The organism is Novosphingobium sp. BL-A-28-Hi1-0D, assembly GCF_055521755.1.
The window spans coordinates 670,690-890,519 of sequence record NZ_CM145502.1 but is presented as its reverse complement, the minus strand read 5'-3'; the positions used below and the strand labels follow the sequence as shown (position 1 = coordinate 890,519).

The 219,830-nt window shown below is 64.3% G+C and carries 229 protein-coding genes, 3 tRNA genes, 1 pseudogene and 1 riboswitch (2 of these 234 only partly in view); of the genes and pseudogenes, 109 read left to right on the top strand and 124 right to left on the bottom strand.

Annotation, left to right across the window (positions count from 1 at the left end; all coding sequences use genetic code 11):
• A protein-coding gene (trpS, locus tag ACZ1JW_RS04505; protein WP_465124670.1) for a tryptophan--tRNA ligase crosses the window boundary here: on the top strand, window positions 1-911 show its 3' portion. It extends 109 nt beyond the left edge of the window; the window shows 911 of its 1,020 coding nt (coding positions 110-1,020); its start codon lies off the left edge, out of view; its stop codon occupies window positions 909-911.
• Window positions 912-1,066: 155 nt separating this feature from the next.
• Window positions 1,067-1,801, top strand: a complete 735-nt coding sequence (locus ACZ1JW_RS04500; protein ID WP_465124671.1) for a DUF4136 domain-containing protein — start codon at window positions 1,067-1,069, stop codon at window positions 1,799-1,801.
• A gap of 209 nt (window positions 1,802-2,010) precedes the next feature.
• Here ACZ1JW_RS04500 and dut read toward each other — a convergent pair whose 3' ends face one another.
• Both dut and coaBC read right to left on the bottom strand, forming a co-directional pair.
• Entirely contained in the window at window positions 2,011-2,478 is a 468-nt protein-coding gene (dut, locus tag ACZ1JW_RS04495) for a dUTP diphosphatase (RefSeq protein WP_465124672.1), read from the bottom strand.
• Window positions 2,465-3,667 (bottom strand): bifunctional phosphopantothenoylcysteine decarboxylase/phosphopantothenate--cysteine ligase CoaBC, encoded by a 1,203-nt coding sequence (gene coaBC / locus ACZ1JW_RS04490; protein ID WP_465142096.1) that lies wholly within the window; start codon window positions 3,665-3,667, stop codon window positions 2,465-2,467. Before coaBC ends, dut begins: the two co-directional genes overlap by 14 nt.
• A 101-nt stretch (window positions 3,668-3,768) precedes the next feature.
• Here coaBC and ACZ1JW_RS04485 point away from each other — a divergent pair, with 101 nt between their 5' ends.
• Window positions 3,769-4,167 (top strand): hypothetical protein, encoded by a 399-nt coding sequence (locus tag ACZ1JW_RS04485; protein WP_465124674.1) that lies wholly within the window; start codon window positions 3,769-3,771, stop codon window positions 4,165-4,167.
• 34 nt (window positions 4,168-4,201) lie between these two features.
• Here the strand turns inward: ACZ1JW_RS04485 and ACZ1JW_RS04480 are convergent, their stop codons facing one another.
• The 4 genes from ACZ1JW_RS04480 to ubiE are packed head-to-tail and all read right to left on the bottom strand — an operon-like array spanning window position 4,202 to window position 8,225.
• The gene (locus tag ACZ1JW_RS04480) at window positions 4,202-4,765 is read right to left on the bottom strand and encodes a DUF1993 domain-containing protein (RefSeq protein ID WP_465124675.1); all 564 of its coding nucleotides are present in this window, start codon (window positions 4,763-4,765) and stop codon (window positions 4,202-4,204) included.
• Complete coding sequence (locus tag ACZ1JW_RS04475; RefSeq protein WP_465142095.1) at window positions 4,762-5,898, bottom strand: acyltransferase family protein; 1,137 nt, start codon at window positions 5,896-5,898, stop codon at window positions 4,762-4,764. The genes ACZ1JW_RS04480 and ACZ1JW_RS04475 overlap by 4 nt, the downstream gene beginning before the upstream one ends.
• 13 nt (window positions 5,899-5,911) lie before the next feature.
• Window positions 5,912-7,471: a 2-polyprenylphenol 6-hydroxylase gene (ubiB, locus tag ACZ1JW_RS04470; RefSeq protein WP_465142094.1), complete on the bottom strand. Its 1,560-nt coding sequence runs from the start codon at window positions 7,469-7,471 to the stop codon at window positions 5,912-5,914.
• Between the two features lie 4 nt (window positions 7,472-7,475).
• Complete coding sequence (gene ubiE / locus ACZ1JW_RS04465; protein WP_465142093.1) at window positions 7,476-8,225, bottom strand: bifunctional demethylmenaquinone methyltransferase/2-methoxy-6-polyprenyl-1,4-benzoquinol methylase UbiE; 750 nt, start codon at window positions 8,223-8,225, stop codon at window positions 7,476-7,478.
• Window positions 8,226-8,285: 60 nt separating this feature from the next.
• On the opposite strand from ubiE, the gene mutM reads away from it, so the two are divergent.
• Entirely contained in the window at window positions 8,286-9,098 is an 813-nt protein-coding gene (gene mutM / locus ACZ1JW_RS04460; RefSeq protein ID WP_465142092.1) for a bifunctional DNA-formamidopyrimidine glycosylase/DNA-(apurinic or apyrimidinic site) lyase, read from the top strand.
• A gap of 492 nt (window positions 9,099-9,590) precedes the next feature.
• On the opposite strand, the gene ACZ1JW_RS04455 is transcribed toward mutM, so the two are convergent.
• From ACZ1JW_RS04455 to ACZ1JW_RS04400, 12 genes are all read right to left on the bottom strand, one after another.
• On the bottom strand, window positions 9,591-10,961 hold the full coding sequence (locus ACZ1JW_RS04455) for an HNH endonuclease (RefSeq protein ID WP_465142091.1): 1,371 nt from the start codon (window positions 10,959-10,961) through the stop codon (window positions 9,591-9,593).
• The gene (locus tag ACZ1JW_RS04450; protein WP_465142090.1) at window positions 10,961-12,832 is read right to left on the bottom strand and encodes an AAA family ATPase; all 1,872 of its coding nucleotides are present in this window, start codon (window positions 12,830-12,832) and stop codon (window positions 10,961-10,963) included. The genes ACZ1JW_RS04455 and ACZ1JW_RS04450 overlap by 1 nt, the downstream gene beginning before the upstream one ends.
• Entirely contained in the window at window positions 12,832-13,758 is a 927-nt protein-coding gene (locus ACZ1JW_RS04445) for a hypothetical protein (RefSeq protein ID WP_465142089.1), read from the bottom strand. Before ACZ1JW_RS04445 ends, ACZ1JW_RS04450 begins: the two co-directional genes overlap by 1 nt.
• Before the next feature lie 221 nt (window positions 13,759-13,979).
• Window positions 13,980-15,719, bottom strand: coding sequence for a restriction endonuclease subunit S (locus tag ACZ1JW_RS04440; RefSeq protein ID WP_465142088.1), 1,740 nt, complete (start codon window positions 15,717-15,719; stop codon window positions 13,980-13,982).
• Window positions 15,716-17,191, bottom strand: a complete 1,476-nt coding sequence (locus ACZ1JW_RS04435) for a type I restriction-modification system subunit M (protein ID WP_465142087.1) — start codon at window positions 17,189-17,191, stop codon at window positions 15,716-15,718. Before ACZ1JW_RS04435 ends, ACZ1JW_RS04440 begins: the two co-directional genes overlap by 4 nt.
• A gap of 10 nt (window positions 17,192-17,201) precedes the next feature.
• Window positions 17,202-19,562, bottom strand: a complete 2,361-nt coding sequence (gene hsdR / locus ACZ1JW_RS04430) for an EcoAI/FtnUII family type I restriction enzme subunit R (RefSeq protein WP_465142086.1) — start codon at window positions 19,560-19,562, stop codon at window positions 17,202-17,204.
• Between the two features lie 152 nt (window positions 19,563-19,714).
• Window positions 19,715-20,809, bottom strand: coding sequence for a tyrosine-type recombinase/integrase (locus ACZ1JW_RS04425; RefSeq protein ID WP_465142085.1), 1,095 nt, complete (start codon window positions 20,807-20,809; stop codon window positions 19,715-19,717).
• 3 nt (window positions 20,810-20,812) lie between these two features.
• Window positions 20,813-21,292 (bottom strand): helix-turn-helix domain-containing protein, encoded by a 480-nt coding sequence (locus ACZ1JW_RS04420; protein WP_465142084.1) that lies wholly within the window; start codon window positions 21,290-21,292, stop codon window positions 20,813-20,815.
• A gap of 6 nt (window positions 21,293-21,298) precedes the next feature.
• Window positions 21,299-21,466 (bottom strand): helix-turn-helix domain-containing protein, encoded by a 168-nt coding sequence (locus ACZ1JW_RS04415; RefSeq protein WP_465142083.1) that lies wholly within the window; start codon window positions 21,464-21,466, stop codon window positions 21,299-21,301.
• A gap of 100 nt (window positions 21,467-21,566) precedes the next feature.
• On the bottom strand, window positions 21,567-22,268 hold the full coding sequence (locus ACZ1JW_RS04410) for a hypothetical protein (protein ID WP_465142082.1): 702 nt from the start codon (window positions 22,266-22,268) through the stop codon (window positions 21,567-21,569).
• Between the two features lie 43 nt (window positions 22,269-22,311).
• Window positions 22,312-23,541 carry a tyrosine-type recombinase/integrase gene (locus ACZ1JW_RS04405; RefSeq protein WP_465142081.1) on the bottom strand — a complete coding sequence of 410 codons (1,230 nt, stop codon included), beginning with the start codon at window positions 23,539-23,541 and terminating at the stop codon, window positions 22,312-22,314.
• A gap of 211 nt (window positions 23,542-23,752) precedes the next feature.
• Window positions 23,753-23,826, bottom strand: a tRNA-Gly gene (locus tag ACZ1JW_RS04400).
• Window positions 23,827-23,993: 167 nt separating this feature from the next.
• On the opposite strand from ACZ1JW_RS04400, the gene ACZ1JW_RS04395 reads away from it, so the two are divergent.
• The 3 genes from ACZ1JW_RS04395 to ACZ1JW_RS04385 all read left to right on the top strand — a co-directional run bounded on the left by ACZ1JW_RS04395 (window position 23,994) and on the right by ACZ1JW_RS04385 (window position 27,505).
• Window positions 23,994-24,284 (top strand): DUF2218 domain-containing protein, encoded by a 291-nt coding sequence (locus ACZ1JW_RS04395; RefSeq protein WP_465142080.1) that lies wholly within the window; start codon window positions 23,994-23,996, stop codon window positions 24,282-24,284.
• A gap of 94 nt (window positions 24,285-24,378) precedes the next feature.
• Window positions 24,379-25,323 carry a fumarylacetoacetate hydrolase family protein gene (locus ACZ1JW_RS04390; RefSeq protein WP_465142079.1) on the top strand — a complete coding sequence of 315 codons (945 nt, stop codon included), beginning with the start codon at window positions 24,379-24,381 and terminating at the stop codon, window positions 25,321-25,323.
• A 64-nt stretch (window positions 25,324-25,387) separates the two neighbouring features.
• Window positions 25,388-27,505, top strand: a complete 2,118-nt coding sequence (locus tag ACZ1JW_RS04385) for an acetate--CoA ligase family protein (RefSeq protein WP_465142078.1) — start codon at window positions 25,388-25,390, stop codon at window positions 27,503-27,505.
• Window positions 27,506-27,562: 57 nt separating this feature from the next.
• On the opposite strand, the gene ACZ1JW_RS04380 is transcribed toward ACZ1JW_RS04385, so the two are convergent.
• The 7 genes from ACZ1JW_RS04380 to lgt form a co-directional block, all read right to left on the bottom strand.
• Window positions 27,563-28,234: a phytanoyl-CoA dioxygenase family protein gene (locus ACZ1JW_RS04380; protein WP_465142077.1), complete on the bottom strand. Its 672-nt coding sequence runs from the start codon at window positions 28,232-28,234 to the stop codon at window positions 27,563-27,565.
• 7 nt (window positions 28,235-28,241) lie between these two features.
• Window positions 28,242-28,778 (bottom strand): adenine phosphoribosyltransferase, encoded by a 537-nt coding sequence (locus ACZ1JW_RS04375; RefSeq protein WP_465142076.1) that lies wholly within the window; start codon window positions 28,776-28,778, stop codon window positions 28,242-28,244.
• A gap of 93 nt (window positions 28,779-28,871) precedes the next feature.
• Entirely contained in the window at window positions 28,872-29,687 is an 816-nt protein-coding gene (locus ACZ1JW_RS04370; RefSeq protein WP_465142075.1) for a cytochrome c1, read from the bottom strand.
• 31 nt (window positions 29,688-29,718) lie between these two features.
• A complete protein-coding gene (locus tag ACZ1JW_RS04365; RefSeq protein WP_465142074.1) occupies window positions 29,719-31,008 on the bottom strand; it encodes a cytochrome b in 1,290 nt (429 codons plus the stop codon).
• A gap of 11 nt (window positions 31,009-31,019) precedes the next feature.
• Window positions 31,020-31,583: a ubiquinol-cytochrome c reductase iron-sulfur subunit gene (gene petA / locus ACZ1JW_RS04360; protein WP_465124698.1), complete on the bottom strand. Its 564-nt coding sequence runs from the start codon at window positions 31,581-31,583 to the stop codon at window positions 31,020-31,022.
• A 278-nt stretch (window positions 31,584-31,861) separates the two neighbouring features.
• Window positions 31,862-32,917: a class I SAM-dependent methyltransferase gene (locus ACZ1JW_RS04355; RefSeq protein ID WP_465142073.1), complete on the bottom strand. Its 1,056-nt coding sequence runs from the start codon at window positions 32,915-32,917 to the stop codon at window positions 31,862-31,864.
• Window positions 32,914-33,813, bottom strand: coding sequence for a prolipoprotein diacylglyceryl transferase (gene lgt, locus ACZ1JW_RS04350; RefSeq protein WP_465142072.1), 900 nt, complete (start codon window positions 33,811-33,813; stop codon window positions 32,914-32,916). The genes ACZ1JW_RS04355 and lgt overlap by 4 nt, the downstream gene beginning before the upstream one ends.
• A 167-nt stretch (window positions 33,814-33,980) precedes the next feature.
• Between lgt and ACZ1JW_RS04345 the strand changes: the two genes are divergently transcribed.
• The 3 genes from ACZ1JW_RS04345 to ACZ1JW_RS04335 are packed head-to-tail and all read left to right on the top strand — an operon-like array spanning window position 33,981 to window position 39,085.
• Window positions 33,981-35,684, top strand: a complete 1,704-nt coding sequence (locus ACZ1JW_RS04345; RefSeq protein WP_465142071.1) for a class I adenylate-forming enzyme family protein — start codon at window positions 33,981-33,983, stop codon at window positions 35,682-35,684.
• Between the two features lie 48 nt (window positions 35,685-35,732).
• Window positions 35,733-38,477, top strand: a complete 2,745-nt coding sequence (locus ACZ1JW_RS04340) for a [protein-PII] uridylyltransferase (protein WP_465142070.1) — start codon at window positions 35,733-35,735, stop codon at window positions 38,475-38,477.
• A 47-nt stretch (window positions 38,478-38,524) separates the two neighbouring features.
• The gene (locus ACZ1JW_RS04335) at window positions 38,525-39,085 is read left to right on the top strand and encodes a YqgE/AlgH family protein (protein WP_465142069.1); all 561 of its coding nucleotides are present in this window, start codon (window positions 38,525-38,527) and stop codon (window positions 39,083-39,085) included.
• Window positions 39,086-39,212: 127 nt separating this feature from the next.
• Here ACZ1JW_RS04335 and bfr read toward each other — a convergent pair whose 3' ends face one another.
• Entirely contained in the window at window positions 39,213-39,692 is a 480-nt protein-coding gene (bfr, locus tag ACZ1JW_RS04330) for a bacterioferritin (protein ID WP_465142068.1), read from the bottom strand.
• A 113-nt stretch (window positions 39,693-39,805) separates the two neighbouring features.
• The gene (locus tag ACZ1JW_RS04325) at window positions 39,806-39,982 is read right to left on the bottom strand and encodes a (2Fe-2S)-binding protein (RefSeq protein ID WP_144907489.1); all 177 of its coding nucleotides are present in this window, start codon (window positions 39,980-39,982) and stop codon (window positions 39,806-39,808) included.
• Window positions 39,983-40,136: 154 nt separating this feature from the next.
• Window positions 40,137-40,253: riboswitch (SAM-I-IV-variant riboswitch) on the top strand.
• Between the two features lie 49 nt (window positions 40,254-40,302).
• Between ACZ1JW_RS04325 and ACZ1JW_RS04320 the strand changes: the two genes are divergently transcribed.
• The 13 genes from ACZ1JW_RS04320 (at window position 40,303) to ACZ1JW_RS04260 (ending at window position 53,244) form a co-directional block, all read left to right on the top strand.
• On the top strand, window positions 40,303-41,211 hold the full coding sequence (locus ACZ1JW_RS04320; protein ID WP_465126449.1) for a homoserine O-succinyltransferase: 909 nt from the start codon (window positions 40,303-40,305) through the stop codon (window positions 41,209-41,211).
• A gap of 263 nt (window positions 41,212-41,474) precedes the next feature.
• Window positions 41,475-41,678, top strand: a complete 204-nt coding sequence (gene rpmI, locus ACZ1JW_RS04315) for a 50S ribosomal protein L35 (protein WP_039333769.1) — start codon at window positions 41,475-41,477, stop codon at window positions 41,676-41,678.
• A gap of 13 nt (window positions 41,679-41,691) precedes the next feature.
• Window positions 41,692-42,054: a 50S ribosomal protein L20 gene (gene rplT, locus ACZ1JW_RS04310; RefSeq protein ID WP_196275514.1), complete on the top strand. Its 363-nt coding sequence runs from the start codon at window positions 41,692-41,694 to the stop codon at window positions 42,052-42,054.
• A gap of 135 nt (window positions 42,055-42,189) precedes the next feature.
• On the top strand, window positions 42,190-43,074 hold the full coding sequence (locus ACZ1JW_RS04305; protein WP_465142067.1) for a helix-turn-helix domain-containing protein: 885 nt from the start codon (window positions 42,190-42,192) through the stop codon (window positions 43,072-43,074).
• Window positions 43,075-43,118: 44 nt separating this feature from the next.
• Window positions 43,119-44,219, top strand: coding sequence for a phenylalanine--tRNA ligase subunit alpha (gene pheS / locus ACZ1JW_RS04300; RefSeq protein WP_465142066.1), 1,101 nt, complete (start codon window positions 43,119-43,121; stop codon window positions 44,217-44,219).
• On the top strand, window positions 44,216-46,606 hold the full coding sequence (gene pheT / locus ACZ1JW_RS04295; RefSeq protein WP_465142065.1) for a phenylalanine--tRNA ligase subunit beta: 2,391 nt from the start codon (window positions 44,216-44,218) through the stop codon (window positions 46,604-46,606). The genes pheS and pheT overlap by 4 nt, the downstream gene beginning before the upstream one ends.
• A complete protein-coding gene (locus tag ACZ1JW_RS04290) occupies window positions 46,603-47,487 on the top strand; it encodes an aldose 1-epimerase family protein (protein ID WP_465142064.1) in 885 nt (294 codons plus the stop codon). Before pheT ends, ACZ1JW_RS04290 begins: the two co-directional genes overlap by 4 nt.
• 9 nt (window positions 47,488-47,496) lie before the next feature.
• Entirely contained in the window at window positions 47,497-49,017 is a 1,521-nt protein-coding gene (locus tag ACZ1JW_RS04285) for a peptide chain release factor 3 (RefSeq protein WP_465124709.1), read from the top strand.
• A gap of 58 nt (window positions 49,018-49,075) precedes the next feature.
• Window positions 49,076-49,948 carry an alpha/beta fold hydrolase gene (locus ACZ1JW_RS04280; RefSeq protein ID WP_465124710.1) on the top strand — a complete coding sequence of 291 codons (873 nt, stop codon included), beginning with the start codon at window positions 49,076-49,078 and terminating at the stop codon, window positions 49,946-49,948.
• Window positions 49,948-50,505 carry a pyridoxamine 5'-phosphate oxidase family protein gene (locus ACZ1JW_RS04275; protein ID WP_465142063.1) on the top strand — a complete coding sequence of 186 codons (558 nt, stop codon included), beginning with the start codon at window positions 49,948-49,950 and terminating at the stop codon, window positions 50,503-50,505. The genes ACZ1JW_RS04280 and ACZ1JW_RS04275 overlap by 1 nt, the downstream gene beginning before the upstream one ends.
• Before the next feature lie 7 nt (window positions 50,506-50,512).
• Window positions 50,513-51,226: an endonuclease/exonuclease/phosphatase family protein gene (locus tag ACZ1JW_RS04270; RefSeq protein ID WP_465142062.1), complete on the top strand. Its 714-nt coding sequence runs from the start codon at window positions 50,513-50,515 to the stop codon at window positions 51,224-51,226.
• A gap of 225 nt (window positions 51,227-51,451) precedes the next feature.
• Window positions 51,452-51,790 (top strand): P-II family nitrogen regulator, encoded by a 339-nt coding sequence (locus ACZ1JW_RS04265; protein ID WP_465124713.1) that lies wholly within the window; start codon window positions 51,452-51,454, stop codon window positions 51,788-51,790.
• 35 nt (window positions 51,791-51,825) lie between these two features.
• Window positions 51,826-53,244: an ammonium transporter gene (locus tag ACZ1JW_RS04260; protein WP_465124714.1), complete on the top strand. Its 1,419-nt coding sequence runs from the start codon at window positions 51,826-51,828 to the stop codon at window positions 53,242-53,244.
• Window positions 53,245-53,529: 285 nt separating this feature from the next.
• On the opposite strand, the gene ACZ1JW_RS04255 is transcribed toward ACZ1JW_RS04260, so the two are convergent.
• On the bottom strand, window positions 53,530-54,189 hold the full coding sequence (locus ACZ1JW_RS04255; RefSeq protein ID WP_465142061.1) for a LolA family protein: 660 nt from the start codon (window positions 54,187-54,189) through the stop codon (window positions 53,530-53,532).
• A gap of 97 nt (window positions 54,190-54,286) precedes the next feature.
• The gene (gene rpmG, locus ACZ1JW_RS04250; protein ID WP_011446825.1) at window positions 54,287-54,454 is read right to left on the bottom strand and encodes a 50S ribosomal protein L33; all 168 of its coding nucleotides are present in this window, start codon (window positions 54,452-54,454) and stop codon (window positions 54,287-54,289) included.
• A 188-nt stretch (window positions 54,455-54,642) separates the two neighbouring features.
• Here rpmG and phhA point away from each other — a divergent pair, with 188 nt between their 5' ends.
• Window positions 54,643-55,581: a phenylalanine 4-monooxygenase gene (gene phhA, locus ACZ1JW_RS04245; protein ID WP_465142060.1), complete on the top strand. Its 939-nt coding sequence runs from the start codon at window positions 54,643-54,645 to the stop codon at window positions 55,579-55,581.
• Between the two features lie 76 nt (window positions 55,582-55,657).
• Here the strand turns inward: phhA and ACZ1JW_RS04240 are convergent, their stop codons facing one another.
• The 4 genes from ACZ1JW_RS04240 to ACZ1JW_RS04225 all read right to left on the bottom strand — a co-directional run bounded on the left by ACZ1JW_RS04240 (window position 55,658) and on the right by ACZ1JW_RS04225 (window position 59,033).
• Entirely contained in the window at window positions 55,658-55,942 is a 285-nt protein-coding gene (locus ACZ1JW_RS04240; protein ID WP_465124717.1) for a hypothetical protein, read from the bottom strand.
• 73 nt (window positions 55,943-56,015) lie between these two features.
• Window positions 56,016-56,282, bottom strand: a complete 267-nt coding sequence (locus tag ACZ1JW_RS04235) for a GlsB/YeaQ/YmgE family stress response membrane protein (RefSeq protein ID WP_465124718.1) — start codon at window positions 56,280-56,282, stop codon at window positions 56,016-56,018.
• Between the two features lie 93 nt (window positions 56,283-56,375).
• Window positions 56,376-57,188: an undecaprenyl-diphosphate phosphatase gene (locus ACZ1JW_RS04230; protein ID WP_465142059.1), complete on the bottom strand. Its 813-nt coding sequence runs from the start codon at window positions 57,186-57,188 to the stop codon at window positions 56,376-56,378.
• 42 nt (window positions 57,189-57,230) lie between these two features.
• Window positions 57,231-59,033: an ABC transporter transmembrane domain-containing protein gene (locus ACZ1JW_RS04225; RefSeq protein WP_465142058.1), complete on the bottom strand. Its 1,803-nt coding sequence runs from the start codon at window positions 59,031-59,033 to the stop codon at window positions 57,231-57,233.
• 171 nt (window positions 59,034-59,204) lie between these two features.
• Between ACZ1JW_RS04225 and ACZ1JW_RS04220 the strand changes: the two genes are divergently transcribed.
• Window positions 59,205-60,461, top strand: coding sequence for a polyhydroxyalkanoate depolymerase (locus ACZ1JW_RS04220; RefSeq protein WP_465142057.1), 1,257 nt, complete (start codon window positions 59,205-59,207; stop codon window positions 60,459-60,461).
• Window positions 60,462-60,514: 53 nt separating this feature from the next.
• Here ACZ1JW_RS04220 and ACZ1JW_RS04215 read toward each other — a convergent pair whose 3' ends face one another.
• The gene (locus ACZ1JW_RS04215) at window positions 60,515-61,177 is read right to left on the bottom strand and encodes a hypothetical protein (RefSeq protein ID WP_465142056.1); all 663 of its coding nucleotides are present in this window, start codon (window positions 61,175-61,177) and stop codon (window positions 60,515-60,517) included.
• 197 nt (window positions 61,178-61,374) lie between these two features.
• Here ACZ1JW_RS04215 and ACZ1JW_RS04210 point away from each other — a divergent pair, with 197 nt between their 5' ends.
• Window positions 61,375-62,352 carry a glycosyltransferase family 2 protein gene (locus tag ACZ1JW_RS04210; RefSeq protein WP_465124723.1) on the top strand — a complete coding sequence of 326 codons (978 nt, stop codon included), beginning with the start codon at window positions 61,375-61,377 and terminating at the stop codon, window positions 62,350-62,352.
• Here ACZ1JW_RS04210 and ACZ1JW_RS04205 read toward each other — a convergent pair.
• The 3 genes from ACZ1JW_RS04205 to ACZ1JW_RS04195 all read right to left on the bottom strand — a co-directional run bounded on the left by ACZ1JW_RS04205 (window position 62,333) and on the right by ACZ1JW_RS04195 (window position 64,400).
• Entirely contained in the window at window positions 62,333-62,794 is a 462-nt protein-coding gene (locus tag ACZ1JW_RS04205) for a MaoC family dehydratase (protein WP_465124724.1), read from the bottom strand. The genes ACZ1JW_RS04210 and ACZ1JW_RS04205 overlap by 20 nt on opposite strands.
• Before the next feature lie 81 nt (window positions 62,795-62,875).
• On the bottom strand, window positions 62,876-64,246 hold the full coding sequence (locus tag ACZ1JW_RS04200) for a putative O-glycosylation ligase, exosortase A system-associated (protein WP_465142055.1): 1,371 nt from the start codon (window positions 64,244-64,246) through the stop codon (window positions 62,876-62,878).
• Window positions 64,239-64,400, bottom strand: coding sequence for a hypothetical protein (locus ACZ1JW_RS04195; RefSeq protein WP_465142054.1), 162 nt, complete (start codon window positions 64,398-64,400; stop codon window positions 64,239-64,241). Before ACZ1JW_RS04195 ends, ACZ1JW_RS04200 begins: the two co-directional genes overlap by 8 nt.
• 66 nt (window positions 64,401-64,466) lie before the next feature.
• Here ACZ1JW_RS04195 and ACZ1JW_RS04190 point away from each other — a divergent pair, with 66 nt between their 5' ends.
• Both ACZ1JW_RS04190 and ACZ1JW_RS04185 read left to right on the top strand, forming a co-directional pair.
• Window positions 64,467-65,693: a TIGR04063 family PEP-CTERM/XrtA system glycosyltransferase gene (locus tag ACZ1JW_RS04190; protein WP_465142053.1), complete on the top strand. Its 1,227-nt coding sequence runs from the start codon at window positions 64,467-64,469 to the stop codon at window positions 65,691-65,693.
• A gap of 54 nt (window positions 65,694-65,747) precedes the next feature.
• Complete coding sequence (locus tag ACZ1JW_RS04185; RefSeq protein ID WP_465142052.1) at window positions 65,748-67,283, top strand: hypothetical protein; 1,536 nt, start codon at window positions 65,748-65,750, stop codon at window positions 67,281-67,283.
• Window positions 67,284-67,421: 138 nt separating this feature from the next.
• Here the strand turns inward: ACZ1JW_RS04185 and ACZ1JW_RS04180 are convergent, their stop codons facing one another.
• Window positions 67,422-67,640 carry a hypothetical protein gene (locus ACZ1JW_RS04180; protein WP_465142829.1) on the bottom strand — a complete coding sequence of 73 codons (219 nt, stop codon included), beginning with the start codon at window positions 67,638-67,640 and terminating at the stop codon, window positions 67,422-67,424.
• On the opposite strand from ACZ1JW_RS04180, the gene gltB reads away from it, so the two are divergent.
• Together gltB and ACZ1JW_RS04170 are read left to right on the top strand one after the other, a co-directional pair.
• The gene (gene gltB, locus ACZ1JW_RS04175) at window positions 67,542-72,182 is read left to right on the top strand and encodes a glutamate synthase large subunit (RefSeq protein ID WP_465142051.1); all 4,641 of its coding nucleotides are present in this window, start codon (window positions 67,542-67,544) and stop codon (window positions 72,180-72,182) included. The two genes, ACZ1JW_RS04180 and gltB, sit on opposite strands and share 99 nt — an antisense overlap.
• A gap of 13 nt (window positions 72,183-72,195) precedes the next feature.
• Window positions 72,196-73,629: a glutamate synthase subunit beta gene (locus tag ACZ1JW_RS04170; RefSeq protein WP_465124730.1), complete on the top strand. Its 1,434-nt coding sequence runs from the start codon at window positions 72,196-72,198 to the stop codon at window positions 73,627-73,629.
• A gap of 222 nt (window positions 73,630-73,851) precedes the next feature.
• On the opposite strand, the gene ACZ1JW_RS04165 is transcribed toward ACZ1JW_RS04170, so the two are convergent.
• Complete coding sequence (locus ACZ1JW_RS04165; RefSeq protein ID WP_465124731.1) at window positions 73,852-75,180, bottom strand: hemolysin family protein; 1,329 nt, start codon at window positions 75,178-75,180, stop codon at window positions 73,852-73,854.
• Between the two features lie 179 nt (window positions 75,181-75,359).
• Between ACZ1JW_RS04165 and ACZ1JW_RS04160 the strand changes: the two genes are divergently transcribed.
• Window positions 75,360-76,052, top strand: coding sequence for a YiaD family glycine zipper/OmpA-like lipoprotein (locus ACZ1JW_RS04160; RefSeq protein WP_465124732.1), 693 nt, complete (start codon window positions 75,360-75,362; stop codon window positions 76,050-76,052).
• A 129-nt stretch (window positions 76,053-76,181) separates the two neighbouring features.
• Window positions 76,182-77,177 carry an aldo/keto reductase gene (locus ACZ1JW_RS04155; protein WP_465124733.1) on the top strand — a complete coding sequence of 332 codons (996 nt, stop codon included), beginning with the start codon at window positions 76,182-76,184 and terminating at the stop codon, window positions 77,175-77,177.
• Here ACZ1JW_RS04155 and ACZ1JW_RS04150 read toward each other — a convergent pair.
• Window positions 77,174-77,956 carry a 3'(2'),5'-bisphosphate nucleotidase CysQ gene (locus tag ACZ1JW_RS04150; RefSeq protein ID WP_465142050.1) on the bottom strand — a complete coding sequence of 261 codons (783 nt, stop codon included), beginning with the start codon at window positions 77,954-77,956 and terminating at the stop codon, window positions 77,174-77,176. The genes ACZ1JW_RS04155 and ACZ1JW_RS04150 overlap by 4 nt on opposite strands.
• 222 nt (window positions 77,957-78,178) lie before the next feature.
• Here ACZ1JW_RS04150 and sucC point away from each other — a divergent pair, with 222 nt between their 5' ends.
• The 3 genes from sucC (at window position 78,179) to ACZ1JW_RS04135 (ending at window position 81,268) form a co-directional block, all read left to right on the top strand.
• Entirely contained in the window at window positions 78,179-79,378 is a 1,200-nt protein-coding gene (gene sucC / locus ACZ1JW_RS04145) for an ADP-forming succinate--CoA ligase subunit beta (RefSeq protein WP_465124735.1), read from the top strand.
• Between the two features lie 203 nt (window positions 79,379-79,581).
• Window positions 79,582-80,334 (top strand): electron transfer flavoprotein subunit beta/FixA family protein, encoded by a 753-nt coding sequence (locus ACZ1JW_RS04140; protein WP_465142049.1) that lies wholly within the window; start codon window positions 79,582-79,584, stop codon window positions 80,332-80,334.
• Window position 80,335: 1 nt separating this feature from the next.
• The gene (locus ACZ1JW_RS04135) at window positions 80,336-81,268 is read left to right on the top strand and encodes an electron transfer flavoprotein subunit alpha/FixB family protein (RefSeq protein ID WP_465142048.1); all 933 of its coding nucleotides are present in this window, start codon (window positions 80,336-80,338) and stop codon (window positions 81,266-81,268) included.
• 337 nt (window positions 81,269-81,605) lie between these two features.
• On the opposite strand, the gene ACZ1JW_RS04130 is transcribed toward ACZ1JW_RS04135, so the two are convergent.
• From ACZ1JW_RS04130 to ACZ1JW_RS04110, 5 genes are all read right to left on the bottom strand, one after another.
• Window positions 81,606-82,289 carry a glutathione S-transferase family protein gene (locus tag ACZ1JW_RS04130; RefSeq protein WP_465124736.1) on the bottom strand — a complete coding sequence of 228 codons (684 nt, stop codon included), beginning with the start codon at window positions 82,287-82,289 and terminating at the stop codon, window positions 81,606-81,608.
• 194 nt (window positions 82,290-82,483) lie between these two features.
• Window positions 82,484-83,032, bottom strand: coding sequence for a glutathione peroxidase (locus ACZ1JW_RS04125; RefSeq protein WP_465142047.1), 549 nt, complete (start codon window positions 83,030-83,032; stop codon window positions 82,484-82,486).
• Window positions 83,033-83,044: 12 nt separating this feature from the next.
• Window positions 83,045-83,707: a CoA transferase subunit B gene (locus ACZ1JW_RS04120; RefSeq protein WP_465142046.1), complete on the bottom strand. Its 663-nt coding sequence runs from the start codon at window positions 83,705-83,707 to the stop codon at window positions 83,045-83,047.
• Window positions 83,708-83,728: 21 nt separating this feature from the next.
• Complete coding sequence (locus ACZ1JW_RS04115; RefSeq protein ID WP_465124739.1) at window positions 83,729-84,586, bottom strand: hypothetical protein; 858 nt, start codon at window positions 84,584-84,586, stop codon at window positions 83,729-83,731.
• Window positions 84,583-85,293: a CoA transferase subunit A gene (locus ACZ1JW_RS04110; protein ID WP_465142045.1), complete on the bottom strand. Its 711-nt coding sequence runs from the start codon at window positions 85,291-85,293 to the stop codon at window positions 84,583-84,585. Before ACZ1JW_RS04110 ends, ACZ1JW_RS04115 begins: the two co-directional genes overlap by 4 nt.
• A 106-nt stretch (window positions 85,294-85,399) precedes the next feature.
• Here ACZ1JW_RS04110 and ACZ1JW_RS04105 point away from each other — a divergent pair, with 106 nt between their 5' ends.
• Complete coding sequence (locus tag ACZ1JW_RS04105; RefSeq protein ID WP_465142044.1) at window positions 85,400-86,272, top strand: LysR family transcriptional regulator; 873 nt, start codon at window positions 85,400-85,402, stop codon at window positions 86,270-86,272.
• Here the strand turns inward: ACZ1JW_RS04105 and ACZ1JW_RS04100 are convergent.
• Window positions 86,269-86,913 carry an HAD-IA family hydrolase gene (locus ACZ1JW_RS04100; RefSeq protein WP_465124742.1) on the bottom strand — a complete coding sequence of 215 codons (645 nt, stop codon included), beginning with the start codon at window positions 86,911-86,913 and terminating at the stop codon, window positions 86,269-86,271. The two genes, ACZ1JW_RS04105 and ACZ1JW_RS04100, sit on opposite strands and share 4 nt — an antisense overlap.
• 148 nt (window positions 86,914-87,061) lie before the next feature.
• Between ACZ1JW_RS04100 and ACZ1JW_RS04095 the strand changes: the two genes are divergently transcribed.
• The 3 genes from ACZ1JW_RS04095 (at window position 87,062) to ACZ1JW_RS04085 (ending at window position 91,398) form a co-directional block, all read left to right on the top strand.
• Window positions 87,062-87,841 carry a universal stress protein gene (locus ACZ1JW_RS04095; RefSeq protein ID WP_465124743.1) on the top strand — a complete coding sequence of 260 codons (780 nt, stop codon included), beginning with the start codon at window positions 87,062-87,064 and terminating at the stop codon, window positions 87,839-87,841.
• Window positions 87,842-87,885: 44 nt separating this feature from the next.
• Complete coding sequence (locus ACZ1JW_RS04090; RefSeq protein WP_465142043.1) at window positions 87,886-88,338, top strand: COG3650 family protein; 453 nt, start codon at window positions 87,886-87,888, stop codon at window positions 88,336-88,338.
• 741 nt (window positions 88,339-89,079) lie between these two features.
• Window positions 89,080-91,398 (top strand): CDC48 family AAA ATPase, encoded by a 2,319-nt coding sequence (locus ACZ1JW_RS04085; protein ID WP_465142042.1) that lies wholly within the window; start codon window positions 89,080-89,082, stop codon window positions 91,396-91,398.
• Window positions 91,399-91,432: 34 nt separating this feature from the next.
• On the opposite strand, the gene ACZ1JW_RS04080 is transcribed toward ACZ1JW_RS04085, so the two are convergent.
• Window positions 91,433-92,755, bottom strand: coding sequence for a sensor histidine kinase (locus ACZ1JW_RS04080; protein WP_465142041.1), 1,323 nt, complete (start codon window positions 92,753-92,755; stop codon window positions 91,433-91,435).
• Between the two features lie 171 nt (window positions 92,756-92,926).
• Here ACZ1JW_RS04080 and rpmH point away from each other — a divergent pair, with 171 nt between their 5' ends.
• From rpmH to dapE, 7 genes are all read left to right on the top strand, one after another.
• Complete coding sequence (gene rpmH / locus ACZ1JW_RS04075; RefSeq protein WP_039336437.1) at window positions 92,927-93,061, top strand: 50S ribosomal protein L34; 135 nt, start codon at window positions 92,927-92,929, stop codon at window positions 93,059-93,061.
• A 37-nt stretch (window positions 93,062-93,098) separates the two neighbouring features.
• On the top strand, window positions 93,099-93,500 hold the full coding sequence (rnpA, locus tag ACZ1JW_RS04070; RefSeq protein WP_465142040.1) for a ribonuclease P protein component: 402 nt from the start codon (window positions 93,099-93,101) through the stop codon (window positions 93,498-93,500).
• Entirely contained in the window at window positions 93,497-93,706 is a 210-nt protein-coding gene (gene yidD / locus ACZ1JW_RS04065; protein WP_084278662.1) for a membrane protein insertion efficiency factor YidD, read from the top strand. The genes rnpA and yidD overlap by 4 nt, the downstream gene beginning before the upstream one ends.
• A 34-nt stretch (window positions 93,707-93,740) precedes the next feature.
• The gene (yidC, locus tag ACZ1JW_RS04060; protein WP_465142039.1) at window positions 93,741-95,543 is read left to right on the top strand and encodes a membrane protein insertase YidC; all 1,803 of its coding nucleotides are present in this window, start codon (window positions 93,741-93,743) and stop codon (window positions 95,541-95,543) included.
• Complete coding sequence (yihA, locus tag ACZ1JW_RS04055; RefSeq protein ID WP_465124749.1) at window positions 95,540-96,193, top strand: ribosome biogenesis GTP-binding protein YihA/YsxC; 654 nt, start codon at window positions 95,540-95,542, stop codon at window positions 96,191-96,193. The genes yidC and yihA overlap by 4 nt, the downstream gene beginning before the upstream one ends.
• A 236-nt stretch (window positions 96,194-96,429) precedes the next feature.
• Entirely contained in the window at window positions 96,430-97,107 is a 678-nt protein-coding gene (locus tag ACZ1JW_RS04050) for a glutathione S-transferase family protein (RefSeq protein ID WP_465142038.1), read from the top strand.
• On the top strand, window positions 97,104-98,234 hold the full coding sequence (dapE, locus tag ACZ1JW_RS04045; protein ID WP_465142037.1) for a succinyl-diaminopimelate desuccinylase: 1,131 nt from the start codon (window positions 97,104-97,106) through the stop codon (window positions 98,232-98,234). The genes ACZ1JW_RS04050 and dapE overlap by 4 nt, the downstream gene beginning before the upstream one ends.
• A gap of 76 nt (window positions 98,235-98,310) precedes the next feature.
• Here dapE and msrA read toward each other — a convergent pair whose 3' ends face one another.
• Window positions 98,311-98,847 (bottom strand): peptide-methionine (S)-S-oxide reductase MsrA, encoded by a 537-nt coding sequence (msrA, locus tag ACZ1JW_RS04040; protein WP_465142036.1) that lies wholly within the window; start codon window positions 98,845-98,847, stop codon window positions 98,311-98,313.
• A gap of 87 nt (window positions 98,848-98,934) precedes the next feature.
• Between msrA and ACZ1JW_RS04035 the strand changes: the two genes are divergently transcribed.
• The 8 genes from ACZ1JW_RS04035 (at window position 98,935) to arsH (ending at window position 103,699) form a co-directional block, all read left to right on the top strand.
• Complete coding sequence (locus ACZ1JW_RS04035; protein WP_465142035.1) at window positions 98,935-99,777, top strand: class I SAM-dependent methyltransferase; 843 nt, start codon at window positions 98,935-98,937, stop codon at window positions 99,775-99,777.
• Between the two features lie 51 nt (window positions 99,778-99,828).
• Window positions 99,829-100,677: an N-carbamoylputrescine amidase gene (gene aguB, locus ACZ1JW_RS04030; protein ID WP_465142034.1), complete on the top strand. Its 849-nt coding sequence runs from the start codon at window positions 99,829-99,831 to the stop codon at window positions 100,675-100,677.
• Entirely contained in the window at window positions 100,674-101,168 is a 495-nt protein-coding gene (folK, locus tag ACZ1JW_RS04025; RefSeq protein ID WP_465142726.1) for a 2-amino-4-hydroxy-6-hydroxymethyldihydropteridine diphosphokinase, read from the top strand. The genes aguB and folK overlap by 4 nt, the downstream gene beginning before the upstream one ends.
• Before the next feature lie 63 nt (window positions 101,169-101,231).
• A tRNA-Lys gene (locus tag ACZ1JW_RS04020) sits at window positions 101,232-101,307 on the top strand.
• 116 nt (window positions 101,308-101,423) lie between these two features.
• Entirely contained in the window at window positions 101,424-101,753 is a 330-nt protein-coding gene (locus ACZ1JW_RS04015; protein ID WP_465124755.1) for an ArsR/SmtB family transcription factor, read from the top strand.
• 32 nt (window positions 101,754-101,785) lie between these two features.
• Window positions 101,786-102,277: an arsenate reductase ArsC gene (locus ACZ1JW_RS04010; protein ID WP_465142033.1), complete on the top strand. Its 492-nt coding sequence runs from the start codon at window positions 101,786-101,788 to the stop codon at window positions 102,275-102,277.
• Entirely contained in the window at window positions 102,274-102,954 is a 681-nt protein-coding gene (locus tag ACZ1JW_RS04005; RefSeq protein WP_465142032.1) for an aquaporin, read from the top strand. Before ACZ1JW_RS04010 ends, ACZ1JW_RS04005 begins: the two co-directional genes overlap by 4 nt.
• Window positions 102,947-103,699, top strand: a complete 753-nt coding sequence (arsH, locus tag ACZ1JW_RS04000) for an arsenical resistance protein ArsH (protein WP_465124758.1) — start codon at window positions 102,947-102,949, stop codon at window positions 103,697-103,699. Before ACZ1JW_RS04005 ends, arsH begins: the two co-directional genes overlap by 8 nt.
• 9 nt (window positions 103,700-103,708) lie before the next feature.
• Here the strand turns inward: arsH and ACZ1JW_RS03995 are convergent, their stop codons facing one another.
• A complete protein-coding gene (locus tag ACZ1JW_RS03995; RefSeq protein ID WP_465142031.1) occupies window positions 103,709-104,764 on the bottom strand; it encodes a LacI family DNA-binding transcriptional regulator in 1,056 nt (351 codons plus the stop codon).
• A 108-nt stretch (window positions 104,765-104,872) separates the two neighbouring features.
• Here ACZ1JW_RS03995 and xylB point away from each other — a divergent pair, with 108 nt between their 5' ends.
• On the top strand, window positions 104,873-106,324 hold the full coding sequence (xylB, locus tag ACZ1JW_RS03990) for a xylulokinase (protein WP_465142030.1): 1,452 nt from the start codon (window positions 104,873-104,875) through the stop codon (window positions 106,322-106,324).
• Between the two features lie 11 nt (window positions 106,325-106,335).
• Window positions 106,336-107,649 carry a xylose isomerase gene (gene xylA / locus ACZ1JW_RS03985; RefSeq protein ID WP_465142029.1) on the top strand — a complete coding sequence of 438 codons (1,314 nt, stop codon included), beginning with the start codon at window positions 106,336-106,338 and terminating at the stop codon, window positions 107,647-107,649.
• Between the two features lie 6 nt (window positions 107,650-107,655).
• Here the strand turns inward: xylA and chrA are convergent, their stop codons facing one another.
• The 3 genes from chrA to ACZ1JW_RS03970 all read right to left on the bottom strand — a co-directional run bounded on the left by chrA (window position 107,656) and on the right by ACZ1JW_RS03970 (window position 109,907).
• Complete coding sequence (gene chrA / locus ACZ1JW_RS03980) at window positions 107,656-108,987, bottom strand: chromate efflux transporter (protein WP_465142028.1); 1,332 nt, start codon at window positions 108,985-108,987, stop codon at window positions 107,656-107,658.
• 333 nt (window positions 108,988-109,320) lie between these two features.
• Window positions 109,321-109,602, bottom strand: coding sequence for a helix-turn-helix transcriptional regulator (locus ACZ1JW_RS03975; RefSeq protein WP_465142027.1), 282 nt, complete (start codon window positions 109,600-109,602; stop codon window positions 109,321-109,323).
• Window positions 109,599-109,907: a hypothetical protein gene (locus ACZ1JW_RS03970; protein WP_465142026.1), complete on the bottom strand. Its 309-nt coding sequence runs from the start codon at window positions 109,905-109,907 to the stop codon at window positions 109,599-109,601. The genes ACZ1JW_RS03975 and ACZ1JW_RS03970 overlap by 4 nt, the downstream gene beginning before the upstream one ends.
• A gap of 341 nt (window positions 109,908-110,248) precedes the next feature.
• On the opposite strand from ACZ1JW_RS03970, the gene ACZ1JW_RS03965 reads away from it, so the two are divergent.
• Together ACZ1JW_RS03965 and ACZ1JW_RS03960 are read left to right on the top strand one after the other, a co-directional pair.
• Window positions 110,249-111,006 (top strand): IS5 family transposase gene (locus tag ACZ1JW_RS03965; RefSeq protein ID WP_465140710.1). Its coding sequence is split into 2 segments (ribosomal slippage): window positions 110,249-110,582 and window positions 110,582-111,006, totalling 759 coding nucleotides; the frame shifts between segments, so codons are not numbered across the junction.
• A gap of 80 nt (window positions 111,007-111,086) precedes the next feature.
• Window positions 111,087-111,844 (top strand): IS5 family transposase gene (locus ACZ1JW_RS03960; protein ID WP_465140710.1). Its coding sequence is split into 2 segments (ribosomal slippage): window positions 111,087-111,420 and window positions 111,420-111,844, totalling 759 coding nucleotides; the frame shifts between segments, so codons are not numbered across the junction.
• Here ACZ1JW_RS03960 and ACZ1JW_RS03955 read toward each other — a convergent pair.
• Together ACZ1JW_RS03955 and ACZ1JW_RS03950 are read right to left on the bottom strand one after the other, a co-directional pair.
• Window positions 111,751-111,996 (bottom strand): annotated as a pseudogene (locus tag ACZ1JW_RS03955) (acyltransferase family protein); the annotation flags it as partial. The gene ACZ1JW_RS03960 and the pseudogene ACZ1JW_RS03955 sit on opposite strands and share 94 nt — an antisense overlap.
• Before the next feature lie 127 nt (window positions 111,997-112,123).
• Window positions 112,124-112,735: a TetR/AcrR family transcriptional regulator gene (locus ACZ1JW_RS03950; protein WP_465124805.1), complete on the bottom strand. Its 612-nt coding sequence runs from the start codon at window positions 112,733-112,735 to the stop codon at window positions 112,124-112,126.
• A gap of 177 nt (window positions 112,736-112,912) precedes the next feature.
• Here ACZ1JW_RS03950 and ACZ1JW_RS03945 point away from each other — a divergent pair, with 177 nt between their 5' ends.
• Both ACZ1JW_RS03945 and ACZ1JW_RS03940 read left to right on the top strand, forming a co-directional pair.
• Window positions 112,913-115,243, top strand: coding sequence for a TonB-dependent receptor (locus ACZ1JW_RS03945; RefSeq protein ID WP_465142025.1), 2,331 nt, complete (start codon window positions 112,913-112,915; stop codon window positions 115,241-115,243).
• A 166-nt stretch (window positions 115,244-115,409) separates the two neighbouring features.
• Window positions 115,410-116,162 carry a YkgJ family cysteine cluster protein gene (locus ACZ1JW_RS03940; protein WP_465142024.1) on the top strand — a complete coding sequence of 251 codons (753 nt, stop codon included), beginning with the start codon at window positions 115,410-115,412 and terminating at the stop codon, window positions 116,160-116,162.
• A 1-nt stretch (window position 116,163) separates the two neighbouring features.
• On the opposite strand, the gene ACZ1JW_RS03935 is transcribed toward ACZ1JW_RS03940, so the two are convergent.
• Complete coding sequence (locus tag ACZ1JW_RS03935) at window positions 116,164-117,129, bottom strand: complex I NDUFA9 subunit family protein (protein ID WP_465142023.1); 966 nt, start codon at window positions 117,127-117,129, stop codon at window positions 116,164-116,166.
• A 225-nt stretch (window positions 117,130-117,354) separates the two neighbouring features.
• Here ACZ1JW_RS03935 and ACZ1JW_RS03930 point away from each other — a divergent pair.
• Window positions 117,355-117,441, top strand: a tRNA-Leu gene (locus tag ACZ1JW_RS03930).
• 158 nt (window positions 117,442-117,599) lie between these two features.
• Window positions 117,600-118,844 (top strand): tyrosine-type recombinase/integrase, encoded by a 1,245-nt coding sequence (locus tag ACZ1JW_RS03925; protein WP_465142022.1) that lies wholly within the window; start codon window positions 117,600-117,602, stop codon window positions 118,842-118,844.
• 36 nt (window positions 118,845-118,880) lie between these two features.
• On the opposite strand, the gene ACZ1JW_RS03920 is transcribed toward ACZ1JW_RS03925, so the two are convergent.
• Window positions 118,881-119,198 (bottom strand): MbcA/ParS/Xre antitoxin family protein, encoded by a 318-nt coding sequence (locus ACZ1JW_RS03920; protein ID WP_465142021.1) that lies wholly within the window; start codon window positions 119,196-119,198, stop codon window positions 118,881-118,883.
• Window positions 119,199-119,331: 133 nt separating this feature from the next.
• Between ACZ1JW_RS03920 and ACZ1JW_RS03915 the strand changes: the two genes are divergently transcribed.
• Together ACZ1JW_RS03915 and ACZ1JW_RS03910 are read left to right on the top strand one after the other, a co-directional pair.
• The gene (locus ACZ1JW_RS03915) at window positions 119,332-119,601 is read left to right on the top strand and encodes a helix-turn-helix domain-containing protein (protein WP_465124771.1); all 270 of its coding nucleotides are present in this window, start codon (window positions 119,332-119,334) and stop codon (window positions 119,599-119,601) included.
• A gap of 2 nt (window positions 119,602-119,603) precedes the next feature.
• A complete protein-coding gene (locus ACZ1JW_RS03910; RefSeq protein ID WP_465124770.1) occupies window positions 119,604-120,914 on the top strand; it encodes a HipA domain-containing protein in 1,311 nt (436 codons plus the stop codon).
• Window positions 120,915-120,934: 20 nt separating this feature from the next.
• Here the strand turns inward: ACZ1JW_RS03910 and ACZ1JW_RS03905 are convergent, their stop codons facing one another.
• Window positions 120,935-121,378 carry a very short patch repair endonuclease gene (locus ACZ1JW_RS03905; protein WP_465126451.1) on the bottom strand — a complete coding sequence of 148 codons (444 nt, stop codon included), beginning with the start codon at window positions 121,376-121,378 and terminating at the stop codon, window positions 120,935-120,937.
• Between the two features lie 76 nt (window positions 121,379-121,454).
• On the opposite strand from ACZ1JW_RS03905, the gene ACZ1JW_RS03900 reads away from it, so the two are divergent.
• Complete coding sequence (locus ACZ1JW_RS03900; RefSeq protein WP_465142020.1) at window positions 121,455-123,011, top strand: DNA cytosine methyltransferase; 1,557 nt, start codon at window positions 121,455-121,457, stop codon at window positions 123,009-123,011.
• Here ACZ1JW_RS03900 and ACZ1JW_RS03895 read toward each other — a convergent pair.
• A protein-coding gene (locus tag ACZ1JW_RS03895; RefSeq protein ID WP_465140710.1) for an IS5 family transposase occupies window positions 123,012-123,769 on the bottom strand; the annotation gives its coding sequence in 2 pieces (ribosomal slippage) (window positions 123,012-123,436 and window positions 123,436-123,769; 759 coding nt in all). It abuts the gene before it with no gap.
• 189 nt (window positions 123,770-123,958) lie between these two features.
• On the opposite strand from ACZ1JW_RS03895, the gene ACZ1JW_RS03890 reads away from it, so the two are divergent.
• A complete protein-coding gene (locus tag ACZ1JW_RS03890) occupies window positions 123,959-124,615 on the top strand; it encodes an SGNH hydrolase domain-containing protein (RefSeq protein WP_465142019.1) in 657 nt (218 codons plus the stop codon).
• Between the two features lie 15 nt (window positions 124,616-124,630).
• Here ACZ1JW_RS03890 and ACZ1JW_RS03885 read toward each other — a convergent pair whose 3' ends face one another.
• Both ACZ1JW_RS03885 and ACZ1JW_RS03880 read right to left on the bottom strand, forming a co-directional pair.
• Window positions 124,631-125,176: a pseudouridine synthase gene (locus tag ACZ1JW_RS03885; protein ID WP_465124807.1), complete on the bottom strand. Its 546-nt coding sequence runs from the start codon at window positions 125,174-125,176 to the stop codon at window positions 124,631-124,633.
• Between the two features lie 9 nt (window positions 125,177-125,185).
• Window positions 125,186-125,806, bottom strand: a complete 621-nt coding sequence (locus ACZ1JW_RS03880) for a glutathione S-transferase family protein (RefSeq protein ID WP_465142018.1) — start codon at window positions 125,804-125,806, stop codon at window positions 125,186-125,188.
• 127 nt (window positions 125,807-125,933) lie between these two features.
• On the opposite strand from ACZ1JW_RS03880, the gene ACZ1JW_RS03875 reads away from it, so the two are divergent.
• Window positions 125,934-126,776, top strand: coding sequence for a MipA/OmpV family protein (locus tag ACZ1JW_RS03875; RefSeq protein WP_465142017.1), 843 nt, complete (start codon window positions 125,934-125,936; stop codon window positions 126,774-126,776).
• Here the strand turns inward: ACZ1JW_RS03875 and ACZ1JW_RS03870 are convergent.
• Window positions 126,773-127,408 carry a YqaA family protein gene (locus ACZ1JW_RS03870; RefSeq protein WP_465142016.1) on the bottom strand — a complete coding sequence of 212 codons (636 nt, stop codon included), beginning with the start codon at window positions 127,406-127,408 and terminating at the stop codon, window positions 126,773-126,775. The two genes, ACZ1JW_RS03875 and ACZ1JW_RS03870, sit on opposite strands and share 4 nt — an antisense overlap.
• A 651-nt stretch (window positions 127,409-128,059) precedes the next feature.
• On the opposite strand from ACZ1JW_RS03870, the gene ACZ1JW_RS03865 reads away from it, so the two are divergent.
• The 20 genes from ACZ1JW_RS03865 to ACZ1JW_RS03770 all read left to right on the top strand — a co-directional run bounded on the left by ACZ1JW_RS03865 (window position 128,060) and on the right by ACZ1JW_RS03770 (window position 144,085).
• Window positions 128,060-128,632, top strand: a complete 573-nt coding sequence (locus ACZ1JW_RS03865) for a hypothetical protein (RefSeq protein ID WP_465142015.1) — start codon at window positions 128,060-128,062, stop codon at window positions 128,630-128,632.
• Window positions 128,625-129,947, top strand: coding sequence for a DNA-packaging protein (locus ACZ1JW_RS03860; protein ID WP_465142014.1), 1,323 nt, complete (start codon window positions 128,625-128,627; stop codon window positions 129,945-129,947). Before ACZ1JW_RS03865 ends, ACZ1JW_RS03860 begins: the two co-directional genes overlap by 8 nt.
• 127 nt (window positions 129,948-130,074) lie before the next feature.
• Window positions 130,075-131,238 (top strand): phage portal protein, encoded by a 1,164-nt coding sequence (locus ACZ1JW_RS03855; RefSeq protein ID WP_465142013.1) that lies wholly within the window; start codon window positions 130,075-130,077, stop codon window positions 131,236-131,238.
• Entirely contained in the window at window positions 131,235-131,543 is a 309-nt protein-coding gene (locus tag ACZ1JW_RS03850) for a DUF6127 family protein (RefSeq protein WP_465142012.1), read from the top strand. Before ACZ1JW_RS03855 ends, ACZ1JW_RS03850 begins: the two co-directional genes overlap by 4 nt.
• On the top strand, window positions 131,540-131,983 hold the full coding sequence (locus tag ACZ1JW_RS03845; protein ID WP_465142011.1) for an HK97 family phage prohead protease: 444 nt from the start codon (window positions 131,540-131,542) through the stop codon (window positions 131,981-131,983). The genes ACZ1JW_RS03850 and ACZ1JW_RS03845 overlap by 4 nt, the downstream gene beginning before the upstream one ends.
• 71 nt (window positions 131,984-132,054) lie before the next feature.
• On the top strand, window positions 132,055-133,200 hold the full coding sequence (locus ACZ1JW_RS03840) for a phage major capsid protein (RefSeq protein ID WP_465142010.1): 1,146 nt from the start codon (window positions 132,055-132,057) through the stop codon (window positions 133,198-133,200).
• A 79-nt stretch (window positions 133,201-133,279) separates the two neighbouring features.
• Window positions 133,280-133,831: a head-tail connector protein gene (locus tag ACZ1JW_RS03835; protein ID WP_465142009.1), complete on the top strand. Its 552-nt coding sequence runs from the start codon at window positions 133,280-133,282 to the stop codon at window positions 133,829-133,831.
• Complete coding sequence (locus ACZ1JW_RS03830) at window positions 133,828-133,986, top strand: hypothetical protein (protein WP_465142008.1); 159 nt, start codon at window positions 133,828-133,830, stop codon at window positions 133,984-133,986. The genes ACZ1JW_RS03835 and ACZ1JW_RS03830 overlap by 4 nt, the downstream gene beginning before the upstream one ends.
• Before the next feature lie 3 nt (window positions 133,987-133,989).
• Window positions 133,990-134,385 carry a DUF3168 domain-containing protein gene (locus ACZ1JW_RS03825; protein ID WP_465142007.1) on the top strand — a complete coding sequence of 132 codons (396 nt, stop codon included), beginning with the start codon at window positions 133,990-133,992 and terminating at the stop codon, window positions 134,383-134,385.
• 27 nt (window positions 134,386-134,412) lie between these two features.
• Window positions 134,413-134,820 carry a phage major tail protein, TP901-1 family gene (locus ACZ1JW_RS03820; protein WP_465142006.1) on the top strand — a complete coding sequence of 136 codons (408 nt, stop codon included), beginning with the start codon at window positions 134,413-134,415 and terminating at the stop codon, window positions 134,818-134,820.
• Window positions 134,820-135,134, top strand: coding sequence for a gene transfer agent family protein (locus ACZ1JW_RS03815; RefSeq protein WP_465142005.1), 315 nt, complete (start codon window positions 134,820-134,822; stop codon window positions 135,132-135,134). Before ACZ1JW_RS03820 ends, ACZ1JW_RS03815 begins: the two co-directional genes overlap by 1 nt.
• Window positions 135,131-135,328, top strand: coding sequence for a phage tail assembly chaperone (locus ACZ1JW_RS03810; protein ID WP_465142004.1), 198 nt, complete (start codon window positions 135,131-135,133; stop codon window positions 135,326-135,328). The genes ACZ1JW_RS03815 and ACZ1JW_RS03810 overlap by 4 nt, the downstream gene beginning before the upstream one ends.
• Complete coding sequence (locus ACZ1JW_RS03805; RefSeq protein ID WP_465142003.1) at window positions 135,318-135,896, top strand: tail tape measure protein; 579 nt, start codon at window positions 135,318-135,320, stop codon at window positions 135,894-135,896. Before ACZ1JW_RS03810 ends, ACZ1JW_RS03805 begins: the two co-directional genes overlap by 11 nt.
• A gap of 18 nt (window positions 135,897-135,914) precedes the next feature.
• Window positions 135,915-138,254: a DUF2460 domain-containing protein gene (locus tag ACZ1JW_RS03800; RefSeq protein WP_465142002.1), complete on the top strand. Its 2,340-nt coding sequence runs from the start codon at window positions 135,915-135,917 to the stop codon at window positions 138,252-138,254.
• A complete protein-coding gene (locus ACZ1JW_RS03795; RefSeq protein ID WP_465142001.1) occupies window positions 138,251-139,069 on the top strand; it encodes a DUF2163 domain-containing protein in 819 nt (272 codons plus the stop codon). Before ACZ1JW_RS03800 ends, ACZ1JW_RS03795 begins: the two co-directional genes overlap by 4 nt.
• On the top strand, window positions 139,066-139,461 hold the full coding sequence (locus ACZ1JW_RS03790) for a peptidoglycan endopeptidase (RefSeq protein ID WP_465142000.1): 396 nt from the start codon (window positions 139,066-139,068) through the stop codon (window positions 139,459-139,461). The genes ACZ1JW_RS03795 and ACZ1JW_RS03790 overlap by 4 nt, the downstream gene beginning before the upstream one ends.
• A gap of 5 nt (window positions 139,462-139,466) precedes the next feature.
• A complete protein-coding gene (locus ACZ1JW_RS03785) occupies window positions 139,467-141,674 on the top strand; it encodes a GTA baseplate fiber-binding domain-containing protein (protein WP_465141999.1) in 2,208 nt (735 codons plus the stop codon).
• Between the two features lie 23 nt (window positions 141,675-141,697).
• The gene (locus ACZ1JW_RS03780) at window positions 141,698-142,156 is read left to right on the top strand and encodes a DUF2793 domain-containing protein (protein WP_465141998.1); all 459 of its coding nucleotides are present in this window, start codon (window positions 141,698-141,700) and stop codon (window positions 142,154-142,156) included.
• Between the two features lie 192 nt (window positions 142,157-142,348).
• Entirely contained in the window at window positions 142,349-143,440 is a 1,092-nt protein-coding gene (locus tag ACZ1JW_RS03775; RefSeq protein ID WP_465124813.1) for an OmpA family protein, read from the top strand.
• Window positions 143,441-143,533: 93 nt separating this feature from the next.
• Window positions 143,534-144,085, top strand: a complete 552-nt coding sequence (locus ACZ1JW_RS03770) for a superoxide dismutase family protein (RefSeq protein ID WP_465124814.1) — start codon at window positions 143,534-143,536, stop codon at window positions 144,083-144,085.
• Window positions 144,086-144,089: 4 nt separating this feature from the next.
• On the opposite strand, the gene ACZ1JW_RS03765 is transcribed toward ACZ1JW_RS03770, so the two are convergent.
• The 7 genes from ACZ1JW_RS03765 to ACZ1JW_RS03735 form a co-directional block, all read right to left on the bottom strand.
• Window positions 144,090-145,694: a spinster family MFS transporter gene (locus tag ACZ1JW_RS03765; RefSeq protein ID WP_465124815.1), complete on the bottom strand. Its 1,605-nt coding sequence runs from the start codon at window positions 145,692-145,694 to the stop codon at window positions 144,090-144,092.
• Entirely contained in the window at window positions 145,666-146,367 is a 702-nt protein-coding gene (gene queC, locus ACZ1JW_RS03760) for a 7-cyano-7-deazaguanine synthase QueC (RefSeq protein ID WP_465124816.1), read from the bottom strand. The genes ACZ1JW_RS03765 and queC overlap by 29 nt, the downstream gene beginning before the upstream one ends.
• 78 nt (window positions 146,368-146,445) lie before the next feature.
• Window positions 146,446-146,874: a DUF3617 domain-containing protein gene (locus tag ACZ1JW_RS03755; protein ID WP_465124817.1), complete on the bottom strand. Its 429-nt coding sequence runs from the start codon at window positions 146,872-146,874 to the stop codon at window positions 146,446-146,448.
• Between the two features lie 145 nt (window positions 146,875-147,019).
• The gene (gene hslO / locus ACZ1JW_RS03750; protein ID WP_465126453.1) at window positions 147,020-147,910 is read right to left on the bottom strand and encodes an Hsp33 family molecular chaperone HslO; all 891 of its coding nucleotides are present in this window, start codon (window positions 147,908-147,910) and stop codon (window positions 147,020-147,022) included.
• A gap of 23 nt (window positions 147,911-147,933) precedes the next feature.
• Window positions 147,934-148,860 (bottom strand): ornithine carbamoyltransferase, encoded by a 927-nt coding sequence (gene argF / locus ACZ1JW_RS03745; RefSeq protein WP_465142725.1) that lies wholly within the window; start codon window positions 148,858-148,860, stop codon window positions 147,934-147,936.
• Window positions 148,860-150,053: an acetylornithine transaminase gene (locus ACZ1JW_RS03740; RefSeq protein ID WP_465141997.1), complete on the bottom strand. Its 1,194-nt coding sequence runs from the start codon at window positions 150,051-150,053 to the stop codon at window positions 148,860-148,862. The genes argF and ACZ1JW_RS03740 overlap by 1 nt, the downstream gene beginning before the upstream one ends.
• Window positions 150,054-150,224: 171 nt before the next feature.
• A complete protein-coding gene (locus tag ACZ1JW_RS03735; protein ID WP_465141996.1) occupies window positions 150,225-151,040 on the bottom strand; it encodes a cold-shock protein in 816 nt (271 codons plus the stop codon).
• 330 nt (window positions 151,041-151,370) lie between these two features.
• Between ACZ1JW_RS03735 and ACZ1JW_RS03730 the strand changes: the two genes are divergently transcribed.
• Genes ACZ1JW_RS03730 through ACZ1JW_RS03720 form a run of 3 tightly spaced genes read left to right on the top strand, consistent with a single transcriptional unit; the run spans window position 151,371 to window position 153,172 of the window.
• A complete protein-coding gene (locus tag ACZ1JW_RS03730) occupies window positions 151,371-151,805 on the top strand; it encodes a protein tyrosine phosphatase family protein (protein ID WP_465124820.1) in 435 nt (144 codons plus the stop codon).
• A 27-nt stretch (window positions 151,806-151,832) separates the two neighbouring features.
• The gene (locus ACZ1JW_RS03725; protein ID WP_465141995.1) at window positions 151,833-152,288 is read left to right on the top strand and encodes an NUDIX hydrolase; all 456 of its coding nucleotides are present in this window, start codon (window positions 151,833-151,835) and stop codon (window positions 152,286-152,288) included.
• Entirely contained in the window at window positions 152,285-153,172 is an 888-nt protein-coding gene (locus ACZ1JW_RS03720; RefSeq protein ID WP_465124822.1) for a sterol desaturase family protein, read from the top strand. The genes ACZ1JW_RS03725 and ACZ1JW_RS03720 overlap by 4 nt, the downstream gene beginning before the upstream one ends.
• A 4-nt stretch (window positions 153,173-153,176) precedes the next feature.
• Here the strand turns inward: ACZ1JW_RS03720 and ACZ1JW_RS03715 are convergent, their stop codons facing one another.
• The 3 genes from ACZ1JW_RS03715 to ACZ1JW_RS03705 form a co-directional block, all read right to left on the bottom strand.
• Complete coding sequence (locus ACZ1JW_RS03715) at window positions 153,177-153,980, bottom strand: GDSL-type esterase/lipase family protein (RefSeq protein ID WP_465141994.1); 804 nt, start codon at window positions 153,978-153,980, stop codon at window positions 153,177-153,179.
• Entirely contained in the window at window positions 153,980-155,179 is a 1,200-nt protein-coding gene (gene spt, locus ACZ1JW_RS03710) for a serine palmitoyltransferase (RefSeq protein ID WP_465141993.1), read from the bottom strand. Before spt ends, ACZ1JW_RS03715 begins: the two co-directional genes overlap by 1 nt.
• A gap of 121 nt (window positions 155,180-155,300) precedes the next feature.
• Entirely contained in the window at window positions 155,301-155,540 is a 240-nt protein-coding gene (locus tag ACZ1JW_RS03705) for an acyl carrier protein (protein ID WP_465141992.1), read from the bottom strand.
• 142 nt (window positions 155,541-155,682) lie between these two features.
• On the opposite strand from ACZ1JW_RS03705, the gene ACZ1JW_RS03700 reads away from it, so the two are divergent.
• Window positions 155,683-156,267 carry a Pycsar system effector family protein gene (locus ACZ1JW_RS03700; protein WP_465141991.1) on the top strand — a complete coding sequence of 195 codons (585 nt, stop codon included), beginning with the start codon at window positions 155,683-155,685 and terminating at the stop codon, window positions 156,265-156,267.
• Between the two features lie 60 nt (window positions 156,268-156,327).
• On the opposite strand, the gene ACZ1JW_RS03695 is transcribed toward ACZ1JW_RS03700, so the two are convergent.
• Window positions 156,328-156,690 carry a response regulator gene (locus tag ACZ1JW_RS03695; protein ID WP_465124828.1) on the bottom strand — a complete coding sequence of 121 codons (363 nt, stop codon included), beginning with the start codon at window positions 156,688-156,690 and terminating at the stop codon, window positions 156,328-156,330.
• A 115-nt stretch (window positions 156,691-156,805) separates the two neighbouring features.
• On the opposite strand from ACZ1JW_RS03695, the gene ACZ1JW_RS03690 reads away from it, so the two are divergent.
• From ACZ1JW_RS03690 to ACZ1JW_RS03670, 5 genes are read left to right on the top strand one after another with little or no spacing between them, the layout of a single operon-like run.
• Complete coding sequence (locus tag ACZ1JW_RS03690) at window positions 156,806-157,021, top strand: DUF3572 domain-containing protein (protein ID WP_465141990.1); 216 nt, start codon at window positions 156,806-156,808, stop codon at window positions 157,019-157,021.
• Window positions 157,018-157,650, top strand: coding sequence for an HAD family hydrolase (locus ACZ1JW_RS03685; RefSeq protein ID WP_465141989.1), 633 nt, complete (start codon window positions 157,018-157,020; stop codon window positions 157,648-157,650). Before ACZ1JW_RS03690 ends, ACZ1JW_RS03685 begins: the two co-directional genes overlap by 4 nt.
• The gene (locus ACZ1JW_RS03680; RefSeq protein ID WP_465141988.1) at window positions 157,647-158,114 is read left to right on the top strand and encodes a RidA family protein; all 468 of its coding nucleotides are present in this window, start codon (window positions 157,647-157,649) and stop codon (window positions 158,112-158,114) included. Before ACZ1JW_RS03685 ends, ACZ1JW_RS03680 begins: the two co-directional genes overlap by 4 nt.
• On the top strand, window positions 158,086-158,862 hold the full coding sequence (locus ACZ1JW_RS03675; RefSeq protein ID WP_465141987.1) for a glycerophosphodiester phosphodiesterase family protein: 777 nt from the start codon (window positions 158,086-158,088) through the stop codon (window positions 158,860-158,862). Before ACZ1JW_RS03680 ends, ACZ1JW_RS03675 begins: the two co-directional genes overlap by 29 nt.
• A gap of 7 nt (window positions 158,863-158,869) precedes the next feature.
• Window positions 158,870-160,000 (top strand): GNAT family N-acetyltransferase, encoded by a 1,131-nt coding sequence (locus tag ACZ1JW_RS03670; RefSeq protein WP_465141986.1) that lies wholly within the window; start codon window positions 158,870-158,872, stop codon window positions 159,998-160,000.
• A 392-nt stretch (window positions 160,001-160,392) separates the two neighbouring features.
• On the opposite strand, the gene ACZ1JW_RS03665 is transcribed toward ACZ1JW_RS03670, so the two are convergent.
• Complete coding sequence (locus ACZ1JW_RS03665) at window positions 160,393-160,731, bottom strand: SEL1-like repeat protein (RefSeq protein ID WP_465124835.1); 339 nt, start codon at window positions 160,729-160,731, stop codon at window positions 160,393-160,395.
• Between the two features lie 573 nt (window positions 160,732-161,304).
• Here ACZ1JW_RS03665 and dksA point away from each other — a divergent pair.
• From dksA to ACZ1JW_RS03645, 4 genes are all read left to right on the top strand, one after another.
• Window positions 161,305-161,763 (top strand): RNA polymerase-binding protein DksA, encoded by a 459-nt coding sequence (gene dksA / locus ACZ1JW_RS03660; protein ID WP_144902917.1) that lies wholly within the window; start codon window positions 161,305-161,307, stop codon window positions 161,761-161,763.
• A gap of 178 nt (window positions 161,764-161,941) precedes the next feature.
• On the top strand, window positions 161,942-162,298 hold the full coding sequence (locus ACZ1JW_RS03655) for a PilZ domain-containing protein (protein WP_465124836.1): 357 nt from the start codon (window positions 161,942-161,944) through the stop codon (window positions 162,296-162,298).
• 40 nt (window positions 162,299-162,338) lie between these two features.
• Window positions 162,339-163,817, top strand: coding sequence for an ABC transporter substrate-binding protein (locus ACZ1JW_RS03650; protein WP_465141985.1), 1,479 nt, complete (start codon window positions 162,339-162,341; stop codon window positions 163,815-163,817).
• 5 nt (window positions 163,818-163,822) lie between these two features.
• Window positions 163,823-164,251 (top strand): DUF4112 domain-containing protein, encoded by a 429-nt coding sequence (locus ACZ1JW_RS03645; RefSeq protein WP_465141984.1) that lies wholly within the window; start codon window positions 163,823-163,825, stop codon window positions 164,249-164,251.
• A gap of 15 nt (window positions 164,252-164,266) precedes the next feature.
• Here ACZ1JW_RS03645 and ACZ1JW_RS03640 read toward each other — a convergent pair whose 3' ends face one another.
• Both ACZ1JW_RS03640 and ACZ1JW_RS03635 read right to left on the bottom strand, forming a co-directional pair.
• Window positions 164,267-165,439: a DUF1176 domain-containing protein gene (locus tag ACZ1JW_RS03640; RefSeq protein WP_465141983.1), complete on the bottom strand. Its 1,173-nt coding sequence runs from the start codon at window positions 165,437-165,439 to the stop codon at window positions 164,267-164,269.
• A 24-nt stretch (window positions 165,440-165,463) separates the two neighbouring features.
• On the bottom strand, window positions 165,464-165,640 hold the full coding sequence (locus ACZ1JW_RS03635) for a DUF1674 domain-containing protein (protein ID WP_144902911.1): 177 nt from the start codon (window positions 165,638-165,640) through the stop codon (window positions 165,464-165,466).
• Window positions 165,641-165,713: 73 nt separating this feature from the next.
• Between ACZ1JW_RS03635 and ACZ1JW_RS03630 the strand changes: the two genes are divergently transcribed.
• Both ACZ1JW_RS03630 and ACZ1JW_RS03625 read left to right on the top strand, forming a co-directional pair.
• Window positions 165,714-166,973 (top strand): RsmB/NOP family class I SAM-dependent RNA methyltransferase, encoded by a 1,260-nt coding sequence (locus ACZ1JW_RS03630; protein WP_465141982.1) that lies wholly within the window; start codon window positions 165,714-165,716, stop codon window positions 166,971-166,973.
• Window positions 166,974-167,167: 194 nt separating this feature from the next.
• Window positions 167,168-167,545 carry a hypothetical protein gene (locus ACZ1JW_RS03625; protein ID WP_465124841.1) on the top strand — a complete coding sequence of 126 codons (378 nt, stop codon included), beginning with the start codon at window positions 167,168-167,170 and terminating at the stop codon, window positions 167,543-167,545.
• Window positions 167,546-167,640: 95 nt separating this feature from the next.
• On the opposite strand, the gene ACZ1JW_RS03620 is transcribed toward ACZ1JW_RS03625, so the two are convergent.
• From ACZ1JW_RS03620 to ACZ1JW_RS03595, 6 genes are all read right to left on the bottom strand, one after another.
• Window positions 167,641-168,264, bottom strand: a complete 624-nt coding sequence (locus tag ACZ1JW_RS03620) for a hypothetical protein (RefSeq protein WP_465141981.1) — start codon at window positions 168,262-168,264, stop codon at window positions 167,641-167,643.
• A 56-nt stretch (window positions 168,265-168,320) separates the two neighbouring features.
• A complete protein-coding gene (locus ACZ1JW_RS03615) occupies window positions 168,321-169,316 on the bottom strand; it encodes a sterol desaturase family protein (protein ID WP_465141980.1) in 996 nt (331 codons plus the stop codon).
• A gap of 259 nt (window positions 169,317-169,575) precedes the next feature.
• Window positions 169,576-170,289 (bottom strand): M23 family metallopeptidase, encoded by a 714-nt coding sequence (locus ACZ1JW_RS03610; RefSeq protein ID WP_465124844.1) that lies wholly within the window; start codon window positions 170,287-170,289, stop codon window positions 169,576-169,578.
• A gap of 187 nt (window positions 170,290-170,476) precedes the next feature.
• Entirely contained in the window at window positions 170,477-171,235 is a 759-nt protein-coding gene (locus ACZ1JW_RS03605; RefSeq protein WP_465142724.1) for a ferritin-like domain-containing protein, read from the bottom strand.
• A 52-nt stretch (window positions 171,236-171,287) separates the two neighbouring features.
• Window positions 171,288-171,761, bottom strand: coding sequence for a peroxiredoxin (locus ACZ1JW_RS03600; protein ID WP_465141979.1), 474 nt, complete (start codon window positions 171,759-171,761; stop codon window positions 171,288-171,290).
• Complete coding sequence (locus ACZ1JW_RS03595; protein ID WP_465141978.1) at window positions 171,758-174,436, bottom strand: bifunctional [glutamine synthetase] adenylyltransferase/[glutamine synthetase]-adenylyl-L-tyrosine phosphorylase; 2,679 nt, start codon at window positions 174,434-174,436, stop codon at window positions 171,758-171,760. The genes ACZ1JW_RS03600 and ACZ1JW_RS03595 overlap by 4 nt, the downstream gene beginning before the upstream one ends.
• A gap of 108 nt (window positions 174,437-174,544) precedes the next feature.
• Here ACZ1JW_RS03595 and ACZ1JW_RS03590 point away from each other — a divergent pair, with 108 nt between their 5' ends.
• The gene (locus ACZ1JW_RS03590) at window positions 174,545-175,549 is read left to right on the top strand and encodes an agmatine deiminase family protein (RefSeq protein ID WP_465141977.1); all 1,005 of its coding nucleotides are present in this window, start codon (window positions 174,545-174,547) and stop codon (window positions 175,547-175,549) included.
• 125 nt (window positions 175,550-175,674) lie between these two features.
• On the opposite strand, the gene wecC is transcribed toward ACZ1JW_RS03590, so the two are convergent.
• Both wecC and wecB read right to left on the bottom strand, forming a co-directional pair.
• Window positions 175,675-176,979, bottom strand: coding sequence for a UDP-N-acetyl-D-mannosamine dehydrogenase (wecC, locus tag ACZ1JW_RS03585; RefSeq protein WP_465141976.1), 1,305 nt, complete (start codon window positions 176,977-176,979; stop codon window positions 175,675-175,677).
• A complete protein-coding gene (wecB, locus tag ACZ1JW_RS03580; protein WP_465141975.1) occupies window positions 176,969-178,093 on the bottom strand; it encodes a non-hydrolyzing UDP-N-acetylglucosamine 2-epimerase in 1,125 nt (374 codons plus the stop codon). Before wecB ends, wecC begins: the two co-directional genes overlap by 11 nt.
• A gap of 160 nt (window positions 178,094-178,253) precedes the next feature.
• Here wecB and ACZ1JW_RS03575 point away from each other — a divergent pair, with 160 nt between their 5' ends.
• Window positions 178,254-179,525 carry a nucleotide sugar dehydrogenase gene (locus ACZ1JW_RS03575; RefSeq protein WP_465142723.1) on the top strand — a complete coding sequence of 424 codons (1,272 nt, stop codon included), beginning with the start codon at window positions 178,254-178,256 and terminating at the stop codon, window positions 179,523-179,525.
• 192 nt (window positions 179,526-179,717) lie between these two features.
• A complete protein-coding gene (locus tag ACZ1JW_RS03570) occupies window positions 179,718-180,716 on the top strand; it encodes a GDP-mannose 4,6-dehydratase (RefSeq protein WP_465141974.1) in 999 nt (332 codons plus the stop codon).
• A 249-nt stretch (window positions 180,717-180,965) separates the two neighbouring features.
• On the opposite strand, the gene ACZ1JW_RS03565 is transcribed toward ACZ1JW_RS03570, so the two are convergent.
• Complete coding sequence (locus tag ACZ1JW_RS03565) at window positions 180,966-181,637, bottom strand: glutathione S-transferase family protein (RefSeq protein WP_465141973.1); 672 nt, start codon at window positions 181,635-181,637, stop codon at window positions 180,966-180,968.
• A 465-nt stretch (window positions 181,638-182,102) separates the two neighbouring features.
• On the opposite strand from ACZ1JW_RS03565, the gene ACZ1JW_RS03560 reads away from it, so the two are divergent.
• Window positions 182,103-184,412: a TonB-dependent receptor gene (locus ACZ1JW_RS03560; protein ID WP_465141972.1), complete on the top strand. Its 2,310-nt coding sequence runs from the start codon at window positions 182,103-182,105 to the stop codon at window positions 184,410-184,412.
• An 84-nt stretch (window positions 184,413-184,496) separates the two neighbouring features.
• Here ACZ1JW_RS03560 and ACZ1JW_RS03555 read toward each other — a convergent pair whose 3' ends face one another.
• Genes ACZ1JW_RS03555 through ACZ1JW_RS03520 form a run of 8 tightly spaced genes read right to left on the bottom strand, consistent with a single transcriptional unit; the run spans window position 184,497 to window position 190,595 of the window.
• A complete protein-coding gene (locus tag ACZ1JW_RS03555) occupies window positions 184,497-184,763 on the bottom strand; it encodes a hypothetical protein (RefSeq protein WP_465124854.1) in 267 nt (88 codons plus the stop codon).
• Window positions 184,764-184,782: 19 nt separating this feature from the next.
• On the bottom strand, window positions 184,783-185,226 hold the full coding sequence (locus ACZ1JW_RS03550) for a chemotaxis protein CheW (protein WP_465124855.1): 444 nt from the start codon (window positions 185,224-185,226) through the stop codon (window positions 184,783-184,785).
• 23 nt (window positions 185,227-185,249) lie between these two features.
• Window positions 185,250-185,621: a response regulator gene (locus ACZ1JW_RS03545; RefSeq protein ID WP_465124856.1), complete on the bottom strand. Its 372-nt coding sequence runs from the start codon at window positions 185,619-185,621 to the stop codon at window positions 185,250-185,252.
• A 23-nt stretch (window positions 185,622-185,644) separates the two neighbouring features.
• Window positions 185,645-186,202: a chemotaxis protein CheD gene (locus ACZ1JW_RS03540; RefSeq protein WP_465124857.1), complete on the bottom strand. Its 558-nt coding sequence runs from the start codon at window positions 186,200-186,202 to the stop codon at window positions 185,645-185,647.
• Between the two features lies 1 nt (window position 186,203).
• On the bottom strand, window positions 186,204-187,259 hold the full coding sequence (locus ACZ1JW_RS03535) for a protein-glutamate methylesterase/protein-glutamine glutaminase (RefSeq protein WP_465124858.1): 1,056 nt from the start codon (window positions 187,257-187,259) through the stop codon (window positions 186,204-186,206).
• Window positions 187,256-188,125 carry a CheR family methyltransferase gene (locus ACZ1JW_RS03530; protein WP_465141971.1) on the bottom strand — a complete coding sequence of 290 codons (870 nt, stop codon included), beginning with the start codon at window positions 188,123-188,125 and terminating at the stop codon, window positions 187,256-187,258. The genes ACZ1JW_RS03535 and ACZ1JW_RS03530 overlap by 4 nt, the downstream gene beginning before the upstream one ends.
• Window positions 188,122-190,338 (bottom strand): chemotaxis protein CheA, encoded by a 2,217-nt coding sequence (locus ACZ1JW_RS03525; protein WP_465124860.1) that lies wholly within the window; start codon window positions 190,336-190,338, stop codon window positions 188,122-188,124. Before ACZ1JW_RS03525 ends, ACZ1JW_RS03530 begins: the two co-directional genes overlap by 4 nt.
• Window positions 190,335-190,595: a chemotaxis protein CheX gene (locus tag ACZ1JW_RS03520; RefSeq protein WP_465141970.1), complete on the bottom strand. Its 261-nt coding sequence runs from the start codon at window positions 190,593-190,595 to the stop codon at window positions 190,335-190,337. The genes ACZ1JW_RS03525 and ACZ1JW_RS03520 overlap by 4 nt, the downstream gene beginning before the upstream one ends.
• Window positions 190,596-190,798: 203 nt before the next feature.
• Here ACZ1JW_RS03520 and ACZ1JW_RS03515 point away from each other — a divergent pair, with 203 nt between their 5' ends.
• Window positions 190,799-191,827: a chemotaxis protein CheB gene (locus ACZ1JW_RS03515; protein ID WP_465124862.1), complete on the top strand. Its 1,029-nt coding sequence runs from the start codon at window positions 190,799-190,801 to the stop codon at window positions 191,825-191,827.
• A 105-nt stretch (window positions 191,828-191,932) separates the two neighbouring features.
• Here the strand turns inward: ACZ1JW_RS03515 and ACZ1JW_RS03510 are convergent, their stop codons facing one another.
• Genes ACZ1JW_RS03510 through ACZ1JW_RS03425 form a run of 18 tightly spaced genes read right to left on the bottom strand, consistent with a single transcriptional unit; the run spans window position 191,933 to window position 206,953 of the window.
• The gene (locus ACZ1JW_RS03510; RefSeq protein WP_465124863.1) at window positions 191,933-192,316 is read right to left on the bottom strand and encodes a flagellar export chaperone FliS; all 384 of its coding nucleotides are present in this window, start codon (window positions 192,314-192,316) and stop codon (window positions 191,933-191,935) included.
• Between the two features lies 1 nt (window position 192,317).
• The gene (gene fliD / locus ACZ1JW_RS03505) at window positions 192,318-193,760 is read right to left on the bottom strand and encodes a flagellar filament capping protein FliD (RefSeq protein WP_465141969.1); all 1,443 of its coding nucleotides are present in this window, start codon (window positions 193,758-193,760) and stop codon (window positions 192,318-192,320) included.
• A gap of 5 nt (window positions 193,761-193,765) precedes the next feature.
• Complete coding sequence (locus tag ACZ1JW_RS03500; RefSeq protein ID WP_465141968.1) at window positions 193,766-194,929, bottom strand: EscU/YscU/HrcU family type III secretion system export apparatus switch protein; 1,164 nt, start codon at window positions 194,927-194,929, stop codon at window positions 193,766-193,768.
• A 9-nt stretch (window positions 194,930-194,938) separates the two neighbouring features.
• Window positions 194,939-195,712, bottom strand: a complete 774-nt coding sequence (gene fliR, locus ACZ1JW_RS03495) for a flagellar biosynthetic protein FliR (protein WP_465142722.1) — start codon at window positions 195,710-195,712, stop codon at window positions 194,939-194,941.
• A 10-nt stretch (window positions 195,713-195,722) separates the two neighbouring features.
• Window positions 195,723-195,998, bottom strand: a complete 276-nt coding sequence (locus ACZ1JW_RS03490; RefSeq protein ID WP_465141967.1) for a flagellar biosynthetic protein FliQ — start codon at window positions 195,996-195,998, stop codon at window positions 195,723-195,725.
• A 6-nt stretch (window positions 195,999-196,004) separates the two neighbouring features.
• The gene (fliP, locus tag ACZ1JW_RS03485; RefSeq protein WP_465142721.1) at window positions 196,005-196,733 is read right to left on the bottom strand and encodes a flagellar type III secretion system pore protein FliP; all 729 of its coding nucleotides are present in this window, start codon (window positions 196,731-196,733) and stop codon (window positions 196,005-196,007) included.
• A 53-nt stretch (window positions 196,734-196,786) separates the two neighbouring features.
• Window positions 196,787-197,068: a flagellar biosynthetic protein FliO gene (locus ACZ1JW_RS03480; protein ID WP_465141966.1), complete on the bottom strand. Its 282-nt coding sequence runs from the start codon at window positions 197,066-197,068 to the stop codon at window positions 196,787-196,789.
• Window positions 197,068-197,379, bottom strand: coding sequence for a flagellar motor switch protein FliN (gene fliN / locus ACZ1JW_RS03475; RefSeq protein ID WP_465141965.1), 312 nt, complete (start codon window positions 197,377-197,379; stop codon window positions 197,068-197,070). Before fliN ends, ACZ1JW_RS03480 begins: the two co-directional genes overlap by 1 nt.
• A 23-nt stretch (window positions 197,380-197,402) precedes the next feature.
• Entirely contained in the window at window positions 197,403-198,290 is an 888-nt protein-coding gene (locus tag ACZ1JW_RS03470; RefSeq protein WP_465141964.1) for a FliM/FliN family flagellar motor switch protein, read from the bottom strand.
• A gap of 22 nt (window positions 198,291-198,312) precedes the next feature.
• Window positions 198,313-198,912 (bottom strand): flagellar basal body-associated FliL family protein, encoded by a 600-nt coding sequence (locus ACZ1JW_RS03465; protein WP_465124870.1) that lies wholly within the window; start codon window positions 198,910-198,912, stop codon window positions 198,313-198,315.
• 30 nt (window positions 198,913-198,942) lie between these two features.
• Window positions 198,943-200,193, bottom strand: a complete 1,251-nt coding sequence (locus tag ACZ1JW_RS03460) for a hypothetical protein (protein WP_465141963.1) — start codon at window positions 200,191-200,193, stop codon at window positions 198,943-198,945.
• Between the two features lie 33 nt (window positions 200,194-200,226).
• Complete coding sequence (locus tag ACZ1JW_RS03455; protein WP_465141962.1) at window positions 200,227-200,661, bottom strand: hypothetical protein; 435 nt, start codon at window positions 200,659-200,661, stop codon at window positions 200,227-200,229.
• The gene (locus tag ACZ1JW_RS03450; RefSeq protein WP_465142720.1) at window positions 200,658-201,971 is read right to left on the bottom strand and encodes a FliI/YscN family ATPase; all 1,314 of its coding nucleotides are present in this window, start codon (window positions 201,969-201,971) and stop codon (window positions 200,658-200,660) included. Before ACZ1JW_RS03450 ends, ACZ1JW_RS03455 begins: the two co-directional genes overlap by 4 nt.
• 17 nt (window positions 201,972-201,988) lie before the next feature.
• Entirely contained in the window at window positions 201,989-202,600 is a 612-nt protein-coding gene (locus ACZ1JW_RS03445; protein ID WP_465141961.1) for a FliH/SctL family protein, read from the bottom strand.
• A complete protein-coding gene (fliG, locus tag ACZ1JW_RS03440) occupies window positions 202,593-203,612 on the bottom strand; it encodes a flagellar motor switch protein FliG (RefSeq protein WP_465141960.1) in 1,020 nt (339 codons plus the stop codon). Before fliG ends, ACZ1JW_RS03445 begins: the two co-directional genes overlap by 8 nt.
• Complete coding sequence (gene fliF / locus ACZ1JW_RS03435; protein WP_465141959.1) at window positions 203,609-205,315, bottom strand: flagellar basal-body MS-ring/collar protein FliF; 1,707 nt, start codon at window positions 205,313-205,315, stop codon at window positions 203,609-203,611. Before fliF ends, fliG begins: the two co-directional genes overlap by 4 nt.
• A gap of 4 nt (window positions 205,316-205,319) precedes the next feature.
• A complete protein-coding gene (fliE, locus tag ACZ1JW_RS03430) occupies window positions 205,320-205,688 on the bottom strand; it encodes a flagellar hook-basal body complex protein FliE (protein WP_465141958.1) in 369 nt (122 codons plus the stop codon).
• Entirely contained in the window at window positions 205,685-206,953 is a 1,269-nt protein-coding gene (locus ACZ1JW_RS03425) for a sigma-54 interaction domain-containing protein (RefSeq protein ID WP_465141957.1), read from the bottom strand. Before ACZ1JW_RS03425 ends, fliE begins: the two co-directional genes overlap by 4 nt.
• A 237-nt stretch (window positions 206,954-207,190) precedes the next feature.
• Between ACZ1JW_RS03425 and ACZ1JW_RS03420 the strand changes: the two genes are divergently transcribed.
• Complete coding sequence (locus ACZ1JW_RS03420) at window positions 207,191-208,000, top strand: flagellin N-terminal helical domain-containing protein (RefSeq protein WP_465124878.1); 810 nt, start codon at window positions 207,191-207,193, stop codon at window positions 207,998-208,000.
• A gap of 147 nt (window positions 208,001-208,147) precedes the next feature.
• Here ACZ1JW_RS03420 and ACZ1JW_RS03415 read toward each other — a convergent pair whose 3' ends face one another.
• The 14 genes from ACZ1JW_RS03415 to flgB form a co-directional block, all read right to left on the bottom strand.
• Entirely contained in the window at window positions 208,148-209,383 is a 1,236-nt protein-coding gene (locus ACZ1JW_RS03415; RefSeq protein ID WP_465141956.1) for a S8 family serine peptidase, read from the bottom strand.
• Between the two features lie 144 nt (window positions 209,384-209,527).
• Complete coding sequence (locus ACZ1JW_RS03410; protein ID WP_465124880.1) at window positions 209,528-210,367, bottom strand: flagellar motor protein MotB; 840 nt, start codon at window positions 210,365-210,367, stop codon at window positions 209,528-209,530.
• Between the two features lie 3 nt (window positions 210,368-210,370).
• A complete protein-coding gene (motA, locus tag ACZ1JW_RS03405; RefSeq protein ID WP_465124881.1) occupies window positions 210,371-211,234 on the bottom strand; it encodes a flagellar motor stator protein MotA in 864 nt (287 codons plus the stop codon).
• A 31-nt stretch (window positions 211,235-211,265) separates the two neighbouring features.
• Complete coding sequence (locus ACZ1JW_RS03400) at window positions 211,266-212,186, bottom strand: flagellin N-terminal helical domain-containing protein (RefSeq protein WP_465124882.1); 921 nt, start codon at window positions 212,184-212,186, stop codon at window positions 211,266-211,268.
• 6 nt (window positions 212,187-212,192) lie between these two features.
• Complete coding sequence (gene flgK, locus ACZ1JW_RS03395) at window positions 212,193-213,536, bottom strand: flagellar hook-associated protein FlgK (protein ID WP_465124883.1); 1,344 nt, start codon at window positions 213,534-213,536, stop codon at window positions 212,193-212,195.
• Window positions 213,537-213,539: 3 nt separating this feature from the next.
• Window positions 213,540-213,848: a rod-binding protein gene (locus ACZ1JW_RS03390; RefSeq protein WP_465141955.1), complete on the bottom strand. Its 309-nt coding sequence runs from the start codon at window positions 213,846-213,848 to the stop codon at window positions 213,540-213,542.
• A complete protein-coding gene (locus tag ACZ1JW_RS03385) occupies window positions 213,845-214,945 on the bottom strand; it encodes a flagellar basal body P-ring protein FlgI (protein WP_465141954.1) in 1,101 nt (366 codons plus the stop codon). Before ACZ1JW_RS03385 ends, ACZ1JW_RS03390 begins: the two co-directional genes overlap by 4 nt.
• Window positions 214,946-214,956: 11 nt before the next feature.
• Window positions 214,957-215,697 (bottom strand): flagellar basal body L-ring protein FlgH, encoded by a 741-nt coding sequence (locus ACZ1JW_RS03380; protein WP_465141953.1) that lies wholly within the window; start codon window positions 215,695-215,697, stop codon window positions 214,957-214,959.
• Window positions 215,698-215,702: 5 nt separating this feature from the next.
• The gene (gene flgG, locus ACZ1JW_RS03375; RefSeq protein ID WP_465141952.1) at window positions 215,703-216,491 is read right to left on the bottom strand and encodes a flagellar basal-body rod protein FlgG; all 789 of its coding nucleotides are present in this window, start codon (window positions 216,489-216,491) and stop codon (window positions 215,703-215,705) included.
• A gap of 19 nt (window positions 216,492-216,510) precedes the next feature.
• Entirely contained in the window at window positions 216,511-217,263 is a 753-nt protein-coding gene (locus tag ACZ1JW_RS03370) for a flagellar basal body rod protein FlgF (protein WP_465141951.1), read from the bottom strand.
• A 28-nt stretch (window positions 217,264-217,291) separates the two neighbouring features.
• Window positions 217,292-218,119 (bottom strand): flagellar hook-basal body complex protein, encoded by an 828-nt coding sequence (locus ACZ1JW_RS03365; RefSeq protein ID WP_465141950.1) that lies wholly within the window; start codon window positions 218,117-218,119, stop codon window positions 217,292-217,294.
• An 18-nt stretch (window positions 218,120-218,137) separates the two neighbouring features.
• Window positions 218,138-218,476: a flagellar hook assembly protein FlgD gene (locus tag ACZ1JW_RS03360; RefSeq protein WP_465141949.1), complete on the bottom strand. Its 339-nt coding sequence runs from the start codon at window positions 218,474-218,476 to the stop codon at window positions 218,138-218,140.
• Window positions 218,476-218,886, bottom strand: coding sequence for a flagellar basal body rod protein FlgC (gene flgC / locus ACZ1JW_RS03355; RefSeq protein WP_465141948.1), 411 nt, complete (start codon window positions 218,884-218,886; stop codon window positions 218,476-218,478). Before flgC ends, ACZ1JW_RS03360 begins: the two co-directional genes overlap by 1 nt.
• A 3-nt stretch (window positions 218,887-218,889) precedes the next feature.
• A complete protein-coding gene (flgB, locus tag ACZ1JW_RS03350; protein WP_465141947.1) occupies window positions 218,890-219,237 on the bottom strand; it encodes a flagellar basal body rod protein FlgB in 348 nt (115 codons plus the stop codon).
• A 208-nt stretch (window positions 219,238-219,445) separates the two neighbouring features.
• Here flgB and ACZ1JW_RS03345 point away from each other — a divergent pair, with 208 nt between their 5' ends.
• Window positions 219,446-219,830, top strand: partial view of a MotA/TolQ/ExbB proton channel family protein gene (locus tag ACZ1JW_RS03345; protein WP_465124891.1) — the 5' portion only. It continues 287 nt past the right edge of the window; the window shows 385 of its 672 coding nt (coding positions 1-385); its start codon is at window positions 219,446-219,448; its stop codon lies beyond the right edge, outside the window.

Here is a 219,830-nt window from a genome sequence, read left to right as displayed (position 1 = left end):
GGCAGTGCCTCTATTTCCTCGCCGATCTTCACGCCATTTCGATGCCGCATTCCCCGGCAGAGCTGGCTGCCAACACGCGTGAAATGGTTGCGGCGCTGGTTTCGTGCGGGATCGATCCGGACAAGTCGATCCTGTTCAACCAGGCGCAGGTTCCGGCCCATGCCGAGCTGCAATGGTTGCTCAATGGCACGGCGCGGATGGGCTGGCTCAACCGCATGACGCAGTGGAAGGATAAGGCGGGCAAGAACCGCGAAGGCGCGAGCGTGGCGCTGTTCACCTATCCGGTGCTGCAGGCGGCTGACGTGCTGCTCTATCAGGCGACGCACGTGCCGGTGGGTGAGGACCAGAAGCAGCATCTGGAGCTGGCGCGCGACATCGCGCAGAAGTTCAACAACGACTTCTGTTCAGAAGACGCGCCGCTGTTCACGCTGCCCGATCCGATCATCCCGCCAGAAGCCGCACGCATCATGTCCCTGCGCGATGGCTCGGCCAAGATGAGCAAGTCCGATCCTTCGGACATGAGCCGCATCAATCTTACCGACGATGCCGATGCGATCATGCAGAAGGTGAAGAAGGCCAAGACCGACCCCGAGCCGCTGCCGGGCACGGTCGAAGGGCTGGCCGGACGGCCCGAGGCGAACAACCTCGTCGGCATCTATGCGGCGATGGCGGGCACTTCGCCTGCCGAAGTGCTCACGCAGTTCGAGGGCCAGGGCTTTGGCAAGTTCAAGCCTGCGCTGGGCGAGCTGCTGGTCGAGACGCTGTCACCCATGGCGGCGCGTTATCGCGAACTGCGTGAGGATGGCGAGGCGCTGGACGCGATCCTTGCCAAGGGTGCACTGAAGGCCCGCGACCTTGCCGCGCCGACGCTGGCGAAGACCTATCAGGCACTCGGCCTTGTAAGGGGCTGATTTTTCGCAAGTTCGTTGCGAAACGTTACGTGCCTGCAACATATGTTGCAGGCACCATTCAACGTGCATTCAGCACTTCCCGTCCAAAAAGGCGGCATGCTATGCAGTGCGTGTGTCTGGCAAGGGGCGGCGGACGCATAACAGGAGTCGCAAGGATGAATTCCGTTTCGCAAGTGAAGCCCTCTTCCCCCACGCGGCGCAGGCTGCTCGGGCTTTCGGCAGTTTCGCTGATGCTCGTCACGCTCGCCGGTTGCACCACCCCGTTCAAGGCCGACGTCAAGCGTTTCCAGGCGCAGCTGCCTGCGCCCGCCGGACAGACTTTCGCAGTCGTGGCTGACGATCCCAGGGATGCCGGTGGACTCGAGTTCGCGCAGTATGCCTCGCTGGTCGGCAAGCAGATGGAAAAGCTCGGCTATCGTCCGGCCAGCCCGGAAGCCGCCGACCTGCTGGTCAAATTCGACTATGGCATCGATGGCGGTCGTGACCGCGTGCGCTCCACCGGCTTTGCCGACCCGTTCTGGGGCGGTTGGGGTGGCTGGGGCGGCTGGGGCCCGGGTTGGGGTCGGGGCGGCTGGGGCCGTCGTGGCTTTGTCGGCGGCGGCTGGGGCTGGGGATGGAACGATCCGTTCTTCTTCGGCGGTGGCGGCTGGGGCGGCGGCGTTGACGTCGTGACTGTCTATACCTCGGGCATCGACCTCAAGATCGACCGCCGTGCCGATGGCCAGCGCCTGTTTGAAGGCAAGGCCGAGGCTGCATCCTCGTCGAACCGTCTGTCCTATGTCGTGCCGAACCTCGTCGAGGCGATGTTCACCGACTTCCCCGGCAACAACGGGGAAACGGTGAGAATCTCGATCGCGCCGGAAAAGAAGACGGTGAAGAAGGTCGACTGATCTTTGTCGTTCTGGATTTGAAAGAGGCCTCGCAGGGATGCGGGGCCTTTTTTATCGCTGACGTTGGGTGCCCACGCCGCTGCGACTAACTTCACTGCTTTCAGTAAGTCTCGCGGCCCTCCCGCCTGCGGGAGGGCTGGAGCAGGTCTCGCATCCCCCTCCCCCCTTCGACAGGCTCAGGATGAGCGCGAGGGGGTGGGGGTGGCTTCTCAGCCCTTGAGCGCAGCGACGCCGCCGGTCGAGCCGAAGCCGCCTTCGCCGCGGGCGGTGTGGTCTAGTTCATCGACCTCGACCCAGGTGCCGCGCGTGACCGGGGCGAGGACCAGCTGGGCGACGCGGTCACCCCGGCGGATGGAGAAGACTTCCGTACCGAGGTTGATCATGATGACCTTCAGCTCGCCGCGATAGTCGCTGTCGATGGTGCCGGGGGTGTTGGGCACGGTGACGCCGTGCTTGAGCGCGAGGCCCGAGCGGGGGCGGACCTGGATTTCGTAGCCTGCGGGGATTGCGACCGAGAGCCCGGTGGCGACGGCGTGGCGTGCGCCGGGGGCAAGATCGACGTCCTCCGCCGAGACCACGTCCATGCCGGCCGCGCCTTCGGTCGCATAGGCGGGCAGCGGCAGGTCTGCGCCGTGGGGCAGGCGCTTCAACAGGACGGGGACTTCAGGCGAGTGCATCGGCAATTCTTTCGATCAGGAGGGCGGCGGCCGCGTCCTTGGGCAGTTCGGGAAGGCTTTCGACGCCGCTGGCGCTGACGAAATGCAGGGCGTTGATCTCGCCGCCCATCTGGTGTGTGGCGACATCGTTGGCGACGATCCAGTCGGCACCCTTGCGCGCAAGCTTGGCGCGGGCGTGATCGAGCACGTCGTTGGTTTCGGCGGCAAAGCCGACGACCAGCGGCGGGCGGCGATCGGACTTGCACAGGCCCGCGAGGATATCGGGGTTTTCAACGAGGTGCAGCGGCGGGACCTGGCCCGAGCCGTCCTTCTTGATCTTCTGCGCGGCTTGCTCCTCGCTGCGCCAGTCGGCCACGGCGGCGACCATGATCGCGACATCGGCGGGCAGCGCGGCCTCGACAGCAGCGGCCATCTGGCGGGCGGTCTCGACGTCGACGCGGGTGACGCCGGGCGGTGTGGGCAGGTTGACCGGGCCGGAGACGAGCGTGACCTTTGCGCCCGCCTTTGCGGCGGCGGCGGCGATCGCATAGCCCTGCTTGCCGCTGGAGCGGTTGGCGATGTAGCGCACTGGGTCGATCGGCTCGTGGGTGGGGCCTGCGGTGATGAGGACGTGTTTGCCGGAGAGCGGTCGCGCGCGGTGATCGAGCTGACGGGCGATCTCCGCACAGATTGCAGGCGGTTCGGGCAGCCTGCCGGGGCCGAATTCGCCACAGGCCATCGCGCCTTCGTCGGGCTCCATCACGGTGATGCCATCGCCGCGCAGGGTGGCGACGTTGCGCTGCGTGGCAGGGTGCTGCCACATCCGCACGTTCATCGCAGGGACGGCGAGGACCGGCTTGTCGGTGGCGAGGAGCAGCGTGGTGGCGAGATCGTTGGCAATGCCACCGGCCATGCGCGCCATGAGGTCTGCCGTGGCCGGGCAGACGACGACGAGATCGGCCTGGCGGGAGAGCTGGATGTGGCCCATCTCGACTTCGTTCTTGAGGTCCCACAGCGTGGTGTGGACGGGGTTCTCGCTCAGCGCCGCCAGCGTCATGGCCGTGACGAAATGCGCGCCGCCTTCGGTCAGCACACAGGTGACGTCCGCCCCTTCCTTGCGCAGCAGGCGGACGAGTTCGCACGACTTGTAGGCCGCGATGCCGCCGCCGATGATGAGCAGGATGCGCCGACTGTTCAGGGTGCCGTTCATGGCTGGCGCTTGTGCAATGGTGGGCGCGCTCGCGCAATCCTTTTGCGTGCGGAGCGCCGATGCGGCACAGTTCGCAACAAACGAGAACGGGGGATGGTGTGATGAGACTGATACTGACGGCGCTGGTGTTCCTTGCAGGTCTGTTCGACCTGTTCCTGGCTATCGGCTTCCTGACGGGACCGGAGCAGGCGGCGACGGGCTTCGGCATTGCCGCGACGGGCCTTGGCGGCGTCTCGACGATCCGCGCAGACTTCACCTCGTTCTTTGGCGTGGCGGCGTTCTGCATGATGTGGGGCGCGTGGCGCAGGAACGCGGACCTTATGCTGGTCCCGGCGCTGCTGTTCGGGACCTCGTTCGTGGGCCGCGCGTTCGATCTGGTGCTGACCGGTCCCTATCCGGGGTGGCAGGTGCCGATGGCGGTGGAAGCCGCGCACGTGGTGCTGATGCTGGCAGCGTGGCGCATGCTGCCGCATCACAAGCTGGGCGAGATTGCGGGGTGACGCCGCAAGCCTTCCTGCCTGGGCTACGATCCGGTCAGGCCGTGGGCCTCGTCCCGGGCCGGAGATACGCGAACATATGCGCGACGTAATCTGCCTTGCCCAGACTGACGCCCAGATGACGAAGAATGGCGTAGGCAATCATGATGTGGAAGTAGAACTGCCCTAGCGCCCAGTCACGGCTGTACTGGTCCGCGGTCAGGTCAAACACCATGCCATTGGGAAGCGCGTGTGCGATCGCAGCGGTGCCGTCGGCGCCTTCGCCTGCGGACAACGCCGATACCAGCGCAATGGTCTCGGCGATCCTTGCCCGTGCGTCGCCCAGCGATCCCGGCCGCTCCCCGGCGTTGCGGCCTTCCTCCAGCAGGATCGCATGAAAGGGTGGCAAGGCAATCCCCTGCAGCCGGTGGACGCCTTCCAGCGCCTGCGCGCAGGCAAAGCGGATCTGGGTGGAGAACGGGAACATGTCGGGCGCAAGCCGCGCTGAAGGCAGCGCAGTCACTTGCGCAACAGGTAATTCGCGTTCGGCCTTGTCCAGCCAGTTCGACAGTGCGGCGAGCATCTGCAGATAGGTCGGGGCGAGAAGTTCGAACGGGGTCATGGCTTTTCCTTGTCGACGGGATTGGCCCGTGCCTTCCATCGCGCCCAGAGCGCGAAGATGGCGCGTTGGGCGGGGCGTTCGAACCGGGCGTGGCTGACGAAGCCGGTGGCGATGGCAAGGCTCACGTAGAAGATCAGGAACCACGGCTCGCGGGCGATGTCGCGGGTGAGGCCGGTGGCGTCGATGATCAGGACCAGCGTCAGCTGGATCGGGATGTGCCACAGGTAAATGCCGTAGGAGGCATCGCCCAGCTTCTGGCCGAACTTGAGGCGACTACCCCCCTCCCTGTGATCGTCGTCGTTGAGATCGAGCGCCAGGGTCAGGAACAGGACCGAGAACGTGCCCGCGATGGTAGCGGCATCGCCGCTGCGGTAGTCGGCCTTGAGCAGGAAGGCGCTGGCCAGCAGGGCCATGCCCAGTGGCAGCAGAGTGGCCGGGCGCAACCAGCCTTTCAGCGTGGCGCCATAGGCCGCGCAGCCAAGGAAGAAGTAACCGATGCAGGCGAGGACGTCCTTGTTCGGCGCGTTCCTGAGCATGGCCCAGAGCATCAGCGCGCCGATCGGCAGGGCGAGCGCCAGCGGTGCGCGGCGCAGGGCCGGGATGCTGACGAAGAACACGAGATAGGCCAGAATCTCGGTCGAGAGCGACCATGACGGGCCGTTGAACGACTGGTCCTCCTGCCAGCCCCAGTACTGCATCAGGGGGATCGATAGCAGGAAGTGCTTGATGTCGTTGACGTGGTAGATGAACTCGGTGCCGGTGCGGGCAAAGTAGATGCCCTGCAGCAGCGCCATCAGGCCCAGCGTCAGCAGGTGCAGCGGCCAGAGGCGCGCCACGCGGGCGAGCCAGAAGCGGGCCTTGTAGTTGGTGTCGGCAAGATAGACGTGGGCGAAAACGAAGCCCGAGACCGCCCAGAAATACTGCACGGCGGTGTGGCCATGATTGTAGAACCAGCTGAGCCATTCGTACCACGGCTGGATCGCGCGGTTGACGTTCACATGGTACGGCACCGGAGGCACGAAGATGTGCTGGTAATGCCAGAACAGCACCATGATTGCGGCAAGCAGGCGCGACAGGTCCAGCGCGTGGAAATGGCGCTTCGGCAGGCGCAGGTGCGAAAATCTGTGCGGCAAGGTGGCGGTCTTCTCAGCCCCACCAGCCCAGCGCGTGGGTGCCGATGACCAAGGCACCGCCGGCGAGGAAGGTGACGATCTGGCCAAGCAGGCCGGGCCCGCGCTTGCGGCGCTTGCGTTGCCACATCAGTTCGATCTTCGGCAGCGGCGGAGCTTCGGGAGCGCCGCCCTTGGGGGGGAAGCGGTCCTCGATGCGGCGGATGAGGTCGGGGATGCGCAACAGCGTCTGCGCGTCGTCGCGGATTCGGTCGGCAATCGCAGCCTCGGGGCCAAGCTCGTCGCGCACCCAGGCGCGGACGAAGGGTGCCGAGGTTTCCCACATGTTGATCTCGGGATCGAGCTGGGTGGCGATGCCTTCGACCATGACCATGGTCTTCTGCAGCAGCAGCAGGTGCGGCTGGGTCTGCATGTCGAAATCGCGGGTGATGGCAAAGAGCCCGTCGAGCATCTGGCCGACCGAGAGTTCGCTGACCGGTTTGCCGCGCATCGGCTCACCCACCGCGCGCAAGGCCGTGGCGAACTCGTCGACCGAGTGGTAGCTCGGCACGTATTGCGCCTCGAAGTGGATTTCGGCGACGCGGCGGTAGTTGCCGGTGGTCAGGCCATAGAGGATCTCGGCGAGCCACTGGCGGGCGCGACGGTCGATCCGGCCCATGATGCCGAAGTCGATTGCGGCGATGGTGCCATCGGGTTCGACGAACAGATTGCCCTGGTGCATGTCGGCGTGGAAATAGCCGCCACTGATCGCCTGGGTGAGGAAGGCGAGGACGAGGCGCTGGGCGAGGTTCTTGCGGTCATGGCCTGCGGCGTCGAGTGCATCGACATCGCTGATCTTGATGCCGTCGATCCAGTCGAGCGTCATCACCCGGCCGTTGGTGCGGTCCCAGTCGATGTTTGGCACGCGGTAGCCTACGTGGGCACGCATCGTGTCGGCCAGTTCCGAGGCGGAGGCAGCTTCGCGGCGCAGGTCCAGCTCGCGCACGGTCCAGCGCTTGAAGTTGGCGATGACCATGCGCGGACGCAGGCGCGAAGCCTCGCCGCCCAAACCTTCGAGGTGGGCGGCGGCCCATTCATAGGTCTCGATGTCGCGGGCGAACTTCTCGCGCACGCCGGGGCGCAGGATCTTGACCGCGACCTTGCGGCCTTCGGTCGTCACCGCGCGGTGGACCTGCGCGACCGAAGCTGCGCCGATGGGTTCGGGATCGAACGAGGAGTACAGCGCTTCGAGCGGCTTTCCGAACGTGCTCTCGATTTCCTTGCGGATCAGCGTGAAGGCGACCGGGGGCAGGTTGTCCTGCAGGGCCAGCAGGTTGTGCGCGGCTTCCTCGCCGACAAGGTCCGGCCGGGTGGCGAGCGTCTGGCCGAGCTTGATCGCGGCCGGGCCGATGGCGCGGAAGGCACCGGCATAGTCCGGGGTTTTCGGCTGGAGCGTACCGAAGCGCGCCACCTTGCACAGCGTGCGTACCGGCGCAGGCGTGTTCGGATCGTTCTCGATCCCGCGCAGCGCGCCGTGGCGGGCAAGCGTGCGGCCCCAGCCGAGCAGGCGGCGAATATGCGTGGCGGGAAGGGTCAAACGCTCAGACCTTCCAGCCCGAATGGATTGCAACGAGACCGCCGAGGATCGGCTCGACCCGGGTGCGCTTGAACCCGGCGGCCTGGATCATCTTCTCGAAGTCCGGCATCGTCGGGAAGCGGCGGATCGATTCGATCAGGTAGCGGTAGGAGTCTTCGTCGCCCGCGATCATCTGGCCGAGCTTGGGCACCAGCTTGTGCGAATAGGCGTCGTAGATTTCGGAAAAGCCGGGCCACTCGGTGGTCGAGAATTCGAGGCAGAAGAAGCGGCCGCCGAACTTGAGCACACGGTGCGCTTCGGCAAGGGCGCGGTCGATGTGGGTCACGTTGCGGATGCCGAAAGCGATGGTGTAGGCATCGAACACGCGGTCGGGGAACGTCAGTTCCTCGGCGTTCTGGCGCGACCATTCCAGGCCTTCGATGCCGCGCTTGCCCGCGCGTTCGATGCCCACATCGAGCATGTCCTGGTTGATATCGGACACGGTGATCTGCGCACCGTGCTTGGCCATGCGGAAGGCGATGTCACCCGTGCCGCCCGCCATGTCGAGAATCGCTTCGCCCGGCTGGGGGCGCACCCGACGCACGAACTTGTCCTTCCACAGGCGGTGCATGCCCACCGACATCGCATCGTTCATCACATCGTACTTGCGCGCGACGTTCGAGAAGATCGCGCCGACGCGCTCTTCCTTCTGGTCTGCCGGGATGTCTTCGTAGCCGAACGAGGCGGTTTCTTGTGCGGTTTCCGTGGTGCTCATGCCTTGGCCCTTTAGTGGGGAATTGCCCGGACGGCAAAGACTGTTAGGGGTGATGGCGACATGCCCGAATTGCCCGAAGTAGAAACGACCGTGCGAGGTCTTGCAACCGTGCTCGATGGGCAGGTCATCACCCGCGTGGCCATGAACCGGCCGGACTTGCGGCGGCCTTTCCCGGTAGACCTTGCGCAAGGCCTGACCGGAGCACGGGTGACAGGGCTGTCGCGGCGGGCGAAGTATGGTCTGATCCATACTGACCGCGAGCGGACGATGGTGTTCCACCTCGGCATGTCGGGGCGCTGGCGAATCGATCCTGAGGACATCGGCAAGCACGATCACCTTGTGCTGGAGACGGCGCAGGGCCGCGTGCTTTCGTTAAACGATGCGCGGCGGTTCGGTTCCGTCGATCTGGTGGATGACGCAGCGCTTGATCAATGGCCGCAGTTTGCTGCGCTGGGACCCGAGCCACTGGGGCCGGGGCTGACGGCGGGCCACCTTGCCGCCGCGTTCAAGGATCGCATTGCGGCGGTGAAGCTGCTGCTGCTGGATCAGCGGATCGTGGCGGGGCTCGGCAATATCTACGTTTGCGAAGCGCTCTATCGCGCACACATCCATCCCGAGCGCGAGGGCGGAAAGGTCTCGCGCAAGGCGCTGGGCCTGCTGGTTCCGGCCATCCGCGAAGTGCTGGAGGAATCGATCGCGGCGGGCGGCTCCACCTTGCGCGACTATGCCCGGCCCGATGGCGAACTGGGCTATTTCGCCAAGGACTGGCGCGTCTATGGCCGCGAGGGCGAGCCATGCAGCTGCGGCGCAGCGGTGGAGCGGATCGTCCAAGGCGGGCGTTCGACGTTCTTCTGCGCCAAGTGCCAGAAGTAGCTGCTGCCCGGCTGTGCGGTAGCGGGAACCGCAAAATAGCCCAAAAAGTACGAGAATCAGCTATTTTGTGACAGGGCATTTTTGCAAGATACCCCCAATCATACCCCCAAATGTGCTTGCTGGGGGTATGTGAAGGCGGCTTGATCGCAGCCGGGCGAGCGAATCCCATGGTAACGGAACCCATGCCACAGGTCGATCTCGGGCACCGCAACCGGCCAGCGAGAGCGAGAAAAGACCCCACACCGTACGCGACTTGTCGCAGGCGGGAAGCGACGGATATACTTGGGGAAAAATGGCGATTTGCGCTCTTCGTCGCTTCTCCGTCAAAGTGACTTGGTCCGCCGTTCGCTAGTTACTTCCAACTTGTCGGGTGTCTAAGGCACTAAAAAGTCAATCTTTTTTAGTCGCCCCACCCCCATGAGCGTGACGTGATTTTGACTTGTCGGGACCTGCCGCTCAGGTGGTGTTCGTCTTCCCAATGATCCAGTAAGTTCAGCCGGTCGATAGCGCGAAGCGCCGGATTGCGATCGTTTTCGCATCAATTGTCAGGATGAATTGATTTCCTTGTCTCTCCACCTTGACCGCACCGAAGTGCAATTGCCGATGGTGGTTGGCGCAAACGATCATAATGTTGGTGGCAGATAGCGATCCGATTTCCAGTGCCGAGACAGGCGTCACATGATGGGCTTCGACGTAATGTTCGCCGTCTGGCTTCAAGAACCGCAACGCCTCCATTCCGAGCGCGTCGCAAATCTGGCAGCGAAAACCATTCGCGCGCTTCAGTCGTGCGCCAATGCTCCCGCGTTCAATAGACTTGCTAACCCGCTCACGGACTGATGGTTTCCGACCCAGCAGCTTTAGCTCGATCTCGGCCAAGTCCACATCATCGACTTTCCCGGAAGGGACCACGAAATCGGCCTGTGAGAAAGGAGCCAGCCCCTCTGCCCATTTGCGGACAGCGGCTTCCTGCTCGGCCAGCTCCTTGCGCCAAGGTATGGCGGCTTGGCCTGGCAACAAACGCGCATTGGCCCTGATCTCGTCAAAGACCGATGGCGACCACAGAAAGGTTTGTGCCGCTTGGCGCATCGTCGTCACGGGGAATGGCCATTTTCGACCTTCTTGCGACCACGCGTTGGCAAAATGCTCTGCCACGCAAAGGCCGAGCGGAGGTACGCCAGCCTGATAGCAGGCAAAATCAAGCCGCGACTGGATGTTGCCAAGCACCCGGCCATGGCGGGTGAGGTCGTCAAATCCCAACACCGAGCCAATATCGGTGTTTGCATATCCCTTCAGGATGCCGCCATGCAGTGCAGCCCTGTCAGCCAGCCAATCCAGAACCAGCTCGGTGCGTTGCTGGGTCAGCGTGCCGGAATCAGCGGGTGGCTTTTCACTATCGTTTGGCAGGCCTAGCGTCCGGTGTGCATACCAAAGCGCGCGTGCTGAAAACTCTTGAGGATGATCGACAATTATCTGTTCGAACGAAAGCGCACGCATCTCTGCCTGATCAAGCACTTCAAATCCTTGCGTCACCCTCGATCGGGCGACGGTCACTTCCGCCGCATCAATCAGGCCGCGATTGCGCAAGATCCGGAACGTGTACTCTGCATTTTTTCCATCACGCTTCTGTAGGGCGACATAGCGGCCAATTGCGTTGACGATGCGGTCTTCGGCAGGGGAAAGATCGGCGAGATCGAGGCCCGTCTTCTGCGCGACCATCATCCGCCCAAATTCGGCATATTTGGCTTCGATTGCCTGATTGATTTCCCGCGTACCCGCACCGCGCTCAGCGATGCGACGTTCAAGGATGCCTAGGCCTTTGAGGTCTGCAACGCCCGCGATAATGGTGGGGAGGTCCTTGGCCATCAGGCCTGCGCGATCTTGGCTTGGATGAAGTCGAAGATCGGACGGAACGGCTCAAAATGCTGCGCTTCAATCGCAGGAACTACGTCTTTCGCGAACCTCGATTTGTTTCCGACGAAACGGATGCACTCATAGGGCTCAGTAGGATCAATTTCAAAATGTTGACCAACCCCAAATGCATCAAAAAACATTAGCTCCATATCAAGCTTGGATTTGTGCGCGAAATCGTTGTTCGTTCCAGGGCGCAATACTTGCTTGCGGATAGAAAGTTTCGGATCAACCGGTAGCAGCATTGCGAACCAGTCCCCACCTGCCCGCTTCCGAGTTAAGCACTTTGAAGGGTCGGCTTGAATCAGCTCACCTAGGTTTTTCCACTCGTTGTAGGCTGTATCGAAATCGAAAAGCCCAAAGATTTTTCTAGCTGAGTGGAGGGCGAAAAAATCTTGTTCTTGAAGCATCTTTCTTAGGTAAGCGCAGCCGAACGCCGACTCGATGGCGAAATTTCGCCTTACGTTCGGAAACAAGCGATCCCAGGCAGTGGTAAGTACAAGCGCGTCCGACACACCTTCTGTGAAAAGAACAGGTCCGTCATTGTTCAACAGTATATGTTCGATACTTAATGAGACTTCATTTTCCGAGAATGTTATTAACCCGGCAGAAAGTGATTTCACTAGATCAGCCTTGTCGGCCTCATTCACTTCCAGACCATTCTCCCCAGACTGAAAGTTGCGTATTCTGCATGGCACGTCGGAAACGACTGTTGATGCACTGTGCGTATTGATAAGAATGTGATTGGTCCGCGCGGCCTGTTCGGAAATTGCATTGACCTGGCGGAGAAAATCAAACTGCCACTCAGGGTGCAGAAATGCATCAGGTTCATCAAACAGGGAGATGACGTTGCGATCTTTGAAAAGCTCTGCCGAGGCAAGCAAATAGACCATCTGGAACTGGCCGTCACTGAAGCCAGCCGTGCCACCTGAAAACCCGCTCTCTAACTCCACTTCGACTGACATGGACACCAGCATGTCCAAGACCTTGAGGCTGTAGAACTGCCTGAACAACGAACAGATGCCCTCGCCGGCAAAGTCAGCCCGCAGGCGCTCTATATCCAGAAAGAGGAAGTATGCATCCGTCTGAGCCTGATATCCCTCGGTTCGGATTGGGCCGCGCTGGGGGGTGGGGCTTTGACAGGCATCCAACCGAGCAAGAAAATCCTTTGTTGGCCCGCGAGGCTTCCAGTATTTGTCGCCCACAACATCGTCTACGTTGTATTGGGCTGCGTTCCGTCCCCTCGCATATTGGGGCCGTTGCAGAACTACGCGGATTTCCGGTTTGACAATTCTGATGCCAAGGCGCTGAAGTAATGCTGCGCGGCCGGTGTGACCGTCTGGCAGCACCAGCATCATGGCTAGCAGGAGATCCTTGATCTCTCCTGCAACGGGCAGGATTTTTGGGCTGTCGGCAAAGCCCGGACCGTCTATCTTAGCGGTGAACTTGAGTTCGTAACGGTCGATCAGTTCGCCGACATTCGGATTGTGTCCGGAGTAATACACGAGGATATGATCGGGTAGCGGGGTTACGCCAATGGTCCGCCGACCAATGTCCCCATTTATGGTGAGAACACTATCGCGCCATTCGAAACTGGTTTCGGCCGCGGCGATTTCAAAGCTGATCGCATAGTCGAAGCCTGGCCCCGCAGCGTCGGGATCGAAGGCGAAGATGTGGTCGAAAATTTCGATCAGGGCTTCAAGGAAGTTGGATTTGCCCGATCCGTTCTTGCCCACGAAGATATCGATGAAGCCATCGCCATCGAATGTGAGCTTGAAATTGCGCAGGTTCTTGTACTGGCTGATCCAGACTGATCGAAGGCGCATCAGCGTTGCTCCAGCGCATCTGGCAATGGCCAGTCAAACTTGAACTTGTCGACGTAGTAAGTCCGATAAAGGAAGGCCAAATCTTCCTCCCAGTGCTTGATCGCCAATCCGTAGTCGGCATGGCTTCGGCGTTTTGCCGATTTGACGGCGCTGGCGATGCTTTCTGCCATTTTCCGCAATCTTGCTGGACTGTCCGGCTGGCTCCATTCCTCCATGTAATCCGGGCCATTGATGGGTGGAAGCGGGCCTTCGAAGACGCGGGAAAGCAAGACCTGACGGCGTGCCGATGAAGGTTCGCCGGTTTTGCCGACATGGTAGCCAAGGTAGCCCAGAATACCTTCTGCATGCTCGAAAGAGCCAGCTTCACCTTTGCCGGGTGTTGCTCTGGTGGTCGGCCAATCGAAATGATCGGGATCAAGGCGTGCGAGGATGGCCCGGCGGTGCCATTCACCTTCGATTGCCTCGATGTAGTCATTTGCGAGTTGCTGAAAGTTGCTGCGCGCATCGTGCGCGCGCGGGAACCACTCCATCCACAATGCCACCAGTGTGTCGGGCGTAAGGTTGGATATACGCCCGATGGTATCCGCCGCCGCCTTGTGGCGTTCCTGCATCCGCTCCAGCCGCGCAGCAATGTCGAGTTCGGGAAAGGGGCTCGACCGTGAGCGCTTCTGATAACCCGGCTTTTTGCCTGTCGCGGACTTTGCGGTCGTCTTGGCCTGCTTGGCTTTCTTGGCCTTCTTGCCAGGTGGACTGGCCTTGGGCGGTTTTGCCTTTGGAGGTTGCGCCGGACGGCCAATAAGTTTCGCGGTCTCGACGATCGCCTTTGCAGGAGCGGGCTGGATCGGATCGGCCTTGGCAGGCGGTGCGGGTTTTGAGACAGGCGTGGGAGCGGGCGCCTTTGGAGGCACCAAGCCCGCCTTTGTCATGGCTATGGAAAGGGCTGTCGGCGCTGCCGGTCCAGTGCTGCGCGGGTTCTCCTGCTTCCTCGCCGTAGATGCACGGCTTGAGTTCCCGCCAAGGCTTTCCTTTCGGACCAGGATTGGGCCGGCTGACTCAGGGGCTTGCGCCGAGGCTACCTTGATGATGGCATCAATGGCCCGGTCCCGAGCAGTTTTCTGCGTCGGCGCGGGCCCTTTTCGTTTTGGCATCAGGCAGCCGCGCGCTCGGTGATTGCGTCGGCGAGGTCGCGCTGGGTTTGGGCCGCGTCGGCTAGGCGGGTTTTGAGCTGGTCGCACAGCGCCATCAGGGCATCGACCTTGGCGACGATGCGCTGCTGCTCGGCGAGGGGCGGAAGCGGAATACGAAATGCTCCGATGGTGCGCAAAACTAGGTTCTTGTTGCCGATGCCCTGCGTCCCTTCAGCAGATTGCTTCCGGACGAACGGTGAGTCTACAAGAAGTCTAAGATATTCAACGGAAACGAGCTCCCACGGCGCTTTTACCAACGCTACGCTGACAAACAGGCTGAATTGTTGGTCGGTGTCGACAATGACTGGAACGCCGGTAGTTCCAACCTTTGTGATCAAAAGGTCGCCTTTTTCGGGATCACATCGCCTGTAGAGGTCTGCGTGCTCCTCCGCCGAAATGAAGCGGGTATCCGAGAAGTCCAAGCTCCCCGAGCTCATGTCTTTGACGGAAAGAAACGGCACTCCCTCGTCGGTGTAGGTGGGCGTGTGATGTGCGCCATCGGTAAGTTTATAAGCGATGCGGTCGAGGCTAGTCCAAACCCAGTTTGGCGGGAGATCGAAGGGGTTTGGACCTGACGGAGTATCGCTATTGCTCCGCATTTTCTTGGCATCGCCCGTCGCAACCCGCTTTGAATTGCTCGCCAAAATTCTTTTGAGAAGGTCAGTAGCGGCACCATCTGCTGCATCCTGCTCCACAAGCTTACCGCGCACGGCGAGGTCGAGGATTGTCTGTTTGAGAGCTTCGATGCTGGCGTCGGTGGTAAAGAGGGTGTCGAAATGGGTTTCCAGCCGCGCCCAGTTGGTGGCGAGGTCAGTGGCATCAGCGCTGTTCACCAGCGTGGCGAGCAGTTCTTCCACCAGCACCTGATGCGCGGCCATCGCGTCCGCGCTCTCCCGCTCCAGCACATCGCAAAGCGCCATGAGTTCATCGACCTTGGCCACAATGCGGCGCTGCTCGGCGAGGGGTGGCAGAGCAAATGGAGCGGCACGTGCAGTTTCCGTTGCAAGTCTGGGAAGGTTCATCCCATGTGCGGAATTGGTGGCCAATCCAATGAAGTACGGTGTCTTCAGAAATAGCCTAATGTAGTCGGATGTTATTTCGCCATATCCGCGCATCGGCACCATTTCAGTGGTGCATACCCCGGCCTCGTCTGCAATGATGACTTTATCAAGATAGGGTCGTAGCTTGCCGTAAATCACATCGCCAGCTTGGAAGGCGTTCTTCTGGCTCTGAAACGGCCGGTCGGCGCATCGGACGCGTTCAAGCAGTCGTGAAGTCCCTTTCTCAACATCTTCCAGTTCAAGCACCCAGGTTTCCGGATCAACGCTTCCCGGATCGGCTTTGTCTGTCTGCCCGTAGTTGGTAACTTGCCCCAATTGGGTCCACGCCCAACAATTGGGAATTGCAAAGGGCCATTCAGACGGCACAGGCATTGGCTTGCCTGCCTTCGCCTTCCGCGCTGCAATTAATCGATTCCGCTCAGACTTTACCCGCTTGAGGATTTCGGCCGCAGGCTCGTCAACGAAGTCTTGCGGCACCAGCTTTCCGCGCACGGCCAGATCGAGGATTAACGCCCTCAACCGCTCGATCCCGTAAAGGCTGATCCGCTTTCCGCCACCGCGACCCGCGGCGCTCTTGCGCTGGGTGGCGCTGGTCCAGATGTCGAGATTGCCCGCGACGAGGGCCGCAATGTCGCTCATGCGCTTTTACTCAGCGCCTCGGCCAGAATGCCCTTCAACTGATCGCGGATAGACTGGATGTCTCGCTGCTGATCGGCATAGGCCTTGAGCAGTGCATCGGGATCATGACTAATGCTTTCCGGCGTGTGCGGGTTTTTGAGATCGAGGTTGTAGCCGCGCGCGGCGACATCGGCGGCGCCGATCTTCCACGCCTGTTCGGTTTCCTGGCGCGCGCGGAACCCATCGGCTTCGTCGCCCCACCAGGCCTGTTCGGCGGCAAACTCCTCAAACCGCATCGGCTTGGTCTTGTTGTAGCTGGTTACGCCGTCCGGATAGGGATGCTCATAGAACCAGACGTTCTTCGTCGGCGTGCCCTTGGTGAAGAACAGGATGTTGGTCTTGATGCCCGTGTAGGGCGCGAACACGCCGTTTGGCAGGCGCACGATGGTGTGGAGGTTGCACTCCTCGATCAGGCTCTGCTTGAGTGTGGACTTCACGCCTTCGCCGAAGAGGAAGCCATCGGGCAGCACCACGGCGGCGCGGCCGCCGGTTTTCAGCATCCGGATGATCAGCGCCATGAAAAGGTCTGCGGTTTCCCGCGTGCGCAGGTGGCTGGGGAAATTGTTCTCGATCCCGTCCTCCTCCATCCCGCCAAAGGGCGGGTTAGTGGCGATCACCGGAACGCGGTCTTTCTCGGTATAGTCGGTATAGGCGCGGGCCAGCGTGTTGCCGTGCCTGATGCCGCTGGGCGTGTCGATGCCGTGCAGGATCATGTTGGTGATGCACAGCATATGCGGCAGCGCCTTCTTCTCCACCCCGCGAATGGTGCGCCCCAGCATTTCCTGATCATCAGGCGCGTTGATGGCCTTGCGCTTGTGCTCGATCGCGCAGGTGAGGAAGCCGCCGGTGCCGCAGGCCGGATCGAACACAACTTCGTCCAGCCGGGGGTTGAGCCGGTTCATGATGAACTGGGTCACGGCACGGGGGGTGTAGAACTCCCCGGCGTTGCCGGCGCTTTGCAGGTCTTTTAGCACCTGCTCATAGATCGCGCCGAAGGTGTGGCGATCTTCGCTGTTGTTGAAATCGATCTCGTTGATCTTGTTGATCACCTGCCGCAGCAGGGTGCCCGATTTCATGTAGTTGTAGGTGTCTTCGAACACGTCGCGGATGATCTGCGCACGTTTGCCGACCGCGCCTTGGGTGGGCAAATCGCCGCCCTTGAGCCGGGGGAAGAGCGTGTCGTTAACGAAATCGAGCAGCTTCTCGCCAGTATCGCCCTGCCGGTCAGCCGCCCAGCTGCGCCAGCGCAGATGCTCTGGCAGCGGGGACTGGAACTCGTCGTCGATCAGCTCAAGCTCTGCCTCGCGGTCATCGAGGATCTTGAGGAAGAACATCCAGACCAGCTGGCTGATCCGCTGGGCATCGCCATCAACGCCGACGTCCTTGCGCATGATGTCCTGGATGGATTTGATGACACCGGAAACGTTGCTCATTCGCTCAAACTCATTCGCCTGCTGCCTGCTCGTAAATCTCGTCTTCGAGCTCTCTCAGCGCAGCCTCATAGGCAGCTTTGCCGCCGAACGCACCCTTGATGATCTCCATCGGTGTGCCGAGCTTGGTGAACGGCTGGAGGCGCAGAACCTTTGCATCTTCAATGGTTTCCACACCATCGTCAGCGTATTTCTCCAGCAGCGCCTCCAGCACGGCGCGGGCCTTTTCGCCATATTTTGCGAAGTAGCCGCGCTTCTTCACCTTCTCGGCCCGTTCGCGCCGGGTAAGCGGCGGCGCCCCGAACGCCACATGGACCAGCAAGTCGAAATCGCCGAAATCCTTGCCGACTTCTTCGGCCAGATTTTCCAGAATGACGCCGCGCTGTTCCAGTTCGTCGATGATCGCCTGTTTGCGCTCGCTGGCATTCCAGTGCCAGATGAACTCATCGAGCGAAGTGTATTCAGCGGCAATCTGCTTGCGCGCGTAATCCCGATAGGATTCGGTCACCAGCTTGCCATCGCTGCCAATGTACTCGACCCGCTCGTTCATGACGCGCGCAGTTACGCCGCTGACGACGAACTTGCGTGTGCCGGGGGTCTCATCATCATCGTCGTCGCCGCCATCGCCGTCCTCGGTTTCCGGATCCTCATCATCAGGGCCAGGATCATTGGGGTCGTCGTTTTCATCGAGGATCACGATTGGCGGACCATCGAAGGCGTCGTCACGGAACAGCTCGGTTGCCTTCTTGAAGTCCATGATCGTGAAGAAGAACTTGTTGTTGTCCTCATCGATGCGAGTGCCGCGCCCGATGATCTGCTTGAACATGGTCATCGAGTTGATCGTGCGGTCGATGACAATGAGCTTGCAGGTCTTTGCATCGACCCCGGTTGTCAGCAGCTGTGATGTGGTGGCGATGACGGGGTATTGCTCTTCCGGGTCAATGAAACGATCCAGCTCTGCCTTGCCCTCGGAGCTGTCACCGGTGATGCGCATAACATACTTGCTGTTGTCCTTGGCGAGCTTGCCCGCCGCGTTGACAATGGCTTTGCGCATCCGTTCGGCGTGGTCGATGTCCTCGCAGAAGATGATCGTCTTCGACATCGGATCGGTTGCCCGCAGGAACTTCATCACTCGTTCGGCAACGAGCTTGGTGCGCTGGTTGAGAACGAGGGTGCGATCCATGTCCCTCTGGTTGTATTCGCGATCTTCGATCAGGCCGCCAAGGTCATCGAGCATTCCCGGTGGCGGGGTCCAGCCGAGCACGTCGCGGTCGATATCGATCCGGATGACCTTGTAAGGCGCCAGGAAGCCGTCTTCGATGCCCTGCTTCAGGGTGTAGGTGTAAACCGGATCGCCGAAATAGGTGATGTTCGAGACGTACTCGGTCTCCTTGGGCGTCGCGGTCATGCCGACCTGCACGGCGTTGCCAAAATATTCGAGAATCTCCCGCCACGCTGAATCCTCGGCCGCGCTGCCCCGGTGGCATTCGTCGATGACGATGAGGTCGAAGAAATCGGGCGAGACGGTTTTGAAGATCTTGTCCGCCTCGTCCGTTCCGGTGATCGCCTGGTAAAGCCCGAGGTGGATTTCGTAGGCAGGGTCGATCTTGCGGTTCTTGATCTTCGTCATCGCCGCGCCAAACGGCTTGAAATCGTTGACGAGCGTTTGATCGACCAGGATGTTGCGGTCAGCTAGGAACAGGATACGTTTCGCTGTCCCGGCCTTCCACAATCTCCAGATGATTTGGAATGTGGTGTAGGTCTTGCCGGTCCCCGTCGCCATGACGAGCAGGACGCGCTTCTGTCCCCTCGCTACAGCCTCGACGGTGCGGTTGATCGCATCCAACTGGTAATATCGCGGTTCTTTGCCGGTTGCATCGACGTGGTAAGGTTGTTGAACGAGAAGCTCACCTTCATCGGCAATCTTGTGGAACCGCCGATACCGATCCCACAAGATTTGAGGGTGAGGGAATGCGTCCATGCCAAACTCAGTTTCGACAGGCTCACCTTCCGGCGCAGCGCGATTATGCTCGGCAAATCCATCGCCATTTGAGCTGAAGGCACTGGGCACCTCAATGATATCGGCGTAGCCCAACGCCTGCTGCAGGCCGCTGCTTATTGTGTGCTTGTTGTCCTTCGCTTCCACGACAGCCAGCGGTACGCCAGGCTTAAGCGAAAGAACGTAGTCGGCAAATTTGCGCTTTTTCTTATTACGGGAAGACAGATTGCCGCGCACGACAACCGGGCCAGGTGCCAGTGTAACCTCCCGGCGAATTTGCTGCATCTGATCCCATCCGGCCTGCTTGATTGCAGGCGTGATGAACAGGTCACAGATGTCGATTTCGCTGCATTTCTTCTTTTCGGCCTCGTCCACCCCGTCCGCCCCGTCTTGGGATCAATGCTAGCTCTTAGTCTGAAAGGCAAAACCTGATCGTCTGCACGCTAGCAAATGGTGCCCTAAAGTCATCCAGATTTCGCCATCTGGTGCCGGGACGCAAACTTCATAGGTTCCCAATCTCGGTCCAGTTAGCGGGGTTTGTCCCGAATTTTCCCAATCAGCGCGCGAATGTCCGGATCGTCTAGGGGGTCGGCAGTCGTCTGCGAGGCTCCTGCACGGATCAACTCCGTCTGCCGGTGCAGCGGCACGGTGCCGTAGCTGGTGAAGGTGGTCAGCACGTCGGAATGCCCGAGGTTCTGGCTCCAAGCCTTCATTTCTTCGGGGGAGAGGTCCAGCGTCATGGCGTGGCGCACCAGCATGTCGCGGAAGCTGTGCGGGTTGAAATAGGGCAGGCCCGCGCCTTCAAACGCCCGGCGGAACACGTCGCGGACCGGCCCGCTCGATGCCCAGCCATGGCGCGCCAGCCCTTGCGGCTGAAACCCGCCATGTTCGCCTAACCCCATCGCGGTTGCCGGGAACAACGGATCGTCCGGTCCTGACAGGTGCACGTCGCGCAGTTCCGACACCCATTCCGCCACGATATCCAGCGCGCCATCGCAAGCCGACATGAACACGGTGCGGAAGGTCTTTGCAAACTTGGTCGCCACGGAGCGGGCATCCTGTTCGACAAAGCCGCCATCCAGATTGACGTGGCCCAGCCGGAACGTAGCCAGCGCCATAACGCGCGCCCCGGTGATCGCCGCGAAAGCCACCAGCGCCCGGTCGCGGCGTTCCAGCACGGTGGCGGAAGGCATGACGGCCAGGACGCGGGCCACCTGATCCAGCGTCGGCACGGGCTTGTCACGCCGGGCACGGGCGATGGCGGCGTCCTTTTCGCTCAGGTTGAAATAGTCGGCATCCGCATATTCGATATGCGAGCGATAGCCGGGTTCGCGCGCCAGCCATTCGAAGAACGCTTTCAGATCGCGCAGGGCGGATTGCACCGTTGCCTTGCTGAGCCGTTCGCCGGAACGCTCGCCCAAGGCGTCGCCCAGCCGCCGCTTGAACGCCACGGCCTGCTCGCGGTGAAACCGCTTGAAGTCCTTGTGACTGGTGCTGGTTTCGAAGCGAGCGAGCGACTTCGCCACTCGGTCAATCGTCGCAGTATCGCGCCCCTTGGCTTCGGCCAGAAAGCGGAAGTAATCGCGCTTCACCCGTTCGTTTGATGCGTTGTGTTTTGCCATGGTCTAGCCTTGCCTCTTGAAGTCACAATTCAGGGAAGGGGCGGTCTGCCCACTTAGGCGTGGCTGGCCTTGCGTGAATTGGACTGTGCATCCAGGCATGATCTTGGCAACATCGGCTTCGCGGATCCGGCGGTACATGATGGTTTCGCAGCACTCGCACAGGGCGCGCAAGTTGCCGCTGCCGGGGCGCATCGGCACGAAATCGACCATGCCCAACGCCGGGGTGCGGGGCGAACGGCAGCGGAAGCAATAGAGTGTTCCGGGCGGACAAGGCTGCTTGCGGCTGGTATTCCGGTTGGCCAGAAAGCCACGCACGGTTGCCCCCTGAAACAAGACGGGGCGGCCCTTGTCGATTGGCTCCAGCCCGTTGGCCTGCCAGTGCCGCACGGTGTTCTTGTGCACGTTGAGACAGCGCGCCAGCTCCTCGACGCTGTAGCTCCGGTGCAGCTTCACGCGGGTCGGATTTGCCCGACGGACAGGCATGGCGGCTTAGCCCTGCCCGTCCACCAAGCGGCGGATCGATTCCGCCTTCACCAGCGTGCGCGTGCCCACCTTGACCGCTTCCAACCGCTTGTCAGCCAGCATGGCATAGACCGTCGTGCGGCCGATGCTCAACAGTCGGGCGGTTTCGTTGATGGAATAGGTATAGCGATCCATTTGTCGTGCTCCTGCGAACTGGCGTACGCCAGCGGACACGACGGTGGATGCCGATGACCGGATTTTGAATCGGCCGGAAAAGGGCGAAAAAGGGCGAAAACTACTCTGCCGCGCGCAAACCGTCCCAAAGCTTGCGGGCCCGCTTGCGTACTGTGCTATTAGCGCAAGACTGATTTTTAGCGGAAATCCAGTCATTCATGGCACGCTCAATATCCGCCTGTGACTTTGGGACGAGCGCACCGGTGTAAAGGTCAATGGCAATTGCCGACCAAAGATCGTCCCAAAATTCAGCTGGTGGTCTTCCGCCCTTTGGCGTGCTCGGAGGACGATCATCCTGCGTCCCCTCTAAGTTTGGTCCCTGACCAATTGGCGCGTCAAAATCGAACCTGGCGATTCCAAGACGTGCTTCCGTATCGTTTTTCAGGTTCGCGATGAGTTCGCCAGCCGCCCGCTCAACTGAGGGATCGAGTGGTCTTTCCGGTTTACCTGTTGCGAGTTTGACGACCGGCCAGAAAAGTTCCTCGCCAATGCCAATCGCATTGCTGACCGCATCACTTACAAGATCAAAGGCCGCAAGATCACGGCAAATTCGATCAGCTTCGGCGAGCAATTCACCAGACAACCGTTCGATGGCATCTGACACGATCTGCGCTGCTGCTTTAATGGTCATACCTGATTGCAGGATGCCCCGGGCCGCATGGTCGCTTTTCAACGCATCAATGCGGGTGATCAAAATGGCTCTGAGTTGTCGCGACTGCTGCGCGACTATGAGCCCGATCTGAAGCTTTTGGCGTTCGTCCACGCGCCACTCTTGAAATACGACATGGTTGGAGTCTAGCCGGTGGTCACCGGCCTTTTGACCCAATTGGGATGATTTCAGCACCCCTGCGTAGGGTGTCGAGGTAGTCCGACCACCATTGCGCCATTTCGACACGCTCGTTCCAGTGCGCGCCGCGATGGTAAGCCGCGCGCACCTTATCGATATCGCCATGGGCAAGCGCGCGTTCGATTGCGTCCGGGTTCCATTTTCCGCTTTCGTTGAGCAATGTGGAAGCCATAGCGCGGAAGCCATGCGCCGTCATTTCATCGGTGCCGTAGCCCAGTCGCCGAAGTCCGGCGTTGATCGTGTTTTCGCTCATTGGGCGGGTGCGGGTGCGGACCGATGGGAACACGTAACCGGTTGGCCCAGTCACCGCCTGCACTTCGCGGAACAGGGCAACTGCCTGCGCCGATAGGGGCACGTGATGCGCCTTGCGCATTTTCATCTTGCCCGCCGGGATGATCCATAGCGCGCCGTCGAGGTCAATCTCGCTCCATTCGGCATGGCGCAGTTCGCCGGGACGGACGAAAACATGGGGAGCAATCTGTAAAGCCAGCTTGGTGATCCCGCTACCTTCATAGCCATCGATGGCACGCAGCAGTTCGCCAACGCGCTTGGCTTCGGTAATCGCCCCATAATGCGTGACTTTCGGCGCAGTGAGCGCGCCACGCAGATCGCGGGTAGGGTCCGATCGCAGCCGCGCGGTGGCGACGGCATAGCGGAAGACCATGCTGGCCAGTTGCAGGGTGCGCCTCGCGCTCTCCAGATTGCCTTTGCCTTCGATCTTGCGAACCGCGGCAAGAATGTCGGCGGGCTCGATGTCCGCAATCGCCAGCTTCCCGATGGAGGTGTTCAGTAGAGAAAGTAGGTATTCGCTGCGGGTCGCCGTGGCAGGCGACCAGCCGCTTTCCCCATCACGCTTGCGCTTGGCGCAATACTCGTTGGCGATGGCGGTGAACGTGTCGGCTGCCTGGATGCGCGAACGCACCTTGTCCCGCTGCTTCTCGCGCGAGGGGTCTTGCCCTTGAGCGATCAGCGCCCGTGCTTCCTCGCGCCGCTTGCGGGCTTCGCTCAAACCGATTTCAGGGTAAGCCCCAATCGCTAGCAGCTTTTCCCGCCCATCGATCCGATACTTTAGCCGCCAGAGCTTTCCGCCAGCCGGGGTGACGAGCAGAAACATACCAGCGCCGTCCGCCAGCTTGATCGCCTTTTCTCCCGGCTTGGCATTTCGGATTGCCACATCTGTAAGCGCCATGTGTCGCCAGCCTTTCCGGGGATTAACCCCTGAAATACCCCCAGGGGTGGGGGTATCGAATTGGCCTCTTGCAGATACCCCCCCCAATCATACCCCCAAAGCCTGGTGGCTGAATGTGGACGCGGGTGAACGCTTGCGGCCTGATAACCGCTAAATACCTTGGATTTTTGGAGTTTGTCTAGACGCCGACGGACGCGGCTGGACGGCAAATTGGAGCGGGTAGCGGGAATCGAACCCGCCTAGCTAGCTTGGAAGGCTAGTGCATTACCACTATGCTATACCCGCTCAGGGTCAGCGCGCTTTGAACTGCGTGGCAGCGATGGCGGGCGCTTGCCACGGCGGACGCGGGTTCGTCAACCGGGGATCGTCGCGAAGTTTGAATCAGGGTCTTGACGGGCGCATTCAAAGATATATCTTAGACGTAACGAAGTTGATCTTGAAAGCGAGTCTCCATGCCTGCCAGCCGTGCCGTTGTTCCTACCGCCAGTGCCAGCCGTTATCTCCAGCAGCTATGCAAGCACTGGGGCCACAAGTTCGAAGTCTCGTTCGATCCGCATGCCGGAAAGGTGGCGCTTCCGTTCGGGCCGGTGGAACTGGCCGCGTCCGATGCTGCGCTGGAAGTGACTTGCCGGATCGAGGGCGAGGGCGATCTTTCCCGGATGCAGCAGGTGGTGGCCGACCATCTCAACCGCTTCGCCCATCGCGAGGGCGAGTTGCAGTTCGACTGGCGGCCGCTCGACTGAACATCATTCATCGCGTGTATGCCGGGCGATAAAAACCATTCCTTTGCGCGTGACCTGAGCCGAGGCTAGGTCACGGCCGCAAAGGGAGAATGAGATGCGCCTCGCAACATTGAACGACGGCACCCGTGACGGGCGGCTGGTGCTGCTATCGCCTGCGGGGGACCGCTATGCACTGGCCCCGGTGGCCACGCTGCAGGACCTGATGGAGCAGTGGACCGCGCTGGCGCGGCAGCTGGCGGCGATCGCGGAGTTCCCTGAAGCGCTGGATCAGGCCGCTCTGCTCGCCCCGCTGCCGCGTGCGTGGCAATGGCTCGATGGCTCTGCCTTCCAGAGCCACGGCGACCTGATGGACGCCGTGCTCGGCATCACCAAGCCCAAGACCGACGTGCCGCTGATGTACCAGGGCATGTCCGATACCTTCATGGCAAGCGGCACCGATGCACGGTTTCCGTCCGAGGACCTCGGCATCGATTTCGAGGGCGAGTTCGGGGTGATTGTCGATGCGGTGCCAATGGGCACCACTGCGGCCGAGGCGCTGGGGCACATCCGCCTGATCGTGCAGATCAACGACTGGTCGCTGCGCACGCTGGCAGGGCCGGAAATGAAGACCGGGTTCGGCTGGATCGGCGCAAAGCCTGCCTGCGCGATGGCGCCCTTCGCGGTGACGCCCGACGAGCTGGGCGATGCGTGGAAGGACGGACGCGTTTGCCTCGACCTGCTGGTTGACTGGAATGGCAAGCGCTTCGGCTCGGCGAACGGCCACGCGATGGGCTACGGCTTCCATGAGCTGGTTGCGCATGCTGCCCGCACGCGCGATCTGGTGGCGGGCACGGTGATCGGTTCGGGCACCGTCTCGAATGCCAACTTCCGCGAAATCGGCTCCTCCTGCATCGCCGAGCGGCGCGGGATCGAAGTGCTGGATGAGGGCGAGCCGAAGACCGCGTTCATGGCCTTTGGCGATACAGTGCGGATGGAAGCGGTCGATGCCACAGGCCGCGCGCCGTTTGGCATCTTGCACCAAAGGGTCGTGCGGGCCTGACCGCAGGCCACTTGCCCTCCCTCCGATCATTGTTATATCGCATAGCGAAATCGGAGGATGCCTGATGACCGAAGCGAGTCTCTCTCACGCCGCGCTGGACCGTTTCCTGCGCCCGAAATCCGTGGCGATCATCGGGGCTTCGGACAAGCCGGGTGCGCTTGGCGCGACGATCCTGACCAATCTCGATCGCAATGGCTATGCGGGCGCGATCTATCCGGTGAACCCCAAGCGCGAAGAGATCATGGGCAAGCGCTGCTACCCATCTGTCGAGGCGCTGCCCGAAGGCGTGGACGTTGCCGTGCTGGCCATTCCGCGCGTTGGCGTGCTCGGTGCCGTCAAGTCGCTCGCGGCGCGCAAGTGCGGCGGCGTGGTGATCTTCTCGGCAGGCTTTGCCGAAGGCGGCGAGGAAGGCCTTGCCGAACAGCGCGAGATCGCACGCATCGCGCATGAGGCAGGCATGGTCGTCGAGGGGCCGAACTGCCTTGGCCTTGTCAACTATGTCGACCGTATTCCGCTGACCTTCGTCGAGACCAATGCCGTGCCGCCTGTGGGCAAGCGCGCGGTGGGCATCGTCTCGCAGTCTGGCGCGATGGCAGCGGTGCTGGGCACGATGCTGCTCGCGCGCGATTGCGGCGTGTCCTACTCGGTCTCGACCGGTAACGAGGCTGCGAGCGGTGTCGAGGACTATGTCGATTGGCTGGTCGATCAGGACGATACCCATGCCATCGCGATGATCGTCGAGCAGTTCCGCAAGCCGCAGGCGTTTCTGGCGGCGGCGCGACGGGCCATGGCGGCGGGCAAGCCGGTGGTGCTGCTCCACCCCGGCAAGTCGAGCGCGGCGCGTGAATCGGCGGCGACCCATACCGGCGCGATGGCGGGCGACTACAAGCTGATGCGCGCCATGGTCGCGCGCGCTGGCGTGATCTTTGCCGAGACGCTGGAAGAACTGGGCGACATTGCCGAGATCGCCGCGCGCTGCCCGGTCCTGCCTTCGGGCAATACCGCGGTGCTGGGAGAATCGGGCGCATTCAAGGCGCTGACGCTGGATCTGGCGGAGGAACTCGATCTGCCGCTGGCCGATCTGCACGATGAGGATTCGCCGCTGTTGCGCGCCGCGCTGCCACCGTTCGTGCCGGTTTCGAACCCGCTCGACATCACCGCGCAAGGGTTGTCCGAACCGGCGATCTACACCCGCTGCATCGAGGCGCTGTTGGATGATGATCGCGTGGGCACCGTGTTCGCCGGGATCATCCAGGCCGAACCGATCACCTGTGCGATCAAGTTCCCCGCGATCCTTGCTGCCGTCGAGGGCAAGGCGCTGACCAAGCCGGTGATCTTTGCCGGCCTCGACGAAGGGGCCGAGGTTCCGGCCGAGCGCATCGCGGCGCTGCGCGCGGCGGGCATTCCGTGGTTCCCGACGACCGAGCGCGCGCTGCGGGCCGTGACGCGGCTGACGCACTGGGCGGCGCAGGATCTTTCGGTCAACGATCTTCCGGCAACTCCGCTGGCGGGGCTGGCGGATTTCCATGGCGTGATCCCTGAATACAAGTCTAAGGAGCTGCTTGGCCCCATCGGCGTGTCGTTCCCCAAGGGCGGTTTCGCTGCGAGCGCCGATGCCGCGGTCGCGGCGGCGAAGGCCGTGGGCTATCCTGTGGCGATGAAGGCACAGGCCGCTGCGCTCGGACACAAGAGCGACGCGGGCGGCGTAATCCTCAACCTTGCTGGCGATGCCGCCGTGCGCGAGGCGTGGGAGCGCATCCACGCCAATGTCGCGGCCTATTCGGCGTCGATCCGGCTCGATGGCGTGCTGATCGAAGGCATGGGCAAGCGCGGCATGGAGATGATTGTCGGCGCGAAGAACGATCCCGAATGGGGACCGGTCGTGCTGGCGGGCTTCGGCGGGGTGACCGCGGAAATCCTGCAGGACGTGCGCCTGCTGACGGCAGACCTGACGCAGGAAGCGGTCGAGGCCGAACTGATGAAGCTCAAGAGCGCGGCGCTGCTCAGCGGCTATCGCGGCTCGCCTGCATTGGACGTGCCTGCGCTCGCGGAGCTTATCGTCAAGGTCGGGCAGGTGCTGCGCGCGGAGCCCTCGATCCGCGAGATCGACCTCAACCCGGTCATCCTGCACCCCATGGGCGAGGGCGTGGTGGCGCTCGATGCCCTGATGCTGGTGGAGTGATTTTGCTGCCCGGTTGAATATAAAAAAGGGCGGTCCGGTGGGCCGCCCTTAGTCATTTCAAATACCTGGCCAAGTCAGTCCGTTCGGCAATGCGCCGGCAGCATAATCGATTTGCAGGACCCGGCGGCGGCTGGGGGCGGCAGCGGCCTCGGAAGCATGCAATATCGGTGTCGAATACAGCCAGACATCACCGGCGTGTGCGACACAGGCAACTGTGCCACATCGCTTCACCGTTTCGGCAACGTCACACTCGGCTATGCGACCCATGCGATGGGACCCGGGTGCAATGAGGAGAGGTGCATTGCTCTCGGGAACGTCGTCCAGATGGATCCGCATAGTCACCATCCTTTCGAGCAGTTCGATGGGCGGGGCGACATGGTGAATGCCCTGCTTGACCGTCCATGGCCCGTAACCCGGCGTGTCGATCCTCCCATTCACGCAGATCGTACGGTCCTGATGCCAACCAAGGGACCACTTTACCTTCGTTGACTTGTCAAAAAGAATCGCGCGAACTGGCATGGCGCCGGGGCCTATGGCGTGCCGTGCCGTCTGCCCGATGCTGCTTTGTCCTCCGATCAGTTCGCGGAGGGCTGCATTGTCACGCAGGCGAAGACCGGCATGTCCGTTAGGTAGGCAGTCCAATGCCTCTACAACGCTGGTGATGGCATGCAAAGCGTGGCCCGGCAGACGAACTGCACCAATCATCGAGAACTGGTCGAGATCAAACATTACCGGATCAATGCCCCGGAAAATCCATCAGTGCCTCGACCGTGAGTCCTGCATCGCGCAGGCGGGCGGCGCCGTGGAGGTCGGGGAGGTCGATCACGAAGAGCGCGTGGGTCACGCGCGCCCCGGCCGTGCGGAGCAGTTCGGCAGCCGCTAGCGCGGTGCCGCCGGTGGCGATCAGGTCGTCGATCATCACCACGCGCTGGCCTTGCGGGATCGCGGTAGGGTCGATCTCCAGCCGGTCGCGGCCATATTCGAGCGCGTAGTCGATGCCGATGGTCTTGACCGGCAGCTTGCCGGGCTTGCGCACCGGGATGAAGCCGACGCCCATCCTTGCCGCCACGGCTGCGCCAAAGATGAAGCCGCGCGCTTCCATGCCGGCAATCGCTTCGGCGCCTGCGGCGCGCGCTCTGTCGGCCAGATGATCGACGCAGGCGGACAGGCCTTGTCCGTGTGAGATCAGCGTGGTGATGTCGCGGAACAGGATGCCGGGGGCGGGGAAGTCCGGAACAGTGCGGACGAGGGCCTTGATTTCTTCGGGTGTCATCGCGGCGGGATGCTATCGCCGGATACGAAAAAGGCCACCGTTTCCGGTGGCCTTTGTTCGTTTCGCCAGGGCGAGGAACTCGGTGTCTGAAGCTTAGTGCTTATCAGCCCAGACGTTCTTCTTGGCGAGATAGGCGAGGCACGTAGCGACCAAAAGGAAGAGTACCACGACCCAACCGGTCTGCTTGCGCTTGTCCATCTTGGGCTCTGCCGTCCAGATCAGGAAGGCCGAGACGTCGGTCGCCATCTGGTCGACGGTGGCCTTTGTGCCATCCGCATAGGTAACCTGTCCGTCGCCCGAGAGCGGTGCCGGCATCGCGAGGTTGAGGTTCGCGAAGTACGGGTTGTAGTACAGGCCGTCCGGGGTCTTGGCATCCGGGAACTTCTTGAGAAGCTCGGCGGGCTGCTCCTGATAACCGGTCAGCAGCGAGTGCACGTAGGCACCACCGTCGTGACGAGCCTTGGTGATCAGCGAGAGGTCTGGCGGATTGCCCTGGCCTGCGTAGTACACGGTCGGGAAGTAGTCCGACGGGATGTTGTCACGCTCGCCGCGCTCGCCGGTCTTCGGGTCGAAGGTCGGCTGCTTGGCGCCCCATTCCTTGGCAATCGCCTTCACTTCGGCTTCCGAGTAGCCGAGGGCAGCAAGGTCACGGAACGCGACATGCTTGAGCGAGTGGCAGGTCGAGCAGACTTCCTTGTAAACCTGGAAGCCGCGCTGGAGCTGCTGCTTGTCAAACTTGCCGAAGGCACCATCGGAAGCGAACTTCACTTCCTTGGGGTGGAGATGGAACTCGTGCTCTGCCGTGGGGGCAGCGGGTTCCTGGATCGCGGTGTAGGCGCCGTTGCCGAACGACCAGAGCAGCGCGACCGCGAAGAAGAGGCCGACCAGGGGGCCAAAAAGACGGACCATAGGGTTCTCTTTCTCTAACGCTTCGGCTGGCTCAGGCAGCAGCGGGGTTGGCGTTGAGCACGGCGCTCTCATCCTTGCCGAGCACGGCTTCGGTGATCGAAAACGGAAGCGGTTCCGGTTTCTCGATCGACGAAACGAGCGGGAGAATGACGAGGAAGTGCAGGAAGTAGTACATCGAGGCGATCTGCGAGATCATCACGAAAGGTTCCGCAGCAGGCGCGCCGCCGCAGTAGCCGAGAACGGCCACGTCGATCAGCAGGAGCCAGAAGAACTTGCGGAACAGCGGACGGTAATGGCCCGAACGCACCGGCGAGGTATCCAGCCAGGGCAGGAAGAACCACACCAGGATCGCCGAGAACATCGCAAGGACGCCCATCAGCTTGGCCGGGATGAAGAAGAAGTCCGACGTGAAGGCGCGCAGGATCGCGTAGAACGGCCAGAAGTACCATTCTGGAACGATGTGTGCAGGCGTCGAGAGCGGGTTCGCCGGGATGTAGTTGTCCGGGTGACCGAGCATGTTCGGCGCAAAGAACAGCACTGCGCAGTAGATCAGCAGGAAGATGCCGAGTCCGAAGCCGTCCTTTGCCGTGTAGTACGGGTGGAACGGAACGGTGTCGCTTTCGCTCTTCACTTCGACGCCGGTCGGGTTCGACGAGCCGGGGATGTGCAGCGCCCAGATGTGCAGGATGATGACACCGGCAATCACGAAGGGCAGCAGGAAGTGCAAGCTGAAGAAGCGGTTCAGCGCGGCATTGTCAGGCGCATAGCCGCCCAGCAGCCAGACCTGAAGCGGTTCGCCGACGACCGGGATCGCGCCGAACAGGCCGGTGATGACCTTGGCGCCCCAGAACGACATCTGGCCCCAGGGCAGCACGTAGCCCATGAACGCGGTTGCCATCATCAGCAGGAAGATGACCACGCCAAGCAGCCAGATCATCTCGCGCGGGGCCTTGTACGAAGAGTAGAAGAAGCCGCGGAAGATGTGGAGATAGACGACGACGAAGAACGCCGAGGCGCCGTTGGCGTGCGCATAGCGCAGCATCCAGCCCCAGTTCACGTCGCGCATGATGTGCTCGACGCTGTCGAAGGCAACGCCTGCGTTGGCGGCGTAGTGCATCGCGAGGATGACGCCGGTCACGATCTGAAGCACGAGGCAGAAGCCGGCGAGAACGCCGAAGTTCCACATGTAGTTCAGGTTGCGCGGAACCGGATAACCGGCGCCGACCGCGTTGTAGACGAAGCGGGGCAGCGGCAGCTTTTCGTCAAGCCACTGCGTCAGGCCGTTGGCCGGCTTGTATTCATTTGCCCAGGGAAAGCTCATGTTTCCTGTCCTCAGCCGATCTTCACGACAGTGTCGGAAGTGAATGCGTACTCGGGCACCTCGAGGTTCTTCGGTGCCGGGCCCTTGCGGATGCGCGCCGCGGTGTCATAGGACGAACCGTGGCACGGGCAGAAGTAGCCGCCGAACTCACCCTTCACTTCGCCTTCGCCGGCGCCCAGCGGCACGCAGCCGAGGTGGGTGCAGACGCCCATCGTGATGAGCCAGTTGGTCTTGCCTTCCTTGGTGCGCTCTTCCAGCGACTGCGGATCGCGCAACGAGGAGACGTCAACCTTTTCGGCCGCGGAGATTTCTTCCGGCGTCAGGTTGCGGATGAAGACCGGCTGCTTGCGGAAAACCGCCTTGATCGCCTGCCCCGGCTGGATCGCCGAGATGTCGATTTCGGTGGAGCTCTGCGCCAGAACGTCTGCCGACGGTGCCATCTGACTCACCAGCGGGACCAGCACGGCAGCGCCGCCAACTCCCGCAAAACTCACCGCCGCGATATTGATGAAATCGCGCCGGCGCACGCCTTCTTCGGCCTGTGCCGAAGTGTCGATGCTTGCCTGTTCAGCCATTGAAATTCCCTGCCTGCTGCCGCCGCGCACGCGGATCGCGCACGGTCCAACTTGCCCCTTTGGAACGGCTCTGGAAATTGCCCATGGGGCTAACCACATGGGCACCGGAACCGCACGGGAACCGGGCACGCGCAAATGCACGGCCCCGGCCCCCACTTGGCGCGCCTGATAGACGCAAAGCCCCGGCTTTGCCAACAGGCATTTTGGTGCGGGAATCAGCCCTTGTCACACCCCGTGTTTCGGGGCGTTTTCAGGCCTGTGGCGCTGCTTTGCGGCGATCAGGCCGGAGATGCGAATCCTGCACCATCCGGCCAGCGCGGCCCGGCGAGTCCCATAACCTTGAACAGGACGCCCATCTGTCCTTCGCCGGTCAGACGCTCGCGCGCGGCGTGGATAGCCTCGGCGTGGTCGGGGGCATAGGCGGCCAGCGCATCGGCGCGGGCTTCGATGCCGAGCGCGCGCAGCCAGCGGCCCTGCTCGACCGTGCCGAGCCAGCGCACGCCGCGCGACAGGGCGATGGGGGCGAGCGCAGAGAAATCGACGTGCGCGGTCAGGTCCGCTTCGCCGGGCGAGGCAAAGACATCGACCTTGCGATGCTCGCGCACCGCTTGCAGCGACGAGCCGAAGCGCGGCAGGGCATGGCCATAATCGATGAACAGCGCTGCTCCCTCCTGCGCCGCCAGCCGCCCGGCGACTTCGTACATTACCGCAGCGCATGCGGGTGAGGTCTCGACGATGGTGCCTTCGGGTGCTTCGCGGCGGTCTGCGGGGACAGCAGGGTCCATGGGCGCGCTTCCGGCCACCGGGATCAGGCGACCGTCGGCGACGCCGACCATGCGCTCTCGCCAGCCTTCGGACATGCGCACCAACTGGCGCACCGGCAAAGCGTCGAGAAATTCGTTGGCGACGATCAGCAGTGGACCGTCGCTTGGCAAGGTCGAGAGGTCGGCATGCCAGATCGCATCGCGGTGCAGTTCAAGCTGCATCGCCTTGAGCGCGGTGCTGGTCTCGACGAAGTGGACGCGAGGGCTGAGGCCATAGCGCCTTGCCGCGCCCAGGGCGTCGCGGGCCAACGTGCCACGGCCAGGTCCGAGTTCGACGTAGTGGACCGGCTCAGGCCGTCCGGCGCGGATCCACATGTCGGCCAGCCACAGCCCGATCAGCTCGCCAAACATCTGGCTGATCTCGGGTGCGGTGATGAAGTCGCCTGCCGTGCCGAAGGGGTCGCGGCTGGAATAGTAGCGCGCGTTGGATTCGGCCATGTAGTGGGCCACGCTGATCGGCCCGGTGTTGGTGATCAGCCGGGCAAAGGTATCGAGCAGCGGAGGGTTCACGCCGGAACGGCTCCGCCTGTTGCCAGCGGCTTTCTCAGGAGGCCGCGCAGCAGGAAGAACAGTCCCACGGCCATCATCGGAATGGTCAGCCACTGGCCCATCGACAGGCCCGTCTGCAGCGCGAAGTCCTGCAACTGCGCGTCAGGCTCGCGGAAGAACTCGACGGTGAAGCGCGACAGGGCATAGCCGAGGGTGAACGTGCCGACGAGCAGGCCGGTGCGCCAGCGTGCCTTGGTCTTCCAGAACAGCAGCAGCAGCACGATGGCCAGCACAAGGCCTTCTAGCCCGGCTTCGTAGAGCTGGCTCGGGTGGCGCGCGACCAGACCGCCGCCGGGGAAGACCATCGCCCAGGGCACATCCGGCCCGGCCTCGCGCCCCCAGAGTTCACCGTTGGCAAAGTTGGCAAGGCGACCGAACAGCAGGCCGAAGGGCACGCAGACCGAGATATAGTCGCACACGCGGACAAAGCTGAGTTCGCCGCGCCACGAGACCCATGCGATGGCCAGCACCGTACCGATCAGGCCGCCGTGAAAACTCATCCCGCCTTCCCACAGCTTCAGCAGGTTGCCGGGGTGCGTCAGCAGTTCGGGCGCATAGAAGATCGCATAGCCGAGGCGCCCGCCAAGAATGATGCCGAGCGTTGCGTAAAAGAACAGGTCGTCGGCATGGCGCTGCGCCATGGGCGATCCGGGCTGCTTGATCATCTTGGACAGGTGCCAGTAGCCGAGCACGATCCCTGCCAGATAGGCCAGCGAATACCACTTAAGCGCAAAGAAGCCGAGGTCGAGCGCGATCGGCCCGATGCCCAGATCCTCCCAGCGAATCGGCGCATGTCCGCTTGCTGCGGAGGCCGACGCTACGGCAAGCGCGGTTGTTGTTGACACTAGTGACAGCAAGGAACGAACTCCCTAGAACTTTAAGGCCAGCATGTTTTGGTTGGCCCGTTTTCATGCTGTCAAACGCGCCCGATAGGCTAACGTATTGGCACAGGGAAAAGGTTGCAGGCAAACCCGAAAAAGGCGCGAAACAAGACGGCGTCAGGGTGAGGAGACGAAAGGGTATCATGAAGACCGAGCTGGACCTTGCCATGGACGGCGCCTTTGGCGCGCTTACTGCCGATGGGGCGATGTTCCACACGGTTCCGATAGAGCGGTTCGGGCAGCAGTTGCCGATGATCGCCGCCGCACCGCCACATCTTCCGGCCTACTTCGCCTATTTCTGCGCCACCCATGGTGGCAAGACGTTCATCGTCGATGGCGAGACGCGGCTGAGCTTCGCCGATGTCTACAAGGCCGCGCGCCATGTCGCTGGCGGGCTGGTCGAAGGGTTGAAGCTGCAGAAGGGCGAACGCGTCGGCATTGCCGCGCGAAATTCGGCCAACTGGGTCATCGCCTACATGGGCGTGCTCATGGCGGGCGGTTGCGCCACCCTGCTCAACGGCTGGTGGCAGGGCGAGGAACTGGCCCACGGCATTGATCTGGTGAAGTGCCGCTTCGTCATCGCCGATGCACCGCGCGCCGCGCGGCTTGAAGGCCATGCCCATGGCGCGCAGATCCTGCCGATGGGCCACGACTGCGATTATGCGCAAGGCCTTGCCGCTCTGCTCGCAAACGGCGGCGGGATGGAGACGATCCTGCCGGACCTCACCGGCGATGATCTGGCCACCGTGCTATTCACTTCCGGTTCCACCGGATCGGCCAAGGGCGCCTATTCCGACCATCGCGGCGTGGTGCAGGGGACGATGAACTACGTCTGCCAGTCCGCTGCCATGCTCGCGATCCTGACGGCGCGGGGCGAGGGTCCGGCGGAAGGTTCGCAGCCGGTCACGCTGGTCAACGTGCCGCTGTTCCACGTGACGGGCGAGGTCCCGGTGTTCCTTCAGTCCTTCGCGCTGGGCCGCAAGCTGGTGCTGATGCCCAAGTGGGATGCGGTCGAGGCGATGAAGCTGATCGAGCGCGAGAAGGTGACCTACTTCGTCGGCGTGCCGCTGATGAGCTTCGAGATCGCCACCCATCCGGACCGCGACAACTATGACCTGTCCACTTGCGTTTCCTTCGCAGCGGGCGGTGCGCCGCGCCCGGTCGAGCATGTCGACCGCATCCGCAAGGCACTGCCCCACGCCTTCCCGCTGCTCGGCTATGGCCTGACCGAGACCAATGGCGTGGGCTGCGGCAATCTCAACGAGAACTACCTCGCCAAGCCAGGCAGCACCGGCACCGCCTCGCGCCCACTGGTCGAGCTTGCCATCCTCGACGATGACGGCAAGCCCGTGCCGCAGGGACAGGTCGGCGAAGTCTCGATCCGCTCGATCTGCAACTTCCTCGGCTACTGGGACAACGAAAAGGCAACGCGCGAGGCGATCACCGCCGATGGCTACTTCCGCACCGGCGACCTTGGCTATCTCGACCCCGAGGGCTACCTGTTCATCGTCGACCGCAAGAAGGACATCATCATCCGTGGCGGCGAGAACATCTCGTGCATCGAGGTGGAAAGCGCGATCTACGCCCATCCCTGCATCGCCGAGGCAAGCGTGTTCGGCCTGCCCGACGAAAAGCTCGGCGAAGTTCCGGCCGCAGTCTATCTCGCCAAGGAGGACTGTTCGGCGGCCGAGGAGGAGCTGCGCGAGTTCCTGAAGCAGCACATCGCACCGTTCAAGATCCCGGTGCGCTTCTGGGAGGTGCACGAGGCCCTGCCGCGTCTGGGCACGGAAAAGGTCGACAAGCGCTCCTTGCGGGAACGCTACACGAAGGAGTGGCTGGCTTCCTGATAGCCTTTGTTACTGGACGCTAGGACCTGAGGCGATAATGGTGGGAGCATGATGCTCCCCCGGATCGCCAACCAGCGTGCCATTATCGACCGCCGCCATCTGGCCGACGCAATTGCTGCCGCCTTTGCCGAGAAGGGCGAGAAATCGCGCGCCGCGGTGGTCGAGCTTCTGCGCGGCGCTCTTGAGGACGGGCGAGCCGAGATCGCGCGCAGGCTCGAGGCCAAGCCTTCGGCGGGGACCGAGTGCGCGCAGGCGCAGGCATTCCTCGTCGATCAGCTGGTGCGGATCATCTACGATCACGTCGTCGGCCGCATCTATCGTGCCAGCAACCGTTCGATGGGCGAGCGCATCTCGCTGATCGCCGTGGGCGGCTACGGGCGCGGCGAAATGGCGCCGCATTCGGATGTCGACATCGCCTTCGTCACCCCGATCAAGCCGACCTCGTGGTGCGAGCAGGTGATCGAGGCATTGCTCTATTACCTGTGGGACTTGGGCCTGAAGGTCGGCCATTCCAGCCGCTCGCTCGACGAAGTCGTGCGCATGGCCAAGAGCGACCTGACCATCCGCACGGCGCTGCTCGAAGGACGCTATGTCTGGGGAGACCGCGACCTGTTCGATGCCGCGTCTGCGCGGTTCTGGGCGGAAGTCGTCAACGGCACCGAAAAGCAGTTCGTCGCCGAGAAGCTGGAGGAACGCAACCAGCGCCACAAGCGGCTGGGCGACAGCCGCTATGTGGTCGAACCCAACGTCAAGGAAGGCAAGGGCGGCCTACGCGACCTGCACACGCTCTACTGGATCGGCAAATACATCCACAAGGTGCGCGATGCGTCGGAGCTGGTCGATGTCGGCCTGCTGACCGCCGAGGAATACCGCGCGTTCCGCCGCGCCGAAAACTTCTTCTGGGCCGTGCGCTGCCACCTCCACACCATCACCAAGCGCGCCGAAGACCGGCTGACTTTCGATCTTCAGCGTGAAGTCGCCATGCGGATGAATTTCGCCGACCGCCCGGGCAAGAGCGCGGTCGAGCGGTTCATGCAGTACTTCTTCCTGCAGGCAAAGCAGGTCGGCTCGCTCACCGGCGTGTTCCTGGCCCAGCTTGACGGGCAGTTCGCGGGCGAGAAGCGCGGCTTCTTTGCAGCGCTGCGCAGCCGTCGGCGCAAGAAGGTGGGGCCGTTCGTGATCGACGCGGGCAAGCTTGCCGCACCTTCGGACACGACGTTTCAGGACGAGCCGGTCCGCCTGCTCGAACTGTTCTCCTGCGCGGCGGCAGAGGGGGTGGAAATCCATCCGGAAACCATGCGCATCGCGCGACGTGATTCCGGCCTGATCGATGCCGCCATGCGCCGGGACCCGCGCGCCAATGCGCTGTTCATGGAGACGCTGACCAGCCGCAACGATCCCGAGACGGTGTTGCGCTGGATGAACGAGGCGGGCGTTTTCGGCCGCTTCGTGCCCGATTTCGGCCGGGTCATCGCGCAGATGCAGTTCGACATGTACCACCACTACACGGTGGACGAGCACACCATCCGCGCCATAGGCCTGCTCGCCAAGATCGAGAAGGGCGAGGCCAAGGCCGATCACCCGCTGGCCAGCGAAGTGGTCAGCAAGGTCGCCTCGCGCCGCGTGCTCTATGTCGCGACGCTGCTGCACGACATCGCCAAGGGCCGTCAGGGCGACCATTCGGTGCTCGGCGCGGAAGTGGCGATGAAGCTCTGCCCGCGTCTGGGGCTTTCGGCGGCCGAGACCGAACTCGTTGCGTGGCTGGTGCGCTGGCACCTGCTGATGAGCGCAACCGCGTTCAAGCGCGATTTGGCCGATTACAAGACCATCGCCGACTTCGTGAACACCGTGCAGAGCCAGGAGCGCCTGCGCCTGCTGCTGATCCTGACCGTGGTCGACATCCGCGCGGTGGGACCGGGTGTGTGGAATTCGTGGAAGCGCCAGCTGTTGGGCGATCTGTTCGTCTCGGCCGAGGAAATGCTGCGGCTGGGCCACAAGACCCATGGCCGTGCCGAGCGAATCGCGGCCAAGAAGAAGGCGGTCGCCTCGATCCTCAAGGAACGTGACGCGCTCATCGGCACGGTGGGCAAGCAGCTGCGCGATGCCTATTGGATCGCCGAGCCCGAGGACATCATCGCGCTCAATCTGCAGCAGATGGACACCGCGCTGGGAGAGCCGCTGTCGGTCGAGGCGCACTGGTATCCGGCGCGCGGGGCGACGCTGGTCACCGTGCTGGCAGCCGACCACCCCGGCCTGTTCTACCGCATCGCGGGCGGCATTCACCTTGCCGGCGGCAATATCATCGACGCGCGCATTCACACCGCGCGCAACGGCACGGCGGTCGACAACTTCCTCGTGCAGGACCCGCTCGGCCGCCCGCTCAACGAGGCGAGCCAGATCGCGCGGCTGAAGAACGCGATTGCCGATGCCCTGGCCAACCGGGTGAAGCTGGTGCCGCAGCTGGCCGCGCGCCCGCTTGCCCGCCCACGCGCCGATGCCTTCGACGTGCGCCCCATCGTCATTTTCGACAACAAGGCCTCCAACCGCTACACCGTGATCGAGGTTGGCGCGCGCGATCGTCCGGCGCTGCTCAGCCAATTGGCGCGGGCTCTGTTCGAGGCGCGGCTGGTGGTCCATTCGGCACATATCGCCACCTATGGCGAGCGCGCGGTCGACACCTTCTACATCACCGACGTTCTGGGCGAGAAGATCGACAGCGAAAGCCGCATGAATGCCGTCGAGAAGAAGCTGCTGGAAGCTGCCGAGGACCGCAAGATCAAGGCCGCAGCCTGAATGGGCGGCTCTGGCAACCGGCCGCGTGCATCCCTATCTCCTGACGGATGAGTGACGCCGAGTATCTTTCCGGACGCCTGCTCCTCGCCATGCCGGGCATGGGCGACGAGCGTTTCGATCATGCCGTGGTGGCCATGTGCGTCCATGACGAGCACGGCGCGCTTGGCATAGGCATCGGCCACGTGCGCGATGGCATCACCCTGCACGGGCTGCTCGAGGATATCGGCATCGACCCCGGCCTCGCGCCCGACGTTCCGGTGCTGAACGGCGGCCCGGTGGAAACCGCGCGCGGCTTCGTGCTCCATTCGAACGACTGGAGCGGCGAAGGCAGCGTCACGGTCAATCCGCTATGCGAGCTGTCCGCATCGATGGACGTGCTGCGCGCGATTGCCGAAGGACGGGGCCCGAGCCGCTATCTCGTCGCGCTCGGCTATGCCGGTTGGGGCGCAGGCCAGCTCGAAGGCGAGATGCGCCGCCATGGCTGGTACGCCGCGAAGGGGCGGAGCGAGATCCTGTTCAACACGCCCACCGGCAGACGCTGGCTCCAGACGTGGAAGAGCGAGGGGATCGACCCTTCGCATCTCGTGGCGCAAACCGGCAGCGCGTAATTCCCTCCAAATCTCTCGTCATCCCCGGCTTGACCCGGGATCCCGCTTCCTAGGTTCACAGGAAGCGGAGAGCAGGAGCGGGGCCCCGGGTCGAGCCCGGGGCGACGATGTATCAGGCGGTGAGAGCTCAGGCTTCCGCCGCTTCGCTGTTGAGCTGGATGTAGTTGGCCAGCCCCATGCGTTCGATCATGTCGAACTGCTTTTCGATCACGTCGACGTGCTCTTCCTCGCTCTCGAGGATCCTGGCGAAGAGATCGCGGCTGACGAAATCGCGCACGCTCTCGCAATGGGCAATGGCGTCTTTCAGCAAGGGCAGGGCGTCCATTTCCAGCGCGAGGTCGGCCTTGAGGATTTCCTCGACCGATTCGCCGACGCGCAACCGGCCCAGCGCCTGGAAGTTGGGCAAGCCATCGAGGAACAGGATGCGGTCCGCCAGCATGTCGGCGTGCTTCATCTCGTCGATCGATTCGTGGCGCTCGTACTCGGCCAGCTTCTTGACGCCCCAGTTGGCGAGCAGGCGGTAGTGAAGCCAGTACTGGTTGATCGCGGTCAGCTCGTTGAGCAGGGCCTTGTTGAGAAATTCGATGACCTTGGCGTCGCCCTTCATGGCGCTGGCTCCATTACGATTGATGGCGCCACGTTACGCCGGGCAGGAGTGCCGACAAAGCGCGAACGACTCGCACCGGAGGCGCGCAACACTTTGCAATGACGGGCGAAGCTTCAGGCCAGCGCGCAGGAACGCTCGTCAGCGATCACGTCCTCGGCATCATCGAGGCATTGGCGGCACTGTGGCTTGAAGCCCATGCGGCCGTAGATTTCCTCGGCATTGCCGGCGTGGCAGCGCGCCGTGGCGCGGATGTCCTTTTCACGGATGGCATTGCAGATGCAGATGAACATTGCGTCCGGTCTCCGTGGCGGTGTCCGTGGCAGGGGCTACCTGCCAATGATTCGCATTAATAATGCGAGTGGATTGCAATAGCAAGTCCTGCGAGCGGCATCCGCACCTGTCCGCGTGGGCCGTTGCAAAGCTATCAACGTCGCACTATCTGTCGTTCTACATCGAGAGTTGGGGTGACGCTCCAACGCCAACCTGCCGATCCGGGCAAGGTGGTACCTGATCCAGCGATGGAGATGGGATGTGGCCGATCCGGCAACCAAACGGACACGGACACCGCTGCAGCGTCTTCCCCCTCAGGTTGAAGAAAGACGCGAAGACCGTGCCGATCAGGATTGCCGACAATCTCCCCGCCCGCCGGACATTGGAAGCCGAGGGCGTCATCGTGATGAGCGAGACCGAGGCCGCGCGCCAGGACATCCGCCCGATGCGCATCGCCCTGCTCAACCTGATGCCCGACAAGATCACCACCGAAACCCAGATCGCCCGCCTGCTCGGCGCAACGCCGCTGCAGGTGGAACTCGAACTCGTGCGCATTTCGGACCACGTCAGCAAGAACACCTCGGCGGGCCACATCTCCTCGTTCTACCGCCCGTGGGAGGAAGTGCGCTCCGAGAAGTATGACGGGCTGATCGTCACCGGCGCGCCGGTCGAGACGATCCCTTATGAAGATGTGAGCTATTGGGACGAACTCACCCGCATCTTCGACTGGTCGCAAAGCAACGTCCACCGCACCCTGTCGGTCTGCTGGGGCGCGATGGCGGCACTTCATCACTTCCATGGCATCGACAAGCACCCCCTGTCGACCAAGGCCTCGGGCGTATTCCGCCACGTCAACCACGCGCCCGCCAGCCCGTTCATGCGCGGACTGCCCGACGTGTTCGACGTGCCCGTCTCGCGCTGGAGCGAAGTGCGGCGTGAGGACCTGCCCGAAGGTCGTGGCCTGACGGTGCTGGCCGACAGCGCCGAAACCGGCCTGTGCCTGATTGACGACCCGGCCCACAACACGCTGCACATGTTCAACCACCTCGAGTACGACACGCTGACGCTGGCAGGCGAATATGCGCGCGATGAGGGCAAGTACCTGCCGCGCCACTACTTTCCCGGCGACGACCCGCAGGCGATGCCAGCCAACACCTGGCGCGGCCACGGTCACCTGCTCTACGGCAACTGGATCAACGAGACGTATCAGACCACGCCATACGATCTGGCGGACATCGGGAAGGGCTGAGTCATTTGTTGGGTGCGCCCCCGACGTCCGTCGGGGGCTTGCGGCACCGGCCCGCTCCCCCGCCAGGCCACCCAAAGCCTGCTCCGAGAGGTGGCCGGGCGGGGAAGCGGACCGGTGCTCCCAGAACTTCTCCCCCTCTCCACCCTTGCCTTTCCGCGCCGCTTACCCTAACGGCCCCACCTTCAACCGACACGGATTCGATGATCGGCCTGGCCACAAGGGCTGCCAAGGCAGATCGGACGCGTCGAACTCAGGAGACGAAAATGCCCAAGATGAAGACGAAGAGCGGCGTGAAGAAGCGCTTCAAGCTCACCGCCACCGGCAAGGTGAAGCACGGCGTTGCCGGCAAGCGCCACCGCCTGATCAGCCACAACGCCAAGTACATCCGCCAGAACCGCGGCACTGACGTGATCTCCGATGCAGATGCAAAGGTGATCAAGAAGTGGGCGCCCTACGGGCTGAACTGAGGAGCGCTGAACTATGAGCCGTATCAAGCGTGGTGTAACCACCCGAGCAAAGCACAAGCGGATTCTGGATCAGGCGAAGGGCTATCGCGGCCGTCGCAAGAACACCATCCGCGTCGCCCGTCAGGCCGTCGAAAAGGCTGGCCAGTACGCCTATCGCGACCGCAAGGTTAAGAAGCGGTCCTTCCGCGCCCTGTGGATCCAGCGCATCAACGCTGCTGTCCGCGCCGAAGGCCTGACCTACTCGCAGTTCATCCACGGCACCAAGCTTGCCGGGATCGAACTCGACCGCAAGACCATGGCCGATCTGGCGATGAACGAAGGTGCGATCTTCACCGCCGTCATCGCTCAGGCGAAGGCTGCGCTTCCCGCCGCCTGACCGGCGCGAGAACGCTAACACGTCAAAAAGGGCGGTTCTTTCGGGAGCCGCCCTTTTTCGTTGCGATTCGCGCAAGTGCGAGGCAGTGTGCGGATGAACAATGCATAACTAAAGTAAAACAGGGGCGCACACAGCTTGACCGGGGACTGCACAGTCCGGGTTCGATTCCATCGGCCGCCAGAGCCGCTGCAGCGCTATTTCACAACCTTTTACCTCACCGAGATCGACGTGGCAGACGGTGGCCGCGTGACCGACCACCTCCATCCCGAATGGGCGAACCTGCGCGTATATCAGGGTGACTTTCCGGATTCGCAACTGCCTGGCCAGCCCCCGTTCAAGGGCGTGCAGGCCAATGCCACCGGGCCTACCAGCATTGCGCTTGAATTCACCACCGGCACCACGCGCATATGGGGCATAGGCCTGTTGCCACTGGGCTGGGCCCGCTTCATGCGGCAACCTGCAAACCTCCATGCCGACCGGATCTACGATGTCGCCAGCGAGCGCTTCCTCGCGCCGTTCCGCACCTTGGCGCGCGACGTGTTCGGCCCCGGCCGCGACGAGCAGGCCGAACTCGCCCACATCACGCGCTTCTTCGAGCGGGCGCTGGAACATGATCCGCAACCCGATGATCCCCGTATCGCCGCCTGCCATGCCGCTCTGATCGATCCTGACGTGGGTACCGTTCACGAAATGGCCGAGGCCGCGCACTTGCCCGCCCACACGCTCGAACGCCTGTGCCGCAAGCATTTCGGCTTCCCGCCGCGCCTGCTGCTGCGCCGCCAGCGCTTCATGCGCAGCCTCGTCCAGTACATGATGGACCCGTCGCTGAAATGGATCGGGGCGATTGACAGCCATTATCACGATCAGGCGCAGTTCGTGCGCGACTTCCATCGCTTCATGGGGATGAGCCCCAGCGAATATGCCCATTCTCCCAAGCCGATCCTGCAGGAAGTGATGCGGGCGCGGCAGGAGTTTGTTGGCGCTGCCGTTCAGGCACTTCACGCGCCAGCCCGCGCGTAACTCCAGACTTTGATTCCCGCGCATTTGCGGCTAGCGGCTTGCCGATGGAAAACCTCGATCAACAGCAGGCCGAAACGCTTGTCGCCATTGCGGAAGCGGCCACCCCCGATGCCGTGGAGGCGATCCGCGTCTCCGCGCTTGGCAAGCAGGGCTGGGTCAGTGCCCTGCTCAAGTCGCTGGGCGCAATGACGCCCGAGCAGCGCCAGAGCGAAGGCCCCAAGATCCACGCCGCGCGCGAAGCCGTCACCGCCGCGCTGGCAGAGCGCAAGGGCGCGCTGGAAGGTGCAGCGCTCGAAGCTCGCCTTGCCGCCGAAACGGTCGATCTTTCGCTGCCCGCACCGCAAGCGCCCAAGGGGTCGGTCCACCCGGTCAGCCAGGTCATGGACGAACTGGCGGAAATCTTCGCGGACATGGGCTTTGCCGTGGCGAGCGGTCCCGAGATCGAAGACGACTGGCACAACTTCACCGCGCTCAACATGCCCGAAACCCATCCGGCGCGCGCGATGCACGATACCTTCTATTTCCCCGACAAGGATGCAGAAGGCCGAGACATGCTGCTGCGCACGCATACCTCGCCGGTGCAGATCCGTTCGATGATTGCCCAAGGCGCACCCTTGCGCATCATCGCGCCGGGCCGCGTCTATCGCTCTGACTCGGACGCGACGCATACGCCGATGTTCCACCAGATCGAAGGTCTGGTGATCGACAAGGGCATCCACCTCGGCCACCTCAAGTGGACGCTGGAGACTTTCCTCAAGGCCTTCTTCGAGCGTGACGACATCGTCCTGCGTCTGCGCCCGAGCTACTTCCCCTTTACCGAGCCTTCGGTGGAAGTCGACGTCGGCTATACGCTTATCAATGGCAAGCGCGTGGTCGGTGGCAGCGGCGATGCCGAGAACGGCGGCTGGATGGAAGTGCTGGGTTCCGGCATGGTCAACCGCAAGGTCATCGAATTCGGCGGGCTCGATCCCGATGAATGGCAGGGCTTTGCCTTCGGCACCGGCGTCGATCGCCTCGCCATGCTGAAGTACGGCATGGATGACCTGCGCGCCTTCTTCGATGGCGATGTGCGGTGGCTCGGCCACTACGGCTTCGGCGCGCTTGATGTGCCGACCCTTTCCGGCGGTGTTGGAGTACGTTCGTGAAGTTCTCGCTTTCGTGGTTGAAGTCGGTCCTCGATACCAAGGCCGACGCCCGCACCATCGCCGAAAAGCTGACCTCGCTCGGTCTGGAGATCGAAGGCGTCGAGGATGCCTCGGCTGCGCTCAAGAGCTTCCGCGTCGCCCGCGTGCTGACGGCGGAAAAGCACCCGCAGGCCGACAAGCTGCAGGTCCTTTCAGTCGATCTGGGTGACGGCAACCCGCTGCAGGTCGTCTGCGGCGCTCCCAATGCGCGTGCAGGCCTTGTCGGCGTGCTTGGCCTTCCCGGCGCCGTGGTTCCGGCCAACGGCATGGAACTGCGCAAGTCCGCCATCCGTGGGGTCGAATCCAACGGCATGATGTGCTCGACGCGCGAGCTTGGTCTTGGCGAAGAGCACGACGGCATCATCGAACTGCCCGAGGACGCGCCGCTGGGCACGACGTTCGCGGACTATCTCGGCTCCGATCCGGTGTTCGACGTTGCGATCACGCCCAACCGGCCAGACTGCATGGGCGTCCACGGCATCGCCCGCGATCTCGCGGCAGCGGGCCTCGGCGTGCTGCAGCCGATCGACGCCGCGCCAGTCGCTGGCAGCTTCGCTTGCCCGGTCGAAGTGCGCACCGACGATCCGGAAGGCTGCCCTGCATTCTACGGCCGCGTCATTCGCGGCGTGAAGAACGGGCCGAGCCCCAAGTGGCTGCAGGACTGTCTCAAGAGCGCGGGCCAGCGCCCGATCTCGGCGCTGGTGGACATCACGAATTACGTCATGCTCGGCTATGGCCGTCCAGCCCATGCCTATGACATGGCCAAGCTTTCCGGCGCGATCTTTGCCCGCAAGGCGCGTGAGGGCGAGACCTGTCTGGCGCTCAACGGCAAGGAATACGCGCTGCAACCGTGGATGACGGTGATCGCCGACGATGCCGGCGTGCACGACATTGCCGGGATCATGGGCGGCGAGCATTCGGGCTGTTCGGACGATACGACCGACGTGCTGCTCGAAGTCGCCTACTTCAATCCCGCTTCGATTGCCCGCACGGGGCAGGCGCTGGCGCTCGCTTCGGATGCACGCGGGCGGTTCGAGCGCGGCGTCGATCCGGCCTTCCTCGATACCGGCCTCGACCTGCTGACCAAGTTGATTCTCGAGATCTGCGGTGGCGAGGCGAGCGAAGTGGTGCGGGCGGGCGAGCCGCCGCTGGCGCGCAAGACTGTCGCCTATGACCCGGCGCTGGCCGGCAGCCTCGGTGGCATCGACGTCGGCAATGGCGAACAGAAGCGCATCCTTGCCGCGCTCGGCTTTGAAGTGGCGGACGACTGGACTGTCACGGTGCCGACCTGGCGCCCCGACGTGGACGGCGCGCCCGACATCGTCGAGGAAGTGATCCGCGTTCACGGTCTCGATGCCGTGCCGTCAACGCCGCTGCCGCGCGCAGATGGCGTGGCCAAGCCGATGGCAACGCCGGTGCAGACGCTGGAGCGCCGCGTGCGCCGTGCGGCGGCCTCACGCGGCCTGCATGAAGCGATCACATGGTCGTTCCTGCCCGAGAAGGAAGCCGCGCACTTTGCCGATGGTGAGGCGTTGTGGAGCCTTGCCAATCCGATATCGGAAGACCTCAAGGTCATGCGCCCCTCGCTGCTGCCGGGCCTGCTCTCGGCGGCGCAGCGCAACCTGCATCGTGGAGCCACCTCGGTCCGCCTGTTCGAAATTGGCCGTCGTTACTTGCGCGGTGCGAACGGGGCGAGCGACGAGAAGCTGAGCCTTGCCGTTGTTCTTGCAGGCGAATCCGTCGCACGTGGTTGGGCAACTGGCAAGTCCAAGCCCTTCGACGCCTTCGATGCCAAGGCCGAGGCTCTCGCGCTGCTCGCAGAAGCGGGCGCTCCAGTCGACAACCTGCTGGTGATGGGAGAGGTTGGAGCGCAGTTCCACCCCGGCCAGTCGGCCACGCTGCGGCTTGGGCCCAAGCAGGTGCTGGCGCGCTTCGGCATGCTGCATCCGGCGACGGCGAAGGCCTTCGATCTGGATGGTCCGGTGGCGGTGGTCGAGCTGTTCCTCGACCGTATTCCGCCGCGCAAGGGGCCGGGCCAGTTCGCCCGTCCGCACTTTGCGCCGCCCGCGCTGCAGGCGGTGACGCGCGACTTTGCGTTCCTGGTCGAGGCCGCGGTTCCGGCGGGCGATCTGCTCCGCGCGGTCAAGGGTGCGGACAAGCAGGCGATTGTTTCGGCTCGGGTTTTCGACGATTTCCGGGGGCAGGGTGTGCCCGAGGGCCACAAGAGTCTGGCCATCGAAGTCACGCTCCAGCCCGTCGAAAAGTCGTTCGACGAAGCGACGCTCAAGGCGATTTCGGACAAGGTGGTGGCCGCTGCCGCCAAGCTGGGTGGTGTCCTGCGCGGATGAGTGACGATCTCGTCACCATCGGCGGCGGGGAGCTGACGGCGCGGATTAATCCTTTCGGCGCAGAGCTTTGGTCGCTGACCGACGCTGCGGGTACCGAGTACATGACCGACGCCGATCCGGCGTTCTGGTCGGGCCGCGCGCCGCTGCTATTCCCGATCGTCGGCGCGCTTTCGGGCGATACGCTCCGGCTGGATGGACGCGAATTTTCCATGCCGAAACATGGGTTTGCGCGTCGCAGCGCGTTTGCGCCGGTCCATGTCGAGGAGGCCGAGGCACGGTTCCGGCTGACCGATTCCCCCGATACCCGCGCGGTCTATCCCTTCGGGTTCGTGCTGGAGATGACCTTCCGGATCGAGGGGATGACGCTGCGGATGGAGGCGAGCGTGTTCAATCCGAACGCGCAAGCCCTGCCTTTCAGCTTCGGCTTCCATCCGGCCTTCGCCTGGCCGCTTCCCGGAGGCTTTCCCAAGGAAAATCATAAGCTTGTTTTCGAGAAGGTCGAAAGTCCAACTCTACGGCAACTCTACCCCAACTCTGGCGAACTCTCCCCCAACTCCGTCCCAAGTCCCGCCAACTCTCGCGAGCTTTTGCTGAGCGAAGAGCTGTTCCGCAATGACGCGTTGATCTGGGACGTGTTCGAGAGCAAATCGCTCACCTACGGAACCGATAACGGCACCTGCCTCGACATCGCTTTTCCGGACACGACCGCGATGGGCGTGTGGCAGGTCCCCGGCGCGCGCTACATCTGCATCGAACCGTGGCAAGGCCATGCCGACCCCGCAGGCTTCACCGGCGACTTCCGCGAAAAGCCCGGCATCGTCCTTCTGGAACCCGGCGCAACCCGCAGCTTCCGCATGGACGTAACCGTCAAGCCGCGCTAACCGCGCCCGATGTCCAATCGCCGTACCTTCGCCATCATCTCGCACCCTGACGCGGGCAAGACCACGCTGACCGAGAAGCTGCTGCTGCAGGGCGGCGCGATCCATCTGGCTGGCGAGGTCAAGGCTCGCGGCGCCGCCCGCCGCGCGCGGTCGGACTGGATGAAGATCGAGCAGCAACGCGGCATTTCGGTGACGTCCTCGGTGATGACCTTCCAGAAGGATGGCGTTGTCTTCAACCTGCTCGACACGCCGGGCCACGAAGACTTTTCCGAAGACACCTACCGCACGCTGACCGCGGTCGATTCGGCGATCATGGTGATCGACGCGGCCAAGGGCATCGAGCCGCAGACGCGCAAGCTGTTCGAGGTCTGCCGCATGCGCTCGGTCCCGATCATCACCTTCGTCAACAAGGTCGACCGCGAAGGGCGCTCGGTGTTCGAGACATTGGACGAAGTGGCCGATGCGCTGGCGCTGGACGTGGTGCCGATGTCCTGGCCGATCGGCATGGGCGGCATCTTCCAGGGCGTGATGAGCTTTGCCGACGAGACGATCGCGCGGCCCGAGGGCGACAGCCGCGAGTTTCTGGGCAAGGTTGAACCCGCGAATGATATTCCCGAGGACATTGCCGAGGAAATCGAGCTGGCCCGTGCCGGCTACCCCGAGTTCGACATCGAAGCCTATCGCAATGGCGACCTGACGCCGGTCTATTTCGGATCGGCGCTCAAGAACTTCGGCGTTGTCGACCTGATCGATGCCATTGCCAAGTTTGCCCCGCCGCCGCGCCCGCAATCGTCGAGCGTGGGCACGGTGGACCCCGAGCGGCCCGACGTGACCGGCTTCATCTTCAAGGTGCAGGCCAACATGGACCCGCAGCACCGCGACCGCATCGCGTTCATGCGCATGGTTTCGGGCACGTTCCGGCGCGGCATGAAGCTGACGCCTTCGGGCCTTGGCAAGCCGATTGCGGTGCATTCGCCGATCCTGTTCTTCGCGCAGGACCGCGAGATTGCCGATACCGCTGAAGCGGGGGACATCATCGGCATTCCCAACCACGGCACCTTGCGCGTGGGCGATACGCTTTCGGAAAAGAACGACCTGCGCTTTACCGGCCTGCCCAACTTCGCGCCGGAAATCCTGCGCCGCGTGGTGCTGAAGGATCCGACCAAGACCAAGCAGCTCAGGAAGGCGCTCGACGACCTTTCGGAAGAGGGCGTGATCCAGGTGTTCTATCCGGAGATCGGTTCACAGTGGATCGTTGGCGTGGTCGGCCAGCTGCAGCTCGACGTGCTCGTTTCGCGGCTGGAGGCGGAATACAAGGTCGAGGCGGTGCTCGAACCATCGCCCTTCGATACCGCACGCTGGATCAAGGGGAGCGATGCGGCGCTGAAGAACTTCGCCGATTTCAACGTTTCGAACCTTGCCAAGGACCGCGACGGCGATCCGGTGTTCATGGCCCGATCTTCGTGGGACGTCGGTTACCAGCAGGAGCGCAATCCGGAGCTGACCTTCTCGGCAACGAAGGAAAGGTAATCGCTTCGGGGGCATCCGGGGGTTGAAACCGGCGACCATCCGGCGCAGTTACCCTCCCATGCAATTACTCGGCCCTACCTCGAACACGTTCATCTCGCAGCGCCTGCGCCTCCACTACGTGGATTGGGGCAATGCGGACAAGCCGCCGCTCCTGCTCGTCCATGGTGGGCGCGACCATTGCCGTTCGTGGGACTGGACCGCCGAGGCCCTGCGCGAGGACTGGCACATCATCGCGCTCGACCATCGCGGCCATGGCGACAGCCAGTGGACGCAGGACGGCAACTACCGCACGATGGACCTTGTCTATGACGTGGCGCAGCTGATCCACCAGCTCGATCTGGCACCGGTCACGATCGTCTCCCATTCGTGGGGCGCCAACACCAGCCTGCGCTATGCCGGGCTGTTCCCCGAGAACGTGCGCAAGATCGTGGCGATCGAGGGGCTTTTCCCGACGCCCGAGCGCGAGGCCCTGCTCAAGGATGTGCCGTTCGCCCGGCGCGTGCGCGAGTTCATCGGTGAGAAGCGCAAGGCCGCAGGTCGCCTGCCGCGCCGCTATGCCTCGCTCGAAGATGCCTATGCGCGCATGAAGGGGGAGAACCCCTACCTGACCGACGCACAGGCTCGCCACCTGACGCTGCATGGCATCAATCGCAACGAGGACGGGACGTTCAGCTGGAAGTTCGACCCGCACCTGAATGTCGATGGCGCGCCCTATGACATCACCGCCGAGCAGCGCAACGACCTGTGGAAGGCGATCACCTGCCCGACTCTGCTGCTGAACGGGGCGGATTCGTGGGCGGGCAATCCGACCAGGAACGGCATGGCCGAGCATTTCCGGAATGCGGAAGTGATCGAGTTCGAGAACGCCGGGCACTGGTTGCACCACGACCAATTCGACAAGTTCATCGCGACGCTCAAGGACTTCCTCTGATGGCACAGTTCACCGACTGCATCCTGCCCGAACACATCGAGATGATCGGGCGGCAGTCGGTGTTCTTCGTGGCGACGGCGGCTGCGGAGGGGCGCATCAACCTTTCGCCCAAGGGCTATGACTGCTTTCGCGTGCTCGGGCCGAACCGGGTAGCCTATCTCGACCTTGCAGGGTCGGGCAACGAGACCCACGCGCACCTCGTGGCCGATGGGCGCATCACCGTAATGATGACCAACTTCCAGCAGCCTGCCCTGATTCTGCGGCTCTATGGCCATGGCAGGCCGGTTCTTCCGGCCGATCCGGAATGGGATGAACTGACCGCGCATTTCACCGTGCTGCCCGGCACCCGCCAGATCTTCGACATCGCGGTCGACAGCGTGCAGACGAGCTGCGGCTGGGGCGTACCGATCATGACGGTGGAGCAGGAGCGGCAGACGCTGGTCAAATATCACGCGCAGTCCGATCCGGCGGCATGGGAAGCCAAGATGGCGAGCCGGACGCAGAGCATCGACGGACTGCCGGTCACGCCGACCGACCGCTATATCGCGGGGGCCTGAGCCTGCATTGAAACTCAAGGTTGCCAGCTACAACATCCACAAGGGCGTCGGGCTTGACCGGCGGCGTGATCCCGATCGCATCCTGACGATCCTGCGCGAGATCGATGCCGACGTGATTGCCTTGCAGGAAGCCGACCGGCGCTTTGGCCTGCGCGAGGCGGTGATTCCGCGAGGGGTCCTCGACGATCACAGCCCGTGGCGCGCGGTGGAGCCCGGACACTACGACCGGGCGCGGACCGGGGCGAGCATGGGCTGGCATGGCAACGCGCTGCTGGTGCGGCGCGACATCGAGGTGCTTGAGGCCTGCGCGGTGCCGCTGCCGACAATCGAGCCGCGCGGCGCGGTCTGCGCGACATTGCGTCTGGGCGGGGCGCTGGTGCGCGTGGTGGGGATGCACCTGGACCTTTCGGGCCTGCGCCGCCGCCAGCAGGTGGAAGCGGTCTGCGGACACGTGGACGGGCATGACGAGCCGGGCCACGCGGTGTTCATGGGCGATCTCAACGAATGGTCTCCATCGGGCGGGGCGCTGTCAGCTTTTGCACCGCCGCTGCGCGTGCTGGCGCCGGGGCGCAGCTTTCCTTCGCGGCGTCCGGTGGCGCAGCTCGATCGCATCGTGGTGAGCGAGGGTGTCGAGGTCGAGCAGGCGGGGGTACACCACAGTCCTCTGGCCGCGGTGGGATCGGATCACCTGCCGGTCTGGGCAAGTTTGCGCCTGACCTGAGAGACCCGTTTCGCATCCCCGTGCCTTGAATCGAGGCATGGGTTTCTGCCTAAAAAATGGGCAGCGCTCATTCCCTGCACAAGATTCGAGCGCGCAAAACCGTCAGGCGGCCATTTTCGTTCCCGTAAATCGCTGAATCCGTAAATTTCCGGATTTGGCACGCCCTTTGCTTAATCTCTTTTGCCGGCAGGTCGCCCGGCGAGTGGGCAATAGAAGGGGGCATGAATGAAATTCATCATCGCCATCATCAAGCCGTTCAAGCTCGACGAAGTGCGTGAAGCGCTCTCGGGGCTGGGCGTGGCTGGGATGACGGTGTCGGAGGTGAAGGGCTTTGGTCGGCAGAAGGGCCAGACCGAAATCTACCGTGGCGCCGAATATTCGACCAACATGCTGCCGAAGGTGAAGATCGAAATCGCTGCGAGCGACGATCTCGCGCCGCAGATCGTCGAGACGATCCAGCAGGCTGCCAGCACCGAGGCCATCGGCGACGGGAAGATTTTCGTCCTCGACCTCGCTTCGGCAACCCGCATTCGCACCGGCGAAACCGGGGATACCGCGCTTTGAGCGGGCCTTCCATTTCCGACCTTAGGGGAACCAACATGATCCGTAAGATGATCGGTGGCTTGGCGGGAACGGGCGCTTCGCTCTTCGCTGCCACTGCCGCTTTTGCACAGGATGGGCCAATCAAGGGCCCGACCGCCGAACAGATGGCCGGCATGGTCAACAAGGGCGATACGACCTGGATGCTGATGAGCTCGGTGCTCGTCCTCCTGATGAGCATTCCTGCTCTTGCCCTTTTCTACGGCGGCCTTGTCCGCACCAAGAACATGCTCAGCGTGCTGATGCAGGTGTTCATGATCGTTTCGGTCGCAGCGCTCGTCTGGGTGAGCTGGGGCTATTCGATGGCCTTCACCAGCGGCAACGAGTTCGTTGGCGGCTTCTCGAAGATCTTCCTGATGGGCGTGGATGCCACGACCTATGCAGCGACGTTCTCGAACAACGTCTACATCCCTGAATTCGCGTTCGTCATCTTCCAGATGACCTTCGCCTGCATCACCCCGGCGCTGATCGTCGGTGCATTTGCGGAACGCGTGAAGTTCACGCCGCTGATGGTCTTCACCGTCCTGTGGCTGACTTGCATCTACTTCCCGATGGCCCACATGGTCTGGTACTGGGCTGGCCCGGACTTCCTGGTCGATGCTCCGACCGACTACGGCATGCTCTGGGGCTGGGGCGCGCTTGACTTCGCTGGCGGCACCGTGGTGCACATCAACGCCGGTATCGCTGGCCTCGTCGGCTGCCTCATGATCGGCAAGCGCGTCGGCTTCGGCAAGGAAGCTACCCCGCCGCACTCGCTGACCATGACCATGATCGGCGCCTCGCTGCTGTGGGTGGGCTGGTTCGGCTTCAACGCCGGCTCCAACCTTGAAGCCAATGGCGTGACCGCTGTGGCCTTCATCAACACCTTCGTCGCTACCGCTGCCGCTGCCGTCTCCTGGGCGATTGTCGAGCAGCTTCATCACGGCAAGCCTTCGATGCTGGGCGCTGCCACGGGTGCCGTTGCCGGTCTCGTCGCGGTCACTCCGGCTTCGGGCTACGGCGCTCCGATGACCTCGATCGTCCTCGGCCTCGTCGTCTCGCCGATCTGCTACCTCTTCGTCAGCACGATCAAGAACAAGCTCAAGTACGACGATACGCTCGACGTGTTCGGCGTGCACTGCGTGGGCGGCATCGTCGGTGCGATTGCCACGGGCATCATGGCGGCTCCGTCGCTCGGTGGCCAGGGCGTGTTCGACTACACCGTGTTCCCGGCCGGCTTTGACGCCGCCAGCTACGACATGGCCAAGCAGGTCTGGATCCAGACCAAGGCCGTGCTCTTCACGCTGGTCTTCTCGGGTGTCGGTTCCGCGATCCTCTTCTTCATCGTCGACAAGATCTTCGGTCTGCGTCCGACGGAGGAAGCCGAGCGCGAAGGCCTCGACATCTCCGAACACGGCGAGCGTGCCTACAACTACTAAGTTTTGACCGAATTGGCGGGGTGGGGGCTCCAGATACTCTCCCTCTCAAATCCCCACTCCGCCAAACCTTGTTCCTCCTGCGAACAGACTAAGGCCGGAAGCGCTAGCCCGCTTCCGGCCCTTTTTTGTCATTCGCTCCCGCTGTCAGGCCGGCAACGCGCTACCGGGCAAGCCCCCGGTCAAGGCCGCACCGGGTCGATCCACCCGAGTATGACCCCGGCAGCGATGTTCGGAAAGGTCCGCGACAAGGGCGCCGATCTCTGCTGCGGCAGCAGCAGCCGCCGCCTAGCGTGTGACGGGGCGGCGGGGGTCGGTCCAGCGGAAGGTCTTGTCGTCCACCGCTATGCCGTACTGGTGGCCCGAGAGGCGGACGGTGGTGCGCTTGTTCTGCGAATCGAGGGCGACCCACGAATCGAGCTGCAGCCCGCCCGGGGCGCCTGCGTTGCGCACGAAGATCATGGTGATCGTGCCGTATTCGGGATGCTTGGGATCGCGCACCTGCAGGCTGATCACGCCCGGATCGCCGGTGGGCAGCTGCCTGGCAAAACGCGCGACGTCCTTGTTCGGATCGAGCAGCGCGCCCAGCGGGCTGTTGCCGATCGGCCAGCGCTGGACCTGACGCACTTCGTAGTCGATCATGGTCAGCGCCTTGCCATCGCCGACGATCAGCAGCGGCACGCCCTTCTGGTACTGGAAGCGGATCTTGCCGGGGCGCTTCATCGTCAGCACGCCCGAGACGGTCTGGCCGGAGCGGTCGGTCTGGATGAAGTTGGCGCGCAAGGTCGTCACGCCGCGAAGGGCGGCGACGGCGCGGTCAATGTCGGAGGCTTGCGCCTGCGCTACCGTTGGCGCCACGAGCATCGCAGGCGTGGCCGTGGCGAGGGCAAGCGAAAGGGCCGCCAAAGGACGGCCCATCTTGCGAATCGAGGTGTAGATCATGTTCATCGCCGTTCCTTGCAGTGTCGGCGTTGAACTCGCCGTGAACCGTCCCGGTTCCGAAAATGGCGGGACAGGCTTCACGGGTAAAGCGCGAATGCGCTGATTACTTGATCTTCGCTTCCTTGAACTCGACGTGCTTGCGCACGACCGGGTCATACTTGCGGAAGGTCATCTTCTCGGTGGTGTTGCGGGGATTCTTCTTGGTCACGTAGAAGAAGCCGGTGTCAGCGGTCGAGACCAGACGGATCTTGACGGTGGTGGGCTTTGCCATGGCTCTATCCTGAACTTTCGCGCGAATCTGAAACAAATGTAGCGGCGCGTTTCCACGCCGCCGTCACAGGGTCGGGCCGTTGGGGGAGAATCGGGGTAAAGTCAAGGGAGGAGAGAAGCCTCACGCGATTTGCCGGAATGGCGTCATCATGCTATTGGTTGCATAAGAAACCAGATTGAAAAGCCGAAATGACCGCTGCCGATATCCTGCCGTTTGACTTCACGCGCCTGCCGGACTTGCCGGACGGGGTCTATACCGCTCCGCTCAAGCGCCCTGCCCGGGTGGGCGAGGACTGGCTGGAACCGGCGCAGCGGACCTATACTGCCGACGAGCATGGCGTGTGGGACGAACTCTATGCCCGGCAGATGGACGTGCTGCCGGGGCGGGCCTGCAGTGCCTTCCTGAAGGGGCTGGAGCGGCTCGACCTCGGGCGTGGGGGCGTGCCCGACTTTGCGCGGCTCTCGGAAGGTCTGGGTGCGCTGACCGGGTGGAGCGTGGTGCCGGTGCCGATGCTCATTCCGGACCACGTGTTCTTCTGGCATCTGGCCAACCGGCGCTTTCCGGCGGGCAACTTCATCCGCACGCGCGAGACATTCGACTATATCCAGGAGCCCGACGTCTTCCACGACGTGTTCGGCCACGTGCCGATGCTGACCGACCCGACCTATGCCGACTATATGCAGGAGTATGGCCGCGCCGGGTGGAAGGCGATGCGCTACAACCGCCTCAAGTCGCTGGGCGCGCTCTACTGGTACACGGTGGAGTTCGGGCTGGTGATCGAGGACGGCGCACCCAGGGTCTATGGTGCGGGCATCCTGTCGGGCCCGCGCGAGGCGGTATTCGCGCTGGAGGGCCAGTCTCCCAACCGGATCATGCTCAATGTCGACCGGGTGATGCGCACCGATTACGTGATCGACGACCTGCAGCCGACCTACTTCGTCATCGAAAGCTTCGAGGATCTCTATCACCAGACCGTGGAGCGCGATTTCGACCGGCTCTATCGCGGACTGGGGCCGGGATTCACGTTTGCCAACACGGCGGTGATCGACGTCGACGACGTGCTGCAGCGGGGCACGCTGGAATACCATCTGCGCGGCGGGCGCGGGTCGGGGGCGCTTCCGGTATAGCGCCACGCACAAAAAAAGCCCGGCGCCTTCCAGGGTGCGCCGGGCTTCCTTGGCCGTCAGGCGGAAAAGAGCGGGATCAGCCCGGGGTCTTGTCCATCTTGTCGGCCTGGTCTTCCATCGCGTCGGCCTTCTTCTCGCCGGTCTCGCGAACGGCATCAGCCTTGTTCTCGAGCGCGTCTTCCGAAGCGCCGCCCATGGCGTCAGCCTTGTTTTCCATTGTGTCAGCCGCAGCTTCCGACGACTGGCGGACAGCGTCGGCCTGGTCTTCTGCAGCGTTCTCCTTCGCGCTGTCGCATGCGGAAAGTCCAAGGCCCATGGCCAGAACCGATGCCATCATGGCGCCCTTGAAAATTGCCTTCATGTCAGTCCCCTTCAGGTGTGGTGAAGGCGGCCCTTGCGAACCGCCTTCGTTTTGAAAAATCGGATAGTCAGGCTCAGCGCACCGAGCCGCGACGGACGAGGTTTACGATCGCGAGCAGGATCAGCGCGCCGAGGAACGACACGATCAGCGTGCCGGCCGAGATGCCCTGGGTGATGCTGCCGCCGCCGATCAGCGGTGCCAGCAGGAAACCACCGAGCAGCGCGCCGACGATGCCGACGACGATGTTGAGGAAGATGCCCTGCTGACCATCGGTGCGCATGACGATGCTCGCCAGCCAGCCGAGAATGCCGCCGACGACGAGAAGAATGATAAGGCCCATAATGCTAACCCCTTGAAGTGCAGTCTGTTCGGTCAATTCCGAACGAGGCACTTTGTTCCGCTTATGCGGTGGGGCGTTTGGGCGTGTCGGGTCTCAGCGCATCCCGAGCCAGACCAGCGCGACGGCGCCGGCAACGATGCGATACCACGCAAAAGGCTTGAATCCTGAGCGGCTTACGTAGGCAACGAACAGCCGGATCACGGCCAGTGCGACGACGAAAGAAACTGCAAAGCCCACGCCGATTTCTGCCCAGCCCACGCCCATCGTGCCGCTCATCACGGCATCGCGGTTGTCGAGCAGTTCGAGGGTGGTGGCGCCGAGCATCGTCGGGATGGCGAGGAAGAAGCTGAACTCGGCCGCGGTGCGGCGCTCGATGCCCATGGCCAGCGCGCCCATGATCGTCGCGCCCGAGCGGCTGACGCCGGGGACCATGGCAAGGCACTGTGCAAGGCCGACGCCAAGCGCCTGACGCAGCGGCAGTTCGCCGATGCCGGTCAGTTCGCCGGTCTTCGCGCGCTTCTCGATCACGAGGATGGCAATGCCGCCTGCGATCAGCGCCCAACACACCACCGAGGGGCTGCCGAGCAGCACGTCGATGTATTTCTTGAGCGCAAGGCCAAGCACCGCCGAGGGAATGAATGCGGCCAGCAGGTTGCGCAGGAAGCGCAGAGACATCGGGTTGAGCTTGAGCAGGCCCATGCCTACCGCCCAGAAGGTGCGCCAGTACTGCACCACCACCGCCAGGATCGCGCCCAGCTGGATCACGACGTTGAACATCGCCCACTGGTGCGCGTCATAGCCGAACAGCTCGGTGGCGAGGATGAGGTGACCGGTCGAGGAGACCGGCAGGAACTCGGTGAGGCCCTCGACGATGCCGAGCAGGATGGCGGTGACGATCGTGTCCATGATGTCCCCAGCACTTGCCGCAGCGCAGCATCAAGTCAAGCGTTACGCGGCCAGCCCTTCGAACTGCAGGCGGGCGAGGCGGGCGTAGAGGCCGTCTGCCGCGCTGAGCGTGGTGTGCGTGCCCTGTTCGACGATGCGCCCGGCGTCCATCACGATGATCCGGTCAGCCGCGCGGATCGTGGCGAGGCGGTGGGCGATGACCAACGTGGTGCGGTCCTTCATCAGCCGGTCGAGCGCTTCCTGCACCAGCCGCTCGCTCTCGGCATCGAGTGCGGAGGTCGCCTCGTCGAGCAAGAGGATCGGCGAATTGCGCAGCACCGCGCGGGCAATGGCGATGCGTTGGCGCTGGCCGCCCGAAAGGCGCGCGCCATCCTCGCCAAGGAAGGTGTCGAGCCCCTGTGGCAGATCGCGCAGGAACTGTTCGGCGTTGGCGGTGCGGGCTGCTTCCCAGATCTGGTCGTCGCTGGCATCCCAGTTGCCATAGCGCAGGTTGTCACGCGCCGAGGCGGCGAAGAGCGTGGCGTCCTGCGGCACGAGCGCGGTCCGGGCGCGGATGTCGGCAGGGTCGGCGCTGGTCAGCGGAACGCCGTCGATGCGGATCGCGCCGCCGTGCGGATCGTAGAAGCGCTGGGCGAGGAGGAACAGCGTCGACTTGCCTGCGCCCGAGGGGCCGACAATGGCGACAGTCTCGCCCGGCTCGACGGTCAGCGAGAAATCGTCGAGCGCGAGGACTTCGGGCCGCGAGGGATAGCGGAAGGTCACGTTCTGGAACGCGATCTGGCCGCGCGGCGGGACGGGCAGGGCCGTGGGCCGGGCAGGCGGAGCGATCTCGGGCTCCTCGCGCAGCAGCTCGGCAAGGCGCCCGGCAGCGCCTGCACCGCGCAGGAGATCGCCATAGACTTCGGACAGTGCGCCAGCAGCGCCGGCGACGAGGCCTGCGGTGATCACGATGGCAAAGATCGTGCCGCCACTGATCGTGCCTTGCGCGACGCCGATCGCGCCTTCCCAGACGAGCATGGTTATGCCGCCGAAGATCAGCAGGATAACGATGGCCGTCATCACTGCGCGCAGGGAAATGCGGCGCAGCGCGGTCTGGAACGTCGCTTCAACCTTCTCGCCAAAGCGGTCAAGTTCGCGCTTTTCCTGGCCGAAAGCCTGAACGATCTTCATCGCGCCCAGCACTTCGGACACGATCACGCCGATGCCGGCCACCCGGTCCTGGCTCGAGCGCGAGACGTTGCGCACGCGTCTGCCGAAGAACACGATGGGCCCGACGACGAGCGGGATGCCGATCATCAGGATCGCGGTCAGCTTGGGCGCAAGGAAGAACAGATATCCGAGGCCGCCGATGGCGGTGATCGTGTTGCGCAGGGCGACCGACACGGTCGTGCCCACGACCTGCTCGATGATCGCGGTGTCCGAGGTCATCCGCGAGGAGATTTCCTTGGGGCTGTTGGTCTCGAAGAACGACGGAGGCAGGCGCAGCAGGTTGGCCTGCACGCGCAGGCGGATGTCGGCGACCACGCGCTCGCCCAGCCATGACACGAAGTAGAACCGGCAGGCCGTGCCGATGGCCAGCACCAGCACGATCAGCAGGAGATACTGGAACCAGCGGCCCAGCGCTTCCACGTCGGCCCCGGCAGAGAAGCCCTTGTCGATGATCAGACGGAAGCCCGAAGGGATCGCCAGCGTTGCGGCAGATGTCACCAGCAGCGCGGCGGAGGCCGCGGCGACCCGCCCGGGATACTTCATTGCCTCGCGCCAGATCATGCGCAGCGGCCCCAGGGTCTTTGCCTTGGGGGCGGCTTCAACAGGGGTCGGCGGGTTCGGGGTTTCCTCGTCCATTGCGGGTGCCTAGCCGATGGCGGGCCGGACCGGAAGGGGCCGATTGGCCAGTCTGCCCCTCGGACAATCGTGACGGGTGATTTGTTGCGTTGCACAAGCAATCGTTTCGCGGCAATCTGCGCCCAACGACTCCCGGTGCTTTCCGGGCAACAAGCCAAAAAGGTGTTCGCAGTGCTTTACAAAGCGTATGAAATCCAGCGCTCGCTGATGAATGCGAGCAGTGCCTGGGCATCGATGGTGGCCGATGCCATGACCGATCCCCGCAATCCCTGGGCAGGCATCGGCCCGTCCCAGACAATCGCCAACGCGCTCGACGTGTTCGCACATGCGGCGGCGCCGCGTGGCAAGCCCGCGTTCGGCATCAAGGTCATCCATGTCGACGGCACGGCCCACGCGGTGAAGGAGACCACGGTCATCACCCTGCCGTTCGGCGACCTCAAGATGTTCACCCACGAAGGTCTGCCCAAGAACGCGCCGCGCCTGCTGATCGTCGCACCGATGAGCGGCCACTACGCCACGCTGCTGCGCGGCACGGTGGAGCGCATGCTCGAACGCTGCGTCGTCTACATCACCGACTGGGCAGATGCGAAGTACGTGCCGCTGGCCGAAGGCGTGTTCGACCTTGACGACTACATCGACTACCTGACCGGCTTCCTCGAATATATCGGCGAAGGCGCACACATGATGGCGGTCTGCCAGCCGTCGGTCCCGGCCTTTGCCGCCACCGCGATCATGGGTGCGAAGAAGCACCCATGCCGCCCGCTGACGCTGACCATGATGGGCGGCCCGATCGACACGCGCGAAAGCCCGACTGCGGTCAACGACCACGCGATCACCAAGCCCTACGTGTGGTTCAAGCACAACGTGATCACCACGGTGCCTGCCAACTATCCGGGCGAGGGGCGGCGCGTCTATCCGGGCTTCGTGCAGCTCGCCAGCTTCATGTCGATGAACCTCGGCAGCCACATGATGAGCCATTACAAGCTGTTCCAGCACATGAACGCCGGTGCCGACGAAAGCGCCGACGCGACCAAGGCGTTCTATGACGAATACCGCGCGGTCTGCGATCTGCCGGCCGAGTTCTACCTGCAGACCGTCGACGTCGTGTTCCAGCGCCATGCCCTGCCCAAGGGCGAAATGGTCCATCGCGGCCAGGCCGTCGATCTGGGCGCGCTCACCGACACCGCGATCCTGTGCATCGAGGGCGAGCGCGACGACATTTCGGGCATCGGCCAGACCAAGGCCGCGCTCAAGGTCACGCCCAACCTGCCCGACGAGATGAAGCATTACCTGCTCGCCCCCGAAGTCGGCCACTACGGCATCTTCAACGGCTCGCGCTGGCGCTCGTCCATCGCGCCGGTGGTGGAGCAGTGGATCGGCAAGTTCGAAAAGAAGGCCAAGGGACGCAAACTGAGCGTCGTGGCCTGAGCCTTAAGCGGGGAGGCGGCCTCGGTGCAGCCTCCCCGCGTTGACTCTCAGGCTCAGGCAGAAGTCGGCGCGCCAAGATACTTTGCCACCAGACCCTGTTCGACAAGGGCATCGAGCGAGGCCTTGAAGCCATCGTTGATCATCCCTTCGAAGCCGTCGATATCGAACTTGGCGCGGGTGCCGACACCTGACGTCTTGACGACCTCGACCACCTTCTTCTGGGCGCGGTCGAAGATCTGCCACTCGACCGAGATACTGATCTCGCCCTTGTAGCCATTTACCGAATCGCACATCCGCACGTTCGTGGGCTGCAGCGTCGCCCCGAACAGGAAGTTTGCCTGATTGGGATCGCCGTCACCCTCGAACAGATCGTTCGAGGTCGCCTGCACCTTGAAGCCCTTGGCCTTCAGGTGGTCTGAGAAAAGCCGCTCGAAGCGCTCGAAGTTCAGGGTGCGCTGATCGTCCCCGAAGTTTACCGGGCTCCCGCTCAGCAGGCAGATCGTGCCGACCTTGATCTTCTGGTTTTCCTTGGTGATTTCCGGATTGAGGATGATCTTGCTGAATTTCGCGATCTTTTGCGAAGTGGCCGCCGGAGCCGAAACCGGTGCAGCGCTTGTTGCCGCAGGTGCAGCCGTCGGGGCGGATGCTGTCTCCTGCGCATTTGCAGTTGTCGCAAGAACAACCGCGAGAACCAAACCCGAAACCGCAATCTTCATGATGTAATGCCCCCACTGTGCCGGAGTTTAGCTACCAAGCTGCGCTCTTGCGTCAATATGCAGACATGCCAGGCTGAGGTTCATACCTGAAGGCTGCACCGTTCCAATCCGGTACAGGCTTCCCGCTTCGCCCGCGCGAAACATTGCGCAATCTTGCGGACAACCGGCGGTTGCCTTCGCCTGTCACAAGTCCGCCAGTGGACACGGATTTCGAAAGCATTCGCTGGAGCGACCGCAGCCTGCTCTGCGACGTGGACGGCGCAGACCGGGTGGCGATCGCGCGAGCGCTGGTTGGCCCGCGCGTCAGCGTTGTCCTGCCCGTCCACAATGGCGCGGCCTATCTCGAGGAAGCCCTTCACTCCATTCGCAATCAGACCTTCGCCGATTTCGAACTGATCTGCGTTGATGACGGGTCGACCGACGAGACACCTGAAATTCTCTTGCGGCATGCAGCTGCCGACCGCCGCATCCGCATCATCACCAATCGTCCCAACAAGGGCCTGCCCGGAGCGCTCAACACCGGCTTTGCGGCAGCGCGCGGGTCGCTGCATTGCTGGACCTCGGACGATAACATCGCCCGCCCGCAGATGCTGGAGCGTCTTGTCGAGGCGCTGGATGCGGATCCGGACGCAGCGATTGCCCATGCCAACTACAGCGTGATCGACGCGACCGGGGCTGTCACCGGCTTCCAGAAGGTCGGCCCCGCCTCCGAGATCCTGTTCGGCAACCGTATCGGCGCGGCGTTTCTCTATCGCGCCGAAGTGACGCGCACACTTGGCGGTTATGACGAGGGCCTGTTCGGCGTGGAAGACTACGACTTCTGGCTCCGGGCCGCGCGCGCCTTCCGCTTTGTCACGCTGGACGAGGACTTATATCTATATCGCCGCCACGATGGCAGCCTGACCGACCGCCGAGCCTTGAAGATCCACCGCCTTGTTGCGCGGGTCATCACGCGTGAACTCGCGTTGGTCGAAAATGATGCGACGACCGCCAGCGTGCTGCTCGAACACGGCCTTGCCAGCCGGATCGATCCAAGGCTCGACATGCTATGGCGGGCATTCCGCCTGAGGCCGGGTCTGGCACTGCGCAAGGCCCCGGCCATTTGCCGGCACCTCGCGCATCACTTGCGCCGCGCACTTGGCAGTGTCGCGGGCCTTACACGAAGAACTGGGTGATCCACTCGCACATCAGGGCGGGCTTGTCCTCGCCCTCGATCTCGACCGTGATCTCCATCGTCTGCTGCCATTGGCCGGGGCGTTTTTCTTCCATGTCGAGCAGCTTGAACACGCCGCGCACGCGCTTGCCGACCCGTACCGGGGCGAGGAAGCGGGTGCGATTGCCGCCGTAGTTGACGCCCATCTTGATGTGCTCGGGCCGCGGGCAATCGCTTTCCATGGTCAGCAGCGGGATCAGCGACAGGGTCAGGAATCCGTGCGCGATCGGGCCGCCAAACGGGGTGAGCTTCGCCTTCTCGGGATCGACATGGATGAACTGGAAGTCGCCCGTCGCCTCGGCGAACTTGTTGACGCGCTCCTGCGTGATCTCGACCCACTTCGACGTGCCGACGACCTGGCCGATCATGGCCTGGACGTCTTGCGGGGGGACGAACCTCGTCATTGCCAGTGTTCTCCTGCAATCCTCTTGTTGCGACACAATGGCCGCAAGCAGAGTGTGGAGCAAGGGGCTTTAAGCGCTTGGTTAAGCGGCTGAGGGAAGGGGCGCTGCAGGGCTCTTCGGCTTGCGGAACGGCTCATGCGTCGCGGTGCGCACGCGCTTGATATAGGCCCACAACCCGCATTGCAGCCCGACCAGCATGTAGCAGAACGGCTGGAACGCGATGCCGACGAAGGTCGAGCCGACGAGGTAGATGATCTGCGCCTGCTGCAGCGCCTCGGCGAGCGGCGAGACCCAGCGAAACTCGGGCGAGGTTTCCTTGCGATAACGTCGTCGCAGCACTTCCATCTGCCACACGCCAAGCAGGTGGAGGGCGAGCCACAGGGCAAGGCCGGGATAGCCCTGCTCGCCCAGCATCTCGAAATAGCTCGAGTGATAGGCCCGGCCTTCCTCGACGATCGGCTGGTACTCAAGTGCGGCGTTGTTGTCCCCAGCGTAGTCGGCCTTGACGGTATCGTAGGTAAGCTTGTTCTGGCGATAGGCTTCGAAGCCGCCGCCGAAGGGGTGGCGCTTGGCGAATTCGATCGTCCACTTCCACACCGCCACGCGGGTCGAGGCGGACTGGTCGGACTGATGGTTGCGGATCGTGCTCATGCGGTCGGTGAACTCCTTGGGCAGGAGCGGGACCGCGATCAGGGCGCCTGCGGCCATGACCGAGACGATCAGCATTCTCCGTTTGGCCGTGCGCAGGATCATGGCCGCCAGCACCACCACACAGACAAGGCCGGTGCGCGCGCCCGTGCCGATGGGCATCAGCACGCAGGCAAAGCACAGTGCCCAGGCGAAGATCTTCACGCGCCAGTCGGGCGGGAAGATCGTGCCGAACCGCGTCAGCCACAGCGCCAGCGGGATCACCGCGATGGCCACCGCCGAGATGATCGAGCCTTCGTAGAGCCCGGTGTTGTCGTTCACCAGCAGGCGCAGCTCGCCATAGCCGCCGCCGCCCGCCGCCGTCTTGATCCCGCCGCCGATCACGATCACGCCGATCGACAGGACAAGGATCAGGGTGATCGCCTCGATGCGCAGGCGCGTGCGCAGGGTCAGCGGCAGGAACAGCGCCCAGAGCAGCGCCTTCCACACCCACGCCCACTTCTCCGCCGCCTCGACGGGGAAGTCGGCGGTCTGGGTGGTGAGGCCGCAATAGACCAGAAGCGTCAGCAGCAGGAACTGGCGCAGCGAGACGCGGATGCCATTCTTGTCCTCGGCCACGAACCACGAAATGAAGGCGCAGAGAAACGCGATCAGCGAAACCGGAATGTGGCTGAGGATGCCCCAGCTGACCTTCTGCGGCGCGACGATGTCGATATAGCTGTAGGCCAGCACGAAGATGAACGGCTTGCGAAAGCCCGCGCCGATGAAAGCGAGCACGCAGGACAGCAGGAAAAGGTCAAGCATCGCTGCTTCCCGTCGCAGCGTCACGCGGCTTGCGGAACGGCACCTTGCGGCTTGGCAGCGAGGGATCGTCGTCGAGATCGTCACGATGCAGCAGCCGCCAGACGGCAATCGCCATCAGGATATGCGGCAGGAATATCGTGAACTTGTCGATCATGTCCGGCCACCGCTACCCGATCGAGGTTGACGCGGCGTTAAGCCTTCCGTGGCAGGTGTGAGCGCCATGACCCGCGTGCTCCATGTCCTCGACCACTCGCTGCCGCTTCACAGCGGCTACACCTTCCGCACCCGCGCGATCCTGAAGGCGCAGGAGGCGATGGGGCTGGAAGTGCGCGGGGTGACCGGGCAGCGCCATGCCGCGCAGTCGTCGAGCGATCCCGAAGTGGTCGACGGCCTGACCTTCCATCGGACACCCGGTGAAGCAGGCGGGTTGCCGCTGGTGCGCGAATGGTCCGAAGTCTCGGCTATGGCTGACCGGATCGTGTCTCTGGCCGGGGAATGGCGGCCCGACGTGCTCCACGCCCACTCGCCAGCGCTTTGCGGTCTTGCCGCGCTCAAGGCCGGTCGCAGGCTCGGCATTCCGGTGGTCTACGAGATCCGCGCCTTCTGGGAGGATGCAGCGGTCGGCAATGGCACCGGGCGCGAAGGCTCGGCAAAGTACTGGCTGACCCGTGTGCTCGAGAATGACGTCGTCAGCGGGGCCGACCGGGTCGTTACGATCTGCCAGGGCCTGCGCGACGACCTGATCGCGCGCGGCTTTGCGCCCGAAAAGCTCTCGATCATGCCGAACGGCGTTGACCTCGAGATGTTCGGCGATCCCTTGCCGCACGATCATGCGCTGGCCGCCGAACTGGGGCTGGGCGGAGGGCCGGTGATCGGCTTCCTCGGCAGCTTCTACCCCTACGAAGGTCTCGACGACATGATCGCGGCCATGCCCGCCATCGTCGCGAAAGTGCCCGATGCGCGCCTGTTGCTCGTCGGCGGAGGGCCTGCCGAAGCGGCGCTGCGTGCGCAGGCCGAAGCCTCGCCTGTTGCCGATGCCATTCGCTTCGTCGGCCGCGTGCCGCATCGCGAGGTGGACCGCTATTACTCGCTGGTCGATGTCGTATGCTATCCGCGCAAGAGCATGCGCCTGACCGAACTGGTCACGCCGCTCAAGCCTCTGGAAGCCATGGCGCAGGGCAAGCTGGTCGGCGCATCGGACGTGGGCGGCCACCGCGAACTGATCGTGCATGGCCAGACCGGCACGTTGTTTCCCGCCGATGACCCCGCCGGCCTTGCCGCCGCAATGGCGCAATTGCTCAGCACTTCCGCCGATTGGCCCGCACGGCGCGAGGTCGCGCGCAGCTTCGTGCGCGAGCATCATGACTGGGCTCGCAACGTCAGGCGTTATCTTGCTGTTTACCAAGCCCTGTTACCGAGTCTCGACTTGCCATCGGTTGCGGCCTGACGGTCGCTCTGTCGGCAAGACACGATCTGGGACGAGAACAGGGACGACCGCCACGTGACCGCGACCAAGCGCAAGCCAAAGCCCATCACCGCGCATCCGCTGTTCCCGGTCGTGACCGCGCTCTGGTTCGCCACCTTCTTCGGCCTTGGCAGCTTTGCCGTTGCGCCTGCCGTGCTCGAAGGCCCGGTCGTTGCATTGGGCATCCCGGCACTTATCCCCGCCGCCGCGCCGCCGCTCGGCTTTACCGCCAGGGTCATGCTGGCGTTGGCCATGCTTGTGGCGGGAGGGGCGATCGGTTTCCTCGTCGGACGCAAGCTGGGTCCAGTGACGGCTTCCGCCGCTCCGCGCAAGCGCGCTGCCGCGGGCTTCTCGCGCCGCGATTCGGGCACCTTCGAGGCCGAAGCGCCCCGCCGCCCGCTCAATCCCGCAGAAGACCTCGACGATCCGCCGCTCGACGCGCCGTCGGCCGAACCCGCACCGCTGCGCCGTCGCAGTCTGTCACTTTCCGACGAGGGTCAGTTGCACGTGCCGAGCGAGCTGGCACCGCTGCCCGGTCACCTCCCATGGGAGCGTGAGGAACGCCCTGTCGGGCAGGTCCCTGCGCGCCATGGTCCTACCGAGGATCCGCTGGCACTCGACCTCCTGTTCGAGAATGCGCAATCGCACGTCGAGGCCGTGGAACCCGCGCCTGTAGCAGCTCCCGCCCCATTCCGGATAGAGCCTGATGTTGCTCCACTGCAACCCGCGCCTGTGCCGCCTGCCGCTCCGGTGGTGGCCGAGCCAGTCCAGAGCAAGCCCGCGCCGCTGCTTCAGGCCCCGGTGGCCGACATCACTCCGCTCGAGCGTGCGCCGCTGGAAAGCCTCGGCCTGGTCCAGATGATCGAGCGGCTTGCGCTTGCCATCTCGCGCCGCACGGCTCCGAGCAGGGACATCTCGGCACTCGAAGAGTCGAGCTTTGCCCAGCCCGCGCGCGAGAGTGCTCCAGCCATGGCACCCGCACCGGTCGAGCACACGATTGCCGTGCAGCCGCCGACAGCGCCCCAGACCGAGCGCGTCGTCCGCCTGCGCCCTGCAGCCCTGCAGCAGGTTGCACCGACAGATGTAGTGAATGCCGATCCGGACGAGGACTCCGACGTCCCCGGTCTCGACCGCTTCCTTCGTGTGAGCAAGACCAGCGCGCCAGCCTCCGAAGACGTTGCACCGGCCGAGCCCGAAGTCGCCGAAGACCGCTATCCCTCGCTGCTCGACATGGGACCCGCGCCCCACCGCCACGAAGGCCTGCGGATCGACGATGGCCTTGGCCTTGCCGAACTGCCGGAAAGCGATGGCGAGATCGAACCGGTGGTGGTGTTCCCGGGGCAGGATTCGCCCCTGCTCGGAGCAACGCGCCCGTTCGAGCGGCCCTCGATCCTCACCGTGCCCGGATCGCCGCTTGCCGCGCCTGGCCGCGCCGCCCCCTCCGCTCCCGGCGAGCAACTGGCCGAGGCTGGCGCTGCCGCAACGCCGCCAGTCCTTGCCGATCCGGCGGAAGCGGACCGCGCACTGCGCGCGGCCTTGGCAACCCTTCAGCGGATGACCGCTCAGGGCTGAACAATTCAGGCCGTTGTGACGGCTTTTTCGGCCTGCAAACGCCCGAAAAACCGTCCTTTCTGCCGTATCGCAACCGTATTTTCGGCATTAACCGCCCGGTTGATGCCCCTGCGCAGTTGCAAAATAACTTTCCTGCAGTCATGGGGGCACTTCGCGCAATTTTCGTCGCTTTTCCGCGAGGGTGATTCGCGTGTCGTTGTCATTTTGGCCGCAGCTTTTTAGCCGCCGCCTCTTATTGAATGCAGGACGATCATCGAGATGGGATTTCCGCCGGTTCAGGGCCTCTACGATCCGCGTAACGAACATGATGCTTGTGGCGTGGGCTTCATTGCCCACATCAAAGGCCAGAAAAGTCATGCCATCGTGGACCAGGCGCTGGAGATTCTGCACAATCTCGACCATCGCGGTGCCGTCGGCGCCGACCCGCTGCTGGGTGACGGTGCGGGCATCCTGATCCAGCTGCCCGACCAGCTGTTCCGCAAGTGGGCCGCTTCCGAAGGCAAGGACCTGCCGCAGCCGGGCGACTATGCCGTGGCCATGTGCTTCCTGCCGCAGGATGAGCCTTCGCGCCTGTTCGTGACCGAATTCTTCGAGAAGTTCATCGCCAAGGAAGGCCAGGAACTGATCGGCTGGCGCGACGTGCCGACCACGCTGGACGGCCTCGGCAAGACGGTGATCGAACAGATGCCGGTGATCCGCCAGTGCTTCATCAAGCGCGGGCCGACCACGCCCGATCAGGACGCGTTCGAGCGCAAGCTGCTCGCCATCCGCAAGCAGACGCAGAACCCGCTCGCCGCCATGGCCGAGAAGCACAACCTTCCCGGCGTGACGCAGCTCTACATGCCGAGCTTCTCGACCCGTACTATCGTGTACAAGGGCCTGCTGCTCGCAAACCAGGTCGGCTCGTTCTATGACGACCTACGCGATCCGGACTGCATCTCGGCGCTCGGCCTCGTGCACCAGCGCTTCAGCACGAACACCTTCCCGAGCTGGAAGCTGGCGCACCCGTTCCGCTTCATCGCCCACAACGGCGAGATCAACACCGTTCGCGGCAACGTGAACTGGATGAACGCGCGCCGCCGCACGATGGAGTCCGAGCTGCTTGGCCCGGATCTCGACAAGATGTGGCCGCTGATCCCGCACGGCCAGTCCGACACCGCCAGCCTCGACAATGCGCTCGAGCTGCTGCTGGCCGGTGGCTACAGCCTTGCCCACGCGGTGATGATGCTCGTGCCCGAAGCCTGGGCCGGCAACCCGCTGATGAGCCCTGCGCGTCGTGCATTCTACGAATACCACGCCGCCCTGATGGAGCCGTGGGACGGCCCTGCCGCCGTCGCCTTCACCGATGGTCGTCAGATCGGCGCCACGCTGGACCGCAACGGCCTGCGTCCCGCACGCTTCTCGATCACGCGCGATGACCTGATCTGCATGGCCTCGGAAAGCGGCGTCCTGCCCTTCCGCGAGGAGGACATCGTCCGCAAGTGGCGCCTCCAGCCGGGCAAGATGCTCCTGATCGACATGGATCAGGGCAAGATCATCGAGGACGAGGAAATCAAGGCCGAGCTGGCCAATGCCGAGCCTTACGAAGAATGGCTCGAGCAGGCACAGTACAAGCTCAAGGAGCTCGAAGTGATCGAGCCCGAGCTGGCCGCGCTGCCGGTGGAAACCACCTCGCTGCTCGATCGCCAGCAGGCTTTTGGCTACACGCAGGAAGACGTCAGCAAGTTCCTCGAGCCAATGGCCGTGGCTGGTGACGATCCGATCGGTTCGATGGGTACCGACACGCCGATCGCGGTGCTGTCGCAGCGCTCGCGCCTGCTCTACGACTACTTCAAGCAGAACTTCGCGCAGGTCACCAACCCGCCGATCGACCCGATCCGCGAGGAACTGGTGATGTCGCTGGTGTCGATGATCGGCCCGCGCCCGAACCTGCTCGGCCACGATGCCGGCAGCCACAAGCGCCTCGAAGTCGACCAGCCGATCCTGACGAACGAGGACATCGCCAAGATCCGCTCGGTCGAGGCTGCGCTCGATGGCGCGTTCCGTACCGCGACGATCGACACCACCTGGGACGCCGCTGCCGGGGCCGATGGCCTTGAAATGGCGATCAAGGAAATGTGCTGGGCCGCCACCGAAGCGGTGCTTGCCGACAAGAACATCCTGATCCTGTCGGACCGCGCCCAGAACGAGAACCGCATTCCGATGCCGGCCCTGCTGGCAACCGCTGCGGTGCACCACCACCTCGTCCGCCAGGGCCTGCGTATGCAGACCGGGCTCGTGGTGGAAACCGGCGAAGCGCGCGAAGTGCACCACTTCTGCGTGCTGGCGGGCTATGGCGCCGAAGCGATCAACCCATACCTCGCGTTCGAGACGCTGGAGCAGATCCGCGTTGCGAAGGAGCTTCCGCTTGAAGCCAAGGACGTCAAGAAGAACTACATCAAGGCCATCGGCAAGGGCATCCTCAAGGTCATGTCCAAGATGGGCATCTCGACCTACCAGTCCTATTGCGGTGCCCAGATCTTCGACGCTGTCGGCCTGTCGACCGAGTTCGTGAATGCCTATTTCACCGGCACAGCGACCACGATCGAAGGCGTCGGCCTGAAGGAAATCGCCGAGGAAACCGTGCGCCGTCACGCCACGGCTTATGGCGACAACCCGATCTACAAGAAGATGCTCGACGTGGGCGGCATGTACCAGCTGCGCCTGCGCGGCGAGGAACACGCCTGGACGGCTTCCAACATTGCCAACCTGCAGCACGCCGTTCGCGGCAACATGCCGGAAAAGTACAAGGAATTCGCCCAGTCGATCAACGACCAGTCCGAACGGATGCTCACCATCCGCGGGCTGATGGACCTGAAGCTCGCCGATGAGCCGATCTCCATCGACGAAGTTGAACCCGCTGCCGAGATCGTCAAGCGCTTCGCCACTGGCGCGATGAGCTATGGCTCGATCTCCTGGGAAGCGCACACCACGCTGGCGCTGGCGATGAACCGCATCGGCGGCAAGTCGAACACCGGCGAAGGCGGTGAGGACCCTGCGCGCTTCAAGCCGCTGGCCAATGGCGATTCCATGCGGTCGGCGATCAAGCAGGTGGCCTCGGGCCGCTTCGGCGTGACTGCTGAGTACCTCGTCAATGCCGACGACGTGCAGATCAAGATGGCGCAGGGCGCAAAGCCTGGCGAAGGCGGCCAGCTGCCGGGTGACAAGGTCGACAAGACCATCGGCAAGACCCGTCACTCGACGCCGGGCGTCGGCCTGATCTCGCCGCCGCCGCACCACGACATCTACTCGATCGAAGACCTTGCGCAGCTCATTCACGATCTCAAGAACGTGAACACTGGCGCGCGTATCTCGGTCAAGCTGGTGTCCGAAGTGGGCGTGGGCACCGTGGCTGCGGGCGTTTCCAAGGCGCGTGCCGATCACGTGACGATCTCGGGCTACGAAGGCGGCACCGGCGCATCGCCTCTGACCTCGCTGACGCACGCCGGTTCTCCGTGGGAAATCGGCCTTGCCGAAACCCAGCAGACCCTGCTGCTCAACAACCTGCGCAGCCGCATCTGCGTGCAGGCCGATGGTGGTCTGCGCACCGGTCGTGACGTTGCCATCGCCGCCCTGCTCGGCGCGGACGAGTTCGGCTTTGCCACCGCTCCGCTGATCGCGGCCGGGTGCATCATGATGCGCAAGTGCCACCTCAACACCTGCCCGGTCGGCGTTGCCACGCAGGATCCGGTGCTGCGCGCGCGCTTCACCGGCCAGCCCGAGCACGTGATCAACTACTTCTTCTTCGTCGCCGAGGAACTTCGCGCAATCATGGCCGAAATGGGCTTCCGCACGGTTGCCGAAATGGTCGGCCGCGTGGACCGTCTCGACACCAAGAAGGCGATCACCCACTGGAAGGCACAGGGCGTCGACCTGTCGAAGCTGCTGCACCAGGTCGATCCGGTTCCCGGCACGACCCTGAACTGGAGCGAGACGCAGGATCACGGCCTCGAAGCCGCGCTCGACAACGACCTCATCGCCGCCAGCGCTCCGGCGCTGGACAAGGGCGAGCCGGTCCGCCTCGAACGCAAGGTCATCAACGTCAACCGTACGGTCGGCGCGATGCTTTCGGGCGAAGTCGCCAAGAAGTATGGGCACAAGGGTCTGCCGGACAACACCATCCACGTCTCGTTCAAGGGCGTGGCAGGTCAGTCGTTCGGTGCGTTCCTGGCGCACGGCGTGACGCTCGATCTCGTCGGCGATGCCAACGACTATGTCGGCAAGGGTCTTTCGGGCGGTCGCGTGATCGTTCGCCAGCCGGGCCATGTCGATCGTGACCCGACCGAGAACATCATCGTCGGCAACACCGTGCTCTACGGCGCCATCGCGGGCGAGGCCTATTTCAACGGCGTCGGCGGCGAGCGCTTCGCGGTCCGCAACTCGGGCGCGATCGCGGTTGTCGAGGGCACGGGTGACCACGGCTGCGAATACATGACCGGCGGTGTCGTCGTCGTGCTCGGCCGCACCGGACGCAACTTCGCGGCCGGCATGTCGGGCGGCGTTGCCTACGTCTATGACGTCGACGGCAACTTCGCCCAGCTCGTCAACGGCGCGATGGTCGATGTCCTGCCGGTTTCGGCAGAGCGTGACGAGGATGAAGGCACTGGCCGTCCGCAGCAGCGCGGGGTCGATGTCAACGACTACGGCATGGGCGACATGCTGCGTCACGATGCCGAACGCCTGCGCGTGCTGGTGGAACGCCACCACCTCTACACCGGCAGCAAGCGCGCCCGCGAGATCCTCGACAACTGGGGTGAATCGCTCGCGAAGTTCGTCAAGGTCATGCCGCGCGACTATGCGCGGGCGCTCCGTCAGATGGAGGCCGAGCGCCTCGAAGCCGCGTCGGTCGCGGCTGAGTAAGGGTTAGATTGCAATGGGTAAGGCAACCGGCTTTCTCGAAATCGATCGTCAGGACCGCAAGTACGATGCGCCTGCCGAACGCCTGAAGCACTATCGCGAGTTCGTGATCCCGCACGATGACGCCGGCCTCAAGGGCCAGGCGGCGCGGTGCATGAACTGCGGCATTCCGTACTGCCACAACGGCTGTCCGGTGAACAACCAGATCCCCGACTGGAACCACCTGGTCTACGAGAACGACTGGCGCGACGCGCTGACCAATCTCCACTCGACCAACAACTTCCCCGAGTTCACCGGCCGCATCTGCCCCGCCCCGTGCGAGGCGGCCTGCACGCTGAACATCGTCGACCAGCCGGTCACCATCAAGTCGATCGAATGCGCCATCGTCGATCGCGGGTGGAAGGAAGGATGGATCGAGCCGCAGGTCCCGGCAAAGAAGACCGGCAAGTCGGTCGCTGTCGTCGGCTCAGGTCCCGCAGGCCTCGCCGCTGCCCAGCAGCTGGCCCGCGCCGGTCACTCGGTGACGGTGTTCGAGAAGAACGACCGCATCGGCGGGCTGCTGCGCTACGGCATCCCCGACTTCAAGATGGAAAAGACCCACATCAACCGCCGCGCGATGCAGATGGAGGCCGAAGGCGTCCAGTTCCGCACCAGCGTGGAAGTGGGCGTGACCGTCTCGTTCGCTTCGCTCCAGGAAAACTTCGACGCGGTGGTGCTCGCAGGCGGCGCGGAAGATCCGCGCGGCCTCAACATCCCCGGTGCCGAGCTTCCCAGCGTGCGCATGGCGATGGAATTCCTCACCCAGCAGAACAAGCGCAACGCAGGCGACGATGAACTGCGCGCCGCCCCGCGCGGCTCGCTCTTCGCCACCGGCAAGCATGTCGTCGTCATCGGCGGCGGTGACACCGGCTCGGACTGCGTCGGCACCTCGAACCGCCAGGGCGCGCTCTCGGTCACCCAGCTCGAGATCATGCCCAAGCCGCCCGAGAAGGAAGACAAGGCGCTGTCGTGGCCGAACTGGCCGCTCAAGCTGCGCACCTCGTCGAGCCACGAGGAAGGCTGCGAGCGCGAGTTTGCCGTGCTGACCAAGCGCGTCGTCGGCGAGAACGACGTCGCCGGTCTCGAATGCGTCCGCGTCGAGTGGGTCGGTGGCCAGATGCAGGAAGTTGCAGGCAGCGAATTCACCATTCCCGCCGATCTGATCCTGCTCGCCATGGGCTTCGTCGGCCCGCGCAAGCAGGGTCTGCTCGAACAGGCCGGCGTCGAGCTTGATCCGCGCGGCAACGTCAAGGGCAACGTGGTCGACTACAAGACCAGCGTCGACAACGTCTTCGCCTGTGGCGACATGCGCCGCGGCCAGAGCCTCGTCGTCTGGGCGATCCGCGAAGGCCGCCAGTGCGCGCGCGCAGTGGACGAAGCGCTGATGGGCGTGAGCGAACTGCCGCGCTGATCGTCAGGCCATTGCTGAAAAAGGGAAGGGGCGTCCGCAAGGGCGCCCCTTTTCGTTGGCGACGCAAATCGCCGCCTGATCCGCGTCACTCGCTGATCACGTCATCCCTGCGAAGGCGGGGACCCATTACGCTGCGTCAAACGCCACGGTCAGTTACCAACGAAAGGTTATGGGCCCCGGCCTTCGCCGGGGTGACGGGGTGTGGTGGGAGAGCGTCGCGCTCTACCCATCCCCCTCCGGTGCTACCGCGGGCATGGCCTTTGTCCGGCAGACCAGCAGCTTGTCGATCTTGCGGCCGTCCATGTCGACCACCTCGAAGCGCCAGCCCTGATCGTGAAAGTGGTCGCCTTCCGAAGGCAGGCGCTTGAGTACCGAAAGGCAGAAGCCCGCGGTCGTTGCAAATTCGCGGTCGTCTGGCAGGTCGAGGCCCAGCCGGTCAGCCAGGGCATCGGCGGGCAGCGCGCCCGAGATCAGCAGCGAGCCATCCTCGCGCTCCACCACCATCGGTTCGTCGCCCGCGTCGGAATGGCCGACGAAGTTGCCCGCGATGGCCGCCAGCAGGTCTGCAGGCGTGACGATCCCTTCGAGATGGCCGTACTCGTCATGCACCAGTGCGATGGCCACCTCGGCCTGCTGGATCATCGTCAGCGCATCCATGGTGTCGAGTTGGTCCGGCACGATGGCGGGCTTCTTCATCAGCCGTCCCAGCTGTACCTTGCGCCCGCGCAGCAGCGTGGAGAGCACGTCGCGCACCTTCACCACGCCGACGATCTTGTCGACCGAACCGTCGGCCAGCAGCAGCAGTGAGTGCGGCGAATCCTCGATCGCGGCGCGCAATTCCGCTTCGCTCGCCTTGCGCTCGATCCAGTGGAGTTCGGTGCGCGGCGTCATCACCTCGCGCACCGGGCGCTCGGCCAGACGCATGATGCCGGTCATCAGCGCGCGCTCTTCCTCCTCGATCACGCCCGATCGCGTGGCCTCGGCGAAGATCATGTGCAGTTCCTCGGCGGTCACTTCCTGATCGTTGCCCTGCTTGAGGCCCAGCAGGCGGATGATCGCGCTCGAGGAATTGTCGAGCAGCCACACGAACGGCGCGGTGATCTTCGACATCAGCGCCATGAATGGGGCCGCGATCTTGGCGATCGGCTCGGCCGCCCGCAGCGCCAGCTGCTTGGGCACCAGCTCGCCCACCACGAGGCTCAGGTATGTGGTGATCGCAATGACGATGATGAAGCCGACGTCATCGGCATATTGGGCCGGGAAGCCCCAAGCGACGAGCCGGTCGGCCATCGGTCCGCCAAGGCTCGATCCCGAATAGGCACCGGCGATGATGCCCACCAGCGTGATGCCGATCTGCACGGTCGAAAGAAACTTTCCGGGGTCCGCAGCCAGCGCCAGCGCGACCTTGGCGCCCTTGCTGCCTTCCTCCGCCGCAACCTTCAATCGCGCCGGACGTGCCGAGACGATCGCCAGTTCCGACATGGAAAACAAGCCGTTGAGCACTACGAGGCCCAAGATTACGAAGACGTCAGACCAGGGAAAAGGTGTCACTCGCGGGGCCCTAACAGATTTCTGCGCAAAGGCGAAGTCCGCCGTAATGTTCCCGCTGCGCAGGGACCGCCGGGTTCCCGTTCGGGAACCGTTCAGTCGAAACGGGCTTATCTAAACTGTCAAAGCGGCAATCTGTTGCATAGAGTGTTTTGCGGGATGCCGATGCAAGGGGACTTATAATGAAGATTCGTCGTGTCATGATGTCGAGCCTGTGTGCGGTTTCGCTGGTCAGTCTGTCTGCATGCGTCACCGATCCCAACACCGGTGAGAAGAAAGTCTCGCGCACGGCTATCGGCGGTATCGGTGGTGCGCTTGGCGGCGCGCTGCTGGGCGGCCTCATCGGCGGCAAGACCGGGCGTATCGTCGGCGCAGGCCTTGGCGGCGTTGCCGGTGGCGTCATCGGCTACCAGAAGGACAAGCAGATCAAGCAGCTGCGCGAGCAGACCGCTGGCACCGGCGTTGACGTGACCGAGACCGACAACGGTCAGGCGATCCTCGTCAACCTGCCCAACGGCGTGACCTTCGATGTCGACAGTTCGGCCGTGAAGCCCGGCTTCCGCGATACGCTTGACCGGATCGCCGCATCGATGGTCCAGTACCCGAACTCGCTGATCGACGTGTACGGCCACACCGATTCGACCGGCTCGGACGCCTACAATCAGGCCCTGTCCGAACGCCGCGCCCGCGCGGTGGCGGATTACCTGATCTCGCGCGGCGTAGGGTACGCCCGTATCCGCAGCCAGGGTTACGGTGAATCGCAGCCGATCGCCTCGAACGACACCGAGGCTGGCCGCTCGGCCAACCGCCGCGTCGAGATCAAGATCGTGCCGATCAGCCAAGACGACGTGAACGCAGCGCGCTCGGGCCAGTAAGACTTACCAAGCTTTCATCAGCGGCGCTGCCCTTCGGGGTGGCGCCGCTTTTGTTATGGTTCATGCGTTTCGATGTTGACCGGGATCGGGCGGGGCTGGCATCGGCGCGCTCGAAGGAGACGAGTTCGCATGTCGATTCAGCGCCGCACGATCAATGGACGCGAGACCAACCCGATCGGGCTTGGCTGCATGTCGCTGAGCTGGGCCTACTCGGGCCGACCGAGCGAGGAGGATGGCATCCGCCTGCTCCAGCACGCGGTCGACATCGGCTATGACCATTTCGATACCGCCCGCCTCTATGGCCTCGGCCATAACGAGACGCAGGTCGGCAATGCACTCAAGGGCCGCCGCGACAAGGTCTTCCTCGCCTCGAAAATGGGCATCTTCGCCAGCGGCGACAAGCGCGGGATCGATTGCCATCCCGATACCATCCGCAGCGAACTCGAAGTCTCGCTCCGCCTGCTGCAGACCGACCACATCGATCTCTACTACATGCACCGCCGCGATTTCACCGTGCCGATCGAGGATTCGGTCGGCGCGATGGCGGACCTCGTGAAGGAGGGCAAGATCGGTGGCATCGGCCTCTCCGAAATGTCGGCAGACACCCTGCGCAAGGCAGCCGCTGTCCACCCCATCGCTGCGATGCAGACCGAGTATTCGCCGTGGACGCGCCAGGCAGAGATCGCCGTACTGGAGGCCTGCCGCGAACTGGGCACGACTTTCGTCGCTTTCTCGCCCGTCGGGCGCGGCGTGCTCGCCAATGGCCTGCGCGATCCGCAAGCACTGCCCGACGGCGACATCCGCAAGGCCATGCCGCGCTTCACCGGCGAGAACTGGCAGAAGAACCTTGCTCTGGTGGATGCCTTCAACGCCATCGCCGCGCGCGAAGGCGTGACACCTGCGCAGCTCTCGCTCGCATGGGTGCTTTCGCGGGGCGAGCATGTCGTCGCCATCCCCGGCACCGGCAAGATTGCCCACCTTGAAGAGAACATCGCCCGCTGGGACTGGGAAATTCCTACCGCGGTCGCCGCCGAGGTCGATGCCCTGATCAACCAGCAGACCGTCGCCGGTCACCGCTACGCTGGCGCGATGCTGCCGACCATCGACACCGAGGATTTCGTCTAGGTCTGAACCAGCTTCGCCGCGCGATCTGCCAGCCGCTCTACCGCAGCAGCGTGGATCGCGGGCGCGGTCACCAGCAGGCCGAATGCGCGCGGGTCGCGCTTGTTGTAGTCGAGCGGTTGGCCGAACGCGTCTGACACTACCGCGCCCGCCTCGCGTGCGATCAGGGTGGCTGCGGCAATGTCCCATTCGAAGCCCCAGCGCAGGGTCGCCAGCAGGTCGGCCTCGTTCGCGCCGACCATGGCGATGCGCAGGGCAATTGAGTTGGGCTTTTCCACCGTCACCAGATCGGCATCGGCCTTGGGCAGGCTGTCTGCCGGAACCCTGGACCCTGCCAGCACCGTGCGCGTGCTAGCGCTGAGCGCGAGGCCGTTCCTCGTCGCCCCCTGTCCTGCAACGGCTGACCAGTATTCGTTCCGCGCAGGCGCGCTGAGCATCCCGATCAGTGGGCGTCCTTCGCTGACCAGCGCCACCGAAACCGACCAGCCGGGCCGTCCGCGCACGAAATCGCGCGTGCCGTCCACCGGATCGACCAGCCAGCACAGCCCCCGTTCGAGGCGTTCGGGATGGTCGACCGTCTCTTCGGACAGCCACCCCGCCGAGGGGAGGAGCGCGCCGAGTTCGCGCTTCAGGAAGGCGTCGACCGCGAGGTCGGCATCGCAGACCGGGCTGCCCGGGGTCTTTTCCCACACCTGCGGAGCGTGGCCATGTCCCGGCCAGAGTCCGAGCGCCATCTCTCCGGCTGCGCGGACGATCTGGTGGAGGCGGTCATAGTCGATCATTCTGCGCCCTTGAACTTCGGAACTCTCAGGATAACTTGCAATTGCGAGTTGTTATCAAACTTTGGTTGAGACCTCGCGTTTACGCCCCTTTTCAAGCTCCCTCGGCTGTGCTTAAGGCATTCCGACTCAAAGCGCCAACCGCGGCGCATACCTTTGCGCCGATAGTGGCGCGCCTGTCGGTTTTCCGGTGCAAGCCGGGGCCATTCAAGTCGGGGATCACGCATGAACGTCCATGAATATCAGGCCAAGGAACTGCTCGCGAAGTTTGGCGTCGGCATTCCGGCCGGCATCGCCGCGCTGACCGTGGAAGAGGCCGTCGCCGCTGCCAAGCAGCTGCCCGGACCGCTCTATGTCGTCAAGGCGCAGATCCACGCCGGTGGCCGTGGCAAGGGCAAGTTCAAGGAACTCCCCGCCGATGCCAAGGGCGGCGTGCGCCTCGCCAAGAGCATCGAGGAAGTCGAATCGTTCGCCAAGGAAATGCTCGGCAACACCCTCGTCACCGTGCAGACCGGTGAAGCAGGCAAGCAGGTCAACCGCCTCTATGTCACCGATGGCGTTGATATCGCCAAGGAATACTACCTCTCGATGGTCGTCGATCGCGCCACCAGCCGCGTCGCGATGATCGTGTCGACCGAAGGCGGCATGGACATCGAAGAAGTCGCCCACTCGACGCCGGAAAAGATCGCCACGATCACCATCGATCCGGCTGAAGGCTTCATGCCGCACCACGGTCGTGCCGTCGGCTATGCGCTCAAGCTGACCGGTGACCTCAACAAGCAGGCCGGCAAGATTGCCGAGCAGCTCTACAACGCATTCGTTGCGCTCGATTGCGACATGCTCGAGATCAACCCGCTGGTCGAAACCAAGGACGGCAATCTCCTGGTGCTCGACACCAAGATGAGCTTCGATTCGAACTCGCTCTATCGTCACCCCGATGTCGTCGCCCTGCGCGACGAGACCGAGGAAGACCCGGCGGAAATTGAAGCCAGCAAGTATGACCTCGCCTACATCAAGCTCGATGGCAACATCGGCTGCATGGTCAACGGCGCTGGCCTTGCCATGGCGACGATGGACATCATCAAGCTGAACGGCGAATTCCCCGCCAACTTCCTCGACGTGGGCGGCGGCGCCACCACCGAGAAGGTGACCGCGGCATTCAAGATCATTCTGCGCGATCCGGCGGTGAAGGGCATTCTCGTCAACATCTTCGGCGGTATCATGAAGTGCGACATCATCGCCGAGGGCATCGTTGCCGCGGCGAAGGAAGTGAACCTCTCGGTTCCGTTGGTCGTGCGTCTCGAAGGCACCAACGTGCAGCTCGGCAAGGACATCCTCGCCAACTCGGGCCTGCCGATCGTCCCGGCAAACGACCTTGGCGACGCTGCCAAGAAGATCGTTGCCGAGGTCCGCGCCGTCGCCTGATCGGGCGCTGGAAGCGACAGAATGGACGAAAGGGGCGCTGGGCAACCGGCGCCCCTTTCTGCATTCTGCACCGGCAACCGTGGGCCTTTCTGGCCGATGTATTTCATCCGCGATAAGGCAGCGGTCGACCGTAATCGTGGTTGACGTTTACGTAAGCGCGAATTATGCCGCGCCCACTGGTTTTTGATGAAAGGACTGCTGGCATGAAAGCCCTGGTCTGCGTGAAGCGGGTGATTGACTACAACGTGAAGCCGCGAGTGAAGGCGGACGGCACGGGTGTTGATCTTGCGAACGTGAAGATGAGCATGAACCCGTTCGACGAGATCGCGGTCGAGGAAGCCATTCGCCTGAAGGAAAAGGGTGTGGTGACCGAGATCGTGGCGGTGTCGGTAGGCGTTGCCAAGAGCCAAGAAACGTTGCGCACGGCGCTGGCGATGGGCGCGGACCGGGCGATCCTGGTGCAGGTTGACGATGGCACCGAGGTCGAGCCGCTGGCCGTGGCCAAGATCATCAAGGGCATTGCCGATGAAGAGCAGCCCGCGCTGATCATCACCGGCAAGCAGGCGATCGACGATGACAGCAACCAGGTCGGCCAGATGGTCGCCGCGCTGCTGGGTCGCCCGCAGGGGACCTTTGCCAACGAAGTCAGCGTCGAGGGCGACGCGGTCGTCGTCAAGCGCGAGATCGACGGCGGTCTGCAGACCGTGAAGCTGGCTCTGCCCGCCGTGGTCACCACCGACCTGCGCCTGAACGAGCCGCGCTATGCCTCGCTGCCCAACATCATGAAGGCCAAGTCCAAGCCGCTGGCGAACAAGACCCCCGCCGACTACGGCGTGGACATCGCCCCGCGCCTCAAGACGCTCAAGGTCTCCGAACCGCCGGTGCGCAGCGCGGGCATCAAGGTGCCCGATGTCGACACGCTGGTCGCCAAGCTCAAGGAAATGGGAGTAGCCTGACATGGCCAATGTTCTCGTTCTCGTCGAACACGACAACGCGTCGGTCAAGGACGCCACCCTCGCCGCCGTGACCGCCGCGAGCCAGCTGGGCGAAGTGACCGCGCTGGTTGCCGGTGCCAACTGCGACGGTGCCGCAAGCGCCGCTGCGCAGATCGCCGGCGTTGCCAAGGTGCTCAAGGCCGACGACGCCAGCCTCGACAATGCGCTCGCTGAAAACGTCGCCCCGCTCGTCGCGGGCCTGATGGCGAACTTCGACGCCTTCGTCGCGCCCGCCACGACCACCGGCAAGAACGTCGCCCCGCGCGTTGCCGCGCTGCTCGACGTGATGCAGATCTCGGACATCCTCTCGGTGGAGGGCCCCAGGACCTTCACCCGTCCGATCTACGCCGGCAACGCCATCGCCACGGTCGAATCGAGCGATGCCAAGCTGGTCATCACCGTGCGCGGCACCGCCTTTGCGAAGGCGGCCCCCACCGGCGGCTCTGCCAGCGTCGAAGCCGTCGCAGCCACCGCCGATAGCGGCCTCAGCACTTTCGTCAGCGCCGAGATCGCCAAGAGCGAGCGCCCGGAACTGACCAGCGCCAAGATCATCGTCTCGGGCGGCCGCGCGCTGAAGGACGCGGCGACCTTCGAGCAGGTCATCACCCCGCTGGCCGACAAGCTGAACGCCGGGATCGGCGCATCACGCGCCGCGGTCGACGCAGGCTACGTGCCCAACGACTACCAGGTCGGCCAGACCGGCAAGATCGTGGCTCCCGAAGTCTACATCGCCGTCGGCATCTCGGGCGCGATCCAGCACCTTGCCGGCATGAAGGACTCCAAGACCATCATCGCCATCAACAAGGACGAGGACGCCCCGATCTTCCAGGTCGCAGACATCGGCCTCGTCGGCGACCTCTTCACGCTCGTCCCGGAACTCACCGGGAAGCTGTAATCCGCACAATGCCATGTTGGAGTGTTTCCCCGGGGAAACACTCCATATGGGTTAGTTGGTCAACAGAGAGGCCTCGCCATGACGGCGGGGCCTTTTGCGGATGCGGACGTCGGAGGTCCACCCCTGACCCCTCCCGCCTGCGGAAGGGGGATGATCCAGGGAATTCGCATGAATTGCATCTCGTGCAACTGTAACTCCGTCCTTCGCACTTGCGGAATCGGGCCAGAAACCGCACATAGGACAGGCCTTTCAGGCATCCTCTCCCAAACTTTCCAAGGCTGGTCTTCGGACCAGCCTTTCTTTTTGCGCAATTGACTCGTGTGATAGCGAGTGCTGCTCAGGCCTTGCGGTAGTCCGCGACGATCTCGCCGCATTCCGCGAGTTCGGTTTCGTGGCCTTCCTCGCGCCATGCTTCGTCCAGCGCTTCGGCTTCCCACTGCTGCATTGCCGGGTGGGCGAGGACATGATCGACCCAGGCCTGCCCCTTGCCGACATCGAGACCATAGGTGCGGATGCGGAAGGCCACGGGGGCGAAGAAGGCGTCCAGCGCGGTGAAGGCGGGGCCTGCAAGCCACGGGCCGCCGAAGCGCTCGAGGCCTTCCTCGAAGATCTCGCGCACGCGGGCCACGTCGCGCACGAGAGCGGGCCGCATCGGGCGAGGCTTGACCCGCACGCCGACGTTCATCGTGCAGTCGTTGCGCAGCGCCGAGAAGCCGCCGTGCATTTCGGTTACCGCGCATGTGGCGAAGGCGCGGGCGGCTTCATCGGCGGGCCAGATGCCCTGGTGTCGCTCTGCCAGATAGAGCGTGATGCCGAGCGAATCCCAAACCGTGCGCGCTCCATCGAGCAGGACCGGCACCTGCCCGGTCGGCGAGAAGGTGCGGAATTCGTCGTAGTTGGACGGCTTGGTGAAAGGCTCGATCCGGTCAGCAAAGGGAATGCCGAGTGCTTTCATCAGCACCCATGGGCGCAGCGACCAGCTGGAGTAGTTCCGGTTGGCGGTGATCAGGGTGTAGCTCATGGGGCGAACCTATTCGTTTCGAGCCATTGCGCGCCACCCTTTTCTCGTTTCCCCGGGCTTGACCTGGGGCCTCTCTTTTCTGCGACGTTGGGAAAAAAGCGGGATCCCGGGTCAAGCCCGGGATGACGATGATGAGACGGAGTGGGGGAATCCAGCAAGCCAGAGCCGCAGGACAGTCGGGTAAGGCCCGCGCGTTACTTCGCCAGTTCGGCCTCGATTGCCGCGAGCAGGGCAGGGTCGTCGGGCGTGATGCCAGGCGCGAAGCGGGCGGCGACCTTGCCGTCGCGGCCGATCAGGAACTTTTCGAAGTTCCACAGGACTTCGGGGTCCTCGGTCGGCGTCATGCCATAGCCCTTGAGCTTTTCGCGGAATTCCTGCGCGTGGCCCTGCTTGGTCGGGGCAGCCTCGGTCAGCGCTGCGTAGAGCGGCTGCTTGTCCGGGCCAGTGACATCGGCCTTGGCGAAGAGCGGGAACGACACGCCGTAGTTGAGCTTGCAGAACTCGGCGATTTCCTCGTGGCTGCCCGGTTCCTGGGCGCCGAAATCATTGGCGGGGAAGCCGAGCACTTCGAACCCGCTGTCGACCTTTGCCTTGTAGAGCGCCTCGAGGCCTTCGTACTGCGGGGTCAGGCCGCACTTGGAGGCGACGTTGACGACCAGCAGGACCTTGCCGGCATGATTGCCCAGCGTATCGGGGCTGCCGTCGATGCGGTTCAACGGAATTGCGCTCAGATCGGCAGCCATGTCGTGTTCCCCTTACTGGTCGATATAGTGCGCCGTCGTCCGCGCGCGGACCTCCTCTGCGGAAACGCCCGGTGCGCATTCGATCAGCTTGAACGGCGAGTTGTGGTCCGGCCGCTGGAAAACCGCAAGGTCGGTCACGATCATGTCGACCACGCCCTTGCCGGTCAGCGGCAGGGTGCAGGCGGGGATGAACTTGGGATCGCCGTTCTTGGCGCAGTGCTCCATGACGACGATGATCTTCTTGACGCCCGCGACGAGATCCATCGCGCCGCCCATGCCCTTGATCATCTTGCCCGGGATCATCCAGTTGGCGATGTCGCCGTTTTCGGCGACTTCCATCGCGCCCAGCACGGTCAGGTCGATCTTGCCGCCACGGATCATGGCAAAGCTGGTCGCGCTGTCGAAATAGGCCGAGTGCGGCAGTTCGCTGATGGTCTGCTTGCCTGCGTTGATCAGGTCCGGGTCTTCCTCGCCCGCATAGGGGAAGGGGCCGATGCCGAGCATGCCGTTTTCCGACTGGAGCGTCACCGTCATGCCTTCGGGCACGTGGTTGGCGACCAGCGTCGGGATGCCGATGCCGAGGTTCACATAGTAGCCGTCCTGCAGTTCGCGCGCGGCGCGTGCCGCCATTTCGTCGCGGCTCCAGCCGGTCTTCAGCCCGTCATGCGTGGTCATGGTCTGCTCTTTCGTATCGGATCACTTGATGGGGGGCGGCGCGAGGAACCAGCCTGCGCCGATGAATTGCTCGAGCGCGATGGCGACCGGGCCATCGGGGTTGCGCAGATAGTCGAAGACCTCGTCGAAATCGGCCTTGCGATCGCCCGCGATGGCCAGCACGCACCAGTCTTCGTCGGCGCGGTCGAGGATCTGCTGCTTGCGCGTTTCACGGCGGGAAAGCAGCATGACCGGATCGATGCCGAGCGGGTCGAGGCCCGTGGCCTTGAGGAGCGTGGCGAGGCGCTTGGCTTCGGTATCGGGAAGCGAGGCGATCCACACCACGGCGGTTCCGGTGCCGCGAATCTGGCGCAAGTGGGAGGCAAGGCCCGGCGCGGGCGAGGGCGGGTCATCGAGATTGAAGGTCTCGCTGCCGGGATCGAGATCGATCAGAACCGCGCTACGCTGGTCGGCACAGGCGGTCATCTTCGGCACTTCGACGAGGCTGCGCTGGTCGAGCAGGGCGGAGGTGCGTGCCTTGCCGGTCTTGCCCGCTTCGGCCTGCGCAAGAACGTAGGCAGCCATGGCGGCGTAGGGATCGTCGGAGGATGCTTCCGGTGCGGGGACAGGGCTTGCAGCGTCGATGCTTGCAGTTTCCGACGGCGCGGGTTCTGCGGGTGTGGCCGCCGGGGCGAGAAGTGGCGGGGTGGCCGAAACGCCCTGGCCGACGGTCACTTCGGGTGCGGGCGCCGGCTTTGCCGGTGCGGGCTTCTTCTTGCCTTTGGCCACTTTGGTGCCGAGCGCGCCGGTAGCCGCAAGCGGCGCGATGGCCGCAGCGACACAGCCCGAAAGCTGCGTTGCCGCCAGCGCCGCCAGCAGGGGCAGCGCGCGCCTGATCACGCGGTTTCCCGCTCGCGCACGGTGCGGAACTCGATCTTCTTGTCGTAAGGCGCGCCGACGATCATGCGCTGCACATAGACGCCGGGCAGGTGGATGCTGTCAGGGTCAAGCGAGCCTGCAGGCACGATCTCCTCGACTTCGACCACGCAGACCTTGCCGCAGGTGGCGGCGGGCACGTTGAAGTTGCGCGCGGTCTTGCGGAACACGACGTTGCCGGTCTCGTCCGCCTTCCACGCCTTGACCAGCGCGAGGTCGGCAAAGATGCCGCGTTCGAGGACGTATTCCTGCCCGTCGAAGATCTTGGTTTCCTTGCCTTCGGCCACGAGCGTGCCCACGCCGGTCTTGGTGTAGAAGCCGGGGATGCCCGCGCCGCCAGCGCGCATGCGCTCTGCCAGAGTGCCCTGGGGGCAGAATTCGACTTCGAGTTCACCCGACAGGTACTGGCGTTCGAATTCCTTGTTTTCGCCCACATAGGACGAGATCATCTTGCTGACCTGCCGCGTGCGCAGCAGCTTGCCGATGCCTTCGTTGTCGATTCCGGCGTTGTTGGAGGCAAAGGTCAGGTCCTTCACGTCCGAATCGCGCACCGCATCGAGCAGGCGTTCGGGGATGCCGCACAGGCCGAAACCGCCACAGGCAATCAGCAGGCCATCGCGCAGCAGGCCATCGAGCGCGGCGGTGGCATCCGGATAGAGCTTCTTCGACATTCAGGACTCTCCCTATTCGCCCCCCAATACGTCAATTCGCTTAGCACAGCTGATAAATTGAAAAGAGCGATTGTTTTTTATCACAATCGATAACAGTCTCTGATCAATGAAGCGCATTGCCCTCTACCACCTCGAAACCTTGCTGTGGATCGCCCGGCTGGGGACGTTCCGTGCGGCGGCGGAGCGGCTCAATACCACGCAGCCCGCGATCTCGGCCCGTGTGCGCGAGATCGAGGAGCAGCTTGGCATTGCCGTGTTCCGCAGGGAAGGGCGTAACATGGTGCTGACCGCAAGGGGAAGGCGGCTGGTGCAGGAATGCGAGCCGCTATGGGCCGGATTCGAAAAGGCGTTGCTGACGGCCTCGGGCTTCGAAGGCGCGACCGGGGTGGTGCGCATCGGCAGTGGCGAGATTGCGGCGGCATCGTGCCTGCCGGGGTTTGTGCATGCGGTGGAGCGGGACCTGCCGGGCGTGACGCTCGAGCTGGAACTCGATCTGACAGCGCGCATGTTCCAGCAACTGCTGGGCGGGACGATTGATCTGGCGTTTCTGGCGGGGCCGGTGGCGAGCCCCGGCATCCGCACGGCTCCGATCGGCGCGGTAGGGCTGGTCTGGGTGGCGAGCGCGGCGACGGCGCGGGCAGGGGGCTTTGCCAATTCGCTGCCGGTCTGGTCGATTCCCGATCATTCGCCGCTGCATGGCGTGACGGTGGGGTCGCTGGCCGCGCACGGGATTGTTCCGCGCTCGCTTGGCACATGCAACAACGTGCGGACGTTGATCGACATTTTGAGTGGTGGAGGCGGGGCTGCTGTTCTGCCCGAACCCATGGTGCGACCCTCGCTGGAGAGCGGTGCGCTGGCCGAAGTGCTGCCGCGCCCGGACCGGACGATCCAGTTCGAGGCCGCGATCCGCCAGACGGAGAGCGATCCGCTGGTGCTGGAGCTGTTCCGGCGTGCAGGCGAGTTGCGGATTGATTCCTAGAAGGACAGGCCGAGCACCGCGCCGAGGTCTGCCAGCGCCTGTTCGCCGCTCGTCACCTTGATCGCCTGCATGCCGAGCATGGCGGCGGGTTTGCAGTTGATGCCGAGGTCATCGAGATAGACGCATTGTTCCGGGGCGAGGCCGAGGGCTTCGCACATCATCAGGTAGATGCGCGGATCGGGCTTGCGCACGCCGGCCTTGCTGCTTTCGATCACGTGTTCGAAGCGCGCGAAGATCTGCTCCAGCTCGTCGTGGGCGTCGGCGCTGCGGGCCATGCCTGCGCCGTGGCCTGCGGGCACGTTGTTGGTGATGCAGCCCAGGCGGTAGCCTTCGGACTTGAGCCGGTCGAGCGCTGAGACCATGGCCGGGCGGACGGCGCCTGCCAGAACGGCGAGGACCGAGGCACCGTCAAGGTCGTGGCCCAAGGCTTGTGCTTCGGCGCGGAACATCGTGTCGAAGGTGGCGCTGTCGATTTCGGCGCGTTCGAACAGGGCCCAGGCGTTGCTGTCGCCATTGCGGGCATTGACCGAGCGGATGAAATCGCGTGGCAGGCCGCGATCCGACTCGAGACGATTGAACGCCTCGAACGGGGATGACGTGATGACGCCGCCGAAATCGAAAATCACCGCTGCGTAGGCCATCGAAGCTCCCGGGTTGTTCGTCGGAAGCCTTAACCGGCTGATGAAATCCGGCAAGCCTGTGATTTTGCCGGATCGATTTGACGCAGGTCATGGCGGGGCGCACGATTGGGCAGCAAGGTCGGCATATTGAAAAGACAGGAGGATCCCCATGCGCTCCATTCTTTGCCCGGTCGAAAAATCCGATTCGCTTGATGATCGCGTCGAAAGCGCGCTGGCTCTGGCCCGAGCTACCGGTGGCCACGTAACCTTTCAGGTCGCCACGCCCTTTGCGCAGATGGCGGCATGGGAGCCGTTCGGCGGCGCGGCGCTCTCTGCCGCTGCGATCAACGAGGCACGCGAGCGTGACGAGCAGTTCGCGGCCGAGCTGGATGCGCGACTGGCGCCGCAGGACGTGCCGTTCGACGTCGAGATCGACGACAACGGGCGCGTCGAGGCGGCCGCAGCCGCGGCGCGCTTTGCCGATGTGCTGGTGGCGAGCCTTGACGATCCCGCACTGGAGGAACTGGTGCTCGGCGTGCGCAGCCCGGTGCTCGCGGTGCCGCGCGGGGTCAAGGCTCTGTCGTTCGACCGTCCGGTGCTGATCGCCTGGGACGGCGGGCACGAATCCGCCAATGCCCTGCGCGCAGCCTTGCCACTGCTGGCCAAGGCCCCTGCTGTACACATCCTGACGGTGCGCGAGAAGAGCGACGATTTCCCGGCAACCGGCGCGGCCTGCTACCTTTCGCGGCACGGCATCCATGCCGAGGTGCACGAGCAGGAACGCAACGGCTCGATCGCATTCACCATCGAAGAGTGCGCGCGCGGGCTTGGTGCGGGGCTGATCGTGATGGGCCTGTTCGGCCATAGCCGGTTGCGTGAGCTGCTGATGGGCGGCGTATCGCGCGAGATGCTCGACCGGTCGCAGATACCGCTGCTGCTGGCGCATTGACACTTGGCGCGACGGATGGCGCGACAGAGGGTAGGGGTATGTCCATGTCCCGATCCCGGTCCTTCCGAATCCTGCCTCGCCTGGTCCTTGCGATAGCTCCGGCTGTGCTGCTGGCGGGGTGTTCGCAGCCTTCGCCTGTCGAGCCGACGGCAGACGCTACGGCGCTAGTGCCCGAGCCATCCGCGAGTGTTGAAAACGGTGGCGTTGCTGCTGTCCCCGAGTCGTTCAGGGCGATCGGCACCGAGCCGTTCTGGTCAGCGAAAGTGGACGGCGGGACGCTGACGTGGTCGACGCCCGAGCAGCCTGACGGGGTGGCGTTACCGGTCAGCCGTGTCGAAAAAGATGGAGCGACGATCCTTGAGGGGCAGCTTGCGGGGCGGACTCTGAGACTGGAAGTCCGCTCCGGCGCATGCTCGGACGGCATGTCGGATACCGAATACCCACTTTCCGTAACGCGCCGGATCGGGGCTGATGTGCAGCGGGGATGTGCCCGCTGACTGTGTACAGAATCGGCTTGTGCGACGCACCATCCCGATTCGCAACCTAGTCCTGCAAACAATTGCCAACGGAACGGATACGTCTTGTTGCGGATGAAACAATCATGAAATCCTTATATTTCATGCGTTTGAACTGCAAGTTGCAAAAATTACAACTAATTCAGATCATTTCGCAATTGCACAATTCCTGGGTGCAGTGCATACAGAACCTGCCTTTCAGGCATCCTCTCCCAAAACTTTCCGACCCGGCGGGTAACTGCCGGGTCTTTTTTTGTCTGCGCTTCGGGTGATAGGCACGGGAGGTCTGTGGTGCCCTTGCTTCCATGTCAGTCTCGTCGCCCCCACGCGGGCTGGATCCCCTGACGTCGGGTGTGAAGCGAGGTCGGGCTGCGGTTGCGACCTCATGGATCCCGGCCTTCGCCGGGATGACGCGGGAGGGATAGAGGGAAGTTGCAAGGGAACGGCTGGTCGACAGAGCTTCACCAGCCCACCATCGTCGCCCCGGCGAAGGCCGGGGTCCACAACCTTTCGGAACGCACCGCGATTGCGTTTCAACCAATGCCCTTGGCTTCCAGCCTTCGCCGGGATGACGCAGGTCCGGGCGGCTTGGTCGGAGGTTCGCAGTGTACAGGCGGGGAGCGATCCTTCTCGCAACCTTCCCGGCAGTCCCGCGTTTGAAATCCCGTGCGGCGGTTCCCACATCGGAAATCGTCTATCATCCAAGGGGATTTCTCAAAGCTCATGGCAGATGCGGCAACCGAAGCCCGGACCGAGGGGCGCAATGTGCGCCTGCAGGTGGCCGGCGCACGTCAGGAAGAAAGCGGCCACGGCATTGCCCGCATCAGCAGGCACGTGATGTCGCAGCTCGGCGTGACCGAGGGTGACGTGATCGAGATCGTCGGCAAGCGTTCGACTGCGGCGCGCGTGATCCAGCCCTATCCCGAGGATGAGGGACTCGAACTGATCCGGCTAGACGGGTTGCAGCGCGCCAATGCCGATGTCGGCTCGGGCGAGCACGTCGAAGTGCGCAAGATCGATTCGCGCCCGGCGCAGCGCGTGGTCTTTGCGCCTGCCCAGAAGGACTTGCGCCTGCAGGGACCGGCGGTTGCGCTGAAGCGCAACTTTGCCGGGCGTCCGCTGGTGACCGGTGATCTGGTGGCAACGGCGGGGCAGCAGCAGGTCAGCCGCTCCGACATGCCGCCACAGCTGCGCCAGATGCTCAATGCACCGGCCTTTGCGCTGACGCAGATCCGCCTGACCGTGGTTTCGACCAGCCCCAAGGGCGTGGTGCACATCGACGAGAACACCGAAGTCGAGCTGCGCCCCGAGTACGAGGAGCCGCGCTCGAGCCGCGCCGACGTCAACTATGACGACGTGGGCGGCATGGGCGATACCATCCGCCAGCTGCGCGAGATGGTCGAACTGCCGCTGCGCTATCCCGAACTGTTTACGCGGCTCGGCGTCGATCCGCCCAAGGGGGTGTTGCTCCATGGCCCGCCGGGCACCGGCAAGACGCGGCTGGCGCGCGCGGTGGCGAATGAGAGCGACGCCTCGTTCTTCACCATCAATGGCCCCGAAATCATGGGTTCCGCCTATGGCGAGAGCGAGAAGCGGCTGCGCGAGGTGTTCGAGGAGGCGACCAAGAACGCGCCTTCGATCATCTTCATCGACGAGATCGATTCGATCGCGCCCAAGCGCAGCGAAGTGCACGGCGAGGCGGAAAAGCGGCTGGTCGCGCAGTTGCTGACGTTGATGGACGGGCTGCACAGCCGGTCCAACCTTGTCGTCATTGCCGCGACCAACCGGCCTGACGCCATTGATGAGGCACTCCGCCGTCCCGGCCGGTTCGACCGCGAGATCGTGGTTGGCGTGCCGGACGAATCCGGCCGCCGCGAGATCATCGGCATCCATACCCGCGGCATGCCGCTGGCCGAAGATGTCGACCTGCAGGAACTGGCACGCACGACGCATGGCTTTGTCGGGGCCGACCTTGCCGCTTTGGCACGTGAAGCCGCGATCGAGGCAGTGCGCCGGATCATGCCGCAGCTCGATTTCGAGCAGCAGACGATCCCACAGGACGTGCTCGACAATCTGCGGGTGGAGCGTGACGACTTCCTCCAGGCGCTGAAGCGCGTGCAGCCTTCGGCGATGCGCGAAGTCATGGTGCAGGCGCCGACTATCGGCTGGGCCGACATTGGCGGGCTGGACGATGCGCAGGACAAGCTGCGCGAAGGCGTGGAACTGCCGCTCAAGAACCCCGAGGCCTTCCACCGCCTTGGCATCCGTCCGGCCAAGGGCTTCCTGCTCTATGGCCCGCCGGGGACCGGCAAGACCTTGCTGGCCAAGGCCGTGGCGAAGGAGGCGGAGGCCAACTTCATTGCGATCAAGTCGTCGGACCTGCTCAGCAAGTGGTATGGCGAGAGCGAGCAGCAGATCGCGCGTCTGTTTGCCCGCGCTCGTCAGGTCGCGCCTTGCGTGGTGTTCATCGACGAGATCGACAGCCTCGTTCCGGCGCGCGGCAGCGGGCAGGGCGAACCCAACGTCACGGCGCGGGTGGTCAACACCATCCTCGCCGAGATGGACGGGCTGGAGGAACTGCAGTCGGTCGTGCTGATCGGGGCGACCAACCGGCCCAACCTTGTCGATCCGGCGCTGTTGCGGCCCGGTCGCTTCGACGAGCTGATCTATGTCGGCACGCCGAGCATGGAAGGGCGGCAGCACATCCTGGGAATTCACACCCGCAACATGCCGCTGGCAGATGATGTGGATCTGGGGCGGATCGCCCGCGAGACCGAGCGCTTCACCGGGGCCGATCTGGAAGACGTGGTGCGCCGCGCAGGCCTTAATGCCATTCGGCGCGCAGGCGGCAATGTCGATCAGGTCAACGGCGAGGACTTCTCCAAGGCGCTGGAAGCATCACGCGCGACGGTGACCAAGCAGATGGAGGAGGAATACGGCCGGATGAAGGGCGAGCTCAAGAAGCGCGCGATGAATCCGGGACCGCTTGGCTTCATCACGCCGGGCATGGTCACGCCCTTGCGGGAATCCAAGCACGGGTGATGCTGAGCTTTGGCGGGGAGGCGGCTGATAGTTTTCAGGCCTCCCCGCCGTCCAGCGTGAAGTCCATCTCCACCACGATACCGTGTGGTTCGAAGCGGCGGACGATGGTGCCGCCAAGCTGGCGTTCGGACGAGCGGATCAGGGCAGAGCCGAAGCCCTCGCGGCCGGGTTCGGAATGCGCGGATGTTTCGGTCGCGCCGATTTCCTCCCAGATAACTTTGGCGCTGTTGTCCTCCCGCTCCCAACGCACGCGGAGCAGGCCGCCGGGAGCCGACCACGCGCCGTATTTCACGGCATTGGTCGCCAGTTCGTGCAGCACCAGTCCCAACGGCACGGCATGGCGACCGGGGAGATTGAGCGTGCCCCCGTCGAGTTCGCACTTCTCTGTCGAGGAGCGGTAGGGCGCGATGACCTTGCCGATCAGTTCGGCAAAATCGACGGTCTGATCCTGCCCGGCTCCTTGCGTCACTTCATGCGCGGTGACGAGAGCGTGGATGCGCTTGGCGATGCGGTCAACGGCAGGCGCGGCTGCGGTATCGCCGCGCGCGCTCATCTTCACGATGGCGAGGATCACCGCGAAGAGGTTCTTCACGCGGTGGTTGAGTTCCTTGGCGAGAAGGTCGGCCCGGTCGCGCGCTTCGGAGATCGCCGCTGCGCCCTCTGCAAGCGCTTCGGCCTCGGCCTTGCGAATCGCCTGCCACAGGCCGAGCGCGAGCGCGCAGACGATCACCACGAACAAGGCCGCCAGCGAGGGCAGGATGCGCGCTTCGGATGATGCTGCGCGTTGCACGGCCTCGTCCAGCCGCGCCCTCTCGATGGTCTCGAGCCGGGATACGGCCTTGCGCAGCCCGTCCATGGCCAGCTGGCCTTCGTCGGACAGGATGCGCGCGTGGGCATCGGGAATCCGGCGCTCGTCGACCAGCGCGACGACGCCTGCCATCTCGGCCCACTTGGCATCGCCAAGCCGTGCGATGTCACCGAGCAGTTCTGCCTGATCTTCGGGCAGGGCATCGCCCATCTGCTGTCGCAACTGGGCGAGTTCGGCCACGTAGCGCGCCTGGCCATCGCGGAACGGGGCGAGATAGCGGGTGTCGCTGGTGATGAAATAGCCGCGCTGGCCGGTCTCGCCGCTGATCGTGGCACGCACGATCTCGTCAAGCGAGGCGAGGATCGCGCTGGTCCGCGCTGCCTGCTCGCGCTGCGTGCGTTCGGCCTCGACGGTGGCGATGATCAGCGCGAACGTGCCAAGCAGCGCCAGCGCCACGACGGCGAACAGCGCCAGCGTGGGAATCCGTGGCGCTCTCTGCCACCAGTGCAAGCGCCCCTCCGGCAGCCGGGATTCGGTTTCCCTTTTCATCGCGCGTGCCTAACCGCTAAGGCGAGCATGGGCAACGTATTGAAGCTATTGCCGCTTTGCCTGCAGGGTTGACGCAATTGGCCTTGTCGCCTATCGGCCACCCCCTGATTCCGGCGCTTTGCTTTCCAAGGCGAACGCCCGTCCACAGATTCGATATAGAAGAGAAAAGCCATGAAGCGCACTTTCCAGCCCAGCAACCTCGTGCGTGCCCGCCGTCACGGCTTCCGTGCCCGCACCGCCACGGTCGGTGGTCGCAAGGTTCTTGCCGCCCGCCGCGCGCGCGGTCGCAAGAAGCTGTCGGCCTAAGCCTTCCAGCATAGCTCCGGTTCCGGCGAAGGCGGGGATGACCCGAATCGCCACCATCCGGAAACGGGCAGACTTCGTTGCTGCCAATCGCGGAATCCGGGTCGCAAGGCCCGGATTCGTGCTGTTGGTCAACCGCGATGTCGTTTCGGCTGAGGAAGCCGACCTGCGCTTTGGCGTTACCGTCACCAAGAAGATCGGCAACGCGGTCGTCCGCAACCGGATGAAGCGCCGCTTCCGCGCCCTGCTGCGCGAGGCTTTGCCCGCAGGCGGCATCCCCGGCGCAGACCATGTGATGATCGGCCGCGAAGGCGGGGTGGAGCGCGATTTCGCCCTGCTGCGCGATGAACTGGCCGTAGCCCTTTCACGCGCTGCCGAGGGCAAGGGCGATCCGCCGAGGAAGCGCGGTGGCGCTCGCACCAATCACGGCAGGGGCAAGTGAAGCGCCTGCTTATCCTCATCGCCCGGGGTTGGCAGCTTGGCCCTTCGCGGGTGCTTCCACCTTCCTGCCGGTACAGCCCTTCATGCTCGCAATATGCGATCGAGGCGCTCGAAAAGCATGGCGCGATTAAGGGTGGCTGGCTTGCGGCGAAGCGGCTATTGCGCTGCCATCCATGGGGTGGGCACGGTTATGATCCGGTGCCCTGACTCACACGACTTCAAGATCTAGGACGCGAACACGGTGCAGAATCAGCGCAATGTCATAATGGCAGTGGTCCTTACCGGCCTGCTGCTGATCGGCTGGGAAGCGGCCATGCGCTGGTTCTATCCGGAGCCTGCGGTCAAGCCGCAGGCAGTGGCCACGGCTCCTGCCACGACTGACAGTGGCTCCAAGCCCAAGCCGACCCGCGAAGGTGGCTTGCAGAACGCGGCTGACGTTGCGCTTGAAAAGAAGGATCTGGCGCAGGAACTGGCAGCCGGTCACCGCGTGCCGATCGACGCGCCGGGCCTCAAGGGTTCGATCAACCTCAAGGGTGCGCTGCTCGATGACGTGTCGCTCGTGCGGCATCGCGAGAGCGAGGACAAGAACAGCGCGCCGGTTCGCCTGTTCTCGCCCGCCGGAACGCCCGCGCAGCACTTTGCCCAGATCGGCTGGGTCGGCGAAGGCATTGCCGCGCCCGATGCCAACACGATGTGGACGGCCGATGGCGCGAAGCTGACGCCGCAAACCCCGATCACGCTGCGCTGGACCAATCCCACCGGCCAGACCTTTGCGATCAGGTACGCCATCGACGCCGACTACATGATCACCGCAACGCAGAGCGTGGCGAACACCGGGGCAACCCCGGTGGTGGTCAAGCCTTTCGCGCTGGTCAACCGCACTGACAAGACTGCCAGCCTCGATACCTGGCAATTGCACTCCGGGCCGATTGCCGCGCTTGATGGGTCGGTGACGTTCGACAACAACTATTCGACCGTCACCGAGGCTCCGGGTCAGGCCGTCGCGCTGAAAGGTGCGGCCAACTGGATCGGCTTTACCGACATCTACTGGCTCTCGGCGCTGATTCCCGATGGCAAGGTCAAGACCGAAGCGGCGTTCCGCTCGCTCGGCAATGGTGTGTTCCGCGCTGACCTGATCTATCCCAGCGTGTCGATTGCGCCGGGCAAGGCGCAGGAGCAGTCCGTGCGGCTGTTCGCTGGCGGGAAGGAAAACGCGGTTCTCGAGAAGTACGAGGCAGCAGGCGTTACGAATTTCAGCCTGTCTATCGACTGGGGCTGGTTCCGCTGGTTCGAAAAGCCGATCTTCTGGCTGCTCGATTCGCTGTTCAAGCTGGTCAAGAACTTCGGCGTAGCGATCATCCTGCTGACGCTGATCGTGCGCGGCGTGATGTTCCCGATTGCCCAGCGCCAGTTCGCCTCGATGGCGGCGATGCGCGCGCTGCAGCCCAAGATGAAGGCGCTGCAGGAACGCTACAAGGACGACAAGCAGACGCAGCAGCAGAAGATCATGGAGCTGTACAAGACGGAGAAGGTCAATCCTCTCGCCGGCTGTCTGCCCATGTTCCTGCAGATCCCGGTGTTCTTCGCGCTCTACAAGGTGCTGACGCTGACCATCGAAATGCGTCACCAGCCCTTCGTGCTGTGGATCAAGGACTTGTCCGCGCCCGATCCGCTGCACGTGCTGAACCTGTTCGGCCTGCTGCCGTTCACGCCGCCCAGCTTCCTTGCGATCGGCGTGCTGGCGATCCTGCTCGGCATCACCATGTGGCTGCAGTTCAAGCTGCAACCCGCCGCAATGGACCCGGCGCAGCAGCAGGTCTTTGCGATCATGCCGTGGATGATGATGTTCGTGATGGCCCCGTTTGCGGCAGGCCTGCTGATCTACTGGATCACCTCGAACATCCTGACCATCGCGCAGCAGAAGTATCTCTACAGCCGCCACCCGCAATTGAAGGCCCAGGCCGACAAGGACCAGATCGACGTGGACCGTGTGGTCACGCGCGAGCAGAAGTCGGCTGCCAACCGGAAGCCGAAAACGCGGTGACACCTGAAGAACAAGCTGCCCACGCCGAACTGGTTGAACAGGCGCGCCTGCTCTTTGCGGGGCGCGTCGAGTTCATCAAGTCGGCCCCGGCGCTCAAATTCCTGCCCGATCCGGACGTGCCGGAGATCGCCTTTGCCGGGCGTTCCAACGTCGGCAAGTCGTCGCTGCTCAATGCACTGACGGGCCGCAAGTCGATTGCGCGCACCTCGGTAACGCCGGGGCGCACGCAGGAGCTGAACTACTTCGAAGTGGGCGAACCTACGCGCCTGCGTCTGGTCGACATGCCGGGCTACGGCTTTGCCAAGGCCCCGCCCAAGGTGGTCGAAACCTGGCGGCGTCTGGTGCGCGATTTCCTGCGCGGTCGCGTCGTGCTCAAGCGCACCCTGCTGCTGATCGACAGCCGCCACGGGGTGAAGCCGGTTGACGAGGACATGATGCAGATGCTCGACGAAGCGGGCGTCGGCTATCGCGTGGTCCTGACCAAGGCGGACAAGATCAAGGCGAGCGAGCTTGAGGCGGTGACCGCCGCCACCATCGCCGCCGCGCGCAAGCGCACCGCCGCCTACCCCGAGATCATCGTCACCTCATCGGAAAAGAAGATGGGGATCGAGGATCTGCGGGCTGCGGTGCTGCAGGATTCGCTGGTCTGACCTGCGCGGGCGAGCCATCCAACCGGTAGTACCTCTCGTTCGTCGCCCCGGCGCAGGCCGGGGCCCATTAGCTTTCGCCAAGATCTGCCGTGGCGCGTGCGGACAAGCGTCGTGGGCCCCGGCCTGCGCCGGTGCGACGGAGGGTTTGGGGTGAGCGCGTCTTGCCTGCCTGTTCATGGTCGACACGGCAAACCTGAACGTATAGTCGCTGCCCTCACGGCAACGGGGCGAGTGCGATGAAGCTGATCATCGGTAACAAGAACTATTCAAGCTGGTCCCTGCGCGGCTGGCTGGCTGCCAAGCAATCGGGTCTGCACTTCGAGGAGATCACCGTCCCGCTCTACGGCGAGGAATGGGATCACCTGCGTCGGACCGACGATCTCGCGCCGTCCTCGGGCAAGGTGCCGATCCTGTGGGACGGTGACGGCCCCGATGCCCCTGTGGTGTGGGACAGCCTCGCGATCATCGATTACCTTGCCGACAAGGTCGGGCGTGACCGCTTCTGGCCCAAGGACGATACTGCGCGCGCCATGGCCCGTTCGATGGTCGCCGAAATGCACTCGAGCTATCTGCCGCTGCGCCGCAGCCTGCCGATGAACATCCGCAAGCGCGTCGAAGGCATCGAGATCAGCGCTGAGGTTCGCGCCGATATCGTGCGCATTCTCTCGCTCTGGGCCGAGGCGCGGGCGCGGTTCGGCAAGGGCGGGCCGTTCCTGTTCGGCACGTTCTGCGCCGCCGACATCATCTATGCCCCGGTCGTCTCGCGCTTCATGACCTATGGGGTGCCTGTGCCCGGCTTTGCGATGACCTACATGGAAGCGGTCTGGACCCACGACTGGATGCAGGCCTGGATCGAGGCTGCCGAGAACGAGGACTGGACCATCGAACAGTTCGAGGAGCCCGCCCGCGCATGAGTCTTGATCCCGTTGTCCTCGCCGAACAGCTAATCGACTGCGAAAGCGTAACGCCCGCCACCGGCGCGGTGTTCGATTGCTTCGAGGCGATGCTGAAGCCGCTGGGTTTCGAGATTCACCGTTTCATCGCGGGCGAAGCACCCGACGGTCCGGTGGAGAACATGTTCGCAATCCGTCGCGGTTCTGAAGGCTCGCGCCACTTCGCTTTTGCCGGGCATCTCGATGTCGTGCCGCCGGGCGAGGGCTGGACGACGGGTCCGTTCAAGGCAGAGCGGCGGGGCGAGCTGCTTTACGGGCGCGGTGCGGTGGACATGAAGGGCTCGATTGCCTCGATGGTCGCCGCTGCGGCGCAGGTGCCTGCGGAAGCCGGAACGCTCAGCTTCATCATCACCGGCGACGAGGAAGGTCCAGCGCGCTACGGCACCGTGCCGCTGATCGAGCTGATCCGCGAGATGAAGGCCGAGCCGGACTTGTGTCTGGTGGGTGAGCCGACTTCGGTCAACCGGTTGGGCGACATGGCCAAGATCGGCCGTCGCGGCTCGGTGAACATGTGGATTACCTGCAAGGGCGCGCAGGGGCACGTCGCCTACCCGCACCTTGCCGACAATCCGATCCCGCGCCTGATCGCGCTGCTGGCCGATCTCGATGCGCTGGTGCTGGATGACGGGACCGAGTGGTTCCAGCCCTCGAACCTCGAGATCACCGATCTCGACGTGGGCAACAAGGCGACCAACGTGATTCCCGCCGAGGCGCGTGCACGCATCTCGATCCGCTTCAACGATCGCCACACCGGGGCAGGGCTTGTGGCGATGGTCGAGGAAGTGGCGCGCCGCCACAGGGGCGAAGTCCGCGCGGTGATTTCAGGCGAGAGCTTCATCACGCTGCCGGGGGTCTATTCGACCTTGATCGCCGAGGCGGTGAAGGCCGAAACGGGGCTGGACCCTGAGCTTTCGACCAGCGGCGGAACGTCTGACGCAAGGTTTCTGCGTGCAGTGTGCCCGGTGGTGGAATTCGGTCTGTGCAATGCGACGATGCACAAGAAGGACGAGGCGGTAGCGCTGGAGGATTTGCATGTTCTTCAGCGGATCTACCGGCGCATTACACTGGCGGCTTTGGCGGGCGCTTAAGCCCACCCCCGACCCCTCCCGCCTGCGGGAGGGGGGAAAGGCCACTTCTTAGCCCTCCCGAAGCCGGGTGGGCCTCTCAGCCCTTCACCTTGTTCGCAAAGCTCTTGCGCAGCTTCATCAGCTTGGGTGGGATCACGGCGAGGCAGTAGGGGTTCCGCTGGCCTTCGCCTTCCCAGTATTCCTGATGGTAATCCTCGGCCGGATACCAGGTCGCCATCGGCTCGATCGTGGTGACGATGGGCTTGGGCCAATCGGGCTGGGCGCGCTCGATCGCGGCTTCCATTGCAGACATCTGCTCCTCGTCCGCCGGGAACATCGCGGAGCGGTACTGCGTGCCGATGTCGTTGCCCTGGCGGTTGAGCTGCGTGGGATCGTGGGTGGCAAGGAAGATGTCGAGGATCTGGGCGAGGCTGATCGTTTCGGGATTGAACGACACGCGGATAGCTTCCGCATGGCCGGTGGTCCCGGAGCAGACCTGCTTGTAGGTCGGGTTTTCGACTGTGCCGCCGATGTACCCGCTTTCGACATTGCTCACGCCGATTACGTCGCGGAACACCGCCTCGGTGCACCAGAAGCATCCGCCTGCAAGGATGGCCGTTGCTTGTTCGCTCATGCGCTATATTCTCCTGTGTTACGCAAGAGATAGGCAGCGCCAGCGCGCTTGTCATCGGCACCAAGGAGAATCCCCAAGATGCGTCGAATGAGCCTTGCCCTGCTTGCTGCCGTTGCCGGAAGCACCCTTGCCATGACTGCCGCCGCGCAGAGCATCGTCTCAGCCGTGCCAAAGGTCGATCCCGCGCTTGCCGCTGCTGTGGCCGATCCCTTGCGCCAGGAAGACGCTGCGCGCGACAGGTATCGCAAGCCTGATCAGACCCTGGCGTTCTTCGACGTCGGCCCGGCGATGAAGGTGGGCGAATATGCGCCCGGCGGCGGTTGGTATTCGCGCCTGCTGGGTATCTATCTGGCACCCAAGGGCAAGCTCGTGGGCCTGTTCGCCGATGCCAGCAGCGCCAACCCGCAGCGTCAGGCCGCCATGCAGGCCGCCGTGGCCAAGTTCCCCGGAGAAGTGGCGGAGTGGTCAAGGCAGCCGGCCGAAAAGTTCAGCGCCTTCTCTCTCGGGGCGATTCCCGATGGCGAGAAGGGCACGTTCGACAGGATCCTGGTGATGCGCGCGCTGCACAACATGCTGCGTGGCAACGTGGCAGACAGCGAGATCAGGAAGATGCGCGAACTGCTCAAACCCGATGGCATGATTGGCATCGAGCAGCACCGCGCCAAGGCCGATGCGCCTTTCGCCTTCACCGATGGCTCTAAGGGCTACCTGCGCGAGGCTGATGTCATCAAGCTCATGGAAATTCATGGCTTCACCTTTGTCGGCAAGAGCGAGGCCAATGCCAATCCGAAGGACCCTGCCAACTGGCCCGGCGGCGTATGGACGCTGCCCCCGGTGCTTGAAGGGGCAAAGGACGACGCCGAGAAGGCAAGGCTGCAGGCCATCGGCGAGAGCGACCGGATGACGTTGCTGTTCCGCAAGCGTCCGTGACCAGATGCGGCGACGGTTGAATTGCAGGGGCAGGGCGTTTAGGTCCCTCGCATGACCGAGATCGCCGTCGCCGCCTTGCAACTCGCCCTTCCCGGAGGCGAGGCCGAGAATATCGCTGCCACGGCCGCGCTGGTGGAGCAGGCCGCGCATGAGGGGGCGCAGATCGTCCTGCCGCCGGAACTGTTTGCAGGGCCGTACTTCTGCAAGGTCGAAGACGAGGCGCTGTTTGCAATGGCCTATCCGCTCGATGCGGACCCGTCGGTGCGCGAGATGCAGAAGCTCGCCAAGGCGCACGGCATTGCGATCCCGACCAGTTTCTTCGAGCGGGACGGGCATCACTATTACAACACGCTCGCCATGATCGGCCCGGATGGCGAAGTGATGGGCATCTATCGCAAGAGCCATATCCCCGACGGCCCCGGCTACGAGGAAAAGTACTACTTCCGCCCCGGCAATACCGGCTTCAAGGTGTGGGACGTTTTCGGCACCCGCATCGGCGTGGGGGTGTGCTGGGACCAGTGGTATCCCGAATGCGCGCGCGCCATGGCGCTGATGGGAGCAGAACTGCTGTTCTACCCTACCGCCATCGGCAGCGAGCCGTATGACGCCGATCTCGACACCAGCCGCATGTGGCGGCGTGCGATGATCGGCCATGCGGTTTCAAACTGCATGCCGGTGATCGCGGCCAATCGCATCGGAAAAGAAGATGGCCAGAGGTTCTACGGCCACAGCTTCATCAGCGATGAGTGGGGCGATTACCTTGCCGAGTTTGGTGCGGGCGAAACGGGCGTGCTCCATGCGACGATAGACCTGAAGCGCGCCGCCACGCACCGTGCCGGCATGGGCTTTTTCCGTGACCGTCGTCCGCAGCTTTACGGCCGTCTGGCAGAAGACATCTGAGCGGGCATCGCTACCTGATCGCGCTGGGATCGAACCAGCGCCATCCGCGCCATGGCCAGCCACGGGCGATTCTGGGGGCGGCTCTGGCCGAACTGGCGAGGTATGGGGTTTCGATCGAGGTAGTGGCTCCAGTCATCCAAAGCCGTCCGGTGGGGCCATCGCAGCGCGAGTATGCGAATGGCGCGGCCGTGATCTCCACCTCGCTCGAGCCTCTTGAGCTTCTCGATCTGCTGCAGGATTTAGAAAGCAGGTTCGGCCGCAGGCGGCAGGGCCAGCGCTGGCGCTCGCGCACGCTCGATCTCGATGTGGTGCTGTGGTCGGGCGGATGCTGGGCGGATGACAGGCTGACGGTGCCGCACCGGGAATTTCGCAAACGTGGCTTCGTGCTCGGCCCCGCCGCGCGCATTGCCCCGCATTGGCGCGACCCGCTTTCGGGCCTGACGCTGCGGCAACTTGCCCACCGCCTAACCCGTTCTTCCGCCAAGGCTTGACCACCCGCCCTACGCCCCCTAGGTGACGCGCCACGCCTCGCGCCCCGTTGCGCGGTTCCGGGCGGGCCCATAGCTCAGTCGGTAGAGCAACTGACTTTTAATCAGTAGGTCGCTGGTTCGAACCCAGCTGGGCTCACCAATCCAAACCAAACCGATGCAATCCCACACACGGCATCTCCGGATGTTTGTGACAGGCAGAGGGTGCTGCTTGACGTTACCCAATGTTTTGATATTTGTCGAAATATGGTAGATTCGATGAATGCCGGACGCGCTGTCGCTGCGCTTGGGGCCTTGGCGCAGGAGCATCGCCTTGCGGTGTTCCGCCTGCTTGTGCAGGCGGGGGCTGAGGGGTTGCCCGCTGGCGAAGTCTCGGCGCGGCTTGGGGTGCCGCCGTCCTCGCTCAGCTTCCATCTTGCGCAACTGGCTCAGGCCGGGCTGGTTAGTCAGCAGCGCCGGAGCCGCTCGATCATTTACCGCGCCGACTTGCCCGCGATGAACGCGCTGATCGGCTATCTGACCGAGAATTGCTGCGGCGGCGTCGACTGTGGCGTCGAGGGTCTGGCCTGCGAAGCGGGCGCTGCCTGACGCATCACGACTTCGTTCAAGGGGGGAACGACATGAACATCCTGATCCTGTGCACCGGCAATTCCGCCCGCTCGATCCTGGGCGAGGCGATCCTGAACCACCTCGGGGAGGGACGCATCACCGCCTTCAGCGCGGGCAGCAAGCCCAAGGGGGTGCCGCATCCCGGCGCGCTGCGTCTGCTCGCGCGGCGCGGGATTGATACGGCAGCTTTCCGCTCCAAGAGCTGGAACGAGTTCACTTCGCCCGATGCCCCGCGCATCGACATCGCGATCACGGTGTGCGGCAATGCGGCCGGGGAGACTTGTCCGGTGTTCATGGGTGCACCGATCAAGGCGCACTGGGGGCTGCCTGATCCTGCCGACGTCCATGGCTCAGAGGCCGAGGTCGATGCCGCATTCGAGGCGACCTGGACCGCGCTCGAGGCGCGCGTGCGGGCGCTGCTTACCTTGCCGTTCGAGACGATGGACAAGGCGCGACTTCTCGATGCGCTTTCGCAGATCGGGCGGATGGAAGGCGCGGCATGACCCGCCCGATCCTTGCCGAAGCTGTCGGCAGCTTCCTGCTGTTCGCCACCGTGATTGGCTCCGGCGTGATGGGCGAAAGTCTGGCGCAGGACAACGTCGCGGTGGCGCTGCTGGGCAACACGATTGCCACGGGCGCGATGCTCTATGTGCTCATCACCATGCTCGGCCCGATCTCGGGCGCGCATTTCAACCCGGCGGTGACGCTGGTTTTCCGCATTCTGGGAGCGCTCGACACGCGGCAGGCCATTGGCCACGTGGCCGCCCAGGTTGCGGGTGGCGTGGCCGGGGCGTGGACCGCGCACGCGATGTTCGGGCTGGATATCATCGAGCTTTCGACCAAGGCGCGTAACGGCCCCGGGCAGTGGACCGGCGAAGTCGTGGCGACTTTCGGACTGCTCCTCACGATCCTTGGCACCTTGCGCCATCGGCCTCATGCAGTCCCGGCGACGGTGGCGCTGTACATCACTTCGGCCTACTGGTTCACGTCCTCGACGAGCTTTGCCAACCCGGCGATCACGCTGGCGCGCAGCCTTTCTGACACTTTCGCCGGCATAGCGCCCGCCGATGCTCCCGCCTTCATGGCCTGCCAGTTGACAGGTGCCCTGCTCGCACTGGGCGTTGCCCGGTTGCTCTTCCCCGAAGCCGATCTGACCAAGGATGCGACCGCCGATGCCTGAAGCCCCCTCGGCCGCACACGCCCGCCTGCGCGCGCTTTCTGCGCCCGACCACCTTCCGGCGCTAAAGCCCGCCTATCTCGACGCCGATCCGGCGCGGGGGCTTGGACCGCTGGATCATCGCCCACGCATCCTGCTGCTCTACGGTTCGCTGCGCGAGCGCTCCTATTCGCGGCTGGTCGTTGAAGAGGCGGCGCGGCTGCTGCAGCATTTCGGTTGCGAGACGCGTATCTTCGATCCGTCCGACCTGCCCTTGCCCGACCAGATTGCGGGCGACGACCATCCGGCGGTTCATGAGCTGCGCGAACACTCGCTGTGGTCCGAAGGTCAGGTCTGGTGCAGCCCGGAGCGGCATGGCCAGATCACCGGCATCATGAAGACGCAGATCGATCATCTCCCGCTCGCCTACAAGGGCCTGCGCCCGACGCAGGGGCGCACGCTGGCGGTGATGCAGGTCAGTGCCGGATCGCAGTCGTTCAACTCGGTCAACACCTTGCGTGTGCTGGGCCGGTGGATGCGGATGTTCACCATTCCCAACCAGTCGAGCGTAGCCAAGGCCTACGAGGAGTTCGACGAAGCGGGCCGGATGAAGCCGTCGAGCTACTACGACCGCATCGTGGACGTGATGGAGGAACTGGTGCGCTTCACAGTGCTGTTGCGCCCACATGCCGAGCGGCTGGTTGACCGTTATTCGGAGCGGGTCGAGCAGGACCGTCCGGTGGCGGCAGAGATCCTGCGTTCGATCTGACCTTCTGCGTCACACCGCCGGTGCGCCATCCGAATGGCGCACGATCAGTTCGAACGGGAGCTGTTCGTGCAACGGTGCCGTTTCGGCTGACTGGCGAATGTCCTGCGCGAGGCCGACGAGCGCCTTGCGCGCCATGTCGGCAATGGGCTGGCGGATCGTGGTGATCTCGGGCCAGACGGTGCGGGCCATGGCCGAATCGTCGAAACCACAGACCGAAAGGTCGCGCGGCACGTCGAGGCCGTGGCGGTGGGCGGCGGCGATGACGGCGGCGGCCATGTCGTCGTTGCTGGCGAAGATGGCGGTCGGGCGCGGGGTGAGAGACAGCAGCGAGTCCGCAGCGTCGAGCCCTGAGCGATAGGTAAAGTCGCCCGAGGTGAGCAGGGCAGGGTCTGCGGGTAGGCCTGCTTCTAGCAATGCGCGACGATAGCCGGATTCGCGCAGGGCGCTGGCGGTCTGGTTGGGATCTCCGGCGATGAAGCCGATCCGGCGATGGCCCAGCGCGATCAGATGCGTGGTGATCGCGTGCGCGCCCTGTTCGTCGTCGATCGTCACGGAGCGCAGGCCATCACGCGGGCGGCCAGTGGCAACCAGGGCAATCGGCAGGTTGTTGGCGGTGAGCGTGGCGGCCAGCGCCAGATCGTCGCACAGCGGTGGCGGCAGGACGACGCCGTCGATGCGGTGGTCGGCGAGGCGGCGGGCCAGGGCTTGCGGCGTTTCGCCGGGGTGCCATGGTTCGACGACCAGCTGGGCGTCGACCGTTGCCGCGCCCGACAGGGTGCCGACGAGAAACTCGCTGAGATAGGCGGCGCTGGGGTTGGAATGGATCAGCGCGATGCGGCATGGCCTTCGCCCGGCAAGGCTGCGCGCGGCGGGGTTGGGGACATAGCCCAGCGCGGCGATGGCGTCCTGCACCTTGGCGCGCGTTTCGGGCAGGACGCTCGGCTCATCGTTGACGACGCGCGACACCGTCATCGGTGAAACCCCGGCAACCCGCGCGACGTCGGCCACGGTGGGATTTGAGCCTTTGCGCCGACCTTTGCGCGCCTGTGCCGGACCGTCTGTCATCGCGTCTGCCTATGCCGCTCCCATGCTGCTGGCAAGTTGCTGCGCCACGCAGGAAAGTCTTGCCAACCCTGCCGTGGTAGCGCTAACTTTACCGGAGGAGAAGATGCAATGGCACAAGAACTCACTCTGGGCATCGATATCGGCACGTCCGGAGTAAAGGCGATCCTGCTGGACGCTGATGGCGTGATTGCCGCACAGGCAACTGCGCCTCTGTCGGTCTCGCGGCCGCACGAGCTTTGGTCGGAGCAGGACCCGGACGGTTGGTGGGACGCTACCGGGCAGGCCGTGCTGGCGCTCCCGGCAGACTTGCGCGCAGCCGTGCAGGGGGTGGGGCTGGCGGGCCAGATGCATGGTGCGACGGTGCTGGGCGCGGACGACCGGCCCTTGAGGCCAGCAATCCTGTGGAACGACGGGCGCAGTTTTGCGCAATGTGCCACGATCGAAGCGGCGGTGCCGCAATCGCGCGCGATCACCGGCAATCTCGCCATGCCGGGCTTTACCGCGCCCAAGCTGCAATGGCTGCGCGAACATGAGCCCGACCTGTTCGCCCGAATCGAAACGGTGCTTCTGCCCAAGGATTACGTGCGCCTGTGCATGACCGGGGACAAGGCTTCCGACATGTCGGACAGCGCGGGCACGTTGTGGCTTGATGTCGCGGCGCGCGACTGGTCGGACGCGATGCTGGAGGCGACAGGCCTTGCCCGCAAGCACATGCCCCGCCTGTTCGAAGGCAGCGCGGCGACCGGCACCTTGCGCGCCGATGTTGCCGCGCGCTGGGGCATGGGGCGCGTGCCCGTGGCGGCGGGCGGCGGCGACAATGCGGCGGGCGCGATCGGCGTCGGCGTGGTCGCTGACGGGCAGGGGATGCTCTCGCTTGGCACTTCGGGCGTGATCTTCGTGGCGACGGCGGCGTTCCGGCCCAATCCGGAGCGCGCAGTCCATGCCTTTTGCCATTGCCTGCCCGATATGTGGCACCAGATGAGCGTGCACCTTTCGGCTGCAAGCTGCCTTGACTGGGCGGCCAAGCTGGTCGGGTGCGATGTGCCCGCGCTGCTGGCTTTGGCGGAAGCGCCGGGCGCGGCTTCGGGGCCGGAACTGTTCCTGCCCTACCTTTCGGGTGAGCGCACGCCGCACAATGACCCGCACTTGCGCGCAGGGCTGCTGCGCATGGATTCCGACAGCGATGCGGGCCGCATCGGTGCAGCGGTGCTGGAAGGCGTGGCGTTCGCCCATGCCGATGGCATTGCCGCGCTGCGCCAGGCGGGCACGCGGATCGAGCGGTTGTCAGTGATCGGCGGCGGTGCGCGGTCTCACCACTGGGGCACGATCCTTGCCGCAGCGCTCGATGTCGAACTCAATTATCTCGATGGCGGTGAAGTCGGCCCGGCACTGGGTGCGGCGCGGCTGGCGCAGCTTGCGGTGAGCGGCGGCAATCCTGCCGATGTGTGCCAGCGTCCGCCCGTTGTCAGGACCATTTCCCCCGATCCGCTGCTGGCCGAACGGCTCGCCCCTAAGCTCGACGCCTTCCGCCGCGCCACTGCGGCCATTCGTACACTGTGAAAGGAACGCCCATGTCCGCCGAATACTTCGCCCCGTTCGATACCGTCCGCTACGAGGGGCCGGAAACCACCAGCGACCTCGCCTATCGCTGGTACGACAAGGACCGCGTGGTCATGGGCAAGCGCATGGAGGACCACCTGCGCTTTGCCGTGTGCATGTGGCACACCTTCTGCTGGCCGGGCAGCGACGTGTTCGGCGCCGGAACCTTCAACCGTCCCTGGCTGCAAGGCCCGATGGACGCGAAGAACGCCGCCGCCAAGCGCGAGGCGGCGCTGGCCTTCGTCGAGAAGCTCGACGTCCCGTTCTACTGCTTCCACGATGTCGACGTGATGGCCGATGCCGATGATGCGCAAAGCTTCCGCACGAGCTTCGCACAGGCGGTCGACCATCTCGAGGAGCTGCAGGGCAAGCATGGCCGCCGCCTGCTGTGGGGAACGGCCAACCTGTTCGGCCACCCGCGCTACATGGCCGGCGGGGCAACCAATCCCGACCCCGAAGTCTTCGCATTTGCGGCGATGCAGGTGCGCGATGCGCTCGAGGCGACGCATCGGCTGGGCGGGGCGAACTACGTGCTGTGGGGCGGGCGCGAAGGGTATGATTCGATCCTCAACACCGAAATCGGCATCGAGCAGGAGAACTTCGGCCGCTTCCTCAGCCTCGTGGTCGATCACAAGCACCGCATCGGCTTTACGGGCACGATCCTGATCGAACCCAAACCGCATGAGCCGACCAAGCACCAGTACGACTTCGATACGCAGACGGTCTATGCCTTCCTCAAGCGCTTTGGCCTTGAGAACGAGGTCAAGGTCAATATCGAGGCCAACCACGCCACGCTTTCGGGCCACACCTTCGAGCACGAAATCGCGATGGCGCGGGCGCTGGGCATTCTCGGCTCGATCGATGCCAATCGCGGCGATCCGCAGAATGGCTGGGACACCGACCAGTTTCCCAACTCGGTCGAGGAGATCACCCTCGCCCAGCTCGAAGTCCTGCGTGCAGGCGGCCTCGGCAACGGTGGCTGGAACTTCGATGCCAAGGTGCGCCGCCAGTCGATCGATGCGGCGGACCTGTTCCACGGCCATGTCGGCGGGATCGATACCATCGCTCGCGGCCTGCTGCGCGCCGCTGCGATCATCGAGGACGGCGCGCTCGAACGTTTCCGTGCGGAGCGCTATGCCGGGTGGCAGGGCGAACTTGGCCAGCTGATCCATGCCGAGGGCACCACGCTTGCCCAGATAGCCGACCGGGCGGCCGGAGCCAACTATGGCCCGCAGCCGTGTTCGGGACGACAGGAGTGGTGCGAGAACCTCGTCAACCGATTCTGATCGCGGTCACACCAGCGCGGCGGCAAGGCCCGCCGCCGCGCAGATCGCGAGAACGGTCAGAATGCCCTTGCGCATGCGGAAGATGAGGATGGCCGCGAGCGCCGCAATGGCGGCAACGCGCCAGTCGAAGCTTTGCGGGACGGGCAGGGACAGCGCGGCAGGACCGAAGGCCACGTCTCGCGTCTCGCGGAACAGCACGTGGACGGCAAACCACAAGGTGAGGTTGGCAATCACGCCCACCACCGCCGCGGTGATCGCGGCCAGCCCGCCCTTGAGCTTGCGCGCATTGCCCAGCCGCTCGATCCAGGGCGCGAAGGCGAAGATCCAGATGAAGCAGGGGACGAACGTCACCCATGTGGTCAGCGCCGCCGCAAGCAGTCCGCCGACCATCGGCGAGAAAGGTTCGGGCGCGCGGAATCCCGCAAGGTATCCGACGAACTGGGTGACCATGATCAGCGGCCCCGGCGTCGTCTCGGCAAGGCCAAGGCCATCTGCCATCTCGCCCGCGCGCAGCCAGCCGTAAGTGTCGACCGCCTGCTGCGCCATGTAGGACAGGACCGCATAGGCACCGCCGAAAGTGACGACCGCGAGCTTCGAGAAGAACAATCCGACTTTCCACAGCACGTGGTCCGGCCCCAGCAGGGCGAGCACGGCAATCATCGGCGCGGCCCATAGCACGGCACCGGTGGCAATCGTGCGCAGGGTCATTGCCCATGGCCGCTTCGTGGCGGGCGGCGTCGCTTCCGTGTTGTTCAGGCCGAGCAGCTCGGGGCGCGCGGCAGCGGTCGCAAAGCCGATCACGCCCGCGCCGAGGACGACCAGCGGGAAAGGCAGCGACAGGACGGCGAGCGCGATGAACGCGGCGACCGCCAGCGCCTTCTGCAGCGGCGTCTTGAGCGCGCGCCCGGCAATGCGGATCAGCGCCTGCACCACGATGGCCAGCACCGCCGCCTTGATCCCGGTGAACAGCGCGGCAAACCAGTGCAGATCAGCCGCAAGCGCATAGAGCATCGACAGCGCAAGGATTACCAGTGCGCCGGGGATGACGAACAGCAGTCCCATGGCAAAGCCGCCGCGCATGCCGTGCAGCTTCCAGCCGATCCAGGTGGCCAGCTGCTGTGCCTCGGGGCCGGGCAGGAAATGGCAGAAGTTGAGCGCCTGGAGGAACTGCTCTTCGCTGATCCAGCCACGCTCCTCCACGATCTCGCGGTGCATCAGCGCGATCTGTCCGGCGGGGCCGCCAAAGCTGAGGCAGCCTATGCGCGCAGAGACGCGGACAAGTTCATCGAAGGAGGGCGTGACGGGAGAGGAAACCGGAACGCTGGTGGCATCTTTCATGCAATCGACCCATGACCTGTTGCCCGCAAAAGCGGGTGCGACAGGCAACGCTTGGGCACCGGCAAGACCGCCACCTGACCGGGAGGTTGCTTCGCCCCGGTGCAGCCTTGAATAGCAGCCCGAACACGGATTTCAACGCCCCGGAAGGGGAATGTTTCGCTATCTCGGGAGAAGAAATGGTGCCAGAAGAGGGACCGTGACGTGCAAACAAGGCATTATATCACAATGTTTTGTTGCCCTGATTCGCTGATTCGATACCGTCAAAAATACCGTAACGCGCCTCGGCTTGGTCCTCGATGAGGACTTAAATCGCTGCCCGCAGTGTTTCGATACTCAGCGACCTCCCTTGTAGCTGTTGGCCCGTGCCTTGGCCAGAAGGGCTTTGAGCGCATCGATCGTTACCAATGTGCATCTGCCGATCTTGATCGTTTCCAGGTCGCCTGAGGCAATCAGCTCGTAGAGTTTTGACCGGCCGATCCCGGTCATCCGCACGGCATCGGGAATCCGGACGGCGAGAGGCTCTGCGCCGTTGGTTCGGGTTGCCCTGGGGGAGCAATCGAAGGGGAGAGCGAGCTGACCGGCGCTGGCAGGCGACTTGGCTTCCCGGCGCTTCATTCTCCTTGCTCCTGCGCAAGCTTGTCGAGCTGCCGTTTATGCGCTTCGTGGACTTTAGTCCTGAGCGTGGCATCCGGATGTGCAAGCAGAAGGCCATCGAGAGCGCACATGATGAAGATCAGCCGGCGCTTGATGAACTCTGCGTTCTGCCGCGCTTCCTCGCGCAGCTCCTGGCCCTGGAACAGATCAGTGACGATGGCCCCGATCCACTGGCTGCGGCTCTGTTTGGCGCGCGTGGCCTCATTCTGAACCCAGGCGGCGACGCGCTTGGGCAGGTAGGTCTGTATAGAAACATTGCGTGTCAAGCTGGACTCCGTGTTGGTGGAGCCTGGAACACACTGCGAAAGGCAAGTTTGTTCTACTTATGTTCGAAGGGGTCGTCAAGTTTGCTGAAGATGCCGCATTTCCTCGCCTTTCGGCCTGATGTGATTTGCGGGCATACCGAAGTCTGCCGGCAAGTCAGATTTGACGGAGAAGCTGCCATTTTCTCAGAATCCCAACAAGCCATTGATATAATGATGTTTAAATCTGGATTTCACCTGCGATTTGTCGCGTACGGTGTGCTCTACACTGTACCCAGCTTTAGGCTCAGGACCCATTGATTGGCTGAGGGGGATGTGATTCAGGCTCCGCGAGGAGACTGAGCATGAGCGACCTGTACTGGCTGACGGACGAGCAGATGGCTCGCCTTTCGCCGTATTTCCCCAAGAGCCACGGCAAGCCGCGGGTTGACGACCGGCGGGTTCTGAGTGGGATCATCTTCGTCAACCGGAACGGCCTGCGCTGGCGGGATGCGCCAAGGGAGTATGGGCCACACAAGACATTGTATAACCGATGGAAACGGTGGGGCGCGATGGGCGTGTTTGGCCGGATGATGGAAGGCCTGTCCGCCCAGAGGGCCGAACCTCAGACACTCATGATCGACGCGACCTATCTCAAGGCTCACCGCACGGCTTCCAGCCTTGGGGTAAAAAAGGGGATCTTGGGCGCCTGATCGGACGGACCAAGGGTGGCATGAACACCAAGCTTCACGCGATAACCGATGCCAACGGCCGCCCCCTGAGCTTCTTCATCACGGCCGGCCAAATCAGCGATTACACCGGCGCAGCGGCCCTGCTCGACGACCTGCCCAAGGCACAGTGGATGCTTGCCGATCGGGGCTATGATGCCGAGTGGTTCAGGGACGCGCTTGAGCAAAAGGGCATCAAGCCCTGCATTCCGGGCCGGAAATCCCGCTCCATCCCCGTCAAGTACGACAAGCGCCGATACAAGCGGCGCAACCGCATCGAGATCATGTTCGGCCGTCTCAAGGACTGGCGACGCGTGGCAACGCGATACGACCGCTGTCCAACCGTCTTCTTCTCCGCCCTCGCACTCGCCGCAACCGTGCTCTTCTGGCTGTGATCAGTGAGTCCTGAGCCTAGGCTCAGGACCCATTGATTGGCTGAGGGGGATGTGATTCAGGCTCCGCGAGGAGACTGAGCATGAGCGACCTGTACTGGCTGACGGACGAGCAGATGGCTCGCCTTTCGCCGTATTTCCCCAAGAGCCACGGCAAGCCGCGGGTTGACGACCGGCGGGTTCTGAGTGGGATCATCTTCGTCAACCGGAACGGCCTGCGCTGGCGGGATGCGCCAAGGGAGTATGGGCCACACAAGACATTGTATAACCGATGGAAACGGTGGGGCGCGATGGGCGTGTTTGGCCGGATGATGGAAGGCCTGTCCGCCCAGAGGGCCGAACCTCAGACACTCATGATCGACGCGACCTATCTCAAGGCTCACCGCACGGCTTCCAGCCTTGGGGTAAAAAAGGGGATCTTGGGCGCCTGATCGGACGGACCAAGGGTGGCATGAACACCAAGCTTCACGCGATAACCGATGCCAACGGCCGCCCCCTGAGCTTCTTCATCACGGCCGGCCAAATCAGCGATTACACCGGCGCAGCGGCCCTGCTCGACGACCTGCCCAAGGCACAGTGGATGCTTGCCGATCGGGGCTATGATGCCGAGTGGTTCAGGGACGCGCTTGAGCAAAAGGGCATCAAGCCCTGCATTCCGGGCCGGAAATCCCGCTCCATCCCCGTCAAGTACGACAAGCGCCGATACAAGCGGCGCAACCGCATCGAGATCATGTTCGGCCGTCTCAAGGACTGGCGACGCGTGGCAACGCGATACGACCGCTGTCCAACCGTCTTCTTCTCCGCCCTCGCACTCGCCGCAACCGTGCTCTTCTGGCTGTGATCAGTGAGTCCTGAGCCGAGATAGCCGCTGATGACGAAAAACACATCGACACCAACGAAGCCGCCACTGAACACCGTGAACCCGGCATGGAAGAGTATCACAGGGATAACCGCGACGGCCCGCAAGCCATCAATTTCGCGTCTGTATATCATCGCACACCCAGAGCAGCTTCGCTGGGCCGCTATCATCCGGCAGGTCTGCGCAATGTAGCCAAATCGGCTAAGCCAATTTGCCCTTCAGGACGAAACTGCACTTAATGCCTGCGCGCGCGCAGGCAATTCACCGCGCCCGCAGCCCCTCACCCAGCAGGTCGGCGGCAACCTCGGCAATGTCTTCCACGGCGCGGCTGTCGTCCCAGACGCCGAAGCGCAGGCCCAGGAACACGTTCATGCCCATGATGGCCCAGGCGCGCACGTCTTGCTCGCCGTCACGGATCGATCCTGCGGCCACGCCTTCGGCAAGGCGCGCGGCGATGCGGGTCGCGGTGCCTTCGTAGTGGGCGCGGTAGCTTTCCGGGTCGGCGAACTCGGCTTCGTCGATGATCCGGTAGATCTCCTTGTGCTCACGCGCGAAGTGCAGGAAACCGACGAGCGCCTCGCGCTCGCGCCGCAAGCCCGTCGCCCCTTCGCTCACTGCCGCCGCAGCCGTGGTTGCCACCCGGGCCGACATGTCGCGCACCAGCGCGGTGAAGATCGCGTCCTTGGAATCGAAGTAGGTATAGAAGCTGCCGAGCGCCGTACCCGCGCGGCGGGTGATGCCGCTGACCGAAGCTTCATGGAATCCGCGCTCGCCAAACTCGGCGGCTGCGGCATCGAGCAAGCGACGCAAAGTCTCACGCCCGCGCGCCGTGCGCGGCACTTTTCCGGGACTGGCTGCGCTCGCCTGCGCCATCTGCGATCCTCCCAACGACAAGACCGCCCCCCAAGAGCCTTAACCCTGCCTGTTGCCGTTTCGCCACGATGCCTAGCGACAAACGGGCAATCTCACAACGAGAAGTTGAAAGGTGGTTCAACTTTCAATATTAGAGGCCCAGGCGGACGAAGCGGTCCGCGAGAGGGAGCCTGTCTGATGACCCGAATTTCCATGCGCGCCACGCTGGCCGCAACTGCTGCGCTGTTCGCCCTGCCCGCAATGCCCGCCTTCGCGCAGGAAACCCCTGCTGCCGATGATGCGTCGGATATTGCTACCGGCAACGAGATCACCGTGATCGCCCGCCGCCGCGAGGAGCGCCTGCTCGACGTGCCAATCGCAATCTCGGCGCTCAACACCGACGCGCTCGAACGGGCGGGCGCGAAGGACCTGTCAGGCATCCAGGGTGCGATTCCCAACGTCAACATCGTGCAGGGTCGCGGGTCGGCGAGCAGCGCCAACTTCTACATCCGCGGCATTGGCCAGCCCGACGCGCTGCAGACCTTCGACCCGGCAGTCGGCGTCTATGTCGATGGCGTGTACCTCAGCCGCATCCAGGGCGCGCTGCTCAACCTGTTCGATGTCGAGCGGGTCGAAGTGCTGCGCGGACCGCAAGGCACGCTCTATGGCAAGAACACCATCGGCGGCGCGGTCAACGTGGTATCGAGAAAGCCCAACCTCGATACGGTGAAGGGCGAGGCTGCCTTTACTTATGGCCGCTTCGACGAAGTGACGGCAAAGGGCTACGTCTCGGCCCCGCTGGTGACCGACAAGCTCGCGCTCTCGCTCGCCGGGGTCTATGACGACCGCGACGGCATCGTCACCGACCCGCGCACTGGCCGCAAGTACAACGACCGCAACAACCTCTCGGGCCGCGCGATCCTGCGCGCCAAGCCAGCCGACACCGTCGAAGTACTGATCTCGGGCGATTACACCCGCCAGCGCAACGCAGCCACACTCGGCTATCTAACCGCCCCGCTGGTCCAGACCGACTTCGCGCGCGGTGCCGTCGTGCTTGCCCCGGCAAACCCTTACGGCCCCTACGACTACAAGGCCTCGACCAGCCTTGCACCCGATCAGGGGCAGAAGCTCGATCACTGGGGTGTTTCTGGCACGATCAACGTCGATCTCAGCGACAGCTTCCAGCTGACCTCGATCACCGCCTACCGCAAGCTCAAGACCGACTTCTTCATCGACATCGACGCCACGCAGTTCGAGCTGGGCGACGTGTTCGTGGGCGTTCGCCAGAACCAGTTCAGCCAGGAACTGCAGCTCAAGTACGATTCCGACAAGCTCAAGGGCGTGTTCGGCCTCTACTATCTCAACGAGAACGTGCGCTCGCACCAGGAAGCCTACGCCGACGGCCTGTTCGCCTTCAACGGCTTCCCGATCACGTTCCTGCGCACGATCGACGACAAGCAGGTGACCAAAAGCTACGCGGCATTCGGGCAGCTGACCTACGATTTCACCGAGCAATTCTCGATGACCGCGGGCCTGCGCTACACGCACGAGAAGAAGATCTACAACCGCTGCACGGTCACGGCCTCCTCGCTCGGCCTGCTCAACAACATCCGCTACTGCTTCCCGGACAACCTGCCCGCGCCCTTCACCGGCGACAACGACGTCAGCTATGACGCATGGACGCCGATGGTGAGCCTGTCCTACAAGCCGACGCCGGACACCCTGCTCTATGCTTCGGCCAGCCGCGGCTTCAAGGCGGGCGGCTTCAACGGTCGCGTCAACTCGAACGGCGACATCTCGGTCACCCGCAATGGCGTGACGACCGTGGTGCCGAACTTCGACCCGGAGACGGTCTGGTCCTATGAAGCGGGCGCCAAGGGCACCTTCCTCGATGGACGCGTCAACGTTTCGGCAGCGGCGTTCTACACCGATTACAACAACTTCCAGGCCCGTGTCGGCAACGGCACGAACGTCGGCCTCGGTGGCAGCTTCCCCGTGCTCAACGCCGGCAAGCTGCGCATCCAGGGCTTCGAGTTCGACATCTCGGTCCGCCCGGTCACGCCGCTGACGCTGTTCGCCTCGGTCGGCTACCTTGATGCAGACTACAAGCGCTTCGACGATCCGCGCCGCCTGCCGCCTGCCGGTGGCGCCGCGTTCAGCTGCAACCCGACAGGGGCGCAGGTCACCTGCCGCCCGGCCTTCGCGCCGCCGCTCACGCTGCGCACTGGCGGCGAATACCGCGTCTCGCTGGGCGAGGCCTCGCTCACGCTGGGCGGTGACGTGCGCTTCGTCGACAAGCAGTACCTCTCGGTCGACAACCGCCCGGGCTTGACCGAAGACGGCTATCTGATCGGCAATCTTTATGCCCAGGTGGACTTCGACAAGTTCTACCTGCGCGGCGCGGTCAAGAACGTGGGCAACACGCTCTACAAGACCGACGGTCAGGAGTTCAGCTCGGTCGGCAACATCCAGACCGTGTACTACGGCGATCCGCGCACGTGGAACGTGACTGTGGGCGTACGCTTCTGATCTGATTGCAACCTTCGGCGCGGCGGGTGCCCTCAATCCTCCCAACTCCCGCTACGCCACATGGAGCCCCGGTCTGCAACGGCCGGGGCTTTTTGCATGGCGCGAATGGTCCATTACCGGCGGTTCTGCGCTTCCTGCGCACCGCTGCCTCGGCTCTACTCGGGCCATGGAACTGCACTTCGATTGCACGCAATGCGGGCGCTGCTGCCATGACCTGCGGCTGAGCCTGTCGGTGGCCGAAGCACAGGCGTGGGCAGGGCGCGGGCATCAGGTTGATCTGCTGGCAGAGGCCTGGCCATGGGCGGATGACGGCGATCCGGACGATCCCCAGATGCAATGGCGCAAGGCGACGAGCTTCCCTGTCTTGGTCGGAGACGTTCCGTTCCGGATCAATCTGCGGCTTGTCGCGCGGCATCAGGGCCCCTGCCCGCATCTCCTGCCCGACATGCGTTGCGGGAACTATGCCGAACGCCCACGCATCTGCCGCATATATCCGCTGGAAAGCCGTCCGTTCGAGGATGTCTCACCTGCACGGCGCAAGTGCCCGCCTGAGGCGTGGAACGATGATCTTCCGTTGCTGGAACGCGATGGCATACCCGCTCAGGACGAAGCGAATGCCATACTTGCCGCGCACCGGCAGGCGATGATTGACGATGTTGCAGTCAAGGCCCGGCTGGCCGCCGCGCTCGGCTTTGCCGAGGCCGCTTTTGCGGGTGAGGGCATGGCGGTATGCGAAATTGCGCCTGCGGCCTTGCTGACGGCGCTGGAGGAAGTCTCGTGCGGATTGTGGGAAGCGCCCGAGCACTGGACGATCGTCACCAATCGCCAGTCGACCGCGCGGATGCTCGGCGACCTCGAATGTCCGGCGCGGCTGGTGTCGGCGGGGCCTGCCTTCCTGCAAACCTTCGCCGACGCGTGACTCAGGCCGACTTGGCGCGCGCGCCGAAGCGGCCGAACTTGCGGTAGCGGGTCATCCAGCGGGTCAGGAACAGGCCAAGCGGACGCGGGCTGACGCCCAGCGCTTCGATTCCCGGCAGCGTGCCCGAGGCGACATTGCCGGCCTTGAGCAGCTTCCACTGGTCGGTGCTCATGGGCGCGCCCGGTAGCCAGCCGGTCAGCGCAGCGAATGCGCCCGATACGGCATCGGGCAGTTCGATCAGCACCGGCGTGCGGTCCGCTGCCTTGGCGATGCGGCGATTGAGTTCGCCCATGGTGATCACTTCGGGTCCGGCAAGTTCATAGATCTTGCCGCCGTGGGCGCGCGGATCGGCCAGCGCATTGCCGACAGCTTCGGCGGCATCATCCACGAACACGGGCTGAAGCTTCGCATTGGGGCCGAACACCGGCAGCACCGGCAGCTTGGCCATCAACCCGCCGAACATGTTGAGGAAGTTGTCGTCCTCGGCAAACAGGATCGAGGGGCGCACAACCGTGGCACCGGGGAATGCAGCAAGAGCGGCCTGCTCGCCCTCGGCCTTGGTGCGGGCATAGGGCACGTCAGACCCGGCATCGGCGCCCAGCGCGGAGACGTGGACGAATGCGCGCGCACCGGCGTCCCGGGCTGCCTGTGCAATCCGGCCAACGCCCTGACCCTGCAGCGAATCAAGATCGCCAGAGAACGCACCGACAAGGTTGACCACCGCATCCACGCCGGTCAGCGCGGCCGCTACGGTGTGCGGCTTGCGCACGTCGGTCGCCACGAACTGCGTCTGGCCCAGGCCGCCCAGCGTCTTCAGACGGAACGCGCGTTCGGGATGGCGGCTGCACACGCGCAACCGTGCCCCGCGCGAGAGCAGTTCCTGCGCCAGATGCGTGCCGAAGAAGCCGCTGCCGCCCACCAGCGCCACCAGCATGCAATCCAGATCGCGCGTCCTGCCGTTTGCCATGTGCATTTCCTGCCCGTTCACCAAGGGAATCCAGCCTTCATGAGGCCGCCCGTCGCGCCGCCTTTGGCACAGCACGGGGCGCAGTTTCAATGGCGAAACACCCCGTAGCGGGCATGGTTGCAAAAAGAGTCTGCTCCGAGCGGATTTGCCCCGTTGACACCCCGCCGCCCATCCCTTAGTGGCGCCCTCCTACCCGGCGGACGGCGCTTTTGCCTCCCGCCCCGTGCCCAGATGGCGGAATTGGTAGACGCACCAGCTTCAGGTGCTGGCGCTCGCAAGGGCGTGGAGGTTCGAGTCCTCTTCTGGGCACCATTTTTCTTTCCGGACGCATCCGCAAGCGTCCGGAAAAATCGAAGAAATCAAAGGCTTTTCACGGATCTAGCGTCCATCGGCATCCGGCTGAAATCGTTGCAATTGACGGTATCCGACGGTATTTTTGACGGTATCAAAACCGGCAAAAAGGTGGCTTCATGCTTACCGATCTGGCAGTCCGAAAGGCAGTTGCGCGCGACAAGCCCTACAAGCTCTCTGACGGGGGCGGCCTGTACCTGCTGGTCACCAAGGCCGGTCAGCGGTGCTGGCGGGTCGACTATCGCTTTGGAGAGAAGCGAGCGACAGCCGCGCTGGGGGTCTATCCGACCGTCACCCTCGCCGAGGCGCGCGCCAAACGGCTGGAGATCAAGAAGCAGATCGCAGAAGGCATCAATCCCGCCGCCAAGCGCAAGATCGACAAGATCACCGGCACGCTTGCCAATGTGAACAGCTTCAAGGCCGTTGCCGAAGAGTGGCTCGACAAGGCCCGACGCGAGGGTCGTGCCGATGTGACCGTCGGCAAGCTGACATGGCTGCTCGAATTCGCCTACCCCATTATCGGAGACCGCAAGGTCGGCGAGATCAAGGCGCCCGAACTTCTCGCCGTCCTGCGCGCTGTCGAAAAGCGCGGCCATTACGAAACCGCACGAAGGCTGCGCAGCACCTGCGGGCAGGTATTCCGCTATGCCATCGCCACCGGCCGCGCTGACCGGGACGTTTCAGCAGACCTGCGCGGCGCACTGATCGTGCCCAAGGTGACGCACCGCGCCGCTATCACCACACCGAAGGAAGCGGGCGAACTGCTGCGCGCGATCGACGCCTATTCAGGCTATCCGGTCACCCATGCGGCGCTAAGGCTCGCCCCCTACGTCTTCGTGCGCCCTGGCGAACTGCGGCAAGCCGAGTGGAGCGAATTCGACTTCACCCGCAACATCTGGACCATCGCCGCTGACAAGACGAAGATGCGCGTCGCGCACCGTGTGCCGCTCAGCCGTCAGGTCCTCGCCATCCTGGAAGAGCTGCGCGAGATTACCGGCAACCGTCGCTACCTTTTCCCCACCCAGGGAAAGCGCGACCGGCCCATGTGTGAAAACACGATCAATCTTGCACTGCGACGGATGGGTTTCGACGGCACCACGATGACCGCGCACGGCTTCCGCGCCATGGCCAGCACGCTGCTGAACGAACAGGGCCATTGGAACCCAGACGCGATCGAGCGCCAGCTTGGCCATGCCGAGACCGATGACGTCCGCCGCGCCTACGCGCGCGGCGAGCACTGGGATGAGCGGATCAGGATGATGCAGAGCTGGGCGGACTATCTCGATCAGCTCAGGGCCGGTGCAAAGGTGCTGCAAGGCAGCTTCCGCAAGCCATCGGGCCCTGCAAGCGCGTTGCCGGGTTGATTCCGCTGCACCGCTCAGGATCTGTCACCAGTCTGTTCAGCTGGCGATTTCCGCATCAAGGTAGGCCTCGACGCGCCGCATACCTGCGAGGCCATCTGCCAGCATGAGATCCAGCGCGCTGGCTCCAGCAAAGGCCTCGTTGGAAGCACCTATCCACCGCGCGGCCCTATCGCTGTCAGCGAACATGCATCGCAATGCGCGATGAATGCCGAGTAGCGCTGCGGCCCGCCCTTCGCCGTTAAGAAGCCGCTCGGCTGCTTCAGGTTGAACGCCCCAGCGCGCGACCAATGCAGCGGCCGCCCGCGTCGTGGCCAGTATTTCGTCATCGTCGTATTGAGCGCTGGCGATCGACATGGACAGATCCACTGACTTCGACGCGCCCTCGATAGCACAGAACGTCCGCCCAGGCCACCAATCAACTTACCGAGCGGTAAGAATTTCCGGATAGGCCTCAACATCAGTGGGCTTCCTTCCCGATCGGGAAGAAATGCTCTTGAATCTCTACGACACATATGGCAACTTCCCGCTCGGTAAGAATGACATGATCGACAACGCAACCCAATTCGGCGCAGCCGTCGCCTCGGCCCGCAAGGCCCTTGGTCTTACCCAGCGGGAGCTGGCGCTCGCAATCAACAGCGGCGAACGCTTCATCGTCGATCTGGAAGCTGGGAAGCCCACCGCCCAGCTCGGCAAGGCACTTGCCGCCGCAAAGGCAGTCGGCCTGCGGCTCACCGCAACCGGCATTTCGCAGGCCTGACGGTGGACCTTCCGGTTCACTACGAAGACCGTCTGGTCGCTACGATCAGCTCCGACGCGCAGGCCACCCGCCTTGCCTATGCGGATGCGTGGCGTTCATCCGCTGAGAGCTTCCCGGTCTCGCTGGCCATGCCGATCCGGCCAAAGCCCTATGAGGGAGAACAGGTCTTCCCTTGGCTGATGAACCTCCTGCCCGAGGGCGAACCGCTGCGCGCCATGACGCGCGCGCTCGGTGCAGCGCCGGAGGACGCGCTCGGCCTGATAGCCCAGACCGGCAACGATCTGGCAGGCGCGCTCAGCATCGCTCCGCAGCGGCCGCGAGGCGAGCCCGGCTATCGCACGATCCCGGATGCCGACGCACTGGAGCGGATCATCGAGGAACTGCCAGCGCGGCCATTCCTGGTCGGCGAGGACGGTGTCTCGATGAGCCTCGCCGGCGCGCAGGAAAAGTTGCCGGTGGCTGTCATCGACGGCCAGATTGCGGTGCCGATCAACGGCGCGCCATCCACCCATATCCTCAAGCCCGACAATCCACGCCTGCCCGGCAGCGTCCAGAATGAAGCGCTGTGCATGGTTCTCGCTCGCAGGATCGGTCTCAATGTCGCGCCGGTGACGACGGGCATTGCAGGGGAACGCAGCTACCTGCTGGTTGAGCGCTATGACCGAACGGGCGCGGGCAATAACGTGCACCGCCTGCATCAGGAGGATTTCTGCCAGGCCCTCGGCCGTCCGCCCGCCGCCAAATACGAGTTCAACGGCACCGGCACGCGCGGCCCCTCGATCGCCGACATGTTCGCGGTTGTCCGCCAGCACATGACCGCGCGCGACATCACCCGGCTGCTGGACGCCGTGATCTTCAATATCGCCATCGGCAACGTGGACTCCCACGCGAAAAACTACTCGATCCTGCTCGGCCCCGGTGCCCCGCAGCTTGCCCCGCTCTACGACCTGATGTCGGGCCTCGCCTGGACCAACATCACCCAGAACCACGCCCAGGCGATCGGCGAGCAGCGCCGCGGCCGCCACATCTACGGTCGCCACTGGCGGCGCATGGCCGAAGCCGCAGGACTGGCAGCGCGGGGAACGGTGCAGAGGGTGGAGCAGGTGACGGCACGATTGCTGCGCGAACTGCCCGCTGCGGTCGAGGAGGTGGCAGCAATGCCAGCAGGTCCGTCGATGCTGGAGGTCTTCGCAAAGGAGATCGAGGAACGGGCAACCGAAGTCAGGGCCCATGCAGGACAGGAAGGTGTGACGGATGCGCCGGAATCGGCCACTGAAGATCCGGCAAGCGACGCGACAGCATATCATGGCTGAACTGGCGTCGTGCCGGGCGTTCAGGGATCAGCCGGGATCACCCTGACATTCTCCTGCGTTCCGATGATCCACCCAGCCACTTCTGTACCGACTGCCTGCTCGCCTCGCTGCCGGATCGCACATTCCCAGACTATGCAGACGCGCCATCCGGAGCTGACAAGCGCTTCGATATTGGCGGCATCGCGCTCGACATTCCGGGCAAACTTTGCTTCCCAGAAGTCTGCATTGGATTTCGGCACCGAGGAATTGCGGCATCCCGCGTGACGATGCCAGAAACAGCCATGGACGAATATCGCGGCACGATGCTTTGCCAAAACGATATCCGGTTTTCCGGGCAGTTTCGCACCATGCAACCGGAAGCGGAAACCGGCCCGGTGAAGGGCTTTACGAAGGCGGACTTCGGGCGTGGTGTTTTTGCCACGGATGCTCGCCATCATGCGGGAGCGGGTATTTGCATCCACCACGTCGGCCAACGGTTGCGCCCTTTCTGCCGGTGTGCGACTTGATCAGCAAGAATAACAGGATAACAGAAAAACGTCGATGAATGCCGCATTTGCCATAGTTGATCTGTTCGCCGGTCCGGGGGGACTTGCCGAAGGCTTTTCAGCTTATGAAACCGGCGAAGGAATGCGGCCGTTCTCCGTCCGGCTGTCAGTCGAAAAGGAGAAATCGGCACATCAGACATTGTCGTTCCGTGCATTCCTGCGTCAGTTCGGCGCGTGTTTTCCGCAGGAATACTATGACTGGCTCAACAATGGCGGTGCAGAACCGGACTGGCAGGCACTTTATCCTGCCCAGTGGAAGGCAGCGAGAGAAGAGGCGCTCTGCCTGACCCTGGGCGATGAAACTGCCGGCAGGATCATTTCCCGACGGATCGAGGATATCCGAAAGACACACGGGCGCAATACCGTCCTGATCGGCGGCCCTCCCTGCCAGGCCTATTCGCTTGTCGGCCGGGCGAGAAACCGGGGCATCGCCGACTACGATGCGGCGCAGGATCACCGGCACTTCCTCTACCGGGAATACATCCGGATAATCAGCCAGCTCGAGCCCGCTGCCTTCGTCATGGAAAACGTGAAGGGAATGCTTTCGTCGACGGTCGACGGTGTCCGGATGTTCGATCTCATCACCGCCGACCTGAAGACACCGCCCGGAACGGAGGGTTACGAACTCTTCGCCTTTGCCGCAAAGGGCTCCGGTTGTCTGGCGAAGGGGCAGCGGCCCGCCGATTTCGTGGTGCGCGCCGAAGAGCTCGGGGTGCCCCAGGCACGCCATCGCGTCATCATCATCGGCCTCCGCCGCGACATCGCAAGCGAGCTTGAGCGCGCAAACCAGCGCCTTGAACGGCCCGTTCATCCCAAGGCAACGGTCGCACACGTCCTGGACGGCATGGCCTGCCTGCGCAGCGGGATCAGCCGCGGCCCCGACTCGCCCGATGCGTGGCGGGAGGCAATCGAGCGGGCCTGCCGCGAGCTTGCGGAACTGGAGACCGGTCTGCCTCCTGACGCACGCACTGCGTTCTTCGACAACATTGCCGCAACCAAGGCCATGGCGGGAGACAGAGCCGCGCTTGCGAGGCGGGCCAGCACCCCGAACGGCATCGGCAATGCCTGCCCGCCCGCCCTGGCTGACTGGCTGAAGGATGACCGTCTGCATGTGCTGCCCGGCCACGAAACGCGGGGGCATATGCCGGCGGACCTCGCCCGCTACCTGTTTGCGGCAGCATGGGCGGCCAGCACCGGCCAGTCACCCAAAGCTTCCTCCTTCCCGGCAGCCCTGGCGCCCGATCACCGCAACTGGGAAAGCGGCAAGTTTGCGGACCGGTTCAGGGTCCAGCTGCGCGGACAGCCCTCGACGACCGTCACCAGCCACATTTCCAAGGACGGCCATTACTTCATTCATCCGGACCCGTCGCAATGCCGCAGCCTGACGGTGCGTGAAGCTGCGCGGCTCCAGACCTTCCCGGACAATTATGTGTTCCGGGGTAACAGGACCCAGCAGTTCGTGCAGGTCGGCAATGCCGTTCCGCCATTCCTTGCATGTCAGCTTGGAACCGGGCTTAAAAAGCGCATTGCCGCTAGGCTCAGGACTCACTGATCACAGCCAGAAGAGCACGGTTGCGGCGAGTGCGAGGGCGGAGAAGAAGACGGTTGGACAGCGGTCGTATCGCGTTGCCACGCGTCGCCAGTCCTTGAGACGGCCGAACATGATCTCGATGCGGTTGCGCCGCTTGTATCGGCGCTTGTCGTACTTGACGGGGATGGAGCGGGATTTCCGGCCCGGAATGCAGGGCTTGATGCCCTTTTGCTCAAGCGCGTCCCTGAACCACTCGGCATCATAGCCCCGATCGGCAAGCATCCACTGTGCCTTGGGCAGGTCGTCGAGCAGGGCCGCTGCGCCGGTGTAATCGCTGATTTGGCCGGCCGTGATGAAGAAGCTCAGGGGGCGGCCGTTGGCATCGGTTATCGCGTGAAGCTTGGTGTTCATGCCACCCTTGGTCCGTCCGATCAGGCGCCCAAGATCCCCTTTTTTACCCCAAGGCTGGAAGCCGTGCGGTGAGCCTTGAGATAGGTCGCGTCGATCATGAGTGTCTGAGGTTCGGCCCTCTGGGCGGACAGGCCTTCCATCATCCGGCCAAACACGCCCATCGCGCCCCACCGTTTCCATCGGTTATACAATGTCTTGTGTGGCCCATACTCCCTTGGCGCATCCCGCCAGCGCAGGCCGTTCCGGTTGACGAAGATGATCCCACTCAGAACCCGCCGGTCGTCAACCCGCGGCTTGCCGTGGCTCTTGGGGAAATACGGCGAAAGGCGAGCCATCTGCTCGTCCGTCAGCCAGTACAGGTCGCTCATGCTCAGTCTCCTCGCGGAGCCTGAATCACATCCCCCTCAGCCAATCAATGGGTCCTGAGCCTAGAAAGCGTCGAGTCGGATCTTTCGGGGAATCATGGACTTGAAGGGTGTCCGGAAGGGGACATTGCTTCCCCGAAATGCCGACTGACAGACCACCCCAAGGTGCTTTTGTGGGGTGACAGCTTTGCGATGCACCTTGCCCAGGGGCTTGTCGCCAGCGATCCTCGGGTTGCTCTTCGGCAGTCAACGATGTCTGCGTGTTCGCCCATTATCGGCATTGCCCCGATCAAGGGCGAAGGCCATGGCGCCAACTGGGCCAGGCAGTGCCTGGCATTCAACGATCGCGTTCTCGATAGCATCCGATCTCAAGGCATTGAAATGGTGATTTTGTCATCACCTTTCAGCATCGCGAATGGCGGGGAATTTGTCGATCGGGCGGGGTCATTCCATAGTTTTGAAGATATTGAGCTTATCAAGGCAAGTCTTCTGGACACGGCGGACAGGGTTCGCAGGGCTGGAGCAAAGCTGCTGATTGTTTCGCCTACTCCTGCAAGTGGACATGACAATGGGTTCTGCGCTGTCAGATCGCAGTTCTTCCAGATCAGATCCGAGATATGCAATTTCAAAGAAGACCGCAGCCTGATGAGCCTTCTGGTCCTGAAGGAATTGAAAGGTGAAGTGCCAGTATATTGGCTAAGCCACGAAATCTGTCCGGGTGAAGTCTGTCGCGTACAGATGGATGGGGTGCTGATTTATCGTGATGACGGGCATCTCAGCAAAAAGGGCAGTGCCCATCTCGGTAGGAAACATCACTGGACAGAGCGCTTTGAAGCGCTCGCCCGGTAAAACTCCGTTGCCTGGCTAACGCGATGCTTCCCTCCATTCCCCCGGCGCTATCCCCTCAAGCGACCAGTCGCCGATACGCCAGCGGACGAGGCGGAGCGTCGGGTGGCCAACGGCGGCGGTCATGCGCCGGACCTGGCGGTTGCGGCCTTCGCGGATTGTCAGGCTGATCCAGCTGTCGGGGATCGATTTTCGCACGCGGATCGGCGGGTCGCGCGGCCAGAGCGCGGGGTCTTCGATACGCTTGGCCTCGGCGGGCAGGGTGGGTCCGTCCTTGAGGGTGACGCCCTTGCGCAGGGCCTGCAGCGCGGCGTCGTCGGGTTCGCCTTCTACTTGAACCAGATAGGTTTTTGGGAGTTTGTGGCGGGGGTCGGCGATGCGGGACTGGAGGGGGCCGTCGTCGGTCAGGAGGAGCAAGCCCTCGCTGTCATGGTCGAGCCGTCCGGCAGGGTAAACGCCGGGAAAGTCGATGAAATCCGCAAGCGTTGGGCGCGGTGGGCCGGTGCGTTCAGGGCTGAACTGGCAGAGTACGCCGAAGGGCTTGTTGAACGCGATAAGGGCCATTGGCAGGACTTAGGCGCTTGAATTCTGGACCGCAATCGCGCGTTTCCAACTCTCGCGGGCAGAAAGCGAACTCCAGCGGTCGCGGAGCGAACTCGGCACGAACTCTTCGAGGCCAACCGATAGCGCGAGCATGATCGCGTAGCCCACCGAGATGTCGGCCATGGTGAACCGCCCTGCAGCGACGAATTCCTCCCCCATCAGCGCTTCGGCATTGCGCAATCGCGAGCCAAACCATTCGGCGTAATCGCGGGCGATTTCCGGACGACGCTCTTCGGGTTTGGCAAAGACCTGATAGCGCAGATGGATGGTCTGCGGGAAAGTGAGCGTCGCCTCGCCCATGACGAGGAAGTTGAGGTAGGCGGCGTAGCCTTCCTCATGCGGGGCGACAGCGAGGTCGGTCGGGCCATATCTCGTGGCGAGATAGTGAGGAATTGCAACGCTTTCCGTCATCCTCACGTCGCCATCGACGAGGACCGGAATCGTGCCCAGCGGATTGATCTCGTGCATGCCCTCGTGGCGGTGGCGCGGGGGGAAGGGGAGGGTGTGGAGCCGGTAGGGCAGGCCCATTTCCTCGAGCGCCCAGAGGGCGCGGAAGGAGCGGGCGTTCTTGCAGTGGTAGAGCGTGAGCATGGAGCGAGGATTGCGTGCAGGTGCCTGCAGCACAAGCGCAAATGTTCGACACATTGCCGCAAAGCGCGGGTCTTGGAGGCAGTTCATAGCGTGCGGAAGGCCGCTGCTTACATGGAGGAAAATAAGGATGCGCTTGGATCGTGCCGTGCTGGCCTTGAGACTCAGTCTTGCCCTTTCGCATCCGGCCCTCGCGCAAACCGCGCCTGCGCGTCCGGCAGGGCCGCCGCCTGCGCCGCAGGGGTGGACGATGACCGTGGGCGTGGCACCGGTGTTCGGGATGGCGTGGCAAGGGTCGAAAGATACCGCGCTGTCGATCTTCCCGGACCTGCGCGTCAACTACAAGGACACGCTGTTCCTTTCGGTGCAGGATGGCCTGGGGTGGAACGCGGTGAACCGGGACGGTTGGAAGGCCGGGCCGATCGTGCGCTCGCGCTTTGGCCGGAACGAGGACGATGGGGGATCTCCGTTCCTCGTCGCCGGTGGAAGTGATGCCCTGCGCGGGATGGGTGACGTCGATATCGCGGGTGAGGCAGGCGCATTCGTGGAGAAGCGGATAGGTGCGAAGAAGCAGTGGCGGTTGCGGGCCGAAGTGCGCCAAGGGTTCGGCGGGCACGAGGGCGTGGTCGGCGATGTGCTGGCGCAGTATTCGGGGCGTTCGGGCAAGCTGATCTATGCGGTTGGACCGCGTGCGACTTTTGCCAGCGGCGATTTCATGCAGACCTACTACGGCGTTGATGCTGCGCAGGCAGCGCGGACGGGCCTTGCGGTGTCGCGGGTCGAGGGTGGGCTGGTGTCCTATGGGCTTGGCGCGAACCTGATCCGCCCGCTGGGCCGCAGCCGCGCCGTCACCGTGTTTGCCGGGGTGGACCGACTGGGCGGGGAGCCTGCGTCAAGCGCGCTGATCCGTGAGCGTGGGCAGCGGACGCAATTCACGCTGGGCGTCGGATATGCCTACCGCTTCGGGCTTTAGACGAGCGGGGCGGCCTGTTCGCATTTCGACTTTGCGTCTGACGAGCCGCCGCCGCCGAGCATGGTGGCGGCGATGAATCCGCCGACGACGAGCAGGACGAAGCCGACCGTGACGAGGCCGAGGTACTTGTCGATGAAGCGCTTGATCGGGGCACCGAACAGGCGGAACAGCACGCCGACGATCATGAAGCTGATCGAGCGGCTGACAATGCTGGCGAGGATGAACGGCACCAGCGGCATGGCGATGAAGCCTGCGGTGATCGTCAGCAGCTTGAACGGGATGGGCGTGGCGCCCTTGATCATGATGATCTCGACCCCGAATTCGCGCAGATAGCAGGCCGCCTTGGGGAAGCTTTCGGTGAGGCCCAGTGCTGCGAGCAACTGAGTGCCGACCGTATCGTAGAGCCCGTACCCTATCGCATAGCCGAGCAATCCGCCCAGAACCGAGGCGATGGTGGCCACGGCGGCAAAGCGCACGGCCTTCTTCGGTTCAGCCAGGCACATCAGGCCGAGCAGCGGGTGTGGCGGGATCGGAAAGAAGCTTGCCTCCATGAACGCGAACAGCGCCAGCCACCATTCGGCATGGGGGTGCGCGGCCTTTGCCATGGTCCAGTCGTAGAGGCGACGAAGCATCGGAAACCCTTCTTGTTGCACTGCGGCGAATAGGGGAGGCGGGCGGCAAGTGCCAGAGGTTCTTGCGTCGGTTGTGCGGGGATTGTGCCGGGATTTGAGGGTGGTTGGCTGCGACAGGTTATGGGCCCCGGCCTGCGCCGGGGCGACGGGTGGGGTGAGGTGAGGTTGTCCGGATATCGTCGCCCCGGCGTAGGCCGGGGGGGTTATTACGGTGCGGGTGTTGGTGGCGCGTCCGGTTTGGGATGCGGGTGCGGTTTGAGGTTCTGTCTTCACGTTCTGGCGAGAGGTCGTGGGCCCCGGCCTGCGCCGGGGTGACGGGAGTGTGAGGCGGGCCTGTCCGGATATCGTCGCCCCGGCGGAGGCCGGGGGCCATTACGGTGCGGGTTTTGGGGGCGTTTCTGGTTTGGGATGCAGGTGCGGTTGGCGGTTCTGTCATCGTGTTTTGGTGAGAGGTTGTGGGCCCCGGCCTGCGCCGGGGTGACGGGGTTTTGGTTGGTTTGACAAACCTTTGTAACCTTATTGGCACTTTTTGATTGACTTTTGCCGCCGATTGAGTACATATCAAGAACATCGCGAGGCCGAATCGTTCTTGGAGCGGGAACGGCGGGGCGGTGGTGTCTGACAAGCTCAATTCCGAGAGGGATGGTCCGCATGGCCAAGCCGACAGTGCTGCCTGGTGCCGAAGAGTCACGTGCGGAAACGCCGTGCGCGGAAGCACTCTGCCCGGAAATACCCTGCCCAGAAGACCCTTGGGCTGACGTTCCCCAAGAGGAACTGGAACCTGCACAACCAACGAAGACGAAGAAGAGCAACAGGCCTTGGCGGCCGGTGTTCCTGGCCGTGCTGGCAGAAACGTCGAACGTGACGGCGGCGGCGGCGGCGGCCGTGATTCCGGCTTCGCGGGCTTACAAGGACAAGCGCGACGATAGCGAATTTGCCGCACGTTGGCGCGAGGCGCTGTGCGAGGGCTACGATCTGCTGGAGATCGAAGTGCTGCATCGGCTGCGCTTTGGCGAGCCGAAGGATGGGGCAAAGTTCGACAATGCGACTGCGCTCCGGCTGCTGTCGCAACACCGCGAGACGGTGGCACGCGAGCGGGCGATCCGCGACAATGCCGACGTGGATGCGGTGCGCCAGTCGATCCACGCGAAACTGCTGCAGATCCGCGAGGAAGTGCACCGGCAGCGGCAGACTGGCGCCGTGACTGCGAGCGCGCATGGTTGAGCGGGCGCTGCTGGACTGGCTGTCCGATGCAAGCCCTGAGCGCATTGCCGCTTTCGTCGAAGGACTGGACGAGAAGGAGATTATCGAGTGGCCGTTTGACTGGCGCAGTTGGGCGCGGGGCAACCAGCTTGCCCCGGCACGCGACTGGCGGGTGTGGCTGGTCATGGCCGGACGCGGGTTCGGCAAGACGCGGCTGGGCGCTGAATGGGTGCGCAGCGTGGCCGAGGGCGATCCCGAGGCGCGGATCGCGCTGGTCGGCTCCTCGCTCCACGAAGCGCGCAGCGTGATGGTCGAAGGCGAGAGCGGGCTGCTTTCGATCGGTGCGCCGTGGCGGCGGCCGACTTATGAAAGTTCGGTGCGGCGGCTGACATGGCCCAATGGGGCGCAGGCGTTTCTCTATTCGGCGGGCGAGCCGGAAGCCTTGCGCGGGCCGCAGCACAGCCATGCCTGGTGCGACGAAATCGCCAAGTGGGACAACATGTCGAACCGGGCGCTTTCGACCTGGGACAACCTGCTGATGGGGCTGCGGCTGGGAAGCGATCCCAGACTGGTGGCAACGACGACGCCGCGGCCGGTGCCGCTGGTGGCGCGGATCGTGGCAGAGCGCGAGGATGTGGTGGTGACGCGCGGGACGACGTTCGACAACGCCGCGAACCTGCCCGAGCGCTTCATCGAGGCGATGCGCAAGACCTTTGGCGGGACCATGCTGGGCCGACAGGAACTGCTCGGCGAAATGATCGAGGATCTGGCGGGGGCATTGTGGAGCCGCCGCCTGATCGAAAGTGGCCGCGAGGACGTGGCGCCGCCGTGCACGCGGATCGTGATCGGGGTTGACCCTCCGGCGAGCGCGCATGGCGATGCCTGCGGGATCGTGGTCTGCGGGATCGGGGACGACCGGATCGCGCGGGTGCTGGCAGACTGCTCGGTGGAACAGGCCAGCCCCGAGCGCTGGGCCCGCGCCGTCGTCAATGCCGCGCGGGCCTGGTCTGCGGACCGGGTGGTGGCCGAGGCGAACCAGGGCGGCGAAATGGTGGGTGCGGTGCTGCGCGCTGCCGAAGCCAGCCTGCCCTTGCGTCTTGTCCACGCCAGCCGGGGCAAGGCGGCGCGGGCCGAGCCGGTGGCGGCGCTCTATGAAACGGGGCGCGTGCGCCATGCGGGAATGTTCCCGAAGCTGGAGGACGAGCTGTGCGGGCTGATGCCGGGTGGCGAATATCAGGGGCCGGGGCGGTCTCCGGACAGGGCGGATGCCTGTGTCTGGGCGCTGACCGAGCTGATGCTGGGACAGCAGGCGGAGCCCCGGATCTGGTTTGATTGAGGGTTTGGGGGGCGTTTGGCGGAGCCAGACATGCCCTCCCCCAACCCCTCCCGCACGCGGGAGGGGAGTTAGCGGACGCCCTGGCTGCGCACGGGCAATCGTATCCATTTTTCATGAAAGGCAGACCATGTCGTTCTTTCAATCGCTTGCTGCCGCATTCAAGGGTGAGGCGGTGACGCAGCGCGCGCCGTTGGGCCGCAGCTTTGTTTCGCCGTGGATTGCCGCTTCGGATTGGCGTGGGGAGCCCTCGCGCGGACCGATCAACTATCCGGTGGCGATCCGCGAAGCCTATTTGCGCAATCCGGTGGCGCAGCGCGCGGTGCGCCTTGTTGCCGAGGGCATCGGCGGGGCACCGGTCAAGGCATCGCATCCCGAACTGCTGGCGCTGGTCAGCGAGACGAGTGCGGGCCAGCCGCTGCTGGAGACGCTGGCGGCGCATCTGATGCTGCACGGCAATGCCTTCGTGCAGGTGCTGCGCGATGCCGATGACGTGCCGGTGGAGCTGTTTGCGCTGCGCCCCGAACGGGTGACGGTGATCCCCGATGCGGGCGGTTGGCCTGCGGCGTTTGCCTATAAGGTGGGCGAGAAGGCCATGCGGATCGAGGCGGTGGACGACTTCGGGCGTCCGAACCTGATCCATGTGAAGCACTTCCATCCGCTCGACGACCACTACGGTGCAGGGTGCCTGGAGGCGGCCGAGGAGGCCGTGGCGATCCACAACGCGGCGGCGCACTGGAACCGGTCGCTGCTGGAGAACGCGGCGCGACCTTCGGGTGCACTGGTCTATGATCCGGCCGAGCCGGGTGCGGCGCTGACCTCTGACCAGTTCGAGCGGATCAAGGGTGAACTGACGGCGGCCTATTCGGGCATGGGCAATGCCGGGCGGCCGATTCTGCTGGAAGGCGGATTGCGTTGGCAGGCGCTGGCGCTGACTCCTGCGGACATGGACTTTGCCACGCTGAAGGCGGCGGCGGCGCGGGACATTGCGCTGGCTTTCGGTGTGCCGCCGATGCTGCTGGGCATCCCGGGCGACAATACCTATGCCAACTATCGCGAGGCCAATCGCGCGCTGTGGCGGCTGACGCTGCTGCCGGTGGCGGGCAAGATCCTGAACGCGCTGGCCGAGGGGCTGCTGCCTTCATTCGCAGGTGCAAGCCTTGCCGTCGATCTCGATGGCGTTCCTGCACTGGCGGAGGATCGCGAGCGGTTTTGGGCGCAAGTTGCAGGCGCCGATTTCCTCTCGCCCGAGGAAAAGCGGGCGCTTCTGGGGATCGGTGAGGTGGCGGCATGACCCGGGAGGACATGCTGGCGCGGCTGATCGCGCAGGACGAGGACGAAGGCAGCGATCTCGTCACCCTGCGGGCCATTGTCGAGGAAGCTTCGGACCTTGGCGCGATGCGCGTTCTTGGGAGGATTGGGCTGGCAGACAGCAACGCACACGTCGATCTGGCCGAGCTGCGCCAGCTGCTGGGCGCATGGCGCGATGCCAAGGCGAGCGCGTGGAAGGCGGTCGTGACATGGGTGGTGCGGGGCCTGCTGGCGCTGCTGCTGCTGGGCATCGCGGTGCGCCTGGGCCTGATGGAGCTGGTGCGATGAGGGCGCCGGTGCGGTTTGCCGGATACGCGGCGATCTTTCGCAAGCGCGACAGCGGCGGCGACACGATCATGCCGGGCGCGTTCAAGGGCTCGCTCGAGCGCAGGTTGGCCGAAGGTCTGAAGCTGCCGTTGCTGTGGCAGCACCGCCCGGACCAGCGGATCGGCTGGATCGAGAGCGCGGGCGAGGACGAGCGGGGCCTGCGCGTGGTGGCGAAGCTGGACGCTGCGGACTCTGCCGCGGCGCGGGCGCTGCAGCACGGCGCGGTTGACGGGCTTTCGTTCGGCTACCGCGTGCTCAAAGGCCGGGCGCTGCCGGGTGGGCGCGAGCTGGACGATCTGGAGATCATCGAGGTCAGCCTGGTGACGCGGCCGATGCAGCCGCTGGCGCGGGTCCACTACGTCGAGAGCGGCGAGACTGCTCCTGCGACCAGCGCGGGCTGAATTTTCCAACGAAGTCCCTGCAGGCCGACCTTTGCGGCGACCTGCTTCATGCAGAAAGGACGTTGAGCCACATGGAAAATCTTGAGATCGAAACCAAGGCGGATGCCATCGCTGAATCGTTCGACATCGTCGAGCGTCAGGACGCACACGATGCCGCCATCGCCGCGCTGCGCAGCGAAGTGGAAGAGGTGAAGGGTCGCATGGAGCGTGCCGGACGCAGCGCGGTGCGTCCGCTGCTGGGCGGTGGTACCGATGCCGGGGCGGAGCTTTCGGGCTTCATCGACGGCTATGTGCGCCATGGCCGTGAGACCGAGCTGAAGGCGCTTTCGAGCACCGTGGCGGCCGATGGCGGTTTTGCCGTGCCCCAGAAGATCGACGAGCTGATCGCGCGCCGTCTGGTGGAGATCAGCCCGATCCGTTCGATCGCCAACGTGGTGCGCACCGGCACCTCGGGCTTCCGCCGCCTCGTCTCGATCGGTGGCGCGGCTTCGGGCTGGGTCAGCGAGACGGGTGCGCGCCCCGAAACGGCAAGCCCCAAGCTGGCGGAGATCGTGCCGCCATCGGGCGAGCTTTACGCCAATCCTTCGGCAACGCAGGCAATGCTGGAGGATGCGGCGTTCGACGTGGAGGCATGGCTTGCGAACGAGATCGCGGCCGAGTTCGCCCGCGCCGAAGGGGCTGCGTTCATCAATGGCACCGGCACCAACCAGCCGCGTGGCTTCCTGGCTGCGACGACCAGCACGGCCGGGGACAATACCCGTGCGTTTGGTACGCTGCAGTTCATCGGTTCGGGCAATGCCACCGGCTTTGACTCGGCTCCGGAAGCCAAGCTGATCGACCTCGTGTTCCAGCTCAAGGCGCCGCTGCGTCAGGGTGCGTGCTGGGTGATGAACTCGGCGACGCTGGCCACCGTCCGCAAGCTCAAGACCGCCGATGGTGCATTCCTGTGGCAGCCGGGCATGGTCGAAGGGCAGCCGGACCGCCTGCTGGGCTATCCGGTGATCGAGGCCGAGGACATGCCCGACGTGGCCGCCAGCGCCTTCCCGATCGCGTTCGGCAATTTCCGCGCCGGTTACCTGATCGCGGAGCGCCGCCAGACCACGATCCTGCGCGATCCCTACACCAACAAGCCTTACGTCCAGTTCTATGCCACCCGCCGCGTTGGCGGGCAGGTGATGGACAGCGACGCGATCAAGCTGCTGCGTATCGCGGCCTGATCCGACCTTCCGGACGCGCCTGGGACTTTCGGGCGGGGCGCGTCCGGACTCTTTTCCCTACCTTTGACCGGAGATTGCCATGATGCGGGCAATTGTCGCGCCGCCAGCCGTGGCTTCGGCGGCGCTTAGCGAACTGAAGGCCTGGCTTGGGATCACCCGCACGGCCGATGATGGCGAACTGGCATCGCTGATGCGCGCCGCGTTCGACGTGTGCGAGGGCTTTACCGGCACGATGCCGCTGCAATCGGGCTGCGAGGACGTGCTGGAAGCGAGCGGGGATTGGCAGGTGCTCTCGGCACGGCCCGTCACCGCGATCACGGCAATGGCCGGGCTGAGCGTGGCGGGCGTGCGGACGGCGCTGGCGGCTTCCGATTACGAGTTGGACATCGCGGCCGATGGCACGGGCCGGGTGCGGCTGCAGCGGCCTATCGACCAGACGCGGGTGGTGGTGACCTATGTCGCCGGACTTGCCAGCGACTGGACGGCGTTGCCCGACGCGATCCGCCATGGGGTGATCCGGCTGGCCGCGCACCAGCACCGCGCGCGTGACGACGAAAAGAAATCGGCCACGCTGCCACCTGCGGTGGTCGCAGCGCTGTGGCGGCCCTGGCGGCGGATGCGGCTCGCGTGATCGAGGCGCGGGCCGATGGCGCCGGGCTGGTGGCGCGGCTGACGGCGAAGGCCGAGGCGCTGGCCAAGGCGCGGGCGGTGATGCTGGCGCGGCGGCTGGATGCGCGCCGTTGGCGCAAGGCCGGGCTGCTCTGGCCGCTGTTCGGGGAGGAGTGAGCGATGGAAATTCCCTTTCGCGCGGTACTGATCGACTGGCTGGCGAGCGATGCGGCGCTGGGCGCGGCGCTCAACGCCGTGGTCGAGGAAGCACCGTTGCGCACTGCGCTGCCGTGGCTGGCGCTGACGACGAGTGCGAGCACCAACTGGGGCACAAAGACGCTGGCCGGGCGTGAGATCCGCGTCGCGTTGGAGCTGAATTTCCGCAGTGACGATCCGCTGGGCGGGGCCTCGCTGGTCTCGGCCATCGAGGCGCGGGTGGAGAGCCTGCCTTACGACCAGACCGCGCAAGGGTTCCGCATTGCCAGTCTGGCGATGCTGCGGGCGCGGGCCGAGCAGCGTGGCGAGGCGCTGCGGGTGGTCGTGCTGGAATACCGGGCGCGCGTGATGGCCGCCTGAAACCTCATTCTTTGAAGGAGAACCGACATGGCAGCACAGAAGGGAAGCGCCTTTCTGCTGAAGATCAGCGATGGTGCGGAAACGCCGACCTACAACACCGTGGCGGGCCTGCGCACGACGCAGATGTCGATCAACGGCGAGGCAGTGGTGATCACCACCAAGGATTCGGGTGGCTGGCGCGAACTGCTTTCGGGCGCGGGCACGCGTTCGGTAACGGTGAGCGCGGCGGGTATCTTCCTTGGCAGCGCCGCCGAAGGCCAGGTGCGCGGCAATGCGCTTTCCGGGACGATCGCCGACTACGAGCTTTCGTTCGAGGGCGGCGAGAAGATGCGGGGCAAGTTCCTTGTCCAGCGCCTCGACTACTCGGGCGATTTCAATGGCGAGCGCAACTACACGATGACGCTCGAAAGCTCGGGCGTGGTGGCGCAGATCTGATGGCTGATGCTGCCAACCCGCACCGGGGTGAAGCGGTGCTTTCGATTGGCGGCCAACCGCTGGTGCTGCGCCCGACCTTTGGCGCGCTGGTAGCCGCCGAGGAGGAACTGGGGCCGCTCTTCGCGCTGGTCGAGCGGGCGAGTGCGGGGCAGTTGCGGTTGAGCGAAATGGTCGCGCTGTTCTGGCATGCCTTGCGCGACCGTAATGGCCTCGAGCGCGAGAGCTTTGCCGAGGCCGTGGCGCGCGAGGGACTGGCGGCATGCACGCCGGTGCTGCGGGCGCTGATCGTGCAGGTGCTGAAGGGCAGCGGATGAGCGGCCGGTTCGGAGCGGCAGCGGCGCGGCTTTCAGGCCAGGCGGCGCTGCTGCTGGGCTGGCCGCCGGACAGGTTCTGGGCGGCAACCCCCGAAGAACTGGCCACGATCCTTGCGGCCTTGCGCGCGCCTGATGGCGAGGCGGTGGATCGCGGCACACTCGACAGACTGATGGAGCAAGACCGTGGCGGATGAACTCGATACGCTGATGATCGAAGTGCGTGCGAACACGCAGGGCTTCACGGCCGACGTGGCGCAGATGCGCGGGAGTTTCGATTCGATCCTGGTGGATGGCTTCGGCCGGGCGGGCGACACGCTCGAGCGCGGGCTGCTGGGTGCGATCCGTCGCGGGTCGCTTGGATTCGAGGACCTGCGGCGCGTGGCGCTGAACGTGGTTGGCGACATTGCCGCGCAGGCAGTTCAGGCCGGGATCGGTTCGATCGGCGGTGCGGGCGGTCAACCGGGCGGCGGGATTGGCGGGCTGCTGACCAGCCTTGTCGGCTCGATCTTCGGACTGCCGGGGCGTGCGACAGGGGGGCCGGTGGCGCCGGGGCGTGGCTATCTGGTCGGCGAGCGCGGTCCGGAGCTGTTCGTCCCGACCTCCGCCGGGCGAGTTGAGCCTTCGCTCGGCGGTGGCAAGGGACGGGACGTCAACGTCTCGATCCGCATTGTAAGTCCGCAGGGCAGCAGCCAGCCGGAAAGCCTGCGCCGATCGGGCATGCAAGTGGCGCAGGCGGTGCGCCGTGCGCTGAACGAATTCTGATCAGGCGAGGAATCCGCGATGAGCCATTGGCTGGCGACGCGCCGAACGGTGCAGCAGACCGATACGATCCAGCGCTTCGATCCGCGCTTCTGGACGGTGAACTTTCCGAGGCCGGCAATGGCCTCGGTGGTGACCACTGCGCCTGATGCGCTGCGGGTGGATGCGGTGTTCCGCAAGGCCGATGACCTGATCGGGCTGATCTGGGAATCGGAAGACAAGTGGGACCATCCGCTGCTGTCTTACGAGACGCGGCGCGACTATTCGCGGCTGACGCTGTCGTTCCGGTGGAAGTCATCGGGCGTCTTGCCGCTCAATGCGGTGAACGGGCCGACGCTGACCATCGAGGGTCGCGATGCGGCGGGCAATCCGCGCGCCTGGTATGTGCGGCTGTGGAACTACGCGAGCGGTACGCCGACCAACGCGCAGATCACGCTGAAGTTTTCGGAGATGAGCGGCGGGTTCCTGCTGCCTTCAGAGGCCGACCCGGTCTATCCGGCGGACATCGACAGGCTGTTCGTCTCGCTGGTCGCGCCGGGATATGCGGCGGGGGACGCGACACCGTTTGTGGCCTCGGCAGAAGGCTGGGTGGAGCTGACGGGCATCAACTGCCAGGGCCACAAGCCGATGCTGACGTTGGGCGATGTCATGGTGCCCCCGCACGGGCTTTCGATGTGCACCGGATACGACGATGCCTACAACCTGACGCCTGCCCGCGTGCTGCGCGAGATCCGGGGCCTCGGTTATCGCGGAAGCATCAACCACTACATTGGCATGAGCCACTTCTATTCGATGGTGCCTGACGGTTCCGGCGGGTTCGTGGTCGATCCATGGCAGGGTGCGATGAACCCGGCGGCGCAGAAGTGGCACGAGGCGTTCTTTGCCGCTGCCAAGGCGATGGGCCATACGATCATTGCCTCGCAATCCTACGAATTGCTGGCGCAGAACTGTCCGCCTGCCTGGCAGCAGCGGGCGTGGAACGGCGATCCGGGGCGGACCGGATGGGTGCCGCCATCGGCATTGCTCTCGCCTGCTCATGCGCAGGCCATGGCGTGGGTTCGCAAGGTGGGCGTGGCGCTGGTCGGGATGCTGCAGGGGGCGGGCCTGCCGGTGCGACATCAGGTGGGCGAGCCATGGTGGTGGGTGACGCAGGACCGACGCATCTGCATCTACGACGATGCGGCCAAGGCGGCGTTCGGCGGGAACCCGGTGAACATCCCTGATCTTGGCGCAAGCCTGAGCGCGGCGCAGAAGGCGCTGCTGGATCAGGCCGGAGCCTTGCTGGCGCAATCGACTGCGGACCTTGCGGCGGCGGTAAAGGCGGCTGCGGGTGCGGGCGGGGCGGAGACGCTGTTGCTGGCGTTCCTGCCCACGGTGCTCGACCCGGTGACGCCCGAAGCCATGCGCGCCAATCTGCCGGTTGGCTGGGCGTCGCCCGCCTTCGATACGCTGCAGCTGGAAGACTATGACTGGGTGACGGCGGGCAAGGACGCGCTGCGGGCACAGGCGCGGCAACTGGCCGAGGCAAGGCTGAATTATCCGCGCAGCCGCCAGCACTACCTATCGGGCTTCGTGCTGCTGCCTGAGAACGCAGTGCCCGAATGGGCGCGGATCGATGCGGCGGCGAGCGAGGCGGTGGCGCTGGGCGTGGCGGAAACCTTCATCTGGGCGCTGCCGCAGGTGTCGCGCGACGGCTTTACCCGTCTGCCTGAAACGAGCGGAGACGAGACCATGCAATCCTTCGACGATGTCCTGTTTCCGCTGGCGTTGGGGCGGGAAGCTTCGGTGACGCCGGAGTTCTCGACAAACGTGACGATCACCGCTTCGGGGTTCGAGCGGCGCAACAGCTTGTGGTCGGACGCGCGGCTGCGCTTTGACGTGGGGCCAGGGGTGCGTTCGGAAGCGGAGCTTGGCGAGTTGATTGCCTTCTTCCGCGCGCGGCGCGGGCAGGCGCGTGGATTCCGCCTGCGCGATCCTTCGGACTTCAGCTCGAACGGGATGACCGGGACGCCGACGCCTTTGGATCAGGTGCTGGGTACGGGCGACGGCGCGGTCGCGCGGTTTGCGCTGGTCAAGCACTATGGCGCAGCAGGCGATGCGCAGAGGCGGCGCATCACGCGGCCACGGGCTGAAACGGTGCGGGTCAGCGTGAATGGGGTGGAGACTGGAAGCTTCACCTTGGAGGCTGGCGGGCAGGTGGTGCTTGCGCAAGCGCCTGCGGCAGGGGCCGTGGTACGCGCCGGGTTCCTGTTCGACGTGCCGGTGCGGTTTGCCGAGGACCGGCTGGATGTTTCAGGCGCACAGTTTGCGGCTGGTGAAGCGCCGAGCGTGCCGCTTGTCGAACTGAGAGAAGACGCATGACGCGGGCGTGGTTCAGCCAGTCGCTCGAAACGGTTGCCGTGTGGTGGCGGATCGAGCGGCGCGACGGGGTGGCGCTGGGCTTTACCAGCCACGACCGCGACCTGGTGTTTGCAGGGCTGCGGTATCGCACTGCGCCCGGGATGGTGCCATCGGCGGTGCGGCGGTCGGCGACGCTGGAAGCGGACTCTGCCGAAGTTTCGGGCGCGCTGGCGCATGACGCGATTGGTGAGGCGGATCTTGCCAGCGGCCGCTTCGATGGTGCGCGGGTGACGATGGGGCTGGTCGATTGGGAAAGCCTGGAGGCCGAGACGCTGTTTGCCGGGACGATCGGATCGGTCGGCCGTGAGGGCGATCAGTTCTCGGCTGAGCTGGAATCGCTGAAGCAGCTTCTCGGGCGTGATGTCGTGCCGCGTACGTCGCCGACCTGTCGTGCCGAGTTCTGCGGAGAGGGCTGCACGCTTTCGGGTATGCGCTTTACACACGAGGGGGCGCTGTCGGAGATCGGAACTGGGCGGCAGTGGGTGAAGGTGACCGGCACTACGGCGGAGGACTTAGCCTATGGCTGGGTGCGGCTGCTCGACGGGCGGGATGCGGGCGCGATACTGCGCGTGCGGGCGGTGGAGGGCGCTTGGCTCGTGCTCGACCGTCCGCTGCTGGCAGGTACCGAGGCGGGGGCGCGGATGGTTTTGCGCGAGGGGTGCGACCATACCATCGCCACCTGCGGCCAGCGGTTTGGCAACGCGGTCAACTTTCAGGGTGAGCCCTATCTTCCGGGCAACGACCTGCTGACCCGCTATCCGTCGGTGCAGGGATGAGCCGGGCGCTGGCAAAGGCCGCGCTCGGCCTCGTGGGCGTGCCGTTCCGTCTGCACGGACGCGATCCGGAGACGGGTCTCGATTGCGTCGGGCTGGTGGCCGAAGCCTTGCGGCGGGCGGGGCGGCTGCCCGACGTTCCGGAGGGCTATTCGCTGCGCTCGGTCAGCGTGACGCGGTTCCTCAATTGTGCCGAGGCGAGTGGACTGAAACGGTGCCGCAAGGGCGGGCAGGTGCTGCTGTGCATGGTCAGCCCGGTGCAGCCACATCTGCTGATCGCGGTGCCGGGCGGGTTCGTCCACGCGCATGCCTCGCTCGGGCGGGTGACGTTGCTTCCCGCTCCGCTCCCATGGCCTGTGACGCTGCAATGGCGGCTGGCGCGAAAGGGTAACTGATCGACATGGCTACTCTTCTACTAACCGCTGTCGGGACAGCGCTGGGTGGGCCTCTGGGCGGGGCTATCGGCGCGCTGGTCGGGCAGCAGATCGACGGTGCCGTTTTCGGGCGGCGCAAGGTGGAAGGGCCGAGGCTGAAGGAGCTTTCGGTCCAGACATCGAGCTATGGATCGGCCCTGCCGCTGCATTTCGGTACGATGCGCGCCTCGGGCAGCGTGATCTGGGCGACAGAGCTGGTCGAGCACCGCGAGAAGTCGGGTGGGAAGGGGCGACCGTCGGTCACCACTTACACCTACACCGCCTCTTTCGCGGTGGCGATCTCGAGCAGGCCCATTGCCGGGATCGGGCGCATCTGGGCCGATGGCAACCTGCTGCGCGGCGCGGCGGGCGACCTCAAGGTGGGGGGCACGCTGCGGGTTCATCTTGGCCATGGCGATCAGGCGGCGGACCCGCTGCTGGCGCAGGCTGAAGGGGTGGGGGTAAATCCGGCCTATCGCAACCTCGCCTATGTGGTGTTCGAGGACCTCGAGCTTGCCGACTATGGCAACCGTCTGCCCTCGCTGACGTTCGAGGTCATTGCCGACGAGCAGGCGGTGACGGCGGCCCAGATCATCGGGAGCGTTCTGGATGATGCCGACACGGTCGGTCTCGAAACGCTGTCGTTGGCGGGCTTCACGGTGGAGCAGGGCGGGGCAGCGGACGTGGTTTCGCTGCTGTCCGAATTCGATCCGGTGAGCTGCAGCGTGCAGGATGAGCGGCTTGCCTTCCGCTTGGCGGAAGTGGCCTCAGGACCAGTGGCACAATTGCCTGCACCAGGCGCAGGAGGAGAGTCTGCCGAGGATGCGCGGGCGAGTGGCTGGTCGCGCAGACGCGATGCCTTGCCGGGCACTCGGCAATGCGCGGTGCGCTATTACGACATAGCACGCGACTACCAGCCAGGCCTTCAGCGCAGCATCGGGCGCAGTTCGCCGGGCGACGTTGAGACGATCGAACTGCCTGCAGCGATGAACGCAAGCGATGCCGCAGCGGTGGCGGACCGGGCGGCACGGCGACGGACGGTGGCGCGCGATACGCTGCGCTACCGGATCAGCGAGATCGACCAGCGGTTCGCACCGGGCGAAATGGTGACGACACCGGTGAGTGACGGGGTCTGGCGGGTGGAGCAATGGGAGTGGCAGGCCGATGGCGTGATGCTCGACCTTGCTTCCGTGCCACCGGGAGCGGGGCCCGCTTCGATCTCCGCGGCAGGTGTAGCCGATCCCGGGCGTTCGAACGCTGCTGCGGATATGTTGGCGGGCCCAACGCAGATCGTCGCATTCGAATTGCCCTGGGACGGTACGGGCGACGGCAATGTTGCCCGGTTGCGCGTGGCGGCTTCGGCATCGGGCGAGGGTTGGAGAGGCGCGGCGCTGTTTGTGTCGAGTGGAGACGATCAGCTTGCATCGCTCGGTCCGACCGGCCGAAGGCGTGCCGTGCTTGGCACCGCCATCACCAGCCTGGCCAGCGGATCGCCCTTGCTATTCGATGCGGGATCGAGCGTGGACGTCGAGCTTGTAGCCGAAGACTTCGTGCTGGGCAGCATGACATGGGCGCAACTTATGCAGGGAGGGAATCTCGCGCTGCTCGGGTCGGAGATGATCCAGTTCGCCCGGGTTGGGCGGTTGTCAGGTCGCACGTGGCGGCTAAGCGGTCTGATGCGCGGGCGTGGCGGCACCGAGGCCGCGATAACCAGGCATGTGCCTGGCGAGCCTTTCGTTCTTCTTGATGATCGCATTGTTCCGATCGATCCCGCCGACGTGGGCGATGCCACGACATCGACGATCACCGCTCTCGGGCTGGGTGATGTCGTTCCGGCCTCCTGCGCCATAGTCAACCCAGGTCTAACCTTGCGTCCGCTGAGCCCGGTTCACGGACGGGCGCGGCAAATGGCGGATGGCGCGCTTGTTCTGGATTGGGTGCGCAGATCGCGCGGCGGGTGGATCTGGCCCGACGAAGTGGAACTGGCGCTCAACGAGCCGGAAGAGCTGTGGGAGATCGCCTACGGCTCGGCTGTCAGCCCTGCGCGGGTGTGGCGGACAGGCGCTTCGATGCTCGAACTTACGGCAGCTCAAGTGGCCGAACTGGCCGACCTGCCCGGTGAAGCCCTTTTCTTCGTCAGGCAGATCGGACGCCAATCGCGCTCCTTGCCCTTGATTATCTCAATGCCCGCCTGAGCGGCTGACCGAAAGGCAATCCCATGACTGATCCTGTGAGCTATTCGACTTCGACTCCAAGGCTCGGGCTGCCGATGCTGTTTGTCGGTCAGACGCAGAAGGAGACAACCGTCAACGAGGCCTTGGCCATGATCGACATGATCGGCGGCGGCGGAGTGCTTGGCCTGCGCAACGATCCTCCTGCGTCGCCGACGGCAGGGCAGGTGTGGATTGTGGGCACCACCCCTACCGGAGCATTTGCCGGACAGAGCAACTGCATTGCAGGCTGGACCGATGGCGGATGGCGGTTCGTCAAGCCGGTGCAGGGCATGAGGGTGCACGATCTGCAAAGCAATGCGACGAGACTTTTCGACGAGACCTGGAAGGTGGTTGTTGCCCCTGCCGCGCCCACAGGCGGGGCGGTCGTCGACTCGGAGGCTCGTGCATCTCTCGTGCTCGTCATCCAAGCATTGAAAGCAATTGGCATCTTTTCTGACAGTTAAGCGGAACCAATTGGCCCTTTCGGCATTGCAGGAGGACATGAGGGCGCAATCAACAGGAAATTGCACTGCACAATGGAGTCAATCCGTTGTTTTCGTGCAACACTTGGTGTGTTTGTCCGCTTGCATGACCACTTTGGAACCGGTAGACAACCTGCACGACGTGGCATGATGTCGCTAAAAGGGGAAACGATAATGCGGAAACTGGTCCTGGGCCTTGCCCTGGCCTCGAGTGCCTTGGCATCTCCGGCGCTTGCACGAGATGACTCCTGGTACGTCGAAGCCGACGCCGGCGCGATGATTGTTGAAGATGCTGATGCAGTCTTTGGCACCACGCCGGTCACGATCAACACCCACACTGGGTATGACTTCGGCGGTATCGTCGGCTATGACTTCGGCGGTTTCCGTCTGGAAAGCGAAGTTGGTTATCGCCGCGCTTACAATGACTCGGTCGACCTTCCCGCTGGCCTTGCTGACAACCCCCAGGGCCACGCTGATGCGCTCAGCTTCATGGTCAACGGTCTTCTGGATTTCGGTCCTGACGATGGCATTCAGGGCTTTGTCGGCGGTGGTGTCGGCGTTGCCCGCACCAAGTTCTTCACCAACGCTGCCGGCGGTGGCATCAATGGTCGCGGCTTCGGCCTGAACGATTCCGACACTGGTTTTGCATGGCAGGCATTGGCCGGCATCCGCGCGCCAATCAGCAGCAACGTCGACGTTGGTCTGAAGTATCGCTTCTTCAACGCCGACAAGGTCGATCTGGTCGACGTCAACGGCCGTGCAGGGCAGACCCGCTTCCGGTCGCACTCGATCCTCGGCACGCTGAGCTACAACTTCGGTGGCGCTGCACCGGTAGAGGAAGCGGCTCCGCCGCCCCCGCCGCCCCCGCCGCCCCCGCCGCCGCCTCCTCCCCCGCCCCCGCCGCCGGCTCCGGTCTGCAACAAGGGTCCGTACATCGTGTTCTTCGACTGGGATAAGTCGGACATCACGCCGGAAGCAGCGACGATCCTCGACAATGCGGTTACCGCATATGGCAACTGCGCAAGCGTTCCGATCATGCTTGCAGGTTATGCCGACCGTTCGGGTACCGTGAAGTACAACCAGGCTCTCTCGGAACGCCGCAACGTGGCTGTCCGTGGTTACCTGACCACCCACGGCATCCCCGATGGCTCGATCACCAGCCAGGCCTTCGGCGAAAGCAACCCGCGCGTTCCGACCGCGGATGGCGTTCGCGAACTCCAGAACCGTCGCGTGGAAATCACCTACGGTCCGGGTTCGGGCATGTAATCTTCGGCTTTGCCGGAAATCGAACGAGGGGTCGGAGCAATCCGGCCCCTTTTTCGTTATGCTTGCAGCGCGATGACGCTGATGGAGACAATCATGAAATTCCAGGCTGCAAGTAAACTGGCTGCGGCTCTCCCGCTTGCCTGCACTGCCCTTCTCGGTGCGTGTGCGACAACAGAGTCCGCTGATAGTGCCAAGGTTCTGGCCACCGCCAATCTTGCTGATGGAACGGGCAAGTCTGTTGGCACGGCCCGGATCGAGCAAACCGGCACAGTCATGCGACTTGTCGCAGAAGTGACCGGCCTGAGTACTGGCGATCACGGCATCCATCTTCATACGACGGGCAAGTGCGAGGCTCCGGCCTTTGCATCGGCAGGCGGCCATCTCAATCCTGCGTCGCACCAGCACGGTTCGATGAACCCTGCCGGTCCTCACCTCGGCGATCTCCCCAATGTCACGGTCGGTGCCGACGGCAAGGGAACGCTAAGCTTCGTGCTCGCCGGCAACGCGGCAGAAGTTGCCGCCAGCCTGTTCGATGCCGACGGAACGGCCGTAGTCGCCCACGCCAGCGCGGATGACTACAAGACCGACCCGAGCGGCAACAGCGGTGGCCGGATTGCCTGCGGCGTGCTGAACCGCCCGGCCTGACCCGTCAGATCGACTCACCGGCGGAGCGGGCGCGGCTGTCGAGGCTCGCCTGCGCTGCCGGGACGGTCCTGATCGCGATCACCAGCAGGACGAGGCCGATGGGTACCGACACAAGCGTCGACAGGACTCCCATGGCAAGATTGTCTCCGTGGGTCGCTGAAACATAGCCTGCCATGAACGGTCCGAGTGCAAGGCCAACAAGCGTTGTCGCCAGGAAGAACGTGGCCGTTGCAGTTCCGCGCATGCGCGGCAGGACCAGCGCCTGGCTCGTAGCGGCCGCTCCGCCTAGAGCGCTGCTCGACATCGACTGCGCCACGAACAGTAGAGCCACGAATGCCCCGAAACTGTCGGCGCTGAAGGCGAGAACAAGTGGCAGAATCGGTGCCAGCAATCCGAACAGCGTGACCATCACCCGCCCTGCTGCCCAACGGCGATGCAAGTGGTCGGCCATTCTCCCGCCAAGAATGACGCCGAGGAATCCGGCAAGAGCACCGGGAGCACCGATGAACCAGCCGAGCTGTCCCTTGTCGATGTCGAAAACCCGCTCGGCGTAAGGCGCAGCCCAGTAGGACGTCGCGTAGGAGGTAAATGCAACCATGCCGTATCCGAGCGTCGTGCAGAGGAAGGCCGGCGTTGCCCAGATGAGCCGGAAGGTCGGCAGGTCCTGCGCCCGCAGCGCGCTTGCCCAGCTGTAGACGGCGTAGATGCCCACGCCGAGGAATATCCACTGCTGGCGTGTCGATGTGCCGAGAAGAATGGTCAGCACCTGAACCGAGAGGCCAATCATGGCAGCAACCGCCAGGTTGGCGACCAGAGCTTTGGGGCCTCGGCGAACCGCACCGATCAGGGTCAGTGGTGGAATGACATTGAGCAGCTCTGCGAAGAAGCCGCGGAAAGGCCGCTCGCTGCTCGGCGTAGGCAAGCCATCGATCGCTCCCCGGATGGGCTCACGCAACGTGGCTACCCAGAGCGCAAGCGCAACGCCGGGAAGCCCCACCGCCATGAACGCCGCTTGCCAGCCGATTAGCCCGAAAGGGCCACCCATCGGGTACGCAGCGTTCCAGCGCTCCACCACCATTCCGCCGACCAGAAGCGAAAGACCGCCGCCAAGGAAGAGACCCGAAGAGTAGATCGCCAGAGCGGTCGCGCGCAGACGTTGGGGAAAATAGTCCGAGATCAGCGAATAGGCGGCAGGGCTTGCGGTTGCCTCACCAACGCCGACGCCAATGCGGGCGGCCGTCAATTGCGCTCCACTGCGAGAAAGGCCCGACACTGCGGTCATCACCGACCATACGGCAAGGCCCACGCTCATCAGCCGCACGCGATGCCAGCTGTCAGCCAGTCGGCCCAGAGGTATCCCGAACAGCGAATAGAACACCGCAAAGGCGGTTCCGTAAAGGAAGCCCAGATCGGCGTCGGTGAGCGACAGGTCCTTCTTGATATCGTTGGCGAGGATCGAGAGGATCTGCCGGTCAACGAAGTTCAGGATATAGACCAGCACCAGAATGCCGAGCACGTACCAGCTGTAAGCGGTGGCCTCCTGCGCATGGGGGCGAGACGAGTCTCGATCCGGGTCTTCGCTAGTCTTCGCCGTACCGGGTTCCGTCATGCAGGCCTGCCTCTTCAAACCCTGCGCGCCTCAGGCGACAACTGTCGCAGGTGCCGCAGGCTCTCCCGTCCGGAAGGGGATCGTAGCACGACCAGCTCTGGCCGGCCTCGAGCCCCAGTCGCGCTGCTTCCTGCGCGATCTCTGATTTCTTGAGGTGCTGCAGCGGAGCATGCACCTTCACGGTCCCGCCATCGTTGCCGACCCGCGTGGCGACACGGGCAAGACCCTCGAAGCCCTGCACGAACTCGGGCCGACAATCCGGGTAGCCCGAATAATCCAGGGCGTTGACGCCGATGAACAGGTCGTTCGATCCTGCGGCTTCTGCCCAGGCCAACGCGAGCGACAGGAACACGAGATTGCGGGCCGGGACATAGGTGACGGGAATGTCATCCCCCACGCCATCCTTGGGCACCGCGATGTCGGCGGTCAGCGCGGAGCCCCCGAACTGGCGCAAGTCGAGCGGCAGGATCACATGGCGCTCCACGCCAATCCGCTCGGCGATGACCTTGGCCGCATCAAGCTCCACCCGGTGACGCTGGTTATAGTCGATCGTCAAGGCAAGGACGCGAAAGCCCTGCTCCTTTGCAAGGCCCGCGCAGACCATCGAGTCGAGCCCACCCGATAGTAGAACAACGGCGAGCGGGGCTTGGGGTGCTGACTGGCTTTGCAACATTGCCAATGGGCTAGCCGCGTGGCCTGCGCGATGCAATGGTCTCGCGGGTAACTTTATGCTGCTGTCACCAGCGGCCGCTCAGCGTCCGCAGGGGCCAAGCCGACGTGCTTCGGCAACGAAATTGAATGGCAGGCCGTTGTCGATGCCTTGGGTTTCGAGCTGGGCCAGACGCGGATTCTCGAACCTGACCCGCGTGTGCCCATAGCCGCCTGCTGGGCAGGTATACTGCACTGTGACCATCGTCGGCGAATCATCGATGACGAAACGGCGGCAAGCTTCGCCGCGGTGTCGCACCTGAATCAGCTTGCGCCCGTTATCGACGCAGATCTGTACGGTATCGGCCTCGTCTCGGGCGCGCACTTCCCAAAGGCCCGGCTCGAGCCGGTCCAGCATCGCAAGCGCAGGCCCTTGCGCGAGACCGGAACTCGCAAGGAACCCTGCCCCCGCAATCACGGCCAAGACGCAGGCGCGGCCTGTGCCGCGCAGAGGGCGAACTCCTGAAGACATGCCGTTCTCTCGCACCCGGAAGCAGCGGCGTCTGTGCCGTTGCTCACTTGTGTCTGATCATATCACCGGCGGGCCTGCGATGAAACGCCCCATGACAGCGCTGAAGTGTGAAAATTGCTGTCACATTTCACGCCATGGGCCGCAATCAGGGGACGTCGATCTCGAACTTGCGCGAACAGAACGCGCAGTCGACCACGATCAGCCCGTCCTCGTTCTCCATCTCGGCGCGTTCCGCAGCGCCGAATCGCGAGAGCACTTCGCGGTAATAGTCTGCGGTGCAGCGGCATCCGCGCGACAAGCGCAGGCCTGACTCGGCGCGAATTTCGGGTTCTTCGTGGAACAGGCGCCAGACCACGGTTTCGAGGTCGAGCGCAGGATCGACCAGTTCGTCCTGCCTCACAGATCCGCCCAGTATCGAAACGTGCTCCCACTCTGGATGGTCCAGTTGGACATGGAGCCGCTCGCGCCCTTCCTCGCCTTCGGGAAGATGCTGGAGCAGCAGGCCTCCGGCGATGCAGCCCGTGGGCGTCGTCTCAACTGCGACGCGGATCAGCGTGGGCACCTGTTCCGACTGGAAGAAGTAGCTCTCGCAAGCCTCTGCCAGAGATGACCCCTCAAGCGGAACTACGCCCTGATAACGTTGCCCGCTGGTCGCAAGGTCGAAGGTAATCGCAAGATAGCCCTCGCCAAACAGCGAGAACAGAGAAGGCACAGGCCCCAGTTCATCAAGCCGCGCGCGGTCGTGGCGGATATAGCCGCGCAACTCGCCATTGCGATAATCGCAGACCAGCAGGTCGACCACGCCGTCCTGCGTCTGTGCCTGCAAGGTCAGCTGGCCTTCCTGATCCTTGAGCAGCGATCCGAGCAGCGCGGTGATCACCAGCGCCTCGGCGAGCAGGTGGCGGATCGGCGCCGGATAGGCATGGGCGGACAGGATGGTGTCGAGCACCGGCCCCAACCGCACCGCACGCCCGCGCGCGTTCCTGTCGGGCAGGGTAAAGTGCATCACCTGGTCGAAACCAGTGGAGGGTACCATGTCGTTCACGGCTGTCTTGTCCTTCAGATCTGGCCGAATGCCCAGCGCAGGACCGACTTCTGGGCGTGGATGCGGTTCTCCGCCTCGTCCCACACCACCGAGCGCGGCCCGTCGATGACCGCATCGGTCACTTCCTCGCCACGGTGTGCAGGCAGGCAATGGAGGAACAGGGCGTCGGCCTTGGCCTGCGCCATCAGGGCCTCGTTCACCTGGTAGGGCTCCATGGCGGCGAGCTTCGCTTCTGCATGGGCCTGCCCCATCGAGATCCATGTGTCGGTGACGACCATGTCGGCACCGCGCACCGCTTCGACCGGGTCGCGGACGATTCTGATATTTGCCCCGGCAAGCTGCGCGGCCTCAATCATTCCGGCATCGCTTTCGTAGCCCTCGGGTACGCCGATACGGACGTTGAACTTCATCAGGCCGGCTGCTTCGACAATCGAGTTGAGCACGTTGTTGCCATCGCCCAGCCACGCCACCTCGAGCCCGGGAAGAGCCTTGCCATGCTCGATCACGGTCAGCAGGTCCGCCATGATCTGGCAGGGGTGTGACAGGTCGGTGAGGCCATTGATCACCGGAACGCTGGCATAGCGGGCCAGTTCCTCGACCTTGGCATGGTCATCGGTGCGCAGCATGATCGCATCGGCCATGCGGCTGAGCACGCGTGCGGTATCGGCAATGGTCTCGCCCCGGCCGAGCTGCGTTGTGCCCGCATCGAGGATCAGGGCCGATCCTCCAAGCTGGCGCATGGCGATGTCGAAAGACACACGGGTGCGAGTCGAGTTCTTCTCGAACACCATGGCGAGCACGCGCCCGGCCAGCGGCGCATCGCTATCCGGCTGGCCCTTCGGCAGGCCAGCGCGCGCTGCCTTGCGGTCGATGGCATCGTTGATCATCGCAGCGACAGCGTTGCCGCCCGCGTCGGTCAGGTTGAGAAAATGCCTCTGGATCACGTAACCGGCACCTCCGGGGCATAGCTTGCGGCAGCAGCCGAGAGCCGCTCCATGAATTCGTCGATGTGGCTGTCGTCGATGACCAGCGGCGGGATCACGCGCACGGTGTTGTCGCCGGCCGAAACGGTCAGCAGCTGGTGGTTGTCGCGCATGTGCGCCACGAAGGGACGCGGCTCGACCTTCATCATCAGGCCGAGCATCAGGCCGCGCCCGCGCACGCCGATGAACAGGTCTGGGTAGTTGCCGATGAACTGCTCGATGCGTCCGCGCAGCCGCTCACCCTTAGCGCGCACTTCGCCGAGGAATTCCTCGTTGGCGACCACGTCGAGCACGGCTTCGCCCGCTGCCATGGCCAGCGGGTTGCCGCCATAAGTGCTGCCATGCGTGCCAGCGACCATGCCGCGCGCCGCCTTCTCGGTGGCAAGGCATGCGCCCATCGGGAAACCGCCGCCGATGCCTTTGGCGGTTGCCATGACGTCGGGCGTGATGCCGTACTGTTCGTAGGCATAGAGCGTGCCGGTACGTGCAACGCCGCACTGCACTTCGTCGAAGATCAGCACGAGGTCATGCTCGTCGCACAGCGCGCGCAGGCCCTGCAGGAATTCTTCCGAGGCATCGCGGATGCCGCCTTCGCCCTGGATCGGTTCGACGAGGAAGCCTGCCGTGTTGGGACCCATCGCTGCCTTGGCGCCTTCGAGGTCGTCGAAATCGACGTACTTGAAGCCTTCGAGCAGGGGCAGGAAGCCCTTGTGCATCTTCTCTTGGTTGGAGGCGCTGATCGTGGCCATCGTGCGGCCATGGAAGGCGTTCTTGAAGGTGATCAGCTCGTACTTGTGATCATTGCCCACTGCCGAGTGGTAAGCGCGCGCAGTCTTGATCGCACACTCGACCGCTTCCGCCCCCGAATTGGTGAAGAACACTGTGTCGGCAAAGGTCAGATCGACCAGCCGCTGTGCCAGATGCTCGCCCTGCGGGCTGCCATAGAGGTTCGACACGTGCATCAGCGTCGCCGCCTGGCGTTGGATCGCGCCGATCAGGTGTTCGTTCGAATGGCCGAGCAGGTTCACCGCGATGCCGCTGGCGAAATCGAGGTAGCGGGTGCCGTCCTCGGAGATCAGGTGGCAATGCTCGCCTCGCACCGGACGCACGCCGCACCGGGGGTACACGGGCATCAGCGGGGTGATCGACATAGTGCTCTCCTGTCAGTTTCGAAAGTTACGAGATTGCGCAATAATACTGCGCAGTCCGAATGGGAAAAGGGGAATCGACAAACGACAAATGGCGGCCCCTAAGGACCGCCATCTGTGCGCGTATTTGGTTGCAGGCCGCCGGTCAGACTACCGGAAGCGATGCAATCGGGATCAACCCTGAATCGGCACCAGGTTGACCGCCGAGTGCTTGCCTCGTCGATCGACCTCAAGGTCGAATTCCAGCTTGTCGCCTTCATTCAGCTCGCGCAGGCCCGAACGTTCGACGGCACTGATGTGCACGAACGCGTCCGGCTGGCCGTCGTCACGCGTGATGAAGCCGAAGCCCTTCATCGCGTTGAAGAACTTGACCGTGCCGGTAGCCTTTTCGCCGGTCAGCTCACGCTGCGGCGCTGCGGGCTTCGAAGCAACGGGAATGACATCGCCGACGACCTGAAGGTCTGCAGCCGAAATCTTGCCGCCGCGATCGACGAGGTTGAATTCAAGCGTCTGACCTTCGGCCAGGCCTTCGAGACCTGCGCGTTCCACGGCGCTGATGTGGACGAACACGTCCTCACCACCGTCTTCGCGCGAGATGAAGCCGAAGCCCTTCTGGCCGTTGAAGAACTTGACGACGCCCTTGCCGGTACCGACAACCTGGGCAGGCATGCCGCCGCCGCCGCCGCCGCCACGACCGCCGCCGAAGCCGCCACCGCCGCCACGGGCACCGCCGCCGCCGAAGCCGCCGCGATCACCGCCGCCAAAGCCGCCACGATCACCACCGCCGAAGCCACCGCGATCGCCGCCACCAAAGCCGCCACGACCACCGCCACCGCCGAAACGATCACCGCCACCGAAGCCGCCACGGTCACCAAAACCGCCGCCGCCAAAGCCGCCACCGCCGCCGCCGTAGGGATCAAAACCGCCTTCGTCGCCGAATCCGTCGCGCTTGTCTCTGCCGCGACCGCGCCGCCCTCTGTCAAAACCCATAGAAATCAATAGACCTTCAATCCGCCCCAACCTTCACGGCACCGCTGGCCGGACGCGGGAACCGGCGGCGCGACGTAGGAATCGGTTCCGGGCTTCAGGGCGCCGGGCCACTCCTTTGCGGGCAAGACTATAGAGCAAAAAAACGCGACCGCTAACGGAATCGACAAGCGCGCCACAATTCGTCCCGAAAACTGTGGCTTTTGTGCCGATTTGAGCGCTATTGCGCCGCTCTTGCCCATTGGGCAGAACTGGACTGGATAGCTGGCTGGCCCTGCCATCCAGTTCAGGACTCGGTGTTTTTGTGCACCCCGACAATCAGGAGGCGGCCTCATGTTTCGCAAGATCGACGAGAAGACTTTCGCCAGCCCCCAGATCGGCGAGGCCGAAGTGGCCTATGCCAAGGCGCTTGGTATCGGGCTCATCGTGAACAACCGCCCCGAAGGCGAATCGGACGACCAGACCCCGGGGGCTGACATCGAAGCCGCCGCGCGCGCCGCCGGGATCGATTATGTCGCCATTCCAGTCAGTCACGCCGGGTTCTCGATGCCGCAAGTCGAGGCGATGCAGCAGGCGCTGGCGAAAGCGGGCGATAAGCCGGTTCTTGCCTATTGCCGTTCCGGCACCCGCTCGACCCTGCTCTGGGCACTCGCGCAGGCCCGCTCCGGCATCAGCCCCGACGAGATCGCCACCAAGGCTGCCGGAGCCGGCTACGATATCAGCCCGATCCGCGCGACGGTCGACATGCTGGCCGCGCAGGCAGGCTGAGGGCTGCAGGCAGGGGGCAAAGCAGACGTGACGGAAAGTTCGGGCTTCGATATGGCCCAGATTCTGGCGCTTCCGGCAGTCGCCAAGGCCTTGCAGGTGCTCGGTTCGCTGGTGGCGATCCTCGTGCTGGCATGGCTCGCCCGGCGGCTGAGTCTCGGCGGCGATCCGCGCATTGCCAGCCCCGAAGAGGCCCGCGCCCTTGCTGAAGATGCGATCTGCGGTTTCGATGCGCAGGCTGTTGTCGTCGACCGTGCGGGCATCGGCGCACTTGTCCGCGATGCCGCAAACCGCGTCCTGCTGATCCGCCAGCACGGCAGCCATTTCGCCGCTCGTGAGCTGACCAGCCATGCTGGCGTAAGGCTGGACGGGCGCTTCCTCACCATCACCACCGACGATCGCCGCTTCGGCACGATCACGCTCGATCTTGGCGAGCAGGCCCAGGTCTGGGCCGCCAGCCTGCGCCGCCTGGGGGCATCGGCATGAAACCCATCGACGTCGTTACTTACGCTGTCCCGTTCTTCGTGATCCTCGTGCTTGCCGAGATGATCTGGGCCGCCCGCCGCGCGCCCGAGAAGTACGAGCCGCGCGATACGCTCACCAGCCTCGCGCTTGGCCTCGGCAGCACCGTAGCGGGCGCGCTGACCGCAAGCGTGGTCTTCGCCGCTGCGATGTGGCTTTACGAACATCGCGTCCTGACCGTGCCGAACGTGTGGTGGGCATGGATCGCCTGCTTTGTGCTCGACGATTTCAACTACTACTGGGCCCACCGCACCGGCCACCGCGTCCGCTGGTTCTGGGCGAGCCACGTGAACCACCACTCAAGCCAGCACTACAACCTCTCGACCGCGTTGCGGCAGACCTGGACCGGCTTTTTCGCGCTGTCCTTCGTCTTCCGCATCTGGCCCGCGTTGATCGGGTTCCACCCGGCGATGCTGGTCACGGTCGGCGGCGCGAACCTGATCTACCAGTTCTGGATCCATACCGAGACTGTCGGGCGCATGCCACGCTGGTTCGAGGCAGTATTCAACACGCCTTCGCACCACCGCGTCCACCACGCCACGAACCCGCTCTATCTCGACCGCAACTATGCCGGAGCGCTGATCGTCTGGGACCGCCTGTTCCGCACCTTCCAGCGCGAGCGCGACGACCTTGCGATCCGCTACGGCATCGTCAAGCAGCTCGGCAGCTTCCATCTGCTGCATGCCGCGTTCCACGAATGGCGCGGGATGCTTGGCGACTTCTGGTGCGCGCCCTTGCGCTACAAGCTGTCCTATCTGGTCCGGGCACCCGGCTGGAGCCACGACGGCAGCCGCGAAGGCTCCGACGTGATCCGCGCACGCTGGCTGGAACGTCAGTCGGCGGAATGAAGCCTCAAGGCTTCTTCGCAGCAAGCTTCTCGGCCTCGGCGATCGCCGCCTTGGCGATGGGCTCCATCACCGCATAGCCCTTGGCGTTGGGGTGGATGCCGTCAGGCGCGATGTCGGGGTTCATCCCGCCTTCGGCATTGACCAGCGCCGAATGGTAATCTGCAAAGACCGCGCCGCGCGCTTTGGCATAGTCCTTCAGCCAACCGTTTAGCGCCACCACCTGCCTTGCTGGCGAGAGCTTCGGCTTCCACGGGAACTTCGCTGCCGGAAGGATGCTGCCGATCACCACGCCGATGCCGTTCGCCTTGGCCATGTCGACCATGGCGGCGACATGGTTGGTGTACATCTCGGCGCTGTTCGGCCCGGTGTTTCCGGCCAGATCGTTGGTGCCGATCATGATGTGCACGACCTTGGGGCGCAGGCGTACCACGTCCTGATAGAACCGCACGAGGATCTGCGGGCTGGTCTGCCCGCTGATCCCGCGACCCACCGCGCCGGAAACGAACAGCGAAGGCGCCAGACCCACCCAGTTCTCGGTGATCGAATCGCCGATGAACACCACGCGCGGCGCCTGTGCGATCTGCTTGTCCGCTTCGGCATAGCGGCACTCCCACGCCCAGTCATACTGACGGACGTAAGGATGCCCGAACCACAGGCCCGGTTCGGTCGGGCAGGGCTTCTCGATCATCCCGTCGCCCGGCGGTTGCACCGGAGGCGATGGTGGCGGGAAAGTTGGCGCTGCGGCCCGGTTCTGGGCCAGTGCCGGCGTCGCCGCCACGGTCAGAAGGATCGCCAGCGCCAACCGCATCAGATGATCCCCACGGCCTTCCCGGCGCGTTCGAACATGCCGATGATCGTCTGCACTTGCTCCGCCGAATGCTCGGCGCACAGCGAGCAGCGCAGCAGCGTCATGCCCGCAGGCGTCGCCGGTGGCCGCGCAAGGTTCACGTAGAGCCCTTCATGCAGGAGCGCTTCCCACATCGCCGCGCCGCGCTCCAGATCGGGCATGATCACCGCGATGATCGCGCTCTGCGCCTCGCTGGTGCCAAGCTGGAAGCCCTTGTCGCGAAGACCCTTGTGCAGGGTCTTGGAATTCTCCCACAGATGCGCGCGCTTGTTGCCTGCATGCATCAGCTTGCGGATCGAAGTTGCCGCGGTGTGCACCACGCTCGGCGGAAGCGAGGCGGTGAACACATAGGGACGGCACACCAGCCGCATGATCTCGAACTTGGGATGGTTGGAAACGCAGAAGCCGCCGACCGTGCCGACCGACTTCGAGAACGTGCCGATCACGAAGTCCACGTCCTCGAGGCAGCCCTGGTCCTCTGCCACGCCGCGCCCGTTGGGGCCGATGAAGCCCATCGAGTGCGCCTCGTCCACCAGCACCATCGCGCCGTTTTCCTTGGCGATGCGGATCATTTCCTTGAGCGGGGCGATATCGCCCAGCATCGAATAGACGCCTTCGAGCACCACCAGCTTGCCTGCGCCTTCGGGCACGCGCTTCAGGCGCTTTTCCATCGCCTCGATGTCGTTGTGCTTGAATGGCACCACCTCGGCATCGCCCATCTTGCAGCCGTCCCAGATCGAGGCGTGGCTGTCGATGTCGAGGATGATGTAGTCACCCTTGCCGGCGATAGTGCTGATGATGCCGAGGTTGGCTTGGTAGCCGGTGGAGAACACCATGGCATGGTCCATGCCATAGAACTCCTTGAGCGCTTCCTCGCAGGCGCGGTGCCCGGCGTAGGTGCCGTTGAGCACGCGGCTGCCCGTGGTGCCCGAGCCGAAATCGTCCAATGCCTGCTTGCCTGAAGCGATCACATCGGGGTCGAACGTCATGCCCATGTAGTTGTAGGTGCCGAGCAGGATCGTCTCGCGCCCGTTGCACACCGCCACGGTCGGGCTGATCACCCGCTCCATCACCAGGTTGAACGGGTCTTCCACCCCGCCTGCCAGCAGCGCACGGCGCTGCTCGATCAGCGGGTCGAACTTCGAAAACAGGTCGGTCATCTGCGATCTCTTATCCTGAAATCCATCCCACCCCGCTCATGCTGAGCTTGTCGATGCATGTGACGCAGTGCGAGCGTCCTTCGACAGGCTCAGGACGAGCGGTGGCGGGCGGCTGGTTGCCTCAACCCTGAAGCTTCGTCACCGCGTCGATCAGCTGGCCATAGGTCTCGATCTCGGCCTGCTGGTTCATGCTGATGATGATGTCGAAGTCGTCCTCGATGGCCGCCACGAAGTCCATCACCGTCAGGCTGTCCCATTCGAGGTCGCCGGCAAAAGTGGTCGCTTCGGTGACCGTGATGCCCTTCTTGTTGAAGGGTTCGATCAGTTCGGCGATCATTTCGGCGGTTTGGGCGCGGTCCATCAATTCTTCTCCAAGGAGCAGGAGAGGCCCCCTGCCAGACGATTAAGGCCGAAAAGCGGCCAATGCCGCCGCTTGTCAAGCACGCTGCCTCTGTGTCATCCCCGGAAATACGGATAACCGGCAAAAACGGGCGAGGGGAAACATGGCACAGATTGAGGGAAACACCGATCAGCCCTTGGCGGCACCCTCGCTGCCCTCGCCATCAGGCTACTCCAACCACGCGATCCATTTGGTGCGCACCTCGCAGCAGATCAACCTGACCTTAAGCCAGATGGCCGATACCAAGGCCTCGATCCTGATGGGCGCGACGTTCCTCGTGTTCACCATCGCCGTGGGCCAGGCCAAGAGCGGGGCGATGCCCTGGTCGCTGGGCGTGCTGGCGCTGTTCGCCTTCATCTCGGCAATGTGCGCGGTCTTCGCGGTGCTGCCCTCGGTCAGCGGCCCGAAGGCGGCCAAGCTGAACGACGGCAAGCCCAACAAGCTGTTCTTCGGCTACTTCACCCACATGGACGAGGGTGAATGGACCGAGTCCATCCTGTCCGAACTCCACGCCGACGAAACCGTGTTCCGGACCATGCTGCACGACATTTACCAGAACGGGCAGGTGCTCCAGCGCAAGAAGTACAAATACCTCGCCTACGCCTACAAGAGCTTCATGGCGGGCCTCTGCCTGACGGTCGTCACTTTCATCATCGAACACGCGCACAGCGCGGCCGCAGCGATGTAACTTCTACTCCCCTCCCGCAGGCGGGAGGGGTCGGGGGTGGGCAGTGCTCCCACGACCCTCTCAAACCAGCGCGTTCACCGCCGCCATGAACGGCCCGATCGAAACCGGCTTGGCCAGATAGCCTTCCGCCCCCGCCGCGCGGATCGTCTCTTCATCGCCCTTTCCGGCATAGGCCGTCACGGCAAGGATCGGGATCGCCTTCAGCTCGTCGTCGGCCTTGATCGCCTCGATCAGGTCTATCCCTGAGACGTTGGGCAGCTGGATGTCCATCACCACCAGTTGCGGCATGAACAGGCGGGTTTTCTCGATCGCCTCGCGCCCGTCGGCCACCGGCTCGACCTCGAAGCCCTTGGCGCGCAGCAGGTCGCAGAACAGCTTGCGGTTGAGGTCGTTGTCCTCGACAACCAGAATTCTTTTTGCCACTGACACGCCTGTTTCCGAAAGCACACCGCGCCACCCTTATTGCCCGTGAAAGGCCCTGACAATCATTCGAGAGCCTTCCTCCCCCGTCGATCCCGCCGCGCTGGCGCTGCAGGCATTGGGCTGGGTCCTGTCCGATGGTGACCGGGCAGAGCGCTTCCTCGCGCTCACCGGCCTGACGCCCGATGAGCTGCGCGAGCGACTGGGCGATCCGGCCATGCTCGGCGCCGTGCTCGATTTTCTCGCCAACCACGAGGCAGACCTTGTCAATGCGGCTTTCGCGCTCGACATCTCGCCCGAAACCCTGATTGCCGCCCGGAAGGAATTGTCATGAGTAGCCGCCCCCTGATCGTCAGCGATTGCGACGAGGTGCTGCTGCACATGGTCGCCCCATTCCGTGACTGGCTGGGCGAGAGCCAGGGCGTGACCTTCAAGATGGACAACGCCGATTTCTCGAAGGCCCTGCGCTATACGCAAAGCGGTGAACTGGTGCCGCCCGAACAGATATGGAGCCTGCTCAACAAGTTCTTCGATACCGAGATGTATCGTCAGCAGGCCATCGCAGGGGCGGTTGCGGGCATCAACGCAGTGGGCAAAGACGCCGACGTCGTGATCCTGACCAACCTTAACGACCACCGCCGCGACATGCGCGCGCGCCAGCTGGCCGATGTGGGCATCAATGCCCGCGTCTTCACCAATCAGGGACCGAAGGGCCCCGCGCTCAAGGCGATCCTCGACGAGTACAATCCCTCGCGCGCCCTGTTCATCGACGACCTGCCGCAGCACCACGATTCGGTCTCGCAATTGACGCCGGACGTGATCCGCCTGCACTTGTGCGGCGAGCCGCTGCTCGCTCCGCATATCGATTGTGCCCACCAGGCCGGCCACGCCCACGCCCGCATCGATGATTGGGAAGCGGCGCTGCCCTGGATACTTGAACAGATACATGGAGAAGACGCGTGACCGATTCCGTTGAAGCAAGGCTGGCTGCCCTCGGGCACACGCTGCCGCAGGCCGCCGCGCCCGTGGCCGCCTATGTGCCCACGGTCGAGGCGAACGGATTGCTCCATGTCTCGGGCCAGCTCCCCTTCATCGACGGCAAGCTGGTCACCGGCCGTCTTGGCGAAGATGTCAGCCTGGAACAGGGCGCTGTTGCAGCACAGGCTTGCGGCCTGATGATCCTCGCGCAGGTCAAGGCAGCCCTCGGCTCGCTCGACCGGGTGGAGCGCGTGGTCAAGCTCGGCGCCTTCATCAGCTCGACCGGTACCTTCACCGATCAGCCCAAAGTTGCCAACGGTGCTTCCGAACTGATGGTTGCGGCCTTTGGCGATGCCGGAAAGCACGCACGCAGCGCGGTCGGCGTTCCGGTCCTGCCGCTCGGCGCTGCGGTGGAAGTCGATGCTGTCCTTGCTGTTCGCCCTGCTTGACCGCTGGCTCGTCCCCGCGCCCGATCAGGCGCGGGTCGGCTGGCTGCGCGGCGTGGCTTACGCCCACCGTGGCCTGCACGGGAACAGTGTGCCCGAAAACTCCCCCACCTCCTTCACTCTCGCCATCGAGCGCGGGATGGGCATCGAATGTGATGTCCAGCGCACGGCTGATGGACAGGCGGTCGTCTTCCACGATTGGGAGCTTGACCGCCTGACCGCCGAGACCGGCCCGGTGATCGAACGCCGTGCCGATGCGCTGGCAAAGATCCAGCTCTCCGGCAGCACCGACTGCATCCCCACCTTGCGCGCGTTCCTCGACCAGGTCGCAGGCCGCGCCCCGTTGCTGATCGAGCTGAAATCCAAGCGCGATATCCGCGTCGCCCCCTTGTGCCTCGCCGTCCGTCGCGCGCTCGAAGGCTATCGCGGACAGGTCGCGGTGATGAGCTTCGATCCCCGCGTCAGCCGCTGGTTCGCCCGCCATTCGCCCCACATCGTCCACGGCCTCGTCGTGACCGAGGAGGGCAAGCGCACGATTCCCGCAACGCTGAAGCTGCATCTCGCCTTCTGGCAGGCCCGTCCGCAGTTCCTCGCCTGGGACGTCCGCGACCTGCCGAGCAAGTTCACCGCCGCCCAGCGCAAGCGCGGCTTCCCCGTCCTGACATGGACCGTTCGCTCCGCTGACCTGGCCGCCCGCGCGGCCGACTGTGCCGATGGACCTATTGCCGAGGGCGCAGGCGTCGGGGCATGACCCTCGCGTGACCTATACCGCGCGCATTCACAAGTCCGTCTCGGAAATCGCCGCCGAGGACTGGGACCGGCTGGCAGGCGACGGCAATCCATTTATATCCCACGCTTTCCTGCAACTGCTCGAGGACTCCGGCTCGGTCGGCGGCCGCTCCGGCTGGTCCCCGCTGCCCATCGTGATCGAAGGCGATGACGGCAAGCCCGCCGCCGCGCTGCCTGCCTATCTCAAGAGCCACAGTCAGGGCGAATACGTGTTCGACCATTCGTGGGCGGACGCATGGACGAGGGCAGGGGGCAACTACTACCCCAAGCTCCAGATTGCCGCCCCCTTCACCCCCGCCACCGGCCCCCGCCTGCTGCTGGGAGACCGCTCGGACCTTGCCCTCCCGCTCCTGCGCGCTGCCGAACAACTGTGCGACAACAACGGCCTCTCCTCGGCCCACGCCACTTTCATAGAACCCGCCCAGATGCCCCTGTTCGAACAGGCCGGCTGGCTCCCCCGCTCGGACATCCAGTTCCACTGGGAGAACCGCGGCTATTCCAGCTTCGCCGATTTCCTCGGCGCACTGAGTTCCGAAAAGCGCAAGAACCTGCGCAAGGAGCGCGCCAAGGCGCAGGACGGCGTCGAAATCCGCCAACTCACCGGCGATGCCATCCGCCCCGAGCACTGGGACGCCTTCTGGGTGTTCTATCAGGATACGGGCATGCGCAAATGGGGCCGCCCCTACCTGACCCGCGCCGCCTTCGATCTGATCGGCGAACGCATGGCCGACAAGGTCCTCCTCGTCCTCGCCTTCGACGGCGACGAACCGGTGGCAGGCGCCCTCAACTTCATTGGCAAGGATGCGCTCTATGGCCGCTACTGGGGCGCCGTGGTGGAGAAGCCCTTCCTCCACTTCGAACTCTGCTACTATCAGGCGATAGACGCCGCCATCGCACTCGGGCTGTCACGCGTAGAAGCGGGCGCCCAAGGCGGCCACAAGCTGGCGCGAGGCTACGAACCCGTCCAGACCCTCTCGGCCCACTACATCGCCGACCCGAACTTCCGCAGCGCCGTGGCCGATTTTCTCGAACGCGAACGCGCAGGGGTGGCGCAGGACCAGATGGTGCTGGGCACGAGGACGCCGTTCAGGAAGGTGTGAGAGGAGCCGCGCTCGTTACCGCAAGCTCGTCATGCTGAACTCGTTTCAGCATCCATCTACCCCAGAGCGCGGAGGCTCCCGGTCGAGAGATAGACGCAGAACCGAAGGTCAGCGCGGCTAAACAAGTTCCGGCTGTCGGCTGAATTCACGGAGTTGGCCGCCTCGACGGAGATGCTATGAGTCAGGCAGGAGGCCCGTGAATGAAACGAACTGCGATTTGCGATGCCCACGTCAAAGAAGCCGGTCTTTCGGATGGTTCAGATGTCGTTGCTTTCGAGCGTCTCAAGCGCACATTGGCTGAGGCTTTCGCAGCTCCGGATTCAACCTACGTCTTGCGGACAGCAGACGACGTTATTGCGCGGAACAGAAAATCCTAGCGCGATTTTTCCAAATCAAGCCGCCGCCCGACCGCTCCGCAGCCATTCCCGCGCCCGGCGCTGGGCCTCGGCGATCTCCCGCGCCGTCATCTCGTCGGCTACATCCGCACGGCACTGTGCAGCTTCGTCGTGCCCGCCAACAGCGGCGAGGTTGAACCACTTGTGCGCCTCGATCAGGTCGCAGTCGACGCCGTGGCTGCCGGTCGAATAGGCCACGCCCAGATCGAACAGCGCGTTGCTGTCGCCGTTCGCTGCGGCAGCCAGACACGTTGCCACCAGCAGGTCGGCAATATCATGCGATTCGGCGATTGGTGCGGCTTCGTCCGCGACCAGCTTGATCCAGGCTTGTCCCATAACCTTTTACCCCCTTCAGGAAGTCCGAACCCCCGGACTTCCGACAAGGCAAAGGTCAACGATCTTGGTCAACAAATGGTTAACGCCACCCGCAATCAGTTTCAGCCGGAAACAGTTTGGGAAAACTCTGTGCGCCCGCTCACCCTTAAGTCGTCATTAATGCATCATATCTCCGCCTAATACCAACCTGCACTGACCCTGACCCATGAGGACGGTTTCTGGCGGTTATCGGCAAGAAGCGGCCGAAGGGGCGATGTGGTGCATCGTCACGAGGACGCGACGCTGTCCGATAGCCGCCAGAAACCGCCCGCAGGGTTGCCATATCCAGCCCGCTGGACTTCGTCGCAGCCTTGCCACGATGAACCACATCGCGGCTTCGGCTGTTCCTCGCCAGCAAGCTGGATATGGCAATCCTCATGGGTCAGGGTCAGTGCAGGTTGGTATAAGTGCTTGTGCGCGTCACGGGCCAATCCTATAGGCGCGCCAGCAGATGAGCCTGCGCGCTCGCCGGGGAAAACGGGCGGGGAGAATGCAGGCCGGGAGGGGCGGATAGCTTGTTATGCGGAGGGCCGAATGGCTGGGGTCTTGAGTGACGAGATTGACGTTCTGGCAAAAGCGCGACGCGCCCTGCCAGGTGACTATGTTCCTAGTGACAGCGAACCCTACATGAACGAGGCGCAGCAGGATTATTTCCGGCGCCTGCTGCTTGAATGGAAGAAGTCGATCCTCTCTGCCGCCGCCGGCACATTGTCGGCACTGCAGGACGGCCCGATTCGCGAACCTGACCTCAACGACCGCGCTTCGAGCGAGACCGACTGGGGCATCGAACTGCGCACCCGCGATCGCCAGCGCAAGCTGATCGCCAAGATCGATTCCGCCATGCGCCGGATCGATGAAGGCGAATATGGTTACTGCGAAGTGACCGGCGAGCCGATCGGCCTTGGCCGTCTGATCGCCCGTCCGATCGCGACGATGACGGTCGAAGCGCAGGAAGCCCATGAACGCAGAGAGAAAATCTCGCGCGATATGTGATGGACGGGGCTGCCTTCGGGCGGCCCCCCAACCATGACAATCAGGTTAACGCAAGCGCGCGCTAATCCCTTGTTTACCTTGCCCGTTTAGGAAGAAGCGACGAACATGCGCTATGCCCGCTCACGCGGGTGCGGAAGCCTCCGCAGGCGTGGGCAACTAGGGAACGGCAGGACCTTTGGTGAAAAGCATCGACCATCGGCAATTGGGGCGCGACAGCCTGTTCCTGATGGCGGAAGTGCGCCTTGCAGGGTCCGAGGCAGAGCACCGCGTGAAAGTGCGCAACCTGTCGGCCGGCGGCATGATGGCCGAAGGCGCGATGAAGGTGCTGCGCGGCACCCCTGTAGAGGTCAACCTGCGTAACATCGGCTGGGTCGATGGCGTGGTTGCGTGGATCCAGGACAACCGCTTCGGCATTGCCTTTATCGAGGAAGTTGATCCCAAGCTGGCGCGTGCACCGGTCGGCACCGGCCCGTCCACGCCGCGTTTCGTCAAGCCCGCGATCTCCACCCACGTCGGTCCCCTGCGCAAGATCTGACCTTCTGGACGCATCGGGCCTGCTGGCCTAGGCTCCCAGGATGATCCTGCGTCCTGCCGTCATTGCAGCCATGACTCTCGCGCTCTGCGCCTGCGGCAAGTCGCGTGACGGTACGCTCGAGATCGCGGTGATGGGCGATTCCGGCGCGCTCAAGGAACAGGGCCTGCGCCTGTCCCCCGCCGCACAGCTTGTCCGCTCGGCAACGCACGAAGGCCTCGTTGGCTTTGACGAACAGGGCCGAGTCGTCCCCGCTCTGGCTGATCGCTGGATCGTCACCGATAACGGCCAGAGCTACATTTTCCGCCTGCGCGATGGCACCTGGCCGGATGGCAAGCGCATCACCGCCGATGCCGCCGCTGCCGGCTTGCGCAAGACCTTTGCGGGACTCAAGGGCAGGGCGCTCGGCCTCGATCTCGCCGCGATCGACGAGGTCCGCGTCATGGCTGACCGCGTGATCGAGATCGATCTGTCTGCCCCGGTCCCCGAACTGCTCACCCTGCTCGCCCAGCCCGAACTCGCCCTCACCTGGCGCGGCAAGGGCACCGGCCCGATGGTGCGCGGCAATGATGAGGCCAGCGACGAAAAAGGCGCGCAGGTCTTCACCCTGATCCCGCCCGAACAGCGCGGCCTGCCCACGCAGCCCGATTTCGCACGCCGCGCCCGCAAGCTCGCTCTCACCTTCACCACGCCCGACAAGGCCGTCACACTGTTCAACGATGGCTATGCCGATGTCCTGCTCGGCGGCCGGATCGATACGATCCCGCTGGCCGGCTCCATCGGTCTCACCCGCGGCAACGTCCAGCTCGATCCGGTGATCGGTCTGTTCGGCCTGATGGTCGACAGCACCCAAGGCTTCCTCGGCGCCTCCGCCAACCGCGAGGCGCTGGCCATGGCGATTGACCGTGATGCCCTGATCGGCCGCTTCAACATCGGCGGCTGGCAATCCACCACCCGCGTCGTCTCGCCCGATGTCGAGGATGATCTCGGCACCATCGGCGAACGCTGGCAGGGCATGTCGATGGAGGAACGTCAGACCCAGGCCGCAGCGCGCGTCTCTGCGTGGAAAAGCGGGGGCAGGAGCATTCCCACCCTCAACATCGCAATGCCCGGCGGCCCGGGATCTGCCCGCGTGTTCGAGCAGTTGCAGGCCGATTTCGCCCGCATCGGCCTGTCTATCCGCCGCGTCGGTGAAAGGGACCGCGCGGACTTGCGCCTGATAGACGTGGCCGCGCGCTATGGCCGCGCCACTTGGTTCCTCAACCAACTGTCGTGCACCGTGCAGAAAGCGGTCTGCAGCCCGGTGGGAGACGAGCGCGTGGCCGAAGCGCGCAAGTCCGCCGATCCCGCCGCCCGCGCCGCCCTTCTGGCCGAGGCCGAGGCCGAGATCACGTCGGCCAACGGCTTCATTCCCATCGCGCGGCCCCTGCGCTGGTCGATGGTCCGCAGCGGCACTTCGGGATTTGCCGCCAACCCGTGGGGCTGGCATCCCTTGCCCCCGATGGCATGGCTCCCCAGATAAGGGGCATGGACCACACTTCCAACGCCGCTCGCCCGCAGCGCCTGCGCCCCGAACTGCCCGGCCTCGGCAACGATGCGGCCTCGGTGCGCCAGCGTGTGGAGATGCTCGAACGCGTGCTTGAACGCAGCTTCACCATCCCCGGCATCCGCCGCGACGTGGGCCTCGACGCCATCGCCGGTCTCGTGCCGGTGCTGGGCGACGTGCTGACCGCCGCAATGGGTGCCTATATCGTTTGGGAAGCGCGCAATCTCGGCCTGCCCAAGTGGAAGCTCTGGCGCATGGGCGCCAACGTCGCCTTCGACACCGCGCTCGGCGCCGTGCCGCTGGTCGGCGACGCCTTCGACCTCTTCTTCCGCTCCAACTCCCGCAACCTCAAGATCCTGCGAGCCCACCTCGACAAGCACCACCCCGAAGCCAAGGTGATCGAGGGATAACCAGCCCTCTCCCCTTCAGGGGAGAGGGCTGGGAGAGGGGACCGTCCCGGACTTGATCCGGGATGGTGGAGGGGAATGATTTGAACGATATAGTGTAGGCCAGTCATCTGGATAGGGACCGCCGCACGCTTCCTGCAAGCTCATTTCTGATAGAATGAAGTCCTGACCGTTCCAGATCCAGGCTGCGCTCATGCCGCAGTCTGCCAGACCGCGACCCTTGGCAAACATGCCCAGTTCTCCCGTCTTTGGATCAAACCAAGCATTCGTGAACCATGAAACGTTAGCCATATCTTCTGTAGCACCGAGGTAGGGGGTCGAGAGCCGTACTTGTCTCACGGCGCGCCCGTTACGTTGGACAATGAAAGCCAGCGATGATGTCTGGTAAGCTCCCCGGATGCATTCGACGAGAACGAGCGCGTCGGTTGCGGTTAATCCGTGGACCTCAAAGGGCTCGGTCAGGCTGTCACGCTCGCAGTCAAAATCTTTCAGCGAGACTTCCATCTTTCGGCGAAGTCTTGCTTCAATCTGTTGCGCTTCTTGCGTAGGTATGGCTGCTGCTATCGGCCGGTGGGGAACAAGCGGTATCGATGGTGCCGGCCTGACTGTAGACGCAGGTCTCGGACCTTGCCGAACGAGGGCGGCCTGTGTCCCCACAAGTCCTTGTCTCTCGTCTATGCGCAAAAGTGCTGCCGTCAGCCCATCGAGGCTGATGATTTTCTCGCCCCCGATAACAATTGAGTCCGCATTGCTGAGCCGCCTGATCAACTCTCTCACCACGGACGGCTCATGCGTCGTGAAGACTGTTTCAGTGTCTTCACGGGTTATGCGCCATGCAGGCGAAGTGAGTGTAAAGACCAGCCCATCTATCTCGACTGCCGGGTGATCCCCTACCGTCGCCTGGGTGACAATTTCAACTTCAAGCCGATCTGGTCCTCCAGCGGCGCGGTGTATGCTCATCTGGGAAGCGTGAATCTCCGGATAATCATCCCGGTCGCCGGAGACGCTTCTGGCCGGGGGTGATGCGCGTTCGCTATGGCCCAATGACTTTGCCACGCAAGACAAGCCGTTATCGCATACGACAAACCATGACTTGTAGGTGTTGAAAGACTGGACGGGCAGGCTTGCGGCGATTGCCTGTTGCCCTGACAGAAGAACGCTCAAGGCAACCAATAACAATCGCATCAGCATTGCTCTTCCGATGAGGCCTAACCCTCAAAAATCAATCGCGATCCCGTTCTTCTCCCAGTCCCCGAAACGCGTCGGGTCGATGCCGTCCGGATCATCCCCGCGCTCGATGGCCTTGGGCGCAGGCGCGGGATCGTTGGTCCAGTGCGCGGGCGGGGTGAAGTCCGCGGGGCGCTTCGTCGCACGGGGAGTGGGCTTTTCCATGCCCTTGCAGATGGCGCGTCTCAGGCCGAACTGCAATTGCATATTGGGGCACAAGCGCCGATAGGCTCGTGCCATGTCCCGTTCCACACCCGCCGACGAAGTCCCCGGCGTCCCCGCCCGCCGCGCCGCGCTGCGGCTGCTCGATGCCGTGCTGCACCGTGGCGATCCGCTCGATCAGGCCGCGCCCCCGGTGCTGCGCGCGATCGAACGCGGCGATGACCGTGCGCTGGCGCTGGCCATCGTGCAGGAATCGCTCCGCTGGATGGCGGATCTCGATGCGCTGATCGATGGCGCGACGAAGCAGGCCTTGCCCGAAGATGCCAAGGTCCGCTCGGTCCTGCGCCTGATGCTGGCTCAGGCCCTGCGCCTGAACCTGCCCGGCCACGCCATCGTCGCCACCGGCCTGCCGCTATTGACCGGTGGCCCGCGCCGCCTGGCCCACGGCGTGTTCTCCGCCGTCACGAAAGGCGGCGCAAAGCTGCCCGAGGCTCCCACGCTCCCGCCCGCCGTCGCCGCGCGCTGGCAGGTCGCATGGCCCGAACGGCTGGATGCGATTGCCCAGGGCCTCGCCGTCCCGCCCCCGCTTGACCTCACCTTGCGTGATCCCTCGCAGACCGAGGCATGGGCCGAACGCCTCGGCGGCCAGTCGCTCGCCCCCGGCCACGTCCGCCTCGCCCGCGCCGGTGCCATCGAAGCGCTCGAAGGCTTCAGCGAAGGGGCATGGTGGGTACAGGATCTCGCCGCCAGCGTGCCCGCGCGCCTGTTGGGCGAGGGCAAGGGCCGCCGCGCCCTCGATCTCTGCGCCGCGCCGGGCGGCAAGACCCTGCAACTCGTCGCCGCCGGCTGGTCGGTCACCGCGCTCGACAAGTCCGCCCGCCGCACCGAACGCCTTGCCGAAAACCTCAAGCGCAGCGGCCTCACCGCCGAGGTCATCGTCGCCGATGCCCTGAACTTGCAGCCCGAAGGCCAGTTCGATGCCATCCTGCTAGATGCCCCGTGCAGCGCCACCGGCACCTGCCGCCGCCACCCCGATGTGCTCCACCGTCAGGCCCACATTGCCGAGCTGACCGCCCTGCAATCCGCCATGCTCGAACGCGCCGCCACCTGGCTCGCGCCGGGCGGCACGCTGGTCTATGCAGTCTGCTCGCTGGAGCGCGAGGAGGGCGAAATTCAGGCCCTTGCCTTTGACGCCCTCACGCCCGCCCCCATCACCGACGCCGAACTGCCCGCCACCCTAACCGCCACCAACGGCCGCTTCCGCTCCGATCCCGGCATGCTGGCAGAACAAGGCGGCATCGACGGCTTCTTCGCAGCGCGGTGGAGGAGGGGTTAGGCCCAAGCGAATCGACGAACGCGCCAGCCCTTCGTCGCCCCATGCCCGCTCGTCCACCTTTCGCATCCGGCACCGAAGTCAACCGTTGGCGCAGACAAGCCGAGAACGTTGGCTTTCGGAGTGTTTTTGACTAAAGCTGCCTGTCAGGTCACGACGCCGTTGCTGCCGTTCGTAATCGGATTTACTCAGCAGCAATGGAAACCACACCCAAGTTTCAACTGCTTCTGCTCGCGGCATTAGTCGGCGTGGCCATAGGTTGGTATGTAGGTGTAAGTTCGTCTGTGCCAGATCCGCAGTGGGTGAACGGAACATATCGCAACCCCTGCTGCGCCGACGTCGTGCTCTCTGATGGCGTGATGACAACACGCGGGTTGCGGGTAGGCTTTACCCTTGAGCATATGAAATTCGGCATGGTTGCCTATCCAGCACAACCTGTCGAAATTGAGAGCAATCGTGTTGTCGCTCGACCGAACGGTGCGACGACTTCAATCTTATTTGACGACAGTCTTGGCTCGTTCACTTTGAGGTGCCGGCCCGACTGCGCCGAGAAAATTGTGTTCAGCCGCTTTTGATTTGGGTGCCAAATTGCCGCTTCTCACCCCAATTCCGCCATTGAGCACCTTCGCACAATTGCCCAACAGCGGACGTTGATTAAGCCCGCCCCCGCCTAACCCTCCCCCGCCAACTTCCGCCGAAACGTCCGCCGCACCAGCCACGGTTCCAGAAACCGCCCCACAAGGTACAGAAACGCAAATATCCCCGCGAAGACGTAAGCCGCCGTTGCCGAAGGCTTGCGCTTGCGCGATTTTCCTTCGCCGTCCTTGGGCTTTTCGGGCGCAGGTGCGCCGAGGAACTTGTCGACGGGGTTGAGCGTCAGGACCGGCTCGTCCTTCTTCTTCTCGTCCTTCTTGGCGCCCTCGGCCTTCTCTTTCGCCTCGGCCTGCGCCTTCTGGTATTCGGCCACGGCCAGCGTCAACTGGCCGAAGCCCACGAACACCAGCGGCAGGATGAAGCAGAACAGCATGAACCGGCTGACCAGACGGTAGCGCAGCACCAGCCCGCCCGGCGCTTCCTCCACTCGCAGCGATCCCTTCTCGAACACCGAAAGCGGGTCCTGCGCGGCAGGCGATCCCTTGGTGTAGCGCAGCCCCTCGCCGTCGCGCTGATATTGCGTGTCCGGCTCGTCGAGCACCGGCGCAACCCGCTCCAGCGCTTCGCCTGCGCTTAGGCCCTCGGGCACCGGCACTTCATCGCGCACCGTCCAGATCCAGTCGATGAAGCGCAGGTTCACGCGTGGCTTCTCCGGGCTCACCGGTTGCGTCCAGGGTGATGCAATCGCGGTTCCGCTCATTCCGCCGGAACCGCCGTCTCGGGCATGCCCGCGCCGCGCCCAAGCTTGGCCTTGATCGTCTTCCACGCTTCGGTGAACGGATAGTGCATCACTTCGCGAATGTGCATGCGGCGTCCGCCTTCCATGCCCAGCAGCTCCGCCTCGCCATCGACGCAGGTGCCGAACATGCGGTCGATAATGATCCATGTGCCGGCATAGTTGCTGCGCGTGGCTTCATAGTCCTGCGAATGGTGGACGCTGTGATGCTCGGTCGTGTTGAACAGGAAGCGCCACCAGCGCGGCGTGTTGAAGCGGGTGTTGATGTGCTGGTAGGTGCTCACCGCGAGGCCGAACGTGCCCGCCAGCAGGAACGCGCGCGGCAGGAAGTCGAAGAACCCCCCGATGCCAAGGCCGATCAGGAACAGCTCCACCGGATTGCCCACCGCGCCCTTGTTGATGTTCAGCTGCGTGATGTAGTGGTGCGGCGCGTGGGTCAGCCACAGCGGGTACCAGTTGTGCATGCCGCGATGCATCCAGTACTGCCCGAAGTCGAAGATGAACGAGATCAGGAACGCCTGCAGCAGCAGCGGCAGCCCGGTGAACCACGCCACCTTCGCCAGATCGAAGTTGCTCTGCACCATGGCGATGATCGCGTCAGACCCGATGAACTGGTCGACAATCCGCAGAACGGTATAACCCAGCCCGACATAGAACAGGTCGGTCACCAGCTCCTTCCAAGTCAGCTGCCATGAACGGTGCCGGGGATTGACCCACTCCAGCCCCAGCAGCACCAGCTTGAACACGATGCCGATCGCGATGCCGGTGGACGCCACGGCCCACTCGTTGGGCGCATAGTACCAGAACAGCAGGAAGCCGAAGAAGGTAACCGGCTGGAACCAGGTGAAGAACGCGCGCTTGAACGCACCGCCTTCTACCTTGGGCAGGTTCTCCCACCCCACGGTTACCGGCGCATCCGCCCCGATGATCCGATTGCCAACCTGAACACCTGCCATCTGCCGACCCTCGATATGCGTCAAACGGGCAGGCCAAAGCCTGCTATCCGTCTGGCACTATGGGAGGTTTCGGCAGCAGGTATACGCGTCGAATGACGTATGTGCTTAGCGACGTAGCCGCTTCGGAGAAAGGGGGAGTGCTCCCCTGTGCATCAACAAGAAAAGGGCCCCGTCACCAGAGCCCTCTTCCGCATCCTCTCCAAGATGCTTCGCTTGAGAGACCGGGCCTTTTGACCCTGGGCTCTTGTTTGTTCCGGCCTTACTCTTCGGGGCCGCCGCGGCCTTCGGCCTTCTCGTTGCTGGCATAGAGCGAGTCGCCCTTGCCCTGCATGTAGGGGAGCGGGTTGACCGCTTCGCCGGCAACGCGGACTTCGTAGTGGAGGTGCGGGCCGGTCGAGCGGCCGGTCGAACCGACATAGCCGATCACGTCGCCCTTGCGGACCTGCTGCCCTTCGGCAACCGCTACGCGCGACATGTGGCCGTAACGCGTTTCCATGCCGCCACCGTGGTCGAGGCCGACGAACAGGCCGTAGCCGCCGAACCATTCGGCCTTTTCAACGACGCCGTCTGCGCTGGCGCGGATCGGGGTGCCGGTCGGAGCGGAAAGATCGATGCCCTTGTGGGCGCGGCGGCCACCAAGCACCGGGTGCTCGCGCATGCCGTAACCGCTCGAAAGGCGGGTCATCGACACGGGCACCAGCGACGGAATCGAAACCGAAGCGCGGCGGGCGGTGGTGGGACGCGAAGAAGGCAGGATGCCATTGTCGAGCTGCTGCCAGCTGGCGAAGAGGCGGCGGAATTCTTCATCGCCGCGATCGGCCGAAACGCCTGCCTTGGCAGCTTCGGCGGCGCGAAGCGGTGCGGCGATGTCTGCGGAGGAAGCGCTGTTGGCGAAAGCCGGAGCGGAAGAGAATGCAACAATCGCCGTCAGGGCGCTGAATACAGTCTTGAAGGTGTTGGTGTTGAACAACATTACGACCTGTGCGACCTTTTTCTCGGCTCTCCGCTCCCGGTCTGTGCGACCTTTGGAACGGCAAGCCCTGAACCCCCAGAGCGAACCCGTTTTGCGGCGGCAGACAGGTGTTTGGCCTGCCACCCGGGAAATTTCAGAGTTGGTCGGAACCCCCCGCCATCTCGTGAATTGGGGTATGCGGGGCAGGTTACAGGCAGGCAACCCCTGCCATCATTTCGCGCGACAAACCGGCTGATCGACGCGCCGAGTCGTTGAACGGTGGCTTAACCACACCGCGAAAGTGCCGCTCGACCAGCATTTTCCAGAGCCGGGGCGGCGATTCTCCCCTCATCTGACACACTGCGGCGAAATGTGTTGTGCCGAAGCGCACATGGCGAATTTCGTCGTCAACGATTCGTTGCAGGATGCGTGCGGAGCGCTCGTCGCCTGCCTTCAGGAACCGCTCGACCGTCATCGGCGTCACGTCCAGCGCCCGTGCCTCCAGCACCATCGGCACAATCGCCAGCCGCGCCGCCACGTCATGCGCCGTTTCGCGCGCGGCGTCCCACAGCCCATCGTGCGCCGGCATCGCGCCATAGAAGCTGCCGAGCGTGCGCAGTCTCCGCGCGATCAGGTCAAAGTGCATTGCCTCGTCGGCGGCGACCGAAAGCCAGTCGCCGACGAACTGCCGCCCCATCTGCGCCCCGAACCGCCCCGCCGCATCGAGCGCAAGGTCGATCGCCACGAACTCGATATGCGCCAGCGCATGGAGCAGCGCGAGCCGCCCGTGTGCCGACCCGCGTCCGCGCTTGGGCATGGCGGCGGGCGGCAGCAGTTCGGGCCTTTCTGGCCGCGCCGGAACGTCCGGCATCGCCACGTCGAACACCATGGCCAACTCGCTCGCCCGCCATCGGCGCACCACATCGCGCGTCGCCATCACCTTGGCGGTCGGCTCAGCCGTCAGCATGGCCGCGCGGATTGCGCGGGCGAGGGAAGGGGCGGTCACAGGACGTCTTGGATCAGAGCGCCTTGGCAGCGGCCAGCACCTCGTCGGCGTGACCCTTGACCTTCACCTTGTTCCAAACCTGGGCGATCTTGCCATCCGCGCCCACCAGATAGGTCGTGCGCTCCATGCCCATGTAGGTGCGCCCGTACATCGACTTTTCGGTCCAGATGCCCAGCGCGTCCGAAACGCCGCCTTCTTCCGCGTCCGAAGCCAGCGGCGCGGTCAGCCCGTGCTTCTCGGCAAACTTCACATGCTTCTTGGGCGGGTCTTTGCTCACGCCTAGCACGGCTATGCCTGCCGCCTTGAATTCACCGTAAAGCGCAGAAAAATCCTTGTTTTCCGTGGTGCAGCCGGGCGTGTCGTCCTTGGGGTAGAAGAACACCACCAGCTTGCGCCCCGCAAAGTCCGAAGCTTTCACGCTGCCACCATCGGGCGTCGTCATCGCAATGTCGGGGAACGCTTCGCCCACACCTGTCCGCTCGCTCATTCCGCAATCTCCAGTTGAATATCGAACACTTGCGCCCAGCCTTGGGCGACGCAATGCCGCGCGGCTGTCACCGCGTCCAGCAGCGCGTCCCAGCTTTCCAGCCCGCACGATGTGGCCACGATGCCCCGGCTGGCCTCTGGCGGGAACATGCCATCAGGGGCAACCAGCCGCACCACCACCAGCAACCGCGTCAGCAGATCATGCGCCTTGCGCAGGCCTTGGGGCAGCAGTCCCTTGTCTTCCAGCAGCTGCACCGCCGCGCCAAGATCGGGCGTCTGCGCCAGATGGTCGCGCAATTGCAGGAAATGAACCATGAACTCGATGTCCACCAGCCCGCCGCGCGCCAGCTTCACGTCGAGCGGGCCCTTGGCCGGCTTGTGCTCGGCCATCGTCCCGCGCATCTCCAGCACGTCGGCGCGCAGCTTTGCCGGATCGCGCGGGCGCTCCAGCACACGTGCGATGATCGCCTGAAGGGCCGCCCGGTCCGCTTCCGTCCCGAACATCGCCCGCGCCCGACACAAGGCCATGTGCTCCCACGTCCAGGCATCCTCGCACTGATAGCGCGAGAAGCTGTCGAGGCTAACCGAGATCGGCCCTTGCGCACCCGAAGGCCGCAGCCGCGTGTCCACTTCGTAGAGAGCGCCCGCCGCCGTCGGCACCGAAAGCGCCGCAATCACCCGCTGCGCCAACCGGTTGAAATAGAGCGTCGCCCCCAGCGGCCTGCGCCCATCGGATTCGCTCGCATGGTCCCCGCTGAACAGAAACACCAGATCAAGGTCCGACGCATGGGTCAGCGCCGCGCCGCCCAGCCGCCCGAGCCCGAGAATCGCCAGATCGCTCCCCGGCACCACGCCATGATTGCCCCGAAACTCCTCGATCGCCGCGCGCCCGAGCACCTCGATCGAAGCCTCGGCCACCCGCGAAAGCGCCGCCGCCACCTCCAGCGGATCGCGCTGTCCCTCGACCAGTTGCACCCCCAGCGCAAACCGCATCTCGCCCACGCGCAGGCGCACCGTATCGAGCAACCGCTGGTAATCGTCGCCCGCTTCCCCGCGCGACAATTCCGCCGCAATCTCGGCCACGCTCCCCGGCAGATCGAACGCCGAACGGTCGATCAGGATGTCGAGCAGATCAGACCGTCGCGCGAGCTCATCCGCCAAAGTCGGCGCATGGGCCAGCACACGCATCACCACCGCGAGCAATCCGGGCCGCGCTTCCAGCAGGCGGAACACGTTGATCGCGCTTGGCAAACCTTCCAGCAAGTGCTCCCAGCGCAGCAGCGCCCGCTCCGGGTCCGGCGCCTCGCACAGCGCGCGCAGCAGCTGCGGCCGTATCCGCGCAAAGGCCTCGCGCGCCTCGGCAGAGCGCAGGCAGCGATACTGCCCGCCTTCCCAGGCCTGCACCCGCTCGGCAAAGCGATCCACCACCGGGTCAGACTGGTCCGGCACGGCGACAATCTGCACCGCACCCGTTGGCGCATAAGTCTCGATCAGCGCATCGAACCGCCGCCCGACCGTCTCCGATATCGCCGCCAGCTCTGCCACGAGCGCCGCTCCGTCCGCCAGCCCGTCAAGCCGCGCCACGTTGTCGAGCGCTGCCGCATCGCCCGGCAATGAATGCGTCTGATGGTCCGCCACCATCTGCAACCGATGCTCCAGCGTCCGCAGCCGGTCATAGCTCTCACCCATGACAGCTGCGTCTTCCGCACCGATGATCCCGGCCTCGGCCAGCGCATCAAGGCTCGCCCGCGTCCCCCGCAGTCGCAGCGCCGGATTGCGCCCGCCATGGATCAGCTGGTGCGTCTGGGCAAAGAACTCGACCTCGCGAATCCCCCCGCGTCCGCGCTTCAGATCATAGCCCGGCCCGATCGCCTGCCCCGCCGAATAGTGATCGCGAATCCGCGTCGTCAGCCGCCCGATCTCGGCAATCGCCCCGAAATCGAGGCTTCGACGCCACACGAAAGGCCGGATCGTATCGAGGAACGCCTGCCCCCGCGCCACATCGCCCGAAGCCGCGCGCGCCCGGATATAGGCGGCCCGTTCCCACGCCAGCGCGCTCGATTCATAATGGGTGATCGCCGCCTCGAAAGGCAGGGCGAGGGGGCTGACCTCCGAAGCCGGTCGCAGCCGCAGGTCCACCCGGAACACATAGCCCTCGGCCGTGACCGAAGACATGATCTCCATGATGGCCCGCGCCACCCGCTGCGCCGCATCCGCCGGATCGTCCCGCTCGCGCCGGGGCAGCACCTCGGGATCATAAAGCAGGATCGGATCGATGTCCGACGAGTAGTTCAGCTCCCGCGCCCCATGCTTGCCCAAAGCAATCGCGCAGAACCCTACTGACTCCGCCTCCGGCACCCGCCGCCGGATTGCCGCCTCGATCGCCCGGTCGAGCGAGCGGTCGGCAAAGTCCGAAAGCTCCCCCACCACGCGCCCCAGCGGAAACGCCCCCGCCAGATCACCAACCGCCACGACCAGCGCCAGCGCCAGCCGCTCCCGCCGCAGGGCCACGGCGGCATCGTCCATGCCCTCGCCCGCCGCCTTGGCCCGCGCCAGTGCCCCCTCGACATCCCCCGCCGCCAGCAGCGCCTCCAGCTCAGGCAAACGTCCAAGCGCCATGGAAAGGAACGGAGAATGGGCGTGGGCGCGCGCAAGGGCGCTTTGAAAATCAGTCATCGCCTGTCCGGAATGCCCCGCTTGCCGCGCGCGATCAAGCGCCATGGAAACCGCGCGACTTCTGCTCTAAGGCGCGGGGCCAATTCCCAGAATCCGGACCACACGCCCATGACCGCACCCTTCATCATGCCACCCGAATGGCACCCCCAGGACTGGCTGTGGATCGGCTTCCCGCATCTGGCCGAGGAATGGTCGGGCGTGATCGACAAGGCGCAGGAGCAGATCGCCGCCTTCGCCAGCGCCGTCGCCGACAGCGGCCAGGACGTCCGCCTCATCGTCCGCGATGCCGCCAACGAAATGCGCGCGAAGTCACTCGTCTCCGCCGCCGTAAAGCTCGAACGCCGCACCTATGGCGACGTCTGGCTGCGCGACACCGGCCCGCTCGTCGTGCTGGACGAAGCCGCGAACCGCAAGGCCTGCCTGTTCGGCTTCAACGGCTGGGGCGAGAAGTACCTGATGCCCGGCGATCAGGACATCGGTGCCGACCTTGCCGCCTCCGCAAGCCTCGAAGCCTCGAAAGCCGACTGGATTCTCGAAGGTGGCGCGCTTGACGGAGACGGCACCGGCCTCGTCGCCACGACCGAGCAGTGCCTCCTCAACCCCAATCGCAACCCGCACCTGACCCGCGAAGATCTCGAGCTGCGCCTGCACCGCGATCTCGGCTACACCCGCGTCCTCTGGCTTGGCGATGGCCTGATCAACGACCACACCGACGGCCACGTCGATAATCTCGCCCGCTTCGTCGGCCCGAACCGCCTCGCACTCCCCCGCGCCACCGGCCCGAACGACCCCAACGCCGCGATCTACGCCGATGCGAAAGCCCGCGCGCAGGCCGCAGGCGTCGAAGTGGTCGAAGTCCCGTCGCCGGGCCGCATCGAATGGGGCAACACGATCCAGCCCGCCAGCTACATGAACTTCGTGATCACCACGAACCTCGTGGTCGTCCCGATCTTCGGCTCCCCCCACGATGACGAAGGCGTCGCGGCCATCGCCGAACTCTTCCCGGATCGCGCCACGATCGGCCTGATGGGCGACGCGGTGCTGGCAGGCGGCGGCGGCTTCCACTGCGCCAGCCAGCAGATGCCGAGGGCGGTAGTCCAAAAACTGCCATAAAATTCGCCGTCACCCCGGGCTTGACCCGGGGTCCCGCTGCCTTCTTGGCCAAAGCTGAAATCGCAAGGAAAGCGGGACCCCGGATCAAGTCCGGGGTGACGGGCTTTTTGTCGTTAGCCGAGCGCCTAGCTCGCCAGCCTCAACCCCGCACCAACCACATCAACCCCCGGCTGATCCGGCCAGATCCCGCGCGTGTCATAGACAACCTTGCCCGAACGCTCGGCCAGCGGGATCACCTTGAACACGTCGTGGTCCACCAGCACGATCAGCACGCCGCACTCTTCCAGCGCGGTGTCGAGGTCGATCTGCACAGCGCCCGTACCTTCGAATTCACGCGGTAACTCGCCCGCATAGGGCTCGACCACATGCACACGCGAACCGAACTTGCGCGCCAGACTCGCCGCGACATAGCGCGCCGGGCTCTCGCGGAAATCGTCGATGTTCGCTTTGAACGCCAGGCCAAGGCACGCAACCTTCACCCCCGGATGCTCCTCGACCAGTGCCGAGGCCTTGGCGACGACATGGTGCATCTTGCCATCGTTCACATTGCGCGCGGTGCGGATCAGCGGTGTTTCATCCGGAGCGCCTGCCACTATGAACCACGGGTCCACCGCGATGCAGTGCCCGCCAACGCCGGGGCCGGGCTGCAGGATGTTCACGCGCGGGTGCCGGTTGGCGAGGCGGATCACTTCCCACACGTCCAGCCCCATCCGGTCCGCCACCATCGACAATTCGTTGGCAAAGGCGATGTTCACGTCGCGATAGGCGTTCTCGACCAGCTTGGTCATCTCGGCCGAGCGCGCATCGGTCGTCACGCAAGTCCCGCGCACGAAGCGCCTGTAGAACGCCAGCGCCTTGCGCGCGCAGCGCGGCGTGATGCCGCCGATCGAACGGTCGTTGTTGGTCAGCTCTTCCAGAATGCGCCCCGGCAGCACGCGCTCCGGGCAATAGGCGATGGAAACGTCGGGCGTCTCCTTGGTCTTGCCGGGGAATTTCAGGTCAGGCCGCAGCCCCGCCATCAGATCGCGCATCTGCTCGGTCGTGCCAACGGGCGAGGTCGATTCGAGAATCACCGTGTCGCCCGCCTTCAGCACGGCGGCAACTTGCGTTGCGGCGGCCAGCACATAGGAAATGTCCGGCGTATGATGCCCGTCCTTCTCGAACGGCGTCGGCACCGCGATCACGAAGACGTCGGAAGCCGCAATCTCGGTCGATGCGCGCAGCAATCCGCGTTGCACAACGCCGTGGACCAGCCCGTCGAGGTCCACTTCCTCGATATGGATTTCACCCCGGTTGATCGTGTCGACCACGTGTTGCGACACGTCGAGACCAAGCACGCGGCAACCCGCGCGCGCTATGATGGCAGCAGTTGGAAGTCCGATATAGCCGAGGCCGACAACACAGACGTCCGGCTTCACATCACCCATCATTCGCCAGCAACTCCACGATACGGCGCGCCGATTGCCCATCCCCGAACGGGTTGTGCGCACGCGCCATGGCCGAATAGGCAGTGTTATCGTCGAGCAGGGTGAAGATTTCGGAAACGATACGGTCAACATCGGTGCCGACCAGCCTTGCGGTCCCGGCAGTCACGCCTTCCGGCCGCTCGGTCGTCTCGCGCATGACCAGCACCGGCTTGCCCAGCGCAGGGGCCTCTTCCTGTACGCCGCCCGAATCGGTCAGCATGATCTCGGCCACGGACAGCAGCCGGGCGAAGTGCGGATAGTCCAGCGGCTCGATCATCGCCACGTTGGGCAACCCGTCGAGCGCTGCATCCATCACCTTGCGCACGTTGGGATTGGGGTGGACCGGAAAGACCACCGCCACATCCTCGCGCGCGGCAATCCGGCGGATCGCCTCGGCAATGTTCTCAAGTCCCCCGCCAAAGTTCTCGCGTCGATGGCTGGTCACGCCGATCACCCGCTTGCCGGCAAAACGCGCCTCGATTTCCGCAAGCCCCGCCGCCAGCGCAGGCTCGGCCTCGATCCGCGCCGAAACCCAGTGCAGCGCATCGATCACGGTATTGCCGGTCACGTGGACAGCGCCCGGATCGACATTCTCCGCCAGCAGTGCCGCTGCTGAAACATCGGTCGGCGCAAAGTGCAGCTTTGCAATCGTGCCGATGATCTTGCGGTTCACCTCCTCGGGCCAGGGGTGATAGATGTTGTGGCTGCGCAAGCCCGCCTCGACATGCGCCACCGGCAGCTTGCGGTAATAGGCGGCCAGCGCGCCTGCCATCGCCGTCGCCGTATCCCCCTGAACCACCACCCAGTCGGGCGAGACCTGATCCATCACCTTGCCAAGCCCGGTCAGCAGCGCGGCGGTCAGCCCGTCGAGCGTCTGGTCCGGCTTCATCAGATCAAGGTCGAAATCCGGCACGATCCCGGCGATCTCCAGCACCTGATCCAGCATCCCGCGATGCTGCGCCGAAACGCAGGTGACGACGTGGCAACGCGGATCGGCCTGCAGGGCATGGACCACGGGGAACATCTTGATCGCTTCGGGACGGGTGCCAAACACCACGAGAACGGTCTTTTTCGTCATGGCGCTTCCAATAACTTGCGAGTGTTAACCGTGAAATAAGAGCCTCGATTTAAGCAGGGCGGCAATCCGGCGCGCAGAGCGTCAACCATGAAAGGCCGCATCGCCTGTGACCGTACAGTTCCCGCCGCTTGCTCCTGCCCCAGTTCGCGGCCTTGATCCGCTGGTGTCCGCCACCACCCGCGTCACCGTACTCGGCCTCGGCTACGTCGGCCTGCCGCTCGCCGTTGCGCTTGCCAAGAAGTTCTTCGTCACCGGCTTCGACATTGACGTCCAGCGCATTTCCGAGCTGTCCGAAGGGCATGACCGCACGCGCGAGATCGAACCGGCGCTGCTCTCGATGTCGAGTCTTGGCTTGACCTGCGATGCCGGGGTCTGCCCGCCGAGCGATTTCTACATCGTCACCGTGCCAACCCCGATCGATGCCCAGAATCGCCCCGACCTGCGCCTTGTCGAAGCCGCCTCGCGCACCGTCGGCAAGATGCTGCCTGCCGCCGTCAGGGAAGGCCGCGCCCCGGTCGTCGTATATGAAAGCACTGTCTATCCCGGCGTGACGGAAGACATCTGCGGCCCGATTCTCGAACAGGTCTCCGGCCTCAAGTGCGGTGAGGATTTCTTCCTCGGCTACAGCCCCGAACGCATCAATCCCGGCGATCGTGAACACACCATCGAACGCATCACCAAGGTTGTCTCGGGACAAACGCCCGAAGTGCTTGATCGCGTTGCCGATCTCTATGGCGCGATCACCAGCGGCGGCGTGTTCCGCGCCGCATCGATCAAGGCTGCCGAAGCCGCCAAGGTCATCGAGAACGCCCAGCGCGATATCAACATCGCCTTCATGAACGAGATCACCCAGATCTTCTCCAAGATGGACATCTCCGTCTGGGACGTGCTCGCGGCCTCCAACACCAAGTGGAACTTCCTGTCCTTCACCCCCGGCCTCGTCGGCGGGCACTGCATCGGCGTCGATCCCTATTACCTCTCGGCCCGCGCCGAAGCCCTTGGCCATGACCCGCAGGTGATTCTCGCCGGGCGCGGCGTAAACGATGGCATGGCGCAATGGGTTGCTAGCCAACTCCATGAAAAGCGTGGGAAAAAGGCAGGGTCAGTGCTCGTCCTCGGCCTGACGTTCAAGGAGAACGTGCCGGATTTGCGCAATTCCAAAGTCGCCGATGTCGTCGCCGAACTCGAAGCGCTCGGCCACAAGGTCGCCGTCCACGATCCCCACGCCGACAACGCCGAAGCCATGCTCGAATATGGCATCCAGCTTGCGGGCGATGCCTTCGAACAGGCTTATGACCTTGTTTTCCTTGCCGTTCCCCACAAGTACTATCTTGCGGCGGGCGCAGACCGCATCGCGTCACTGGTGGCGCCGGGCGGCACGCTGGCAGACCTCAAGGGCGTGCTGGGTGACCGCGCCGACTGGAAACTTTGAGCAATCCCAATATGCTGCGTCCCCGCGAAGGCGGGGACCTCGGTGTTCTCACGGAACACTAGCGTGCCAAAGCAATTTGCGCTCCCGCGAAGGCGGGGGCCTCGGTGTTCTCACGGAACACACGCGTAAACCGACTGAGGTCCCCGCCTTCGCGGGGACGCCAAGGTTCTGAAATATAAGGTTGAAGCCAACGTGAAAGTCCTCGTTACCGGAGCCGCCGGCTTCATCGGCTACTCGCTCATCACTCGCCTGCTCGCGCGCGGGGACGAGGTCGTCGGCGTCGATATCGTGAACGACTACTATGACGTCAGCCTCAAGGAAGCGCGGCTGGCGCGGCTGGTCGAGCAGGGCGGATCGCGATTCTCGTTATGCCGCAATGACTTCGCCGATTACGCAGGCCTCACCGCGGCGCTGGCAGACAAGCAGTTCGAACGCGTCGTCCACTTGGGCGCGCAGGCCGGAGTGCGCTATTCGATCGAGAATCCGCACGCCTATGTGCAGTCCAACCTCGTCGGCCACCTCAACCTGCTCGAAGTCTCGCGCCATCGCGGCGTGGAGCACATGGTCTATGCCAGCTCCTCGTCAGTTTATGGTGGAAATACAAAGCTTCCCTTCTCGGTGGACGACCGCGTCGATCACCCGCTCTCGCTCTATGCCGCCACCAAGAAGGCGGACGAGCTGATGAGCGAGACTTACGCCCACCTCTATCGCCTGCCGCTGACGGGCCTCAGGTTCTTCACCGTCTATGGCCCGTGGGGTCGGCCGGACATGATGATGTGGTTGTTTACAAAGGCTATTCTGGCGGGCGAGCCGATCAACGTGTTCAATCACGGCGACATGTACCGCGATTTCACTTACGTTGACGACATCGTCAGCGGCGTGATCGCCTGCCTCGACAATCCCCCGCCCGATGACGGCGCGATCAAGGCCGGCGGCAGCGAAAAACCCCACCGCCTCTACAACATCGGCAACCACAAGTCCGAACACCTGATGAAGGTCATCGCGATTCTGGAAGAGCAATTGGGGCGCAAGGCCGAGATGAATCTGATGCCGATGCAGCCCGGCGACGTCCGCCAGTCCTTCGCTGACATCGACGCGATCTCGGGCGACCTCGGCTACCGTCCGACGACGAGCATCGAGGTCGGGGTGCCGAACTTCGTGGCATGGTACAAGGACTACCACGGGTTGTGACTCTGCCCCCCGTTTGCGTCCGGGAGTTGCGGGCATTCAGGGGAGAGTTACCCCTCTGCCTTCGAGAGTTGGGGGGGAGTTGGGGTAGAGTTGGAAACTGCGGTTTGCAGCTAAAAAATGCGCTGAAACACAAGGTCATGGGCCCCGGCCTGCGCCGGGGTGACGATAAAAAAATAGTATTCTTATATATTTGCTCGTCACCCCGGCGAAGGCCGGGGCCCATTCCCTACCAACCAAACACCAAAACCATCACGCATTCACGTCCGCATAGTGGCTCGGCGGCTGGATCACGTCCATGCGCTCGGCCAGCAGAGGGCGGAAGCTCGGGCGGCTCTTGAACACCGAGTACCAGCTGCGCGCCTGCTCGTGCCCCGACCAGTCGATGCCGCCGAGATAGTCGGCGACCGAGATCTGCGCGGCGGCGGCAAGGTCAGCGAGGCTCATCGTCGAACCTGCCAGCCAGGGGCGATTGTCGATCAGATAATCGATATAATACAAGTGCTCGTCAGCCAGACGCATGGAATCGCGCAGGCGCTTGCTGTCTGGCGGGCTGCGATAGACGAGGCGCTTCTTCATCCGCTCCTCAAGCAGCGGCTGCGTGACGTCGGCGTAAAAATTCTCGTCGAACAGCGCTACCAGACGGCGGATTTCCGCGCGATTGACCGCGGTTCCGTTGATCATCGGCGTCTTGTCGACGGTCTCTTCGAAATACTCGCAGATCGCCCGGCTGTCGGCCAGAATGACGCCACGCTCGGGATTGTGGATCGCCGGGGTGCGGTATGCCGGGCTGAGCTTTCCGAACGCTTCGGTCCGCTCCCACGGATTCTCCCTAACCAGATCATAGGCAACGCCCTTTTCGCTGAGCAGAAGACGCACCTTGCGAGAGAACGGACACAGGGGAAATTGATGAAGCTGCCACATGGAGAAAGCTTTGCGCGGGCAAGGGCGCAGGGTCAAGGACAGTGAGTGCTATGCGTATTGGCAATGCATATGCGGTCAGCAGGCATCACGCCGTGATGACGCAAATGTGTCCGGACATGATCGACCGGCACGATCTCCGACAAGGGGGTGCGCTGCCCTGAAGAAGACTTTTATGACTATCTTTCAGAATTTTAATCGCTCGAGAAAGAACGGGCCAAAGCGCTGAGAAGAGAGAAGTAGAAATAAAAAGATACAGACTAGACAAAAAGGGAAAGATGTGTTGGAGGAATTATATCAATTCATAAAAGAGATTATATTGATGATACTATTATTTATGAGATCGATGAATATATCCTCCAAATAAAAATTATTCCTTCGCCTGCTTTCCCGCTAACCGCCCTGCCTGCAGCTGACCGCGACTTCTGGTCGCAGGTCGCTCAAGCATGACTTGGGGAGGTAAATGCAATGACGGAAATCAGGCGCAGTGTCCTGTTGTGCGGTCTTTCGATCGTCGCCCTCGCTTCGGCTCCGAGCGCTCTCGCGCAGGAAAGCGCGCAGGAAGCGGCGGTGGTGGAAGACGAGAATGCAATCGTCGTAACGGCGCGCAAGCGTGTCGAGAACCTGATCGACGTGCCGCTGGCGGTCTCGGTCGCAACAGCAGACCAGCTCAAGCGCGACCAGATCTACAACGTGACGGATCTCCAGCGCATCACACCGGCTCTCGAAGTCTCCCAGACCTTCGGCGGTGAATCGAACGGTGGCGGCCGTCTGCGCGGCTTTGGCACCGGCGTTTTCAATCCTTCGGTTGCACCTTCGGTGGCTTTGGTGATCGACCAGGTTCCGATCGGAAACCTGAACTTCCCCGTGCTGTTCGACATGGCCCAGGTCGAAGTTCTGCGTGGACCGCAGGGAACGCTGTTCGGCCAGGGTGCTTCGGCCGGCGTGCTCAACATCAGCACGCGCAAGCCCGAGTTCGATCGCTTTGGCGCGAACTTCAGCATCGACGGGGCTGACAAGGGCACGGCGGGGGCCGAGTTCGGCGAACTCATCGTCAATGCCGGGATGAACCTGCCACTGGCCAGCAATCTTGCACTGCGCGTTTCGGGCCAGCTTCGCCGCGAAACGGGCCTGCAGCGCAGCTCGACCACCGGTCTCGACAACGTGATCGAGGACTTCGGGATCAGGGCGAAGCTGCGGTACGAGCCAAGCGATACCGTGTCGATCACGCTCTCGGGCGAGTATGGCGAGAACAATGGCCGCGGGCAGACCTTCTTTGCCCTGGCAACCAGGCCCAACTCGACCACGCCCTTCGGTCCTCCGGGCGGGACTGTCGGTTCCGTCGCGACCGCAGCGTTCCTCAACCCGGCCGGCTGCGCCATGCCTGTCATCAGCGAACGTGCTGAATGGTATTGCGAAAACACGCCGACCGAGCAGTCCACAACGGTTGCGGCAGTTTCTGCGGTGATCGATGTCGAGTTGTCCGATTCGCTCTCGCTCACCTCGGTTTCGGGGTTCCGTGATCGCGAATACCTCGTGATCAGCCGGGACTTCTCGCGCCTGACCACCGCTCCCGCTGCACGCCAACAGCGTACCGCTGAAGAGTCCAACGGCTTCAGCCAGGAACTTCGTCTGAACTATACCGGAAACGGCTTCGACGTGGTGGGCGGGGTGTTCTACACCGACTTCGCGTTCGATCGCACGCCGATCGGCGAGCCGGTGATCTTCGGCAGTGCGCTGCCCGCCGAACGCGTCGGGTTCAGCGTCTGCAACTTCGCCGGAACCGTATGTCCCGTGCCGATCAGCTTCACGCGGGAAATCACGAACAACCGCACCTTGGCAGCCTTTGCCGACGTGACCGTCAACCTTACCGAACAGATCGAACTCTTCGGCGGTCTGCGTTACGACGATTACCGCAACACCACGCAGATCCAGGTATTTCGCAGCACCCCCGGTCCCGTCCGCACGCTGGAGCTTGAAGACGGCAATCTCTCGGGGCGTATCGGCCTGAGCTACCAGCCCAACGCCGACGTGAACATTTTCGGTTCATTCTCGCGTGGCTACAAGCCGCCGGCAGTGGGCACCGATCCGTCGGGCGCGCTGTTCGTGCTTGATCCGGAATTGTCGGACGCTTTCGAAATCGGCGCGAAACTCGGAGTCGGGCGTCTCCAGCTTTCGGCCAACGCGTTCTACACCAAGCTGCGCAACTTCCAGAGCCAGGCGAACGTGCTGATCGGCGGGGCCCTGATCTCGCGGCCGCTCAATGTTCCGGAGACTGTGTCAAAGGGCTTCGAGCTGACCGCATTCGGCCAGATCACGCGCGGTTTCAGCGTGAATGCCGGATACCAGTACAACGATGTCCGGTATCCCACCGGGTTCGTGGGTGAAGATGGCCAGTCCCTGGGCGGCACCCAGCTGATCAATGCGCCGCGCCACAAGATCACGCTCTCTGCCGATTATGGCCATGAGGTGTCTGACGGGCTCGAGTTCTTCGCGAACACCAACGTTGTCTATCGCAGCGCCACACTGCTCGCGCCGCGGGCAGACCCGATCTACCGGTTCCGCGCCAATGCTCTCGTCAATCTCGGGCTTGGTGTGCGCCATCCCGAGGGCACCTGGACGGCGGCGCTGTTCGTGCGCAACCTGACCAAACAGCGTGTGCCGGTGGCCTATCTCGCCCACACCTTTGCCAATCTGCCCACCGGTGCCGTGCGTGCCCTGCCGGCGGCCGGGCAGACCGCGAGAGTGGTTGGCGCAAGGGTGGGTTTCCAGTTCTGAACCACCTGATGTGAAAACGGGGCGCGCCATCTTGTTGATGGCCGCCCCGCCGGATCCCGGACGCGCGAGGGGGAGCGGCCGGGATCACCCCGAAAGGCGCATCCTGTCGCGCAGAACGTCGATCGCGATGCGTTCGATTTCCTCGGCCGGGCGTTCGGCGACGAGCAGGCGGCCCAGGGAGCGCTGCTTCTGGGCGATGAGGTCTATCGCCTGAAGTTTGTCCATGTGTTTCATGGCGATGTCCATGTCCATGCAGAGGGATGCGCCGAGGGCTTCGACTTCCTCGGCGAGCTCCTCGAGCACGACGGCGATCTGCCGGTGCGTAGCCTGTTTGGGGGTGACTTCGGCCATGAGGCGGCGCTCCCTTCGCTCAGGCGGCTTCAGCAAGCTGGGCGCCGTCGGACAGCGCGGCAAGATTCAGGACCATGACCATGCGGTCCTCGATTGCGGCGAGGCCTTCGAGAAACGGGACGACGGTGTCTCCGGCCGAAGTCGGCGGCGGGGGCTGCAGCGTCTCGCTGTCGAGCGTGACGATATCGCTGACCGAATCGACGATCCAGCCCGAGATCTGCGCGCCCTGCTGGGTGACGATGATCGCGTGGCGGGGCGTTGCTTCGGTGGCACGCCAGCCGAGGCGGGCGGCGAGGTCGATCACCGGCAGGACGGTGCCGCGCAGGTTGACGACGCCTGCGACATAGGACGGCACGCGTGGCAGGCGCGTGGTGGGCGACCACGCGCGGATCTCGCGGATGGCCATGATGTCGAGGCCAAAGACCTGTCCCTCAACCTCGAACGTGATCAGTTCGCGCAGCATGGTCGGACTCCTCTCAAGAGATATCAGTGGGCTACGCGCCGGACAGCGGCGACGAGCTTTTCGGGATCGAAAGGCTTGACGATCCAGCCCGTAGCCCCCGCCGCGCGGGCACGGGCCTTCTTCTCGTCCGAGCTTTCGGTGGTGAGGACGAGGATCGGACGGTCGCGGTGGCGGCTGCCCTCGCGCAGGCGTTCGATAAGGCCGAAGCCGTCGAGGCGGGGCATGTTGATGTCGGTAATGACGACATCGACCTCGTTCATCGCCAGCCAGTCGAGTGCGGCCATGCCGTCCTCGGCCTGCGCCACGTCGAAGCCGTGGCCGGACAGGGCGTGATTGAGGAGGGCCCGCATGGACGGGCTGTCGTCTACAGTAAGGATCCGGGTGGTGTTGCTCATGGGATGGGCTCGCTTCTCGAAGATCAGAACAGTTCGACGTCGCCGCGGTCCACGGCCGGGCGTTGCGTGGGTTGGACGGGGGGCGCGAACCGGTCTTCCACCGTGCGGAGGCGGACCTGGCCCGATGCCGGGCGGAAATCGACGCGGCGGGCATTGGTGCCGCCCAGATCCTCGCGCATCAGGGCAATGCCTTCGCGCCGGAGGAATTCGCGCGCGAACTCGGCATTCATCGTGCCGATGCGCATCATGTTGCGGTTGACGTTGGCGCCGCCATAGAGGTGCGCCTTGAGGTTGGCCTTGCGCGCGCCGCGGCTGAGCATCTGGTTGACCAGCAGTTCCATCAGATAGACGCCGTAATGCTCGTCGACCTGCGCGCCGGGAACATTGGCGGGCGGTTCTGACAGCAGAAAGTGATTCATGCCGCCGACGTGGGCCGCTGGATCGAAGAGGCAGGTGGCGACGCAGGAGCCGAGCACGGTCGAATACTCGACCGAAGCACTGGCGCTGGCAAGCGCCTGTCCCTGCATCACGGTGATGCGGTCGAGCGGCGGGGTGCCGGGGATGGGGAGTTCAGCACTCATCTCATGCGGCCTTGCTGAAGGCGTGGCGAGCGATGGCGCCCAGAGGAGCGACGATGCGCGCAGCGCCGAGGTTGATCGCAGCGCGGGGCATGCCGAAGACGGTGCAGGTGGCCTCGTCCTGCGCGATGGTGCGCGCGCCCTTCTGCGCCATGGCGAGCAGGCCCTGCGCGCCGTCTGCGCCCATGCCCGTCAGCAGGATGCCGACCGCGCGGGCACCGACGACCTCGGCAACCGAGGCGAACAGCACGTCGACGCTCGGCAGGTGGCCGGAGACCGGCGGACCGCTGCGGAGCTTGCAGTGGTAGGAGGCGCTGCCGCCAAGCGAGAGATGGCGTTCGTCGCCGGGTGCGAGGTAGACGTGGCCGTCCTTGAGCGGCATGTCGGGCTCGGCAACGAGGATGCGCGGCGGGCATGACTGGTCGAGCGTGCGCGCGACAGCCGGGGCGAAACGGGCGTTGATGTGCTGGACGATGACAGTTGGCGGGCAATCCGCCGGGAAGCCTGCCAGCACCGTCTGCAGTGCCTCGACCCCGCCGGTGGACGAGCCGATGGCGATCAGGGCGGGGCGGTCAGCCAGAAGGGTGCGCGCTTCGTTGGCGACAGTGCTCGCGGGGCGGGGTGCCGGACGGCTGGCCTGATGGTTCGATTGCGCGGCGCGGGGGGGGAACTGCACCTTGGCCGCCTCGCGGATCATCTGGGCGAGCTTGCCGGCATCGTCGAGGCCGGTGCCGCCGCCCGACTTGGCGTAGCAATCGACCGCGCCCAGTGCGAGCGCACGGGCGGTCATCTCGTTGCCCTGCTGGGTCGAGCCGGAGACAATGATCACCGGGGTGGGGCGCAGTTCCATGATCTTGGCGAGGAAATCCAGGCCGTTCATGCCGGGCATCTCGATATCGAGCGTGACCACGTCGGGGTCCAGCTCGCGGATCATCTGGCGCCCTTCGGCGGCATTGGCGGCAGCGGCCACGACTTCGATGTCGGGCTCCTTGCTCAGCCGATTGGTGAGGATCGCGCGCATGGTTGGCGAATCCTCGACGATGACGACGCGAATGGTCATGCGGCCCTCTTGCGGTAGATGGTGGGACCCTGGGTGGAAAGCAGATCGAGCGCCGGGCCGGTGACGCGTTCGGAATGGCCGATGTAGAGCCAGCCTCCGGGCGCGAGCTTTTCGGCAAAGCGCGCAACGAGGCGCTCCTTGGTCGGGCCATCGAAATAGATCATCACGTTGCGGCAGAAGATCGTGTCGAACTGGCCCTGCATCGGCCATTCGCCGAGCAGGTTGAGAATGCGGAAGCGCGCGATCTGCTGGACTTCCGGCGCGATCACGGTCTCATCGCCCGAACTGCGCGTCCATGCCCGGCGCAAGCCTTCGGGCACGGGCTTGAGGTCTTCGCTGCGATAGGTTGCGGCACGGGCCTTGTTCACCGCGTGGGTGGCGATGTCGCTGGCGAGCAGGCGCAGGTCCTTGCGGGCGATGGCGGTGCCTTGCGAGGTATCCTCGCCGAGCAGGGTCATCAGCAGCGACCAGGTTTCCTCGCCGCTGGAGCAACCGGCCGACCAGAGGCGGACCTTGCCGCCGCGCTGGAGGCGGTCGAGGTAGCCGGGGCGGACGTCGCGGGCGAAATGCTCGAAGTGGTGGGCCTCGCGGTAGAAGAAGGTGTGGTTGGTGGTCAGCGCGCAGATCGCCCTCTGGCGCTCTGCCGCGTCCTCGCGGATGCGCATGACATAGGCACCGAAGGTGGAGCAGCCTGATTCACGGACCAGCGGGGAGATGCGCGAATAGACCAGCATGGCCTTGCCGGCAGCCAGCACGATACCGGCCTCGGCATGGGCGATTTCCGAGATGGCGCGGAAATCCGCCTCGTCGAACACCCCGGGGCTGACCCCGGGCATCGACGCATCGAGCGCGTCCATCAGGCTCATGCGGCTTCGGCCAGATTGGCGGCAGCATTGCCTGCAGAAGCGAGACTGCGCGAGACGAGGCTGTCGACATCGACGATCAGCGCCACTCGGCCATCGCCGAGGATGGTAGCCCCCGCGACGCCCTCGACCGAGCGGTAATGGGTGTCGAGGCTCTTGATCACGACCTGGCGCTGGTCGCAGATCGCATCGACCATCAGCGCGGCCCGGCCTGCGCCTTCGGTCTCGACCACGATCAGCACGGCCTCGCGCGGATCGCTGACAGCCCGGGCGGCACCGACCGACTGGGCCAGCGAGATCACCGGGATGAAGCGGCCCCGCACGTTGATCATGCTGCGGTTTGCGCCCAACCCTTGCACTTCATGCGGTTCGGGACGCAGGCTCTCGACCACGTTGGCGAGCGGGACGACGAGCGTCTGGTCGCCGACATTGACGACCATGCCGTCGGAAATCGCGAGGGTGAGCGGCAAGGTGAGGGTGAAGGTGGTGCCTTTGCCGGGCTCGGAATCGATGGTGATGCGCCCGCCCAGGTCCTTCACGTTCTGGCGCACGACATCCATCCCGACGCCGCGGCCCGAGATGTTCGAGACCTGCTGCGCGGTCGAGAAGCCCGGCGCGAAGATCAGCAGGTCGATCTCCTCCTTGGACAGGATGGTGTCGGCGGTGACGAGACCCTTCTCGATCGCCTTGGCGAGCACGCGCTCGCGGTCGATGCCCTTTCCGTCGTCGGCGATGCGGATGAGGATGCGGCCCGAGCGGTGCTCTGCCGAGAGGGTGAGCGTGCCCTCCGCGGTCTTGCCGGCAGCGATGCGCTCGTCGGCCGGTTCGATGCCGTGATCGACCGCGTTGCGGATCAGGTGGGTCAGCGGCTCGCCGAGGCGTTCGATCACGGTCTTGTCGAGTTCGGTGCTTTCGCCCGAGACTTCGAGGCGGACGTGCTTGCCGGTGGAGGAGGCCAGTTCGCGCAGGATGCGCGGCACGCGGCTGAATACCGAGCCGATCGGCTGGGCGCGGATGGCCATGGCCGATTCCTGGATGTCGCGGGTCAGGCCTTCGATCATCGCCATTTCCTCTGCAACGGCGAGACCTTGTCCGGCAAGTCGCTGTGCCATCATCGCCTGGGCAATGACCAGCTCGCCCACGGCATCGATCAGCTTGTCGAGCTTGTTCAGCTCGATGCGTATCGACTGGCCGGGTGCAGGAGGGGCGGGCGGCGCGGAGCCATTTGCGGGGGGAGGGGCAGCGCGTGCGCTTTCGCCATCGCTGGGCTTGACGGCTGCAACCGGGACGGATGGCGCAGCCGCAGCGGGCACGGGATCTGCCGCGGCGATGACGGGTGTCGGCGCCGGTGGAGCCACTTCGCGATGCTGCACAGGGGGCATCTCTGCGTCCGCACCCAATGCGAGCGAGCAATCGTCGCCGACGAAGTCGAAGACATCGCGCACGCTGGCTTCGCTGACATCGGCGGGAAAGCTGAAGGTCCAGCCGAGGTAGCCGGTGCCGGTATCGAAGGAATCGAGCGGGGGCACCGACGATACGTCGCAGACCTCGCAGCGGCCGCCGAGGTCGCTCATTTCGCGCAGCATGAGCAGGGGCTCGCTGCCGTTGCGCATGGCACCGGAATGCGGGCGCAGGCGAACGCTCCAGCGAGCTGGTGCGGGGGCGGCCTCGGTGGCATCTGCCTCGGGCTGAATCTCGCCGGAGATATCGTCGAGCAGGGCATCGAGATCGAGGTCGAAATCGAAGTCGTCCGACGAGCTTTCCGGTTCCGGAGACGTGGCGGCGACGGGTTCGGGCGGCGGCGCGACTGCGGGCGCAGGCGCAGGGGCCGCACCGGCATTGGCAGCCATCGAGGCGGTCAGTTCCGCCAGCAGGGCGCCGTCTTCGGGTGGCTCGCCGCCGTCCCGCGCAGCGGTAACGTGATCGCTCAGCGTATCGAGTGCGCGCAGGAGCAGGTCGGTGAGCGGTTCGGTGATGGCAACGGTGCCGTCGCGCACATCGGACAGCAGCGTCTCGAAGACATGGGTGAAACCCTGGAGCGCGACATAGCCGAACGCGCCCGCACCGCCCTTGATCGAGTGGACGCCGCGGAACACGGCGTTGACCGTGTCGCTGTCCTGCGTGCCTTCGCGGCAGGCGGCGAGGCCCTGCTCGGCGGCGGCGAGCGATTCTTCGCATTCGGCGAAGAAGATCGCCTGAATTTCTTCGGCGGTCATGCGATCACTCCGGAGAACAGTTCGTCGGTCAGACCGGTGAGCGCGGCAACGTCTTCCAGTGCGCGCGAGGGCAGGATCACTGCGCCTTCGCCGGTCTGGCGGGCGCTGACGAGGAGCTGCAGCATGGCCTGGCCGATCTGCTGGCACTCGCGCGCGTCTATCTGCAGGGCACCGGACCCCAGTGCCGCGATCATTTCCGGCAGCAGGGCTTCGGCAGCGGCGCGATCGCAGCGGGCTGGCAAGGTGATCGACGTCATGGAGATGCTCTTCCTCCGGCTCGTTTGGACCGGACCGACAGGACCGGCGCGGCAACAGGCTTTCCGGAATAGAGCAGGAGCGGAAAGGCAGGCTTTCGCGGGGCCTACGGTGAGATACGTAAGGCATGGCACAGGAATTGATCGGTGCTTCGCGCGTAGGACGGATGCAGGCCAAACAATGCCTTTGGAAGGTTCCGTTCAACATGAATGAAGCACGCGTTCTGGTTGTCGATGATTCCGCAGCGATGCGGGCACTCTTTTCCGACATTCTCGACCAGTCGAAGAACGTGACCGTGATCGGCGCGGCAGCGAATGCTGCAGAGGCACGCGAGCAGATCAAGGAACTGCGCCCGAACGTGGTCACGCTGGACGTTGAAATGCCCGGCATGAGCGGGATCGAGTTTCTGGAGGAGATCATGGGCAGCAATCCGCTGCCGGTGGTCATGCTCTCGAGCCTTACGCAAGCGGGCACCGAGACCTCGCTCAAGGCCTACGAGCTGGGCGCGGTAGAGTGCTTCCCCAAGCCATTGAAGGCAACGCCCGAGCAGTTCAGCAAGACCGTGGGCAAGCTTGGCAAGATCGTTCTGGCCGCGGCCAACAGCAACGTCAAGGACCGCAAGGCCCCGCGCGAGCGCAAGGTGGCCGATACCAACTTCGAATGGAACGGGCACATCCTTGCGATGTCGGCCTCGATGGGCGGCATCGACGCGCTGACGCAGCTTCTGGAGGATTTCCCCGAGAAGTGCCCGCCAACCGTCATCGCGCTCAATGCCGAACCTGGCATCGTCGAAACGTTCATCAAGCGCATGGAAAGCGAACTGAAGTGCTCGGTCAAAGCGGCAAAGGATGGCACGCCGCTGACCCAGGGTTCGATCCACATTGCCTACGATCCCGATCGCCACATGGTGATCGAGCCGGGCAGCCCGGCCAAGCTGCGCCTGATCGACCGCGATCCGGTGGAGGGAATGCGGCCTTCGGCAAACCTGCTGTTCGGATCGATCGCGCGTGGTTCGGTACCAGCGGCAGGTGCGGTGCTGACCGGCATGGGCGCCGATGGGGCCAAGGGCCTCAAGCTGATGCGCGACAGCGGCTGCAAGACATTCGCGCAGGATCGCAAGAGCGCGCTGGTATCCGAAGCGCCGGGTGCTGCGATCGATGCCGGGGCTGCGGAAAGCGAGCTCGATCTTGACGATCTTGGCACAGCGCTGATCGCGGCGTGCAGCATGGGATAGGTTCGACCCTGGAGTTCCCCCGCGTGCACGTCCCCTGCGCGCGAGGGAAACAAGCCCGGAGCCAGCAGTGGCCCCGGGCTTTTCCTGTTTCGATATTGCGTGAGTTCAGGCCGCTATGCTGCGCAGCATTGCTTCGCGTATCTCGCTGAAATCCTGACGGATCGTACGGAGCGTGTCGGCATCGAAGCGCGTCACGCAATCGAGGATCGCGTTGCGTGCAGACTGGTAGAGCTGGACCAGCGCGGCAGCGGTGGGGTTTGACACGTCCACGCCCATCTGCAGCGCGGTCAGCGCGGAAACGGCGCGGGTGAGCGCGGCGCTCTTGGCCGCGTTGTCCTGGCGCTCGTGCGCATGAATCGCGCGGCCGACAGAGCCAATGACCTGCTCGAGGCACAGATCGACAAGCTGGCGCGAATCCGCACCGCGTACGCGAGCGTCGAAATCGACGCGGCGGTAGGCTTCGGACGGGTCCTTGCGATGGTGCAGCATGTCAGTTCTTGCCCGATGCGTTCCAGGCGTCGATCTGCGCCTGTAGGAAGGTAAGCGTGGATTGCGAGCCGCTGACGCGGGTGTTCATCGATGCGAAGCGCGAAACCAGCTGCTGGCGCAGCGCTTCCTGCTTCTCGGTCAGGTCCGATGTCTTCTCGGTCGCACTCTTCTGCAGTGCTGTGTAGCGCGTGATCGAGCTGCCGAGCGAGATGCCGGTGGTCGAGGATGCCGCGCGGGCAATCTTGTCGACCGTGGCGAAGACGCCGAAGATGCCGGTGGTCCACATCGCGCCCGCTTCCTGCGGGCTGGCCTTCAGCGTGTTCGAAAGACGCGTGCTGTCGAGGCTGAAAGTGCCGTCGCGCTCGATCTTGAGCCCGAGGTCGGCAAGGGTCGAAGGTTTGCCATCGGCAGCGTTGGGCATGATCTTCGTGCCCGGAAGTGCGGTCAGCGCGGTGCGCAGGGCGCGGGCACCGGGATCGTTGTTGAGCTCGCCGCTGGTCTTGTCCGTCGCGGTGTTGAGCTGCGAGACGACCTCGTTCAGTGCGTCGACCAGATCGGTCATCGCCGTGCTGATGCCGCCGGACGGATCGCTGAAGCTGATCGTCGCGGGATTGTCGATGTTGGTTGCGGTCAGCTTCATGCTGAGGCCGGGAACGATGTCGTTCACGGTATTGCTCTTCGACGTATAGCCGATCCCGTCGATGTTGAAGGCCGCGTCCGATGCCGTGGCCTTGAGGCGCGTGCCTGCGCTTGCCGGGGTCCATGCGAGATCGGCAAGAGCCTCTCCGCCGACATCGGGGGTGGTCTCGATGACGAAGCCGTTGGCCGCGCCTTCCTGGCCCTTGAGCACGATCTGCGCGCCCGCAGAGCCATTGGCCACATACGCCGTAACGCCTGTGTTCGCGTTGTTGATCGCGGTGGCAACGTCGGCCAGCGTCGCGCCCTTGGGGATCGCGATGTCCACCTGCGAGCGGCTGGCATCAGGGTTGAAACTTCCGCCCGACACCGTGCCGAAGCGCAGCGTCAGCGTACCCGAGCCGACCGTTGCGGTGGACGAGGCATAGGCGGGCGTCACCAGCTTCTGCGCATTGGCAAGGCTTGTGACTTCGAGACTGTAGGTGCCGCTGCCGGTTGCCGTGCCCTTGCTGACGCTGGCGACGCTGCCGGCCGAGATCGACGGGTTCACGGCAAGGTCGCCGGTGCGGATCAGCGAGCCGATCGAGGATGCCAGCGTGGTCATCAGCGACCGCAGGTTCGAAGCGCTGGAGATCTGCGCGGTGAGCTTGTCATTCCGGGCAGAAAGCTGATCGAGCCGCGCCGCGAACTGTGCGGCAGCAAGCTGTTCGGCAAGCTGCGCGGTGTTGATCCCGCTGCCTCCGCCCAGCGCCGAGACGATCTGCGCGGTGGCCGAAGTCGAGGCGGTCGATGAAGGAGTTGTTGCCATGGGACTTAGGACGGCCGCGCGGGTGCTGTCTTAAGGTCGATGACGGCTTCAGGACGCCCGTCTGCGTCGAACTGCATGTGGATCGGCAGGTCTATCGTGGGGAACTGGGGACTTTCGCCACGCTTTAGCGAAAGCACGAAGGCGAGAACCGAGGCGACGGCGGCGTAGAGGTCCTCGCGGATGATCTGGTTTTCGCGCGTGGTGAAATAGACCGAGCGGGCGAGCGGGGGGAATTCGAGCGTGGGGACGCCCAGTTCCGCCGCCAGTTCGCGCATCGCCAGCGCCTTTTCGCCACGGCCCTTGGCGAGCACGACTGGCGCGGGGGCAAGCTCGGGATCATAGACCATGGCAACCGAGAAGTGCGTCGGGTTGGTAATGACGAACTGCGCCTTCTGCATCGCCTGCTGCATCGCACCCATCGCCAGCTGGCGCTGCCTGCCCCGGATCGCGGCCTTCTTTTCGGGCGAGCCTTCGGCATCCTTGTGCTCGTCCTTGACCTCCTGCAGCGTCATGCGCAGGCGCAGGAAACGGCGCACCCACTGGATCGGGAAATCGACCAGCGCGATGACGATCAGGCCCGAGGCAAGCGCGAAGGCGAGGGATACGATGGTGTCCCATGCGGCGACGAGCTGGCCATGAATGCTGCCCTGGCCGAGGCCAACAATCCCGGCGATGCGGCCCGATGCCCAAGAATAGGCGATCGTGCCCAGCAGGATAAGCTTGGAGAGGCCCTTGGCGAGTTCGATCCACCCTTGCGCGCCAAACATGCGCTTGAGCCCCGAGAGCGGATTGATGCGCGAAGCCTTGGGGGCAAGGTTCGAGGGTATCCAGCGCCCGTCGGACAGGCCGATCTGGGAGAAGACTGAAGCGCCAAGGACCAGCGCGCCGAGCAGGAACAGGGGCGGGAGGACCGCGATCATTGCGCCGGTCAGCAGCTTGGCGGGGGCGAAGTCCTCGATGGCTGCGCGATCAAGCATGAACGAGGCGCGCAGGGTGTCCTGCATGGCGTCGAACATCCACGGCCCGGCAAACTTCAGCCAGACCGCGCCGACGAGCACGCCGATGGCCGTGGCGAGGTCCTTGGAGCGCAGGACGTCGCCGTTCTTCGCAGCGTCCTTCTTGCGCTTTTCTGTCGGGGCAAAGGACTTCTCGCCTTCCTGCTCGGCCATGCCCGCCTCCTATTTCAGGACCAGCGCGCCGGCGTTGGCGACGGCGGTGGCGGAGATGTCGACCATCACGTCGGTCAGCATCGGGGCGGCGGCGATCATCGCGGCAAGGCCTGCGAGCACGCCTGCGGGAAGGCCTAACGAGAACAGGTTGAGGCTGGGGGCAGAGCGGCTGATGATGCCGGTCGTAACCTGCACCAGCAGCAGGATCAGCGTGACGGGCAGGGCGATCAGGATCGCAGTCACGAACATCTGCGTGGCGAACTGGCCGATCAGGTCGATCCGGTTTGCCGCCAGCCACGAAGTGCCGGGCGGGAAGGTGCGGTAGCTGTCGACCAGCAGCGCGATCCAGTTGAGATGCGCCCCGGTGCCGAGGAAGATCACTGTCAGCACCACGGCGAAATATTGTCCCATCGCAGGCGAGTGCGTGCCGCTGACCGGGTCGGCCGTGGTAGCGATGGACATGCCCATGCCACCGCCGATCACTTCGGCGGCGAGTGTCGGGGCGGCGAAGGAGAGTTGCAGGGCAAAGCCCATCGCAAGGCCGATCAGCACTTCGTTGGCGGCAGACAGGATGCCGTTGATCGAAAGAAGTGCCGTCGGCGCTGCGACATCGGTCCAGCCACAGACCAGCAGGGCGATGGCGCCCGAGGCGACGATGCGGATCTGGTAGGGGACCGTTCCGGTGCCGAACAGCGGCGCTGCGAACATGGCGGCGGCGATGCGCGTCATCACGAACATCCAGCGCCAGAAGTCCGCCTCGAGCGCGCCGAAGCCGAAGTCCATCTGCAGCACGTCAGCTGTGCCCCGTCATGGCGATCTGGTCGAAGATCTCCTTGGTGAAATCGCCGATGAGGCCAAGCATGGCCGAGCCGAACAGCACCAGCACCAGCGCGGTCACAGCCAGCTTTGGTACGAAAGTCAGCGTCTGCTCGTTCACCGAAGTCGCCGCCTGGATCACGCCGACGACGAGGCCGACCGCGAGCGAGGCAATGAGGATCGGCGCGGCGACGAGCGCGGTGATCCAAAGCATCCGGTCAGCGAGCGCGAGGAGGGAAGCGGTGTCGTCCATTGCCGCTTACCCGAAGCTTGCCGCGAGGCTGCCCATCAGCAGCGCCCAGCCATCGACGAGGACGAAGAGCAGCAGCTTGAACGGGAGCGAGACGATTGTCGGGCTCATCATCATCATGCCAAGGCTCATCAGCACGGAGGACACGACAAGATCGATCACCAGAAACGGCAGGAACAGCATGAAGCCGATCTGGAACGCAGTCTTCAGCTCGCTGGTGACGTAGGCGGGGAGCAGGATCGAGTAGGGCACATCGGCGGGGCTGGCGAACTTGGGCGCCTTGGCCATTTCCGAGAACATGCGCAGGTCCGTCTCGCGGGTCTGGCGGATCATGAAGGCGTGGAATTCCCGGCCACCTGCCACGAAGGCCTGCTCCGCGCCGATCTGTCCGCTGGCATAGGGCTGGATCGCGTTTGCGTTCACCTTGTCGAGCGTGGGGCCCATGATGAACAGCGAGAGGAACAGCGACAGGCCGATCAGCACCTGATTGGGCGGCGATTGCTGCAGGCCCATGGCCTGACGCAGGATCGACAGCACCACCAGAACCCGGGTGAAGCTGGTCATCATCAGGATCAGCGAGGGCAGGATCGTCAGCAGCCCCATGATGAGCAGGAGCTGCAGCGACAGCGACAGCGACCCGCCGCTCTGCGCGCCTGCCATCTGGCCGAAGGCGCGATCCAATGCGCCCGAGATGGCGGCGGGCTGCTGGGCCGGGGCAGGGCCGGTGGCCTGTGCCATGGCGTAGTGCGGCAGTAGCATGAGCGCGGTCGCTGCCGTTGTCAGGAGCCGCCTCACTGGGCGTCCTTCGCTTCCGCCTTGGGCCGCGCGGGGGCTTCGGCGAGGCGGACTAGGCCGTTCTTGCCAGCGGATACGAGGATTTCGCGGCCGTGGAATTCCAGCACGGCAAGGCGCAGCGTCGGGGACAGCATCTGGGTTTCGATGATGCGGACCGACCTGGGCGCGCTCCCGGCCATGAATCGGCCTTCCATGCGCTTGGCGAACTTTAGACTGGCCCATACCAGGCCACCGATCAGCGGGAGCAGCACGAGCATTTTGAGGACGTACCAGAACATCAGGCACCGTCCCCACCCTTGGCGGGCTTCTTCGCGGGGGTGGCTGCAGGTACTTCCTCCGGCTCGCTTCCCGCAAGTTCGACGATCCTGAGGCCGAAGCGATCACCCTGCGCTACCACTTCGCCGCGCGCGATCAGCTTGCCGTTGACCATGACGTCGAGCAGTTCGTCGGTCATCCGGTCTAGCGTGACGACCGACTCCTCTGACAACGACAGTACGTCCCTGAGCTTCATCGCGGTGCGGCCAAGTTCTACGGTCAGGCGGACATCGACGTCCTTGAGGAAATCGAAACCGCGGGGCTGGAAGGTCATGTGCTGGTGGCCTCTTCGTGAAGTCAGGAAAGCTGGGTGATCTGGATGGCGACGCGATCATCGAGCGCGCCGATGGTGCCATGTGCGTAAGTCCTGGCTCCGACCTTGACCGGCACGTTGCGTGCGATGGGCACTGGCAGGACTTGCCCGACGCTCAGGGCCGAGACGGTGGCGAGCGGCAAACTCATGTCGACCAGCACGGCGGTGAGATCGATCGGCATGTCGGCAAAGGGTGCATCGGTCGGCTGGGCGGGGCCGCGCGCGGGCTTTGCCGGACGCTTGGCCTCGCCATGCGCGAACATCGCTGCCAGCGTGTCGAGCGGGAAAGCGAAGTTGATCGCCCAGGGCATGCGGCCCTGTTCCACAACGTTGAGCATGAGGCTGGCGACCGGCGTGGCATCGGGCATCGCCTGAAGCTGCGCCAAGCTGGCATCGCGCCGGATGCTGCGCACCGGGCCGCCCGCTCCGCCAAGCGACAAGGCAAGGCATGTGGCGAGCAGTTGCTCGATCCGGCCGATCATCAGGTCGGCGGAGAGCGGGAATTCCTTGGGCAGAGAGGAAGGCGTGTCGCCGGGGCCGCCGAAAGCGCGGTCGACCAGTCGCAGCACGTTCTCGCCCTCGATGCTGACCATGAACGGCGCGCTGCCGATCTGCATCAGGCTGTTGGCGGCAAGCCGCGGGATTTCCGAGCAGAAGTCGGCAAAGTCGGTCTGCATCGGCTTCATCGGATTGATCTGCGGTTCCGCCCCGCCGAGCAGCGGGATCAGCGCGCCTCGCACGGCCTTGGACAAGCGCTCGCTCATCCGGGCGAGTGCCGGGACGAGGTCCGCCGCGCTGGGGCCGGAACGCAGCAGGACCGGATCGTGCCGGGCAATGGCACGTTCGGCGATGAAGGCGCGTTCGGGTTTCATGGGAGTCTTGTGGCCTGAGCCATCACTGGACGATGAAGGACTTGAAGTAGACGTTGTCGACGCCGCCAAAGCCCTCGTTCTCGGTGAGGACCTTGTTGATCGCTGCGGTCAGGCGCTTTTGCAGGCGGCCCTTGCCTTCGGGGCTGATCACGTCTTCCTCTGGCGTATCGGCGATGGCGATGAGCAGGGCCGAGCGGATCGCCAGTTCGTGCTTCTTCATCCACAGCACCACGCGATAATCGCGGCGGGTGGAGGCCGAGACGTTGACCTGCAGCAGCGCGTCGGTGTTCTTGAGGTTGGAGGTGAAGTCCTCGGGGAAGTTGTAATAGACGGTGCGGAACTCGCTGCCGCCTTCTCCCTCGACGTTGGCCATTTCGCCTTCGCCCTCGCCTTCCTTGGCCTTGGGGGCATAGGGGTCTTCCTCGCCCTTGCGGATAAGCTTGGGGCTGTTGTCCTTCTTCTCCTCTTCGGCATGGCCGCCGCCGATGACTCCGGCCGCGACGAGGCCGAACACGCCCCCGCCGCCAACGCCGAGCAGGGCCACGGCGCCGATGACCTTGACCATCATGCCGCCGCCCTTCTTCTTCTTGGGCTTGTCGTCCTTGTCGCTCTTGTCACTCATGCGGGTTCTCTCGAAGTTCGGGGGTCAGGATCAGGCGTAGATGTCGCGCGTATCGCGGCCGGTGGAGGCCTGTTCGGCCGAGGCGTGGCGAGGCGCGGCGTTGGTGGCCGGACGCTGTCGGGCTTGCTCGTCCTGCGACTGCTGGCGCTGGCCTTCGCCCTGACTGGAGCGGGCGTCGGCTGAGGTCTGCTGGCGCGGAGCTTGCCCTGCAGTTTCGTTGCTTGCCGGTGAAGCATCGGCGGCGGCGCTGACCGCGCGGGCAAAGCCGGGGTCCGCGCTGCTCATGGCCACCGACAGCGCGTTGTACTCATCACGATCGAAGCGCAGCGAGACGCGACCGAACTCGGCATGACTGACCGAGGCGTGGATGGCGCGGGGCGATGCTTCTTCGCGGGCGCGGGCGAGAGTGTCGACCAGCGTGGCGAAGTCGACCTTTTCGGGCGCAGGCTGCGCGCGCGGGCTTGAAGCGGCCTGTGGTTCTGCCCGTGTTGGCTGGTCCGGGGTGAGCAGTCCGGTGACCTCGGGTTCGGTGGTTTCGGTTGTAAGCCTTTCGCTGAGCCTTGCCGGTTCGGCTGGCTGCGTTCGCGCAGCGAGCGTTGCCACGGTCGCAGGCGCGGCGGTTTCCGGCGCGGTGGGCTTGCGGGGCATAGGCGTCCGGCGAGGCGCTTCGGGCGAGGGGGACTCCACTGTGGTAAGGTCATCGATCTGGTCGACCGACCTGGTCTTGGTTGAAGGTTCTGTCGCATCGACTGGCTGGGCCAGTTCGATTTGGGCCTGCTTCGCCAGCGCGATTGTGGCCTGCTGCACGCTTGCGGGCATAGTGTTCGCAGGCGTTACTGGCTCTTGGTCGCGTTGCGTGGGTGCCGCAGTGGCCGGGCGATCCTGCGCAGTCGCGTTCGCTGGCGGCAAGCGGTCTGGCGCGGCGAAGATTGCCGACAGGAACGCCATATCGGGGAGGAGCATTTCGGGCTGAGGCGCTTCGGCGGGCAGTTCGGTCTCTGCCTCGTCGTCGCCCAAGACCTGTGCCCCCTTGATCTCTCCCGCAGCCAGCGGGCGGACGGCAGTGGTTGCCGGGTCCGGCAAAGTCTTGCCGCTTTCCGGCAAGGCGATTGCCGGGGCAGGGACCGTGGATTGCAGAGCAAGCATTGCGCCGAAGTCGGGCGTTGGCGTTGGTGGTGCCGCGGGATCGGCCAGGTCCGCCGTGATTTCCGGCATCACCGCCTGCATTGCGGGGGCGGGCTGAAGCCCCGTTGGCAAGGACGAGGCGGAAATGTCGAACATGGGCAGGCTCCGTAGCGAAGGCGTCAGCCCTGCCTATTCAAGGCCTGTGCCAGACCGCTTGGCCGAGGCGGCTGTAGGTATTGTTGCGGATTCGACCTTGCGGGCGATCAGCCGGGCCTGGGCCTCGGCGCGCTCCTCGACGGCAGCGCGGTGGCGCTCGGCTGCGGCGGCTTCCTGCGCCTTGGTATCGGCGATGCGCCGCGCGGCTTCGGCATCGGCGCGGGTTCCTGTGGCGATGCGATCAAGCCCGGCAACGAAGTGGTGCAACTGCTGGAGGCCGTGTGCATCACGCGCATCGGTTCGCGCAGCATAGTCGGCAGAGAGGCGCTGGGTGCGTTCGACGAGGCCCTGCAATTGCGCCAGCATGCCTTCGGCCTTGCCCGCTTCGGCCAGCGCGTTCTGGCGGGCAATGTCGCGGATGCGTTCGAGGCGCTTGAGCCGGGCCAGGCGCGCGCGCTCGGCCTTCACGGGCCGATCAGCCCGGTCAGCGCGGCAATGCTCTCAGCCATCGGCACGACCTCGCGCTGGGGCTGGCCGATGAAGCCGGACAGAGCCTCGTGCATGGCGATGGCGCGGTCGAGCTGCGGGTCCGCACCGGCGCGATAGGCCCCCATCAGCACAAGATCGCGGTTGGCTTCATATGCGGCAACCAGCGCGCGGAAGGTGCGGGCGGCGCGCTGGTGGTCGGGGCCGGTGATGTCGTTCATCACGCGGCTGATGGAGGCGGCGATATCAATGGCGGGGTACTGGCCGCGCTGGGCAAGATCGCGTGAAAGCACGATGTGGCCATCAAGGATCGAGCGGGCGGTATCGACCACCGGGTCGTCCTGATTGTCGCCATCGGCGAGGACTGTGTAGAGCCCGGTGACCGAGCCGCCGCTTTGCGCCGAATTGCCTGCGCGCTCGACCAGCTTGGTGATCGTGGCGAGCGCGGAGGGCGGATAGCCGCGAGCGGCGCCGGGTTCGCCCAGCAGCAGCGCGATCTCGCGACCGGCGTGGGCGACGCGGGTAAGGCTGTCCATGATCAGCAGCACGCGCTTTCCTTGCGCGCGGAAGTATTCGGCAAGGCTGGTGGCAAGCATCGCGCCCCGGATGCGCAAGTTGGGCGCGTGGTCGGCAGGGACAGCGACGATGACCGAGCGCTCGCGCTTCGAGCCCTGCATGTGCCGTTCGACGAAATCGGAAACTTCGCGCGCGCGTTCGCCGATCAGGCCGACGATGACGATTTCGGCGTCGGCCCCGTGGGAGATCATGTCGAGCAGCACCGATTTGCCGACGCCTGAGCCTGCCATGATGCCGATGCGCTGGCCGACGCCGAAGGTGGTGAGGGCATTGAGGGCGCGCACGCCGGTATCGAAGCTTTCGCGTACCGGCGAGCGGTCGAGCGCGGCGGCGCGCACGCCGCCTGCCGGCCATTCGCGGCGGCTGTGGATCGGGCCCATGCCGTCGATCGGCTTGCCCTCGCCGTCGATGGCACGGCCTAGAAAGGCCTCGCCAACCGGGAGCATGCCGGGGCGGCCTTCAGGGCGGACCCGCGCGCCGGGTCGGAGCAGGACCGGATCGCCGAGCAGCATCATCAGCGTGCGGCCATTGCGGAAGCCGACGGTCTCGGCGGTCAGCGAGCCGGTGCCATGGGCGATGCGGCATTGCGTTCCGATGGGCACGGAAAGCCCCGAAACTTCGAGCATCCCGCCGTCGCAGGCTGCGAGCAGGCCATAGCGCGAGGGGGTGAAGTCCGGTTCGCAAAGCGCGAGGGAATCGAGCGCGCGTTCGAACAGGGTGGGGGTGCTGGCCTTCAGCACTGGCGCAGCGCTTCGTTGATGGCACGGCGCCATTGTTCGGGGCCATCCTCCACGCCCCCTGCCGCGCCTTCCACGCGCAGCGCCCCGCGCTCCAGTCCGGCGTCAGGCTCGAAGTGCCAGTCCTCGGGCAGGCGCGCGGCGATCAGCGCGAGGTCTTCGGGATGCAGCCGGATTACGCGCTGGTCCTCTGCGCGGGCAAGCATGGCGGCTGCCACCTGAACGCGCCGGGTCAGGGCATCGGGATCGAGCGCGGCAGGCGCGATGGCTGCCTCGCACAACGCGATCACGGTTTCGCGCAGGCGATCCTCGAGTTCGGATTGCATGGCGGCGTCGAGCTTGCCGACGCCGAACTCGATGCGACTGCGCGCGGCGTCCTGTTCGGCGATCAACTGCGCGGCGGCCTCCTGCGCATCGCCGAGCCCCTTGGCATAGCCTTCGGCCCAGGCTTCGGCCACGGGATCGCGCGGCTCCGCCGGATCGTGCTCGACCGGCGTGGGTTCGGGCTCGGGAACGACAAGCTGGCGGAAGAAACGGCGGTCCCGTGCAAAGCCCGGCGAGGCATGTCCAAGATCCGCCAGCGAAACTGCGCGCAGGGCTTCAGACATAGTCGTCGTCGCCCGCGCCGAACACGATCACGCCTTCGGCCGAGAGGCGGCGGGCGGCGGTGACCATGGCCTTCTGCGCCTCTATCACTTCGGCCATCTTCATGCGGCCCCGCGCGGCGATTTCGTCGCGCACGCCATCGGCGGCACGGCTCGACATCGAGCGGAAGAACACATCGCGCTGGTCCTCGGGGATGCCCTTCAATGCGGCGATGAGCGCATCGCTGTCGACTTCGCGCAGGAGAGCGCCCATCGACTTGTCGTCGAGCGCGAAGAGGTGCTCGAACTTGAACATCTCGTTTTCGATCGCCTTGGCAAGCTGGCGGTCCTGCTTGGCGATCTCGGGCATGACCCGCTTTTCGACCGCGCGGACCGAGGCGTTGATGATGTCTGCCGCCTCGCGCGGGCCACCCATGGTGAGCGCGCCCGTACCATGGCATTCGCCGATCCGCCGGTTGAGCAGTTCGTCGAGCATGGCGATCGCCTCGGGCGCGACCGGGCCGAGCGAGGCGATGCGATGAACGACCTGCGGCTGAATCTCGTCGGGCAGGCCGTGGAGCACGGCGGCGGCAACCTCGGGATCGAGTTGCACGAGCAGCACGGCGATGGCCTGCGGATGTTCGTCGCGGATCAGCGGCACGATCACCTGCGGGGTCAGCCAGCGGGCGAGTTCGATGGTGGGGGTGCGCGAGGGATCGTCGGGCATGATGCGCTGCATCAGGCTGTCGGCCTTCACCTCGCCCACCGCCCGCGTCATCAGCGAACGCACTTGCCCGACCCGGTCATGTGCGATCAGGCCGAGCCGCTCGGTCTTTTCGACGAACCCGGCAATCGCCTGGGCAATGGCAACCGGGCCGATCTCGCCCAGCGCGCACATCTTCTCGCCGAGCAGGCGCAGTTCGGCAGGCTCCAGCTGCGCAAGGATCTGCGCGGCCTGATCGTCTTCCAGCAGCATGACCATCACGGCCGCGCGTTCGGGATCGGAAATGGCGGGGGCTTCCATCAGGTCGCTCATGCGCTGGCACCTTCCTCTTCAGGGGTCTTGAGCATCTGCTTGAGCGCAACCACCGCGCTGTCGGGCTTCTCGACGACAAGGCGCTGGGCAAGGCTGACCTGCCGTGCGAGCGCTTCGGCATCGACGACACCGGTCTGCGGGTCCTGCGCGGGCTGGATGGCCTGGGCCACTTCTTCGGGCGTGACGCTTTCGATGCTCTCTTCGGCGTCGCCATCGCCTTCATCATCATCATCATCGTCTGCGGCTTCGCCCTTTTTCCACTTCTTGAGCGGCTTGCCCTCCGCGCTGGCGGGCTCTCGTTTCAACGCCTTGATGAGCGGCCTCACGCCGAGCAGCAGGACCAGCAGCACCGCAATCAGGGCGACCGCGTTGCGCAGGATCGTGGCGAACCACGGCGTCTCCCAGAACGGCGCCGGGGTAACCTCGGCGGGCTTGAACGCGCGCACGGCCACGGCAACCTGATCGCCGCGCGTGGCATCGGCACCGACGGCAGCGCTGACCAGTTGCTTGATCTGCTCGATGTCCTGCGGCTTGGCCTTGGCCATGATCTCTGCACTGAGCGCGACCGCGACCGAGAGGCGCTTTATCTTGCCCGGCGTCTGGTTCGATACCGCAACTTCGCGACCCAGTTCATATGTGCGGGTCGAACTGGATTCGCCATTGGCTCCTGCAGGAGCAGCGGCGGTCGTCGGCGTGCCTTGCGGCGCTCCGGCCTGCGCGGTCGTGGCAGGTGGCGGCGTGTTGGCAGTGACACCGGGTACGCCTTGCGCCGTGGTTGCGCCTGCCTGTTGCGAGGCGCTCTGCGTTTCGGAGCGGACGACGCCCTGCTTGTCATAGCTTTCCCGGGCCGATGTCACCTGATCCATGTCCAGATCGAGCTGGATCTCGGACGAGAAGTTGCCCTCGCCGAGCATGGGGGTAAGCAACTGGGCAACCTGCTGGCGCAGCTTCTCTTCCATGCGCTGTTGCAGTTCGAGCCGGTCGCCATCGGGTCCGGATGGGTCAGACAGCAGTGCGCCGTGCTGGTCCACCACGCGCACCGCATCTATCGACAGACCGGGAACCGACCCTGCCACAAGATTGACGATCGCGCGGACCTGGCTTTCCGAAAGCTGCCGCCCGCGCTTCAGCTTGACCATAACCGAGGCCGAGGGCGGCACGTTCTCGCGCACGAACACCGATTTTTCCGCTTCGGCGAGGTGAACCCGTACGGCTTCGACGCCATCGATCTCCATCACCGTCAGTTCCAGCTCACGCTCGCGCGCGGCCTGCAGGCGCTGCCCTTCAAGGCCGCGGCTCGCGCCCATCGGCAGCTTGTCGAGCATCTGCGTGCCGGTTTCGGGCGTGGCGATGGCACCATCGGAAGCTGCGGCCATGCGCGCCTTGTAGAGATCGTCCTCGCTCACGGTGATCGCGCCGGTTGCGCTGTCGATCTGGTAGGGGATGCCCGCCTTTTCGAGGCTGGCGGTCACTTCGGCGCGCTCGCCGTCGGAAAGCTGGCTGTAGAGCATGCGCTGGGGCGCCGGGGCCATCGTCAGCCACAGTACGCCGGTCAGCCCTGCGGCAGATGCACCCGCGAACCACGGGATCATGCGCCGCACCGATGGCTGGGCGAGCATGGCTTTGGCCCGCGCGCCGATGCCTGTGCCAAGCGGATCGGTCAGTGAGACTGCGGGCGTGCCGGAAGGATTTGCCTCGGCCATTCAATCACACTCCCATCCGCATGATGTCCTGGTAGGCCGTCAGCAGCTTGTTGCGGACCTGCAGCGTCGCCTCGAAGGCAACGCCCGATTCCTGCCGGGCCAGCATGACCTTGGCGATGTCGACCGTCTCGCCGCGCTCATAGGCCTCGGTGATCGCGCTGGACTTCTGCTGCGCGGCATTGACGCTGTCGAGCGCGCCCTTGAGGCTTTCGGTGAAGCTCCCGGCGGGGCCGCTGGTGGCGCTGGCCGAAGTTGCGGTCTCGGGCGATCTGACCTGCTGGAGCAGCTGCGAGCGCTCCATGATCTGCTGGCGCAGGGCCATGATGTCCTGGATGCCGGAAGCCCGGCCGCCGATGCCGGAGATGCCGCTCATCGCCTGCCACCCATAGCACGACCGTTCACTTCGATCCCGGCATCACGGAAGCTGGCGAGGCGATAGCGCAAGGTCCGCTCTGAAATGCCAAGCTGGCGTGCTGCGGCAACGCGGCTGCCGTTGCAGGCTTCCAGCGTCGAAAGGATGGCCTTAGCCTCGGACATCTGGACGATGTTGGACAGCTTGGCATCGCTGGTTGGCACCACCGCCAGCGGTTCGTTGATCAGGCGGGCGGGCCGGTCGAACACGATGTGCTCCGCGCCGATCACCGCCGCGTTGCCTGCAAGGACAAGCGCGCGGCGCATGGCGTTCTCCAGTTCGCGCACATTTCCGGGCCAGGAGTGGGCGCCGAGCATGGCAAGCGCCTCGTCCGAGATCCACGGGCTGGCGGGCGAGTGACGCAGCGCCATGGCAAAGGCCAGCGGGGCAATGTCCTCGGGCCGCTCGCACAGCGCGCGCAGGGTCAGGGGGAAGACGTTGAGGCGGTAGTAAAGGTCGGCGCGGAAGCGGCCTTCCTCGACTTCGAGCGGCAGATCGCGGTTGGCGCAAGCGATCACGCGGACATCGACCTTGATCGGCTTGGTCGCGCCGAGCGGGACGACTTCGCCTTCCTGCAGCGCGCGCAGCAGCTTGGCCTGAAGAGTGAGAGGCATTTCGGCGATTTCGTCGAGCAGCAGGGTGCCGCCGTCAGCCGCGCGGAAGAAGCCTTCGCTGGCGGTATTGGCCCCGGTGAATGCCCCCTTCTGATGGCCGAACAGCAGCGCTTCGAGCATCGCTTCGGGCATGGCGGCGCAGTTGATCGCAACGAAGGGCTTGTCCTTGCGCGCCGAGCGCTCGTGGATGAAGCGGCTCAATACTTCCTTGCCGGTGCCGGTCGGGCCGTTGATCAGGACAGGAATGTCTGAGGCGGCAATCCGCGTGGCAAGGGCGAGGACGGACAGGCTCTCCGGGTCTGCTGCAATCGGCGCGCCGGGACGGGCGGCGCAGGCGAGCAGGGCGGCAAGGGCGGCCTCGCCTGCGCCATCGGCATAGCGCAGCGTTGCAATGCGGCTCCCCGCCTGCCGCTCGATCGCCGGCACTTGCGAGCGTTCCAGCAGGACGACCGGCTTGCGCGGGGCGAGGGTAGCGTTCTCGAAGGCATCGGCCAGCATGGCATCGCCCGGCTCGCCATAGCTCGACAGCACTGCCGCCGCGCGCTGGACCAGCGCCGGATGGGCTTTCGCCGCCGCTTCCGTGAACTGCAGTGCTCCGCAATCGCGAATCATTTCAAGACCCCTGTTAACCATTCCGTCCGAGGCCCTTGTTTCGCGCGAGACCGACAAACAGGTTGAAACTTTAAGGGATCGGGAATTGCTAAGGGCCAGTACCTAGGGGTGGCAGGCTTTTGCCGGGGGGTGGCTTAATTCCGGCGGCGCTTTGCCGGTCTTTGTTCCGACAGCCGTGTCGATCCTCTGACCGGCGGTCCTATCGGGAACGACACACCACCTACCGGAGAATGGAAAATGGCGGTTATCAATACCAACATCAGCGCCATCAAGGCTGCAAACTCGTCGACTTCGGCGAGCAAGATGCTCGGCACGGCGATGGAACGCCTGTCGACCGGCAAGCGCATCAACGGTGCCAAGGACGACGCCGCAGGCCTCGCCATCAGCACCACGATGACCTCGCAGATCAAGGGCATGGCCCAGGGCGTGCGCAATGCCAACGACGGCATCTCGCTGGCCCAGACGGCCGAAGGTGCGCTGAGCGAAGTGACCAACATGCTGCAGCGCGTGCGCGAGCTGGCGGTTCAGGCCAAGTCGGCGACCTATCAGGAATCCGACCGTGACTACATGAACACGGAAGTCCAGGAACTGCAGGACCAGATCAACGCGGTCCTCTCCGACACCAAGTTCAACGGCAACACCGTGTTCGACAGCGCCGCCGACAAGACCTTTGACATCCAGGTCGGTTCGGAAACCGCGACCACGGTGACGATCACCTCGAAGCAGATCAACACGGTCGCCTTCGACGTCAGCGGCACCGACGGCACCAACGCCGGCACGACCATCGACGATGTCGATACTGCGCTCGGCGAAGTGAACGCCGCCCGTGCGACCTTCGGTGCCGGCCAGAACCGTCTGGAATCGGTGGTGAACAACCTCAACGACAACATCACCAACCTGTCCGACGCCCGTTCGCGCATCCAGGACACCGACTATTCGGCGGAAACGACGCAGATGGCCAAGGCCCAGATCCTCTCGCAGGCTTCGACCGCGATGATCGCACAGGCCAACCAGAGCCAGCAGAACGTCCTCTCGCTGCTGCGCTAAGCCATGACATACGCCTGTCTCCACCAGGCGTGATCACGAGCCCGGCGGTTCTTGCGCGGACCGCCGGGCCTTCGTGCGTTCTCCGGTAACGAAGAAGGGCGGCTCCTTGCGGGGCCGCCCTTCGATTCGTTAACGATACTGGGATTTCTACTTCACCCCGATCGGGAAGCTCACGCCATTCGCAGCTGCCGTGGAAGTGCGTCCGTCGTTGCGCGGCCCACCGATGAGCACGAGTCCCGCAAGGTGCGGGGTGGCCATCGAAGTGCCCGATATCGTGTTGTAGCCACCGCTCAGCCAGGTCGACAGGATCGAAACGCCGGGCTCGGCAAAGTCGACTGGCGAGCCGAGTGCGGAGTAGTTCGAGAAGCTGGCGAAAGCATCGCTGCTGTTGACGGCGGCCACGGTGTAGATGTTCGGTCCCTGCGCGCGAGCGGGCGAATGCAGGTTCGCGTCCTCGCTTTCGTTGCCGGCTGCAAGTGCGAAGATGACGCCGCTGCTGTTCGAGGCGTTGATCACCGCCTGATCCAGAGCATCCGAGACCGGTCCGCCAAGGCTCATGTTGGCAACGTCGCCCGGCTTGCCGATCTTCGCGACGTAGTCGACGCCTGCGATAACCGCAGAGTATGCACCACTTCCACGGCGATCGAGCACGCGCACAGCAACGAGCAAGGCCCCGGGGGCAACGCCTACGACGCCTGCGCCGTTGATCTTGGCGGCGATCGTGCCGGCAACGTGGCTGCCGTGTCCGTTCAGGTCATTAGGCGACTTTTCACGCGCGACGAAGTTCTTGCTGTTGACCTTGTCGACGTTGAGATCGGGGTGGGTAAGGTCGATGCCGGTATCGATGACGAACGCGCGACCCGAAATCGGGTTTGCCGCGTTGCCACCGCCGACACGGGTAATACCCGCCGGGATCGTTTCGGTTGCCGAAGCATTCACGCCGCCACCTGCATTGGCAAGCGCATTGACCGGGTCGATCACCGTCGCGACCTGATCGGCCTCGCACTTTTCGATCTTCGGATTGTGGGCTGCGATCGCTGCTGCGTTCTGCGCCTTGGCGTTGATCGAGAAGCCCTGCAGGGCGACGGAATAGACATGGCCGACGCGGCCACCGGCCTTGCCGGCAACGCTGTTGGCTTCAGCCTGTTCGGAACCCCGGGTGACCGCGCCCTTGCGGAACACGCAGATCCAGCTGTCAGGAATTACGGCGCTTGCCGCCATGGCACTTGTCGTGGCCTGCGCGGAAGCCGGGGCTGAGGCGCCGGTTGCTGCCGGCAACAGGATCGCTCCGGACCCTGCAGTCTTGTTGCCACCTGCGGCGGCAAACACCATTCCGGCCAGCGCCAAGGCGGATACCGTGGCCAACGCTGCAATCTTCTTCATTGAATTCTTGCTCCCTGTCGTGCTGCGTGGCTCGGGCTTGTGGCCCGGCGCACCGCCACGCTCGCGACAGGCTGCCTTCATCCGGTTGCTGATGCAACCGGAAGATTCATCCAAAGTTTAAGAACCTGACCGGTCTTTCGTTAATCAGTAACTAAGCAGAATTGACATGCGCCGGTTGCGCGGGTCAGCCGGATCGTTCTGTACCAGCGGCTCACGGTCAGCCACGCCCTCAATGCGGCGGAAGCGCGCCTCGCCGATGCCTTGGCGCATCAGTGCCTGTCGCGTCGTCTCGGCGCGGCCGGCCGAAAGTGACCAGTTGTTGGCCACGCCGTTCTTCCACGGCAGCGAATCCGTGTGGCCACGAATGGTCAACTGGCTCGGCTCGGGTGCGATGGCCTGGCCGATCGCGCGCAGAAGTTCTGCTGCGTCGGGCGTCAGCACCGTGGTGCCGAGCAGGAACATCGAGAAATCGGCATCGTCCACCAGATCGAGGCGGATGCCTTCGGGCGTTTCGGTCATGCGCACCTGTCGCGCCAGCTTCTTGAGCTTTTCGGACTGGGCGAGCTTCTGCGCGATGCGCTCCTTCATCACTTGGCTGCGCTTGATCTTGCTGCCGCCTTCCTTGGGACCGCCGGTCGCATCGCGCGGGATCGAGATGGTCTTGTTGCCGGTCTGCCCGGCGCGGTGGGGGTAATCGTCGGCATCGGTCAGCGATGAGCCGCCGAGCACGCCATAGCCGCCCGCGCTGCCCTGCCGCACCTTGACCAGCGTGGGGGTGAAGTAGTCGGCGATGCCCTTGCGCTGTTTCTCCGTGGTCGCACCCAGCAGCCACATCAGCAGGAAGAACGCCATCATCGCGGTCACGAAGTCGGCATAGGCAACCTTCCACGCCCCGCCATGGTGGCCGCCTGCAATCACCGTGATCTTCTTGACGATGATCGGCTTGGGGGGCTCGTTCTTGCCCTTGGCGGGTGCCTTGGCCATCTTTTATCTTCCGCGCAGGGCGTCGAGCAGTTCCGACAGGCCGGGACGGAAGGCATGGCCCAACCCCGAGCGCGCGCTTTCGACGACCAGCGGCTGTGGCCAGCCATGCAGGCTGGCGATGATCACCTGCTTGACCGCCTGGAAGATCATCTCGTCCTGATCGAGCACCTGTTTGAGGCGGCCCGCAATCGGCGCGACGATGCCATAGGCCAGCAGCACGCCCATGAAGGTCCCGACCAGCGCCGAGCCGATCATCGCACCCAGGATCGAGGGCGGCTTGTCGATCGAGCCCATGGTCTTGACCACGCCAAGCACGGCCGCGACGATGCCGAGCGCGGGCAGAGCGTCGGCTAGGCCCTGCAGCGCATGCTGTGCCTCGGCCTCTTCGTGGAAGTGGGTCTTCATCGCGTGATCCATCACGTCCTCGACCGCGTGGACTTCAAGCGTTCCCGAGGAGACCACGATCAGGGTCAGCGTGTCGCAAATCAGCGAGACCAGCGCGGCATTGCCGAGGAGGCGGGGATATTCGGCGAAGATCGGGGAGTTCTTCGGGTCGGTCACGTGGCTTTCGAGCGCCACCGGGCCGTCGCTGCGCAGGATCTTCATCAGCTTGGTGCACAGCACGATCGCGTCGACATGATCCTGCTTGTTGTGCTGCGGCCCCTTGAAAACTTTCTTGAAACCGCCGCCGATGCCCTTCAGCTCGTGCATCGAGTTGCCGGTGACCACCGCGCCGAGCGCTGCGCCACCGATGATCAGCATTTCGTGAGGGATCGCATGCATCACCGGGCCGAGCGCGCCGCCGGTAATGGCAAAGCCGCCGAAGACCATGGCGAGCAGGATGACGATGCCGACGATCACGAACATTTGCAGCTATTCCCGGTACGTTGGGTCGCGCTCAGTTCAGCACGCTGAACAGCGAAAGGTTGGCGAGCTTGGAAAAGCTGGCCTGGCTGGCCTGCAGCACCAGCATGGTGTTCTGCAGGCGGGCGATGGATTCCGTCAGGTCCGCGCCGCCAACTTCGGTCTTCTCGTCGGTGCGCATTTCCGCAAGCGAGGTTCGGCGCTCGGTATTGAGATCGATCCAGTTGAGGCGCGAGCCTACGACCGTCTGCGCCGTGGTGATCGCGTTCAGGCCATCGCCCAAGGCAGTGAGCGCGGCGTTGGCCGTGGCGGCTCCGCCCGTGCCGGACTTCAGGTCATCGGCCAGAGCCTTGGTCATGGCCAGCAGGTCGACAGTCGCGCCGCCAGACTGGAACTGGAGAAAATCCGGCCCCGTCACCCCGCGCGAGACCGACTGGCCTCCGCCGAGCGAGATCACGCCCGCTGCGCCGGTCCCGGCATAAGTCGCATTGCCCGCCGCATCGAGCGTGTAGGCGTCCGATGCGCTCTCACCGCCGAACAGGGCGTTGCCGTTCCCGTCGCGCGTGTTGGCCAGCGCAACGAGGTTATCGCGGATCTGCGCCACTTCCTCGCCGATGCCTGCGCGTTGGCTGGTGCTCAGCGTCGATGATGCGGCCTGGGTGGCCAGTTCCTGCAGGCGCGTGACGAAGTTGGCGAACTGCGACAGGGCGTTGTCTGTCAGGTTGAGGTCCGTCGTGGCGCGGTTGGTCGCGGCGGTATCGATGTCGTCGAACACGTCCGCGCGCGCGAGCTGGCGCAGGCGCGAAGCGGCGACCGGATCGTCGGAGGAACGCTGCAGGCGCTCGCCGCTCGACATCTCGGCCTGCGTCTCCTCGGCCTGCTTGCGCAGGGCGGTAAGGTCCATCAGGGACCTTTCGAAGAATGCGGCTGTAGATGTGCCGAAGATCGTGCTCATGGCCGGTTACCTGATTCCCAGAAGGGTGTCGAAGATGTCGGATGATACCTGCATGACCTTTCCGGACGCCTGAAAGGCCTGCTGGAATCTTACTAGGTTCACCGCTTCCTGATCGAGATCGACGCCCGATTGCGCCGAAAGCGCGACCTTGGCGGTATCGGCAATCGTCTGGAGCGCGCCGAGCGTCACGTTGCGTCCGGCGAGCGTGCCCGAAACGTCGAACAGGATCGCGTCCATCGTGCCCGAAGGGTTGACGCCAGCCAGCGCATTGCGGATCGCGGTGAGGTTCGTGGCGTCGCGGTTGCCTGCGGTTGTGCTGCTGGCAGGGGCCGTGGCGATCTTGCGGCCATCCTCTACGGCGAGTGCCATGAAGGCCGCAGTGGTGCCTGCGAAGATCGGCACGCCGATGGCATTGTCGAGATCGCGGCCGCCGGTCTGCGCGTTGTTGAAGGCGTCGACGATGTCGCGGGCGAGCGTGTCGATGTCGGTCTTGAGCTGCGCGCCCTTGGCAAGCGCGAGTTGCTGTCCCGCCAGGCTTCCGCCTGCGAGAGTTAGGGCTGTGCCTCCGAGAGTGTAGCTTACGGTGCCATCAGTTGGAGATGTGGTGATCGCCATGGTCGCGGCGGTGTTGCCGGTTACGAGGTCCTCGCCACCGCTGCCGCCGATCTTCACCGCGACTTGTCCATCGGCGGAAAACTCGGTCGCGATGTTGGCATAGCCGCTCAATTCCTCGAGCAGCTTGTCGCGCTGGTCGAGCAGGGCCGTCTTGTCGCTGCTGGCGTCGGAGGCGCGGGCGAGGCGGGTGTTAGTACGCGCCAGTTCCTGTGCGATGCGGTTGACCTGCGTCACGCCATCTGTGGCAAGAAAGCGCAGGCCATCGGCGGCGGCGTCCATTTCCTGCGAGGCGATCTGAAAGGTGCCGACCATCGTCCGCGCCTTCTCGATCACCGAAGCGCGTAGCGAAGTGTCGGTCGGGTTCTGGGTCAACTGCTGCAGCGAGGATTCGAAGCCGACGATGGCATCGAACACCCCCGATTGCTCGATAGCGGATTCGATATTCTGCAGGCCTGAAACCTCGGCGCTCGCCCGCGCCACGTCAGATCCGGTGCGGCGCACTTCGGCCTGGCGGAAGGCATCGGCGTTGCGCACGATGCCATCGAGCCGAACGCCCGAAAGCGAGAGGTCGCCGATGCGATAGGCGCCGCCGCTCGATGCTACCTCGCGGAATGCCGCGGAGCGACGGACGTAGCCGGTGGACGAGGCGTTGGCGATGTTCTGGGCAGTAACGTCAAGCCCGATGCGGGCGGCCTGTACGCCGCTGCGGGCAATGGAGAGGAGGTCGGACGCCATGGCTTATGCGCCTCCTTCAGTACTCTGGCCGGGCAGTAGCGCGGCAAGGTGGTTCTCGATCTGCTTCGCAAAGCCCAGCGCGCCGGTCTGCGAGGCGATTTCGGCAAAGCGTTCATCGCGCATCTGGACGAAGGTCTGGTCCATCTTGCCGAACACATCGTCACCGCCGAAGTCGACGGCGCGGGCGCTGGCCAGCATCTGCCGCAGGAAGATCGCCTCGAATTGCTTGGCCGCGCCCGAGAGCTTCTCGCGCTCGTTCGGCGCCTTGGGCGTGAGCGAGAGGGTGGGCGAGGGGGTGGAGATCGCGGTCATATCACCACCATCTCCGCCTTCAGCGCGCCCGCCTGCTTGAGCGCTTCGAGGATTGCGACAAGGTCCGAAGGGCTGGTGCCGAGCTTGTTCAGCGCATCGACCAGCGAGGAGAGCGAAGCGCCGGGCTTGAACAGCGCGACCTTTGCTTCCTTTTCTTCCGCTGCGATCTGGCTGTTGGGCACGACGGCCGTCTGGCCCCGGCTGAACGGCGCGGGCTGCGAGACTTGCGGCTTCTCGTCGATCTTCACCACCAGCTTGCCGTGGCTGATGGCAGCGGGTGACAGGCGGACCGCACTGTTGATCACCACGGTGCCGGTGCGGCTGTTGACGATGACCTTGGCGGCGGTTTCGGCTGGCGTCACGTCGATCATCTCGATCGTGGCCATCGTTGTGGCGCGGGCATCTGCCCCGGCAGGCAGGCGCAACGCTAGCGTCACGCCATCCTCGATCGTCGCGGATTGCGGAAAGCGCGCATTGATCGCATCGCGCACGCGCTGGGCGGTCATGAAATCGGCGTCGAACAGGTTCCAGCGCAGCACTTCGCCGCTGTCGAACCCTGTGGCAACAGCGCGCTCCACGCTCGCCCCTTCGGCGATACGTCCCACGGTCGGCACGTTGACGGTCAGCTGCGAGCCATCGCGCGCGGCGATGCCGAGGCCGCCGACCGCAAGGTTGCCCTGCGCCATCGCGTAAATCTGTCCGTCCGCGCCATAGAGCGGCGCAAGGATCAGCGCCCCGCCGCGCAGGGACTTGGCCTTGCCGATGGTCGAGACGGTCACGTCGATGCGCTGGCCCGGCTTGGCGAAAGCGGGAAGCTCTGCGGTCACCAGCACGGCGGCCGCGTTCTTGAGGCCCGGCGAGATGCCCACCGGCAGTTGCACGCCGAGGCGTCCTGCCGTGCCTTTCATTGCCTGCGTCAGGTATTCGAGATTGTCGTCGCCCGTTCCGGCGAGGCCGACGACCACGCCATACCCGGTGAGCTGGTTGGCGCGCACGCCCTGGAACTCGCCAAGATCGCGCACGCGCTCGGCCATGGCGGGCGCAGGCATAGCCGCTGCGAAGGCTGCAAGGACAGGGAGGATGAACCGGACCAGCATTGCATCAACCTTCAGAAGGGCGAGATCGCGTTGAAGAACTTCGAGAGCCAGCCCTCGCGGCTTGCCCGGCCGACCGAACCGTTGCCGGTGTATTCGACCCGCGCATCCGCGACCTGGCTGGACAGGATGCGGTTCTCCTGATCGATATCGCCAAGGCGGACGATCCCTGAAAACTGCACCCATTCCTGCCCCTGGCTCAACATCATGCGCTTCTCTCCGCGCACCAGTGCCGTGCCGTTGGACCGCACTTCCGCGATCGTCACCGCAACTTCCCCTGCGAGCACGCTCGTCTGCGAGGCGTTGCCCTGACCATTGAACGACGATCCGCCCGAAGCATTAAGGGCCGTTGGCTTGATGAAGGACAGCGGGCCGGTGGTGGGCGGGGTGACCGAGAACTGCCCGGTCTTCTGGGTTCTGGCGACTGCGGTCTTTGCCGACGTCATGTTCTCGACCAACGTGACCGTGATCAGATCGCCCACAGAATGGGCACGGCGACCTTCGACCATGCCGGTGTATCCGGCGCTGACGTTGAAAATGGAACCGGCGGTCGGGGCCGCGGTCTGAACCGGCAGGGGCGGCGCGACGACCGGCTCGAAGCCCTTCTTGGGCTTGGCGGCAGAGGCCGGGTCCATGCCGAAAACGACAGCGGCGGCGACCAGCGATCCGACCAGCAAGGCACGCATAGCGGTCTTGCGACGGCGCGGGCTCTCGTTGTGTTCCGGGGCAAAGTGGCGATCGAAGGGGGTTTCCATGGCAATCACAGCGTCTGGTTGGCGTTCTGGAGCATTTCGTCGACCGCAGAGATCATCTTGGAATTGATCTCGTAGGCGCGCTGGCACTCGATCATGTCGACCAGTTCCTCGACGACGTTGACGTTCGAACCTTCGAGGTAGCCCTGCTGGATCTTGCCGCGCCCCAGCTCTCCGGGAACGCCGACCTGCGCCGCGCCGGAGGCGGCGGTTTCCTGCAGGAAGTTGTCGCCCATCGAGCGCAGGCCGCCGGGGTTGGCGAAGCTGGCGATGGTGATCTGGCCAAGCTGCGCTGGCTCGTTCTGCCCGGCGACGGTCGCCGAGACGGTGCCGTCGTTGGCGATGGTAATCGCGCTTGCGCCCTCTGGAATGGTGATTGCCGGATTTAGCGGATAGCCCTGCGCCGTCACCAGCACACCTTCTGCCGAGCGCGAAAAGTTGCCCGCGCGGGTATAGGCAAGCTGCCCTCCCGGCATGGTCACCTGAAAGTAGCCCTCGCCATCCAGCGCAAGGTCCAGCGCGTTGCTCGTGCTTTGCAGCGTGCCCTGGCTGTCGATGCGGGTGGTCGCCTGCACCGCAACGCCGGTGCCGAGGTTGAGGCCGGTAGCATAGGCCGTCTCGTTCGATGACTGCTGCCCGGCCACGCGTGCGTCTTGATAGGCGAGCGTGGCGAAGTTGGCGCGGTCGCGCTTGAAGCCGGTGGTGCCGACGTTGGCGAGGTTGTTGGCGATCACGCGCATCCGCGTGTCCTGCGCTTCCAGACCGGTCCGGGCGACGTGAAGGGCTGAGCTTGGCATCTGGGTTTACCTCTCGAAATCAGGAAATGCGCATCAGGGAGGCGCTGGATTCGTCGACTTCCTTGGCCTGGGAGACGACCTTGGTGCGCATGTCGAAAAGGCGCTGGGCCTCGACCATCTCGACGAGGATGCGGGTGGGATCGACGTTCGATTGTTCCAGACTGCCGACCATCAGCCTGGCCTCTTCGTCCTGCGGCAAGACGCCGGGTTCGCCGTTCTGCCCAGCCACGCGGAACAGGCCGTCGAGGCCTTTCTCGAGTCGGCTGCCGGTGGTCGATGCGATCTTGATGCGCCCGACGAGCTGGGGCGGCTGGTCTGGTGTCTCGGGATTGGCAACGGAGACGCCACCGTCGGGCGAAATCGTGACCTTCGAACTCAACGGAACCGTGATCGGACCGTTCTCGCCGATGACCGGGCGGCCATCGCCGTTCTCCAGCACGCCACCCGCGCTCACGGTCAGATCGCCGCGCCGCGAATAGACCTCGCTGCCGTCCTCGGCCTGCAGCGCAAGCATGGTGTCGCCGGTCAGCGCAACGTCCAGTGGCTTGCCGGTCGAGATCAGCGTACCTTGCGCCATCGACGATCCGCGCACTTCGCCATCGGTCATGGCGCGCGCCTCGAGGCTGGGACCCTTCAGCGTCATCGGCGTGGTCGTCAGCATCTCGGCGCGGAAACCGATGGTCTGCGCGTTCGCCATGTTGCTGGCGATCACGCGCTGGCGCACGGTCGACCCGGTCATGCCGGAATAGGCGGTGTAGATCAGGCGATCCATAATTCAGTCTCCGGTGAACTCAGACAGATCAGGTCTGCAGCTGGATCACGGTCTGCGAGATCTGCGTGGCGGTATCGATGGCCTTGGCGTTGGCCTGGAAGTTGCGCTGTGCGGTGATCAGGCTGACCAGTTCCTCGGCGATGTCGACGTTCGAGCGTTCCAGTGCGCCCGATAGCAACGACCCGTACTGGCCGGTGCTCGGCTGGCCATAGTTCGGTGCGCCCGAAATGCCGGTCGTCACCCAGTTCGATGAGCCGATCTGCTTGAGGCCCTGCGGCGCGATGAAGCTGGCCAGCGCGACCTTGCCGATGATCACGTTCGACCCGTCCGCATAGGATGCCGTCACTGCGCCATCGCTGCCGACGGTGATGCCTGCGAACTCGATCGGATTGCCGCTGGCGTCGGTACCGTTCGTAGCCGGGATCAGCGCATCGGCAGGCGTGGTCGACGTGATCGTGCCCGCGGCATCGGTCGGGAAGACCTGCAGGCGGTTGCCCGATCCGTCAGAGACAAAGCCCGCGCCGTCCACCGTCAGGCTGCCATTGCGGGTGAACAGCGTCTGGCCGGTCACGACGTTCTTTGTGGTAAAGAAGCCATCGCCGTTGATGGCAAGATCAAGCGCGGAGCCGGTCTGCTCGATCGGTCCCAACGCGAAGTTCTGGCTGATCGATTCCACTGCCGCGCCGATCCCGACGACCAGCTTGGGATTGGTGAAGGCGCTGCCCACGACGATGTCGGCAAACTCGGTGCGGCTCTTCTTGAAGCCGGTGGTTTCGGCGTTGGCGATATTGTGGCTGATCACGCCAAGGTCGGTCTGGGCGTTCTTCAACCCGTTGAGCGATGTGTAGAAGGACATGCGCGTCTCCTGCGGGGCTTAGGCTTTTGGGGGCGTGGGCTGGCTGGCGAGCAGCTTGGCAACGGTGCTGTTCAGCGTGTCGAGCTTGGTCGAGATGGCGGACAGGGTGTCCGATTGCTTGGTCATGGTGCCCAGCGAGTCCTTCATGTCGTTGAGGTTCGACAACGAGGAGAACTGCGCCAGCTGGGCGAGCATCTGGGTGTTGTCGACGGGCTCGGTCGGGTCCTGGTTCTGCAGCTGCGTGGTCAGCAGCTTGACGAAGTCCTCGGCGCCCATTGCGCCCCATCCCTGTCCTGCCTTGGACGAGGTCTTGGCGCCGTTGACACCGTTGGTGGAAGTGACGGAAGCGATCGACATTACTTCATCCTCATCGTTTCAAGCATGAGCTGTTTTGCGGTCTGCATCGCCTCGACCACATTCTGGTACTGGCGGGAGCTTTCGAGCATCTCGACCATCTCGGCGTTCTCATCGACCGGGGCAGTCCAGACATCGCCATTGGCATCGGCGAGCGGGTGGCCCGGATCGTGCTGGCGAATGGGCGTGGCGTCCGAGCGCTTCACGGCGGCGACGCGCACCGTGGACAGGCCGTTCGCCTGATCGAGCTGTTCGGCAAAGACCGGGCGCAACGGGCGATAGGCCTCCTGCTCGGTCGTGGTGACGGTCCCGGCGTTGGCGAGGTTCGACGCGGCGGCGTTCATCCGCACGAGCTGTGCCGACATGGCTCGGCCGGTGACCTGGAACAGGGTGAGGGGAGTGCTGCCAGCCATCGCTTACTCTCCCCGGATCGCGCGGGTGATCGTCTCGACCCGGCCTTTCAGGAAGTTGAGCGTGGCTGAATAGCCGACCGCGTTTTCGGCAAAGGCCGTCTGCTCGGTCGCCATCTCCACGGTGTTGCCATCGAGGCTCGGCATGACCGGAACGCGGTAGCGCGTGGCCGAGGCAATCGCCTTGTCCTCGCTCATCCCGGCGGTGCGTGCCTTCAGCGCTGTGGCGAAATCGATGTCCTTGGCCTTGAAGCCCGGCGTTGCGGCATTGGCGATGTTCGAAGTCAGCAGGCCCAAGCGCTGGGACCGCAGTTCCAGCGCCGCGCCGTGGATGCCGAAGAGGGATTCGCTCATGGGGTGTGCCTTCACTGGCTGACGAAATTGCTGCCGGTGTTTCAGCAAGCAGCGTGCCAACTGCGCAAAAGCGGGACTTCCGACGCTGCCTGATGGCACCGGCGGCAAAGTCTTGCCGGATGGCGGCAGATTGCAGGCGCAAATCGGCAAAGGGGCCTGAAAAAGCCTGCCCGCCTGCCGTCCTGATGCCTGAGGAGAACCCCGGTCAATGCCATCCGCCCCGCTGTTCGACGGACTGTCTCTTGGCATCGTGCTGGGCGGGACGGCGCTTGCCACCGTGCTGCGTTCAGGGCGGCGGGAACTGGCCGTGACCATGCGCGCGCTCGCAGGGCTTTTCACCGCGCGCTTCTCGGCCGCACAGGCCAAGGCCGATCTCGCCGGACAAGTCTCCGCGATCCGCCGTGACGGCATCCTGCGCGCGCACTCTGGCCCCATCGGCGACCGCGAGTTCGATGATGCGACCGACGCGTTGTTCCGCTCGCGCTCGCTCGACGTGCTGATCGAGCGCCACCACAGCCACCGCCGCGCCCGTCTCGCCGCTGCGGAAATGGCGGTGCGCACACTTGCCCAGGCGGCAGAGTTGGGACCAGTGT

Bases quoted from the DNA above. Each gene is read 5' to 3' on its own strand.
- flgK (WP_465124883.1), bottom strand. From the start codon at position 213,536: ATGGCGTCCGACCTCCTCTCCATTGCCCGCAGCGGCGTACAGGCCGCC.
- ACZ1JW_RS04480 (WP_465124675.1), bottom strand. From the start codon at position 4,765: ATGACCCCGTTCGAACTTCTCGCCCCGACCTATCTGCAGATGCTCGCC.
- ACZ1JW_RS04415 (WP_465142083.1), bottom strand. From the start codon at position 21,466: ATGGATCGCTATACCTATTCCATCAACGAAACCGCCCGACTGTTGAGC.
- ACZ1JW_RS04255 (WP_465142061.1), bottom strand. From the start codon at position 54,189: ATGAACATGATCTACACCTCGATTCGCAAGATGGGCCGTCCTTTGGCG.
- ACZ1JW_RS04050 (WP_465142038.1), top strand. From the start codon at position 96,430: ATGAAGCTGATCATCGGTAACAAGAACTATTCAAGCTGGTCCCTGCGC.
- ACZ1JW_RS03775 (WP_465124813.1), top strand. From the start codon at position 142,349: ATGCGGAAACTGGTCCTGGGCCTTGCCCTGGCCTCGAGTGCCTTGGCA.
- ACZ1JW_RS04080 (WP_465142041.1), bottom strand. From the start codon at position 92,755: ATGAAAAGGGAAACCGAATCCCGGCTGCCGGAGGGGCGCTTGCACTGG.
- ACZ1JW_RS03465 (WP_465124870.1), bottom strand. From the start codon at position 198,912: ATGAGTGACAAGAGCGACAAGGACGACAAGCCCAAGAAGAAGAAGGGC.
- ACZ1JW_RS04385 (WP_465142078.1), top strand. From the start codon at position 25,388: ATGACCGAAGCGAGTCTCTCTCACGCCGCGCTGGACCGTTTCCTGCGC.
- ACZ1JW_RS04260 (WP_465124714.1), top strand. From the start codon at position 51,826: ATGATCCGTAAGATGATCGGTGGCTTGGCGGGAACGGGCGCTTCGCTC.
- ACZ1JW_RS03785 (WP_465141999.1), top strand. From the start codon at position 139,467: ATGGCTACTCTTCTACTAACCGCTGTCGGGACAGCGCTGGGTGGGCCT.
- ACZ1JW_RS03755 (WP_465124817.1), bottom strand. From the start codon at position 146,874: ATGTCTTCAGGAGTTCGCCCTCTGCGCGGCACAGGCCGCGCCTGCGTC.
- ACZ1JW_RS03995 (WP_465142031.1), bottom strand. From the start codon at position 104,764: ATGACAGACGGTCCGGCACAGGCGCGCAAAGGTCGGCGCAAAGGCTCA.
- ACZ1JW_RS03520 (WP_465141970.1), bottom strand. From the start codon at position 190,595: ATGACGTCGATCACCTTGCCAGCCCGCTGCGATCGCGCCGCTGCCGAA.
- fliG (WP_465141960.1), bottom strand. From the start codon at position 203,612: ATGAGCGACCTGATGGAAGCCCCCGCCATTTCCGATCCCGAACGCGCG.
- ACZ1JW_RS03950 (WP_465124805.1), bottom strand. From the start codon at position 112,735: ATGGCGCAGGCGAGCGCAGCCAGTCCCGGAAAAGTGCCGCGCACGGCG.
- ACZ1JW_RS04200 (WP_465142055.1), bottom strand. From the start codon at position 64,246: ATGCTTGACCTTTTCCTGCTGTCCTGCGTGCTCGCTTTCATCGGCGCG.
- ACZ1JW_RS04100 (WP_465124742.1), bottom strand. From the start codon at position 86,913: ATGGCCTACGCAGCGGTGATTTTCGATTTCGGCGGCGTCATCACGTCA.
- chrA (WP_465142028.1), bottom strand. From the start codon at position 108,987: ATGAAAGATGCCACCAGCGTTCCGGTTTCCTCTCCCGTCACGCCCTCC.
- ACZ1JW_RS04425 (WP_465142085.1), bottom strand. From the start codon at position 20,809: ATGGCAAAACACAACGCATCAAACGAACGGGTGAAGCGCGATTACTTC.
- ACZ1JW_RS03380 (WP_465141953.1), bottom strand. From the start codon at position 215,697: ATGGAAACCCCCTTCGATCGCCACTTTGCCCCGGAACACAACGAGAGC.
- fliF (WP_465141959.1), bottom strand. From the start codon at position 205,315: ATGGCCGAGGCAAATCCTTCCGGCACGCCCGCAGTCTCACTGACCGAT.
- ACZ1JW_RS04485 (WP_465124674.1), top strand. From the start codon at position 3,769: ATGAGACTGATACTGACGGCGCTGGTGTTCCTTGCAGGTCTGTTCGAC.
- ACZ1JW_RS03740 (WP_465141997.1), bottom strand. From the start codon at position 150,053: ATGTCGATCACCCCGCTGATGCCCGTGTACCCCCGGTGCGGCGTGCGT.
- ACZ1JW_RS03590 (WP_465141977.1), top strand. From the start codon at position 174,545: ATGACCGCACCCTTCATCATGCCACCCGAATGGCACCCCCAGGACTGG.
- ACZ1JW_RS03770 (WP_465124814.1), top strand. From the start codon at position 143,534: ATGAAATTCCAGGCTGCAAGTAAACTGGCTGCGGCTCTCCCGCTTGCC.
- ACZ1JW_RS04170 (WP_465124730.1), top strand. From the start codon at position 72,196: ATGGGTAAGGCAACCGGCTTTCTCGAAATCGATCGTCAGGACCGCAAG.
- bfr (WP_465142068.1), bottom strand. From the start codon at position 39,692: ATGAAGGGCGACGCCAAGGTCATCGAATTTCTCAACAAGGCCCTGCTC.
- ACZ1JW_RS03530 (WP_465141971.1), bottom strand. From the start codon at position 188,125: ATGAGCCTGATGGACGCGCTCGATGCGTCGATGCCCGGGGTCAGCCCC.
- ACZ1JW_RS03685 (WP_465141989.1), top strand. From the start codon at position 157,018: ATGAGTAGCCGCCCCCTGATCGTCAGCGATTGCGACGAGGTGCTGCTG.
- ACZ1JW_RS03610 (WP_465124844.1), bottom strand. From the start codon at position 170,289: ATGTTGTTCAACACCAACACCTTCAAGACTGTATTCAGCGCCCTGACG.
- ACZ1JW_RS04445 (WP_465142089.1), bottom strand. From the start codon at position 13,758: ATGACAAAGGCGGGCTTGGTGCCTCCAAAGGCGCCCGCTCCCACGCCT.
- ACZ1JW_RS03425 (WP_465141957.1), bottom strand. From the start codon at position 206,953: ATGATTCGCGATTGCGGAGCACTGCAGTTCACGGAAGCGGCGGCGAAA.
- ACZ1JW_RS04390 (WP_465142079.1), top strand. From the start codon at position 24,379: ATGCGCCTCGCAACATTGAACGACGGCACCCGTGACGGGCGGCTGGTG.
- ACZ1JW_RS03850 (WP_465142012.1), top strand. From the start codon at position 131,235: ATGACCCGGGAGGACATGCTGGCGCGGCTGATCGCGCAGGACGAGGAC.
- flgC (WP_465141948.1), bottom strand. From the start codon at position 218,886: ATGGCTGGCAGCACTCCCCTCACCCTGTTCCAGGTCACCGGCCGAGCC.
- ACZ1JW_RS04125 (WP_465142047.1), bottom strand. From the start codon at position 83,032: ATGGCTGCCGATCTGAGCGCAATTCCGTTGAACCGCATCGACGGCAGC.
- ACZ1JW_RS04085 (WP_465142042.1), top strand. From the start codon at position 89,080: ATGGCAGATGCGGCAACCGAAGCCCGGACCGAGGGGCGCAATGTGCGC.
- fliN (WP_465141965.1), bottom strand. From the start codon at position 197,379: ATGACCTTCCAGCCCCGCGGTTTCGATTTCCTCAAGGACGTCGATGTC.
- ACZ1JW_RS04230 (WP_465142059.1), bottom strand. From the start codon at position 57,188: ATGGACACGATCGTCACCGCCATCCTGCTCGGCATCGTCGAGGGCCTC.
- ACZ1JW_RS03470 (WP_465141964.1), bottom strand. From the start codon at position 198,290: ATGAAACCCGAACGCGCCTTCATCGCCGAACGTGCCATTGCCCGGCAC.
- ACZ1JW_RS03875 (WP_465142017.1), top strand. From the start codon at position 125,934: ATGCGCTTGGATCGTGCCGTGCTGGCCTTGAGACTCAGTCTTGCCCTT.
- ACZ1JW_RS04160 (WP_465124732.1), top strand. From the start codon at position 75,360: ATGAAGATTCGTCGTGTCATGATGTCGAGCCTGTGTGCGGTTTCGCTG.
- ACZ1JW_RS03925 (WP_465142022.1), top strand. From the start codon at position 117,600: ATGCTTACCGATCTGGCAGTCCGAAAGGCAGTTGCGCGCGACAAGCCC.
- ACZ1JW_RS04335 (WP_465142069.1), top strand. From the start codon at position 38,525: ATGAGTGACGCCGAGTATCTTTCCGGACGCCTGCTCCTCGCCATGCCG.
- ACZ1JW_RS04290 (WP_465142064.1), top strand. From the start codon at position 46,603: ATGAGTGACGATCTCGTCACCATCGGCGGCGGGGAGCTGACGGCGCGG.
- ACZ1JW_RS04095 (WP_465124743.1), top strand. From the start codon at position 87,062: ATGCGCTCCATTCTTTGCCCGGTCGAAAAATCCGATTCGCTTGATGAT.
- dksA (WP_144902917.1), top strand. From the start codon at position 161,305: ATGGCTGGGGTCTTGAGTGACGAGATTGACGTTCTGGCAAAAGCGCGA.
- ACZ1JW_RS03765 (WP_465124815.1), bottom strand. From the start codon at position 145,694: ATGACGGAACCCGGTACGGCGAAGACTAGCGAAGACCCGGATCGAGAC.
- ACZ1JW_RS04340 (WP_465142070.1), top strand. From the start codon at position 35,733: ATGATGCTCCCCCGGATCGCCAACCAGCGTGCCATTATCGACCGCCGC.
- ACZ1JW_RS03835 (WP_465142009.1), top strand. From the start codon at position 133,280: ATGATGCGGGCAATTGTCGCGCCGCCAGCCGTGGCTTCGGCGGCGCTT.
- fliR (WP_465142722.1), bottom strand. From the start codon at position 195,712: ATGGACTTCGGCTTCGGCGCGCTCGAGGCGGACTTCTGGCGCTGGATG.
- petA (WP_465124698.1), bottom strand. From the start codon at position 31,583: ATGGCTGAACAGGCAAGCATCGACACTTCGGCACAGGCCGAAGAAGGC.
- ACZ1JW_RS03715 (WP_465141994.1), bottom strand. From the start codon at position 153,980: ATGCGGTTGGCGCTGGCGATCCTTCTGACCGTGGCGGCGACGCCGGCA.
- ACZ1JW_RS03865 (WP_465142015.1), top strand. From the start codon at position 128,060: ATGGCCAAGCCGACAGTGCTGCCTGGTGCCGAAGAGTCACGTGCGGAA.
- ACZ1JW_RS03890 (WP_465142019.1), top strand. From the start codon at position 123,959: ATGCACCTTGCCCAGGGGCTTGTCGCCAGCGATCCTCGGGTTGCTCTT.
- ACZ1JW_RS04345 (WP_465142071.1), top strand. From the start codon at position 33,981: ATGAAGACCGAGCTGGACCTTGCCATGGACGGCGCCTTTGGCGCGCTT.
- ACZ1JW_RS04105 (WP_465142044.1), top strand. From the start codon at position 85,400: ATGAAGCGCATTGCCCTCTACCACCTCGAAACCTTGCTGTGGATCGCC.
- ACZ1JW_RS04110 (WP_465142045.1), bottom strand. From the start codon at position 85,293: ATGTCGAAGAAGCTCTATCCGGATGCCACCGCCGCGCTCGATGGCCTG.
- ACZ1JW_RS03700 (WP_465141991.1), top strand. From the start codon at position 155,683: ATGGCACAGATTGAGGGAAACACCGATCAGCCCTTGGCGGCACCCTCG.
- ACZ1JW_RS04405 (WP_465142081.1), bottom strand. From the start codon at position 23,541: ATGGCGCTTACAGATGTGGCAATCCGAAATGCCAAGCCGGGAGAAAAG.
- rpmG (WP_011446825.1), bottom strand. From the start codon at position 54,454: ATGGCAAAGCCCACCACCGTCAAGATCCGTCTGGTCTCGACCGCTGAC.
- arsH (WP_465124758.1), top strand. From the start codon at position 102,947: ATGCCTGAAGCCCCCTCGGCCGCACACGCCCGCCTGCGCGCGCTTTCT.
- ACZ1JW_RS03480 (WP_465141966.1), bottom strand. From the start codon at position 197,068: ATGTTCTGGTACGTCCTCAAAATGCTCGTGCTGCTCCCGCTGATCGGT.
- queC (WP_465124816.1), bottom strand. From the start codon at position 146,367: ATGTTGCAAAGCCAGTCAGCACCCCAAGCCCCGCTCGCCGTTGTTCTA.
- ACZ1JW_RS04500 (WP_465124671.1), top strand. From the start codon at position 1,067: ATGAATTCCGTTTCGCAAGTGAAGCCCTCTTCCCCCACGCGGCGCAGG.
- ACZ1JW_RS04420 (WP_465142084.1), bottom strand. From the start codon at position 21,292: ATGCCTGTCCGTCGGGCAAATCCGACCCGCGTGAAGCTGCACCGGAGC.
- ACZ1JW_RS03385 (WP_465141954.1), bottom strand. From the start codon at position 214,945: ATGCTGGTCCGGTTCATCCTCCCTGTCCTTGCAGCCTTCGCAGCGGCT.
- ACZ1JW_RS03675 (WP_465141987.1), top strand. From the start codon at position 158,086: ATGCTGTCCTTGCTGTTCGCCCTGCTTGACCGCTGGCTCGTCCCCGCG.
- xylA (WP_465142029.1), top strand. From the start codon at position 106,336: ATGTCCGCCGAATACTTCGCCCCGTTCGATACCGTCCGCTACGAGGGG.
- ACZ1JW_RS04150 (WP_465142050.1), bottom strand. From the start codon at position 77,956: ATGATCGACTATGACCGCCTCCACCAGATCGTCCGCGCAGCCGGAGAG.
- ACZ1JW_RS04205 (WP_465124724.1), bottom strand. From the start codon at position 62,794: ATGACGAGGTTCGTCCCCCCGCAAGACGTCCAGGCCATGATCGGCCAG.
- ACZ1JW_RS04120 (WP_465142046.1), bottom strand. From the start codon at position 83,707: ATGACCACGCATGACGGGCTGAAGACCGGCTGGAGCCGCGACGAAATG.
- motA (WP_465124881.1), bottom strand. From the start codon at position 211,234: ATGTTCGTGATCGTCGGCATCGTCATCCTGCTCGCCATGGTCTTCGGC.
- ACZ1JW_RS04035 (WP_465142035.1), top strand. From the start codon at position 98,935: ATGAGCCTTGCCCTGCTTGCTGCCGTTGCCGGAAGCACCCTTGCCATG.
- ACZ1JW_RS03490 (WP_465141967.1), bottom strand. From the start codon at position 195,998: ATGGACGACACCGCTTCCCTCCTCGCGCTCGCTGACCGGATGCTTTGG.
- ACZ1JW_RS04440 (WP_465142088.1), bottom strand. From the start codon at position 15,719: ATGAGCGACATTGCGGCCCTCGTCGCGGGCAATCTCGACATCTGGACC.
- ACZ1JW_RS03665 (WP_465124835.1), bottom strand. From the start codon at position 160,731: ATGGGACAAGCCTGGATCAAGCTGGTCGCGGACGAAGCCGCACCAATC.
- sucC (WP_465124735.1), top strand. From the start codon at position 78,179: ATGAACGTCCATGAATATCAGGCCAAGGAACTGCTCGCGAAGTTTGGC.
- flgG (WP_465141952.1), bottom strand. From the start codon at position 216,491: ATGCCAAGCTCAGCCCTTCACGTCGCCCGGACCGGTCTGGAAGCGCAG.
- mutM (WP_465142092.1), top strand. From the start codon at position 8,286: ATGCCCGAATTGCCCGAAGTAGAAACGACCGTGCGAGGTCTTGCAACC.
- ACZ1JW_RS03920 (WP_465142021.1), bottom strand. From the start codon at position 119,198: ATGTCGATCGCCAGCGCTCAATACGACGATGACGAAATACTGGCCACG.
- ACZ1JW_RS04180 (WP_465142829.1), bottom strand. From the start codon at position 67,640: ATGACTTTTCTGGCCTTTGATGTGGGCAATGAAGCCCACGCCACAAGC.
- ACZ1JW_RS03915 (WP_465124771.1), top strand. From the start codon at position 119,332: ATGCTCTTGAATCTCTACGACACATATGGCAACTTCCCGCTCGGTAAG.
- ACZ1JW_RS03845 (WP_465142011.1), top strand. From the start codon at position 131,540: ATGAGGGCGCCGGTGCGGTTTGCCGGATACGCGGCGATCTTTCGCAAG.
- ACZ1JW_RS03625 (WP_465124841.1), top strand. From the start codon at position 167,168: ATGGAAACCACACCCAAGTTTCAACTGCTTCTGCTCGCGGCATTAGTC.
- ACZ1JW_RS03410 (WP_465124880.1), bottom strand. From the start codon at position 210,367: ATGGCCAAGGCACCCGCCAAGGGCAAGAACGAGCCCCCCAAGCCGATC.
- ACZ1JW_RS03560 (WP_465141972.1), top strand. From the start codon at position 182,103: ATGACGGAAATCAGGCGCAGTGTCCTGTTGTGCGGTCTTTCGATCGTC.
- ACZ1JW_RS03880 (WP_465142018.1), bottom strand. From the start codon at position 125,806: ATGCTCACGCTCTACCACTGCAAGAACGCCCGCTCCTTCCGCGCCCTC.
- ACZ1JW_RS04190 (WP_465142053.1), top strand. From the start codon at position 64,467: ATGACCCGCGTGCTCCATGTCCTCGACCACTCGCTGCCGCTTCACAGC.
- ACZ1JW_RS04275 (WP_465142063.1), top strand. From the start codon at position 49,948: ATGGCACAGTTCACCGACTGCATCCTGCCCGAACACATCGAGATGATC.
- ACZ1JW_RS04450 (WP_465142090.1), bottom strand. From the start codon at position 12,832: ATGCGCCTTCGATCAGTCTGGATCAGCCAGTACAAGAACCTGCGCAAT.
- ACZ1JW_RS03390 (WP_465141955.1), bottom strand. From the start codon at position 213,848: ATGACCGCGATCTCCACCCCCTCGCCCACCCTCTCGCTCACGCCCAAG.
- ACZ1JW_RS04135 (WP_465142048.1), top strand. From the start codon at position 80,336: ATGGCCAATGTTCTCGTTCTCGTCGAACACGACAACGCGTCGGTCAAG.
- ACZ1JW_RS03780 (WP_465141998.1), top strand. From the start codon at position 141,698: ATGACTGATCCTGTGAGCTATTCGACTTCGACTCCAAGGCTCGGGCTG.
- ACZ1JW_RS03815 (WP_465142005.1), top strand. From the start codon at position 134,820: ATGGCTGATGCTGCCAACCCGCACCGGGGTGAAGCGGTGCTTTCGATT.
- ACZ1JW_RS03400 (WP_465124882.1), bottom strand. From the start codon at position 212,186: ATGAGCACGATCTTCGGCACATCTACAGCCGCATTCTTCGAAAGGTCC.
- ACZ1JW_RS03855 (WP_465142013.1), top strand. From the start codon at position 130,075: ATGTCGTTCTTTCAATCGCTTGCTGCCGCATTCAAGGGTGAGGCGGTG.
- phhA (WP_465142060.1), top strand. From the start codon at position 54,643: ATGACCGCTGCCGATATCCTGCCGTTTGACTTCACGCGCCTGCCGGAC.
- ACZ1JW_RS03640 (WP_465141983.1), bottom strand. From the start codon at position 165,439: ATGCTGATGCGATTGTTATTGGTTGCCTTGAGCGTTCTTCTGTCAGGG.
- ACZ1JW_RS03595 (WP_465141978.1), bottom strand. From the start codon at position 174,436: ATGACTGATTTTCAAAGCGCCCTTGCGCGCGCCCACGCCCATTCTCCG.
- ACZ1JW_RS03565 (WP_465141973.1), bottom strand. From the start codon at position 181,637: ATGTGGCAGCTTCATCAATTTCCCCTGTGTCCGTTCTCTCGCAAGGTG.
- ACZ1JW_RS03645 (WP_465141984.1), top strand. From the start codon at position 163,823: ATGGACCACACTTCCAACGCCGCTCGCCCGCAGCGCCTGCGCCCCGAA.
- ACZ1JW_RS04195 (WP_465142054.1), bottom strand. From the start codon at position 64,400: ATGATCGACAAGTTCACGATATTCCTGCCGCATATCCTGATGGCGATT.
- spt (WP_465141993.1), bottom strand. From the start codon at position 155,179: ATGACCGACCTGTTTTCGAAGTTCGACCCGCTGATCGAGCAGCGCCGT.
- ACZ1JW_RS03545 (WP_465124856.1), bottom strand. From the start codon at position 185,621: ATGAGCAACACCACCCGGATCCTTACTGTAGACGACAGCCCGTCCATG.
- ACZ1JW_RS03515 (WP_465124862.1), top strand. From the start codon at position 190,799: ATGAATGAAGCACGCGTTCTGGTTGTCGATGATTCCGCAGCGATGCGG.
- ACZ1JW_RS03840 (WP_465142010.1), top strand. From the start codon at position 132,055: ATGGAAAATCTTGAGATCGAAACCAAGGCGGATGCCATCGCTGAATCG.
- ACZ1JW_RS03795 (WP_465142001.1), top strand. From the start codon at position 138,251: ATGACGCGGGCGTGGTTCAGCCAGTCGCTCGAAACGGTTGCCGTGTGG.
- ACZ1JW_RS03365 (WP_465141950.1), bottom strand. From the start codon at position 218,119: ATGTCCTTCTACACATCGCTCAACGGGTTGAAGAACGCCCAGACCGAC.
- ACZ1JW_RS03975 (WP_465142027.1), bottom strand. From the start codon at position 109,602: ATGAAGCGCCGGGAAGCCAAGTCGCCTGCCAGCGCCGGTCAGCTCGCT.
- wecC (WP_465141976.1), bottom strand. From the start codon at position 176,979: ATGATGGGTGATGTGAAGCCGGACGTCTGTGTTGTCGGCCTCGGCTAT.
- ACZ1JW_RS03735 (WP_465141996.1), bottom strand. From the start codon at position 151,040: ATGGGTTTTGACAGAGGGCGGCGCGGTCGCGGCAGAGACAAGCGCGAC.
- ACZ1JW_RS04130 (WP_465124736.1), bottom strand. From the start codon at position 82,289: ATGAGCTACACCCTGATCACCGCCAACCGGAACTACTCCAGCTGGTCG.
- ACZ1JW_RS03630 (WP_465141982.1), top strand. From the start codon at position 165,714: ATGTCCCGTTCCACACCCGCCGACGAAGTCCCCGGCGTCCCCGCCCGC.
- rplT (WP_196275514.1), top strand. From the start codon at position 41,692: ATGAGCCGTATCAAGCGTGGTGTAACCACCCGAGCAAAGCACAAGCGG.
- pheS (WP_465142066.1), top strand. From the start codon at position 43,119: ATGGAAAACCTCGATCAACAGCAGGCCGAAACGCTTGTCGCCATTGCG.
- ACZ1JW_RS03810 (WP_465142004.1), top strand. From the start codon at position 135,131: ATGAGCGGCCGGTTCGGAGCGGCAGCGGCGCGGCTTTCAGGCCAGGCG.
- ACZ1JW_RS03870 (WP_465142016.1), bottom strand. From the start codon at position 127,408: ATGCTTCGTCGCCTCTACGACTGGACCATGGCAAAGGCCGCGCACCCC.
- ACZ1JW_RS04240 (WP_465124717.1), bottom strand. From the start codon at position 55,942: ATGAAGGCAATTTTCAAGGGCGCCATGATGGCATCGGTTCTGGCCATG.
- ACZ1JW_RS03500 (WP_465141968.1), bottom strand. From the start codon at position 194,929: ATGGCCGAGCAGGAAGGCGAGAAGTCCTTTGCCCCGACAGAAAAGCGC.
- ACZ1JW_RS03420 (WP_465124878.1), top strand. From the start codon at position 207,191: ATGGCGGTTATCAATACCAACATCAGCGCCATCAAGGCTGCAAACTCG.
- hslO (WP_465126453.1), bottom strand. From the start codon at position 147,910: ATGGTACCCTCCACTGGTTTCGACCAGGTGATGCACTTTACCCTGCCC.
- ACZ1JW_RS03555 (WP_465124854.1), bottom strand. From the start codon at position 184,763: ATGGCCGAAGTCACCCCCAAACAGGCTACGCACCGGCAGATCGCCGTC.
- ACZ1JW_RS04325 (WP_144907489.1), bottom strand. From the start codon at position 39,982: ATGTTCATCTGCATCTGCAATGCCATCCGTGAAAAGGACATCCGCGCC.
- dut (WP_465124672.1), bottom strand. From the start codon at position 2,478: ATGCACTCGCCTGAAGTCCCCGTCCTGTTGAAGCGCCTGCCCCACGGC.
- ACZ1JW_RS03730 (WP_465124820.1), top strand. From the start codon at position 151,371: ATGTTTCGCAAGATCGACGAGAAGACTTTCGCCAGCCCCCAGATCGGC.
- ACZ1JW_RS03615 (WP_465141980.1), bottom strand. From the start codon at position 169,316: ATGGCAGGTGTTCAGGTTGGCAATCGGATCATCGGGGCGGATGCGCCG.
- ACZ1JW_RS03935 (WP_465142023.1), bottom strand. From the start codon at position 117,129: ATGGCAAACGGCAGGACGCGCGATCTGGATTGCATGCTGGTGGCGCTG.
- ACZ1JW_RS04435 (WP_465142087.1), bottom strand. From the start codon at position 17,191: ATGAGCAACGTTTCCGGTGTCATCAAATCCATCCAGGACATCATGCGC.
- ACZ1JW_RS04155 (WP_465124733.1), top strand. From the start codon at position 76,182: ATGTCGATTCAGCGCCGCACGATCAATGGACGCGAGACCAACCCGATC.
- ACZ1JW_RS04285 (WP_465124709.1), top strand. From the start codon at position 47,497: ATGTCCAATCGCCGTACCTTCGCCATCATCTCGCACCCTGACGCGGGC.
- ACZ1JW_RS03650 (WP_465141985.1), top strand. From the start codon at position 162,339: ATGATCCTGCGTCCTGCCGTCATTGCAGCCATGACTCTCGCGCTCTGC.
- fliD (WP_465141969.1), bottom strand. From the start codon at position 193,760: ATGGCAACAACTCCTTCATCGACCGCCTCGACTTCGGCCACCGCGCAG.
- ACZ1JW_RS04015 (WP_465124755.1), top strand. From the start codon at position 101,424: ATGAATGCCGGACGCGCTGTCGCTGCGCTTGGGGCCTTGGCGCAGGAG.
- fliP (WP_465142721.1), bottom strand. From the start codon at position 196,733: ATGGCACAGGCCACCGGCCCTGCCCCGGCCCAGCAGCCCGCCGCCATC.
- ACZ1JW_RS03535 (WP_465124858.1), bottom strand. From the start codon at position 187,259: ATGACCATTCGCGTCGTCATCGTCGAGGATTCGCCAACCATGCGCGCG.
- ACZ1JW_RS03940 (WP_465142024.1), top strand. From the start codon at position 115,410: ATGGAACTGCACTTCGATTGCACGCAATGCGGGCGCTGCTGCCATGAC.
- ACZ1JW_RS04395 (WP_465142080.1), top strand. From the start codon at position 23,994: ATGCCTGCCAGCCGTGCCGTTGTTCCTACCGCCAGTGCCAGCCGTTAT.
- ACZ1JW_RS03460 (WP_465141963.1), bottom strand. From the start codon at position 200,193: ATGTTCGACATTTCCGCCTCGTCCTTGCCAACGGGGCTTCAGCCCGCC.
- ACZ1JW_RS03445 (WP_465141961.1), bottom strand. From the start codon at position 202,600: ATGTCTGAAGCCCTGCGCGCAGTTTCGCTGGCGGATCTTGGACATGCC.
- ACZ1JW_RS03705 (WP_465141992.1), bottom strand. From the start codon at position 155,540: ATGGACCGCGCCCAAACCGCCGAAATGATCGCCGAACTGATCGAACCC.
- ACZ1JW_RS04140 (WP_465142049.1), top strand. From the start codon at position 79,582: ATGAAAGCCCTGGTCTGCGTGAAGCGGGTGATTGACTACAACGTGAAG.
- ACZ1JW_RS04455 (WP_465142091.1), bottom strand. From the start codon at position 10,961: ATGGCCAAGGACCTCCCCACCATTATCGCGGGCGTTGCAGACCTCAAA.
- ACZ1JW_RS03510 (WP_465124863.1), bottom strand. From the start codon at position 192,316: ATGCTGCACCATCGCAAGGACCCGTCCGAAGCCTACCGCCGCGTCGAT.
- ACZ1JW_RS03600 (WP_465141979.1), bottom strand. From the start codon at position 171,761: ATGAGCGAGCGGACAGGTGTGGGCGAAGCGTTCCCCGACATTGCGATG.
- ACZ1JW_RS03415 (WP_465141956.1), bottom strand. From the start codon at position 209,383: ATGAAGAAGATTGCAGCGTTGGCCACGGTATCCGCCTTGGCGCTGGCC.
- flgB (WP_465141947.1), bottom strand. From the start codon at position 219,237: ATGAGCGAATCCCTCTTCGGCATCCACGGCGCGGCGCTGGAACTGCGG.
- rpmH (WP_039336437.1), top strand. From the start codon at position 92,927: ATGAAGCGCACTTTCCAGCCCAGCAACCTCGTGCGTGCCCGCCGTCAC.
- ACZ1JW_RS03825 (WP_465142007.1), top strand. From the start codon at position 133,990: ATGGAAATTCCCTTTCGCGCGGTACTGATCGACTGGCTGGCGAGCGAT.
- ACZ1JW_RS03820 (WP_465142006.1), top strand. From the start codon at position 134,413: ATGGCAGCACAGAAGGGAAGCGCCTTTCTGCTGAAGATCAGCGATGGT.
- gltB (WP_465142051.1), top strand. From the start codon at position 67,542: ATGGGATTTCCGCCGGTTCAGGGCCTCTACGATCCGCGTAACGAACAT.
- coaBC (WP_465142096.1), bottom strand. From the start codon at position 3,667: ATGAACGGCACCCTGAACAGTCGGCGCATCCTGCTCATCATCGGCGGC.
- ACZ1JW_RS03945 (WP_465142025.1), top strand. From the start codon at position 112,913: ATGACCCGAATTTCCATGCGCGCCACGCTGGCCGCAACTGCTGCGCTG.
- rnpA (WP_465142040.1), top strand. From the start codon at position 93,099: ATGACCCGAATCGCCACCATCCGGAAACGGGCAGACTTCGTTGCTGCC.
- ACZ1JW_RS03790 (WP_465142000.1), top strand. From the start codon at position 139,066: ATGAGCCGGGCGCTGGCAAAGGCCGCGCTCGGCCTCGTGGGCGTGCCG.
- ACZ1JW_RS04380 (WP_465142077.1), bottom strand. From the start codon at position 28,234: ATGTTTGATCTCGACCAGTTCTCGATGATTGGTGCAGTTCGTCTGCCG.
- ACZ1JW_RS03720 (WP_465124822.1), top strand. From the start codon at position 152,285: ATGAAACCCATCGACGTCGTTACTTACGCTGTCCCGTTCTTCGTGATC.
- xylB (WP_465142030.1), top strand. From the start codon at position 104,873: ATGGCACAAGAACTCACTCTGGGCATCGATATCGGCACGTCCGGAGTA.
- ACZ1JW_RS03550 (WP_465124855.1), bottom strand. From the start codon at position 185,226: ATGCTGCGCGAACTGATCACGTTCGAGGTTGAGGGACAGGTCTTTGGC.
- ACZ1JW_RS04280 (WP_465124710.1), top strand. From the start codon at position 49,076: ATGCAATTACTCGGCCCTACCTCGAACACGTTCATCTCGCAGCGCCTG.
- ACZ1JW_RS03800 (WP_465142002.1), top strand. From the start codon at position 135,915: ATGAGCCATTGGCTGGCGACGCGCCGAACGGTGCAGCAGACCGATACG.
- ACZ1JW_RS04265 (WP_465124713.1), top strand. From the start codon at position 51,452: ATGAAATTCATCATCGCCATCATCAAGCCGTTCAAGCTCGACGAAGTG.
- ACZ1JW_RS03860 (WP_465142014.1), top strand. From the start codon at position 128,625: ATGGTTGAGCGGGCGCTGCTGGACTGGCTGTCCGATGCAAGCCCTGAG.
- ACZ1JW_RS03900 (WP_465142020.1), top strand. From the start codon at position 121,455: ATGAATGCCGCATTTGCCATAGTTGATCTGTTCGCCGGTCCGGGGGGA.
- ACZ1JW_RS04370 (WP_465142075.1), bottom strand. From the start codon at position 29,687: ATGGTCCGTCTTTTTGGCCCCCTGGTCGGCCTCTTCTTCGCGGTCGCG.
- ACZ1JW_RS04375 (WP_465142076.1), bottom strand. From the start codon at position 28,778: ATGACACCCGAAGAAATCAAGGCCCTCGTCCGCACTGTTCCGGACTTC.
- ACZ1JW_RS03635 (WP_144902911.1), bottom strand. From the start codon at position 165,640: ATGGAAAAGCCCACTCCCCGTGCGACGAAGCGCCCCGCGGACTTCACC.
- fliE (WP_465141958.1), bottom strand. From the start codon at position 205,688: ATGAGCGGCATCTCCGGCATCGGCGGCCGGGCTTCCGGCATCCAGGAC.
- wecB (WP_465141975.1), bottom strand. From the start codon at position 178,093: ATGACGAAAAAGACCGTTCTCGTGGTGTTTGGCACCCGTCCCGAAGCG.
- rpmI (WP_039333769.1), top strand. From the start codon at position 41,475: ATGCCCAAGATGAAGACGAAGAGCGGCGTGAAGAAGCGCTTCAAGCTC.
- ACZ1JW_RS03360 (WP_465141949.1), bottom strand. From the start codon at position 218,476: ATGTCGATCGCTTCCGTCACTTCCACCAACGGTGTCAACGGCGCCAAG.
- ACZ1JW_RS04090 (WP_465142043.1), top strand. From the start codon at position 87,886: ATGTCCCGATCCCGGTCCTTCCGAATCCTGCCTCGCCTGGTCCTTGCG.
- ACZ1JW_RS03605 (WP_465142724.1), bottom strand. From the start codon at position 171,235: ATGCTGACGGCTGAGCCGACCGCCAAGGTGATGGCGACGCGCGATGTG.
- msrA (WP_465142036.1), bottom strand. From the start codon at position 98,847: ATGAGCGAACAAGCAACGGCCATCCTTGCAGGCGGATGCTTCTGGTGC.
- dapE (WP_465142037.1), top strand. From the start codon at position 97,104: ATGAGTCTTGATCCCGTTGTCCTCGCCGAACAGCTAATCGACTGCGAA.
- ACZ1JW_RS03525 (WP_465124860.1), bottom strand. From the start codon at position 190,338: ATGACCGCCGAAGAAATTCAGGCGATCTTCTTCGCCGAATGCGAAGAA.
- ACZ1JW_RS04235 (WP_465124718.1), bottom strand. From the start codon at position 56,282: ATGGGCCTTATCATTCTTCTCGTCGTCGGCGGCATTCTCGGCTGGCTG.
- ACZ1JW_RS04365 (WP_465142074.1), bottom strand. From the start codon at position 31,008: ATGAGCTTTCCCTGGGCAAATGAATACAAGCCGGCCAACGGCCTGACG.
- ACZ1JW_RS03885 (WP_465124807.1), bottom strand. From the start codon at position 125,176: ATGGCCCTTATCGCGTTCAACAAGCCCTTCGGCGTACTCTGCCAGTTC.
- ubiE (WP_465142093.1), bottom strand. From the start codon at position 8,225: ATGAGCACCACGGAAACCGCACAAGAAACCGCCTCGTTCGGCTACGAA.
- ACZ1JW_RS04010 (WP_465142033.1), top strand. From the start codon at position 101,786: ATGAACATCCTGATCCTGTGCACCGGCAATTCCGCCCGCTCGATCCTG.
- ACZ1JW_RS04225 (WP_465142058.1), bottom strand. From the start codon at position 59,033: ATGGACGAGGAAACCCCGAACCCGCCGACCCCTGTTGAAGCCGCCCCC.
- ACZ1JW_RS03540 (WP_465124857.1), bottom strand. From the start codon at position 186,202: ATGAGTGCTGAACTCCCCATCCCCGGCACCCCGCCGCTCGACCGCATC.
- ACZ1JW_RS03370 (WP_465141951.1), bottom strand. From the start codon at position 217,263: ATGGATCGCCTGATCTACACCGCCTATTCCGGCATGACCGGGTCGACC.
- ACZ1JW_RS04215 (WP_465142056.1), bottom strand. From the start codon at position 61,177: ATGAAGATTGCGGTTTCGGGTTTGGTTCTCGCGGTTGTTCTTGCGACA.
- ACZ1JW_RS04005 (WP_465142032.1), top strand. From the start codon at position 102,274: ATGACCCGCCCGATCCTTGCCGAAGCTGTCGGCAGCTTCCTGCTGTTC.
- aguB (WP_465142034.1), top strand. From the start codon at position 99,829: ATGACCGAGATCGCCGTCGCCGCCTTGCAACTCGCCCTTCCCGGAGGC.